A 230686-nucleotide genomic window follows, 5' to 3' on the forward strand; every position below is an offset into this window, starting at 1 on the left:
TCGTTGCTCAAGCGTACTCTGCCAGCCGGGTATGGGCGGAGTCACAATCCCCTGCCCCTGTTCTTCACGCCATTCACGCATATCGGTAACGTCATACAGTCCGCCGTCCGTTACCGCCTGTACCCATTCGCGTTGACTACCGGCACGGCGATGCATACTGGTAGTGATTTGCAACGCGCCCTGCGCAAAATGGTGCTCGGCATAAATCATTTCACCCTGGTCATTAGTCAGCAATGTGCCGCTGGCAAGCGACGCACTGCCACCGGCCAGCCAGAGAGCGGTATCCACAACATGCAGATAATCATCGAGTAAGGTGAAGCGCAGATCGTGCGGACCAACGCTGTTGCTGCGATGTTTATCCATTCGCAGTGATGCTGCCTGCGGCAAATGACTTTTTAACTGACGGTACAGCGGAGCAAAACGGCGGTTGAACCCCACCATCAGCGTCAACTTTTTGCGCGCCGCCAGTTCAATGAGCTTTTCCGCATCCGACAGATTTTCTGCCAGGGGTTTGTCGACACAAACATGAACACCTGCATTGAGGAGTTCGCTCACCACCGCATAATGCGAGGCGGTAGAGGTGTGAACAAAAACCGCGTCACACTGCGCGGCGAGCTCACCTAACGAGCCGACATAAGGAATACGCCAGGTGTCGCACACACGCTGCGCTTTTTCTCGCGTGGGTGACCAGGCTGCCGCCAGCGTCCAGTCAGTTGCCGCCCCCAGTACCGGTAACCAGGCTTTTTGCGCGATACCGCCTAATCCCACAACCCCTATACGTAATGCCGCCACGATTAATCCCCCAGATGTTCGAGTAGTGAAGCCAGACGCTGTTTCAGTTCGGCAACGTCGTTTTCCAGCGCTTCAACCCGCGAAGCCAGATCGTTGTCGCTATCCAGCGGGCTTACTGTCTCCACAACGTTAATCAGCGTCTCCACATCACCGCTGAACAGATGCATATAGCGGCTTTCCCGTTTGCCAGGCTCGCGTGGTAAACGCACAACATACGGGCCATCTTCGCGCTGCGCCAGATTCTCCAGCGCGCTTTCCACTTCACCCATATCGTTAAATTCATGCATCCGAGCCGCGCGCCCGCGCAGTTCACCCGGCGTTTGAGCGCCGCGCAGCAACAGCGTGGTAATAATGGCCACTTCCGCCGGGGAGAGTTTCAGGTCGCCGAATTCGGAGTTGCAGAAACGCTGCTCATATTTAGTGACACGGTTACCGAAACCACTGACTGTGCGCAGGTAGTGGCGCTTTACCAGCGTATCCAGTATCTCCTGCACCTCATGCTCACTGAGGTTCATTACCGGTTCACGGTTGGTTTTTTGGTTACAGGCGGTCACCACGGCATTGACCGACAATGGATATTGTTCAGGGGTAGTGATCTGTTTTTCCAGCAGGCATCCGATAACGCGCGCTTCCGTGGCGCTGAGTTGGTACTTCATGTTTTCTCCTTAACGACCCGGGGTCCAGTCTTTGGTGGTCAACGCCGTCAACACGTGGTCACGCCATTGCCCGTCAATCAGCAGATACGCTTTTGCGTAGCCCTCTTTTTCAAAACCAAGGCGCGCCAGTAAATCGCCGCTGCGTTTATTATGCGGCATATAATTCGCCATAATGCGGTGCAAATGTTGCGTTCGTTGCATATAGCGAATGGCTGCCGTCAGCGCTTCGAACATTAACCCCTGCCCCTGCCATTTTTGCCCGATGGAATACCCCAGATAGCAGGCATGGAAAGAACCGCGTACCACATTGGAGAAATTCGCGACGCCGATGATCTCTTTTTCTTCTGGATCGAGTAATGCGAAATAAAAAGCGGTTCCTTGTTTATGGAATTCGTTAATCATCCCCAGGCGAGCCTGCCAACCAGATGGATAGCAATGGCTCTCGTCACGAACCGGTTCCCAGGGCTTTAAAAATTGACGGTTCTCAGCGTAATAGTCCGCAAGCCGCCAGGCGTCCCGCTCATGAACTAAGCGAACCACCAGCCTGTCTGTGACCAGGCGTACTTTCGGCACATTACTGCGATAGCCAAACATTCATTCCTTCTCCTTCCGGTTACCACTCTCAACCCCTTCCCTTTACTATACATTTGCGCAGCCACTCTGTGAAAACAACAACCTGCATTTTCGCAATACATAAGCTTTTTCGATGAGAAGTCTGAATTAAAGCCCGCTTTTGATAAAAAAATATTGTCGCGCCAACGATGGGAAAAAATCAGACGACCCGGCAGAATATTAACGTACTTACTTTTATTTCCCGGGAGGGGAAATGTCACGCGTATCGCAGGCAAGGAGCCTGGGTAAATATTTCCTGCTCGTCGATAATATGTTGGTGGTGCTGGGCTTTTTCGTCGTTTTCCCGCTTATTTCTATACGTTTTGTTGATCAACTCGGTTGGGCTGCCTTGATGGTTGGTATTGCCCTTGGGTTAAGGCAATTCGTGCAGCAAGGGCTGGGCGTTTTCGGCGGCGCCATCGCGGACCGTTTTGGTGCTAAACCACTGATCGTCACCGGCATGCTAATGCGTGCTGCCGGTTTTGCCACCATGGGTATCGCCCATGAACCCTGGCTGCTGTGGTGCTCCTGCATATTATCCGGACTCGGCGGTACGCTCTTCGATCCGCCGCGCACGGCGCTGGTGGTTAAACTGATTCGCCCATCGCAGCGCGGCCGCTTCTTCTCGCTATTGATGATGCAGGACAGCGCGGGGGCGGTGATCGGCGCACTGATTGGCAGTTGGTTACTGCAATACGATTTCCGTCTGGTCTGTATTGTCGGTGCCGCCGTGTTTGTTCTTTGTGCAGGCTTTAACGCCTGGCTGCTGCCTGCATGGAAATTATCGACGGTAAAAACGCCGGTGCGTGAAGGGCTGGGCCGCGTTTTGCGTGATAAACGTTTTGTCACCTACGTACTGACACTTACCGGCTATTACATGCTGGCGGTTCAGGTAATGTTGATGCTGCCAATCATGGTGAATGATATCGCCGGTTCGCCTGCGGCAGTAAAATGGATGTATGCCATTGAAGCCAGCCTGTCGCTGACGCTGCTGTACCCTATTGCCCGCTGGAGTGAAAAACGTTTTCGCCTGGAACATCGGCTGATGGCCGGGCTGCTGTTTATGTCATTCAGTCTGTTGCCGATAGGCCTGGTCAACAGCCTGCAGCAACTGTTTACGCTGATTTGCACCTTTTATATCGGCTCCATTATTGCTGAACCGGCACGTGAAACGTTAAGCGCGGCGCTGGCAGATTCCCGTGCCCGCGGCAGTTATATGGGGTTCAGTCGCCTGGGGCTGGCATTTGGCGGTGCGTTGGGTTATGCCGGCGGGGGCTGGCTGTTTGACGTGGGTAAAGCACTGAGTCAGCCGACGTTACCCTGGATGATGCTGGCGCTGATTGGCCTTATCACCTTTTTCGCCCTGCTGTGGCAATTCGCGCTAAAACGCACCCCGTCTCGCCTGCTCGAACCGGGCGCATGATTTGCCAGCCCTTTTAATCTCTTCCATACTTTTTTGTGATGGACAATCAGTATGGAGGAGAACCGTGAAACTCTACATTTATGATCACTGCCCGTTCTGCGTTAAGGCCCGCATGATTTTCGGCCTCAAGAATATCCCCGTCGAACTCAACGTGTTGCTCAATGATGACGAAGCAACGCCGACCCGAATGATCGGCCAAAAAATGGCGCCGATACTCCAAAAAGACGACAGCCGCTATCTACCTGAAAGCATGGATATCGTCCATTACGTGGACAAACTTGACGGTAAGCCGTTGCTGACCGGAAAGCAGAATCCAGCCCTCGACGCCTGGCTGAGAAAAGTCAATGGCTATGTCAATCGTCTGCTCATTCCGCGTTTTGCCAAAAGCCCCTTCGACGAGTTCGCTACGCCTGAAGCCAGAGCCTATTTTGTGGCGAAGAAAGAGGCGGCGATCGGCAATTTTGACGAGCACATGGCCCACTCAGCCGGGCTTATCAAAAAAATCAGCGATGATTTACGCGCACTGGATAAGCTTATCGTTCAGCCTAATGCGGTAAACGGAGAGCTGTCGGATGATGATATTCACCTGTTCCCCTTACTGCGTAATCTGACCATTGTGGCGGGGATTAACTGGCCGACGCGCGTGGCCGACTACCGCGATAACATGGCGAAACAAACGCAGATTAACCTGCTCTCATCAATGGCGATATAATGCCCCAGGCGGAAGCGTACGCTTCCGCTTTCAGCTTTTTCTGCTGGCTTATCCTCTGCCCTGGACTGATGCTACAGACAAGGATGAATACACAGGCACTCTCTTGAGGAACATAATGAAAAAGATTATTTTCGCCGCGGCTTTGATTTTAAGCGGCGTTTTAGTGGGTTGTAACCAGTTAACACAGTACAGCATCAGCGAGCAGGAAATTAACCAGTCACTGCAAAAACGCAACGATTTCGCCAAAGACATCGGCCTGCCCGGCGTGGCGGACGCGCACATCGTCCTCAGTAATCTGGTCAGTCAGATTGGCCGTGAGGAACCGAATAAGATTACCCTTTCCGGCGATGCCAATCTGGAGATGAACTCTCTTTTCGGTAATCAGAAAGCGACCATGAAGCTCAAAATGAAGGCGCTGCCGGTCTTCGATAAAGAAAAAGGGGCAATTTATCTCCAGGAGATGGAAGTGGTTGACGCAACCGTCACACCGGAGAAAATGCAGTCCATTTTGCAAACCCTTCTGCCCTACCTGAATCAGTCCCTGCGTAACTACTTTAATCAGCGCCCCGCTTACATTCTGCGTGAAGACAGCAGTAAAGGCGAAGCGCTGGCGAAGAAATATGCCAGGGGTATCGAAGTGAAGCCGGGTGAAATTATCATCCCGCTCACCGATTAAGCCCGTAAGGGCTTTTTCTCTGGAAAACAAGCAAGCCGAAGCGTTTATACCCACCATCATTCGCGTTGCGGGAAAGCGAAGACGCCATGAACACCCGGGAGCTTATTCACGTTCGTGACCGGGACAAGCGCGAAGTGGCTCAGATGCAGCTTGAAGTATGATGGGTATACGCTTATGCTTAGTGCCCGGCAAAAAACCAGCCATATTGACTGATTCTCACCCAGCCGGAGCACTCCCATGACAGCACATTCCCAGGTTTTAAAAATCCGCCGCCCTGATGACTGGCACGTTCATTTACGTGACGGCGATATGTTAAAAACCGTCGTGCCCTGGACCAGCGAAATTTATGCTCGCGCCATCGTCATGCCCAATCTTGTCCCGCCGGTGACCAGCGTTGAGGCGGCAATTGCTTATCGTCAGCGCATTCTTGATGCCGTACCTGCCGGACATGACTTTACTCCGCTAATGACCTGCTACCTGACCGATTCACTCAATCCCGACGAAGTGGAACGCGGTTTTCGCGAGAATGTCTTTACCGCCGCCAAGCTCTACCCGGCGAATGCCACGACCAATTCAAGTCATGGGGTGACCAGTATTGATGCCATCATGCCGGTACTTGAGCGCATGGAAAAACTGGGGATGCCACTGCTGGTTCACGGTGAAGTGACCCAGGCAGAGATCGATATCTTCGATCGCGAAGCCCGCTTTATCGAGACGGTCATGGAGCCACTTCGCCAGCGTCTGCCGGGGTTGAAAGTGGTGTTCGAGCACATCACCACCAAAGATGCCGCGGAATATGTCCGTGACGGCAATGAGCTGTTAGCGGCCACCATCACACCGCAGCATTTGATGTTCAACCGTAACCATATGCTGGTCGGCGGTGTACGTCCGCATCTGTATTGCCTGCCTATCCTGAAACGTAACGTGCATCAGCAGGCGCTGCGTGAACTGGTCGCCAGCGGCTTTACCCGCGCGTTTCTCGGCACGGACTCTGCGCCACACGCCCGCCATCGTAAAGAGGCAAGCTGTGGCTGTGCAGGCTGTTTCAACGCGCCGACTGCGCTGGCAAGTTATGCCACCGTGTTTGAAGAGATGAATGCCCTGCAGCATTTTGAAGCGTTCTGTTCACTCAACGGTCCGCATTTTTATGGCCTGCCGGTGAATGAAACCTTCATTGAACTGGTGCGTGAAGATTCAACGGTCATCGACAGTATTGCTTTGCCGGAAGATGCGATTATCCCATTCCTCGCCGGTGAGACAGTCCGCTGGACAGTGAAATCCTGATTTTTTTCACCCCCCTGTTGTAAATCTTGCAAGGTAACTGTATAAACATACAGTAAATAACACAGGGGGTTGCCATGCGCATCGAAGTGACTATTGCCAAAACTACACCGCTCCCGCCAGGTGCTATTGATGCCCTGGCGAGCGAGTTATCCCGCCGACTGAATAATTATTATCCTGATAGCGAAAATAAAATTACGGTTCGTTATGCGACAGCGAATAACTTATCGGTGATGGGCGGAGCAAAAGAAGATAAAGAGCGCGTCAGTGAAATTCTGCAAGAAACGTGGGAAAGCGCCGACGACTGGTTTATCCGCGATTAAAAAGAGTTTGTATTGTGCATGTTTTTGCCGGGTCGCCCCGGCTTTTTTGTTTTTTTAAGCAAAAATCTTACTTTCCTCCTGACCTGCTTAAAAATCACGCGTAAGTTAGCGTTTTCTTGTTCAAAAAAATCCAACTGAAATAAAATTATGTTGCAGAGTGTTATTTATTCGATCAGCAAGGTTAAATATTGGTATACTGAAAAGGCTTCACAAAAACACGCATTGAACCTCGAAAGTCGTTGTCAGTTAACACGCCATAAGGGGGTTATGATGGAAAAGAATAATGAAGTCATCCAGACCCATCCTCTGGTTGGATGGGATATCAGCACAGTGGACAGTTACGATGCACTGATGTTGCGCTTACATTACCAGACCCCAAACAGAGCCGCTTCTCAGGACACCGAAGTAGGCCAGACGTTGTGGTTAACGACCGAAGTTGCCCGCCAGTTTATTTCGATTTTAGAAGCGGGTATCGCCAAAATAGAATCAGGCGAGTACCAGGAAAATGAGTATCGTAGGCATTAGCGATAATGCTCAATAATCACTCAACAGGCACCCATGTGGTGCCTTATTTATTTCCCGTCTTGTATAACGCCTCCCGGTTATTTACCCTCCCGATTACGACTTGATGGAGAACGACATGAAATACGATTTGATCATCATTGGCAGCGGCTCTGTCGGTGCGGCGGCGGGCTACTATGCGTCCCGCGCCGGTCTCAACGTACTGATGACCGATGCGCACCTGCCACCGCATCAGGAAGGGAGCCACCATGGCGATACTCGTTTAATCCGCCATGCTTATGGGGAGGGGGAAAAGTACGTTCCGCTGGTATTGCGCGCCCAGGAGTTGTGGGATCAACTGGTTGCTGACAGCGGCGAAGCCGTCTTTGAGCGCACCGGGGTACTTAATCTTGGCCCGGCACATTCCTCTTTTCTGGCAAATGTCGCGCAAAGTGCGCTGCACTGGAATCTGGCCGTGGAAAAGCTTGATGCGCCGTCACTGATGGCACGCTGGCCAGAAATCACCGTCCCGGATGACTACATCGGCTTGTTCGAAGCGGACTCCGGCATACTTCGCAGCGAACTGGCAATTAAGGCCTGGATTCGCCTGGCGCAAGAAGCCGGGTGCGCCCAACTGTTTAACTGCCCGGTGACAGCCCTGCATACTACCGATGATGGTGTGAGTATTGATACATCTGAGGGAACATTCAGCGCGAAAAAGATCCTCATTAGTAGCGGTACATGGGTTGCTAATCTTGTTCCCGGCTTACCTGTCCAGCCGGTACGAAAAGTCTTTGCCTGGTTCCAGGCTGATGGTCGTTACAGCACCAAGAATCGCTTCCCGGCCTTTACCGGCGAAATGGCGGATGGATCTCAATACTATGGTTTCCCCGCTGAGGATAATGCATTAAAAATCGGCAAGCATAACGGCGGACAACGTATCAACGAGGCCAGTGAACGCGTACCGTTTGGCGCAGTAGCCTCAGATGGTTCAGAGTGTTTTCCCTTCCTGCGCCAGTTCTTACCGGGCATCGGTGGTTGCCTGTACGGGTCCTCTTGCACTTATGATAATTCGCCTGATGAAGACTTCATCATCGATACCCTTCCCGATTGCCCTCATGCGCTACTGGTCACCGGGCTGAGTGGGCATGGTTTCAAATTTGCGCCAGTGCTTGGGGAAATTGCGGCCCAGTTCGCCCAGGGTGAAAGCAGTAAATTTGATTTAACCCCCTTCTCTTTAGCGCGCTTTGCAGGATAATTCCTACCCGCGACCCTTTTCCTTTTGGGTCGCCTTTTCTTTTGGCCGAATATCTGGAGAGATTATGCGCCGCTTGTTCTTCTTTCTTGTTAATAACGTCCGCGAGCATTTAATGGTATATATCGCTTTATGGTCACTCATCGCTCTTGTGGACTTAATTTATGTTGTCTGGGCTGAATGACGAACATTGACATTTACTGACATTTATTTAAAAAAACTTAAAATTACGACAGATTTTTTGAAATAAAAAAATCTCCTTACCGCCTCTGCCTTTAGCCCTTCAAAGCTTCTATAACTTCCATACCCTCTAATGAACTGAACATATTTTTGAAAATTAATTCAAAATTTTTGATATACAAAAAATAAGATTATTAATTGTTACTTTTAAGTTGCAATATTATTTTTCTGACGCCATTTTAAATTAACTTTTACACTCTTGCGGTTCACATTATGCAACTCCGTAATTCTCCATTTCGCTATGGCGCAATTTCTGTTGCCCTGCACTGGCTGGTCGCAATTACAGTCTATGGCATGTTTGCACTGGGTTTATGGATGGTCACGCTTAGCTACTATGATGGCTGGTACCACCAGGCGCCCGAATTGCATAAAAGCATTGGCATTGTCCTGATGCTGGTCCTGGTGGTTCGCCTTATCTGGCGTCGCCTCTCTCCACCGCCCGCGCCACTCGCAAGCTACTCGCGACTGACCCGCGTCAGCGCGGTTGTTGCACATATCGCCCTTTATTTGCTGCTGTTCGGCATCCTGTTCAGCGGTTACCTCATCTCCACGGCTGATGGCAAGCCCATCAGCGTTTTTGGCCTGTTTGAGGTGCCTGCCACCTTTGCTGATGCGGGCTCGCAGGCAGACCTGGCCGGAGATATTCACCTGTGGCTGGCATGGACGGTCGTTATCCTATCGGTCTTACACGGCCTTGCCGCCTTTAAACACCATTTCATCGATAAAGACGACACCCTAAAGCGCATGCTGGGTAAATCGTCATCTGACTCTGGAGTATGATATGAAGAAAAGCCTGCTGGGTTTCACCCTCGCTTCGTTACTGTTCTCTGCGGGTTCCGCGATGGCAGCGGAATATAAAATCGACAAAGAAGGCCAACACGCCTTCATCAATTTTCGCATCCAGCACCTCGGTTACAGCTGGTTGTACGGCACATTTAAAGATTTTGACGGCTCTTTTACTTTTGATGAGGCAAATCCTGCTGCCGATAAAGTCAACGTCACCATCAATACCAACAGTGTCGATACCAACCATGCGGAACGCGACAAACACCTTCGCAGTGGCGAATTCCTTAATGTGACGAAACACCCCCAGGCAACCTTCACCTCTACTGAGGTAAAAAAAGATGGTGATGAGCTGGATATCACCGGCAATCTGACCTTAAACGGCGTAACCAAACCCGTGAAACTGGAAGCCAAACTGATGGGCAAGGGTGATGATCCCTGGGGTGGCAAACGCGCCGGTTTTGAAGCAGAAGGGAAAATTAAACTTAAAGACTTTAATATCACTACCGACCTTGGTCCTGCATCGCAGGAAGTCGATTTGATCATCTCTGTGGAAGGCGTACAGCAGAAGTAAAACCACGCACGCAGCAGGGGCGGATCATACATGATTATCCGCCCCTGATGATTCGCCTGCGAGCCTGTTGCTTACGCAGGCGAAAATCTTTTACTCAGGGTCCGGGATACCGAGCTTTGTATTCAGACGTCCGCGTGATTTGTTGAAAATCTTGTTGCCGTTTTCCCGCCCGGCTCGCCGCTTACGCTGTTCTTCTTCCGGCAACTGGCTCTCTTCAAGGCAGGCTTCGCTACAGCATCCTTTGAACTTTTCAGCGCACGACGGGCACTGAATAAACAGCAAATGGCAGCCGTCATTCACACAGTTAGTATGGCTGTCACAAGGCACACCGCACTGATGGCAATGGGCAATCACATCGTCAGAGATACGCTCCCCCATACGATCATCGAACACAAAGTTCTTACCGATAAAGCGTACCGGCAGCCCCTGCTCACGGGCGCGACGGGCATATTCAATGATCCCGCCTTCGATGTGCCAGACCTTGCTAAAACCGTTGTGCTTCATCCAGGCGCTGGCTTTTTCGCAGCGGATCCCGCCGGTGCAGTACATGACAATCTTTTTATCTTTATGTTCCTGCATCATTTCGACCGCTTTTGGCAACTGCTCGCGGAAGGTGTCGGCAGGAATTTCCAGCGCACCATCAAAATGGCCCACTTCGTATTCATAGTGGTTGCGCATGTCGATAAAGACCGCTTCCGGATCGTCCAGCATCGCGTTCACTTCGGCGGCTTTCAGGTATTCACCGACGTCACTGGCATTAAACGAGGCATCCTCAATCCCGTCCGCGACAATGCGATCGCGCACTTTCATGCGCAGTACCCAGAATGATTTACCATCATCGTCAATGGCGATATTCATACGCAGGCCATTCAGAGCAGGATCGAAACTGTACAGATAGGCTTTCAGCGCTTCGAACTGGCTTTCCGGCACGCTGATTTGCGCGTTGATCCCTTCATGAGCTAAATATACGCGACCGAACACATTCAGCTTTGTTAAGGCGGTATAGAGTGCGTCGCGAGTGGCCTGCGGGTTGACGATGGAGAAATATTTATAGAATGAGACGGTCTTGCGCGGCTCGGTTTCGGCGAGCATGCGCGCTTTCAGTTCATCATTCGAGATGCGGTTGTGTAACACTGGCATGGTGTACGTATCCTGCAATGCGGTAGTCAATAAAATCGGGCGGCATCATAAAGCAATTAGTGGCAATTTACATCCACACAATTTGCGCTACATTTCCCTCATTAAAATCATCTTTCAATAACAATAGCCTGGCAATTACGCATTCAACTGGTAGAGGTTTTGGTTGATTCGATAAAAATGCGACAATGCAGGAGATTTTTGCTGAGTAAGGAACGATATGACGCATTTACCAAAATTTTCCCCGTCACTGCTCCATCCGCGTTACTGGCTAACCTGGTGCGGAATTGGGCTGTTGTGGCTGGTGGTACAACTGCCTTATCCGGTCCTCTATCGCCTGGGTTGCGGTATGGGGCGACTGGCAATGCGCCTGATGAAACGCCGCGTCCGTATCGCACATCGCAACCTTGAGCTTTGTTTCCCGCAGATGCCTGAGCAAGAGCGTCAGGAAATGGTCAAAAAGAACTTTGAGTCGGTTGGGATGGGGTTGATGGAAACCGGGATGGCGTGGTTCTGGCCGGACAGCCGGATCAATCGCTGGGTTGATGTTACGGGCATGGACAATACCAAAATGCACTTCGCCGAAGGTAAGGGCATTTTGCTAATTGGCGTACATTTTTTAACGCTCGAACTGGGTGCTCGCGTCTTTGGCATGCATATTCCGGGCATTGGCGTGTACCGTCCTAATGACAACCCGCTGCTGGACTGGCTGCAAACGTGGGGACGGTTACGCTCAAACAAGACGATGATAGATCGAAAAGACCTGAAAGGAATGGTACGTGCGCTAAAAAGCGGCGATGTCGTCTGGTACGCGCCAGACCACGACTACGGCCCGCGTTCCAGCGTCTTTGTGCCCTTCTTCGCGGTCGAGCAGACCGCGACTACGACCGGTACCTGGATGCTGGCGAAAATGTCTAAAGCTTGCCTGGTACCTTTCGTACCGCGTCGTAAACCGGACGGTAAAGGTTATGAGTTGATCATGCTGGAAGGTGAAACCACCCCACCGCTGGAGACCGCAGAAGAGACCGCCGCCTGGATGAATAAGGTTGTTGAGCGCTGTATTCTGATGGCCCCGGAGCAATATATGTGGCTGCACCGTCGCTTCAAAACCCGCCCGGACGGTGTCCCTTCGCGCTATTAATCCCCGTAGCCCGGTACGCCGGGCTACGTTTGTTGCATTTCTACACATGCTTTCCGTTGCAGGTGTCATCACCCAGGCGCATAATTAGCAGGCTTATTATTTTCAATCGCTAATTCTCCGCGTGTGAAACGCGTAACGTGAACGGTAATGTCATCTCCTGCTCCCATAAACTGGAAACGTAATCTGACCGTGGCCTGGGTCGGCTGTTTTTTAACTGGCGCGGCATTTAGTCTGGTCATGCCTTTTTTACCTCTCTACGTTGAGCTACTTGGCGTTACCGGGCATAGCGCGCTCAACATGTGGTCCGGTCTGGTCTTTAGTATTACCTTTCTTTTTTCCGCCATGGCTTCCCCCTTCTGGGGCGGCCTCGCTGACCGTAAAGGGCGTAAAATTATGCTCCTGCGTTCTGCACTCGGGATGGCGATTGTCATGGCCCTGATGGGCTTTGCGCAAAATATCTGGCAATTCCTTGTGTTGCGTGCGCTGCTCGGCTTACTCGGCGGCTTTATACCTAATGCCAACGCGCTGATCGCGACACAGATGCCACGAAACCGCAGTGGTTGGGCGATGGGAACACTATCGACGGGCGGTGTAGCCGGAGCACTGCTTGGACCGCTGGCAGGCGGTCTGCTGGCCGATGTATATGGGCTGCGGATGGTCTTTTTTATCACCGCCTCGGTTCTGTTTATCTGCTTCTTGTTGACGCTCTTTTGCATTCGGGAAAATTTCACTCCGGTGGCGAAAAAAGAGATGCTTCACGCCAAAGAGGTTTTAGCTTCACTGAAAAGTCCGCGTCTGGTGCTGAGCCTGTTTGTCACAACGATGATAATCCAGGTCGCAACCGGATCTATCGCGCCTATTCTGACACTCTATGTCCGTGAACTGGCGGGGAATGTCGGTAATATCGCGTTTATCAGCGGCATGATAGCGTCGGTTCCCGGCGTGGCGGCGCTGATGAGTGCCCCGCGACTTGGCCGCCTGGGCGATCGTATCGGTCCGGAAAAGATTTTGGTTGCCGCACTGCTGATTTCCGTCTTGCTGCTGGTACCGATGGCCTTCGTACAAACGCCGTGGCAGCTTGGGCTACTGCGTTTTTTACTCGGTGCTGCCGATGGCGCGCTACTGCCTGCGGTACAAACGCTGCTGGTCTATAACACAACCCAACAAATTGCAGGCCGCGTATTCAGCTACAACCAGTCATTCCGCGATATCGGTAACGTAACCGGCCCGTTGCTCGGCGCGGCGGTCTCGGCAAACTACAGTTTTCGTGCGGTATTCTGCGTCACGGCGGGCATTGTTCTGTTTAACGCCTTTTACTCCTGGGTCAGTTTACAACGCCCTGCGCGCCAGAGGGTCGCTGACCGGGTCATTGATGATTAACACCGATGACTGATTTTTTTGTTCGGGTACTTGCAAAACCTCATATTCAACTATTCTTTCCCTGAATACCTCGTCAAACCACAGGGAGAAACTTATGACTATGTACGCTACGCTCGAAGAAGCAATTGACGCTGCTCGCGAAGAGTTCCTCGCCAATAATCCAGGCGTTGAGGAAGAAGATGCGAATGTGCAGCAATTCAACGTCCAGAAATACGTTCTCCAGGATGGAGACATTATGTGGCAGGCAGAATTCTTCGCCACAGACGAAGAGGAAGGCGAGTGTCTGCCAATGTTATCGGGTGAAGCCGCACAGAGTGTGTTTGACGGCGATTTTGATGAGATAGAGCTACGTCAGGAGTGGCTGGAAGAGAACACGCTGCACGAATGGGATGAAGGGGAATTCCAGCTTGAGCCTCCACTTGATACCGAAGAAGGCCAGGCTGCTGCGGATGAGTGGGACGAGCGTTAATTATTCGTATGGGCCATGATGTGCGTCAATGGGCAGTAAGAGCGTATCGAACACCAGCGAGAATGGCAGATCGAGTACGGTGACATAGCGCCATGCGGAGTCGCGGACATCCCATTTGACACCAGGGTAGTACTGATTGCCATGCCCCTGGCCTGGGATCGTCCGGCTGATGATGCTACCACATCCGCTCAGCAGACATGCCATAAGCGCCACAATGACTATTCTCACTGATTACCTCACATACATTATTTACGTAAAAAAATACCGGCCCTGGGGCCGGTATTTTCCTTAATGTCGGCTTACTTTGTTTTCAGGGCAAGCGGATTAAGCTTCACATCCTGATAAAAGTTAACCCAGGAGAGATATCTCTCAGGCGATGCCCATACGCGGTAGTGCATGCGCGCCATAGTAACCGGGTCACTCAGCAGCACCAGACGACGGTCACGGGTAAGCTTGTCCGGGGTCTCGTTCAGCGCCTGCTCAACGTGACGCTCACGGGCGATCTCCAGAATATGCCCGCTACGGTGACGTGCCGTTGCCATTGCCGTTGCCAGCGCGTTAAACGACGGGTTGAACACCGCGTGCATGAAGCCATCTTCCAGTGAACGGCCGCGGTTCAGTTCCAGATACTTGTCAGTATCGACCAGCACCTGCGGCGGAGAGTACTCCTCCGGGATCAAGAACAGTTTCCAGCGCTTAGTACGCAGGCCCGTCGTTGAACGACTGGAAATGACCGACACGAACGGAGAGAGGATCAGCGAGAAGACGATCGGCGCCAGCCAGAATAGGAAGCGCAGATCCAGCCATGCCATACCCACTGCCCATACCAGCCCCAGCAATAGCTGAGAACCGTGGCGCATGAAGGCTTCGCCCCATGGAGTCGAATCATCGTCACGCTGCGGTGAGTTCCAGACCACTTCCCAGCCGAGGAATGCGCTGACCACGAACACCGTGTGGAACAACATACGCACCGGCGCCAGCAGTACAGAGAACAGCACTTCCAGCAGCAGGGAGAGCGTCACCCGCACAAATCCACCGTACTCTTTCGGCCCTTTGCACCACACCAGAATGATACTCAGCAGTTTCGGTAAAAACAGCAGGACCATTGTTGAGGCAAAGAGCGCGATAGCCAGTTCCGGGCGCCACTGCGGCCACACCGGGAAGAGCTGACGCGGTTGCAGGAAGTACTGTGGCTCCGTTAATGCATGTACCACCTGCAGCGCAGTCGACAAGGCCAGGAACATAAACCACAGCGGCGCAGACAGATAGGACATTACCCCCGTCAGGAACACCGCGCGGTGTACCGGGTGCATCCCCTTGACGAGGAACAGACGGAAGTTCATCAGGTTGCCATGACACCAACGGCGGTCACGTTTAAGCTCATCAAGCAAGTTCGGCGGCAGTTCCTCGTAAGAACCTGGCAGGTCATAGGCAATCCAGACGCCCCACCCCGCACGACGCATCAGTGCGGCTTCCACGAAGTCATGCGAAAGAATCGAACCGGCAAAGGAGCCTTCACCCGGCAGCGGTGCCAGCGCACAGTGCTCAATAAACGGCTTCACGCGGATAATCGCGTTGTGACCCCAGTAGTGCGATTCCCCCAACTGCCAGAAGTGCAGTCCCGCGGTGAACAGTGGGCCATACACGCGTGTCGCAAACTGCTGACAACGTGCGTAGAGCGTATCCATACCAGAGGCTTTCGGCGACGACTGAATGATACCCGCGTTCGGGTTCGCTTCCATCAAACGCACCAGCCCGGTCAGACAATCACCGGTCATCACGGAGTCGGCGTCCAGTACCACCATGTAACTGTACTGGCTACCCCAGCGACGGCAGAAATCATCGATGTTACCGCTTTTACGTTTCACGCGGCGGCGGCGGCGGCGGTAGAAAATTTGCCCTTCGCCCTGCACCTCGGCGATCAATTCCATCCAGGCTTTCTGCTCGGCAACGCAGATGTCCGGGTTGTAACTATCACTCAGGATGTAAACGTCGAAATGCTCACCGTTACCGGTCGCTTTAACCGACTCCCAGGTCGCACGCAGGCCCGCAAAAACGCGATCAACATCTTCGTTACAGATAGGCATGATCAACGCAGTACGGTGCTCAGGATTGAGCGCCTCATCACCGACAGTGGAAGCGGAGATACTGTATTTATCCCGCCCTATCAGCAACTGTAAGAAGCCCATAAGCGCGGTCCAGAAACCGGCCGACACCCAACAGAACAGGACGGCGAACAGAATAAGGATGCCGGACTGCAGCACATACGGCAGTAGCTGCATAAAGGAAACCCACAGATTCTGACCCACCATGTCCGACGGGTTAATCAGCGCCCAGCCCTGGTAAGGCAGGATGGTCTTCATGTACCAGGTAGCGACCACGGTTTGCGACAGAGTCAGCAGTAACAGGATGTAACGGCGAATAGAACCCACCGTACGCCATTTTTGCTCGCTGGCCTGCTCTTCTTTCGTTAAACGCGACATATAGCGCGGCTGAACATCGCGACCGCGCAGCCGATCCCAGAAGCGCCCAAGCGGGTTCGTTCTCCATGGATCAGGGAACATTGATGAGCGCTTCGCTTTTGGCATCGCCTCCAGTTGTGTACGCCCTTCATCATCTTTAACGAGTTGACCTTTCGCGAGGGAATCAGGCCAACTGTGTTCAAGACGCGCTTTCACTGAACCCAGCGGCGAATCATCATCACGAGTCCAGCTATGACGTTCCTCGTCCAGGGCTTCATGCACGGCACGAAGACTCTCTGTCGGCAGCGCTGCCTTTTCCGCATCCGGAAGCGGCAGCGCGTCGATATACTCAGTTGTCTTATTCATTGGAAGGTAGCTGATAGCTCCAGGTTTCACTCAGGGTCTTGTCACCATTGACCAGCGCGGCACGCATATCGGTGGTTTTCTTCGGATCTTTAACCTTAACGCGCAGCATTAAACGCCAGCCTTGCGTGACAGGATTATAACGAACGGTGTTTTCAACAATTTCGCCATTATCACCGATACTGGCCTGCGCGGTGACGGGGGTGTCTTTCGGCAGTTGCTTCATATCCTGACCGGTGAAGTCCACCACAAAAGCCTGTGTGCCATCCGGCTGACGAATCAGGTTGGATTGTTTGACATCGCCAGTAGAGCGACGGGTCTGCATTACCCATGCGTTATCAGGCGCGTGCAGTTTGTCTTCATCGCGGCTAAAGGTGATGGTGTATTTGAAATTCATCTCTTTACCCGGTTCCGGCAGTTGATCCGGCGTCCAGTAAGTGACGATATTATCGTTGGTCTCGTCGTTGGTCGGAATTTCCACCAGCTCTACCTTCCCTTTACCCCAGTCGCCTTTCGGAGTGATCCAGGCGCTTGGACGCAGGTCATAGCGGTCATCAATATCTTCAAAACGGGAGAACTGACGACCACGCTGCAGCAGACCAAAGCCCTGCGGGTTTTCCATGGCATAACTGCTTACCGCCAGGTGTTTCGGGTTATTCAGCGGACGCCAAATCCACTCGCCGTTTCCGGCCAGCATCGACAGGCCGTTGGAATCATGCAATTCCGGACGGTAGTTGGTTGCCGGTGATGGCTGAGACGGCCCGAACAGGAACATACTGGTGAGCGGCGCTACGCCCAGTTTGCCCACTTTGTCACGCAGATAGACTTTAGACTGCACGTCAACGACAGTATCGCGCCCTGGAATGATCACAAAACGATAGGCGCCCGTCGCACGCGGGGAATCCAGCAGTGCAAAAATGGTCAGGCGTTTATCCGTCGGTTTTGGACGTTCGATCCAGAACTCTTTAAAGTGAGGGAACTCCTCCCCTGACGGTAGAGCCGTGTCGATCGCCAGACCACGGGCGGAAAGACCATATACCTGGCCTGCGCCAATCACACGGAAGTAGCTGGCACCCAGCATACTGACGATTTCATCGTTTTTATCTTTATTATTAATGGGGTAGAGGACTTTGAAACCGGCAAATCCGAGATCTTTGACCGTGTCTTTATCGTGCTGCACATTGCCAAAGTTAAAATAATCCGGGCTGTATTTAATTTTGCGAACAGCGGTGGCAGTCACTTCATTGATAGCAACCGGCGTGTCGAAGTACATGCCCTGGTGATAAAATTCAAGCTTAAATGGGGTATTAATGGCGTTCCAGTAGGCCTTATCATGGTTGAATTGAATCTGCTGATAATCCGCATATTTCATCTCACGGAATACGGACGGCAGATTGCTCTTTGGCGCTTCGTAACCTTTGCCTGCTAAGGATTGTGCCTGTTTTGCGACATCGTCAATGGAAAAAGCCCAGCCTGATGACGTATAAAGTGACAACAGTACCGCAGCACCCAACCAACGCATTTTCATCATTCGTAATTTAGGTTTCATAATAACTAAGCACTTCCCCCTTTGTGTGCTTAAATCGATCCGATCCATTTTAATGGAAACTTTGGCATTCCGACAACTGAATCCCCGCTTTGTTCAGCGCGCTGGCTCAGTGAATAAGCAAATGAAACTAACCCTTTATCGTTTTGCGTACTTATCCTGGAGACAGTCTATCGGTCATAGTGTAGGGTTGATTAGGAATGTAATCATTATTTGTCTTATGGATAAGACGAAAAGTCTGAGAGTTAAAGGAGTCATATGAGCAGAATACCCGCACAACGTGAATATTTCCTTGATTCCATCCGCGCGTGGTTAATGTTGCTTGGGATCCCTTTTCACATTTCGCTGATTTATTCGAGTCATATGTGGCACGTGAACAGCGCACACCCCTCGTGGTGGCTGACCTTGTTCAATGACGCGATCCACGCCTTCCGTATGCAGGTGTTTTTCGTCATTTCCGGCTATTTCTCTTATATGCTTTATCTGCGCTACCCGCTACAACGCTGGTGGACGGTACGCGTTGAGCGTGTTGGCATCCCGATGCTGACCGCCATTCCTCTGCTCACGCTTCCACAATTTATTATGTTGCAATATGTCAACGGACGCGCGCAGGACTGGCATACGTTATCGCTGTACGACAAATTTAACACCCTGGTATGGGAATTGATTTCTCATCTCTGGTTTTTGCTGGTACTGGTCGTTCTCACGACGGTCAGCATGTGGCTGTTCCGCAGAATTAAAAGCAATGCGGCCAGTCTGCTCGACAACATTACGCTGGGCAAACTCTCCCTGGCGTTTCTGGCATTCGGCATCATTTACGCGGCATTCCGCCGACTCGTATTCATTATTTACCCTGATATATTGCGCGACGCGCTGTTCAATTTCGCCGTCATGCAATCGCTGTTTTATATTCCCTTTTTCCTGCTGGGCGCGCTGACCTTCATTAATCCGCGCCTCAAATCGCTCTTTATTAACCCCTCCCCTGCCTGTTTTGTTGCTTCGCTTATCGGCTTTGCCGCCTATCTGCTGAATCAACACTATGGCAGCGGCGATGGCTGGATGTATGAAACCGAATCGGTGATTACCATGCTGCTGGGTTTGTGGATGGTGAATGTGGTCTTTTCGCTGGGTTATCGCATGCTGAATTTCCAGTCTGCCCGCGTGAGCTATTTCGTTAACGCATCGCTGTTTATCTATCTGGTACATCATCCGTTAACGCTGCTGTTCGGTGCGTGGATAACCCCACACATTCACTCTAACTTGCTTGGATTTACCACCGGCCTGGTGTTTGTCATTGGTTCTGCGCTACTGCTCTATGAAGCGCACCTGCGTATTCCGGTGCTGCGTTTCCTCTTCTCGGGTAAGCCGGAAGGTAAAACCAGCAACACACATGCGACAGCGCGTTAATCGCAGAGTGGCTGCCTAATCAGAGCAGCCACTCAACCGGCAGGCGTGACGCCAGCCGTACCAGCATCCGTTGCCAGAACCGCGTCTGCGGTTCTTTTTTCAATACAGTCTCCTTGCCGTTTTGCAACGCCACCCAGTTAATACGTCCCCAGCGATCAAGGCGTAGTTGCCAGGCTGCCGCACGCTGACTACGCAAAAAACGGTGGTGAATCCGCTGCGCCAGATCGGCACTGTCGATCACAAAACCCATCTCGGTGTTCAGCATGGCCGAGCGCGGGTCAAAATTAAACGATCCGATAAAGACCTTTTCACCGTCGATACTGAATGTCTTGGCATGCAAACTGGAGCCAGAATTCCCGGTCAGCCCACGATCATGGACCGGGTGTGCCTCATCACGAGTTGGCTTAAGTTCATACAGTTCTATTCCGTGACGAAGCAGCTTCTTGCGCCAGCGCGCATAGCCCGCATGAACCACTGAGACGTCGTTCGCCGCCAGAGAATTGGTAAGAATAGCGATACTTACACCTTTGCGCGCCAGACGAATAAGCTGGGCAACCCCCCGACGTCCTGGAACAAAATAGGCCGAGATAATATCCACCTGCCGTTGCGGCGTACCCATCACATTATTCAGACGCTCCGGTAACAAGGTGTGCGTACGTGCTTTTCCCTGCCCTTTACGCGGGTCATCGCTCAGTAGCCGGGTTTTCGCCCAGACTATGGGGAGCGTCCCGGACTCGAGCTGACTGGCAAAAGGGGTAGATTCCAGCTTGTTCCGGTAGCGCACTGCGGTGATATCCTGATACCAGGCCTCCGGCAAACGGATGCGCCCGGCGATCTCTTCGCGTGGCAAATCCAGTACCGCATGCAGCGGCGACACGGACTCAGAGTGCCAGTAGCGGGAAAAATCCTCGCTGACATCACGTACCACCGGGCCTATCGCCATAACATCAAGGTCGGTAAATAATGGCTCTTCCCCGGCGCCAAAATAGGCATCTCCGACGTTGCGGCCACCGACCAGCGTCACCACACCATCGGCAGTAAAGCTTTTATTGTGCATACGACGGTTGAGGCGAGCGAAATCGGTAAGATATCCTAGCGCTCGTAACGTGCGAAATGAGAAGGGATTGAACAGGCGAACCTCAATATGCGGATGGGCGTCGAGCTGGCGTAAAACATCATCCATGCCAAGCGTATTGTTGTCATCAAGCAGCAACCGGACGTGAACACCGCGATCCGCGGCCTCCAGGAGCGCAAGTAACAGTAGCCGCCCGGACATATCATCCTCCCAGATGTAATACTGCACATCCAGGGTTCGCTGGGCCATTTCCGCCAGTCGATACCGCGCCACAAAAGCATCCAGGCTGTCATCAAGCGCCACCAGCCCGCACAGGCCCGGGTGGGCCGCGCACAACGGCGTGACAGCGCGCCCCAGCCGCGTATCTGGCGGCGGGGTCGCAGGCTCTTGCGAGGGGAAATCAGGTTCATCGAATATTTTTATTGTCATAGCTGTCAAAGTATATCTGCCCGCGCCGCGTCTGGTGGGGTAGATAATCCGAAACGCATCGCTGCAGGCGTTCTACGCCTGCGTTCGTTAACAAGAAAATGGGCAGGTAAAAGGAAAAGTATCGCGGCGATGCGCTGGCCATCCCATTTTCCATAAAGCGTGGCTATCCAAGCTGCATACCATGACCAGAATGATTTTCGTAAAGGCGATAATTAGCAACCTCGGCATCTTATCCGCCGGCATTCGTCTGCGTTCCACGCTGTGTCAGCGGTCGCCGATACAACCCGGTGTTTTCGTCATCAAAGCAGACAAACACCACCCGACGTATTTGCGGATGGTCAGCCAGAAATGCCTCGACGGTATTGACGGCGATTTCTGCGGCGGCGGCTTTCGGATAACCATAGACGCCAGTGCTGATCGCCGGGAAAGCAATGGATTCGTAGTTATTGGCTTCGGCCAGCATCAGGCTGTTGCGATAGGCATCTTCCAACAGGTGAACATCATGGTCATCTCCGCCATGCCATACCGGACCGACAGTATGTACTACGGCTTTTGCGGGTAACTTTCCGGCGGTGGTGATCACCGCATGCCCAGGCGGACAATCCCCTTGCTCCTGACGTACGCGCCGACAGGCCTCCAGCAATGCCGGACCAGCCGCCCGATGAATAGCACCATCCACCCCACCACCGCCGAGCAGTGATGAATTCGCCGCATTAACGATAACATCCACGCTGACGGTGGTGATATCCCCCTGAATAACCTGCATTATCGCTTGCATGTTTCTGCCTCGTGGCTTTCTCTTCTCTCAAGTGTAGCGCAGCCAGGTATGAAAATTGATCAGGCCCAGTCTGCATTATTTCGCACATTGAGCCTGTAAAAAGATCAGTTATAGGTGATGTCCATTACAGCCAGCGTATGCGCGGGGTTGAGGTAGTTGATTTTCATCGTCACAAGGTTGTCGAAGCCACTCTGCTCCTGAGCAAGGTTTTTCAGGGAGAATTGTTGGGTTTTCGCCTGTCCCTGGCGGTCACAGGCTACCGTCGCACGATGGGCGTCGACACGGACATCACACGGGGTTTCGACAACAGCCCCTTCAAAATAGATAACACCGCCGGTCGCCGCTATCACAACAGAGCTGCATACAGCGGCACAGAAAAGGGCTGCTGGAATAAGCAGCATATGCGAAGTTGACATATATACCTCAATAATGAATGGTCTTTGCAGGTGGTGAGAGGGGCACCGCGCAGACACCTTTTAAAACAAGATGTCAACTTTATGTATACATTAATTAATCAAATTTAACAGCAATGAAACAAATTATTTTTCAGAGAAACATTCATTAAATGAATAGGTTACAGCGTTTGCTGTGATGTCCAGCGCTGAGACAAATTCACTGACTGGCCATCCGTAACGGTAACCACGATGTCGACACTATCCTGCGCTTCAATATTCATACTTAAGCGCATCAACGATGTCGGTTGATTTGCGATAAATTGAATCGTCTTGCGTTGCTGGGTGCGACTCTGGCCGCCCTCCCCCTGTCGTGTTGCCAGAATCTGTACCTGACAGAGGCAATTTTCAGTGAGTAAAACCTGTGGGGTAATCGTGTACATATCGCCGACGCGGGTCGTGTCGAAAGTAATCTGGCTGGACAGCGCGGCAAGTAATAACAACGTATTCATAACGCCTCCCAAAAAGAAACAGGGCCGTAGCCCTGTTTCTTCAAACGATATGTCTGTTAGTACTGGTTGGCAGTGGCGTTGTTGCCGAAACCAACCTGATGAACGTTTACGGTAGAGCCAGAAGCAGTCTGGTTGACCAACGCACCATTGCCGCCACCATACTGGCTGACAGAAATTGTAGAGTCTCTGCTGTTCCACTGGTCAATGGTTGCGCTGTTATGGAAACCGTTTTGTGACAGGCTGATGGTGCTGTCATCAGAACCCTGACCAACATCAGCACCGTTGCTTGAGCCATTCTGGCGAATTGTCGTTGTAGAATCGCGAGCATCGGATTGCAGTGCCAGCGCGGAGTTGCTGCTACCAGTCTGGTAGATGCTCAGTTCAGAATCCGGACCGCCATAGTTATGGCCGCCATGACCTGAGAACTGCGGGACGCTGCCTGCAAAAGCACTGGCTGAAACGACGATCGCTGCTACTGCTGCCACTTTGAAAAGTTTCATGGTAAACCCCCATCGGATTGATTTTAAAGCCACAATGGCATCAACGTTGTATAACGCGTATGTCCATTTGCGACTGTCTCTGGACAACGACTGCTGTTTTCTGTGTACCGTACTGAGTAATACTCGCCCTGTTACCCGACCCTTTTTGGATAATCATTGCGGTGTTGCCGTAAGCGCCTTGTGTAATATTCGCGTCATTAGCACTGCCTGACTGATCGATATATGCAAGGTTATATGCTCCTGACTGGTCAATTTTTGCCGAATTGCTCCCGCCGTTCTGGGAAATAACTGACAATAACTTCGAGCCAGTTTGATTAATTTGTGCGTTATTATTTGCACCGGATTGACCAATAATGGCCGCTTTATTGTAGGCAGCGGCACTTAATTCATTCACCGCCAGGTTATATTCCGAACTTGCCATATCATAACCTGTAGCGGCGGCGAACCCAGGTGCACCCAGCATTGTTAACATCATAAATAACAACTTGTTTTTCATGTTGTCACCCTGGACCTGGTCGTTTATTAAAAAACAGTTTAAATATTCGTTCCGCTGGCGATAACACACTCAATTAATTTGTTAACGCTGCGTTACGGAAATCAGTATGGTCAGGTCGTAAAATAAAATATCTCACCCGCGATTCGTATTTTTTACTCCCTAATTAATACCAAAGTATGAATATTCGTATTGTTACAGTCAGGCGTATATAGAGAGCGTATTTAAACCATTTTAAACAGGCGGGTTTGCTTATAACAATTTGGTTGTAACGAGGTAATCAGTAAGTATGTTCTGCGAAGGAGATAACATTTCTTCGTTCGACCTTCACAATGCCTCCTTTTTTTCGATGCACAAATTGGACATCACCTCTCATACCAAAATCTTTGTTATGGTATGAATAATGCTACTTTTTAATTACTATAAATATAATTACAATACAATGACATACAATAATTTGTATGATTTTTTAAATTTGTGCAAGTATGATTTCGTGTACAACTTACCTATCAAAAATAAACAATAAAAAATCACTTAAGAAATATTTTAATATTTATTTTTACATTACGTTACATGTTTAACACTTGCTTTAAGAATGGCAATGACTAGATTGGAATTAGCAGCACTCATTTTGATTTATTAATTTCCCTTAATTGTTAGGGATTAAGTATTTATTACTACACACAGCAACACAACATCTGTCAGTACCTCTGGTTCCCCACCTTTTGGGTGGGGAAGCTGCGGATGTCCTAAACGCGGGGTTTCATCATGTTCAGTGAAGTCCAAAGTTCGTACAATCATGCATTGTTGTTAATTACCAAACCCTCTCTGCAGGCAACAGCCTTGTTGCAGCATCTGAAACATTCTCTGTCGATGACAGGAAAATTGCATAATATTCAACGCTCTCTGGATGATATTCCCAGTGATTGCCTGGTGTTATTCGATATGATGGAGGCGGATAAGAAAATCATTCAATACTGGCAGGACGTTTTGTCCAGAAAAAACAATAACCTAAAGTTATTGTTAATGAATACGCCTGATGACTATCCGTTCCGTGAAATCGAAAACTGGCCACATATCAATGGGGTATTTTACGTCTCGGAAGACGAATCCCGCATGGTTGAGGGATTACAAGGGATCCAGCGCGGCGAGTGTTACTTTTCACAAAAGCTTGCCAGCTACTTAATTACCCACTCTGGAAATTATCGTTATAGCAGTTCGGAGTCGGCATTGCTGACCCACAGAGAAAAAGAGATTTTGAATAAGTTGCGCATTGGCGCATCCAATATTGAAATCGCCCGCTCTCTGTTTATCAGCGAGAATACGGTAAAAACGCATCTTTATAATCTTTTCAAAAAGATAGCGGTTAAAAACCGAACTCAGGCAGTCTCCTGGGCCAACGATAATCTCAGGCGTTAACGCCATGAAACGCGCATCGTATTACCTTGCGGCAGCAACATTATTGCTCGCCGCCGGGAATCTGCACGCTGTCGAAGTGGAGATTCCCGGTTTATTAACCGACCATACGGTTTCTTCGATCGGACACGATTTTTATCGTGCTTTTAGTGATAAATGGGAAAGTACCTGGACAGGGAATTTAACTATCAATGAAAGACCAAGTGCTCGCTGGGGAAGTTGGATAACTATCACGATTAATCAAAGTGTTGTTTATCAGACTTTTATGTTCCCAACGCGGCGCGATTTTGAAAAGAACGTTGATATTGCACTTGCACAGACACACGAAGCACTCGACCGTCGCCAAATTGATCAGGCACTACTGAGCACCCGCGATTTAGCGACAGATGAATTCTAAAACACGATAAATATCCGGAGGGTAACATGCGTATCGCATATGCCGTCATTTCATTAATGTTGATAACACCATTAAGTTGGGCGGGACAAATGACATTTCAGTTCCGTAATCCTAATTTCGGTGGTAACCCTAATAATGGCGCTTTTTTATTAAATAGCGCACAGGCTCAAAACTCTTATAAAGATCCCAGCTATAAAGATCTTGGCGTTGAGAGCACATCAGCGCTTGATAATTTTACTCAGGCTATTCAATCACAAATACTGGGTGGGTTATTAACAAATATAAATTCCGGTAAACCAGGTCGAATGGTAACCAGCGACTTTATTGTTGATATTGCCAACAAAGATGGACAGTTACAATTAAATGTAACTGACAGAAAAACAGGCAAAACGTCGACTATTCAGGTTTCAGGTTTACAAAACGGTTCAACCGATTTTTAAAGCATCGCCATTACAGGACAATAATCATGCAGCGCTTATTCATACTTCTGGCCGTGTGTTTATTAAGCGGATGCTTAACTGCGCCGCCAAAACAAGCCGCCAAACCTACGTTATTACCTCGGGCACAAAGCTACAATGATTTGACACATTTGCCACTGCCTTCCGGTAAAATATATGTGTCGGTGTATAACATTCAGGATGAAACCGGGCAGTTTAAACCCTATCCGGCCAGTAACTTCTCGACCGCCGTTCCGCAGAGTGCGACCTCCATGCTGGTGACGGCACTAAAAGATTCACGTTGGTTTGTTCCACTGGAACGCCAGGGGCTGCAGAATTTACTGAATGAGCGCAAAATCATTCGCGCGGCGCAGGAAAATGGCACGGTTGCAATTAATAACCGCTTCCCGCTCCAGTCATTGACCGCAGCAAATGTCATGATTGAGGGCTCGATTATCGGTTATGAAAGTAACGTGAAATCGGGGGGCGTTGGCGCGCGATATTTTGGTATAGGTGCGGACACGCAATATCAGCTCGACCAGATTGCCGTTAACCTGCGAGTGGTCAACGTGAGTACCGGGGAAGTGCTTTCGTCAGTGAATACCAGCAAGACTATTTTGTCCTATGAAGTGCAGGCCGGGGTATTCCGCTTTATTGATTATCAGCGTCTGCTGGAAGGCGAAGTGGGCTACACGGCTAACGAACCGGTCATGCTTTGCCTGATGTCAGCGATTGAGACAGGGGTGATTTTACTGATTAACGACGGTATCGACCGTGGGCTTTGGGATCTGCAAAACAAGGCAGAAAACAAAAACGAAGTGCTGGTTAAATATCGCGAGATGGCGGCGATGCCTCCGGAATCCTGATGGCAAACGCAGAAAAAGCGTGACGGGTTAAATCGTCACGCTTTTTTTTGTTCTTTTGTCATATCACCAGCGTTACGGGCTGCGAGCCACAGGCCGCTGTTTTTCATGGCATAACCAAACAACAACCCGACCACAAGCGAAGGCACTATCATGCGCCAGTCGCCCTGCCCCGCAAAAGTCGCGCACGCGCCAATAAAGGTACCCGGAACGAAAGAAAGCAGCAGATTTTTCGCCTGGGCACACATCAGAAACGCCACCAGCCCGGTCATGACATACCCTACAATCTCAAGATGCGGAGCCAGCGCGCTACCGTGAATAATTACCAGCGCCCAGGCCACCCCGCTCATTAACGTGCAGGCAGAGATTAACAGGCCTTTAAGGCCACCTTGCGGACAGGCAAAGTAGGCGGTACAGCCAAGGAATCCGGCCCAGCCGATCAGACCGAGAGAGACGGCAACCCAACCCCAGAGACCGGAGAGAATACCTGTTGTTAATGCAATAGAGAGGAGTATGTTCATGGCGCGCATCTTAGCAGATACGCACCTTATTTATGTGACAGGAAACGCAATAATTGCAATATCACATTTCCCGTTGCATATTAAATGTGATTAAAATCACACTTTATTCCTCTGCGGATTCCTGCAACTCATCCCACATGGCAGAGAGAGCATCACGCGTCAGCGGCGCCATAGTACGCCAGAATGGGGTAGTCGCATGCGCTTCCACCTTACCGAGGAAGGTGCCACACCACGGCAGCAGATATTCTGCGAAGAGCGTTTCCAGCGCTTCACTTTCATCTTCTGCTGACTGATCTTCAAGCCAGGAGGCGGCCAGCAGCAACGTGCCAAAATGGTCCGCAGGTGCGTCTGTCAGCGGCATACCGCGAGTCGAGAGAAATGCTCGCACTTCGGCTTCCGTAGCCCCATCCACCCATGCGCTGCGATACGGGGAAACGCGGCACTCGTTGCCGACAAACAGCGCGTTGAAATCAGCGGCCAACCCCTGCGCGTCACAATTCTTTTGCAGACGCTCCAGCATTTCATCCTGCTCCAGCGGCCAGTTTTGCGCCAGCTTCCCTTCACGTATGAGGGTATAGAGCGGCACGAGTAAGGGATCCTGTGGCTGACGATAAAACAGTGAACCCAGTACGCGGCAAAGGATGGAAAATTCGTTCATGCAATGATTCCAGTGGCTAATTAAAAGTCGGCAAATTCAGTAATGGGCGTCATTCCACGTGCTTCAAGGAAGCTCAGCATCCGGCGCGGTGTGACATTCAGAATACGATCTTCCGGGAAGTCGACATCATCAAGGATTTCACGGCACTGCGCAAATTCACCCAGCGTAAATGCTGTATGCGAGTCGGAACCCAGCGCAACCCATCCGCCCGCATCACGCACGGCGGCAGCAATCGCACGGCAATTCGCTTCGCTGCCTTTCCGCGAATGAAGGAAAGAGGAGTTGTTGATTTCCAACGCCACGTTGTACTTCGCGGCAGCAGCGGCAATCGCCGGGATGTCCACCGGATATTTTGGATTACCCGGATGGCTGATGATATGCGCATAACCATTCGCCATTGTCGCAATCATCGCCTGAGTATTGGTGTCTTTATCCTGTGGGGCAAACACCGGTTCGTGAAAACCCGCAATGATCAGATCGAGCGACGTCAGCATAGGACCGCTACAATCGATTTCCCCTTCAATATTTTTGATGTTGGCTTCAATGCCGCGCAGAATGCCTACGCCATCCACAACGCGTGGCCAGATACGCATGTTAATGAAGTGCCAATGGTGCGGCGCATCATCCATATCTGGGCCATGATCGGTGATAGCGAAAAGCTTAATCCCTTTATGCTTTGCTTCGGTAATGTAGTCTTGCAGGGTGCTATAGGCGTGGGTGCTGGCGACGGTATGCATATGCAGGTCAACGGGATACATGAAACTCTCCTGTAGTTGTTTGTGCAAGGATAGCAGTTATCGCCGCCATTTTTAATGAAAAACCCGGCCTGACACGTAAGTGTCATTAATAACCGCGAAGGCGATCGACACGACCTTTCACCCTTTCGCCACGTTCAAGTTTGTCGATCGCAGTAGCAATAAAAGCAATAGCCTCATCTGTACGGGTGGTGGCCGCAATATGTGGCGTCATGGCAACGCGGGGATGCGCCCAGAGCGGATGGTCGGCTGGCAGCGGCTCGCGGCTAAAGACATCCAGCATTGCTCCTTTCACTTTGCCGCTATTAAGCGCCTGCAGAAGATCGTCTTCAACAACGTGAACACCGCGCGCCAGGTTCATAATATAGCTATTGTCCGCCAGTTGGTTTATCACGCTCAGGTTAATGAGCCCCACCGTTTCTGGGGTGTTAGGCAATAAATTGATCAATACGCGTGTTCCGTGCAGAAACGCGCCAAACTCTTCCGCCCCTGCAAAACTGACCACGCCCGGCAGATCTTTACGTGACCGACTCCAGCAGCGTAGCGGAAAACCCCAGGCGTTCAGGCTGGCGGCCACTTTCGCCCCCAGTATTCCGGCGCCAAGGATGCCAATGGTAAAATCTTCGCGCCGATATTCTTCCAGCTCCAGCCACTTGGCCTGCTGTTTTAATGCCTGGTAATCATCAAACCGACGGAACCAGTGCAGTACCTGGCTCACCGCATATTCCTGCATCTGCAATCCCATGCCAGTATCTTCCAGGCGAAATAGCGGGATGTGTTGCGCCAGCATTTCCGGATGCGCCTTGAGCTTACTCAGAATAGAGTCGACGCCGGCCCCCAGCGCAAACACCCCTTTGAGCTCACGACCGCGTAGCATTTCAACAGGCGGATGCCAGACCAGCGCATAATCGGCAGGGCCATCATCACCCTCGCGCCATTCACGTACGTTCGCACCGGGTAATGCCTTGCGCAATGCTGGCAGCCAGGCGGCGGGATCGAAGGTCGGGTGATAAAAGATAATCTCCATTTCTGCTCCAGATTGATGGTGTTGTTTCCCGGTAAATGTCGGGTTTACTTGCCGTTTTGTTAGATGATTATGTTCACACATCACCTTAGCAAATATCACTGAAAGTCTTCATAAAAGTGTTTCGCGGGGAAAAAAGCCAGTTTCAGAACATTTAAGAAGCAAGTTGATTGAAGTTTGTCTAAACGCGCTAATTTATTGAAAAAGAAGATTGACGGAAGTGCCGGTTTTCCCTACATTAGCGCCCGTCCCGACAACATCGGGAAGACAATGTGGTGAGGTGTCCGAGTGGCTGAAGGAGCACGCCTGGAAAGTGTGTATACGGCAACGTATCGGGGGTTCGAATCCCCCCCTCACCGCCATCATTTCAGATGAGAGCCTGTACGAAAGTACGGGCTTTTTTCTTTTATAGTCTCCCATACCAGGGGGGGGATGAGAACCCCCGACCGGGTTCGACAACCGGCGTCAGCCGGGTGGACAGATGACGAGCCTGCGAGGAAGCTGCCCGCAGGGCGAGCGAAGCGAGTCAATCCCCCTCACCGCCATCATTTCAGATAAGAGCCTGTACGAAAGTACGGGCTTTTTTCTTTTATAATCTTCCACCCCAGGGGGGGATGAGAACCCCCGACCGGGGGTCGACAACCGGCGCCAGCCGGGTGGACAGATGACGAGCCTGCGAGGAAGCGGCCCGCAGGGCGAGCGAAGCGAGTCAATCCCCCCCTCACCGCCATCATTTCAGATAAGAGCCTGTACGAAAGTACGGGCTTTTTTCTTTTATAATCTCCCACACCAGGGGGGGATGAGAACCCCCGACCGGGGGCTCGACAACCGGCGTCAGCCGGGTGGACAGATGACGAGCCTGCGAGGAAGCTGCCCGCAGGGCGAGCGAAGCGAGTCAATCCCCCTCACCGCCATCATTTCAGATAAGAGCCTGTACGAAAGTACGGGCTTTTTTCTTTTATAATCTCCCATACCAGGGGGGATGAGAACCCCCGACCGGGGGCTCGACAACCGGCGCCAGCCGGGTGGACAGATGACGAGCCTGCGAGGAAGCTGCCCGCAGGGCGAGCGAAGCGAGTCAATCCCCCCCCACCGCCATCATTTCAGATAAGAGCCTGTACGAAACTACGGGCTTTTTTCTTTTATAATCTCCCATATCAGGGGGGATGAGAACCCAATGAAAGTTCAAATGCCAGCAATGTGCTTTTATTTCCCCTCGCCCCTCTGATCGGTTCAGTGTGCACCGTTATCCGGTAGCCCGAATAAGCGCCAGCGCATCCGGGGGAAATCAGACAACCGGGCCTGATACCGCAAGACGAATCTGCGCATTGCCAGCCATCATTTCCCTGCCGTTGCTCATACCTTAAGCGAACAATCATCAATACCGAAAATATGCTTGACCGTTTTAGCGCAACTCCCTATAGTAGCGCCCCGTTGCCCCCCAGTGGTGTGGCAGCAAAACAATGTGGTGAGGTGTCCGAGTGGCTGAAGGAGCACGCCTGGAAAGTGTGTATACGGCAACGTATCGGGGGTTCGAATCCCCCCCTCACCGCCATCATTTCAGATAAGAGCCTGTACGAAAGTACGGGCTTTTTTCTTTTATAATCTCCCATACCAGGGGGGATGAGAACCCCCGACCGGGGGCTCGACAACCGGCGCCAGCCGGGTGGACAGATGACGAGCCTGCGAGGAAGCTGCCCGCAGGGCGAGCGAAGCGAGTCAATCCCCCCCTCACCGCCATCATTTCAGATAAGAGCCTGTACGAAAGTACGGGCTTTTTTCTTTTTATAATCTCCCACACCAGGGGGGATGAGAACCCCCGACCGGGGGTCGACAACCGGCGTCAGCCGGGTGGACAGATGACGAGCCTGCGAGGAAGCGGCCCGCAGGGCGAGTGAAGCGAGTCAATCCCCCCCTCACCGCCATCATTTCAGATAAGAGCCTGTACGAAAGTACGGGCTTTTTTCTTTTTATAGTCTCCCATACCAGGGGGGATGAGAACCCCCGCCCGGGTTCGACAACCGGCGCCAGCCGGGTGGACAGATGACGAGCCTGCGAGGAAGCAACCCTTTCCCATTCTTAAATCTCTGGGAATTGATGGCAATGGAATGCTGAACCCGCAGATCTCCAGCAGATCCTCTGAGTTTTCGCAAGCGACTAAAACTCAGCAGCATATCGTTGCCCATTTTCAGTGAGTTGATGTCATCAGCTATGGACGCTTTCATCTGGCCGCCAAACTGCGGCCAGAGGACACACCTCAGGCAACAATAGAAGACCGAAAAGTGAAAACTGTTACTGTTATCGGGGATCAGAAAACGTGAATGGCTACGCGGTCAGGGGAAAACCACCATATGTCGCATCTTCGGAAAGGAGTGTATAAAAACAAAAAAACCACCCGGAGGTGGTTTCACGACACTGCTTATTGCTTTGATTATACTTATCTTTCCCATGGTACCCGGGGCGGGACTTGAACCCGCACAGCGCGAACGCCGAGGGATTTTAAATCCCTTGTGTCTACCGATTCCACCACCCGGGCTCGGGAAGAAATTGGAGGCGCGTTCCGGAGTCGAACCGGACTAGACGGATTTGCAATCCGCTACATAACCGCTTTGCTAACGCGCCAGATTCTTCAGGCCTTTCGACCAGCACCCGCAATATGCCGATGCTTGTAAACTGGAGCGGGAAACGAGACTCGAACTCGCGACCCCGACCTTGGCAAGGTCGTGCTCTACCAACTGAGCTATTCCCGCAATATCAAGTTTTGTTCTAATCACTTGATTTTGTTATCTTCTGGCGAGCTACGCTGCCGTCTGATGCGATGCATTCTACTTACCTGACGCACTGAGTCAACGATATTTTTCAAAACCCGGATCGTTTGCTGAAAATTAACGCGAAACGATCACTGTTCAAGCAAATCTCCGCGTGCCGCGTTCAGGTATTGCAACATCGACCACAATGTCAGTACCGCAGCAACCAGGAACAGACCAATCCCCGCCCACTCTACCCACTCGTTTGGACGCCACAGCATCCAGACCAGTGCAGTCATCTGCGCGGTCGTTTTCACTTTACCGATCCAGGAGACGGCAACGCTGTTGCGTTTCCCCAGCTCCGCCATCCATTCACGCAGGGCCGAAATAATGATCTCACGGGCAATCATAGTAGCCGCCGGCAACGTCACCCACCAGGTATGGTAATGCTCTGCTACCAGCACCATTGCGATTGCGACCATCACTTTGTCCGCTACCGGGTCCAGGAATGCGCCAAATCGCGTGCTCTGGTTCCAGCGACGCGCAAGGAAGCCGTCAAACCAGTCGGTTACGGCGGCAACCAGAAAAATCAGCGCGCATGCGAACGAAGCCCATTGAAAAGGCAGATAAAATGCCAAAACAAAAAACGGGATAAGAATGACGCGAAACAGGGTAAGCAACGTAGGGATATTAAATCGCATAATGACGGTAACTATCTGTTGTCAGTAAATTTTGACCCTATGTTGCTACAGAGCCCTTAATGTTTCAACGAGTAGTAGATCTTTTCTGCCAGACCTTGCGAGATGCCCGGCACTTTTGCAATTTCTTCAATGCTCGCATTCAGCAAACCCTGCAGACCACCCATGTACTTTAACAGCATCTGGCGGCGTTTTGGACCAACACCTTCGATGGTTTCCAGCGTACTGGTATTCTTCACCTTTGCCCGCTTTTTACGGTGGCCGCTGATGGCATGATCGTGCGACTCATCGCGAATATGCTGAATCACATGCAGTGCCGGGGAATCTGGCGGAAGACTAAACCCTTCGCCTTCAGGTTCAAAGAATAAGGTCTCGAGCCCTGCTTTACGGTCTGTTCCTTTCGCCACGCCCAACAGCAACGGATGATGTTTATCCCATGGGACGTCGAGTTCGGCAAATACCGTTTTGGCCTGCCCTAACTGCCCTTTCCCACCATCAATCAAAATCACATCCGGAATTTTGTTCTCTTCAATCGCTTTCCCGTAACGACGACGCAACACCTGATTCATGGCGGCGTAATCATCACCAGGCGTGATGCCCGTAATGTTATATCGCCGGTATTCCGCACGTACCGGCCCGTTGGCATCAAACACCACACAGGACGCCACCGTCTGCTCACCCATTGTATGGCTAATATCGAAACACTCCATACGCTTCACTTCCGGCAATTTGAGCAAGGTCGCCAGCGCGGTCAGGCGTTGATGGACGGTCGACTGCTGCGACAATTTCGTACTGAGCGCCGTCGCGGCATTCGTACGTGCCAGCTTCAGATAACGCGCCCGATCGCCGCGTGGTTTGGTCTGCACGTTAACTTTGCGTCCGGCAAGCTCAGACAACGAATCCGCCAGCAGCGTTTTGTCATTGAGGTTGAAATCAAGCAGGATCTCACCTGGCAGCGTGCGCATCTGGCTTCCCTGCAGGTAAAACTGCCCGACAAAGGTTTCCACCACCTCGCCAAGTTCAGTGCCATTCGGCACTTTCGGGAAATAACTCCGGCTACCCAGCACCTTGCCCTGACGAATAAAGAGCACATGCACACAGGCCATGCCAGCATCGAACGCCACGCCGATCACATCCAGATCGTCCCCGGTATTTGAGACAAACTGTTTTTCGGTGACCCGGCGTACGGCCTGAATTTGATCGCGAATACGCGCCGCCTCTTCAAATTCCAGCGCCTGGCTGGCTTTTTCCATCCGGGTAATCAGTTTCGTGAGCACCTGATCATCTTTACCGGCAAGGAACAGCCGCACATAGTCCACCTGCTGTGCGTACTCCTCTTCGCTCACCAGCCCCGCCACGCAGGGGCCAAGACAGCGGCCAATCTGGTATTGCAGACACGGACGCGAGCGGTTGCGATAGACACTATTTTCGCACTGGCGGACCGGGAATATTTTCTGCAAGAGCACCAGGGTTTCCCGCACAGCATAACCATTAGGAAACGGGCCAAAGTACTCCCCTTTAGCGTGCTTCGCACCACGGTGCATAGCCAGGCGCGGGTGGGTATCACCGCTCAGGAAAATAAAAGGATAGGATTTATCATCGCGCAGCAGCACGTTGTAGCGCGGCTGATAGAGCTTGATGTAGTTGTGTTCCAGCAATAACGCTTCCGTCTCGGTATGGGTTACCGTGACGTCAATCTGTTGGATCTGTGCAACCAGCGCTTCTGTCTTTCGCGAGGCGAGATTGCTGCGAAAATAACTGGAGAGGCGCTTTTTAAGATCTTTTGCTTTGCCTACATAGATAACTGTGCCGCCGGTGTCATACATTCGGTAGACACCCGGCTTGCTGGTTACTGTCTTGAGAAAGGCTTTTGAATCGAAAACTTCATTCACTGACTTGCTAACGTCTCCGCATTGCACAGACCATGGCGAATCGCCAGGTGAGTCAGCTCCACGTCACCATGAATGTTCAATTTACTGAACATGCGGTAACGATAGCTGTTCACCGTTTTGGGGCTGAGATTCAGTTGCTCAGAGATCTCATTGACCTTCTGACCTTTAGTGATCATCAGCATAATCTGCAATTCGCGTTCAGACAAACTCTCGAACGGTGAGTCGGTTTTTTCCGGTTCAATCTGACTGAGAGCCATCTGCTGAGCAATGTCGGACGCAATGTATCGCTGCCCGGAATGAACGGAGCGAATCGCATTGACGACTTCCTGCGGGGCAGCGCCTTTGCTGAGATAACCTGACGCGCCAGCTTGCATTACTTTCGCCGGAAGCGGGTTTTCTGTGTGAATGGTAAGCATGATGACTTTGGTGTCGATATTAGCGCGCGCAATCTTGCGTGTGGCTTCAAGGCCACCGATGCCCGGCATGTTCATGTCCATCAACACAACGTCGACAGAATGCGCCCGGCACCATTTTACGGCATCCTCGCCGCAACAAACTTCGCCAGAAATTTTTATGCCTTTAATATCTTCGAGAATGCGTCGTATCCCTGCGCGCACCAGTTCGTGGTCATCAACAAGAAGTACGTTGATCAATGGAATATCTCCAGAAAAGGGATGACGCTGCTGCAAGCTAATTCTTCACATACTAACGGTTTTTGCTGCGTTAATGAAAGTTAAAAAATGCCACTCATTCGATTTCGGTCTCGTTTTTGGAAATTAACCTGTACATTTTGTGGAAACTTTCACACCCCGCGCCATATCAGGTTTGCGAGTTTAAAAGTACTTTTCGGAAAGCTGCCTGAACGCACAGTTTTATTCTGATGGGGAATTTAAAGCGGCACTTTGTAACAATAATTAACCGTCATTCTACCTCTATTAAACATATATTTTGCCTACGCTATTCAAATTAAATATATGACTAATGTTTAATTTAATAAACCAGACAGCGGGTACGTGCAAAAAACAACCACTGCTATTTTTCCCCTGGCTTGTGGTATACTCCGCCGCTTTGACATTCACCGTCACGCTAAGCACGGTAACTTAACGAGGTAAATAAATGAGCACACCTGATTTTTCCACTGCTGATAATAACCAGGAACTGGCTCAGGAAGTCTCATGCCTGAAAATGATGATCACGCTGATGTTGCAGGCTATGGGACAGGCCGATGCAGGTCGCGTCATCCTTAAAATGGAAAAACAGATCGCAGCGCTGGAAGATGAAACCCAGGCGGCGGTGTTCACCAACACGGTGAAGCAGATCAAACAGGCTTATCGCCAGTAAGTGAATCCGGCTGGCAGCCTACAAAAGCTGGCAGCCGGTATACGTCTGGCACGCAGAACGAAGGTTCAGGTCAGATAATTCCCGTCGCAGCCGCATAACAGGCAATCTGCGTTTTATTCGGTGCGTTGAATTTTTTCTGCATGTTCTTCTGGTGAAAATTCACCGTATTCTCAGATATGGACAAAATCATAGCGATTTCGGCCGATGTCTTCCCTTCCGCTGTCCATTTCAGAATTTCTTTCTCGCGCTTACTGAATTTCATTTCTGGCGCAATGACCATATTGTCACCCAGCCGGGAAAGCGTGATCAGGCTTTGCTGAATCAGCGTTTGCAGGCGCAACTCAATCTCTTCATCATGCTGTGGATGATGGAGAATACTTGTGCGGGACACGGACAAAAATCCCATTGCGTGGTTTGGCAGCATCAAACACTGCGTAATCCCTTTGCGTAATCCAAAATCCCGCGCACCATTCCATAATTCCGGCGTCTCGTGAAATAATTTGTCATTCCACGGCAAATGCCCGTGCAGGAAATTCTCTGGTTTGAGTACCGGGTCGACAGCGAAATAATTTTCGGACTGATAATGCGCCATCCAGGCATCCGGATACGTGGTGTGTACATTGATTTTCGGGCGCGTGAACGGCACCGGATGTCGGACACACAGTGCAAAAAAATCAAATTCAAGCAGCTGCGTTTGCTGCTCTAATGTTGAATATACCTCTTCCTTGTCCGTTATCTCCTGAAAACGTAGCAGCATCTCCCTGCGCCACGAGAAAAAGTCATTATCCTGCATACTGACCGATATCACCCCTGACAATAATAATCATTATTATGGATACATTAAATTAACACATAAATCTTTTTTATAAGTGTGAAATATCGGTATCAGCGAAAATCAGTAAAAATTTTCATAGGTTATGGCGAGCAGATAAGGCAGAAAACACTGTTTTTTGTGGGAAAACGCGACGGCAAAGTGTGGTCAAATATCTTTATTGGCAATGCATATGATTAAAAGCGCACGAATAAATTTAGCTTAAGTTAGCATTAATCACCGATTCGGAAAGCGAGTTGCTGCCGAATCGGTGAATCATTACTGCATCAGGAATTTTTCCAGAAACTGCTGTGTGCGTGGCTGCTGCGGATTGGCGAATAGCGACTTTGCAGCGCCCTGTTCGACAATGCGCCCCTGGTCCATAAAGATGGCCCGGTCCGCCACATCGCGCGCAAAGCTCATTTCATGGGTGACAATCACCATCGTCCTTTTTTCCTGCGCCAGTTGCCTGATGGTATTGAGCACCTCCCCTACCAGTTCAGGATCCAACGCCGAGGTCGGTTCATCGAACAGAATGACATCCGGGCGCATTGCCAGCGCGCGCGCAATCGCCACACGCTGCTGTTGTCCGCCGGATAAACGCCGCGGATAGCTGGTCTCTTTACCACTTAACCCGACTTTAGCCAGCAACTCTCGTGCCCGCGCTGTCGCTTCCTCTTTCGGTTCGCCTTTCACAATGACCGGGCCTTCAATAATGTTTTCCAGCACCGTACGATGCGGAAAGAGATTGAAGTTCTGGAACACAAAGCCTACATGCTGGCGCAACTGGCGAATCAGGTTTTTCTGTTGTCCTATCGGTTTTGCCGTATCGATGGTTATGTCACCCACCCGAATCGTACCGCTTTCAGGCTGCTCCAGTAGATTGATACTGCGCAATAGCGTGGTTTTACCGGATCCGCTGGGCCCAATGATAGCCACCACTTCCCCTTGCGCCACGTCCAGATCGATGCCGTGCAGCACCGTCTGGCCGTGGAATTGTTTCACCAGGTTTTTCACTTCGATGGCACTCATTTCGGATCGCGCTCCTGCCGGTTCAACTGGTTTTCAAAATAGTTCTGCAACGCAGAGAGTACCGTCGCCATAACCCAGTAAATGAGCGAAGCGGCCAGATACATTGTGAACACTTCCAGCGTACGTGAGGTGATCAGTTGCGCCTGACGGAACAGTTCCGGCACCTGAATCGTCGCCGCCAGCGAGGTATCTTTCACCAGGCTGATAAAGCTGTTAGAGAGCGGCGGCAATGCCACACGCGCGGCCTGTGGCAATATTGCGCGCCGTAACGTTTGCCATGGTGTCATCCCGATACTGGCGGCGGCTTCCCACTGCCCTTTATCGATAGACGAGATAGCCGCACGCAAGGTTTCCGAGGCGTAAGCGGCGGTATTGAGCGACAGACCGATCATCGCCGCCGGGATCGGGTCCAGCTCTATGCCAAATTGCGGCAACCCGTAGTAGATCATAAAAAGCTGGGCGATGAGCGGCGTACCACGGAAAATCGAGATATAGATGCGCGCCAGCCAGCGCACAGGGAGCAGCGGGGAGAGGCGCATTAACGCCAACACAAACCCCAGCAGCAAGCCAAAGAACATGCCGCCGATGCTCAGTTGCAGCGTAAATACCGCCCCTTTAAGCAGGTACGGCGCAGAGTCGATCACCAGTTGTAGACTTTCTTGCATTATGGTTGTTCTGCCCGGCAATTAAACATGTGGGTGATAGGCAAACAGCGCCGGAGCGCCACCGGTGTGGACAAACAAAATCGGGCCGTCATCTTTAAAACGCTTTTGCTCAATCCCATCAAGCAGCCCTGCCATCGCCTTGCCGGTATAGACAGGATCGAGAAGAATACCTTCCAGGCGCGCAAGCAGTTTAACCGCCTCCATGCCTTCATCATTCGGCTGACCGTATCCCGGCGCAAAATAGTCATCCCAGAGGGTAATCTCTGCGCTGGCCTTCACCTCCAGCAGTTGCGCGATCTCCTGTTGCAGGGTCACTACTTTGGGTTTTTGGTCAGCCACACTGCGCGATACCGTCACGCCGATTAACTCGACATCCGGGAGCAGTTGTTCCAGACCAATCGCCAGCCCGGCATGCGTTCCGGCGCTGCCCGACGCCACCACGACCGAAGAGAGCCCCACGGCACCTTCACACTGTTGGGCAATTTCTAACGCACTTTCGACATAACCCAGCGCCCCCAGCGCGTTTGAGCCGCCAACCGGAATCACGTAAGGGCGAAAACCCTGCGCTTCAATACGTGTTGCCAGCTCATCCAGTTGGCGTTTGGGATCGGTCAGCGCGTCGCACATTTCGATTTGCGTATTAAACAGGTCCAGCAACAGGCGGTTACCGTTGGTCAGATAGTTTTCCGCGGTCGTGCCAATGGGGTTTTCCAGCAGCGCCACGCAGTGCAGCCCCAACTTTGCCGCCACCGCCGCCGTCTGGCGCACGTGGTTAGACTGAATAGCCCCTGCGGTAATCAGTGTGTCGGCCCCTTCGCGTAGCGCGTCTGCGGCGAGAAACTCCAGCTTACGCAGCTTGTTCCCCCCCATCGCCATGGGGGTAACATCATCGCGCTTAATAAAGATGTCACGACCGACGAAATCAGAAAATCGCGGCAGGTATTCAAGCGGCGTCGGCGCGCCGATAAATTCCAGGCGGGGAAAACGGGTGAGATTTTGCAAGGACATCGATCCTCCGGTAGCGAGATAGGAATGGCTTTTATTATGCACGTATACCGCGCGTAAATAAAAAAGGCGCTGAAGGTAGCGCCTTTTTTCTTACGGAGAGATTACTTCGTTACATCAGCGCCGAACCATTTTTCCGATAGCGCTTTCAGCGTGCCGTCTTTCTGCATGTCGGCAATCGCCGCATCAATGGCTTTCAGCAAGTCTTCGTTACCTTTGCGCAATGCGATACCGGATTCCTGACGAGAGAAAGCATCACCCGCAACGGCCAGCGTATTGTTGGTTTTTTTCACCAGATCGAGGGCGGCCAGGCGGTCCACCAGAATGGCGTCAATGCGGCCTACACGCAGATCCTGGTATTTGGTCGGGTCATCATCGTAGGTGCGGATATCCACGCCCTGCACGTTGGCACGCAGCCACTCTTCATAGTTGGTACCCAGACCCACACCCACTTTTTTGCCTTTCAGATCGGCTGCGGATTTGATGCTTCCTTCATTGCCTTTTTTCACCAGCGCCTGAATCCCGGAGACGGTGTAGGGAGTGGAGAAATCATATTTTTTCTTACGTTCGTCAGAGATAGTGACCTGGTTAATCACCACATCAATACGTTTTGAATCCAGCGACGCCAGCATGCCATCCCACTTGGTGGGTTTCAGGTCCGCTTTCACGCCCAAATGTTTCGCCAGCGCATCGGCAAACTCCACTTCAAACCCGGTGAGCTTGCCATCATCCCCCTGGAAACTGAACGGCGGATAAGTGCCTTCCAGTCCAACCAGCAAGGTGCCACGCTCTTTAACTTTATTCAGTAGATTTTCAGCGGCGAACGTTTTGACGCTCATCCCCGCAACCAGCGCGACAGCCATAACCCCCATCAGCGCCTGACGACCCAAAAGTGCAAGTTTCATAGTGACTCCGACCAGAAAATGAAGAGCGTAACGCACGGTACCTGAATCATTTTCAGGCACCTGTGCGTCACATTTTATTCATTTTTAATATATATCAGATCGAGCACCGACAGCGATCTTTTGCACAACGTTAAAGCGTGATTGTGCTTTAAATTGTGCGTACTTACGCAACGCGATACGGTAATTATTGGTACTGGTGGTAGGTAACCAGGGTTCCAGATTCTCATCAGGGTACCCTTCGTCAAGAAGATCACGGGAGATATTAAGCTCACTCAAATGATTTCCGAGGCGGCGAAGACGAACGACGTATTCACGCACCGTGCCATGGCTCATTTCAGTGTGATCGAACAGGAATTGTTTAAATCCAATGATATCGAAGAAATCACTTTGCTCTTTGCAATGCAGGTCCCCGCAGAATCGGCAGAGTGCCACCCATTCTTTTTGTTCCTGCTGCCAGGCTGCCTCATCCAGAAGCATATCCAGGCGTGAGATTGCAATTTTGTTCACAATTTCGCCTCGACGCACCAGGGTGATGCGGTCGAGTAATTTGTGACAATGTGCGCAATGCGTTTGGCTGTGTTTAAAGTCTTTTAAATAGCGGCTTAGTGGCCGTCTTTTAGGTTGCTGCACCGTCATGATAACTCCTGGTTGTCAATGCGTTGTGCGGCATTTTTCAGGGGCGATCCAGTACAGACAGTCTCACCAACCTATAACTTACCCAGCTTTGTACGTAAGCGCTTAATAGCCTGACTATGCAATTGGCTAACCCGAGACTCTCCGACGTCAAGAACAGCGCCAATCTCTTTGAGATTAAGCTCTTCCTGATAATAAAGCGTCAGAACCAGTTGTTCGCGCTCCGGTAAGGATTCAATGGCTTCCATTACACGGTGACGCAAATTACTTTCCATTAACTGGAATAACGGGTTTTCCTGTTGATGATCGTCAGTCACCACTTCGATACTGTCACCATGCTCTTCTCGCCATTCGTCATAGGAGAAAAGCTGGCTATTATTGGTATCAAGCAACATCTGACGGTATTCTTCAACCGGAACACCGAGGCGTTGTGCAACTTCTGTTTCGGTCGCATTACGTCCCAGCTCTTGCTCAAGTTGCCCCATAGCCTGTGCTACTTCGCGAGCGTTACGCCGGACACTGCGCGGTACCCAATCACGGCTGCGCAATTCATCCAGCATAGCCCCACGAATGCGCTGCACTGCGTAAGTGGTAAATGCCGTTCCTTGCAGAGCGTCGTATCGGTCCACTGCATTCAGTAACCCGATCCCGCCCGCCTGTAGCAGATCGTCCAGTTCCACACTCGCCGGCAAACGCACCTGCAGGCGCAATGCTTCGTGACGCACCAGAGGTACATAACGCTGCCACAGCGAGTGTTTATCCATTACACCTTCAGCGGTATAGAGTGAATTCACGATAAACAGCCCTGCGTTAGTTTGAGTTATCGGCATGATTATCCGATTCTGTAGCACTTTTAATCGGATGAATAGTGGGTGAAATGGGGGGTTATTTGCAGGGTTGTGTATCAGAGTTCATCTCATACTGTAAATGTACACTCCCATCCGCCCGGGCGCCGCATGATCAATGTTTTAATTTCACCTGCTGGAACAGAAATCGATCGTGAGATTTTGCTATCGCTCCGTTATCAAAAAGCGGTAAAGCTATTTCTCGCAGGCTCCCATTGTGACAACCATACCCATGATAATAATGGGGGGCCTATATTGCCAGACGCCGGGGAAGTGCGCTGCCGACAGGCCTACCGGGCGTTAAATCTATTATACGACATCCCATTTTTCTTTCCTGCGCATAGCGTAAATCAAGTCACCGGCGCGTGGTATCTGGCTGAAAAAACAGCAAAAAAAGCAGTTCTGGATAGCTACCCCGACTCGCATTTGTATTATAAATTCCGCTACCGGGTTAATACCCCGGATAACATTTTCTCATCCGCTAATGATACCGCAGTGGAAGTGACTGAATATTGTCAGCTATTTATTAAGCCAAACGGTAAAAAGTATAAGTGTCGTGCGCTGACAATTAATGACAAGCAGACGCCAGAAATACAATTAAGCGCCAGGAAGGGTTTGCCTGTTCGAACCAACCGCTGCGGTTATGAATATCGGGTTGGTGGTTTTGCTCATGAAAAATATGGTGATATTTTTTGTCAGCACCCTTTTCAAAAAGGTATTCACGGCGGATTATCGCTTTATCCGCCTTTTATCTACGAACCTCACAAAATGCCTGTTACCGTTATGCACATTCCGACCGTTAAAGGTCAGCGCGTAAAACGGCAGCGCAGAGATTTTTTTGGCAGAGCCAACCATTTAAACCGCAATGATAAGATATTGCGGTGCATCGACCATACAAACGTCATCCAAAAGCGTGGCATTTATGAACGATCCGGAAGGCTTTCAACAACGGGTATTTATACCTTGATGTCATTATGACAGACCTTATTCTCAAGGAATAATCATGAAAAAAAATGTCGTTTTCATTCACCTCGAAAGCCTTAACCAGGCGATATATAGCCGTCGCCAGTGGTTTCCATGCCTGAACAGCCTGACGCCACATACATTACGCTTTAATAACTTTATCTCATCCGCAACCTCGTCGTTTATGGCCGTCAGCGACTTACTGCATGGTGATGACGACATCCTTGAGCATAATGTGAATTTTGAGATCGGACTGGTACCGCACCGTAAGTCGCCGTCCATGTTTGATGATCTGCATAACGCCGGCTATCGTACTGCCGGTCTGGGTTTCCCACAAAACGTGGTGAGTTTCGATATGATCTGGAGCGAACGCGATCGCTTCAAATGGTTCGACACATCCAGCGAGATGTTGCATAACGCCGAGTCAATTATTTCTGACCATTCGCAGCCCTTCGCGCTCTATATCTGGAATCTGTGTAGCCACCTGTGCTATCAGGACGGTTATAAAGGCGCCAGTGAAAATAGTTTCATCCGCTGGCAACGCGGTTATGAAAGTATGGACAATACGGTTGGCGATATCCTGCGTCTGCTGATGAACCATAAACAGATGGAAAACACCACGCTGGTTATCTTCGGCGATCATGGCGACGATTTCTGGAACCATGGCCTTAACGGGGGGTTTGCCCACGCTATAGAACCTTATACCTCCCTGGTTCATACACCGGCATTTATCTATGACAGCAACTATAAAGCACGTGATATCAATCACCTGGTTAGCATGATTGATTTGAAAAAAACGGTCTTTGATATGTTGAACATTCCGGTGACGGGTGAAGATAACCCTGCCAGTTTCTCAGCGCTTTCGGGAGACAGGAAATACAGTTACAGCCGTAACCTGTTTGCCGCGCAGACCGGTGAAACGCGCCATACCCCGCTTCGTAAAGGCTACTCCATCACCTCTGAACTTTTCCATCTGCTGTATGTGAATGGCGAGTACAAGATGTATGCATGGCAAGCGGATAGTGCGAACCAGTTCAATTTACTGGATTACCTGAAAACCGAAAATGGTAAGGCTTCTATCGATTATGAACGCCTTGGAGCAGGCAGAGCCGCAGGCGCGCATCCGCATGTTCAGTACTTCTTATACCCAGGTTGTGAAACGGTAATTGTGGAGGCGTTTGAAGAGATGTCATCACTATTACAACAGTGGATTGCTGACAAAAACAGTCTGGTCGGTTAAGCACAGAGATAAAAAAACCCATCGTAAAGATGGGTTTTTTACTTTTAGCGCAGACGGGCAATCTCGATAATTTCGGTCGTCGAGATCGACGGGGTTCGCGGCAGGTAAACAACCTCACACCAAGGCTTAACCCAGTCAAAACGCCCTTCCCAGTCATCGCCCATTACCAGCAAATCAGCGTTTTTCATCTCGATATATCGGGCTTTATCTTCCAGCGATTCTTCAATGAACACTTCATCCACGCAGCGCATTGAACTGATAATTTTAACGCGGTCATCCTGGCTATATAGCGGGTAGCGCTGCTTCTTTTTAAAGCTCAGCGCGTCAGAGGAAACACCCACAATAAGATAATCGCCAAGCTGAGCTGCTCGCTCAAGGATATTCACATGTCCAATATGAAAAACGTCAAAAGTACCGAAGGTGATCACTCTTTTCATATCATATCCCCGGCAATACTAATTTAAGGTCACAGTGGTCAGGAGAGATCGAGTGTCCCAAACTTTTCTCGCGAATAAGATCGGTAATCATATCGACTTCATCAAGCGTCAGCGTTGGATAGATCGGCAAACAAAGTACCGAAGCAGATACTTTTTCAGCCACAGGCATCAGGCCCGGCTGCGCACTGGGTAATCCACGGTACATCGGGAATTCAGAAATCAGCGGGTAGAAGTAACGTCGGGTAAAAATATTATGCGGCTTGAGGCTTTCATAGAGTTCATCGCGGGAGCATGCAAAATCTTGATCAATAAAGATCGGTGTATAAGCATAATTCCACTCGATATTTTGCGGTTTATCGAGGATCCGCAACCCTTTAATACCCGCGAGTTTTTCGACGTAGCGCTTATAAATGACTTCACGGTTAAGTAAAGCCTGATCGATATGTTGCAACTGGAGCATACCAAAAGCGGCCTGAACTTCGTTCATTTTGCCGTTTATCCCCGTCGCCACAACCGTAGTCTCATTTGCGAAGCCAAAGTTTTTCAGATCGTCGATGCGCTTTTTCATCTTCGCATCCTGACAAATAATGGCGCCACCCTCGACAGTATTAAAAACTTTCGTCGCGTGGAAACTAAGGATGGATAGATCCCCATGCGTCAGAATGCTCCTGCCATTTTCTTTTACGCCAAAGGCATGGGCAGCATCATAGATAACACGCAGGTCATACATATCCGCGATGCGCTGAATCTCATCCACATTACACGGAATACCGTAACAGTGGACTGGCAGAATGGCCGTCGTTTCCGGGGTTATCGCCGCTTCAATTTTGCGCGGATCCATATTGCAGGTTTTTGGATCGATATCCACGAACACCGGTTTCAACGAGTTCCAGAGGATGGTATGCGCCGTTGCCACGAAGGAATAGGGGGTGGTAATCACCTCCCCTTTTACTCTCAAAGCCTGCAGGGCCGTTAACAGTGCCAGCGTACCGTTTGAAAACAGCGACAGGTACTCAACGCCCAAATATTCAGCCAGTGCCGCTTCAAATTGCTGATGAAACGGACCTGAGTTAGTCAGGTGTTTGCTCTGCCAGATCTGCTCGAGATAAGGAATAAACTCCTCAAGTGGCGGCAGTAACGGGCTGGTTACATAAATGTTTTCGCGCATGGATTTACTCCTGGCTCGCCTCGATATCACTGATATCGAGGACAAAACTTTGCGGCTTCTTACCATCGCAGTAATTCTGCCAGATGGTACGGAGCAATTTTTCAAAGGTTCGCGAAGGATCGACAACCTCGTTTTTCCGCTGCACAAAACGTTCACGCATGTTTAGACGGATGGCATTCAACTCTTCTTTTTTGTCTATCCATGCAAGAGCATGCTCAATATAGGCTTCCTCGTCTTTAACAAGGAATTGTTCGAGCTGATAGGCTTTTATGATCTCATTACCCTGACGACCGGCCATGGTTCTTCCGCTCAGGGTGAGCATCGGTACCCCCATCCAGACGGCGTTATTACTGGTCGTGCCGCCGTCGTACGGGAAAGTATCAAGCATAAGGTCGATCTCAAGGTGCATGCGCATATATTCTGCAAAATGCGTTTTAGCACGGAAAATAAGCTGTTCGGGTTTGACACCCAGCGCCTCAAATTTCTCACGCAGACGTGCGGAAACCTCTTCTGAGGGCATGTAACCAATTAACATTCTGGCATTCGGCGCAGCCGTCAGTATTTTGGCCCATGTGTTTACCACACCGTCGCTGATTTTTTTCGGGCGGTTAAGGCTACCGAAGGTAAATACGCCATTGGAAAGGGCTGGCAATGGATTCACATCCGGCACGTTTTTCGGCGGCTCATACTGAACCGGCATTGGCATAAAGATCAGTTTTTCAGTGAACTGATCGTCAAGCTCTCCGGGCTTCGCCATCCCCGTACCGCAAATATGATAATCCATGGCGTTGAGGCCGGACGTGCAGGGATACCCAATCCAGCCAAGCGCCACCGGTGCCGGTTTCAGCGCAAAGGTCGCAAGGCGGTTGTAGCCTGTATGGCCGGAGAGGTCGATAAGAATATCCACGGCATCTTCATGAACGATGCGGGCAAGCTCCAGCGCACTCTTCGTGAAGACATTGCGCCATTTCGTTGACGTTTTCTCGAAATACTCACTCACATCGTCATAAATTGGCGAGGTGTTGTAGACGTACAATTCATACTGTTCACGGTTGAAATTCGCCCAATAGGGTTTAAGGAACCAGGTGACCGGGTGATGGCAAAGATCGCCGGACACGAACCCAATCCGCAGTGGACGTTTCGGATCTTTACTGCCTGTCCACTTAAAGTGAGTTTTCTGTTCTTTAGCCCATTTCTCTGTCAGACGACCATATACGCGGTGTTCCTCGAACAGCGCGGCTGGCTCTATATTCGCGCTATGGGACAGTGCAAAATTCAAACGGCTGTGATTGCCCTGGTCGGAAGGCATAAGTTTAATGGCCTGGCGAAGTAAGCTGATAGACTCTTCTACCCGCAGGTTTTCTGCCACTAACACGGCGAGGTTAGAGACCATGCCCGCGTTATTTGGCGTAATGGATAACGCTTTTTTATAGCAATATTCAGCACTGGCCACGGCTTCATAATCAGAATACAGGCGCCCCAGCGCATCCCAGGCAAGTGCATTACGCGGGTCTGCGCGCAGGATGGCGCGCACCACGCGACCGGTCAGCCAGTCTTGCTGCAAATGCCACAGCGCAACTGCCAGCTCGAAATAGATGTCCCAGCTAACAGTAGTAATGCTCAGCGTACGGTTAATGGCGCCAATCGCTTTTCCGTATTCAGAAGTGCGGCTGTATACGCGTGAAAGTTCCAGCCATGCATTCGGATTCGCCTCCATCTTACTGACCACGTCCAGCGCCAGTTCTCTCGCTTTATCAAACTCACTGTTGAGAATAAGCGAATCGAGGCGATCGACAGTTTTATGGTCGACTGGCTGCATGTTCTTTTTATCAAGCGGGATAATATCCGCACGCAGACTTGCCCCTTCGAAGCCCCCATTTTGCGGCGCGCTGGAGAAAAGAATGAGAGGCAGGATCGTACCCGCCATTTCTGGCAGCGTAGCAACTTTGATTAACGACTGGTAATGCGCAATCCAACTGGCAACACTACCCGTCAAAACCCCTTTGCGGCGCAAACCGTCTACCAGCTTAACGTCAGCGAAGGTCAGATTATCTTTTTCCAGCACCGACACTTCCTGCGCGGTCAGCTCGATGGCTTCGTTCCAGAAGTTAAAGCCCGATTTTAATTGCTGGAAAGCCTGACCAAAGATGGTGGTCAAACGCGGCGTTTTTTGTTGATTGTAAACAGAAGGGACGCGCTGGAAATATAACCCTGCTGCGCCCTGCATGAACAATGCGCCTAAAGATAACAGGAGCTTCTCTTCATGCTCTGCTTTATCGGCTTCCGGGGAACGTGTATGGAAGGCCAGTTGCTCAAAGCTCATGCTAAGCGGCCAGGCTTCCCCCAATGCATCGAGCACGGACAACGTGACTACATCATCGGTCGCAATAAAGGCGCCGGATTCAGAACGCAGGCGATTATAAATCTTGCCGTTGCCATCGATTTCGCGACGGAAACTCGCCGCCCAGTGGAAATCCTGCAAACGGGCAAGATCGGGCTGGGCGGAAATAACCTGTGATGGCTCAGCGGCTGTGAGCAAGCTAAAGCGCGAACGGCGGTTCACAGAGAAATCGAGATATTGCTGAACCAGCAATTTATCCTGGTGAGGACAAACAGCCTCTGAAAGCTCCGCCACTTTGTCGCCGTAATGCGCCGGACACTCCTTCCAGGGAAAGAGATCGCCAACATAGCACAGCCCGGAACGTGTAACGCTGTCATGGAAATCAACAAAGTAGCTGGCATTGTTCATGCCGTGTAAATAGCGCAAAGCGAAGGTGTCATCATCCATCGCTTCGGCTTCACGGATTAACTCTTGCAGCGCTTCACGAGCCGGGTGTTGACTCATCCCCAACGAAAGCCAGGTTAATGCAGCGCGGGCGCTGCTTAAACGCAGTTCGTCACTGTTGGCGTCGCGCGTATGCAGGGCAATTGCGTCCTGAATAATCTGGCTGACACCCGCACCAGGCTGGGTAAGCCACTCGGTCGCTACCACACCCTGAGCCGTAAGGTGCTGTTGGCAAAAAGCGAACAGCGCTTCACGTGTCTGGCTATCCAGCAGCGAGAAAATATTGTGGATAATGATGTAATCAAACTGAACGCCAAGACCTGCCAGCAAATTTTCAAGGTCAGCGCAAAACAGTTGTGTGTTCTTAATGCCCGCTAATTTGAACTGCAACTGCCCGGCATCAATTTTCTCCGGTGACAGGTCGATACCGATAATTTCGGCCTGCGGATAGGCGAGAGCAAAGGGCATAAGATGCGAAGCATCGCCACAACCAATATCAAGGATACGTGCGCGGTCTGGCGCAGCGCCGTCAATACCATATAACCAGGCGCTAGCCTGAATACGTGTTGCGCTGAGATAAGGAGCAACAGTGTTCGACTTAGGTATAGCGGAACTGACTGACGCTAAATTGAAATTTTGCGGTAAATCTAAAGAGAACACAGCGCTATCCTTTACAGTTTGGAAACCATTTTCCTCATCCTACCAGCGCGCTGTGGTGTCCATTGGCAGAGTAAACGTCAATAATAGGGGTAATTCTATCTATCAAAAAGCGAGGCAAAGTGGCGCAACCAATACGCTGCGCCACTTAAGATTACGAAGAAAATTTATGATATAAAATCAATGGGATAAGATATTTTCTGAAAATATAATTCCATTACTCCAGATAAAAATCGACGGCATCGACATCCAATACCAGCACATCATCAAGTTGTGCAACATCCAGCCGCTCTGGAAAATAGTTATCAATGAAAATAGCGGGCCCTTTTATATGTGTTGATTTTTTGGCTGTGTCTTGCAAATGAATGATTTCATCAAATAACAGCGGTGAAATCGCCGCCTGATTTAATGTCTCAAGCGGTTTTTTCTCGTGGCGGGTGATTAAATGCAATGATTTACCACGGGCGCGGCTTTGATATAAAAAAGCCAGAACAACAGGGTTAGGTTGCTGACGAATAATTAGCGTATCGTCCAGATCGACATAGACGCGTTGGTATGACAACGTCGTTGCCGCGCGAGTGCGGATCGATCGTTCAATGAGCGTCACGTGCGGCGTCACCAGCGGAACCACATCCCTCCCCATAAAATCATGTAACGCCATAAGCGGCAAGTTAACGCCCCGAGCGCGTTGAGCAACCATGGTCCCGGCGACACGACATGACACTTCAAGTAATTTCCAGCATTGGTTACGGTCTTGTTTTAGCTGGAAAAACCAGGGCCCTCGTAAGGTCAACCCGGCATTGATTTCGCTGGCGATAGCGGCTATCTCATCATTCAGGGGGACACTTTGCGAACGCATCGTGATACCTGCCCTCACCCGTTCACGTGTACGCGGCCCCGCCCAGACAAGTTCACCGCGCCGGTTGGTAAAACAATCCACCGTCAGTTCCCGGCCAGGCAGATATTCAACCACCACGGGCATATCACTGCGGGCAAGAGTTTGCGTGAGTTGCTCCTCACTCTCCACAAGTGCAATGCCATTCCCCCCCTGTCCACAGTCGGGTTTTACGATAACCGGCCAGCTTATTGGCGTTTCCCCCATAGCGTAGACATGCGGAACCCAGTTTGCGCCAGCAAAACGTTGGTATGTCAGGCTCTTACGGCGAGCAATTCGCGTGGTTTCCCGATCGCCATTAACGAGATAACACCCGGATAAATCGCCCATCTCAGACAATTTTTCGCATACCGTATCGTGGGTAGCAAAAATCACGTCAATGTCATGGGTCACCAGCATATCTCTGAAATAAGCATCGAATTCCGCCGCATTGATATAGGGAACATCACCAATATAATCCGCGAAATGAAAACGCCCGTGATCCTCGCAGCTTGATGCGCCTATCAGCCGGTTGATATGGAGCGAATAACGAAGCGATTGCGCGATCTCTCCTGCGTTTTCCGATCCACAGGGAAAAACGAGCACATTGAGTTTTTTCATTATTTTTACTCCTCAGCCTCATCCGTAACCACAGACCTGACAATCTCGCTAAGTTGCTGAATGTCGTCTTCGCTATAGCGTTGGTCGCACGGCAAGGGGATCATGTAATTGACAAAGTTCGCCTCGACGCTATCTGGCTCAACACGTTCAAGGACTTCACGCCAGTAGGTGGCAACAAACACACCACGGGCAATGAGCGGCTGATGTAATGGGTGCGCCGGGTAGAAAAACGGGTAACAAAAAGGTCCCGGGACAGGAACCTTTGAAAAGCGAAACGCATTGAGCGAGCCAAGTGATTCACTCAGCAGCGCATAATTCCGCTCGCGGACCGCCCTGATACGTTCGTAATCGACCGAGCGCAAAATCCGTTCTGTCAATGCTGACATTTTCATGGCAGTGATGGAGTTCAGCGCAGACTCCGCCTGCTGAAAATCAGCATAACCGGCAGAGGTGCCATGCTCATGTTGCACTAAAAGATGTGCAGAATGATGGAGCGATTCCCGATCCTGAGTCTCAGGGAACGGTAAATCAATCTGCGTCTGCAGAAATCCGCCATCGGCGACGCCAAAAAATTTGCGTGGTGAATAGAGATTGGCCAGTGCCGGATTGCGCTGCTGATAAAATGCCTGAGAGTGATCGAAGATGATCCGCTGCGCGGGGATCATTCGCGAAAGTTTTTCTTTCTGCTCCCCGCCCTGCCCCAAATAATCGACATACAGAAGGCAATCTGCTTTTTCAAACGGTAAAGATAACAATGGCAGATAATCATCTGTGAGTCTGTACCAGACAATTTCTACCTTTGCGGCAACGACGGCATCAATAACACTTTGGCATATCAGTCTGGGTAACCAGAGGCGTTGCGGCCGCACGCAGGCTAAAAAATGATAAAGGGCACTGCGCGCAGAACGGTATGCTCTGGCGTGGGGATAATAATGCGCACCGGCAGGCGGTAATTCTAACGGGAAGTAACCACCGAATGTTTTATTTACCATTCTGAATTCAGTCAACGTAGCTAAAATTCTTTAACGCCTGCCTCACCTGCTCAGGCTCACAGTGCATCAAAACATCAATCATCGACAGATAAGGCACGAAATCGTGCGTGCCTTGTGAATACGCGGTATTTTTTGCCTGCAAAAATTGCAGCCTGATACCGTGTTCAGCAAAAGTTTTTGCATTATACAGATGCCGTCCCCCGGTGCTGTTTACATACCTGTCGCCATCCAGCGCTTTGCAAATACCGATCACCTTGTTCTCAGCATTTTCATTACGATCATAAGTCAGGCTGGAGGATCGGACTATATTTTGCTCCAGTCCAAGGTAACGTGATATGCCGTTAATCGCGACGTGGCAGCACGCAGTAATATCGCGATCCTCATTCCATAATGCGCTTTCCACCAGCGGCATGACGTCAGGAAAAAAAGGCGCTTTGCGATAACTCTGCTCAAGGGTCCGCGCGATTTTCTCAACCTGCAAAGAGAACGTCAGTTCACCAATTCGCTTAAATGATGAAGCTGAGGGTACAGGTAACGTAAATCTCTGCGCCTGCCCATCAACAAGAATGCTGTTGCGATTGATATATCCCTGCTTAATAAAGTTGGCATCGTCGTACAGCACGAAGACATCTGACTGATAGATAAGTTGGAAGTACCCTATCCATGGAAAAAAATAGGGCTGCATTATGGCAACATTCATCTTCCTTCTCCCTTTATCCTCAGTATTACCACCAGCGCGCGAAAGAAAAATTATCGTAACATTGCGCTGTTTTCACCATAGAGCAAAAAGGCGGAGGATCGACATTCTGTTTATGAAATTAGCCGGTGTGAGGGCAAAAAAAAACCAACCCCGAAGGGTTGGTTTTCAATGTCACGTTGAAGCGTATTATTAACGCAGCAGGGACAGTACAGACTGCGGAACCTGGTTCGCCTGAGCCAGTACAGAAGTACCTGCCTGTTGCAGAATCTGCGCACGGCTCATGTTGGACACTTCGGTCGCGTAGTCGGCATCCTGAATACGGGACTGTGCTGCGGACAGGTTAGTCACGGTGTTGTTCAGGTTGGAGATAGTAGAGTCGAAACGGTTCTGAATCGCACCCAGAGAAGAACGCTGAGTATCAACAGCTTTCAGTGCATCGTCGATAGAAGACAGCACGTTGGTTGCCAGAACGTCGAAGCCTTTAGTCTGAACGCTACGAGTTTCACCAGAAGCCAGACCAGTGGTAACACCGGTGGTACCAGTTGCGTTGTATTTGTTCCAGCCGCTGTTGCCAGAGATGGTGATGTCGATTTTCTCGCCATCTTTAGAGCCAACCTGGATAGAGATAGTGGTTGCAGAGTTAGAACCAGCCAGGATTTTGATACCGTTGAACTGGCTCTGGCTTGCAACACGGTTGATCTCGTCCAGACGTTGGTTAACTTCAGACTGGATGGAGTCGATGTCGGAACCGGAGTTGGTACCGTTCTGAGCCTGAACTGCCAGCTCACGGATACGCTGCAAGTTGTTGTTGATTTCGTTCAGAGAACCTTCGGCAGTCTGAGCGATAGAAATACCGTCGTTCGCGTTACGAGAAGCCTGAGTCAGGCCTTTGATGTTTGCAGTGAAACGGTTGGAGATTGCCTGACCAGCGGCATCATCTTTAGCGCTGTTGATACGCAGACCGGAGGACAGACGCTCAATAGCAGTGCCCAGCGCAGACTGAGATTTGTTCAGGTTGTTCTGAGTAGTCAGTGACAACAGGTTAGTATTGATAACTGCCATAATTACTTTCCTTCAAAAATTGATTTAGGGTCGGTGCCTAACACTTACGGCGTCTCTCACCGTCAACAAGGGTATCGGCGCATCTTCGAAGGACTTTAGAAATAATCGATAAAAACTTTTATCTATTTGTTTTTAAAACATTTAAATTTCTTAAAGCATCTTTTTTGCTTAAAAAACCACCTGTTCATAGCGATTTTTGTCTTCTACAATCCTCTTATTTACCACCAACTGCTCCCGCTTTTCTGTCGATTATTTTTTCATACGATGTGTAAACTTTTTTCTCGGGTTGCCGATAGAGAGTCAAGTTACACACAAGACGCAAAGGAAAACAGACATGGCTTCTATTAGTAACCTTGGTGTAGGTTCCGGTCTGGATCTAACCACGTTGTACAACAACCTGGAAGCAGCTGAAAACACCAAGCTGACAACGATTACCAACCAGAAGACCACATATACCGCTCAATTAAGTGCGTATGGTAAGTTGCAAAGTGCCTTAACCAGCCTTCAAACCGCGACAGCGGCGTTGGGTAAAGCAGCTACATGGAACTCAACAACCGTTAATAGTACGAACACCTCATTCTCTGCGGCCACGACCAGTGATGCAACCGTCGGGAATTATACTGTTAACGTAACTCAGGTTGCGAAAGCGCAAGTACTGATGTCCTCCAGTATTGCCAGCAACACTACGCAGCTTGGCGGAACGACAACTGACAACACGCGTACCATTACCATTACCCAGGCGGGGACAAAAACGCCGCTGACGGTAAAATTAGCAGATTCTGATACGTCATTAACCGGTATCGCTAATGCGATCAACAAAGCGGGCGGCAACGTCAGCGCAACAGTAATGAAGGCAACGGACGGCGACTACCGCCTGATGCTGACCTCAAAATCGACCGGTACCGATTATGACATGACGGTCACTGTAACGGGCGATGATACCCTGCAGCAGAAGATTGGTCATGACAGCACAAGTAGCGCACTTGCCGTGCAGACAGCCTCACAGAATGCGAAGGTGTCCATCAATAATGTTGCGATTGAACGTGCAAGCAACACCATTACTGACGCATTGCCAGGTGTGACGCTGACGCTCAAGTCAAAAAGCACGGCAGATGAAACGTTAAGTATTGGCCGTGCAACAGATGCGAACACCACGGCAATTAATAACTGGGTTACCGCCTATAACTCGCTGCAATCCACTATCGCCAGCGTGACGAAATATGTTGCTGTGGATGCAGGTGCTGATAGCCAGTCCTCCAGTAACGGTGCGCTATTGGGCGACTCGAACGTACGTTCGATTCAGTCTCAACTGCGTTCGCTGCTGACTGATGTACAAAGCCAGGGCGGGAATTACAAAATTCTGGCTCAGCTTGGGATTACCCAAAACCCGGTAACCGGTTCCGATGGTTCAACCGGCACATTAACCGTGGACTCAACGAAGTTATCGAAAGCGTTAACGGATAACCCGGAAGCAGTTCAGGCCTATTTTATTGGTGACGGTACTAAGACCGGTTTAGCGACCAAAATGAACAATACCCTGACGACGATGCTGAGCACCGCGACAGGTAAAACGGGCGTTATCCAGAACGCGCAAGACGGTATTAACAAGACCATTAAGACTCTGGATCAACGTTATACCGATATGGAAGCAACGATTGAAGCAACCATGGCGCGTTACAAGTCTCAGTTCACTGCGCTCGACACGCTGGTCAGTAAGTTAAACAGTACCGCAACTTACTTAACGCAGCAGTTTAGTTCTTCCGGCAGTTAAGGATTTGATATGTATAGCCAAAGTGGTGCTAATTCTTACCAAAAAGTTGGGCTGGAAAGCGCAGTAATGAGCGCAAGCCCACATCAACTTATTGTCATGCTTTTTGACGGGGCACACAGTGCCCTTGTCAGGGCGCGACTGTTCCTCGAACAAGGGGATTTGGTGTCTAAAGGCCAGGCGCTTTCACATGCTATCAGCATTATAGATAATGGTCTCAAGGCAGGGCTGGACATGGATGTTGAGGGAGATCTTCCTCAAAATATGGCATCGCTTTACGACTATATGGTGCGCCGTTTGTTACAGTCAAACTTGCATAACGACGTAGAAGGCATCATCGAGGTAGAGGGACTGCTGAACAATATCGCCGATGCGTGGAAACAAATTAGCACATCGGCTTCTACTCATCAGGACATGCGTTGATGACTAACTTCATCCCATCTCTTACCGACTGGCATGCGTTGCATGCTCTAAGCATCACCATGCTAAATCTCGCCCATTCAGGTAAATGGGATGAATTGATTGAACAGGAAGTCAACTACGTACAGCTTGTAGAGAGTATTGCTCGCAACCCGATTTCACCCGGCAATAAAGTACAAACTCAGCAGGCTAAAGAGCTGCTGGGTATGGTGCTGTCAAACGAAGCTGAACTCAAGGTGCTGTTGCATAACCGCATGGAAGAGCTGCGCCACCTGATTGATAAAACGGGTAAGCAACAGTCCCTGACCTCAGCCTATGGCAATTTGTCCGGTAAAATCTTGTTCCCAAATAATTTAAATCAGTAACCACCAATCCTATGGTTTTCTTCCATACTCCAGAAGTCCAATGACGCGACTTCTGGAGCAAGGAAGATGAAAAACCCCACTTTATTACAGACCTTTCACTGGTATTACCCCGATGGCGGAAAACTGTGGCCCGAAATTAAGGCCCGTGCTGCCAGCTTCAATGATCTTGGCATCAACATGGTCTGGTTACCGCCCGCGTATAAAGGCGCTTCCGGTGGTTATTCTGTGGGATATGATACCTATGATCTCTTTGATTTAGGTGAGTTTGATCAAAAAGGATCCGTGGCCACAAAATACGGCGACAAGGCTCAGCTTCATGCCGCTATCGACGCGCTGCACAGCCACGGCATTGCTGTTCTTCTGGATGTGGTGGTGAACCATAAAATGGGCGCCGATGAAAAAGAGGCCATTCGCGTCAATCGTGTGAACGAGCAAGACCGGACACAAATCGATGACACCGTGCTGGAGTGCGAAGCCTGGACGCGCTACACCTTCCCTGCTCGCCAGGGCAAATACTCGAAATTTATCTGGGATTTCAAATGCTTTAGCGGCATCGACCATATCGAAAATCCGGCAGAAGACGGTGTATTTAAAATCATCAATGATTACACCGGCGAAGGCTGGAACGATCAGGTGGATGACGAGATGGGTAACTTCGATTATCTGATGGGGGCGAATATCGATTTTCGTAACCATGCTGTGACCGAAGAGATCAAATACTGGGCGCGCTGGGTGATGGACCAGACCCAATGTGACGGTTTCCGCCTTGATGCCGTAAAACATATTCCCGCCTGGTTCTACAAAGAATGGATAGAACATGTCCAGGATGTGGCGCCTGAGCCGTTATTTATCGTCGCCGAATACTGGTCACACGACGTCGATAAACTGCAGCAGTATATTGACCAGGTCGATGGCAAAACCCTGTTATTTGACGCACCGCTGCAGATGAATTTCCATGAGGCCTCACAGCAGGGGCGCGACTACGATATGAGCCAGATTTTTAACGGTACCCTGGTAGAAGCTGACCCGTTTCATGCCGTGACGCTGGTCGCCAATCATGACACCCAGCCACTTCAGGCGCTGGAAGCGCCGGTAGAAGCCTGGTTTAAGCCCCTGGCCTATGCCCTTATCCTGCTACGGGAAAACGGCGTGCCGTCCGTGTTTTACCCGGATCTGTTCGGCGCAAGTTATGAAGATACCGGCGGCGATGGTGAAAAACATCATGTCGATATGCCGGTTATCGAAAAGCTGGACCAGCTCATCCTCGCCCGCCAGCGCTTTGCCCATGGCGTGCAGACGCTCTGGTTCGATCACCCTAACTGTATCGCCTTTAGCCGTAGCGGGACGCAAGACAATCCCGGCTGTGTGGTCGTCATGTCAAACGGTGACGACGGCGAGAAAACGCTGAATCTCGGTGCGAATTACGGCAATAAAGTGTGGCGTGATTATCTGGGATACCGCCAGGAGAGTGTCACCACCGATGAAAACGGTGAAGGCACATTTTGCTGTGATGGCGGGAGTGTCAGCGTCTGGGTACTGGAAGAGGTGCTGTGATGAGTGCGCTGAGCGAAAGGACTCCCTCAGCGCCTTCGTTCAGGGTTTAACGCCAATAACCGTTTTCTTTGCCAACGCCTGCGTGCACTCGACGGTCGGCTTATCAACCCGACGCAAGGTCATGCCGTCATACTCCAGTTGACTACCGTCGCGCTCAAGGCGATAGATATCGCGCTGTTGCGTCACGTTATACCAGTCATCTCCTCTGGGCATCAGCTTGCCCGGTACCGCAATCACACGTTGCCACTGGCGGCAATCCAGCGTATCCCCTTCTGGCGTAATGATCAGCGAGGCAATGGCCTCAGGACTGACCAGACTGCTTTGCGGTCCCACCGTCTGCCAGTTACCCGCCAGCCCTTCCGGGGCCGGGTGCTTGACCACAGAGGTAAAATCATCCACCTGAACGCAACCACTCAATGCCAGCATTGCGCCAATAATCAGTTGTTTTTTCATCATCTTTCCTGCTTTTCGCGACAGAATGAGTGTGGCACTAAACGCCCTCGGCCACCAGGGTTTCATCATACCAGACCCGATTTTTGACTGAGTACAGGTTTCCATTCATTAAACACAGGTAATATGCGCGTCCCGGGCACCGTCCGGTTCCTGTTTTGTTGGCTCCTTCTGAGTTCAGAGGCTAATACCATGTCATGGCAACACATTAAAACGACCTTCCTGGTTAAATTCTGGTCGCCCGTTCCGGCAGTTATCGCAGCCGGGATCCTTTCCACCTACTATTTCGGCATTACCGGGACCTTCTGGGCCGTTACGGGAGAATTTACCCGCTGGGGCGGGCAGCTCCTGCAACTGGCGGGCGTGCATACGGAGGAGTGGGGTTACTTCAAACTCATTCATCTTGATGGCACGCCGCTGACCCGAATTGACGGCATGATGATTATCGGCATGTTTGGCGGTTGCTTCGCAGCAGCCTTATGGGCAAACAACGTAAAGCTACGCCTGCCGCAACATCGTATCCGCATTGCCCAGGCTATCGTCGGCGGGATTATCGCCGGGTTTGGCGCGCGTCTGGCAATGGGCTGTAATCTGGCAGCTTTCTTTACCGGCATTCCACAGTTCTCGCTACACGCCTGGTTTTTTGCCGTCGCCACGGCCATCGGTTCGTGGATGGGCGCCCGCTTTACGCTCCTTCCCCTGTTTCGCATTCCGGTAAAAATGCAGAAAGTCTCAGCGGCATCGCCACTCACCCAAAACGTGGACCAGGCACGGCGTCGCTTCCGTCTGGGTATGCTGATATTCGCCGGGATGATTGGCTGGGCTCTGCTGACCGCCATGAACCAGCCGAAGCTGGGGCTGGCTATGCTGTTCGGCGTTGGCTTTGGTTTGCTCATTGAACGGGCGCAAATCTGCTTCACTTCTGCCTTCCGCGATATGTGGATAACGGGTCGTACGCTGATGGCGAAAGCCATTATTTTCGGCATGGCGGCCAGCGCGATCGGTATTTTCAGTTACATACAACTGGGTGTGGAAGCCAAAATCATGTGGGCAGGCCCGAACGCCGTGCTCGGTGGCTTGCTGTTTGGTTTTGGCATTGTGCTGGCGGGTGGCTGTGAAACTGGCTGGATGTACCGTGCTGTTGAAGGGCAGGTACATTACTGGTGGGTCGGTCTGGGTAATGTTATAGGTTCAACCCTGCTGGCTTACTTCTGGGATGACATCTCCCCTGCACTCGCCACAAGCTGGGATAAAGTGAACCTGCTGAAAACTTTTGGTCCGCTCGGCGGCCTGCTGGTGACGTACGCGCTGCTGCTTCTCGCCCTGCTCTTTGTTATTGGCTGGGAAAAACAGTTTTTCCGCCGCGTATCGCGGGCGGCAATTAAGGAGACCGCATGAATATCGTACCCGATTACCGTCTGGATATGACCGGTGAACCCTGCCCTTACCCGGCGGTAGCGACGCTGGAAGCACTGCCTCAGCTAAAAAAAGGCGAGATTCTGGAGGTCGTCAGTGACTGCCCGCAGTCAATCAATAACATCCCCGTCGATGCGCAAAACCATGGCTATACGGTGCTGGATATCCAGCAGGATGGGCCAACGATTCGCTATATGATTCAGAAATAGGGGAAATGCGGCCAGGAAATGGCTCAGCGGAAGAGGTTTGATAAAAAAAGTGACTGCCCCGCACGGGGCAGTCATCAAACACACTAAACCTGCATATTCATGATGTCCTGATAGGCCGTCACAAGTTTGTTACGTACCTGGACACCCATCTGCAGGGAAATGGATGATTTCTGTAGGTCGGTCATTACGTCATTCAACGCCACGCCCGGTTCACCAAGGGTGAATTTTTCAGCCTGTGTACGCGCTGCAGTCTGCGTATCGCTGATTCGGTCCAGCGCGGCATGCAATTGCCCGGCAAAACTCACCGTCTGAACGCTGTCAGCGTTATTAACGCTTTGATTTTTCGCCAGACTAGCCGTTGCCTGCAGTTGGCTGACAACGCTTTCTATACCCTGAATTGCCATGGATTATCCCCGGATGGTTTGATACGCGGATAAGGTTACCAGTTCGTCAATAAGATAATGGCGGTAAATAACGATAAAAAACCAGGTTATTTGAGGCATAGAAAATTCTGAATCATCAAATAATGGCATAGCCATATTAATGGACAAATGTCGAGTTTGCCGATCCGGGAGTCTGTTTTGTTTCACTACTCAAATAACAACATCCACCCTGAGTTACGAGGTGCGCAATGAGTGCGACTGCAACTTCTGCACCACAGAATAAATCTCTGGAGTGGCTCAACCGCTTACGCGCGAACCCCAAGATCCCATTAATGGTGGCGGCGGCTGCAGCCGTTGCTATCGTCGTCGCCATGGTACTGTGGGCAAAAAGCCCGGACTACCGCACGCTTTACAGCAACCTCTCCGATCAGGACGGCGGGGCCATCGTTACCCAGTTAACCCAAATGAACATTCCCTACCGTTTCTCTGAGAACGGTGGGGCTATTGAAGTTCCGGCAGATAAAGTCCATGAACTGCGTCTGCGCCTCGCGCAACAGGGTCTGCCGAAAGGCGGCGCTGTCGGTTTCGAATTACTGGACCAGGAAAAATTCGGCATCAGCCAGTTCAGCGAGCAGGTTAACTACCAGCGTGCGCTGGAAGGCGAACTGGCTCGTACCATTGAAACACTGGGTCCGGTGAAAACCGCACGCGTCCATCTCGCGATGCCGAAACCGTCTTTGTTCGTGCGTGAACAAAAATCACCGTCTGCCTCGATCACAGTCAACCTGGCGCCGGGTCGCGCCATGGACGATGGTCAAATCACGGCGATTGTTCACCTGGTTTCCAGCGCCGTCGCCGGCCTGCCGCCGGGTAACGTGACCGTGGTTGATCAGAGCGGTCGTCTGTTAACCCAGTCTAATACCGCCGGTCGTGACCTGAACGATGCACAGTTGAAATACGCCGCAGACGTTGAGGGCCGGGTACAGCGTCGTATTGAGTCCATCCTCGCGCCAATCGTGGGTAACGGTAACGTCCACGCTCAGGTAACCGCGCAGATTGATTTTGCGAATAAAGAACAGACCGAAGAGCAATACCAGCCAAACGGCGACGCCTCTCAGGCGGTACTGCGTTCTCGCCAGACCAACGAAAGCGAGCAGATTGGTGGAAGTTATCCGGGCGGCGTACCAGGTGCGCTGTCTAATCAGCCTGCCCCGGCTAATGCTGCACCGATCACCACACCGCCTGCAAACCAACAAAATGGCCAGCAGAACGGACAGCAAAATCAGAATGGTCAGCAGGCGGCCTCTTCTGCCACCAGCAACGCGGTGCCGCGCAACACCACCCGTAACGAAACGGCAAACTACGAAGTCGATCGCACCATTCGTCATACCAAGATGAATGTCGGCGATATTGAGCGTCTCTCTGTTGCCGTCGTGGTGAACTATCGCACCCTGGCGGATGGCAAGACCGAAGCGCTGAGCGCAGACCAGCTTAAACAAATTGAAGACCTGACCCGCGAAGCCATGGGCTACACCGAAAAACGTGGCGATACCCTGAACGTGGTGAACTCACCGTTCAACGCAACCGACGATGTAGGTGGTCAGCTTCCGTTCTGGCAACAGCAGAGCTTCATCGATCAGATGTTGAATGCAGGTCGCTGGCTACTGGTGCTTATTGTCGCCTGGCTGCTGTGGCGTAAAGCGGTTCGCCCGCAACTGGTTCGCCGTCAGGAAGAGGCGAAAGCGGTACAGGAAGCGCAGCGTGCCCGTGCTGAAATTGAAGAATCCGTGGAAGTTCGTCTGAGCAAAGACGAGCAACTCCAGCAGCGTCGTAATAACCAGCGTCTGAGTGCCGAGGTGATGAGCCAACGCATTCGTGAAATGTCAGACAACGATCCGCGCGTTGTGGCGCTGGTCATTCGCCAGTGGATGAGTACTGAAAATGAGCAATAATGCAACCGGCCTTAACGGTACCGATAAAAGCGTCATTCTGCTAATGACCATTGGAGAAGACCGCGCAGCGGAAGTGTTCAAGCATCTGTCCCAGCGGGAAGTGCAGCACCTTAGTACTGCGATGGCCAGCATGCGTCAGTTTTCAAATAAGCAATTGGTGGAAGTGCTGCAGGAATTTGAAGCCGAAGCAGAGCAATTTGCGGCGCTGAACATCAACGCCAACGACTACCTGCGTACGGTACTGGTGAAAGCGCTTGGCGAAGAGCGTGCTGCCAGCCTGCTGGAGGATATTCTCGAAACCCGCGATACCACCAGCGGTATCGAAACGCTCAACTTTATGGAACCGCAGAGTGCCGCCGACCTTATTCGCGACGAGCACCCGCAGATTATCGCCACCATACTCGTCCACCTCAAACGTGGTCAGGCTGCCGATATTCTTGCCCTGTTTGATGAGCGTCTGCGCCATGACGTGATGCTGCGTATCGCCACGTTCGGCGGCGTACAGCCAGCCGCACTGGCGGAACTGACCGAGGTACTCAACAACCTGCTCGACGGCCAGAACCTCAAACGCAGCAAAATGGGCGGCGTGAGAACGGCGGCGGAGATCATCAACCTGATGAAAACGCAGCAGGAAGAAGCGGTTATTACTGCGGTTCGCGAATTCGACGGCGAGCTGGCACAAAAAATTATCGACGAGATGTTCCTGTTCGAAAACCTCGTGGATGTGGACGACCGCAGTATCCAGCGCCTGCTGCAGGAAGTGGATTCCGAATCCCTGCTTATCGCGCTCAAAGGCTCCGAAGCGCCGTTGCGCGACAAGTTCCTGCGCAACATGTCTCAGCGTGCGGCGGATATCCTGCGCGACGACCTTGCCAACCGTGGCCCGGTCCGTCTGTCTCAGGTGGAAAACGAGCAGAAAGCCATCCTGCTTATTGTTCGTCGTCTGGCCGAAACCGGCGAGATGGTAATTGGCAGCGGCGAGGATACCTATGTCTAATGAATTGCCGTGGAAGATCTGGACTCCAGAAGATCTCGCTCTACCGGTACCTGAGTTTATCGCGGCACTGTCCACAAGCGATGAGCCGCGCGTAGAAGTTGAAGACGAGCAATCTGCTGAGCAAAAGCGTCAACAGCAGTTGGCGCAGATACAAATGCAGGCGCATGAAGCAGGCTATAATGCAGGTCTGGCGGAAGGCAGACAAAAAGGCCACGAGCAAGGCTACCAGGAAGGCCTCTCTCAGGGCTACGAAAATGGTATGAACCAGGCACGCCAGCAGCAGGCACCTATCCATGCCCGTATGCAACAACTGGTTAGCGAATTTCAGTACACCCTGGATGCGCTGGACAGCGTTATTGCCTCCCGTCTGATGCAGATGGCGCTTGAAGCCGCGCGTCAGGTGATTGGCCAGGCCGCCTGCGTGGACAATGGCGCATTGATTAAACAAATTCAGATGCTGCTGCAACAGGAACCCCTGTTCAGCGGTAAACCGCAACTGCGCGTGCATCCGGATGATTTGCAGCGCGTAGAAGAGATGCTTGGCGCAACGCTCAGCCTGCACGGCTGGCGGCTGCGCGGTGACCCGACCCTGCACCCCGGTGGCTGTAAAGTCTCTGCGGATGAGGGCGATCTCGACGCCAGCGTGGCAACGCGCTGGCAGGAACTGTGCCGTCTTGCGGCACCGGGAGTCGTCTGATGACTGCACGTCTGACCCGATGGCTGACTTCGCTCGACAATTTCGAAGCCCGAATGGCACAACTGCCCTCCGTGCGTCGTTATGGTCGTTTGACTCGCGCTACCGGTCTGGTGCTGGAAGCGACGGGTCTGCAACTGCCGCTGGGTGCGACCTGCGTTATTGAACGTCAGGAAAACGGCGAAACCCGTGAAGTTGAAAGCGAAGTTGTCGGTTTTAACGGGCAGCGCCTGTTCCTGATGCCGCTCGAAGAAGTGGAAGGCATCCTGCCTGGCGCACGCGTGTATGCGAAAAGTATTCTTGGCGATGGTTTGCAAAGCAGCAAACAGTTGCCACTGGGCCCTGCCCTCCTCGGCCGTGTGCTGGACGGCGGCGGCAAACCACTTGATGGCATGCCCGCACCGGATACTGGTGAAACGGGCGCGCTGATCACCCAACCGTTTAACCCGCTGCAACGTACCGCTATCGAGCATGTACTCGATACCGGCGTGCGTGCCATCAACGCCCTGCTAACGGTTGGCCGCGGCCAGCGTATGGGGCTGTTTGCCGGTTCCGGCGTGGGTAAAAGCGTCTTGTTAGGCATGATGGCCCGCTATACCCAGGCTGACGTTATCGTGGTCGGTCTTATCGGTGAGCGTGGTCGTGAAGTTAAAGATTTTATCGAGAATATCCTCGGCGCCGATGGCCGCGCACGTTCGGTTGTGATCGCCGCGCCTGCGGATGTCTCGCCGTTATTACGTATGCAGGGTGCTGCCTACGCCACCCGCATTGCGGAAGATTTTCGCGATCGCGGTCAGCACGTGTTGCTGATTATGGATTCCCTGACGCGTTATGCGATGGCCCAGCGTGAAATCGCGCTGGCTATCGGCGAGCCGCCAGCCACCAAAGGTTATCCGCCTTCCGTCTTTGCCAAACTACCGGCACTGGTGGAACGCGCAGGCAACGGTATTAGCGGCGGTGGTTCTATTACCGCATTTTATACCGTCCTGACCGAAGGGGATGACCAGCAGGATCCTATTGCCGACTCCGCGCGCGCCATCCTGGATGGACACATCGTACTGTCTCGCCGACTGGCAGAGGCGGGGCACTACCCTGCCATCGACATCGAAGCATCTATCAGTCGTGCGATGACGGCCCTGATTACGGAAAAGCATTACGCCAGAGTAAGAAATTTCAAACAGTTGTTGTCGAGCTTCCAGCGTAACCGCGATTTGGTGAGCGTTGGCGCCTATGCGCGAGGCAGCGACCCGATGCTGGATAAAGCTATCGCATTGTGGCCGCAGCTTGAGGCTTTTTTACAACAAGGCATTTTCGAACGTGCCGGGTGGGAAGATTCAATACAAGCCCTTGAACTCATTTTCCCGAACGCATAACGCAGTGGGAGAGCGACGACTATGACGCAAAATAGCGCATTAACGACGCTAAAGGATTTGGCAGAGAAAGAAGTTGACGACGCAGCCCTGAGATTGGGTGAAATGCGCCGCGGTTGCCAGCAAGCGGAAGAACAGCTAAAGATGCTGATGGATTATCAGCATGAATACCGCAACAACCTGAATAACGATATGAGCCAGGGCATCGGAGCCCAGCGCTGGCAAAACTATCAGCAGTTTATTCAAACGCTGGAGAAGGCCATCGAGCAGCATCGACAACAACTGATGCAGTGGAATGAAAAGGTTGATACCGCACTGAATTGCTGGCGAGAGAAAAAGCAACGACTGCAGGCATGGCAAACTTTGCAGGAAAGACAAAACGCGGCCGCACTACAGGCGGAAAACCGCCTCGATCAAAAGAAAATGGATGAATTTGCACAACGCGCATCCCAGAGGAAACATGAATGATCAACTTGCAGAAATTGCTTACGACAGATGTGGATGCAACCTCCGGTGTGCAAACGGGTGTCGGTAAAACCAGCGGCGATACGGCGCAAGATTTTCTGGCCCTGCTGGCAGGCGCCCTTGGCGGAAAAACGCTAACCGGTACCGACGCAGAGGGTAAGACAACCTTAACCCTTGCTGACCTGCAAGCCGCCAGCGGTAAATCACTGAAAAATCTGCGCGCATTGTCTTCTGACGATGCGCAGAGCCCTGCCCAGAAACTGGCAGATTTACTGGCGCGTCAGACGGCGAAAACCGATACCGATACACTGACCACCGACAGTAAAACCCAGGTACAAACGCTGTTATCTGGCCTGACGCCGGAAACCAAAAGCAGTGTTCTTGCTGCGCTCGGAAAAACGAACACCGCCACTGACACCGCCATTAAATCAGCCACTGACGATGACAGCAGTGATTTAAACGAAGAAGAGCTGGCGGGGCTTAGCGCTTTGATGGCTATGCTGCCGCATCAGCAAACCGCACAACTGGCGCCGACGAAATCCACCGCCGATGTTTCTACCGCAGCCAACAGCGCACTGGGTGCGACAAAACGTAGCGGTGTTGATCTGGCGAGCCTCGCAGCCAATGCACAAAAAGGCGATAACGCCAATACCGCGCTGCATGTGACCACCCCTTCTGCCGGTGATGATACCGCGCAGCAGCAGGCAGGCATTTTTGGTAGCGCACTGGCGCCCGCCGCGAAGCAAGATGCGGATAACGCCACCATGACCATCAACACAACCGCCAGTATCGCACCGGTTATCAGTAATGCGTCATCAGCACAAGCCAGCGCGCCGATCTCTTCTGCGGTTCTGAGCGCACCGCTAGGCAGCAGCGAATGGCAACAGACGCTCAGCCAGCATGTCACTATGTTTACCCGCCAGGGTCAGCAAAGCGCTGAGTTGCATCTGCATCCGGAAGATCTTGGCCAGGTACAGATCTCCCTGAAACTCGATGACAATCTGGCGCAAATTCAGATGGTGTCACCGCACAGCCACGTCCGTCAGGCGCTGGAAGCGGCGCTGCCTACGCTCAGGACATCGCTGGCTGAAAACGGCATCCAGTTGGGGCAAAGCAGCATCAGCAGCGAAAGTTTTGCCGGGCAGCAACAGTCTTTTTCTCAGCAGCAGCAGTCTTCACGTACCGGTGGCGGCAGCAATCTGGCGGCTGAAGAGGATGAGCCGCTGATCGTGCCTGCAAGCCTGCAATCGGCGGCGCGTGGTAATAGTGCGGTCGATATCTTTGCCTAAACGCCAGAGGTAGCATGATTATCTCCGTCTTTTCCGCGCTTTGACGCGGACAGGACACGGGATAATCAGACTATGAGCAGTACCTAACAGGAAGCACGTATCAGATGACTGACACCGCTATCAACAAAAAAAAACGTAAGCGTAAAATCTGGATCCCGCTATTGGTGTTAATCACCCTCGCTGCATGCGCGACTGCTGGCTATAGTTACTGGCGTATGCAACAGCATCCGTCTACGGAAGCGAAAGCGGAGGCAGAAGCCCCGCCACCGCCGCCGGCGCCTGTATTTTTCGCACTCGATACCTTTACGGTCAACCTGGGCGATGCGGATCGTGTGCTGTACATCGGCATCACGCTGCGTCTGAAAGATGACGCCACGCGTGCCAGACTGAGCGAATATTTACCAGAAGTGCGTAGCCGTTTGCTGTTGCTGTTCTCACGTCAGGATGCCACAAAGCTCGCCACTGACGATGGTAAGCAACAACTGGCTACAGCGATTAAAGAAGCAATCGCAACACCGTTAGTGGCAGGGCAACCGAAACAAGAAGTCACTGACGTTCTTTATACAGCTTTCATTCTGCGGTAAAGACATGGGCGATAGCATTCTTTCTCAGGCCGAAATCGACGCGCTGCTCAATGGAGACAGCGATACGAGCGATGCTCCGAAGCCAGGTGCAAGTGGCGATAGCGATATTCGTCCCTATGACCCGAATACCCAGCGCCGCGTTGTACGTGAACGTCTGCAGGCGCTGGAGATTATTAATGAACGTTTCGCGCGCCAGTTCCGTATGGGGTTGTTTAACCTGTTGCGTCGTAGCCCGGATATTACCGTCGGCGCGATCCGCATTCAGCCCTATCACGAGTTTGCGCGTAACTTACCGGTTCCGACCAACCTTAACCTTATCCACCTTAAGCCACTGCGCGGCACGGGATTATTTGTCTTCTCCCCAAGCCTTGTGTTTATTGCCGTAGATAACTTATTTGGTGGTGATGGACGTTTCCCGACGAAGGTAGAAGGCCGCGAATTTACGCACACTGAACAGCGTGTCATTAACCGCATGTTGAAGCTGGCGCTTGAGGGCTACAGCGATGCATGGAAAGCTATCCATCCGCTGGACGTTGAGTATGTCCGTTCGGAGATGCAGGTTAAGTTCACCAATATTACGACCTCACCTAACGATATCGTGGTGAATACGCCATTCCATGTGGAAATTGGCAACCTGACCGGTGAGTTTAATATTTGTTTGCCGTTCAGCATGATAGAGCCGCTGCGTGAAGTGCTGGTCAACCCGCCGCTGGAGAACTCCCGCTCGGAAGATCAGAACTGGCGAGATAACCTGGTGCGCCAGGTTCAGCACTCCGAGCTGGAACTGATTGCTAACTTTGCTGATATTTCGCTGCGGCTGTCGCAGATACTTAAACTTAAGCCCGGCGATGTTCTGCCGATCGATAAACCCGATCGCATCATTGCGCATGTGGACGGAGTGCCTGTACTCACCAGCCAGTATGGCACGCTAAATGGTCAGTACGCCCTGCGTGTCGAGCATCTGATTAACCCGATTTTGAATTCGCTGAATGAGGAACAGCCCAAATGAGTGATATGAACAATCCGTCCGATGAAAACAGTAGCGCAATGGACGATCTGTGGGCTGACGCGTTGAACGAACAAAAAACCACGACCAGCAAAAGTGCAGCCGACGCTGTCTTCCAACAACTGGGCGGCGGTGATGTCAGTGGTAGCCTGCAGGATATCGATCTGATTATGGATATCCCGGTCAAACTGACCGTAGAGCTGGGCCGTACGCGCATGACCATTAAAGAGCTGCTGCGTCTGACGCAGGGTTCTGTGGTTGCCCTTGATGGCCTGGCCGGTGAGCCGCTGGATATCCTGATCAACGGTTACCTTATTGCGCAAGGCGAAGTTGTGGTCGTTGCGGATAAATACGGCGTCCGTATTACCGATATCATTACCCCATCTGAGCGCATGCGTCGCCTGAGCCGCTGAGGCCAATGAATGAAAACCCAGGCCACGGTTAGCCAGCCGTCAAATGTACCGGGTTCGCCACTGCTGCAAGTCAGTGGCGCACTGGTGTTGATTCTGGCGATAATTTTTATTGTCGCCTGGCTTGCGAAGCGTCTGGGATTCGCCGGGAAATCTGCGGGTAGCCGCGGTCTAAAAGTCAGCGCCAGCACCTCTGTAGGGCCACGTGAGCGCGTGGTCATTGTGGACGTGGAAGATGCACGTCTGGTGCTGGGCGTTACCCCTTCGCAGATTAATTTACTGCACACGCTTCCTCCGGCACCCGCCGAAAATGAAGAAATGAAAGAGAAGACCCCGGACTTTCAGTCCGTGATGAAGAATTTGCTTAAGCGTTCCGGGAGAACCTGATGCGCCGTTTGTTACCTTTCGCGCTGGCCGGATTATGGCTGGCTGCCCCTGCCGCATTTGCTCAACTCCCGGGTCTGGTGAGTCAACCGCTGGCTAACGGCGGACAAAGCTGGTCTCTGCCGGTGCAGACGCTGGTCTTTATCACGTCGCTGACCTTCCTGCCTGCCGTACTGCTGATGATGACCAGCTTCACCCGTATCATCATCGTGTTTGGTCTGCTGCGTAATGCCCTGGGTACGCCTTCCGCGCCGCCGAACCAGGTTATGCTGGGGCTGGCGTTGTTTTTAACCTTTTTTATTATGTCGCCGGTCATCGATAAGATTTACGCCGACGCCTATCAGCCTTTTAGCGAAAACAAGATATCCGTCGATGTGGCGCTGGAGCGCGGTGCGCAACCGCTGCGTGAGTTTATGCTGCGCCAGACGCGCGAAGCCGACCTCGCCCTCTTCGCCCGCCTGGCCAATAGCCCGCCAATTCAGGGGCCGGAAGCCGTCTCCATGCGCATCCTGCTGCCAGCTTATGTGACCAGCGAACTCAAAACCGCCTTCCAGATTGGTTTTACGATATTTATTCCGTTTTTGATTATCGATCTGGTGATCGCCAGCGTCCTGATGGCGCTGGGGATGATGATGGTGCCACCTGCCACTATTGCCCTGCCGTTCAAGCTAATGCTGTTCGTGCTGGTGGATGGCTGGCAGTTACTGGTCGGTTCGCTGGCACAGAGTTTCTACAGTTAGGAGTGAAAGATGACACCTGAATCGGTCATGATGATTGGCACCGAGGCGATGAAAGTTGCCCTCGCGCTTGCCGCTCCGTTACTCCTGGTAGCCCTGGTAACGGGTCTGATTATCAGCATCTTGCAGGCCGCCACGCAGATTAACGAAATGACGCTCTCGTTCATTCCCAAAATCATTGCGGTATTTGTGACTATCATCATTGCCGGGCCGTGGATGCTCAATCTGCTGCTGGATTATATGCGCACGTTATACAGTAACCTGCCTTATATGATTGGATAAGCCCCGCATGTTTCATGTCACCAGCGATCAATGGCTTCAATGGCTCAGCATGTATTTCTGGCCCTTGTTGCGCATTATGGCGCTGATCATGACGGCCCCTATCCTGAGTGAGCGCTCAATCCCCCGGCGCGTAAAAATGGGGCTGGGGCTGGTGATTACCTTTATCGTCGCCCCGACTCTTCCGCCAGTCGACGCGTCGATGTTTTCCTCTAATGGCTTATGGCTGGCGATACAACAGCTTCTGATAGGCATCGCGCTTGGTTTTACAATGCAGTTTGCCTTCGCGACGATTCGTTATGCCGGAGAACTGATTGGCTTACAGATGGGCCTGTCGTTCGCGACCTTTGTCGATCCTACCAGCCACCTCAACATGCCTGTCCTTGCCCGGTTTATGGACATGCTGGCGATGCTGCTGTTTTTAGTGCTCAATGGCCATCTATGGCTGATTTCAATGCTGGTAGACACCTTTCATACGCTGCCAATAGGCGCAGACCCGGTAAACAGCGACGCGTTTATGGCCATTACCCGCTCCGCGAGTATGATTTTCGTCAATGGCGTTATGCTGGCATTACCCATCATTACCCTGCTGCTGACCATTAACCTGGCGATGGGTTTATTGAACCGTATGTCTCCACAATTCTCCCTTTTTGTTATTGGTTTCCCGATAACATTGACGGTGGGTATTTTGCTGATGGTCGCTATGATGCCGTTAATCGCGCCCTATACCGAACGTGTATTTGGTGAGGTTTTCAATCTATTAGCCGATATAGTCGGTGAACTGCCGAAGAAATAACAACCCACACTTTTTATATAGCCTTCCTAAGGAAATTCCTAAAATCAATTCAGGAAATCACCCCCTACGATATACCTGGCGCGGGTTAATTGTTTTTAAGGTTCTCACAGAACACAACATTTACTTTACTTTGAGATGATTCCTGGCAAATTATACGTAACTTTACGGGATAGTGGTTTCGCCTGAGGTCGTCCTGCTCATTGTTTATTACTTTTTTGCCTGGTGGTTCGGGGACCTCTGGCGAGGGTGAATTATCGTTACGCATTGAGTGAGGGTATGCCATGTCAACGATTATTATGGATTTATGCAGTTATACCCGGTTGGGACTAACGGGGTATCTGGCAAGCCGGGGGGTAAAGAAACGAGAAATCAACGACGTAACAACGGTTGATGAACTCGAATCGGCATGTGTGGCGTTACAACCCACGGTGGTGTTTATTAATGAGGACTGCTTCATTCACGATCCTGTAAGCAGTCAGCATATAAAAGAAATCATTACTCAACACCCCCGGACGTTATTTATTGTATTTATGGCAATAGCTAATATTCACTTCGATGAATATTTGTTAGTTCGCAAGAATTTATTGATCAGTTCCAAGTCAATAAAGCCTGAGTCCCTAGACGATATTTTGGCTGACTATCTTAGTAAAGAGAAAAAAAGTATTGGGCACATTAATTTACCCACGCTATCACTGAGCCGGACGGAATCCAGCATGCTTAAAATGTGGATGTCGGGGCAGGATACCATCCAAATATCCGATCAGATGAATATTAAAGCGAAAACAGTATCATCACATAAAGGTAATATAAAAAGGAAAATCAAAACGCATAATAAGCAAGTGATCTATCATGTCGTGCGTCTGACCGACAATGTGACCAGCGGTATCTTTGTGAATATGCGATAAAAATTGAGGGATCACCCTCCGGAACGGAGGGCGAAAAAACTAATCAAGCAATTCAACAAAAACCCCGTCCGGATGACCTTTTTCATTAAAGAACCAGATACCGAGCGGGTAATCATCAAGTGACACCAGGTACATCGTACCTTCATTGAATTCTTCAATAGCCAGCACAACACCCGGACGGCGCGGACCACCGTCCGTCTTGACCGTAACCCGATCGTTTACCTTCATATTCACCCTCCTGTTTCATTTGTGCCAGTGTAGAACAATTCTCAATAACTAGCAGCGCCCGGGCGTTTGGCTGGCTATTTTTTCTACCGACTATACTTACCCGTGGGCCTGACGATGAGGTGAAACGGATGAGTACAGTTAAAGAGTACAGCGACACCGCAAAGCGGGACGTCAATGTCGACGTTGATGCCCTGCTGGCTGCAATAAACGAGATTTGTGAGAGCGAAATCCATCGTGTTGATGACGGCGAGGGTCAGCGCGTTAGCGTCGATGGGCGGGATTACCATACCTGGCGTGAACTGGCGGAGGCGTTCGAGCTTGATATTCACGACTTTAGCGTGACAGAAGTGAATCGCTAGAAAGAAAAAATCCCGGTCATGGGGTGACCGGGATAAAGCTTGCTCTCGCAAGAAGCACTTGAAAATTCGTTACACCAGGGAATCTGATGTAACTGGCACCATATCCTCAAACTTATTGCATGACAAGGTAATATTTCTTTGCTGAATAATTTAGATGCGTAATATTTTCATCGCGGGCATATCCCTAACCCCCGCACCATGCCGCTTACCTGCTTTTGTTGCGAACTTTTCGCTAAGTGGCCTTACGAATAAATGAGATTTGTCTTACCTGACTGCAAGGAGCAGACCATGCCAACACTTGACGACCCACTGCTGGTGTTTTCCGATGTTGACGGCACACTCCAGGATAGCCACACCGGCGACTGGCAGCCCGCGGCTGAGTGGCTTGCCCGCCTGCGTGAACATCGTATCCCCCTGATCCTCTGTAGCAGTAAAACTGCCGCCGAAATGCTTGCCGTGCAACGCATGGTGGGTCTGGAAGGGCTGCCCTTTATCGCCGAAAACGGTGCTGTCACTCAGCTTGATGAACGCTGGCAGGATCACGAAAACTATCCGCGTATCATTACCGGCTCCTCCCACGAGGAGATTGCTAAAGTACTCATCGAGTTGCGCAGCCGTAATGGCTATAAGTTCACGACCTTTAGCGAAATGGATGAACATGTCCTGGCCGATGTCACCGGTCTTACCCCGGCACAAGCCTCGCTGGCCCGCTTACAGGAAGCGTCTGAGACCTTAATCTGGCGGGATAGCGATGAACACATGCAGGCTTTCGACGCCGAACTGGCCCAGCTCGGCTTACGTTTTGTGCAGGGGGCGCGGTTCTGGCATGTCCTTGATGAGCGTAGCGGGAAAGATCAGGCCGTAAACTGGTTACTGCGCCAGTATCGCCATTACGATGGGGGCAGCCACGTCACTATAGGATTGGGCGATGGTCCTAACGATGCCCCTCTGTTGGACACCGTCAATTTCGCGATTGTGGTAAAAGGGCTGAACCGTCAGGGGATCCATTTACAACATGATACGCCAGAGCGGGTATATCACTGCGCCCTTGAAGGCGCAGCGGGGTGGCGTGAAGGCATGGATTATGTGTTGGGTAACGGTGTCACGCCGTCTTCGGCGCAAACCTGATTACGGCCGTTATTTTTTGCGTGATACAACCGGCTGTCGGCAACAGACTGGAGATACTCGAAATCATAGTTGCCGCTTTCCAGGGCGCTACTCACGCCGAGTGAAGCGGTAACGCGAATGGTTTTGCTCTTTTGCACAAAAATTTCTTTGCTACTGATACGCTGGCGGATTTTTTCAGCAATGGCGGTTGCATCCGCAAGCGTTGCCCCCGGGAGCAAGACGCAAAACTCTTCGCCCCCGACGCGCCCGGCCACATCCTGTTCGCGAATCGATTTACCAATCAAGCCCGCGGCATACGACAAGACCAAATCTCCCGCCTGATGACCGAACCGATCGTTAACCCGCTTGAAATGGTCGAGGTCGATTTGAATCACCGAGAGCGGGAGATTTTGCGCCGCACACTCAGTTGTCAGCACCTGGGCGCGTTCAAACAACGCGCCGCGATTATTTAGCCGCGTCAATGGGTCATACCAGGCCTGCCATTGCAAGGTATGCTGGAGCTGGAACATATTGCTGACCATCCGGCGGATCACTCCCCAGGAGAGCAGCAGCATGGTGGTAAACAGCAGCCACAATAAAGCCAGGGCGATACTGATACTTCCAAAATCACCGCGCAGTCCCTCATGCAAGGTCTGGATACGCAGCACACTGCCTTCGAAATGTTTCAGTTTTACCCAGCTTACAAACCGCGTCCCCAAACGAAGACCGCCTGCTGTATCTCTGGCCATCTCCCGTTGCAGTTGCGCATGTTCATCAGAGGAAAATTGCTGGCTCGTCGTTCCGGCGTCTGCGGTAGTGGTTAGCAACGTAAACTGCGCATCATAGAGCTGGTATTCTCCTTTATCCTGACTCTGTCGTGCTTCGGTCAGCAATGCCTTCATTGACGACACGGGAAAACTCATTGATAGCACGCCATACCAGTAGTTTTGAAAATCCAACGGTACACTGGCGGTCACCAGCGAATCGGCAATATTCGGTGTGTGTGCTTCGTCGCTAAACCAGCGTACCCCGCGCAGTTTGTTTTCGCGCTCACTTTGCCCACTAAACCAGGGGCTGGTCAGATGCTGGTAGTACTGCTGTACGATTTCATTGTTGTTCCCGACAGGCAGAGTGGAGATAAAAAACCCCGCCCGGGAGACATAAAGCGCGCGGCGCGGAAACATCGAGGCACTGGAAGAAAAACGGAACAGATAACCAAGCTCCATCGCTGCGGTCAGCTCATTGTGCAACAACGGGTTGTCACGGCTTAGCAAGGCGCTTTGGTCAACAAAATAGTCCGACACGCCATATAACGGTAACGTTCGACGGTTATCCAACCCTATTTGCCAGTAAGGAAGTATCCGCTGCTTTTCGAACTCCGCCTGGATGTTACGCAAAACATCGAAAGCCAGCGGAGTTTGTACCGCAGACTGCATACCATTGCGGAAAAAGAGCAGACGATCGATACCCACCTGCATCTGCCTGTCCAGCACATTGGTAACGTTATCCAGCGCGTTTCGCTGACTAACGACATAGGCGCCCTTCATCACAATAACTTCACGCCACGTAAGTACCGTAGAACAGACCAGTACAATAACAAAACAGAGATTCACGACCCGGCTGGGTACAAACCAGGTTTTGACAAACGCAAGTCGCGGAGGACTTTTTACGACTTTTTCCTGCCCCACAAAGACTCCCTGAATAAACGCAACGCGGAAGCGTTATGCGATCGCCAATGGCAAAAAACTGTAAGAAGAAAAACGCCCGGACATGCCGGGCGTTTTAATGGCTATGCCTCTTCGCAAAGCTTTTGTCCTTCACCGGGAACCAATTCATCTTCCCGAAAGGCTTCACGTTTCACGACGTGACCGTCATACCAGCGGCACTCGACCATTCCACTGGAATAACCGGTGACAATCATGCGTGGCCCACCATTTTTTGCTTTTACTTCATCACTGACCAAAAAGACCATCTTTGCCTCCTGTATCAGGGTGAAACGATTTCACCTTAGACGAAGTTTCAACCTTTTGCGTAGTGGCAAAATCGAGAATTCAGGCATGGGTACCACGCAGCCGTGCAATAAGTTTCACCGCCGACAGTACTATCGCACCGATGATAAAACCCAGGACCAGATTAGCCAGCACAGGGAGCAACGCCGCAACGATGCTATTACTGCCTTGCGCCATATGTTCAATGGCGTGGTGTAACGGCGCGATACCATGCACCACAATGCCACCGCCGACCAGGAACATGGCCAGCGTCCCGACGACTGACAATATTTTCATCAGCCATGGCGCAATAAATAACAAGCTTTTACCCAGCGCCTGCGCCAGAGCAGCCCGTTTTTCTGCCAGCCAGTAACCCATATCATCCAGCTTGACGATAATGCCCACCAGGCCATACACCCCAATCGTGACCAGTACCGCAATTCCGGACAGAATCAGCACCTGATTTAACAGCGGCGCTTCGGCTACAATGCCCAGAGTGATGGCGACAATTTCCGCCGATAGAATAAAATCGGTGCGGATTGCGCCTTTCACTTTATCACGTTCAAATTCGCGCGGATCTTGTGCGGCCATCGCGTTCAACCGCTGCTCGCGCGCTTCCGGCGTTTCTTTATGCTTACGGGCCTCAAAGGTGTGCAAGACTTTTTCGACACCTTCAAAGCACAGAAATGCCCCGCCAATCATTAATAACGGCGTAACAGCCCAGGGTATAAAGGCGCTTATCAACAGCGCCAGCGGCACCAGAATTACTTTATTGAGCAGTGACCCTTTCGCCACGCTCCAGACGACAGGTAATTCGCGGTTTGCGCGTACGCCCGTAACCTGCTGGGCATTGAGGGAGAGATCGTCTCCCAGTACGCCTGCTGTCTTTTTCGCCGCCAGTTTACCCATCACCGAAATATCATCCAGCAATGTGGCTATGTCATCGAGTAGAGTTAATAAGCTACTGCCTGCCAAAATGGTCTTCCTTATTGATTGTCTGTGATTTTTTACCGATTGATTCTCTTAGTATGATGTAAAAAGGCGGCAGCGAAAATCCTCCAGAGCAATACAACAAAAATTTAACAGATAAAATACAATTAACCGCTCGCCAGGGCGATAGTTTTGGCGTTTACTATATGCTTCCTTTTTATTTTGCTGTGAGGGAGTATGCGTTTCAGGCAGCTTTTACCGCTTATTAGTGCACTTTTCGCGCTGTATATTATTTGGGGTTCCACGTACTTTGTAATTCGCATCGGTGTTGAAAGTTGGCCACCGTTTATGATGGCTGGCGTACGCTTCCTTTCTGCCGGCATTTTGTTAATGGCGTTCCTGCTCATTACCGGTCATAAACTTCCCGCTTTACGTCCCCTGCTTAATGCGGCACTGATTGGCGTGTTACTGCTGGCCGTTGGTAACGGTTTTGTTACCGTTGCAGAACATCAGAACGTCCCTTCCGGCATCGCTGCCGTCGTTGTAGCGACCGTTCCGCTCTTTACACTCTGCTTTAGCCACTTTTTTGGTATCCAGACCCGCAAATTGGAATGGATGGGTATTGCTATTGGTCTGGCAGGTATCATCCTGCTGAATAGCGGCGGCAACCTGAGCGGTAACCCATGGGGCGCGCTGATGATCCTCATCGGCTCGTTAAGTTGGGCATTCGGTTCCGTCTATGGCTCCCGCATTGAATTACCCACCGGTATGATGGCTGGGGCAATCGAAATGCTGGCGGCAGGCATCGTACTGTTGGTCACCTCGGTTCTCAGCGGCGAGCGGATGACTACATTACCAACGGTGCAGGGCTTTATGGCTGTCGGTTATCTGGCGATTTTCGGTTCAGTGATTGCCATCAATGCCTATATGTATCTGATACGCAATGTCAGCCCCGCTATCGCCACCAGCTATGCCTACGTTAACCCGGTTGTGGCCGTTTTGCTGGGTACCGGTTTTGGCGGCGAACATCTTTCCAGCATCGAGTGGCTCGCGCTCGGGATTATTATTATGGCTGTCGTACTGGTGACGCTGGGGAAATATCTCTTCCCTGCCCGTCCTGTCGTGACCCCTTGTGAAGCGGAAAAGTAGCGTTCATTGATGAATGCCACGTGTGTCGATCTGCGCGGTGTCGCCGCCCCCGCAGATCCACTCTTCAAGCCGCTCCCCCAGCGCATCGTCCGTTAATTTAAGCCGCCCGCGTAACGCACACTCCCAGACAATTAAGACCCGCCACCCCTGTTCATACAATAGTGCGTTATCACGCTTATCACGCACGACATTTTTGCCGATTTTTTCCAGCCAGAATTCAGTTCGCGTCGCGGGGACTTTAAATAAATGGCAGTCGTGGTGATGCCAGAAACAGCCATGGGTAAAAATGACGGCGCGATACTCATCCAGCACAAAATCAGGGCGCCCCGGTAACGCCGCATCCTGGACACGATACGTCAGGCCCAGTGTTTCCAGCAGCGAAGCAAGCCTTTTTTCAATTGCTGTGTCACGGGTGGCAATGGCACGCATGTTTTTGCTGCGCGTCGCCTTATCGTGGACATCTGCCATTCGCTCCCCCTCACGCAATCAGTCTGGTTGGTGATGACCAAAACGATGTAAGACATCTCTGTCCAGCCCGTGATAATCACCCTGCAATTCGGCGCTGATTTTCGCCATAAACTGGACCAGATAATCGGCATTATGCTGCGCCAACGCCCTCCCCTTTTCCGTCTGCATGGTGGCAGGCAACGTCAGCAGCTTGGTCTGAAAATGGTCAAGCGCATAACGTTTATCATTGAGCTCGCGCTCGTCGGCAAAGGGATCGTTGCTATCAAATAGCGCCACCCCCAGCGAACCGGCTACCGCAAAAACGCGCGCCAGCCCAATCGCCCCCAGGGCTTCAAGCCTGTCGGCATCCTGGACAATTTTCGCTTCCGGCGTTTGTGGCACAATCCCGGCGCTATAGCTGTGCGCCTCAATAGCGTGGCGTACCGCAGGGTAGCGCTCTTCCGGGAAGAGTGGAAAATCTTCGCGCAGGATCGCTGTCGTTTTTTCCGCCGCCATGCGTGACGCTACTGACCGCTGCGGATCATTTTTTGCCAGGCTCACAATATCGTGAAAGTAGCAGGCCGTCAGAATCACCAGCCCATCCACCTCCTGGCCCGCCATAAGGGACTGTGCGGTACGCCAGACCCGGCGAAAATGGGCGACATCATGGGCGGCGTCCGCCTGGGTATAATGTTGCGCGACCCACGCGTCAAAGCGTTGTTGCCATTCAGTTAAGGTCATTGTCACTCCTTCCAGGGAAAGCCGTAACCATAGCACTATTTTATTTCATTGCTTAGGCGTCCTTCCTTTATGGTCGGGGTAGACCCTGCCATGCCCTCAACAGAAGCCCCGTTGCACTATCATCGCCACTGCAACAACACATATCATTTCACAAAAAATGCGAAATCATCGTATTACACTGGCTGAGCAATCAGTTCAAAAAACTTTATGCCGTTGCAAATACCAACTCCGTCCTATATTTATATTGAAAATTTGCTTTTTTTGCAGCTTTTTTGCTCACTTCAATTCATTTTAAAAATAATTAATCATCCTCTAATGCAACGTACGCAATAAAATCCATCTTTAAAGGCCAGTTTATTCATTTCACTTCTGTGGTAGTATTTAGCGGCTATCAGCATTGAGTTGCTCTATTTTATTTATCATCCTTTTTCAATGATGTGCCCGGGGGAATGCCTGGGCTTTTTTTTTGCCTTTTATATGCACCGATAGAATACAATCCACTCACATATAAAAACGCAAAATAAAATACACTTCAATTATATTTTTAACCCATCAATAAACACAACAAATACAATAAAATCAATGAAATGAATACATCAGACCACTTTAAATTCACAGAAGAAATACCACCACCAAAAGAAACATTTTGCAATATTTTAAATAATTTGCTTACATATTTGACGTAAAAATTAATGAACTTAATAGAATAGTATTCAGTTTGTAATTTCGGATGAAATTGCACATATTCATATAAATTATGATCTCAAGGGAATAGATTATGAAAAGAAAAGTACTGGCGATTTTAGTGCCTGCGTTATTATTTGCAGGCGCAGCAAATGCGGCGGAAATTTATAACAAGAACGGTAATAAAGTCGATTTCTACGGAAAAATGGTCGGCGAACGCATTTGGTCTGACACTGATCAACACAACAGCGAAAATGAAGATACCTCTTACGCCCGTATCGGCATTAAGGGCGAAACCCAGATCAACAGCGAACTCACCGGCTTTGGTCAGTGGGAATACAATATGGATGCCAGCCATCCTGAAGGCGGCCAGGATGAGAGTACACGTCTCGCCTTCGCTGGTCTGAAATTTGGCAACTTTGGTTCTTTCGATTATGGCCGTAATTATGGTGTCGCTTATGATGTCGCGGCATACACCGATATGCTGGTTGAATGGGGTGGTGATTCCTGGGCTTCCGCCGACAACTTTATGAATGGCCGTACCAATGGCGTTGCTACTTACCGTGTCACTGATTTCTTCGGTGAAGTTGAAGGCCTGAACCTGGCGCTGCAATATCAAGGCAAAAACGACAACCGTATCGTAAAAAAACAGAACGGCGACGGCTACAGCATGTCTGCTTCTTATCAGTTCGATGGATTTGGATTTGCCGCAACCTACGGTAAAGCGGACCGTACTGACGAGCAAGCTGCCGACCGTAAAGGCGATAACGCCGAAATCTGGTCCATCGCGGCAAAATACGATGCAAATAATGTTTACGCTGCAATGATGTACGGCGAAACCCGTAACATGACCGTTGAGAAAGACAGTCAGTTTGCTAATAAAACGCAGAACTTCGAAGCCGTTATTCAGTACCAGTTTGATTTCGGTTTACGCCCTTCTCTCGGTTATGTCTACTCTAAGGGCGATGACCTGAGCCGTCGCGGTAGCTTTAAAGGCGGCGATGCTGCGCGCGTAAACTACATCGAGCTCGGTACCTGGTACTACTTCAATAAAAACATGAACGTTTACGCGGCATACCAGTTCAACTTGCTGGACGACACGCGCTACGTTCGTGAAACAGGCACCAATAAAAACGATCAGTTCGCACTGGGTATTGTTTACCAGTTCTAAGCATACTTTTCTTTCAAAGCCCGCCGCGAGCGGGCTTTTTTGTGGCAAAAGCACAGGCCGGTCGCATGATATAGCATGCAGTTATAAAATTTACGGGAGTAATGAGAAAAACATCTGTGACAAGAGTCGTTGAAAGCAAAGCGCGTAACTGTTTGAATAGTGGCGGAGAGAGGGGGATTTGAACCCCCGGTAGAGTTGCCCCTACTCCGGTTTTCGAGACCGGTCCGTTCAGCCGCTCCGGCATCTCTCCGTTTCAATGGTTGCCATGATGCCAGGTAATTTGGCATTTTAACAGACCCTGTCCCGTTAATTTGGTTCAAGTGGCGAGTTTGCGAGCAAAGCGATGATTAAGTGGCCCTGGAAAACAAAGGAAGCCTCTCACGGTGCGGAATTCCCATGGGAAGAAGCGTTAAGCATCCCCGTGTTGGCGAGCCTTTCTTTAGATGAACAAGAGAAACTGGTTCACCTTGCAGACCGTTTTTTGCAACAAAAGCGGCTGGTTGCCTTGCAAGGTTTCGAACTGGATGCGCTAAAGAGCGCGCGTATCGGCCTGCTCTTTTGCCTGCCGGTACTGGAACTCGGCCTTGAATGGCTGGATGGTTTCCATGAAGTGCTCATCTACCCTGCCCCGTTTGTCGTTGACGATGAATGGGAAGACGGTATTGGCCTTGTCCATAGTCAGCGTCTCGTCCAGTCGGGGCAAAGCTGGCAGCAGGGCCCCATAGTCCTGAACTGGCTCGACATCCAGGATTCGTTCGATGCATCAGGATTCAACCTGATCATTCACGAAGTCGCACACAAACTGGACGCCCGCAATGGCGACAGGGCAAGCGGTATTCCACTTATCCCTATGCGTGAAGTGGCTGGCTGGGAGCACGATCTGCACGCTGCGATGGACAATATTCAGGATGAAATCGACCTGGTAGGGGAAAGCGCGGCCAGTATCGATGCCTATGCTGCAACCGATCCTGCTGAGTGTTTTGCCGTGCTGTCGGAGTATTTTTTCAGCGCACCTGAACTGTTCGCCCCACGTTTCCCGGCGTTATGGCAACGTTTCTGTCATTTCTATGGTCAGGATCCGTTATCGCGTCTGCGCGATCGGCCTTATTCAGCAAATGATCCCGTAAGCCGTGTGCACTAAAAAGGCAATTTGCACTTTAATTAACCAATTGAATCAGCAAGTTAAATTAGGTATTGACACATATGAACGTGGCAAGTAGTATGCGCCCCGTTCACGCGATTCCTCTGTAGTTCAGTCGGTAGAACGGCGGACTGTTAATCCGTATGTCACTGGTTCGAGTCCAGTCAGAGGAGCCAAATTCCGATTCATACGCTTCCTTATGAGTACTTATTTGATTATTATTCAATAAGTTAGCGTAAAAATGTTTCCCATTGCGTATTCAGTTTTCCCTCCGCATTCGGTTACTTTGGTGGTCAGATTTGGGGTCAGGTTGGTTCGATTCTGGAGTGACCCCCAAATGTCTTTAAATCATTCAAAAATCCGCAACTTAAAGTCCCTTTCCAAACCCGTAAAATTTTCTGATTCGCACGGCCTGTATCTTCTGGTCAATCCCGGCGGTTCACGTATCTGGTATCTCAAATATCGCTTCAATGGCAAAGAGTCCCGCGTCAGTCTGGGCGCATATCCGCTGGTTTCTCTCGCTGAAGCCCGCCAGCAGCGCTGGCGGTATCCGTAAACTGCTGGCGCAGAATATCAATCCCGCGCAACAGCGTGTCGCTGAAAAAGCCGCCGCGTCACCGGAAAAATGCTTTGAGGCCGTTGCGGTGGCATGGCACAAAACCAACAAGAAATGGTCGGCTGACTATGCAGAGCGCATCCTCGCCAGTATGAAAAATCATATCTTTCCGGCAATTGGTCATATACCTGTCACTCTGCTGAAAACGCAGCATTTCACGGCATTGCTTAAAGTCATCGAGGATAAGGGCTTTCTGGAAGTCGCGTCCCCTACCGGCAGCAACTCTGCAACTTTATGCGTTACGCCATTCAGCAGGGACTGACCGAAAACAACCCGGCGCTGCATCTGGAAGGCGTCGCCGCGCCGCCAGTTAAAAATCACTATCCGGCCCTGCGCTGGAGCGGTTGCCCGAGCTGCTGGCACGTATCGGTGACTATCAACAGGGACGGCAGTTAACAAGTCTGGCGGTAGCGCTGGCTCTGCATCTGTTTATCCGTTCCAGCGAACTGCGCTTTGCCCGCTGGAGCGAGATTGATTTCAGACAAAATCTGGACCATCCCCGCCACTCTCGAAACCATAGAGAAGGTCCGTTTCTCTGGTCGCGGCGCGAAAATGCGTACTCCGCACATTGTGCCGCTTTTCCGGCAGTCAATTGCCATTCTGAAGCAGATACACGAAATTTCCGGCCATATGGAACTGGTGTTCCCTGGCGACCATAATCCGTATAAGCCGATGAGTGAAAACACCATCAACCGGGCGCTGCGTCTGATGGGTTACGATATCAAAACCGACGTCTGCGGGCATGGTTTCCGGGCTATGGCCTGTAGCGCACTGGTGGAATCTGAACTCTGGTCGCGGGATGCCGTGGAGCAGCAGATGAGCCATCAGGAACGCAACAGCGTTCGGGCGGCATATATCCATTGCGCTGAACACCTCGACGCCCGCAAAGCCATGATGCAGTGGTGGTCAGATTCTCTGGACGTGAGCCGCGAAGGGTACGTTGCGCCGTACATTTATGCACAGCGGCATAAGGCGGCCTGAGCCAGCGAAAATATAATTTATTGATAATGAAAAGAGAACCAGAACCTAAAAGTGCTACGAGTGGCTTTAAATGGGTACTATATAATGTAGCCGAAGAGATCCCCCCATTATCTGACTCATCTATAGCATTCCGTAATATGCTAACTCGACTAATCGTTGACAATATCAGGCCTGACACTAAAAGGTATTATCAAAAAGGTCGTTTTAGTTATTTATGCCGTGCTCTGGTGAAGATTCGCCCAAAACAAATTATGAATCATGTGCAGCCAGATGATAAAAATATGATCCTTTCATGCCTGGTTAGTTGTTTATTTATGAAAGGAGAAGCTTATCTTTGCCAAAATGATATAACAACAACTCTTTCAACACCAAATAGCATACCAACTCTATGTGAGTATATCTTTAAAACAGAATACGGTTTAATAAAAAAGTCAGTAAAGGGGATATTGATACAGGAAGTATTTCAGCAAATACATTATTTTCATCATTCACCGAAGAAGATTTTACATGGATGCATCGCTTACTTCATCAGGAGAGCAAAGAATCATCTAAAATGGCTTTACTGAAATTTATATTGCGCTTCGTTTTATCCGGAAATATCATTGCTAAATATAGAGAGCAACTGATTTCTTCTGTCGAGGAAAATGATAACCTTCTGTCTGTCATTGAGCGATGGTTCAGCCCAGAAGCTGTTTCCTCTTCACAAATTAAAAAAGAGTATTCATGGGAAAGAAGAGACAGAGAACGTATCAGGGAAAATGAACGAAAAAAATGCGAAGGTAAATTTAGTGTTTCAAAGATAAAGTTATCAGCACCATTCACTATACTAGCCTCCGATTATAAAAAATCCATTATATCACATAAAGATAATGAGAGATATCATACTAATAACATATTACCACTCATGCAATGAATATACAAATTACATCTGTTGATTTTGAATACAAAAACCATGAAAAGAACTATTCCCTCTTACTATTTCGGCACATTGTTCATCCTGCCTTTCTTCAAAGTTTCTTACATACACTACTCTCACATCCCATCACGTCAATTTATTACTCACTCGGGACATATGCACAAAAACTATTAAAGCCAGCCTCTCTGCCGAAATTATTGGTAATGCCGAATAACACTCTTACCTTAGAGTAAATACATAAATTAGATCTTTATCACAATCCCTATAAGGAAAATGGCTTCCAATTAATAACAGTACTTTTATTATATGAAATCCTTATGCAGCATTCTCTGGCATCAGGCGATATTAACAAATACAGTTATAGATAATATTGCCTCTACCTGAGTGAATAGTCTGAGGGGAAATGGATAAATTATTTCAGGGAACCTGTCGCAATGAATTCTGTACCCACACTGAATTTCGACCACTCGCACCACAAGCTAAAAATTCGCGGCCTGAGCAGCGCAACGGACGTGCTGTCCTTTGAAGGCAGCGAACAGCTGAGCACGCCGTTCCGCTACGACATTCAGTTTACCAGCAGTGATAAGGCGATAGCGCCGGAGTCGGTGCTGATGCAGGACGGGTCATTCAGCCTGACGGCGCCGCCGATGCAGGGAATGCCGGTACAGACGCCGCTGCGCACCCTGTACGGGGTGATCACCGGCTTTAAGCTGCTTTCGTCGTCACGCGATGAGGCCCGGTATGAAGTGCGGCTGGAACCGCGTCTGGCGCTGCTGTCCCGCAGCCGACAGAACGCGATTTACCAGAACCAGACGGTGCCACAGATTGTGGAGAAGATACTGCGCGAGCGGCACGGGATGCGCGGTCAGGACTTCGTGTTCACCCTCAAAAGCGAGTACCCGTCGCGCGAGCAGGTGATGCAGTACGGCGAGGATGACCTGACGTTTATCTCGCGGCTGCTGTCGGAAGTGGGTATCTGGTTCCGGTTCAGCACCGATGCTCGGCTGAAAATCGAGGTTATCGAGTTTTACGACGACCAGAGCGGCTATGAGCGCGGGCTGACGCTGCCGTTGCGTAATCCTTCGGGGATGAGCGACAGCGGAACGGAAGCGGTGTGGGGGCTGAACACGGCATACAGCGTGGTGGAGAAAAGCGTCACAACGCGGGACTACAACTACCGCGACGCGACGGCAGAGATGACCACCGGCCAGCTTGACGTCACGGGCGGGGACAGTACCACCTACGGGGAAGCCTACCATTACGCTGACAACTTCCTAAAAACGGGTGATAAAGACACACCGGAAAGCGGCGCGTTCTATGCGCGTATCCGCCATGAGCGTTACCTGAACGGGCGGGCCATCCTGAAAGGAGAGAGCACCAGCTCGCTGCTGATGCCGGGTCTGGAGATAAAGGTACAGGGCGACGATGCACCGGAAGTGTTTCGCATGGGTGTGTAACTGTCTATGATGTGGAGAAATGGAATATTGTTTATAACTATCTTATTTCTCACAGAACGCCGGGAACGGATGGGACGTACGTAGGTAAATTGGTTGTAGTGAGGTAATACTCATGAGATATTATATTTTATTACTTTTACTATTTTTCTCTATCGATGTGTCAGGAGAAGAAACCTGTGAAAAAGAACCAGAATATTTGGAATATTACCACCTCAAGCAAGAATTAGAAAATAGTCACACATCAAATGAAAAGATTTATCATATACTAGAGCAACAAATTAAAATTCTTGAGACATGTTATGAAAAACCCAGAGAGGACCTTTATGATTTCAGAAATAAAATGTATTCATATAAAATCAAAGGCAATAAAATTAAAGCAAGTAATATTTACGATTGTGATAGTATTTCCAGCAATAACCTATGTCTGAAAAAAGACCGTGTTGACTGGGATTGGACTGATAGGATATATCCAAGATCCAGTTCAACGTTAAGAAGACCGATACCAGATAAAAATAATATAGAATTCCCATTTAGAGTTGATGGATATGAATTAGCCACAATAACCCTCACATACATTGATAACTTGGGAAATAAAATTGATCGCCCAATAAAATATAAGAAAAATAACAATTTTATTTACACCTCAGTAAATGTAAGTGAAGTTTATGATAAAAAAATTGTTATTGATAATCAATTCTCAAATTCTTGGTTGATTGTTATTTATAAAAATACAAACGGAAAATATCTTAAGGCCGTATGGTATTATGCTGAATGAGACCTCATGCAAACTGATTTATAAAGACATGATGAAATATATAAACATGGGTTACGAAAAGGTGGTCATTCTGGTGGTTTTGACAACCCTCATTTTTAGTTTTAGCTTACCAATCAGCCACTTAATGGCTAAGGCGATCCCAGTCAGAGAGCCAAATTTGAAAACCCGCTTAAGGCAACTTAAGCGGGTTTTTGCTTTTCTGGCCTCACATCCCTTTATCTGCCAGCGCCTGTAATTCTCCTTTCAGCCAGTCCGTTGCTGCACGCTTACCACTGCGCTTATGCGAATAAATTTTTACCTCAAACGGTGGCACGGCAAAGGGGAGTTCAAAAAGCGCTAATTGCGCCGCCAGCTTCATCTTGCCGGCAGCAAAACGCGGAATAGCGAGCAGCAGGTCGCTCTGCTCAATAATGAACGGCGCGCTGAGCATCGAGGGTGTTTTTATCGTCACCTGCCGCGTATACCCCATCCGCTCCAGTTGCAGATCCAAAATACCCTGCTTCTCATTCCAGGGGGTGACCACCAGATGCCTGGCCGCAAGATAATCTTCAAGCGTGAGCCGCGTGCGCTGGCTGTTACTGATGACGACATACTCATCTTCAAACCAGACAATCTCATCCAGTTCTGGATGCGCCACATCATCCGGCGCACTGAACCCCAGCGCCAGATCAATCTCGCCTGCAAGCAATTCCGTCAACGCCGGGCTATGCGGTAAATAACGCAACTCAAAACGCAGTCCTGGCGCAGTCTCCTGTAACCGATTCATTAAGGCCGGAAAGATACAAAATGCGGTGAAATCCGTAATAGCAATCTGAAAACAATCGGTACTGCTGGCCGCGTCAAACGCAGGTTGTGGCGTCAACTCCTGATTAAGGGACTTCAACGCCGGGGCGATCGCAGGTGCGAGCTGGGTCGCATACACGCTGGGGCACATCCGGTGACCTTCGCGGTAGAACAGTGGATCGTTCAATGTGACGCGTAGCCGCGACAGCGCATGACTGAGGGCAGACGTACTCATCGCCAGCTCCTCGGCGGCCGCTCTGACGGAACGATGCCGATAGATAGCGTCAAAAACGGGCAAAAGGTTTAGATCAAGACGTCGCAAAGCATGATGCATAATATTCATCAACCAGTGATTTCATTGCACTTAATTCTTTTAACAATACCCCTTATGCTTAACGCCAGCAATTTGAACCCACGCATAACAGACAGGAAGAGAAATGAGCATCACGATTCGCCAGGCACGCCCAACGGACGCAAATGCAATTTATGACATGATTTATGAACTGGCGGTGTACGAAAAAGCCCCGGAAGAAGTGGTGACCACCCCGGACGAAATTAAGGCCACTCTGTTTGGTACCGACAGTAAAACCGAAGCGTTAATCTGCGAGATCGACGGTAACGTGGCGGGTTATGCGGTCTTCTTCACCAGCTACTCTACCTGGCTCGGACGCAACGGTATCTATATGGAAGATTTGTACATTTCCCCGGATTATCGCGGCGCAGGGGCAGGCAAAGCCTTATTGAAATACATTGCGCAATGCGCGGTGCAGCGCAAATGTGGTCGTCTGGAATGGAGCGTGCTCGACTGGAACAAACCAGCAATTGATTTCTACCTGAGCATCGGCGCACTGCCGCAAAGCGAGTGGGTACGCTATCGTCTTGATGGCGATGCGCTGCTCAAATTTGCGGAGTAGCCTGCAACGCGCGTATCCCCCGACGGCATCCGTATGCGGGGGACGCTGTTTTCAAATCTGGTAATCAATCACCTCTTCGTCCGGCTCCATCACCTGACGTTTGATATCCTCAACCGACAGCCCTGCATTACAGAGCTCAATAAAACGCCAGACATAATTGCGCTGCAGTTGACCGCGTTTAAGCCCAAGCCAGACGGTATTGGCATCGAACAGATGACGCGTATCCAGCCGCACCAGCTTGCCCTCTTCGTTCTCCCCGCTCGACTGCTCGGCCACCAGCCCAACCCCCAGCCCCAATTCAACGTAGGTTTTGATGACATCCGAATCCTGCGCGCTGAGCACAATATCCGGCAGCAACCCCTTGCGACCAAACGCTTCGTCAATACGCGAACGTCCGGTGATCCCCTGCCGATAGGTGATCAGCGGCCAACGGCTGATCTCTTCAAGCGTAAGAGGAGAGGTTTGCAATAAGGGATGATCTTTAGGAACCAGCAGGCTGTGGTGCCAGCGGAACCAGGGGAAAGCAGCGAGAGTGCTGTCGTTGCTGAGTCGCTCACTGGCGATGCCAATATCCGCGCCGCCATTGTGCAACAGCGTCTCAATCTCCTGCGGCGTCCCCTGAATCAGCTCAAGCCGAACTTCGGGGAACAGCGCGCGGAACGATTTAATCACCGTAGGCAGGCTGTAGCGGGCCTGTGTATGCGTTGTCGCAATCGTCAGCACGCCGGATGTGTCATTCGTGAAAAGGTCAGCGAGGCGGCGCACATTGCTCGCCTCATTGAGAATACGTTCGGCTATCACCAACAGCGCTTTACCCGGCTCGGTCATACCCAGCAGCCGTTTGCCCCGACGGATGAAAATCTCAATCCCCAGCTCTTCTTCAAGCTCGCGGATATGACGACTCACCCCGGATTGCGATGTATAGAGCATGTTGGCGACTTCGGTCAGATTATAATCCCGGCGCGCCGCTTCCCGGATAATTTTCAGTTGCTGGAAATTCACCCTTCCCTCCAGGGCCATCAGACATGACGCTATTGTTAAAGTCTGAGGCCTGGCAGAACAAATAATAAAAACCAGCATGTTATTCCGTAATGGAATAACGCTTAACTTACCAACTGTAACTCCTGGCTGTCCATCGCCGGGCGGCTTACCAGAGACATAAGAATATCTTTTACCGCCTGTGCCTGCGGCGAGAGCGTACCGCGGGCAGAAACGTTCAGAGAGAGCGGTAAATTCATCGACGGCGTGGTAATACGCGCCATCCAGCCATTCGCCGCACTGCTCAACGAGCGCGCGGCGGATTCCGGCAGCACCGTTACACCCATACCACTGGCAATCGCCGCCGTGAGGGTGGCGATCGATTCGATTTCGCCGATGATTTTTGCCGTCAGGCGACGCAATGAGAACGCTTCGTCAACCCGCAAACGCACCGCGCTGTAGTCACGTGGTAGGAACAGGTTCATCTCTGCAACGGCTGTCAAATCAACGCTTTGTCCTGGGCAATCGCGCGTGCCGACCAGATACAGATCTTCTTTCAGCAGCGGTAAGCTGTTGATGCCGGAACCGGGTGCGCGCTCATACAGCACAGCCATATCGAGTTGACCACTCAGGAGCTTGTCGTTCAGTACCGTACCGCTATTTTCATGCAAATATACGGTCACTTCCGGTAACTCTGAGCGCACCGCCTGCAACAACGGCATCGTTACAGAAGAGGCTGCCGTGCCCGGTGCAAGGCCGATGGAGACCTGTCCACGCAGGCATTGCCCCACGTTGTTCACCGCCAGTTGTGCCTGTTCGCACTGACGCAGGATAGTCCGCGCATGGGCATAGAGGATCTTGCCCGCTTCGGTCGGCGTCACGCCGCGCTTAGTGCGAATCAGCAACTGCTGATCCAGTTCGCCCTCCAGCGTAGCCACCTGCTGGCTCAGCGCGGGCTGCGCGATATGAAGTACCTCAGCGGCCTGAGTCAGGCTGCCGATATCGACGATTTTTACGAAGTATTTCAGGCGTCTTAAGTTCATTTTGCCTCCTGTTCGGAATACCAGTGCCAACGCCGGCAGTCATGTTGTCGGAGGAGTTGCAATATGCTTGCCAGTTTTAGATAAGTCATCTGACCATCGCTAACAGGCTGGATAATAAGAGATTCTGATAACCAGGGGGGATATGATTACTGAAACAGTGGTTTGCCCGATGCCCCATAAGAGACTCCTCTGCCTCATGATGGTGCAAACAAGCGGCAGACTGACTATCTTGCAGGCGCATTGTCGAAATAGTCGACAAACAGAACGAGAAAGGCATTGCAGCCTTTGACAAGGCGATCAGGCATCGTTAATATGCGCCCCGTTCACACGATTCCTCTGTAGTTCAGTCGGTAGAACGGCGGACTGTTAATCCGTATGTCACTGGTTCGAGTCCAGTCAGAGGAGCCAAATTTGAAAACCCGCTTAAGGCAACTTAAGCGGGTTTTTGCTTTCCAGCGCAGCACACGCCGTTCATTCGACAAATCCGCAGTGGGCACTTATTCTTTTCTAAGGTTTTACCGGAACATGCCGATGATACTGTGAGGCTTTGTCCTCGCACTGTTAGATTTTTTGTTTGTTAACAATAGGATGATCGAAATGGATACATTGCAAATCGCATCATTATCGACCAGTCTCAGTGCTTATAACCTCCAGAACCAGGTCAGCACCATTGTCCTGAGAAAAGCGCTGGATAACCAGGAGGCAACGGCAACCGGTATCATTAATCAGATACCTCAGGTGCCGGCAAATCCGTCAATTGGTCGTCACGTGAATACCACCGCATAAGCAAGTTTGCCCAATTACGCTTGCGTTTATTGGGCATTCCTGAGTACCTATGCTGCCAGGCCCGCCCAGATGCGGGCTTTTTTATCTGTGATTTACAACCGTTCTTTACTCAAACCAGCGCTGTGCGCGGACTCGCTGATGTTAACTGGCATCCCGGAGCGGCGTTCAAGCACCTCAGCCGCCCTCAACGCATCCACACCCTCGCCTTTAATGACGGCATGTAACGCTGGCGTCAGAGGCAACGGCACTTTATTGGTGGATTCAAACTCGGCGCGATTGCGCGATAGCGGTTCGTGGACTTCAACCCAGCGGCTGCCATCCGGCTCTACGGTCGCTTTCACCGGCTGGTCAATCAACTGCACACGGGTGCCCACCGGCACATTATCGAAGAGATATTTGATGTCATCATTCCGCAGGCGAATGCAGCCCTGGCTGACGCGCAGCCCGATGCCGAAATTGGCGTTGGTCCCGTGGATGGCATACAGCTTGCCGATATAAATAGCATACAGCCCCATCGGATTATCCGGCCCGGCAGGCACCATCGCAGGCAGGGTTTTCCCCTCTTTGGCATATTCGCGACGGGTGTTCGGCGTAGGAGACCAGGTGGGGCCTTCCTGCTTACGTTCAACAGCAGTAACCCAGTTACGTGGCGTTTCGCGTCCGGCCTGACCAATGCCAATAGGCAGGATCTCAACGGTATTGCTGTCTTTGGGGTAGTAGTAAAGGCGCATTTCAGCGACATTCACTACGATGCCCTGACGCACCGTGTCGGGCAAAATGATCTGCTGCGGCACAATCAGTTCGGAACCCGCTTTTGGCAGGAAAGGATCAACACCGGGATTGGCCTCCAGCATATTGCTCAACCCCTGGCCGTACTGCGCGGCAAAGGCCTCCAGCGGCAGCGTATTACCCTGCGGCACGGTAACGACCTGCACGCTGCCGACCAGGCGGCTTCCCTCCGGCGGCAATGGGTAACTCACCGCCAGCACGCTCTGACTGGCGAGCAAAATAAAAAGGCCATAAAACAGTTTAATACGACGCATGATTTCCTTTCCTCAGACGCGACAGGCGTAGCCTAATCATAGTCTTTTTTGTCCCTGTCTCGCTAATGCTCACAGGTTATACAACGAAGGCGTAATGCGACCCATCAGGCAGTTCGATATCAAGACGAAGCTTACCGCCAGTGGCTTCAACGTAGCGCTTAAGCGTCGACAGTTTTACATCGCGACCCGGTTTTTCCATTCCCGCCACCGTAGGTTGCCGTATCCCCAGTGCATGCGCCATTTCCACCTGCGTTTTTTGCACTTTCTCACGCAGTTCGGCCAGGTGAATGTTCAGGAGAGTCTCAGTCGCCATCGACTCAGCCTGCGCCACAACCTCTGGTTTTTCATCCGCAAGCAGTTGTTCCAGCGTTCTGCCCATATTTACTCCTCTTTCTCTGGTATTTTCAGATAGTTTGCATATTCCTGCTCAGCTCGCGAAATCATTTCGGCGTAGAAACGTTTTTCATTTCCAGCTTTACTTCCTGCGCACAGCACAATAGCCGCCCGTCTGGGATCAAAAGCGAAAAAGCGCGTATCGGCTCCCCACGACACTGAATTCGCAGCTCCTTCATATTGCTGTAGCGCGCCCCTTTTATCGTGTCGGCCCAGGGTCTGGGCAATCCGGGGCCTTTCGTTCGCAACACGATCAGCGCCGCCAAAACGCTCGCACGCGTGTGATCATTTTGAGCGATTAACCACTCATCAAACCTGTCCGTTGTTTTAATTTCCCACACAAGATTTCCTTATAAATATAGGCCAAAAGCTATATAGCCGCAAAGTGATAATCTGCAAGGTGAAAGAAAATCAGGTGAAGCGCACTTAATCACAGCCAAAACCGGAAGCAAGGTTCCAGACTTTCTTCATGTACCGTAAAGCCATTCCCCTCGCTTCGCTTGCTAAGCATTCCGATTGCGCGTAGGCTGGCGACAATTAAAACCAATCGGTCTAAATTATGAGTAACGAAACGGTCGTTGCGCAAAAACCCCGGCGTGGCAGGCCTCCAAAGGTCGAACGCGCGTTTACTGACACCCGCCAGGAACTGATTCGTTCGGGTCTGGCGGTGCTGACGGAGACGGGATATTTGTCGGCGGGTATCGATGCGGTCATTAAAAATATCGCCGTACCGAAGGGATCGTTTTACCACTGCTTTAAGAGCAAACAGGAATTTGGCATGGCGGTGCTTGCAGCCTACGGTTCCTTTTTTGCCCATAAATTAGACAAATTCCTGCTTGATGGTACCCTTCCGCCGCTTGAGCGGATGGCCGCTTTTGTGCTTCATGCGGGTCAGGGGATGGCGAAATATCAGTTTCGCCGCGGTTGTCTTGTTGGCAACCTACTACAGGAGTCCCCCCTCTTACCCGAAGCGTTCCCCCAACGATTAAAAGCGATCCTCGAAGAGTGGGAAACGCGCGTCGCCCGTTGCTTTACAGAGGCGCAAGCGCAAGGCGTTATCCCGCAGGATGCTTCGCCGGAAAAACTGGCGCGGGTGTTCTGGTCCGGCTGGGAAGGCGCCGTGATGCGCGCCAAACTGTTCCAGTCTGCCGACCCGCTCAATCAGTACTGGGAATTCTTTTTGTACAGCATTACTCAAAAATAACACCTGCACAGCACGGCCCTGCGCCGAAAACCACAGTCAGACGAGGAAAACTCAGTCATGAAAGCTTTAGTTCTGGAACAGATTGAAAACAAAACCCTGGCAGCCGTAAAAGATATCGCTCTGCCCGCCCTCGCCGATGGCGATGTGCTGGTCGACATCGACTGGTCCAGCCTTAATTACAAAGACGCGCTGGCGATCACCGGCAAAGGGAAGATCGTTCGTCAGTTCCCGATGGTACCGGGTATCGATTTCTCTGGGCGCGTCAGCGAAAGCCGCGATCCGCGCTTTGTTCCCGGCCAGTCGGTGATCCTCACCGGCTGGGGCGTGGGTGAAAACCACTGGGGCGGTCTGGCCGCACAGGCGTGTGTAAAAGGCGACTGGCTGGTTTCTCTGCCAGACGCGCTCAGCGCCCGCAACGCAATGATTATCGGTACCGCAGGTTTTACCGCCATGCTCTGCGTGGATGCGCTGGTTGAAGCTGGCGTGAAACCGGAAAGCGGTAAAGTGCTGGTCACCGGGGCCAGCGGCGGCGTTGGCAGTACCGCCGTTGTGCTATTGAAAGCGCTGGGTTACACCGTTGTCGCGGTCTCTGGCCGTGAATCCACCCACGACTTCCTGCGCCAGTTAGGTGCCGATGAAATTCTGCCGCGCAGCGATTTCGAAGAGACCCGTCCGCTGGAAAAACAGCTATGGGCCGGTGCCGTCGATACCGTCGGCAGTAAAGTGCTGGCAAAAGTACTGGCACAGACAAACTACCGTGGCTGCGTTGCCGCCTGCGGCCTGGCGGGTGGCTTCGATCTGCCCACCACCGTGATGCCGTTTATTCTGCGTAACGTCCGCCTGCAGGGTGTGGACTCCGTGATGGTGCCGACCGCTGAACGCGCCGCGGTCTGGGCGCGTCTGGCCAGTCTGTTGCCGGAGAGCTACTACCAGCAGGCGTCCACTGAAATCGGCCTGGAGCAGGCCCCGGCGTTTGCCGCCGATTTCCTGAGTAACAAGATTCAGGGCCGTACGCTGGTGAAAATCAACGGCTAACTGTTACCCCGGCGCGCCCTGTCGCGCCGGCTTCTCGCCATACGCCTCATTATCATTAGATTTGCGCACTCAACGCGCGGCAATGGTATTGAAGACAGGCATCCTCCGAAACCCATCATCCGGAGTTATTGTTTCATAAAGCTGTGACATACTATCGTCTACAGCCGTACACCTGTGAAACAAGGAGTTAATGATGAATAAAAAGGGTGCACATCTGACCCCGGAACAGGCACTGGATCAACTGGAAGCCCTGTATGAGCAGTCAGTGTCGAACCTGCGTGCAGCCATCAGCCGTTATATCGAGGATGGCACGCTACCCACGCATGAAGCACGCGCCAACGGCCTTTTCGTCTACCCTGAGCTGTCGGTAAGTTGGGATGGCAGCGCCACCAACCCACCGAAAACCCGCGCTTACGCCCGTTTCACCCACTCTGGCTGTTACACCACCACCGTCACCCGCCCCGCCCTGTTTCGCAGCTATTTACACGAACAACTCACGCTGCTATGCCAGGACTATGGCGCACATATTGAAGTAGGGCTATCAGCACATGAGATCCCGTATCCGTATGTTATTGACGGCTCGGAACTGACGCTGGACCGTTCAATGAGCGCCGGGTTGACCCGCCATTTCCCCACCACCGAACTGGCGCAAATAGGCGATGAAACCGCCGACGGTCTGTTCCATCCTACCGAGCTCTATCCGCTGTCGCATTTCGATGCCCGCCGCGTGGATTTCTCACTGGCCCGTCTGCGCCACTACACCGGCACCCCGGTGGAGCACTTCCAGCCGTTCGTGCTATTCACCAACTACACCCGCTACGTAGACGAGTTTGTCCGTTGGGGATGCAGCCAGATTCTGGACCCGGAAAGTCCCTATGTTGCCCTCTCCTGTGCGGGTGGCCACTGGGTCACCGCTGATACCGATGCCCCGGAAGAGGCCATCTCCGATCTGGCGTGGAAAAAACACCAGATGCCGGCCTGGCATCTCATCACCGCCGACGGTCAGGGCATCACCCTGATTAACATCGGCGTCGGTCCGTCAAACGCGAAAACCATTTGTGACCACCTTGCGGTGTTGCGCCCGGATGTATGGATGATGATTGGCCACTGCGGCGGCCTGCGTGAAAGCCAGTCGATTGGCGACTATGTGCTCGCGCATGCTTATCTGCGAGATGATCACGTACTGGATGCCGTACTGCCCCCGGATATCCCCATTCCGAGTATCGCCGAGGTGCAGCGTGCGCTGTACGATGCCACCAAAGAGGTGAGCGGCATGCCCGGCGAAGAAGTCAAACAGCGCCTGCGTACCGGCACCGTGGTCACTACCGATGACCGTAACTGGGAGCTGCGTTATTCCGCGTCTGCGCTGCGTTTTAACCTGAGTCGCGCGGTGGCAATTGACATGGAAAGCGCCACCATTGCCGCCCAGGGTTACCGCTTTCGCGTGCCGTACGGCACACTGCTGTGTGTCTCGGATAAACCGCTGCACGGCGAAATCAAGCTGCCGGGTCAGGCCAACCGTTTTTATGAAGGGGCGATTTCCGAGCATCTGCAGATTGGTATTCGCGCCATTGACCTGCTGCGGGCAGAAGGTGATCGGTTACATTCACGTAAACTGCGCACCTTTAACGAACCCCCGTTCCGCTAACAATAAGGAAGGATTCTTATGCAAACCCCAACACCGCTGGCAGCACTGCGTACACAGCTAGCGGCCATGGATGTCGACGGCATGATTGTGCCACGCGCTGATGCCTACCAGAGTGAAGACTGCGCGCCGCACGATAATAAACTGGCCTGGCTGACCGGCTTTAGCGGCTCGGCGGGCCTGGCGCTGATCCTCCGTGACCGGGCGCTGATGTTTGTCGACGGACGCTACAAGGTGCAGGTTCGCCAGGAGGTCGATCTCAACGCATTTGAGATCCACCATCTGCACAATGAGCCGCTGGCGCAGTGGCTTAACGACTCGCTGCCCGCTGGCAGTCGTATCGCCTTTGAACCGTTGCTGATGGTCAACAGCCAGTTTACCGCACTGGAGGCGACCCACTGTGAACTGGTGGCGCTGAATAATGATCCCTTTGACGCCATCTGGCACGACCGCCCGCCGGCCCCCTGCGGTGCAATCCGCGAAATGCCACCGGAAATCAGCGGTGAAAGCAGCGAGGCGAAACGTGCACGCATTGCTCAGGTGCTGGCTAAAGAAGGTGTCGATCTGCTGGCTATCACCCAGCCGGATAACATCGCCTGGCTTTTAAATATTCGGGGTTCGGATGTGGCGATGAACCCGGTCGCTCACTCATTCGCCCTGCTCAGCCGTGACGGAGAGATGGAGTGGTTTATCGATGCGGCGAAAACGCATGCCTTATCGGATGACCTGAAATCTTCCCTGCGGATCTCCGCATGGACCGATTTTCTGCCCCACTGTCAGCAAGCGGCCGCTGGCAAGAAAGTGATGCTGGACGCCGATTACGCCCCGGTCGCCCTGCGTTTTGCTATCGAGCACAATGGCGGCGAAGTGGTCTGGCACGCGGACCCCATTACGCTTATCAAAGCGCACAAAAACCCCGTTGAGCTGGAAGGTTATCGCGACAGCCACCGTCAGGATGGCGCGGCGTGGGTTAACTTCCTGGCATGGCTGGCGCGTGAAGTCCCGGCACGTGAGGCCGCAGGCAACCCGCTTTCCGAACTGGAAGCACAGGCAAAACAGCTCACTTTCCGCCAGCAACAGGCCGGTTTCATTGAGCAGAGCTTTAGTACCATTTCCGCCTCTGCCAGCAACGCCGCAATGTGCCACTATCACGCCAGCGAAGCCACCAACGCCGCCATTACCCGCAGTAATTTCTACCTGAATGACTCAGGCGGTCAGTATCGCAATGGCACAACCGATACCACGCGCACATTGTCGTTTGGCCCCCTGTCTGATGAACAGCGTTTGCACTATACCGCCGTACTGAAAGGCTTTTTGTCGATGCTGACGCTGCAGTTCCCGAGCGGCACGCAGGGGCACCAGATCGATGCCTTTGCCCGCCGCGCGCTCTGGGAATTAGGCCTCGATTTCGACCACGGTACCGGGCATGGTGTGGGACACCAGTTGTTGATTCACGAACAGCCACATCGCATTGCCAAAAAGGTCAACCCATGGCCGCTGGTCGCCGGGAATATCATGACCATCGAACCGGGCTATTACCTGGCCGATCGCTACGGCATTCGCATTGAAAACCAGGTGGAAGTCGTAGAAAGCCAACCCGGATTCTGCCGCTTCACATCGCTGACGCTGGTGCCTGTGGATCTTAGCCAGGTGGAGTGGTCGCTACTCTCGGAGCAAGAAAAACAGTGGCTTGATACCTACCATCAGCAGGTTCGCGACACGCTTTCACCGCTGGTCGACAGTGATGCGCGAGCATGGCTGGATGCCGCGACGGCCCCCGTGTGCACATATATGGGTTAAACAATATAAAGCCTGCATATGTTTAATATGCAGGCTTTAATGTAATGGCAGGTTTAACCGTTTTAAGAATTATCCTTATTTTTATTCAAAGGTTATTTGCACGTCTCCTTTACCGCCACTATTTAATATTGCGTATAAAATACATCAATCACATACCTTTCTTGACATAGCCTTACTAATAGCATGGTATTGTGTTTCCGCATTAACACCTCGACTGATATTTAAATATTCATTAGGATTTTTCCTAAGTCAAATTAACAAATTCTCATTTTCCTTAAGATTATGAGAGAGTTATTGCTTTTGTTTTATTCAGGTATATAGAATAAACCAGCCAATACCAGGATGCCCCGAGGTTACAAGGGAATGAAATTTTTAATAAATATTGATAATGACACATTATTCTCTACTGGCATCGTCGGTTTAATTCGTGACGCTATTAAAGAATGCAATGTCTCTTCGCCTTCTCTTTCCTGGGATTTTAGCGTTGAGAATATTCATAAAGCAGATTTTATTTTCATGACCGTATGTGCGGGAGAATATTACTTATGTTTTAGAGACTTAATTAACAGGAAAAAGTCAGGGAAGATTTTTATCTTTGTCGCCGGCGATACGATTCCAGCGAGACATATCCTGCCTGACTGCATCAAAGACGCACAATTCTTTCTCCGCAAAGAGCGTTCGGCTGTGGTTTACGACGCCATCGTCAAAGCGATTCATGGCAACCCTGCGGCAAAAGAGCGCGCCAAAGGTGCGGGAAAATGCGCCTATTCCTGTATTAACTGTAACTATAGAGCCCTCTCTTTTACCCAGGAGAAAATTGCCTATGGCTTACATGCCTGCATGGGCATGAACGATATCGCGGATCGTATTGGTATTACCTACAAAACGGCCATTAGTCACAAAAAGAATATTATGAATAAATTCGACCTGAACAGTAAACTGGAACTGTATGAATTTATTGCCTGTTATCACAAAAAGAAGCATTAGTGCTTAATATGGAGCTAACGATGCTTTGCCGATTAAAGCATGCCTTACTTGCCAATAATATCAACCTTTACTACCAACCTATTTACTCAGCCTGCACAAAAAAGATTGTCGGGTTTGAAGCATTATTGCGATGGCGTGATGCGCGATTCGGACGAGTCTGCCCGGAAACGTTGATCGGGCTCGCCGTTGAAAATGGCCTGATGAGTACCGTTTCGCTCTACGTAATTAAAAAAGCCATTGCCGAAATGGCGACATTATTAGCCCGGCACGGACTGTTATTAAACCTGAACATCACACCTGGCGATCTGAATTCAATCTCATTTAAGAACACGCTGCTTAATGAACTTGCGCGTCATCAGCTCAATGCCTCGTCCATCGTGCTGGAGATAACCGAGGTCAGTTGCAACGATACCCAGGCGCTCATGACTAACGCGACACAGTTCAGACAGCACGGCTTCCACCTGGCGCTGGATGATTTTGGTAAAGGTTGTTCGAATCATGAAAGGCTGCTCAGCCTTCCCGTAACGGATGTCAAAATAGATAAATCCCTGACTCAGGCACTGTGCGCAAAGACTCTACACGGAGAAAAAACCCTGCGTATGTGCAGGGCGCTGTATGAACGACCTTACCGGTTAATCTTTGAAGGGATTGAGTTCGCGGAACAACTGGCCTGTATCACCCGAGAGTTTCCCGGCGCCCGTGCGCAGGGCTGGTATTTCTCAAAAGCGCTGCCCGTAGAGGGCGTGCGGGCGTTACTGAACGAAGCCTCACCCGAGGCCGTCATACAACGCCTGGCCTGACGGTCAGGGTGCAATCATCACCTGCACATTCGCCAGTTCAAGGGCGGTCGCCAGTACCGCAGGCGGTGCGCTATCTGTTATTAGCAGATCGATATCCTGCCACTGCGCCACCTGCACCAGCGACATATGCTGGAATTTTGCAGAGTCGCAGAGCAGCACTTTAAAGCCGGAACGGCGAATCAATACCCGTTTCATTTCCGTCTCATCCAGTGCGCTATCGTAAATGCCCTGACTGGTAATGCCCGATGCGCCAATAAACGCAATATCAAACCAGAACTGCTGGAACTGCTCAATGGCAGACGGCCCGACAATCGCCATCTCGTCATCACGCATCATCCCCCCTGCCAGATAGACTTCCGGTGCCTGCGCATAGCGGCCCAGCGCATGGGCAATGCGCACACTGTTGGTGAAGATTTTCAGACGCTCATGCTTCACCAGCTCGTCGACCATAAACAGGGTTGTGGTGCCGATATCAAGCGCAACGCTCTGGTAGCGCCCGGCCACCTCAGCAGCCATGCGGGCAATGCGCATTTTGCTCTCCCGATGAAGGGAAAGACGAGCGTCAAAATGCGCCGGAAGCGGGTCCATAATCGGCTGGCTGACCGTTTCGGTCAGTACCGCACCACCGTGTACCCGGCTGAGTTTACCCTCGGTTTCCAGTTCGGCGAGATCGCGGCGTACTGTCATCTCCGAGACCGCCAGCTCCGCTGAGATATCCACCACTGTCACGCGCCCCTGCTCGACCAGCATGTTAAGGATCCGCTTTTTGCGTTCCTGAGGAAGATAACGGGCCTGAATCTCGGGTTTAGCTGACATAACGATAGATACTCTGTTTCGGGTGGAGGGGCTTAAACGATATAGCTCACAATATTAAGGGGAAGTGGTGTCATTTAAAACCCAATTTGTTCGAATGTGTTCATTTCCTTGCGCGGAACATCCCTTTCCCGCGCGAAACTGTGCGAATCAAAACCAGTCGAGGATCCGCGTCAGCGAGGTGATTTCTGTTACCCCCTGCTCAGAGGCGGGTGACGCGCCATAAAACGCGACGTGCATTCCGGCGGCCTGCGCCGAGCGCATCCCGGTCGTGCTGTCTTCAACCGCCAGTACCGCCGCCGCAGGCAATCCAAACGCCCCCAGCGCATGTTGATAAGGTTCGGGCGCCGGTTTGCCATGGTGTACATCATCCAGCGTCACCACCACATCAATAAACTCACGCACACCCAGCGCCTCAAGATTCGCCTCGACTATCCGTCGGCACGAATTCGACACGCAGGCCTGTTTGATACCTTTCGCCGCCAGCTTGCGGATGGTTTCGCGGCTGCCGGGAATAGCAACCAGTTCGTGGCGGTGGTCATGGTAGTAGTCTTCAATCGCCGCCAGCCACACGGACTGGTCCAAATCGGCGGGCAGTTCTGCGCACAAGGCCAGCCAGACATCGTTAATGTGCACACCGTAAAAGCGCGTCTCGGGAATATGGCTCAGATCCAACCCGAAGCGATGGCAGACAGCCAGCAGTGCCCGGTGATGAAGTGGTTCGCTATCGACCAGCGTGCCGTCAACGTCCCAGGCAATGGCAGTAAATTTCATGGTGTCTCCTGGCGGGTCAGTGGACGACAGGCTTCATAGAGCTGGCGGAAACGCGGATATCCCTCATGGTAAACATCGGCATGTTCAGGCCGTGGCGTAATCACATCTTTGAGGTTGACCCACGCGCTGGCTCCCTTCCAGTCTGTCGATACCCCGACACCCATCGCCGCCGTCCAGGCGGCCCCCAGACAAGAACCGGGGTGCCCATCCAGGCGAGTCAGCGGCTCGCCCAGCACATCGGCGACAATCTGCATCCACAGTTTGCTTGCCGAACCGCCATCAGAGACGATGTAGCGTTTTACCGGATAGCCGATGTCAACCAGTGTGTCGATATGGTGTTTGATGGCATAGGCGTAGGCTTCGAGCAGCGCGCGCCAGATATGCCCCGCGTCGTGGCTGAGCGTCAGGCCAAACAGGATGCCCCGGGCATTTGGATCATGTAACGGGGTTTTCTCCCCCAGAAAATAGGGCAGGAAAATCAGGCCGTCACTGCCCGCCGGGCGGTTTTCCGCCATCGCGTCCAGGTACTGATGGATACTCATGCCCTTTTCACGTGCTGCCGCTTCATGCTGCGCCGCGAAGTTCTGCACAAACCAGTTCAGCCCCGAACCGCCGGTCGACATACAGCCGTTGGGCATGTAGCAACCCGGCACAAGGTGATAATCCAGATACAGACGCGGGTCAGGGGTAGCGGTTTGCGTTACGGTCAGAATATCCACCGAGCCGCCGAATTTGAGCAGCACTTCGCCAGGCGAAGTCACCCCCGCGCCGAGCGCGGAGGCAATCAAATCCGCCGCCCCGCCAATCACCGGTGTGCCTTCACTGAGCCCGGTCCAGGCCGCCGCCTGCGCGGTAACCGCGCCGATAATGTCATGAGAGCGGACCAGACGGGGGACTGCATAGCGGGGAAGATGGGCAAAGGCAATCAGTTCGTCATCCAGCGTATTGTTGCTGATATCAACAAAACCCGCCTCCAGCGCCCAGTTCTGCTCGATGATTTTCTCACCCGTGAGCTTCCAGTTAATAAAATCATAGGAACCGAACACCGTGGCAATACGTTCAAACACTTCCGGCTCATGGTGTTCAATCCAGCGGATTTTCGCTCCCACCAGTTGCTGGTTAATACCGTTTCCGGCGCGCTCTAAAAACTGCTGACTGTCCATTTCGCAGCGCATCTGCTGCACTTGTGCGCCGCTGCGACCATCGCTCTGTTGAATGCTCGGACGCAGCAGGCAGTCTTCGCTATCCAGTAAAACCACGGCAGGCAACATCCCGGTCACGCCAATGCCACAGATTTCGCTCGCCGCAATGCCGCTTTGTGCGAGCAACTGCTGGCAAATTTCACCGACATTCGCCCACCACTGCTCCGGCGACTCCTCCGTCCAGCCGCTGTGCGGGGCGAAAAGCGTGACCGGGCGGGAGGCCGTACCGAGCACCTTATCGGGCAGGCCGATCAGGATGCCAATGGTTGAGGTTGTACCAATATCAATGCCTAACAGATACTGCATCTTATCCTCCCGTTCCAGGGGTTATGTTTAGCGCAGCTTTTCGACCACATCCATAAAGCGTTTTACCCGATCCCCGTCGACCTGATTCCAGGTGTGCCCGTCGACCTTAAAGTGCGTGCCGATGACCACACCGCTGGCAATGCTCAGAATGTCGGTGACGTTATCGATGTTGGTGCCGGTGTTGGCAAAAACCGGAACGCCCTCTACCGCTTCACAGACTTTGCGCAGATTAGAATGTTCAGCCGGTTCACCGGTGATCGGTCCGGACACCAGAATGGCATCTGCCAGTGACGAGAAAATGGCGCTGCGCGCACGCAGTTCGATGGGGCGCGCATCCAGAGAATGGGCGAATTCGGCGTTGATGTTAAAGAGCAATTTCATATCTTCACGGCCCAGGTTGCGGCGCAGGCGAGACGCGCTGGCACAATCCGGCTCCCAGATCCCCATATCAGAAGCAAACACGCCGGTGAAAATTTCACGCACGAAGCTCGCCCCGGTGGCAGCACCAATGGCGACACTGGCGTTAGGATCCCACAGGTAGTTCACGCCGAACGGCACTTTCAATATCGATTTCGCCGCCTGTACCACAGCCGACATGGCCGAAACGCCTTCCAGCGACGCTTTAAACACATAAGGACGGTCATTTTCGTTGCCGAACATAATCGCATCCACGCCACCTGCCTGTAGTTTCTCTACATCACTGAGAACATCGTCGATGAGCTTATTGAGTCCACCTTTAGCGTCGTACAGCGGCGCGCCAGGCAGCGCGCCAATATGGGCCATTGCGATAACCGCTTTTTTCTTATTACCCAAAAATTCAAAGATCATAACTTTCTCCGGTGTTGGCTGATATGTCATGGTAAAAAGCGATCACGCGTCTTTCGGCAACGCAGGCGCGATGATCACATCAATATTTGCCGCCTCAAGCATCGCCGCCAGCGCGGGCGGTGGTGCCTGTTCGGTGATCAGGATGTCGAATTGCCTCAGCGTGGCGAGGTGTACCAGCGACATTCGTTGAAACTTGCTGGCGTCACACAGCACCACTTTCAGGCTGGAACGGTTGAGATAAAGACGTTTGAGTTCCGCATCCTCAAAGGCGTAGTCATAAATTCCCTCGGCGGTCAGACCAGAGACGCCAATAAAGGTGATGTCGAACCACAGGCTGGAAAACTGCTGTAGCGCCGCAGAACCGCCGGTCGACATTTCATCCGGGCGCATCCGCCCGCCCGCGAGGTAGATTTCCGCCTTCGCGGGGGCAATGTCATGCGCCACGCGAAGGCTGTTCGTAAAAATTTTCAAATGTGAACACTGGCTGAGGTAACGTGCGGCAAGAAACGTCGTGCTACCGACATCCAGTGCCAGTGTGCGAAATTTCTTGCCGAGCTCTGCCGCCGCCGCCGCGATGCGCAACTTAGCCTCATGGTTTTGCAACAGGCGGGACTCGAAACTCGGTTCCACTTTGTCAATCGCCACTGCGCTTGCGCTCTGCGGCAAAACCGCCCCACCATGCGTACGGCAGAGGCTGCCCTTCTGCTCCATCTCCATCAAATCACGACGGATAGTCATTTCGGAAACGGCGAACTTCACGGCCAGATCCGGCACAGATACCGCACCTTGCTGAACCAACAGTTGCATGACTTCACTCTGACGCGACGCAGCCGAACGGCGTAAACGCGCACCGGATCCGGGGGCGTCAGGCTGAAAAGGCAGAGCGTCGTTGTGCGTCATCGGCTGACTCCGAACATTGAAGTTAACAAAAACAAACATACAAAACAAAATTTGTGATCGCAATTGTTTTTATCATAAGAAATATGTTTTGTTGTGTTCGTTATATTGGTGTAAAAAATAATCATCAACACAGGGGAAAAGAACATGCACACATCACATTTGACGTCCGGACACTATCCGGACCTGCAAGGTAAAGTGGCGATTGTTACCGGCGGCGCTACGGGTATTGGTTATGCCATCGCCCGCAATCTGATTCGCCAGGGCATGCGGGTCGCTATTGGAGACATCAACGAAGAAGCCGCCTGGGCAGCCGCCACCGAACTCGGCGCGAACACGGTGGCGTTTCATCTGGATGTTCGTTTACGTGCGTCCGTTGAAGAAGGCTTTGGCTGGGTAGACAAAACGCTGGGGGACTATGATCTGCTGATCGCCAACGCGGGCGTATCAACGATGCAAAAAGCCCTGGCGATAACAGATGATGAGTGGGATTTTAATTTTGACGTCAACACCAGGGGTATTTTTCTTACTAATCAGATTGCCGCACGCAAATTTGTGGCGCGCAAATCCGGTACTATCGTGAACACAGCGTCGCTTGCCGCCAAAGTTGGCGCGCCGCTGCTGGCCCACTACTCCGCCAGCAAGTTTGCCGTCCTCGGCTGGACTCAGGCGCTGGCACGGGAACTGGCCGCTGACGGGATCCGCGTGAATGCCGTCTGTCCGGGTTTCGTTAAAACCGGCATGCAGAGCCGCGAAGTACAGTGGGAAGCACAACTGCGCGGCATGACGCCTGAACAGGTCATTGATGATTACATTCGCCAGACGCCGCTTGGCCGCCTGGAAACGCCCGAAGATGTCGCCGAAGTGGTGGCCTTTTTGAGTTCCGACGCCGCTCGTTTTATGACAGGTCAGGGCGTCAACGTGACCGGCGGGGTGTATACGGGCTGACAACACGCCGTTGTGAACAAAGCTGCTTCATTTCGAACAAAACCGAACATGGATGTCACCAGTCCCAGGACGGGCAACACGTAACAGAGGTAACCCAATATGGCCTCCATTGAATTACGGAACGTGTCGAAATCCTACAACGGCAATCAGCACAGCGTCCGTAATGTGAATTTGCACATCCGGGATGGTGAATTTGTTATCTTCCTTGGCCCTTCCGGCTGCGGAAAGTCCACCACACTCCGCATGATTGCCGGACTTGAAAGCATTACCGATGGCACATTGTTAATCGACGGGCGCGACGTGAGTCATGTGGCACCGCGCGATCGCAATATCGCCGTGGTATTCCAGAGCTATGCGCTCTACCCGCACATGACCGTCGCCGAAAACATGGCCTTCGGCCTGAAAATGCGTGGCGTGCCGGGCAACGTCATCAACAGTAAAGTGGCCGAGAGCGCTGCAATGCTGGGGCTGGATAAACTATTACACCGCAAACCGGCCGCGCTTTCCGGCGGGCAGCGCCAGCGCGTCGCCCTGGGCCGCGCTATCGTGCGTGAACCACAGGCCTTTTTGTTAGATGAACCCCTCTCAAACCTTGATGCTCAGTTGCGCGGCGAGATGCGTAGTGAACTGATCAAGCTTCATCGTCGGCTGGGCAAAACCATGGTCTACGTCACCCATGACCAGGTAGAGGCCATGACAATGGCGGATCGCATTTGCATCATGCGTGATGGCCATTTGATCCAGTGCGGGACTCCGCTGGAAGTCTATAACTACCCGGTAAATACGTTTGTTGCCCGTTTTCTCTCCTCTCCGTCCATCAACCTTCTTCCCTGTCTTGTGCAACGAACGGGCATGGATGTCAGCCTGCAACTGTCCGACGGCCCACAGCTCCCGGTGCCGGGCTGGATGGCCGCCGACTATCAAAGCCTGGCGGGAAAACAGATGACCCTCGGCGTGCGACCGGAAGATTTTCACGCCCACCCACGCAGACCAGACTGGATCCCGCTGGAAATTGCCGTCAGCGGGGTGGAAGCGCTGGGCGCGGAAAACATTGTCAGCGGCACGCTCGGTAAAGTGCCGGTGGTGATCCGCCTTGATCATCATACGCACCCGAAGGTGGGCCAGACGCTCAGCATCTGGCTGGATCCCAACTCACTGCATCTGTTTCACCCTGGCAGCGGAGATGTGGTTGAGCGCCGTAAAACACCGGACAACGCTGACACCCCAGGCGCGTGAGGAGCGAACATGCTACGAAAAATTGGATTGCATACCGGGCTGGTGCTGGCCTGTCTTTCAATTTTACTGCCGGTGCTGTGGATTGTGAGAACCAGCCTGGTGCCGGAATCGATGGCCTATAGCAGCGATATTTTCCCGCAGTTTTCCGCGGAAAACTTCCGCTCGCTGATTGAGAACAACGGTTTTTTACGTCATTACGCCAATAGCCTGATTGTCGCCACCGGGTCGGTTGTCCTCGCCCTGCCGTTTGCCGCCGCCACCGGCTATGCCTTTGCCCGCTTTAAAACGGGCGGTAAAGCGGCGCGCTTTATTATGCTGGCGACCCAGATGCTGCCAGCGGTAGCACTTGTGTTACCTGCCTTTGCCATGCTGCGAACCGTTGGGCTGACCAACTCGCTCTTCGGGCTGACGCTGGTCTATGCCGCGTTAAATCTGCCATTTCTGACCTGGATCCTGATGGGTTTTTTCGAAGGGATCCCGGTGGATCTGGAGTGGGCCGCGATGACCGACGGCGCCACCGCCTGGGGCGCTTTCTGGCATGTGGTGCTGCCCGTGTCGCTGCCGGGTCTTGCGGCCTCCGCCGTGCTGGGCTTCATCCTGTCGTGGAATGAGTTTCTTTTTGCCCTGGTGCTTAGCGGGCCAGAGACCGCCACGGTCCCGGTGTCGCTTGCCGCGCTACAGACCTCGAACGGTGTACAGATTGGCAAGGTTTCGGCAGGCATTGTGCTGGCCGTGCTGCCACTGATGGTCGCCTCACATTTTATTCAGCGTTACATCGTCAAAGGTCTCACCTTCGGCGGTGTTAAGTAAAGTCATGCCATCCAGACAGAAAATTGTCGCCGTTAACACTCCGGCACCTTCTCCAGGAGTTAATTATGTTGAATCGTAAGAAAGTCACATTGTTATCGGGTCTGATAGTCCTTAGCCTTTCGGCGTCCGTTCGGGCGGAAGATGTAGTGCTGCGTGCGTTGATGGAAGATGTTCCGGAAACGAAAATCATTGAAAAAATGCTGCCTGATTTTGAGAAGCAGTACCACATCAAAGTGCAGTTCGAGAAAATCGGTTACGGCGATATGCATGACAAGCTGGTATCGCAACTGATTCAGTCGCAGAGCTATTACAACCTGCTGGAAGTGGATTTTCTGTGGGCGGGGGAATTCAGTAAAGCCGGCTGGCTGACTGATCTCACGCCGGATGTGAAAAAATCTAACTTTGATATGTCGGCCTTTATTCCGGCCACCGTGTCGCTCATTAATGTGACGCCTAATAAAACCACGCTGATCCCGATGTACAACTATTCCATGGGGCTGATTTACCGCACGGATGTGTTGCAGGATGAGAAAATAAAGAGCGCCTATCAGGCCGAGTTTAAAAAACCGCTTGAGCAGCCCAAAACCCTGGAGGAGTACGTTACGCTTGCCAAATTTATCAAGAAGAACATTGACATGGCCGGGGCGGCTATGCAGGGGCAGCGCGGCGATCCGAACAGCATGGAGTTCTCGAATTACCTGTTCTCCAGCGGCGGCGCTTACGTAGACGACAAAGGTAAATCCGCACTGAACAGCCCGGCGGGGAACAAAGCGATGACGCTGTATGCGGATGCCATCAAGAATGCCGCGCAAACCGGTGCGCTTTCCGCCACCCTCGACGATACCGTGCGTCTGATGTGCAGCGGTAAAGCGTTCAGTATGTTGACCTACTGGTGGATGCTGCCGCAACTGGATAACGCCACCGCCTGCCCTGCCGTGGCCGGTAAACTCGCGCTGACAACCGTTCCTGGTGGTCACGGGGAGAGCGGCGGCTGGGGTTGGGGCATTCCGAAAAACGTCTCAGATAAAGAGAAACAGGCCGCCTGGACCTTTATTCAGTGGGTGCAGAGTAAAGAGGTCACTACCGCACGCGCATTGCAGGGGCACGCGCCTGTTCGTTCCGATGTCTATGAAAACGCCGAGGTACTGAAAAAGTATCCTTACTATAAAGACGCTCTAAATATTGTGGCGTCCGGTAAGTCCTTCCCGGTCTTCTCCTATTCCGCTCAGTATGAAGATGTTCTGGGGACACAATTGTCCCTGCTGGCGAGTGGCGAAAATACCGTCGACAAGTCGCTGAAAAATGCATCCGACCAACTGGATAAGTTGCTGGTGAAATAAGACAAAGGGGGCCGGCAGATGGCTTTAGCTGAGGAATTTAGCGTGAAACCGAAGTACCGTTTAACAATAGACAGATTCCGGGTGACAGGCTGGGCATTCGCCCTGCCTGGGTTGCTGGCTCTGGCGATTGTGCTCGGCTTCCCTGTTATCTATTCCGTTGTACTGGCTTTTTCGTCCTATACGCTGATGCATGCGGAGATCTTCCCTTTTGCAGGGCTGGACAATTTTATCAGCGTGCTGAGCAGCGATACCTTCTGGCACTCTGCCTGGCTGACTATCCGTTACTCATTATTGACGGTAACCGGTGAGTTTATTGTCGGGCTGGGTATCGCCCTGATGCTCAACCGGGTGGTGAAAACCCGCCCGGTCTATTTCGCCTTACTGACCATCCCGATGGCTATGTCGCCGGTGAGCGTGGCGCTGATCTGGCGTATGTTGCTGCAACCGAACCTTGGGATTATCAACCATATGCTGCAAAGCGTTGGCCTGCCGGGCGTCGACTGGCTGGGTAACCCTACGCTGGCGTTCTGGAGCATGGTGTTTATTGATGTCTGGCAGCAGATGTCATTCGTGGTGCTGATCCTCGCTGCGGGGCTGGCGTCGCTGCCTAAAGACCCGTACGAGGCGGCCGAAATTGACGGTGCAAATAGCTTGCAACAGTTCTGGTATATCACCCTGCCGATGCTGCGCCCGGTTTCGGCAATTGCGATTGTGATTCAGTTAATTAACGAACTTCGCACCTACGACCTGCCCTATATCCTGACCCGTGGCGGGCCGGGGAATGCCACCGAAGTGCTGAGCTTCTTTGCCTATCGCCGGGCGTTTCTGGGGCTGTCGCTCAACGAAGGGGCCGCCGCCGCGCTGATTTTGCTGTTAATTGTGCTGGCGATGACCATCGTCTATTTCGTGCTGCTGGAACGGCGCAGATAAACGCGAAGTGGAGGAAGCAGGAAAAGCAAAAACCCGCTTAAGTTGCCTTAAGCGGGTTTTCAAATTTGGCTCCTCTGACTGGACTCGAACCAGTGACATACGGATTAACAGTCCGCCGTTCTACCGACTGAACTACAGAGGAATCGTGTGAACGAGGCGCATATTAACGAGGCCTCCTGCCCTTGTCAAAGGCTGTTTTCACAAAAATGTCCGTTTGCCGATTTATTCTCCACTCTGCGGGAAAATGAAGCGGTTACGTGTGATCTCGCGGTACTTTTGGGTATTTCCACAGCCAACGGCCGCTCACCATTCGCCAGTAGAAGAGCGCGCCTCGCACCGCCCAGTCGAGCACCATCCCAAGCCAAACGCCGACGACGCCCATACCGAGCATAATCCCGAGCGTATAGCCCGCCACCACGCGACAACCCCACATACCGAGCATCGACACCCACATGGCGAAACGGGCATCGCGCGCCCCTTTCTGCCCCGCAGGCAGCACCCAGGAAGCGGCCCAGATCGGCATAAACGCGGCGTTCAGCCAGAGAAGCGTCTTGACCACCTCTTTTACATCTTCTTCATGGGTATAGAACGACGCCAGCAGCCCGGCGAACGGCGCCGTGCCCCACGCAATAAGCGTCAGTATAATGGTCGACAGCCAGAACACGTGGCGTAGCTGTCGTTCGGCCTGGCTGCGTTGCCCCTTGCCTAGTCGCTTACCGGTAATGATGGTCGACGCCGAGCCCAAGGCGTTACCGGGCAAGTTAATCAGCGCGGCGACGGAGAAGGCAATAAAGTTACCGGCAATAACGTTGGTCCCCATCCCGGCGACAAACATTTGTGTCAGCAATTTCCCGCCGTTAAACAGCACCGACTCGATACTCGCCGGAATACCAATCCCCATCACTTCCCAGATAATGGCGAAGTTCAGCGGCTTGAAATAGCTTTTCAGCGGGATGCGCAGCGCCGGGTTAAAGCCAATCATCAGCACCCAGATAATGGCAATCGCGCCGATATAACGGGCAATAGTGAGCCCCAGCCCGGCACCGGCAAAACCCAGCCCCGGCCAGGAGAACGCGCCGTAAATCAGGATGCTACTGATAATGATGTTGAGGATGTTCATCCCGCCGTTTATCAACAGCGGAATCTTGGTGTTCCCGGCCCCACGCAGCGCGCCGCTACCGATGAGCGCAATAGCCGCCGCCGGATAACTCAGCACGGTGAGTTCCAGATAGGTCAGCGCCAGCGCTTTGACCTCCGGCGTGGCCGCCCCGGCGATAAAGTCGATGATTTGCGTGCCGAAGTAGTGAATAACCGCCGCCAGAATAATGGAGAACAGGGTCATGATCACCAGCGACTGCCGCGCTGCCGCCCTCGCCCGCTTTTTATCGAGCTTGCCGAGGCTGAATGCCACGACAACGGTGGTTCCGAGGTCAATCGCGGCGAAAAACGACATGATGACCATGTTAAAGCTGTCGGCCAGCCCCACTCCCGCCATGGCTTCTTTACCGAGCCAACTGACAAGGAAGGTACTGAGCACACCCATTAACAGGACGCAGGTGTTTTCGAGGAAGATAGGGATGGCGAGCGGCGTGATTTCGCGCCAGAACAGGACCTTGTAGCTCTTGCGTTTGGCGTACCATGGCGTGCGCATGATAGCCTGGCGTATCGGGGCGACGACGTTCAAAATTGACCTTAGTGAGAAAGATGAAACTTCATTTCAAATGATGGGGTAGAATTCGTGATCCTGCAAAGCATTTCCAAAAAATTGTTGTTAATTACAGCAAACTGCCGTGATTTGCGGCAGTTGCACAAAACCGCCTGAAATCAGGTTTGACAAAAGTTTTTTCGCCGCTAAGATACGACTCCACACCGATTCCTCTGTAGTTCAGTCGGTAGAACGGCGGACTGTTAATCCGTATGTCACTGGTTCGAGTCCAGTCAGAGGAGCCAAATTTAAGAAGCCTGCTTACGAGCAGGCTTTTTGCTTTTTTGGTCCCTGATATTTCTTCTGTACCGAGCGTCGGGCTTTTGGCATTTCGCTTCGATGATGTAACGCTCAGCAAACTTCCCTGCCTTGCCGCAAAATCTCAACTCAGAATGGCTTCCAGTCGGGCCAGCACTTCATTCACGACAGCATCGGGTATACGTTCCAGACGCTTGTCGTTTCGGGCGTCCATATCAATGGTTCTGGGCTGATCGCAGCGAATCACACCCGTGGTTTTCGTTCCCGCACCGTCCAGTGAGACGGCAAAACCCGCCGCTCGGGCAAAGTTTCCGCCACTGGTGACCGGAACAACAACGGGCAAACGGGTGAGTGCATTAAATGACGCGGGAGAAACGATAAGCACTGGACGTTTTCCGCTTTGTTCATGCCCGGTGGTCGGATCCAGTGAAACGAGCCAGATCTCCCCTCTGTCCATTTACAGAAGCTCCTTGCCCGCCGCAGGCGCATCAATCCATTGCCGATCCTCTTCGCTTATTTCGGCGTGCGGATCACACTGCGCCAGCAATTCCTCAAGCGAGTAATGTGGCCGTTTCTGGGGTTCAATAATCAGGCAGCCATTCTCAATGGTCATACCCACTTCGCTATCCGTCGACAGCCCCAGGGTTTTCAATACGGCAGGAGGAACCGCCAGCATGACGGATCCTCCAACCTTTTTAAGGCGAGCGATATACATAGAACACCTCCAATTATTATATTTTAATATAACATCAGAGGCTGCATGTGTGCAATTTTTAGTCAAATTCATGGTGGCTGGTGTCCTTACCCTTGCGAAGCCCGATAATCCATAGCGTGATCGTTGCGGCTGTTTTCAAAGAAAGCAGCGTTGCCGATAAGAAAAGGCAATCTCCCCGTTTTTCTCACGTCATAGAGCATGTCGTTCACGCAGTATTGCGGCGCACATTAAACATGTCCGATAGTAGAAAATGGGTTATACGGTTCAAAGGATTTTGACGAATTAGATAATCAAATTGCGGCGCAGTTTCCATATCCGGGCTGCACCGGAGAGATATCAGCGATAGCGTGAAGTCCAGATTTTTTCGGGCGCATATCACTAACGCAACGGCGTACAAAAAAAACGAGCAGCAGGTCATAGACTTCTACTCATTTTCCAGCCAGTCAATGAAGAACTGAGTGAAGGCGGTAACCGGCAGCGGCTGCAGCCGTCGCTGCGGATAGACAAATTGCAGGCCGACATTTTTTTTATCAAAACGGCTAAAGCCAATGAAACTTTCCGCAAACAGCAGTTGCAGCCTGCCCTGCTCCACATCACGCTTTACATCCCACCATGATTTGCTGGCAATACCCGCATCAGCCAATACCCACTGGCGGAGAAGCGCACCATCGTCGCATACCATGGCTGGGGTAAAACGTAATGCGCTCTGTTTACCATCATGCTCAAAACGCCATTCGTTCATAACCATGCCACGCAGCTCCAGGGCCAGGCATCGGTGGCGGTGTAAGTCCTCAATGGTATTGGGTGTGCCTGCCGCCCGGAGATAATTGGCTGAGGCGACCAGTACCCTATGATTCGGGCGGATATTTCTGACGACCAGGCTGCTGTCTGGCAGGTTTCCGAAGCGAATGCTCATATCCAGACGGTTGGCGACCAGATCTTCGACATTTTCGCCCAGGTACACCGAGCATTTCACTGCCGGATGCTGGCGGGAAAAATCGAGCAGCGCCGGGCTGAGGTACTGTCGGCCAAAATCAGAGGGGGCCGAAATGCGGATATTACCGCTGAGCACCCCTTCTTTTTGGGTAAGCAGCGACTCCGCGTGGCTCATTTCCTCCAGTACACGTAGTGCAGCGTGATAGAACTCCTCACCGGCACGGGTCATCGTAATGGCGCGGGTGGAACGGTGGAATAGCCGGGTCTGATAACGCTCTTCAATCGCCTTTAGTCTGGCGGTCATGGTGGCCGCTGAGAGCCCCATACGGCGACCAGCGGCTGAAAGCCCGCCAGCCTCCACCACTGCAACCAGCAGTGCCATATCTTCGAGCTTTCCCATTATTCAGAAATCCTGAAAAGACAATCATATTTTAATGCCATTATCAAAATATCTCTCGCCACGTAAAGTATTTTCACAGATACATTACGGGGGACAGAAAATGCAAAATCGGACACTTTTTGACAGCTACCACTTAAAGGCTCTGAGCCTGAAAAACCGGATCGTAATGGCACCAATGACCCGGGCGCGGGCGTTACAGCCGGGAAACATTCCTTCCGCATTAATGGCGGCGTATTACCAGCAGCGCGCCAGCGCGGGTTTGATCATTACCGAAGCCACGCAGATTTCACTTCAGGGCCAGGGATACTCATGGACGCCAGGTCTGCACTCCGCTGAACAAGTTGAAGGATGGCGATTGAGCACAGAAGCCGTTCACCGTGCCGGAGGGATTATCTTTTCCCAGCTCTGGCACGTTGGGCGCATGTCATATGCGGGTTTCCATGAGGATGGTAAACCTGTCGCGCCGTCTGCACTCGCGCCCGATGCTCAGGTATGGGTTGTTGATGAGCAGGGGAAAGGACATATGGTTGACTGCCCGCAGCCGCGGGCACTTGAGCATACCGATATTCAGCAGATTATTGCTGATTATCGGCAGGCCGCATTAAACGCCATTAACGCCGGATTTGATGGTGTTGAGGTACATGGCGGTAATGGTTACCTGATCGATCAGTTTCTTCGCCGGACATCGAACAAACGTACCGATGAGTACGGCGGCAGCCTGGCTAACCGGATCCGTTTTGCGCAGGAGGTGCTGGATGCCATCAGCGACGCCATCGGCAATACGCGCACGGGCATACGCCTTTCCCCATTCATCACCCAGCGCGGAATGAACGACCCGCAGGTGACTGAGGCGATCCTCGCGCTGGCTGCATGGTGTGAAAAGAAAGGTATCGCCTATATCCACCTGGCAGAGGCTGACTGGGACGATGCCCCACAGGTACCTGCTGATTTTCGTGAAACTTTACGCGCCACCTTTAGCGGTACCCTTATTGTCGCTGGAAATTATACCCTGAACAAAGTGGACAAACTCCTTAAGGCGGGGCTGGCCGACCTGTTTGCCTTTGGCCGTCCGTACATTGCCAACCCTGACCTGCCGTACCGGCTCAGGAATAACCTTCCATTAGAGACCATAAGCGATCCCGCCACGCTTTTTGGTGGAAACAGCGCAGGCTATACCGATTACCCATTTTATAAAACTGACGAGACGTAACAGGATGGTGAAAAAAACAGTAATCATCGGCGGAGCTTCCGGCATTGGCTTTGCCGTGGCTGGCGCTCTCGCTGAACAGGGAGAAAGCCTAATCCTTGCAGGACGGGACAGCGGAAAGCGGATGCAGGCCAGGGACATCGCAAAAGCTATCTGTTTGTTATGGACAATCCGTTTGTTACCGGAACCCTACTGGATATCGAAGGCGGCGCGCTGATTAACTCATCCTGACGTTACACCCACAGGCGGCTGAAATGCGCCCGAGTCACCTGTTTCCCTTAGGCAACAAAAAGGACATTCTTATGAAAAAGTTGACGCTTTATCCTCAACGACTGGCGGCACTTATGCTTCTTCCCATGGCCAGCGCTGTGTTTTCTGCACCGCTTGAACTGGTAAAACCCCATGAATTAATTGCGGAAAGCCAGTTATCTTCCGCACACGTGGCGATGCTTGAAACTGTCGCAAGACGTTACGCAACATTCTGGAATACGGGCGATGAAGCCCTGGCCCGTGAGGCATTGGCCGATAATTTTGTCGATAAGACACCGCCCGAGGGGCGCAAACAGGGACCAGAAGGCGCGCTTCTGGCCTCACGTGCCTTCCGTACCGCCGTCCCGGATCTGAGTTGCGAGGTTGAGCAGATGATCATTGCAGGCGATCGCGTGGTATCGCACCTTCATTTTCGCGGGCATTTCACGGGAACCTTCGGCAAATTGAAAGGTAAAGGCCAGAAGGTTGATTTTATCGCGACGGATATCTATCAGGTCAGGAACAATAAAATTATTGCGAACTGGCATCTTGAAGATAACCTGACCCTGATGAAACAACTGGGCGTGTTATAAAATGGCTGCCCGGAGCGGTGATATTGTCAGGCAGTTTGGCAAGGGTTGAAATATTTCAATATCCGTCCCTGGCATCTGCACGCCGACACCGCGCAAGGTGGCGATAAATAAGGGGCAGAGGTGCACGCTCTGCTCAATTCTTCGCTCCCGGATAACATCCAGACATTTTGCGCATACAACCTATTATTCGACCTCGCCAATGATCATTCCTCTCTTCTCGCCTATTATTGCCAACGTCAAGCAAAGGAACCCACCACATGGACACCCGCCAGCTCAAACAAGCCTACGCACACCTCGTTGCCGGTAAATATTATAAGGTGGCGAAAACCTTCGTCGATTACGACGGAGTCACCCGTTTTGAAGGCGAAGTCTGGAAGTTTGTTGGTTCCAGTTTTTTGGCGTATGAAAGTGGGCTGTCGCTGTTTTTCAAAATCAAAGGAAAGGTCGTGCAGGTGAGATTACAGGCTATCCCGGAAGAACAAAGCCATATCACTGAACATCTCGACCAGTATTTTGTTGAACATAACCCGAGGTGGCAGTTCTGGTGATACGTCGCGCCGCAGAGTGATAATAAAACGCGATGAAGAACGGGTTGCGACGCACGTGATAACCTCTTATTTTGAAGACATTTCTTCCCCCATTGAGGGGCAATATTGCGTCAGCTAACGAGGGAAAATGGAACGCTTGTTTGTCTACGGGACACTACGTCCGGGTCACTCTAATGCTTATATTCTGGAAAACATTGGTGGTGAATGGCTGCCGGGTTATGTGACGGGCACGTTTTATGAACGCGGCTGGGGTGCAGCAGCGGATTTTCCGGGGATTGTGTTACACAAAAACGGGCCGCAGGTTCAGGGTTACCTGTTTACCTCGGATAATCTTGAGGCGCACTGGCCAATGCTGGATGAATTTGAAGATGGCTACGATCGCGTTGAGGTTGACGTCATCACCACAAATGGTGAGCAGCTCAGCGCATGGATTTATCAGCTACAACCGCAAACGCAGCCGTAAGCGATGTGAATGTAACGCCTCGCCTGTTTGCACAGTGCGAGGCGTTATTGCTTTTTAATCGCGCCAGCCCATCGCTGGAGCAACATGTTTCAGAATGGACTCAATCACATGCACGTTGTATTCCACACCCAGTTGATTCGGCACCGTCAGCAATAAGGTGTCCGCTTCGGCAATCGCCTCATCCTGTTTCAACTGCTCAACAAGCTTGTCCGGCTCGGCGGCAAAGCTGCGCCCGAAAATCGCGCGGGTTTTCTCGTCGAGGAAACCGACTTTATCGCTGTCATCACGGCCTGAGCCGAAATACATCCGGTCCTGATCGTTCATCAGAGCAAAAATACTGCGGCTGACCGAAACGCGTGGCGTACGGGTGTGCCCCGCTTCCGCCCAGGCTTTTCGATAGGCGCGGATCTGTTTTGCCTGCTGAATGTGGAACGGCTCGCCGGTTTCATCATCTTTCAACGTCGAGCTTTGCAGGTTCATCCCCAGCTTCGCCGCCCATACTGCGGTGGCGTTAGAGCCTGCGCCCCACCAGATACGCTCACGCAGCCCGTCGGAAAATGGCTCAGGACGCAGCAGGCCCGGCGGGTTCGGGAACATCGGCTGCGGATTGGGTTTCGCGAAACCTTCACCGCGCAGCACATCCAGCAGCACTTCGGTGTGCCGACGCGCCATATCTGACTCGTTTTCCCCCTCAGACGGGACGTAGCCAAAGTAGCGCCAGCCATCAATAACCTGTTCCGGGGAGCCGCGGCTGATGCCCAGTTGTAAACGCCCACCGGAGATCAAATCGGCCGCACCCGCGTCTTCTGCCATATAGAGCGGGTTCTCGTAGCGCATGTCGATAACGCCCGTGCCAATTTCAATGTTGCTCGTTTTCGCCCCAATCGCCGCCAGCAGCGGAAACGGCGAGCTTAACTGGCGCGCAAAATGGTGCACCCTGAAATAAGCGCCATCGGCTCCGAGTTCTTCGGCGGCAACCGCCAGATCGATGGATTGCAGCAGCGCGTCAGCGGCCGAACGGGTTCCCGACTGCGGCGACGGCGTCCAGTGACCAAATGACAAAAATCCAATCTTCTTCATGACGTGGGTCCTTATTCTCAGGGATATGTCGGCAGCAAATAACCTCACTGCCTTTGATGCTCACTACTCTACGCATTACCCGATGAGAATAAATATCGTTTGTTTAACATAATGCATCAAATTAATTGACTAACCTGCGGGAAACCGCTTATTTCACATTCAACAACGCCGCTTCCATCAGTTCCCCCAGCTTCGCTCGCGCACCGGTATCTGCCACATTCCCGTGCCCGTGCCCGTGCCCGTGCGCCAGCATAATCCCCAGATTGCCCGGCGATGGCAGCGTACTTCCCGCTACGCGAAGATGAACGGGCATCCCGACACGCGTGCGTAGCGTGATGCCGAGCCCCGCCTGCACCGCTGCCCAGATACCGCTCAGACTGTGGCTGACAAACACCACGCGCCAGGGAATACCCGCCCGATCCAGGCAGGCGATGGCGCGTGAGCGCATCAGGCACGGGTTGTCAAACATCACCAGCGGCAACGGCTCACCCTGTGCCAGCAGCGCGCTAATATCCGTTTCCGGATGCTGTATCCACTCAAGCTGACACTGGCCGATAAGTTTCCCCTCGCGCGGGCTGTTTTCCGATTGCCACAGAAGTGCCATATCCAGCGCGTTGTCATCCAGCGCCGAGAGCAGCGCCTGATTGCGATCCACCCGGGCGATGATCCGCAGCCCCGGATGGTGGCGCCTGAACTCGCCCAGAATGCCGGGCATCAGCGATTCGCCAAAGTCTTCCTGCATACCAATACGGATCTCCCCCTGTAGCAGCTCGCCTTTCAATGCCCGCTGCGCCTCGTCATTGAGCGCCAGCAGACGACGGGCGTAGCCCATCAGGATCTCGCCGTTGCGGGTTAATGCCAGGTGGCGGCCCTGCTTCATCACCAGTTCGGCATCGCACTGCTGTTCCAGCTTTTTAAGCTGTGCGCTTACCGCCGAGGTGGAGCGGCACAAGCGGCTTGCCGCCAGCGCAAAGCTGCCGCATTCAATGCCGGTTACAAAACTGCGCAGCGCGTCGAGGTCGAGCGTTAAGGGAAGTTTGTCCATTATCGTCCTGAAATACGGGATGGTGGATTGCATATAATTTGATTTTCAGGATGAAACTATGGCGCCAGAATCGCTTTACTGTCAATACGGAGAGAAAACCATGGCTAAATCCCTCGATCGTGAAACCCTGGCCCGCGTTGCGCCGAAGCTGGCTGAACTGAGTCAGGACGTGCTGTTCAATGATATCTGGCAACGGGAGGCGCTTTCTCCACGCGAGCGCAGCCTGGTCACACTGGGTGCCCTGACGGCGCTGGGCCGCGTGCAGCAGCTTCCCTGGCATATTAATTTCGCACGGCAAAATGGCCTGAGCCGTGAAGAGATAGCCGAAGCCTTCACCCACCTGGCGTTCTACGCGGGCTGGCCTGCGGCAGTATCTGCCCTCGGCTCTCTGGAAGAGGAGTAAGCGTATGCCCTTCACCCGTATCACTCTGCGCCAGGGGTATAGCGACGCGCAGATCACGCAGATTTCCGACATCCTGCAGCAGACGCTGGAGGACGAATTTTCCGTTCCGTCCGGTGACCGTTTTCAGGTATTTGAAGCGCTACCGGTCAACCAGCGCGTGTTTGACCACAACTATAAAAGCGGCGGGCGCAGCGATAATTTCATTCAGTTTCATATTCTCGCGGGGAAACCCCGCACGCCTGAGCAGAAGCAAAATCTCTGCCGCGTACTCTGCCAACGGCTACAAAGCGCGCTGAATATTCACCCGGATGATGTGATGGTGATGATCCAGTTTAATACCGCCGATGAGTGGAGTTTCAGCCAGGGTCAGTTGTTGTCGGAGGAGGCGTGATGATTGTGATGCAATACCGCTTTACTTTGCCTGCCGACTACGACATGGCGGTGATTGAGGCGCGCATCCGGGAAAACGGCGCGAAACTGGACGGCTTCCCTGGCCTGCTGGTTAAGGCGTATCTCTTTTCCCGGCGCGAGGACGCGCATTGCGCTGAGAATCGCTATGCGCCGCTGTATGTCTGGAGAAATCCCGAAGCGATGGCGCGTTTTTTACAGAGTCCCGGCTTTAAGAAGCTGACAGAGGATTTTGGCTGGCCGCAGATTGATACCTGGCTGGCGCTGCGTCTTCCCGATATTGATGAGGTGCGCAATGCTGCCTGGCTGTCGATGAGAAAGCAGCCAATTACTGCACACAGTAACCTGGCGACCCTGGCGCTGGAGGGGCAACTTTGCGCGTGGGATGTGAGCCGCTGGCAAGGGTTGCAAGTGTATCCTGGCGCTGCGCCGCAGGCGGGTTGCGAGAATTACCGGGTTGGGTATGTGGCAAGTGGGGTGTAGTCGGGGAGGTTGTGAATCGCAGATATCCCGGATGGCGCTTCGCTAATCGGGGCTACGTCCGGGGTCAGGGTGAGGAGGACAACGCCCATAAAAAACCCCGCCGGAGCGGGGTTTTGAGTTACAGCCAACAGGTTACGCTTTGGCGCGACTGGCAATGATATCGTCCGCCACATTGCGCGGGGCTTCCGCGTAATGGTGGAACTCCATGCTGTAGGTCGCGCGGCCCTGTGACATGGAACGCAGCGTGGTGGAGTAACCAAACATCTCCGCCAGCGGCACGTCGGCGCGGATAATCTGGCTACCGAAGCGCTCTTCCATGCCCTGCACCATCCCGCGACGGGAAGAGAGATCGCCCATGATATTCCCGGCGTACTCTTCCGGCGTTTCCACTTCCACATGCATAATCGGCTCAAGGATCGCCGGGTCCGCTTTGCGCGCGCCATCTTTAAAACCGAAGATCGCCGCCATACGGAAGGCCATTTCCGAGGAGTCGACGTCGTGATACGAACCAAACGTCAGGGTCGCTTTTACGTCCACCACCGGATAACCCGCCAGCACGCCGTTGTTCATGGCTTCGCGCAGCCCTTTTTCCACAGACGGAATATACTCGCGCGGCACCACGCCGCCTTTGGTAGCATCTTCAAACACGAAGCCACTGCCCGGCTCCAGCGGTTCAAGGCTCAGCACAACATGTCCGTACTGCCCTTTACCGCCGGACTGGCGCACAAATTTCCCTTCAATCTCTTTCACCGCTTTACGCAGGGTCTCGCGGTAAGTGACCTGCGGACGCCCAATATTCGCTTCCACGCCAAACTCACGTTTCATACGGTCGACGATAATTTCCAGGTGTAACTCACCCATCCCGGAAATAATGGTCTGCCCGGACTCTTCGTCAGTGTGCAGACGGAACGACGGGTCTTCAGACGCCAGGCGCTGTAAGGCGATACCCATTTTTTCCTGGTCCGCTTTGGTTTTCGGCTCAATCGCCAGCGAAATCACCGGCTCCGGAAACTCCATGCGCTCCAGGGTTATCACCGCATCCGGATCGCTCAGGGTGTCGCCGGTGGTCACATCTTTTAGCCCCACACAGGCGGCAATATCGCCCGCCCGCAGCTCGTCGACTTCATGGCGATCGTTGGCATGCATCTGCACGATACGACCAATACGCTCTTTTTTACCTTTCACCGGGTTCCATACCGCGTCGCCTTTTTTCAGCACGCCGGAATAGACACGGATAAAGGTCAGTTGACCCACGTACGGGTCGGTCATCAGTTTGAACGCCAGAGCCGAGAACGGCTCATCATCGTTCGGATGACGTTCCGCAGGCTGGCCTTTTTCGTCCACGCCCTGAATCGCCGGAATATCCAGCGGCGACGGCATCAGCTCAATCACCGCGTCGAGCATGCGCTGCACACCTTTGTTTTTAAAGGCGCTACCGCACAGCATCGGCTGGATTTCCCCGGCCACGGTGCGTTTACGCAGCCCGGCGATGATTTCCGCTTCGTCCAGATCGCCCGTTTCCAGATATTTGTCCATCAGCTCATCGCTGGCTTCGGCCGCCGCAGAGACCATTTTTTCACGCCACTCCTGGGCGGTGGTCAGCAAATCATCCGGCACAGGCGCATAGCTAAAGGTCATACCCTGTGTGGCGTCGTCCCAGACAATAGCGCGCATTTTGATGAGGTCCACCACACCGGTGAAATGCTCTTCCGCACCGATAGGGATAACAATCGGCACCGGGTTCGCTTTCAGGCGGTCAATCATCATCTGCACCACGCGGAAGAAATCCGCGCCGGGGCGGTCCATTTTGTTGACGAACGCCAGGCGCGGCACATGATATTTGTTAGCCTGCCGCCAGACGGTTTCCGACTGCGGTTGTACGCCGCCAACGGAGTCATAAACCATCACTGCGCCATCCAGTACACGCATGGATCGTTCCACTTCAATGGTGAAATCCACGTGCCCTGGGGTGTCGATGATATTGATGCGATGCGGCTCATAACCTCTGTCCATACCTGGCCAGAAGCAGCTTACCGCCGCGGACGTAATGGTAATCCCGCGCTCTTGCTCCTGTTCCATCCAGTCGGTTGTTGCCGCGCCATCGTGTACTTCACCCAGTTTGTGGCTCATCCCGGTGTAAAACAGGATGCGTTCTGTGGTTGTCGTTTTACCGGCATCGATGTGCGCGGAGATACCGATGTTGCGATAACGTTCGAGGGGGATGGGTCGGGGCATGATGCGTCCTTAGTCAGTTTGACAATAAATGGCCGATATGGCCGGTTAGGTTTCGCAAACTATAATAGTCCAATTGTACGAGTATTCTAGTACTATTTTTAAATTTTGCGCTATCATTGAGATTGTTGGTCCTGATGCATGGCGCATAGCCGTGCCTGTACGCATCGGGTATATTACCGGCCAGCCGCCGATACGGGCTGCTGCTCATGATGAGCAGAGCAACCGCCGACTCAGGAAAACTATGATTGCGAACCACCCCGATACCGAACAAATATTGCTGGAAAACGTCCTTTTCGCCCTTGGTAACCCTTTGCGTCTGGCGATGATCAAGCGGCTCGCCGATGGCAGTGAGTTGAGTTGCAATGCGTTGCGCCCGGAGGATGTGGCAAAGTCCACCATGACCCATCACTGGCGCGTGCTGCGCGACAGCGGCGTGGTCTGGCAGCGTCCGCAGGGGCGGGAGAATATGATTTCATTACGCAGGGAAGACCTGGACGCCCGTTTTCCTGGGCTGCTGGATACGTTGTTGCAGGTAATGCAGGCGGGAAGGTAAATCCCCTCTCCCCTAAGGGGAGGGGATCGTTCGAATCGTTCGAGCGGTTTGTTACTTCGTTTCGGGCAACACAATATTGCTATTAGCCAGCGTTCCCATCTTGTTGTGCATGGCGCAGGCGGCATCCACCAGTTGCATGGCTAATGCCGCGCCGCTGCCCTCACCCAGACGCATCCCCATATTGAGATACGGCTCCAGACCGAGGTTTTGCAGGGCGATACGCGCGCCTTTCTCCGCCGAAAGATGCGACGGGATCAGATAATCCTTCACTTTCGGCTCGATACGGCACGCCGCCAGCGCCGAGGCATAGGATAAGAACCCATCCAGCACCACCGGCAGGCCGCATGACGCGGCACCGATCATCACGCCCGTCATCCCCAGCAGGTCAAAACCACCGACTTTCGCCAGCACATCCAACCCATTGTTTGCATCAGGCTGGTTAACCTCAATGGCGCGACGCACCACCTGCGCTTTATGTCCAAGCTGCGACTCAGGCAAATTTGCGCCAATGCCCACAACCAGCTCCGGCGCTTCCCCGGTCAGCACGCTGACAATCGCCGCCGCTGGTGTGGTGTTCGCCATACCCAGCTCGCCCACGCCAAAAAGCTGCACGCCATCAGCCGCCTGTTCGCGGGTATAGCGAATGGTTTCCAGCAGCAGTTCCTGCGCTTGCGCGGTACTCATTGCCGGCCCCTGGGCGATGTTGTTACTGCCACGCGCGACTTTCATATTGATAACGCCGGAAATCGGATCGCTGTCGATACCGACATCCAGCACATGCACTTTCGCCCCGGCCTGCGCTGCCAGCACGCAAACACCGGTGGTGCCCTGCGTCATATTCGCCGCCTGAATAGCCGTCACAATTTGCGGTGAAATCGCCACCCCTTCGTGCCAGACGCCGTGGTCGGCGCACATCACGATAATGGCCTTCTTTCCGGACTGTGGTTTGCCGCCTAACCCCGGCATCCCGGCAAGCTGCACCGCCAGCGACTCCAGACGCCCCAGGCTTCCGGGCGGCTTGAGTAGCCCATCAATATGCTGTTGCGCCTGCGCCATCGCACCCTGATCGAGCGCGGGAATTGCTGCCAGTAACGAAGTCAGTGTTTGCATAGGAATTCTCAGTAGTGGTAAGGCACCGCTCAAAGCAGCGCCAGAAGGAAGACCAGTTCACCCAGTTCAATGGCGGCACCCAGGGTGTCGCCCGTTTGCCCGCCCAGCGTGCGTTTAAGCATCAGGCCGAGCAGAAAAATCGCCAGCACGGTTATCAACACAGCCGTCAGGCCGCGTGCCCCTTCCAGCCCCACCGCCACCAGCAGCGCAAGCGCCAGCGTGATAACGGTCTGCGTGAAAGTGACCTTGCCGATAAACAAATTACCCAGCCCCTCCTCGCGGGCGTAGCGATGACCATACATCATCACCACCGCGCAACCGCGCCCGGCGGCACAGGCCGCGGCCAACGCCGCCGGAACCGCAAGACCGCGCAAAGAGAGTTCGCTGATAACAAGGATTTTCGCCACCAGCACAAACACCAGCGCCAGCCCACCGTGGGTGCCCAGACGGCTGTCGCGCATGATTTCCAGCATCCGCTCGCGTGTGCGGGCAGAAAAGACGCCATCGCAGGTATCCGCAAAACCATCGAGATGAAAGCCGCCGGTCAGCAACGCCAGCGCCAAAACCGCAAAGAGGGCCGCCAGCGGCGCGCCGCACCAGGGCTGGAGCAGCATAAATACACCACCGCTGATACCGCCAAGTACTACGCCAACAAACGGAAAGGTGACAATACCACGCACGTAGTCCTGCACCTCCAGCCCCTGAACCAGGCGGGATGGCACTGGCAAACGGCTGATAAACGACAGCGTGGCAAAAAACAACCTGATCATTTGATTTTGACTCCGATCCCCGACACCACCAGCCAGACGTTATCCGCCGCCTGCGCCAGACGTTGATTCACCCGCCCGGCGATATCGCGAAAATGCCGCGCCAGACGGTTTTCCGGCACAATGCCCATTCCCACTTCGTTGGTCACCAGCACCACCGGCGCCGGGCAACGTTCACAGGCGGCGATTAACCGCTCGATCTCTTCCTGCACCTGCGCTTCAAGCAGCGCAAAGTCCCAGCCGTCCGGGTCGCTGTCGCCACCCTGCGCGAACAACAGATTGGTCACCATGGTGGTGATGCACTCCAGTAAAATGGCCTCGTCCGGGGAGTTGTTCGTAGTGATGATATCGGCCAGCCCCTGCCAGCGCTCTTCGGTGCGCCAGTGCGCCGGGCGACTATCCCGATGGTGCTGAATGCGGGCCGCCATCTCCTCATCAAAGATTTGCGAAGTGGCGATGTAGAGAACCCCCTTCGCATTTGCCACCAGCGATTCAGCGTGGCGGCTTTTGCCGCTGCGCGCCCCACCCGTAACCAGCGTTAACATGCGCGTTCCTGATGTTGATGCATAATCTGATAGATCCTGTCGATGTCGATATTCTTGCGCATGGCATCTGCCAGCAGGTCAAACTGCTGCGCTTTGTAGTGGGCATAATCCACCGTACTGTCCAGCGGCGGCAAGCCTTTGCGCGCCCGCAACGTGTTAACCAACGTGCGGGTAAAATCATTGCTGTCAAAAAGCCCGTGCAGATAGGTGCCAAATACCAGCCCGTCTTCACTGACCGCACCATCGGCGATGCTCTGCCCCTCTTTTTCCAGCCACAACATCGGACGACACCCTTCATGCAGCGTGGTTTCACCCATATGGATTTCATAGCCGTGCAGGGGGAGATGCCCACAGCCCGCCAGCAGTCCGGGAAGTACGCCCTGCACGGAGGCCGTCACCAGGGTGGTGGTTTTGTTCTGCGCAAAATGAGTGACGGTATTGAGGAGCCCCAACCCCGGCAGCGTGCCCAGCCCTGATTCCACCTCATCGACAATGGTTTCGCCGAGCATCTGGTAACCACCACAGACCCCCAGTACGGGCACGCCCTGGCGATGCTGTTGTAAAACCGCCTGCGCCAGCCCGCTCTCCTGTAGCCAGGCAAGATCCCCCAGCGTGTTTTTGCTACCGGGGAGGATAATGAAATCGGTATTGTGCAGCTCTTGTGGCGAGCGAACATAGTGCACGCGCACGTCCGGTTGCGCGGCGAGGGCGTTAAAATCGGTGAAATTAGAGATGTGTGGCAGTTGCACCACGGCAATATCGATGGCCCGCTCGCCGGTGCGCAGGTATTTGCCACGCTGCAGCGCCACGCCATCTTCGTCTTCTAAATCCACCTCCAGCCACGGCATCACCCCCAGCACTGGCACCCCGGTCAGGGCTTCAATCTGTTTAATGCCGGGGGTGAGCAGGGCCACGTCGCCGCGGAATTTATTAATGATGACCCCTTTTACGCGCCAGCGCTCATGTTCCTGCAACAGCGCAAGGGTGCCATAAATCGCAGCGAAAACGCCGCCCCTGTCGATATCTGCTACCAGCACCACCGGGCAGCCGGCCATCTCCGCCATGCCCATGTTGACGATATCGCGATCGCGCAGGTTAATCTCGGCCGGGCTGCCCGCCCCTTCCAGTACAATGGCGTCGTATTCACGACTCAGGCTCTGGTAGACGCTGATAATCTGCTCGCGCAGACGCGGTTTGTAGTCGTGATAGCTGACGGCGTCCATATCGCTCGCCACTTTGCCCATCAGCACCACCTGCGCTTTACGGTCGCTGGTGGGTTTGAGCAGAACCGGGTTCATGCGCACATCCGGGATGATCCCCGCCGCTTCCGCCTGAAAAATTTGCGCACGCCCCATCTCTTGCCCGTCCGGGGTGATACCCGAATTAAGCGCCATATTCTGCGATTTAAAGGGGGCGGTCTTTAATCCATCCTGATACAGGATGCGGCACAGCCCCGCCACCAGCACGCTTTTACCCACGTCTGATGCCGTGCCCTGGAGCATAATCGCCAGCGTCATGACGCCTCCTTAATGTACGTTTCCCGCATGCGGGTAAAGAATTCGGCTTCACTTTTACACAGCGGCATTCCCAGTTCGCTATGCAGTTTTACCAGCCAGGGCTGCGTTAACCCCGCCTGTTCGATCTGTGCTTTTTGGGCAAAAACCTCACCCGGCGAGCCGTACGCCAGCCTTTCGCCGCGGCGTAGAACATACACCGCATCGCAAATCTCATAAATCAAATCAATATCATGGCTGGAGATCACCACATGATTCCCCTGCGCCGCAATCCGCTGAATGATCGCGATCATCTGGGTGCGCCCCGAGGGATCCAGCCCGGCGGTGGGTTCATCCAGCAGCAGATACTTCGCCTGTAAGACCAGCGCCCCGGCAATGGCGACGCGCTTTTTCTGCCCGTGGCTCAGGCACTGAATCGGCTGATGGCGAAAAGAGTGCGCATCCACCAGCGTCAGCGCATCATCGGTGCGTCGGGCAATCTCCGCTTCCGCCACGCCAATGTTGCGCAGGGCAAAGGCGATATCGCTGTCGATATCGGTATAGAAAATCTGCTGATCGGGATCCTGAAACACGGTAGCGACCTGCTGGCGCAGCGCAAGCAGCCCGCGCTTGCTGTAATCCAGCGGTTTTCCCTGCCACAGCACCGCGCCTTGTTGCGGACGTAAAATACCGCTCAGGTTCATAAACAGCGTCGATTTCCCGCAGCCGTTCGCCCCCACCAGCCCGGTGACCGGCTGGCGCGAAAAATCGAGCGTTAACCCTTTCAGAATGGGCTCTTCCTGATAACTGAACCACAACCCCTCGGTCGCCAGCATGCCATTCCTTACAGGTGAAAATCACCCTGATAGAGTTTGATATCCAGCGTGGTTGCCATCTCTTTGTAGCGCAGCAACACGCGGGTAAATAAAAGCCCAACCAGCATCGCCAGCGAGCGGTAGCCCAGCGGCAAGGTTCGGTAACCAAAGCGCAGGGTTTGCGCCCGGTGAATGGCCGCGGCCTCTTCCAGCAGGATAAAGATAAACCGCCAGGTCAGCAGGATTTGCTCGGTCAGCAGACGCGGCACTCGCCCCTTTCTGAGTAACACAATGAGCTGCGGAAACGGCAGGTTCAGCACCAGCCAGAAGGTGGCCGCCAGCGCCGCCAGGCTGCGCCAGAAGGTCGTACTGGCCATCGTCAGCCCTTCCGGCAAAACGCCCAGCCAGTAGCTTCCCAGTGGAATGCCCACCAACAAGTGCTGCGGCTGCTGGGTGATGCTAAACAATATTGTCACCACCCCCACCAGCAGAAAACTGATGGGGATCGCCATCCAGCGTAACCAGCGCCAGAACGAAATACGCACTACCCAGCAGGTAAACGCCGCCAGCACAACCAGCATGGCTCCCTGCCCGACCGGTGGCAGCGAAAACGCCAGGACCATCATCGCCAGCCAGAGAAAGAATTTGCGCTCCGGGGCCACAGTAAACCAGCGGCTCTGGTAGCTCAGCCGATCAAGCCCGTTCGTCAGCACGCTGTCTGCCTTTCATGTAACCCAGAATGTAGAAAATAACCGCCGCGCCCAGCGATCCTTGCAGGGTAAAGAGCAGGCTTTCGATTTCCCCACTGGCGGGTTCATACAGCGGCTGGAACCAGGGTTTATAGTGTGGCGCAACGGCCTGAATCTGGCTTTCCGCCTCGCCGTCTGAACCACCGTACTCGCCGCCGTGATTGATAAAAAACGGCAGAATCACCAGCGCGATAACCATCGCGAGCAAAATCAGTGACTTTTTCATCTTAATGTCCTTGTGCGGTGATCAACTGACGTTTAGTGAGCTGGTCGTAGATCATTACCGTGAGCAGCCCTTCGGCAATCGCGATAGGGATCTGCGTCAGGCAGAAGATACCCATAAACTTGATGATGGAACCGCTCGCTCCGGCCTGCGGATCCGGGAAGGCCACGCCAAGCTGCACGGAGGTGACAAAGTAGGTCACCAGGTCAGCGAGCATGGCACATAAAAAGACCCCAACATCACGACGAATACCCGCGCGACAGGCCATCTGCCAGACCAGATAACCGACGACAGGCCCGATCACCGCCATCGACATGCCGTTTGCCCCAAGCGTTGTCAGGCCACCGTGCGCCAGCAGCAGCGCCTGAAACAGCAGCACAATCGCACCGAGGACAGCCACCACGCCCGGCCCGAAGAGGATAACCGCCAGGCCCACCCCTGTCGGGTGTGAGCAACTGCCCGTCACGGATGGGATTTTCAGCGCCGAGAGCACGAAGATAAACGCGCCGCAAAGCGCCAGCAGCACCTTCTGGTTACTGTCTTCCGCCACGATACAGCGCAGACGCACCAGCCCGTACCACAGGCAGGGTAAAAACAACATCCACCAGGCTAGCGCCCATAACGGCGGTAAAAAGCCCTCCATGATATGCATGGCAAATGCCTGCTCCGGTACGACAAGCAGTAACAGACCTGCTGCCAGCCCGCTTAACGACAGGCGTTTAAGCTGTTGTTCCCGTTTCATCGCCTCTCCCACTGTTTATTAACCAGAATGGTCGAAAAATACGGCAGTGGCTGTTCGTCGCTCACCTCAGCGAGCTGCCGCCAGCACTGCTCTCCCGGCAGGGTTGCTTCGGCCATCATCACTGCGCGGTCAAGCAATCCGGCATCGGCCAGCAACGCTTTGACGCGTGCGAAGCGGCCATAGACTTTCATCAGCACCAGGCTGTCGTGGTTCGCCAGCGCCTGTTTAATCTCCGCCTCCGGCGCGGTACAGGAGACCACCGCCAGCGACTGCTGCTCCATGGCGAGCGGTATTTGCGTGCGCGCGGCAATGGCGGCAAAAGAGGTCACCCCAGGTACGATTTCCAGACAGTCAGGACGCCCCAGACGCTGCAACAAGAAGACCCAGGTGCTGAACAGCATGGCGTCACCCAGGGTGATGAACCCCACCTGTTTTCCGGCCAGAGTTTCTGCGCTAAGCGCGGCGGCCACGTCATCCCAGACGGCCTCTTTTTCCGCACTGTCGGCGCTCATCGGGAAATGGGTACAGCGGATTTCCGTCTGCTCGCCCAGATATTCCCGCACAATGGAAAGCGCCAGACTGTCGCCTCCTTTGCGCCCCGCCGGGGCATAGAGCACATCAAGTTTGCCGAGAATGCGCGCAGCACGAACGGTGAGAAGGTCGCTGGCGCCGGGGCCAATCCCTAATGCGTACAGTCTGCCGCTCATGCCGCCACCTCCAGAGACTGGCTCAGCGCCTGATGCAGGTGCGCGACAAACATCGCGCGGATAGCCGGGTTTTCGCCCAGCCCCTGCAACCACGGCGTTGCGGCAATCCCGACCCGCTCAAACTGCGTTTTCCACGAGTCTTCTTCATCAGAGGCCATATCGTTAATGGCATGATCGCCTGCTACCAGCATTAGCGGCATCAGGTGTACCGCGCTGATCCCTTCGCGGCGCAGACTGTCGATCAACACATCTACCTCCGGGTAACTTTCCACCGCACCGACACGCGCCGGGAAACGGTGTGCCGCCATCATATGATCGAGACAGGCGTAAGCGGCGAAGGCGTGATGGCTGGCGCCGTGGCCCATAAACACCACTTTTTCACCGTCTGCCAGTACCGGCATCTGGCGGGCCAGCGCCTGCATCAAATGCATGTAGTCGTCGTGGCTGCTGAGCAGCGGTGCGCCGATCACCATGCGTTTGAACAGATGCCGCAGGGTTTGTACCTCACGAACAATTTTTTCGTATTCGTCACCGTTAATGATGTGCAACGACTGGATCGCCACATCCTGATAGCCCAGGTCGGCCAGTTTTTGCAGTGCCTGCATGGGGGTGTCGATGTGCAGGTTGTCGCGGCGTTTGAGCTTGCGAATGATCATTCCTGAGGTAAATGCCCGAAACAGCGTGCGATCGGGGCAACTGGCGGCCAGTTCCCGTTCACAGGCCACAATGTTCTTTTCACAGGTGTCGTGATAGCTGGTGCCGAAACTCACCACCAGAAGCGCTTTTTTCATGTTCTTTTCCTCACTGAGTAGCAAGCCAGCGCAGCAGTCGCTGCGAAAACGCATCCAGGCTTTCCAGTAGCTCCTCACCCGAAACAGCAGGCTGCGGGCGTGTAATAACAATGCAGGGGATCCCTGCGTCCAGACACGGCTGAACTTTTTCCTGATAGCCGCCTTCCGCACCGGAAGCTTTGGTGATCATCACGTCAGCGCGGCACTGTCGGTAGAAGGCGGCGTTGAACTCTGCGCTAAACGGCCCGCACATGGCGTAGATCTCGCCAACACCAAAACCGTTCTCGGCGCACTGCGCCATCACATCGGCAACCGGCAGCACCCGTGCCAGCAGGGTCTTCTCACCAAGCCCCGCACGCCAGAGCGCCAGGTCTTTACTGCCAGTGGTCAACAACACGCGCTGCCCGAGTCCGCGCGCGACTTTACAGGCTTCATCGATCGAGGCGACCTTGTGCAACAGGGGATGTTCCAGCTCCGGCAGTTGTTCGGGACGCTGGTAACGGCTTAACAGCACTTGTGCCTGCCGACAGGCCCCGGCAATGTTCTGGCTGACTACCTCGGCATAAGGGTGTGACGCATCCACGACCCAGCGGGTCTGGTTATCGGTAAGCCAGCGCAGCATGGCGTCAGGATCCATCCGCCCACAGCGCACTTCGCCGCGAATATCGCCCGCCAGATGCTGTCCGGTGGGGGTTGCCACCGACAGGGTGTAGCGCACCCCGGCGGCGTCGAGTTGCTGGCAAATGGCCCGCGCATCGCTAGTCCCGCCGATTACCAGTACGTCGCCTGGCCTCACAGCTCGTAGCCTCGCGGTGTAATCATCAAGCCATCCGCTACGTAGGTGGCCTTGTTGCCGACAATCACCAGGCTGGTCATGTCGACCGGTTCAAAGTCCATCTCACCGAGGGTGGTTAGCCACTTCTCTTCTTTTTTACGTCCGGCGGATTTCACAATCCCCACCGGGGTTTGCGGGCTTTTGCTGGCCGCCAGCAATTCAAATGCGCGCGCAAGATGCCCTTCGCGGCCTCGGCTACGTGGGTTGTAAAAGCAGATAACAAAGTCAGCTTCCCCGGCGGCGACAATCCGTTTTTCAATGACCGGCCACGGGGTCAGTAAGTCGCTCAGGCTGATATGGCAGAAGTCATGCATCAGCGGTGCGCCGAGTAACGCCGCCGCGGCAATACTGGCGGTCATTCCGGGGATCAGACGCACTTCCACGTCCAGTTTCTGTTTACTGACCAGTTCAAGAACCAGCCCCGCCATGCCGTAAATCCCGGCATCACCGCTGCTGATAAGCGCCACGTTATGCCCGGCCTGCGCCAGTTCAATCGCCGCCTGGCAACGTTCAATCTCTTTGCACATGCCGGTTTTGATCACCTGCTTGTCGCCCGTGAACGCTTTCACCAGATGGGTGTAGGTCTTGTACCCCACCACGATTTCCGCAGCCTGCAAGGCTTCGATCGCCTCCATGGTCATCATTGCCTGTGAGCCAGGGCCAATCCCGATAACGGTTAACATCAGTGTGAAACTCCCAAAGTAATAGTGACGCCCTGCTCACGCAGAGTCTCGCCAACCAGTTGCCCACGACTCATCAGCCAGGCTGCGGGTCCGGATACGCTTCCCACGCCGGTGGTCTGACGCACAAAGTCAGAGGCAGGGAAACGATGCTCATGCTGACGCAGGGCATCAGCGGTAAAAATTTCAAACGGCACACGCAGGCTTTCTGCCAGTTGCGTGAGCGCTTTCTCATGCTCTTTCAATGTGATGCTTCCTATCGCTCGCAGTGCCAGCGGGTCGAAAGCGTGTACCTGCAACTGTTGCTTAAGCAGCCCTGATACCACCGCAAACGGGGTATCGCGACGACAACCGATTCCTGCCACCACACGGCGGGGAACCAGTTTGTAGACCGGCACCGGGAGTTCGGGCAGCGCAGCGTGCACGGTCACACAGATCAGCGCCGTCAGCTCGGGCAGATCATCAAGAGATGTCACCGGAATAAACCCGCGCGTGTCGCAGCGTTCGACTTCTTCGCGCAAGGCGTCTTCACACCACAGGCCAATACGTTCGCCGCTGACCAGCCAGTGGTTGATTGTCTTTACTGCTGCACGCAGATCCTCCATGCGCGCATCCAGTTGACAGGCCAGCGTATCGAGCGCCGCCAGTTCGTTAACATCCGTTGCCGTGGTGATCACCGGGTCTGCGCCCAGCACGCCCGCAAGATAGCGGGCCAGCGCATTTGCCCCACCAAAATGGCCAGAAAGCAGGCTGATGACGTGCTGTCCGCGCTCATCGATAACAATCACCGCCGGGTCGCTGAATTTGTCATTCACCAACGGGGCCAGCACGCGTACCGCAATCCCCGTCGCGCCGATAAATACCAGCGCGGAATGTTGGGTGAAGGCATCACGCAACGCAGGGGCAAAGCCGCCGTCGAAAGGTACAAACCCCTCTTCCAGCAATTTCTCACTGGTGTAGCAGGTCATGGGCAGCGCCAGTTTCAGCCGGTTCGCCAGGGCAACACCGCCGGGCGTCAGGCAGAACAGCGCAATGGATTCAGGCTTTACGGTATTCATGGCTAAAGTCCGCCGCATAAAGACGTGAGTAGTGGTACTCCTCGCCAAGAAATGCGCCAACGAGGATCAGTGCGGTTTTACGAATACCGGCATCGCGAACCTTGTCAGCAATGTCCGCAAGGGTCCCGCGCACCGTCTGGCTTTCCGGCCAGGTGGCTTTATAAATGACTGCCACGGGCGTGGTTGCCGGATAACCGCCTTCGATCAGACGCTCAGCAACGCGATTGATGCGTTGTACGGAGAGATAAATCGCCATTGAAGTCTGGTGGCTGGCAAAGGATTCCAGTTGTTCCAGCGGCGGAACCGGGGTACGCCCTTCGAGGCGAGTGATGATCAAACTCTGCGACACTTCCGGCACGGTGTATTCCACACCCAGCTCTGCCGCCGCCCCGAGGAAAGCACTCACGCCGGGAACGACCTTCCACTGAATACCACGCTCAGTCAGCACTTCTCCTTGTTCACGCACGGAGCCATAAAGGGAGACATCACCGGTTTGCAGGCGCACCACCACTTTGCCCGCTTTCACACCGGCTTCCATCAGGTCGATGATCTGCTCCAGGTGCAGTTCGGCGCTGTCGTGGCACTCGGCGCCCGGCGGGCAGTATTCGAGCAGCTCGGTATTAATGAGCGAGCCCGCGTAAATGACGACCTGTGCCTGCTGCAACAGGCGGTATCCTTTCAGGGTGATAAGCTCGCGGTCACCGGGGCCAGCACCGACAAACCAGACGGTTTGCGTATCAAATTGTTCAGCCATGAGACTCTTCCTTCTCGCAGGAAATCACAAAAACAGGGTTATTCGGTTTGAAGTAGTGGCCGCTGCCCAGCGCATGAAGAAGCGAAACTTGAATTTGCTGGCAGTCCAGCGCGGCGACCTGGCAGGTAGCGAGGTGGCTCAGCGCGCTGCTGAGGTTCTCCTGCAAAATAAAGGTCATCACCAGGCGGCCACCGGGGAGCAGTTGGGCCAAAGACCAGTCAATCAGTTGGGTCAGGTTGCCACCGCTGCCGCCCATAAAGACCGCGTCGGCGGGCTGTTCGACAAATAACGGCGCCACGCCCGGGACAATGGTGATATTGCGACAACCAAAGTGCTGGCAGTTCTCTTCCAGCAGCCCCAGCGCCGCCGGATTGCGTTCAATGGCGGTCACCTGCAACTGCGGGTGGCAGACGGCAGCCTCAATCGAGACGCTGCCTGTGCCTGCGCCGATATCAATAAAATGGCGGGCAGCGGATAAGTTAAGCCGCGAGAGCGCCAGCGCGCGGACCACTTCTTTGGTCATCGGGACACTTTCACCGCGCAAAAACAGTTCATCTTTCATTGAGGATCACCACGACATTCATCTCATACTGCGCCTGGACATCACGGGCGGGCAGCCAGTGAATGCGTTCGTTGTCCATCGCCAGATTTTCGCCAATCACCAGCCAGCGCTCTCCCGCACCGCGCGCCACCAGGGCGGCGGCAATTTCCCGCGGACCACAGCGGGCATCGGTCACCATCGCGGTTTTAGGGGCACGGGCCAGGGCGTCAAAATCCACATCGCGCCCGTGGGAGCTGGTCAGCCAGATATCATTCATATCGATGCCGGTCTTCGCGCACAGATACTGCACAGCGCTGATGCCCGGAATAATGCGCACCTGTTCTATGCCGAACTCGGCCACCAGACGTTTGCCAATGCCGTAAAACAGCGGATCACCGGATGCCAGCACCACGACGCGCTGATGCATCCGCTGCGTAATCCAGCGTATTAATCCGGGGATGTCGGCATCCAGCGCACGGCGTTCGCCTGCGAAATCAGGGAACTGCTCAAGATGGCGTTTACCGCCGACCAGGACATCCGCCTGCGCGACAGCATCCAGCGCCATGGGGGTCATTAGGGCCAGTGAGGCAGGCCCCATGCCTGCGACGGTCAACATTGCAAATCCTCCACAATGTCCTGGAACGGGCGGTTCGTGCCGAGGATGTGGTTATCAAACGAAAACATAATGGCGTCGCACTGGGGGGGATTTTTGGTAAAGCGCAGGTTCTGCATGACGCGCTGGCAGATACGCTGCGCCAGATGGTTGTACAGATGGCCGAATCCCGCCGCGTCGATGTGCTCCATCGCCGCTTCGGTGGTGTCACACTCGCTGACTTTTTGCAACAACTCATGGGGTGCGCCAAGCAGCGCCAGATGCGCCACCAGCGTTTCCATGCGCGCATCGGCGATATGGCTGTGGGTGTGGAAAATCCCGGCGGCGATTTTTACCAGCTTGCCCGGATGACCAATCAGCACAATTTGCCGGTAACCGAGGCGAACGGCCTCTTCAATCATGTAACCTACGAAGTTGCTCATGGTGACTACGATGTCGCTGGAAAGCCCCATTTGCTCGCGGACAAAGCGCTCCCCGTGATTGCCTGGCACCAGTACAACCCGCACCAGCCCCGCTTCGCGTTTGATTTCCAGTTCCAGAGAAAGCGAGCGTTTCCAGCTCTCTTCAGACATCGGCGTGACGATACCCGTGGTGCCGATAATCGAGATACCGCCCAGGATGCCCAGCCGGCTGTTGTAGGTTTTTTGCGCCCGTTCTTCCCCTTCGGGCGCGAAAATTTCCACGTCGGCGCCACGCGAAGGACCGATCACTTCGCGTACAGCGGCTTCAATGGTCTGGCGCGGTGTGCGGTTAATGGCGGCGCTGCCAACCGGCAGGCCAATCCCTTTGCGGGTCACGGTGCCTACGCCTTCGCCGCCGGACAGCACAATCTCGCCCCCATCATTCAGCGTGACACGCGCAAAAATCAGCATGCCGTGGGTAGCATCTACATCATCGCCGCCGTCTTTACGGATAGCGGCAATCCCTTGCTGGCCTTCAATATGCGGCGATTCAACGTTAAGACGCAGCGTGACGCCAGAGGGCGTGACAATCGACACCTGATGGATAATGTGCTGGCGCAGGACCATCAGCGCAGCGACTTTTGCCGCCGCCGTTGCGCAGGAACCGGTGGTATAGCCTTTGCGTAGCGCTTTGCCGTTGTGCCACACCGGGGCGTCGAATGTCTCTTCGCTCATTACGCCTCCCGCATGAAATATAAAAAGGCGTTAACGATCGCCGCCGCCACATTGCTGCCGCCTTTACGCCCCAACGCGGCAATGCCCGGCAACCCGCTTTCCACCAGTGCATCTTTCGATTCTGCAGCACCGACAAACCCGACCGGGACACCAACCACGCCACGCACCTGAGCGTTTTGCTCAAGTAAGCGGAACAGCGCGGTGGGGGCATTACCGAAGACGAAGATTTTTTCGCCCTCTTCGCTGAGCGCCAGATCCACCGCCGCCATCGAGCGGGTGATCCCCGCCTCTTTTGCTTTACGCATCACGCGCGGGTCGCTGATGTAGCACTTCACCTCGCCGCCAAATTTTGCCAGCAAAGTTTTGTTTATCCCGGAAAGGGCCATGGTGGTGTCGGTATAAAGCGTACAGCCGCTGCGAATCGCGCTGCCGAGGCTTTCAAGGGCATCCGGGGAAAACCACAGGATGTCCAGCCAGTCGAAATCGGCGGTGGTGTGGATCACTCGTTTGATGATGGCTTCGTGCAGAGGGCTGGCAAAACGGTAATCAGGCCGCGTTTCACGAATGATATCGCCAATAATGACAAAACTTTTGTCTTCAATGGCCTGGGGTTGCTGCAAATAATCCATTGTTTTCATCAGATTGCTGCTCCTGCGAGCGTAACATGCGTAAGCGCAAATATGGCCAGAGCCAGGGTGGAGGCTACCCACATCAGGCGTATGGTTTGCGTAATATCGTCAACGGTGATGGCGCGAGTCTCATCGCCAATCCATGGTTTTTCGACGCGCTGGCCGAAGTAGTCATTTGGGCCGCCAAGCTGCACGCCAAGCGCGCCCGCAACGGTGCCTTCCGGCCAGGCGCAGTTGGGGCTGCTGTGATTGCGGCGATCGCGCCAGCCGATACGCAATGCCCGTGCCGGGTTCAGGCGGCAAAACCAGGCGGCAACGCTCAGCAGTAGCCAGCTCAGGCGGGCCGGAATAAAGTTGGCCACGTCATCCAGACGCGCGCTCACCATGCCAATGGCACGATATTTTTCGTGTTTGTAGCCCACCATCGAATCGAGGGTATTTACCGCTTTGTAGGCCATCGCCAGCGGCGCGCCGCCCAGCAATAAAAAGAACAGCGGGGCGATAACGCCATCCACCGTATTTTCTGCCACGGTTTCCACGACCGCGCGGGTGATCTGCGGTGGCTGTAGCTGCGAAGTGTCGCGCCCGACTATCCAGGAGAGTTTCTCCCGGCTTTGGGCAAGAGTGCCGTGGCGCAAGGCGTGCTCTACTTCCCGTGCCGCATCTTCCAGGCAACGCGCCGCCAGCAGTGTGTAGATCATCCACACCTCCACACACCAACCGAGCCATGGATGGATGGCTTGCGCGCAGGCCAGCACGCCGTATGCCACACTCCAGGTCACACCCACGACCACCAGCCACATCACCCCGCCACCAATACGCAAGGCGGTATCGGAATGGCAGATCCGGCGAACGGCACGCTGTGTCAGCGTAATCAGTGCGCCGATCCAGCGGACCGGATGCGGCCAGTGCGGAGGGTCACCCAGCCAGCGGTCAAGAAGCCATGCGACAAACCAGGCAAGGAGCGTCATAACACGCTCCTTGCGGCGGCGATCCAACGGCTCAACATGGTCGGGCGTTGAGCAAAATGGATGTGCAGATAGCTGGCGTAGGTATTGCCCACCTGCCAGCCGCCCTGCCACTGGGACAACATCCTGCCATCGCGGGTTTTCCGGCACTGCATGACCGCATCCTGCTCAGGGGTAAAATCGGAGTAGTGGAATTCATGGCCGCGCAGCGTCTCGCCTGCATCGGCAAGCAGCATGGGCTGGCTGGCGGTGGCTTCACAATAGCCAAAGCGGGTCAGGCGTTTTCCCATCTCGCTGTGACCGGGTATCACCCCCGCCATAGAATGAATGTCACCTGCGGCATCGCGAAGCGTAGAGCCGAGATACATCAGGCCGCCGCACTCGGCGTAGATCGCCACACCACGCCGGTGCGCCGAACGGATAGCGTCAAGCATGGGCCTGTTAGCAGAAAGGGCGCGGGCGTAGAGTTCCGGGTAGCCGCCGCCGAGCCAGAGCATCTGGCACTCGGGCAATTTTGCGTCGTGCAGCGGGCTAAAGCGCACAATCTTCACACCCGTATTGCGAAGCAGTTCTATGTTATCGGGGTAATAAAAGTTGAATGCCTCGTCATCGGCCAGCGCGAGCGTTATCCCCTCCCCTTCATCACGCGCCGGTAAAGCGGGCCATTGCCCCTCGGGTAATGATGGGAGCGTGCTCAGGGAAAGCAGTTTATCGATATCCAGCGTTTGCGCGATGCGCCCGGCAAAATCACGCCAGGATTGGGAATCAATGACAGATTCACGTGCGGTGACCAGCCCCAGATGCCGCTCCGGCAATGCAACGCCGGCCGTCACAGGCACATAACCCAGCGCAGGAATGCCGCAATAGTGTTCGATAGCGTGTTTGAGCAATTGGTAATGGCTGTCGCTGTTGACGCGGTTAACAATAACACCCGCAATAGTGAGCGCAGGGTCGAAATGTTGAAAACCCATCACCGTGGCGGCGATAGAGGTCGATACCGCTTTTCCGTCGACCAGTAAGATGACCGGTACGCCAAGCTGTTTTGCCAGTGCGGCGCTGCTGCAATAATCAGGGTCAGTGCCATAGCCATCATAAAGGCCCATGACGCCTTCAATTACGGCGATATCGGCGGCTTGCATTTGCTGGTTAAACAAGGCGTTCAGCGTCGGGGCAGGCAGCATAAAGCTGTCAAGATTGCGGGATTCCACGCCCGTTACGGCGGTATGCCAGGCGGTATCGAGATAGTCCGGGCCGACTTTAAATGGCTGTACCCGCATACCGCGCTGCTGTAAAACGCGCAGCAGGCCGAGGGTGACGGTGGTTTTACCACAGCCACTTCCGGTACCGGCAAGGATGAAGGCGCGACGCCCGTCAGACATACCTTAAAGCCCCGTTCAGGGTGGAAAGGCTGTGCCAGGCTGTGCGTAGTCCCAGTCAATGACTGTACGCGTCTGAGCAACCGACTTCCCACCGAAGTTGTTGAGAGTAACCATCAGGCCGGTCTTCTGGCTTAGCGTCGTCCTCGCCCGTCCTTCCCAATCTTGCGATCAGTGGTGATTACGGGGTCGTCAGCATCACAGCAGCGGGGGCTGCGGGGGATTCTCACCCCCTTCCCAGCCGCGATAATTTGCGGCAAACCTGTTGGCTTCATTGTTCGTTTCACTCATACAGCATATTGCTGAAAAAGTGATTTTGCTCCTGACTGCAATCTATCGCATCAGGGAAATAAAAACTGGTTCAGTTTATCCCTGCATCGGCAATAATTTGTTGCGCTATAACAATTTATTGTCCGGCCTTTTCTCTAATCTCTTATTTTGACGGTCTTTCAGGCAATTTTATTGGTTTTAGGAATAACAAAATATTGTTATCGGAAATTTAATCACCGTCATAGTTTGCATTATTCTGCAGGCGGAAAACTTGTGGCGTCACCTGATATGTCTGGCGAAATACTTTGCAAAAATAACTTGTTTGAGAAAATCCTAAATTGCGCGCGATGCTGGCGATACTCCAGTCACTGTGACACAGCATTTCTTTTGCGCTGGCCATACGCTGGCGATTGACCCAGGCATTAAAGCCAATTCCCTGATATTTTTTGAACAGCTTACTGAAATAATACGGGCTGAGATAAACATGTGCCGCCACGTCTTCCAGGCGCAACTCATCAGAGAGATGGGCATCAATATAGCGCAACGCCTTCTTCATCTTACTGTCATGCGGCCCCTGATTTCGACTCGTTCGCCCCGCCTCCTGAGCCTGTTGCTGATCTTTGATGACAACGAAATTGAGCTGTTTTTTAAGGCAATTTTCGACTATCAGCTTAAGCAGATCGGCTGATGCAATGACCCGCGAGTAATCCATCTCTGGTACGTTCAGAAACTCATCCATCAATTTCTGATCCGCCTGCCAGCGATCGTCAATGTTAAGGATATTAATGAGTTCAACACTATCGCCTTCACGCAAACGTACCTGCCCACACAGTACAAACCCGACCAGGTGCCCGGCAATGACCAAAGGAATAGAAAAATCGGTAAGTCCGGCATGGCAACGGTAGATGCAGGGTTGGTTGGATTTAGAGGCTTCGAAGCCGCCACAACGATCGCTCATACGACACCGCGCGCTGTGCTGCGGGTTCTGACGCATCAGCTGGCAAAAGGGTGTGAAGTTGAAAAGCTCGGAAATTTCTTCGCCGTGGATATTAACGACAACAACGGCCAGACCGGTGGCTTGTGCAAAATCCTGGGCGATTTTATTAATGAGTTCGGAGTTTAGTGCACTCGCAGAAATCATGATAAAACCTCTCAGTTAATTTTAATTTATTGTTATAAACAAACCTATAATGTTTACATATCATTCATATTAAATGGCAACCAATAACACTGAATGACCATAGGCTGAATTCAAGATAACAAAAGTCTCCCATCCCTGGGAGACGATTTCGTGCGTTCGTGAAAGCAGATCACGAAATAAATAATCGTCGGACATTTATTTCAAGACGCTATTTCGAGGAGGCGTCAGCTTTTGCTCTCTTCCAGCTTACAGGCATTACAAGGGAGGTTTTTGCCAATCAAGTAACGGTAGCAGGCTGCCCCTCCGCAAGCCCCAATAATGGGTGCAATAATCGGTACGAGGAAATACGGAATATCGCGGCCCCCCGTAAACGCAATGTTTCCCCAACCCGCGAAGAAAGTGAACAATTTCGGGCCAAAATCACGCGCCGGGTTCATCGCAAATCCTGTTAATGGCCCGGTAGCCGCACCAATCACCGCCACAAGCACACCAATCAACAGCGGTGCTAAAGGACCACGTGGCACACCATTGCCATCATCGGTCAGCGCCATGATCATACACATCAAGATTGAGGTAATGATAATTTCAACCAGGCCCGCTTCCCAGATACTCAGCGCGGCAGCCGGATAAGTGCTGAATAACGATGCCAGTTGCAGGCTTTCCACACTGCCTTTAACGATATGATGAGCGGTTTCATATTCAATGAACACACTGTGATAAAGCAAATAGGCGACCGCGGCCCCACCGAACGCACCCGCAACTTGCGCCACAATGTATGGCACCACCTTACGTGCAGGGAAGCAGGCAAACAGCCACAAGGCGATGGTAACCGCCGGGTTCAGGTGCGCACCGGACACTGCGGCGGTCAGATACACGGCCAGCGAAATGCCCAGCCCCCAGATAATGCAAATCTCCCATAGCCCCAGCGTAGCCCCGGCAACTTTCATGGCGCACAGACAGCCGATTCCGAAGAACAAGAACAGCCCTGTGCCTAAAAACTCGGCAATGCATTGTGCCTTAAGTGAATCATTCATTTGTGTCACCTTCCAGGTAGAGTCACGATCTCACCAGCACGCCTGAAGCTGGCAGCAGAGTACAACGCCGCTCACTATAGGAATGCGATATTGAAAAGTGTTGGCAACCTCAGGGTAAAAACGCCAAAAAAATCGCCTCTCAATAACAATATTTTGCTATTCAGACTAAATGAATATGGGGCTGAGCCCTATTTCACTCACAATTATTCGTCTTATTGAAATAACAAATTATTGTTATTTTCCGTGTGTCGTTTTACAGCATTGCTCACAGAATGATTTCGCCCGCGCAAATATCACATCGCTTTTATAAATTCATTATCAAAAATGTAAATATGAAATTGACATAGCAATATTTTGCCATGCCAATACCAATAAAATATCATTAAAAATCATACATATAAAAATTATCAAAGCAATTATTTTACGTAATTAAACCAGGAAGTTCCGAATGTAATTTAAAGACAGCCATTCTTTTTCCTCGCTTATTTGTATAGTCCAAAAATCGGGACAACCTTATCGAGGTCTTTATGCAACAAGAAGCATTAGGAATGGTGGAAACCAAAGGCTTAACGGCCGCAATTGAAGCCGCAGATGCAATGGTGAAATCCGCCAATGTCATGTTAGTGGGCTACGAGAAAATAGGTTCTGGCCTGGTGACAGTCATTGTTCGCGGCGATGTTGGCGCCGTGAAAGCAGCAACGGATGCAGGTGCTGCCGCAGCCGCTCAGGTGGGTGAAGTGAAAGCCGTACACGTCATCCCGCGTCCGCACACTGATGTTGAAAAAATCTTACCTAAGGGAATTAGCCAATGAGTAGCAATGACCTGGTGGAACAGATCATGGCTCAGGTGATCGCCAAAGTGTCTTCACCGACACCCGCGACCTCCCCCACTGTAACCCATCCCAAACGAGAGACGGCTATGGCAGAAAAAAGCTGCAGTTTAACGGAATTTGTTGGTACGGCGATTGGCGACACCGTTGGTCTGGTGATCGCGAACGTCGATAGCGCATTGCTTGATGCAATGAAGCTGGAAAAGCGCTACCGCTCAATCGGCATACTCGGCGCACGTACTGGCGCAGGTCCGCACATCATGGCGGCGGATGAAGCCGTCAAAGCAACTAACACCGAAGTGATCAGCATCGAATTACCGCGTGATACCAAAGGCGGTGCGGGCCACGGCTCACTGATCCTGTTTGGCGGTAATGATGTCTCAGACGTCAAACGCGCCATCGAGGTTGCGCTGAAAGAACTCGACCGCACCTTCGGCGATGTTTATGCCAACGAAGCTGGCCACATCGAAATGCAATACACAGCTCGCGCCAGTTACGCGCTGGAAAAAGCGTTCGGCGCGCCGGTTGGCCGAGCCTGCGGCGTGATTGTTGGCGCTCCAGCCTCCGTCGGCGTGTTAATGGCCGATACGGCACTGAAATCTGCCAATGTGGAAGTGGTGGCGTATAGCTCCCCGGCAAAAGGCACCAGCTACAGCAACGAAGCCATATTGGTCATCTCCGGTGACTCCGGCGCTGTACGTCAGGCCGTCATTTCTGCCCGTGAAATCGGTAAAACCGTACTGGGCACAATGGGCTCTGAGCCGAAAAACGACCGCCCGTCCTACATCTGATAACAGAGAGGCTGTTTCATGAGATCGAAACGATTTGAAGCGCTGGCGAAACGCCCTGTTAACCAGGACGGCTTTGTGAAGGAGTGGATTGAAGAAGGCTTTATCGCAATGGAAAGCCCGAACGATCCCAAACCCTCTATTCGCATTGTCGACGGCGTGGTTACTGAACTGGACGGTAAACCCGCCAGTAAATTTGACCTGATTGACCACTTTATTGCCCGCTACGGTATCAACCTGGATCGCGCGGAAGAAGTGATGGCGATGGACTCAGTCAAGCTCGCCAACATGCTCTGCGATCCTAACGTTAAGCGCAGCGACATTGTGCCGCTCACCACCGCGATGACGCCGGCAAAAATCGTCGAAGTGGTGTCGCACATGAACGTGGTGGAAATGATGATGTCGATGCAGAAAATGCGCGCACGTCGTACCCCATCACAGCAGGCACACGTCACTAACGTTAAAGACAACCCGGTGCAAATTGCCGCCGATGCCGCCGAAGGTGCGTTCCGTGGATTCGACGAACAGGAAACCACCGTCGCGGTCGCCCGTTATGCCCCCTTCAATGCCATCGCACTGTTGGTCGGTTCACAGGTTGGTCGCCCTGGCGTATTAACCCAATGCTCACTGGAAGAAGCAACCGAACTGAAACTGGGGATGCTCGGCCACACCTGCTATGCGGAAACCATCTCGGTTTATGGTACCGAGCCTGTGTTTACCGACGGCGATGATACCCCGTGGTCAAAAGGTTTCCTGGCATCTTCCTATGCCTCACGTGGCCTGAAAATGCGCTTCACCTCCGGCTCCGGGTCAGAAGTTCAGATGGGTTATGCCGAAGGTAAATCCATGCTGTATCTGGAAGCACGCTGCATTTACATCACTAAAGCCGCCGGTGTTCAGGGTCTGCAAAACGGCTCGGTAAGCTGTGTGGGTGTGCCTTCTGCCGTGCCGTCAGGTATTCGCGCCATTCTTGCCGAAAACCTGATTTGTGCCGCCCTGGATCTGGAGTGCGCCTCCAGTAATGACCAGACATTTACCCACTCGGATATGCGCCGTACCGCCCGTCTGCTAATGCAGTTCTTACCGGGTACTGACTTTATCTCCTCCGGTTATTCCGCTGTGCCGAACTACGACAACATGTTCGCAGGCTCCAACGAAGATGCGGAAGACTTTGACGATTACAACGTTATCCAGCGTGACCTGAAAGTTGACGGCGGTTTACGTCCGGTGCGTGAAGAAGATGTCATCGCCATTCGCAACAAAGCGGCTCGTGCTTTGCAGGCCGTCTTCGCAGGAATGGGATTACCCCCTATCACTGACGAAGAAGTGGAAGCGGCAACCTACGCCCACGGCTCAAAAGATATGCCAGAGCGCAATATCGTCGAAGACATCAAATTCGCCCAGGAGATCATCAATAAGAACCGTAACGGTCTCGAAGTGGTGAAAGCCCTGGCACAGGGCGGCTTTAAAGATGTCGCGCAAGACATGCTGAACATTCAAAAAGCCAAACTGACCGGTGACTACCTGCATACCTCGGCCATCATCGTCGGCGACGGGCTGGTGCTCTCAGCGGTAAACGATGTAAACGACTATGCCGGTCCGGCAACAGGTTATCGCCTGCAAGGTGAACGCTGGGAAGAGATCAAAAATATCCCGGGCGCACTCGATCCGAACGAATTGGGCTAAGGGGTGAATGATGGAAATCAACGAAAAATTGCTGCGCCAGATCATCGAAGATGTGCTGGCAGAGATGCAAACCAGCGATAAAAAAGTCTCGTTTAGCGCCCAACCTGGCGGTACCGCAAAACCTGCAGCAACGGCTGAGGGCGGCTTTCTGACGGAAATTGGCGAAGCGAAACCCGGCACCCAACAGGATGAAGTGATCATCGCCGTTGGTCCTGCTTTCGGTCTTTCGCAAACCGTGAATATCGTCGGTTTACCGCACAAGAGCATTCTGCGCGAGGTGATTGCCGGCATTGAAGAAGAAGGCGTGAAAGCACGCGTGATTCGCTGCTTCAAATCATCTGACGTGGCGTTCGTCGCCGTGGAAGGTAACCGTCTTAGCGGCTCGGGCATCTCTGTGGGTATTCAGTCAAAAGGCACAACGGTCATTCACCAACAAGGATTACCGCCGCTTTCTAACCTGGAACTTTTCCCGCAGGCGCCTTTGCTGACGCTTGAAACCTATCGTCAGATTGGCAAAAACGCCGCGCAATACGCGAAACGCGAATCGCCGCAGCCTGTACCGACGCTGAACGATCAGATGGCGCGTCCGAAATATCAGGCCAAGTCCGCCATTCTGCATATCAAAGAGACCAAATACGTCGTGACCGGGAAAAACCCGCAAGAGCTGCGCGTTGCGCTTTAAAAGGACAACACCATGAATTCTGACGCAATTGAATCAATGGTTCGTGATGTGCTGAGCCGTATGAATAGCCTGCAGGGGGCAACCCCGGTAACGGCGCCAACCGCGCCATCAGGCGGCACCACGCACCAGGCCAAAGTTAGCGATTACCCGCTGGCGAATAAACATCCGGAGTGGGTGAAAACATCCACCAATAAAACCCTGGATGAGTTAACGCTGGAGAGTGTGCTGGACGGGAAAATCACCGCACAGGATATGCGTATCACCCCGGAAACCCTGCGTATCCAGGCGTCTATCGCCAAAGATGCAGGGCGTGACCGGCTGGCTATGAACTTCGAGCGCGCGGCGGAACTGACCGCCGTACCGGATGACCGTATCCTGGAGATTTACAACGCGCTGCGTCCCTACCGTTCAACCAGGCAAGAGTTGCTGGATATCGCAGAGGATCTGGAAAGCCACTACAAAGCAAAAATCTGCGCAGCATTTGTACGTGAAGCGGCAGTGCTTTACGTCGAACGCAAGAAACTTAAAGGCGACGATTAATCACAGGGATGACTTATGCGTTATATAGCTGGCATTGATATAGGTAACTCGTCAACCGAGGTGGCACTGGCCACCATGGATGAGACTGGCGCACTGAACATTGTGAGCAGTTCGCTTGCGGAAACGACGGGTATTAAAGGCACACTGCGCAATGTATTCGGCATTCAGGAAGCGTTGAACAAAGTTGTCGCCAATGTGGGTATCTCTGTCAGCGATATTTCGCTTATACGTATTAACGAAGCGACACCGGTGATCGGTGATGTAGCGATGGAAACCATCACGGAAACCATCATTACCGAATCAACAATGATAGGCCATAACCCGAAAACACCTGGCGGTATCGGGTTGGGGGTTGGTATCACTATCACACCGGAAGAGCTTCTGACGCGTCCAGCGGATCAACCTTATATTCTGGTTGTTTCCGCTGCATTCGATTTTTCCGATGTTGCGCGTATGGTTAACGCCTCAACGCAAGTCGGCTATCACATCAACGGCATCATTTTACAGCGCGACGATGGCGTACTGGTCAATAACCGCCTTGAGCGCCCTGTCCCCATCGTTGACGAAGTGCTGTATATCGAGCGCATTCCGATGGGGATGCTCGCCGTTGTTGAAGTGGCAATGCCGGGCAAGGTTATCGAAAGTCTCTCTAACCCTTACGGCATCGCCACTGTCTTTTCCCTGAGCGCCGATGAGACACGCAACATCGTGCCCGTGGCCAGGGCGCTGATTGGCAACCGTTCCGCCGTCGTCGTGAAAACACCGTCCGGTGATGTCAAAGCCCGCTCAATCCCCGCAGGGAATATTGAGTTAGTCGCCAAAGGCAGAACGCTCAAGGTCGACGTTGCCGCCGGGGCCGATGCCATCATGAAAGCGGTGAATGAATGTCCAACACTGGATAACGTCACCGGCGAGGCTGGCACCAATATCGGCGGCATGCTGGAACATGTCCGCCAGACCATGGCTGAGCTCACCAACAAACCCAGCAGCGATGTATTTATTCAGGATCTCCTCGCTGTCGATACCGCTGTCCCGGTCAACGTGACCGGGGGGCTGGCGGGTGAGTTCTCCCTCGAACAAGCCGTTGGCATCGCCTCGATGGTCAAGTCGGACCGCCTACAGATGGCTATGATTGCCCGCGAAATTGAGCAAAAGCTACACGTTGATGTGCAGGTGGGCGGTGCAGAAGCAGAAGCCGCTATCTTTGGTGCGCTCACCACGCCGGGCACATCGAGGCCGCTGGCCATTCTTGACCTTGGCGCCGGTTCTACCGACGCCTCCATTATCACGCCGCAGGGGCAAATTACCGCCACCCATCTGGCCGGAGCCGGAGACATGGTGACGATGATCATCGCTCGCGAACTGGGGCTCGAGGATCGCTACCTTGCGGAGGAAATCAAAAAGTACCCGCTGGCGAAAGTCGAAAGCCTTTTTCACCTGCGCCATGAAGACGGCAGTGTGCAGTTTTTCCCGACCCCTCTTCCACCTGCGGTGTTTGCCCGCGTATGTGTTGTAAAACCCGATGAGTTGGTACCGCTGCCGGGAGACATGGTGCTGGAAAAAGTACGCATTATTCGCCGCAGCGCCAAAGAACGCGTGTTTGTCACCAATGCCCTGCGCGCGCTGCGTCAGGTAAGCCCTACCGGAAACATCCGCGATATTCCATTCGTGGTGCTGGTTGGCGGCTCCTCACTCGACTTCGAGATACCGCAACTCGTCACCGATGCCCTTGCCCACTACCGACTGGTGGCCGGACGGGGAAATATCCGGGGCGTTGAAGGTCCACGCAACGCGGTGGCAACGGGGCTGATCCTCTCCTGGCAGAAGGAGTATGCCAATGGACGTTAAGCAGGACAGTCCGGTCATCGTTATCACCGCGCTCGCAGAGTGCCAGCCGCAGTGGCAGGAAGTGCTGTGGGGAATTGAAGAGGAAGGTATTCCCTGGCGCTGGCAACAGGCCTCCGGGCTTGATGTCGTCGCCCATGCCTGGCAGGCGGCCAACCAGTCAGCACTGCTGGTTGGCATCGCCTGCGATAACCAGCAACTGGTTATCCATTACCGAAATTTACCCGCATCAGCGCCGCTTTTTACGCTGATGCTTCATGAAGACCTCCAGTCCCGGCGCAAGGCAGGTAATAACGCCGCCAGACTGGTGAAGGGGATACCGTTCCGGTAACCACTTTTATCCATAAACAGGAGAAACGCAGTATGAACAACGCATTGGGACTGGTTGAAACAAAAGGTCTGGTGGGTGCAATCGAAGCCGCCGATGCCATGGTGAAATCCGCCAACGTGCAATTGGTAGGTTACGAAAAAATTGGTTCGGGTCTGGTCACCGTCATGGTGCGCGGTGACGTGGGTGCAGTGAAAGCCGCCGTTGACGCAGGCGCTGCGGCAGCCAGCGCGGTGGGTGAAGTGAAATCTTGTCACGTAATCCCGCGCCCGCACAGCGACGTCGAAGCCATTTTACCGAAATCAGCCTGACTGGCAGATAAAGGAGCACAGCGTGAAGCAATCACTCGGATTACTTGAAGTTAGCGGTCTGGCGCTGGCTATCAGTTGCGCGGATGTTATGGCGAAAGCCGCTTCCATCACGCTGCTGGGTATGGAAAAAACCAATGGCTCTGGCTGGACGGTAATCAAAGTCGCTGGTGATGTGGCCTCTGTTCAGTCAGCCATCATCACTGGCGCCAACTTTGCGCAAACGCGTAACGGGCTAGTGGCACAAAAGGTCATTGCGCGGCCTGCTGAGGGGATTATGGCCTCTGCGCCAACGCGTGCAGCCATTCCTGAAACGCCGCCTGTGTCGATAACAACAACGGAAAAACCGGTTCAGAGCATTGAGCACGTGCAGCCATTGCGTGAAGAAACATCCGCCGCTTCCGAATCGGTGGCGATTCAACTGGTGACCTGCAATCTTTGCCTTGACCCGGCGTGTCCACGCCAGAAAGGGGAACCACGCTCGCTGTGTATTCATAGCGGTCAGCGAGGGGAATAAACATGGATAAACAGTTAGTCGAAAATGTGGTCACTCAGGTTCTGGATGAGATGCGTGCGCGTCCCATCCCTCTGGGTATATCGAACCGACATATCCATCTTTCACCTGAGGATTTCGAGCGGTTGTTTCCCGGTCAGACGGTGACGATTAAAAAAGCGTTGCTGCAACCCGGTTATTTTGCGGCGGAGCAAACCGTCACGCTGGTAGGACCAAAAGGGCAACTGAAAAATGTGCGCCTGCTTGGCCCGCTACGGGGCGCCAGCCAGGTCGAGATTTCACGTACGGATGCCCGTACGTTGGGTATCGCCGCCCCGCTGCGCATGTCCGGCAATCTGGCGGGTACACCAGGGATCAGGCTGGTGAGTCCGTATGCGGAAATCGACTTACCCAACGGCGTCATCGTCGCACAACGGCACATTCATATGTCGCCGCTGGACGCCCTGGTTCTGCGCGTTTCCCATGGCGACAACGTCTGCGTTGCAATTGAAGGCACCGGGCGCCGGGTGATTTTTGATGATGTCGCCATCCGTGTGGCGCCGGGTTTGCTTCTCGAAATGCATATCGATACCGATGAAGCGAATGCCTGTGGCGCAGACGAACCTGGCGCTCGCGCTCGCCTGGTACCACGCGCATGAACAGCGAACAGTTAGCGCACATCGTCGGGCTGATCGTTGCCCGCCTGCAGGCCAGGCAGGGCAACACCCTCACGCTCAGTCAGGAAGAGCTGCGTCATGCTTCTGTGATGAAGTTTTTTCTGAACCATGACGCGCTCTGTGTGCAACAAACCGATCTGTGTTTTCTGGGGGCGCTGGCAGACGGCGATCAGGACAACACCGCCGTTGCACACCTGTTTGAAGCCCTGACATTGGGCATGTCCGTGAGCATTACGTTAAACAGCAGGCTGCTGCCCTGCTTGCCCCTGAAAACACTGGCAAAACTGCCTGTGACGTTCATGGATGAGCAAGGCGTCACGGTGGTTATCCATCAGGCAAAAGTATTGAGCTACCGCGATGTCGCTGGCCTCAACGCGTGCTGGCTTGCTGTCTCACGTAAAACGATTATCACGGCACTGGCCCGTGAAGCAGTGATTTCGCAACACATACGACTCGTGAAGCAGGAGTAAAGCATGCATCTCGCAAGGGTAACTGGCTCGGTGGTCTCGACACAAAAATCCGCTTCTCTGGTGGGCAAAAAATTGCTGCTGGTCCGGCGGGTTACGGCAGACGGTGAACTTCCCGCCAACCCATTACAGGGTGATGAAGTAGCCGTTGATTCCGTTGGTGCAGGTGTCGGCGAACTGGTTCTGCTCAGCAGTGGCTCCAGTGCGAGGCATGTTTTTTCCGGCCCGAACGAAGCCATTGATTTGGCGGTGGTGGGCATTGTCGACACCCTGTCGCGCTAAGGAGGAATAATGGCCATTTATACCCGCACTGGCGACGCTGGCACGACGGCTCTGTTTAGCGGCCAGCGCGTCAGCAAAACCCATCCGCGCGTCGAAGCATACGGCACGCTGGATGAACTCAACTCTCAGTTGAGTCTCTGTGCCTGCGCCGTGCAAGCCCCCGCCAGCAAGCCATTCCTGGAAGCGGTGCAACTGCAGATTTTCTGGTTTAGCGCAGAACTGGCGAGTGAAAGCGAAACACCCTCGCCAAAACAGCGCTATGTCAGTACCGAAGATATTGCTGCGCTGGAACAAGCAATAGACAACGCGATGTCCCAGGTCGACAACGTCCACAGCTTTGTGCTGCCAGGCCGCTGCGAAGCAGCAGCCCGTTTGCATGTTGCCCGGACACTGGCCCGCAAAGCCGAGCGTCGCCTGGTGGAGTTAAGTGAACAGGTAAACGTCCGTCAGGTGCTGATGCGCTATATCAACCGCCTTTCCGACTGCTTGTACGCGCTGGCCCGCCTTGAAGACCATCTGGCGCACCAGGAAAAAGTCATTCACGAAGTCGCGGCGCGTTATCGCGCTGCGGCACAAGCCATACCGGCGAAAGGCACCTCTATGTCACTTTCATTTCATGACCTTCATCAACTGGCCAAAGCCGCGATGACACGCGCTGGCGAGCTTAACGTGCCGGTGGTGATAAGCGTCGTGGACGCCCATGGCATCGGCATGCTGACCTGGCGCATGCCAGACGCGCTGCTAGTCAGTAGCGACCTGGCACCGAAAAAAGCCTGGACGGCAGTCGCGATGAGATCGGCCACACACGAACTTTCAGACGCAGTGCAACCAGGACGCGCGCTGTATGGGTTAGAGGCGCACATGGAAGGCAAAGTTGTCACTTTTGGAGGCGGTTTCCCCATCTGGCGTGACGGCAACATTATTGGTGGTCTTGGCATCAGCGGCGGTTCCGTTGAACAAGACATGGACATTGCTCAGACCGCACTTGCGGCGATTAACATGGGAAAAAAATAATGAATACGACCGAACTTGAAACCCTTATTCGCACCATCCTGAGCGAACAACTCACACCGACACAAGAGAAAAAAGAGAGCTGCACCAAAGGGGTATTCGCCACGCCAGCAGAAGCTATCGACGCAGCACACCAGGCCTTCCTGCGCTATCAACAGTGTCCCTTAAAAACCCGCAGCGCCATTATTGGCGGTATTCGTGATGAGCTGGCTCCCTATCTGGCCGAACTGGCCGAAGAGAGCGCCACAGAAACCGGTATGGGCAACAAAGAAGACAAGTTTCTCAAAAACAAAGCCGCGTTGGAAAACACCCCGGGTATAGAAGATCTCACCACCACCGCGCTGACCGGCGACGGCGGCATGGTGTTATTCGAATATTCCCCGTTTGGCGTTATTGGCTCCGTTGCGCCAAGTACGAACCCGACCGAAACCATTATTAACAACAGCATCAGCATGCTGGCGGCAGGCAATACCATCTATTTCAGCCCGCATCCGGGTGCGAAAAAGGTTTCGCTCAAGCTGATCCGCATGATTGAAGATATCGCGTTTCGTCATACGGGTATTCGCAACCTGGTAGTAACCATTGCCGAACCTACATTCGAAGCCACCCAGCAGATGATGGCGCATCCAAAAATCGCCCTGCTGGCGATTACCGGTGGCCCAGGCATTGTGCTGATGGGCCTAAAAAGTGGCAAGAAAGTGATCGGCGCAGGTGCCGGAAACCCACCCTGTATCGTCGACGAAACTGCCGATCTGGTGAAAGCAGCGGAAGACATCATCAACGGCGCGTCCTTCGATTACAACCTGCCCTGCATTGCAGAGAAGAGTCTGATTGTTGTCGACTGTGTTGCCGACCGCCTGATGCAACAGATGCAGGCATTTGGCGCGTTGCGCATTACCGGTGCGGATATCGATAAACTGCGCGCCGTCTGTATCCAGGATGGGGTGGCCAATAAAAAGCTGGTCGGTAAAAGCCCTTCACACATTCTGCAAGCGGCCGGTCTGAGTGTGCCGCCTAAAGCGCCTCGCCTGTTGATAGCCGAAGTGCAAGGCAACGATCCGTTGGTTACCGCAGAGCAATTAATGCCCGTACTGCCTGTCGTTCGGGTTAACGACTTTGATGCCGCCCTCGCCCTTGCCCTCGTTGTTGAGGAGGGTTTACACCACACGGCGGTGATGCATTCACAAAATGTCTCCCGCCTGAACCTGGCCGCGCGCAGCCTGCAGACTTCTATTTTTGTGAAAAACGGACCGTCTTATGCGGGGATTGGCGTGGGCGGTGAAGGCTTTACCACATTCACAATAGCCACACCTACCGGCGAAGGCACGACATCAGCAAAAACCTTTGCACGTTCGCGTCGTTGCGTACTGACCAACGGTTTCTCCATCCGCTAATTGAGGCCGATATGAAGAGATTTTCGCTACAAACGCGACTCTACAGCGGAGCGGGAAGCCTTGAGGTGCTTAAACGCTTTCGTAACAAGCACATATGGGTTGTCTGCGACGGTTTTCTTGCCAGCTCTCCGCTTATAGAACTGCTGCGCAAGGCAATCCCGGCAGATAACCGCATCAGCGTCTTTAGCGACATTACACCTGATCCGACCATCGCCACGGTTGTGGAAGGCATTACACAGATGCATTCACTCCAGCCGCAGGTGGTTATTGGTTTCGGTGGCGGCTCCGCGCTGGATGCGGCGAAAGCAATCGTCTGGTTCAGCAAACAACAGGGCGTCAATATCGAAACCTGTGTCGCGATTCCGACCACCAGCGGCACCGGCTCGGAGGTGACCAGCGCCTGCGTGATAAGCGATCCCGAAAAAGGCATCAAATATCCGTTGTTCGATAATGCGCTCTATCCCGATATCGCGATCCTGGACCCGACGCTTGTCGTTAGCGTCCCACCCGCTATTACGGCGAATACCGGCATGGATGTGCTGACCCACGCCCTCGAAGCCTATGTGTCGCCTCGGGCCAGCGATTTTACCGATGCGCTGGCAGAGAAAGCAGCACAGTTAGTGTTCCAGTACCTGCCAACGGCGGTACGTAAAGGCGACTGCCTGGCGACGCGTGGCAAAATGCACAACGCTGCGACCCTCGCTGGGATGGCGTTCAGCCAGGCGGGGTTAGGTATTAATCACGCCATTGCCCATCAGTTGGGCGGGCAATTTCACCTGCCGCATGGGTTAGCTAATGCGCTGCTGCTGGGGGCGGTCATTCGCTTTAATGCCAGTGATAAACGTGCGGCGAAGCGTTATGCCCGGCTGGCTAAAGCCTGCCATTTTTGCCCGACAGGAGCGAATGAGTTGGTCGCCATTCATTCACTGATTCGCCAGATTGAGCAGCTTCGTCAGCAGTGTGAGATGCCGACGCTCTCGGTCGCGCTAAAAGCAGACAAAGATAAATTCCGTGAGCGGATCCCCGCCATGGTTCAGGCTGCACTGGCGGATGTCACGCTGAAAACCACGCCTCGCCCTGCCGATGGCAATGACATTCGACATATTCTGGAGGAATTGCTGTGAGTGAAGCGGCCCTTCTCCCGTCCCCATGGGGCGAATTGACCCCGGCAACGGCAGAGACCATTCGCCAGCACGTACGCGAAGCTGGCGTCGTTGGCGCTGGCGGCGCCGGGTTTCCAACCCATGTAAAACTGCAGGCACAGGTCGAGATTTTTCTGGTTAATGCCGCCGAATGCGAACCGATGTTGAAAGTCGATCAGCAGTTGATGGCGCAACAGGCGGCACGACTGGTGCGTGGCGTGCTTTATGGCATGACGGCAACGGGTGCGACAGAGGGCATTATTGCGCTCAAAGAAAAATATCGCGCCGCCATCGCCGCACTTACCCCACTACTACCTGCGCAGATTCGTCTGCATATTCTGCCTGACGTCTACCCCGCCGGAGACGAAGTTATCACTATCTGGATGGCGACAGGGCGTCGTGTACCGCCTGCCGCGCTGCCGGTCAGCGTGGGGGTTGTCGTCAATAACGTGCAGACCGTTCTCAATATTGCACGCGCGGTGGAACAGCAATATCCCGTGACCCGCAGAACCCTGACGGTAAACGGCGCGGTACGTCATCCCCTGACTGTAACGGTCCCGCTGGGTATGTCGTTACGGGAAGTGCTGGAAATGGCGGGTGGCGCCACGGTAGAGGAGCCCGGTTTTATTAACGGTGGCCCAATGATGGGCGGTTTGCTGCCATCACTGGATGTGCCGGTGACAAAAACTACGGGTGGTCTGCTGGTACTGCCGAAATCACACTCGCTGATTCAGCGCCGTCTGCAGGATGACCGCACCGTGCTGACCATCGCCCGTACCGTCTGCGAGCAGTGTCGGTTATGTACCGATCTCTGCCCCCGGCATTTAATTGGCCACGAACTCTCGCCTCATCTTCTGGTGCGGGCCGTCAATTATCAGGGCGTCGCTACGCCGCAAACGCTGCTCAGTGCCCTGACCTGTTCTGAATGCAACGTCTGTGAAAGCGTCGCCTGCCCGGTAGGCATCTCACCGATGCGGGTCAACCGTCTCCTTAAAGTTGAATTACGCGCCAGCGGCGCACGCTATGAGGGGCCGCTTCGCGAGGCTGATGAGATGGCGCGCTATCGCCTGATCCCTGTCAAGCGCCTGGTGGCCAGGCTTGGCCTGCGTGACTGGTATCAGGATGCGCCGCTGGAAGAGCACGTCATTACCCCTTCACAGGTCGTATTGCCGCTGCGCCAGCATATTGGTGCGCCAGCGATTCCTTGCGTAAAAGAAGGCGATGTCGTCATCCGGGGGCAGCGCATTGCCACTATCCCCGAGGGTGCGCTGGGCGTTCCCCTTCATGCCAGTATCGATGGCGTTATTGCGTCGGTCACAGATAAAGCCATTACGGTTGTACGAGGTTAACCATGTCACAGGCTATTGGAATACTTGAATTAACCAGCATCGCCAAAGGCATGGAACTGGGTGATGCCATGCTCAAAAGCGCCAATGTGACGCTTCTGGTCAGTAAGACGCTTTGCCCCGGTAAATTTTTGGTCATGGTGGGAGGCGATGTCGGCGCAGTCCAGCAGGCTATTGCCACGGGCGACAGCCAGGCCGGAGAGATGCTGGTCGACAGTTTGGTCCTTCCCAATATTCATGCCAGCGTGCTGCCTGCGATTAGCGGTCTCAATGCCGTCGAGCAACGTCAGGCAGTGGGTATCGTTGAAACCTGGAGTGTAGCCGCCTGCGTGAGCGCGGCCGACCGTGCAGTGAAGGCGTCGAATGTCACCCTGGTACGCGTTCATATGGCGTTCGGCATTGGCGGCAAATGCTACATGGTCGTGACCGGTGATATTTCGGATGTGGAAAATGCCGTCGCCGTTGCCAGTGAAAGTGCTGGCGAAAAAGGTCTGCTGGTGTACCGCTCGGTGATCCCGCGTCCCCATGAAGCCATGTGGCGACAGATTGTGGAGGGCTAATGGAGACACAACGCAGTACTGAACGCATGATTCAGGAGTATGTGCCCGGTAAACAGGTCACCCTGGCCCATTTGATCGCCAATCCAGGCAAAGATCTCTACAAAAAGCTGGGCTTAAGCGAGACGGCTTCTGCCATTGGCATTCTGACGATTACCCCCAGCGAAGCCTCAATCATCGCCTGCGATATCGCGACCAAATCCGGGGCGGTAGAGATCGGTTTTATCGATCGTTTCACAGGTGCCGTGGTCCTCACGGGGGATGTTTCCTCAGTGGAGTATGCACTACGTCAGGTGACGCGTTCACTCGGCGAAATGCTGCACTTTACGACCTGCCAGGTCACAAGGACCTGATGCGATGAAACGAATGATGTTAATTGGCCCAAGCCAGTGCGGTAAGACATCGCTAACACAACGCTTGCGCGGTGAGGCAATGCGCTATCAAAAAACGCAGGCCATTGTCTGGTCACCTGAGACCATCGATACGCCGGGGGAGTACCTCGAAAACCGATGTCTCTACAGCGCCTTACTCACCAGCGCCTGCGAAGCCGATGTGGTGGCGCTGGTACTGAATGCCGACGCCGAATGGTGCCCATTTTCACCCGGATTTACCTTGCCGATGAACCGCCAGACGATTGGCATCATCACCAAAGCCGACCTTGTTGCAGAACACAAGATCACGCAAATCGGCGAGTGGTTACGGCAGTCAGGTGCAGAGCACCTTTTTATCACCAGCGCGCAAACCGGTCAGGGTGTCGCTGAGGTCATCGCTTTTCTTCAACCCCAGGAGCACGCATGTCCCGAACAATAATGGCAATCAACGCCGGTAGTTCTTCGCTTAAATTTCAGCTTCTTATTATGCCTGCAGGCACGCTTCTCTGTCAGGGTCTGATCGAACGTATCGGGCTTTCCGATGCCATTTTCACCCTCAAGCAGGGGGAACAAAAATGGCAGGAGACACGTGCCATTGCCGACCACAAAGAGGCGGCGGAATTACTGCTGGAAAAATTGCTTTCACATAACATTATCTCCTCCTTATCGGCAATAGACGGCGTGGGGCATCGTGTCGCACACGGTGGAGAAACTTTTAAAGACTCGGCGTTGATTACCCATGACGCACTGGCAGAAATCGAACGCCTTGCGGAACTGGCACCATTACACAACCCGGTCAACGCAGCGGGCATTCGCATTTTTCGCCAGGCGCTGCCACATGCCCCAGCGGTTGCCGTGTTTGATACTTCATTTCATCAGACGCTGGAACAAAGCGCTTTCATCTACCCTCTGCCCTGGCGCTATTACGCGGAACTTGGGATTCGCCGTTACGGGTTCCATGGCACCAGCCATAAATTTGTCAGCCAGCAATTAGCCGAAAAACTGGGCGTTCCATTAAGCGCATTGCGGGTTATCTCCTGCCATTTAGGCAATGGCAGCAGCCTGTGTGCTATTAAAGGTGGGCGATCCGTCAACACCTCTATGGGGTTCACACCGCAGTCGGGGGTAATGATGGGTACCCGCAGCGGGGATATCGACCCCTCTATTTTGCCCTGGGTTGCGTTAAAAGAAGACAAGTCGCCGCAACAGCTTAACGCTCTGCTAAATAACGAATCGGGGCTGCTCGGGGTCTCTGGCGTATCGAACGATTTTCGCGATGTCGAACAAGCATCGAATGCTGGCAACACGCGTGCAACACTGGCGCTCACTCTTTTTGCCGAACGTATCCGCGCCACTATCGGCAGCTATGTAATGCAATTGGGTGGCCTGGATGTTCTGTTATTTACCGGCGGCATTGGTGAAAACTCCGCACGAGCCAGAGCGGCCATCTGTCGCAACCTGCATTTCCTGGGGCTGGACATTGACGCCGGGAAAAACGACCGCAATGCCACGTTTATCCAGACTGACCATTCTGTGGTGAAAGTCGCCGTGATCAATACCAATGAAGAACTGATGATTGCCCGTGACGTAATGCGCATCGGACTGCCGGAATATGCGGAGGCAGAAGCATGACAGGTAAAGTCTGGCTGGTGGGCGCAGGCCCGGGCGACACGGGTCTGCTGACCGTAAAAGGATTAAACTGCCTGCGTGAAGCCGAGGCTGTTGTTTTCGACAGGCTGGTAAATCCGCTCCTGTTACAGGAAGCCCCGGCGGGTTGTGAGTTGCATGATGTGGGCAAAGAGGCGAATCGCCACCCTATCCCACAGCCACAAATCAACCAAATCCTGATTGATTGCGCCAGCAGAGGTCTTAGGGTTGTGCGCTTAAAAGGCGGTGATCCCTTTGTTTTTGGTCGCGGGAGCGAAGAGATGCAAGCGCTACGGGAGTGTGGTATCGAGTGCGAGGTCGTACCAGGTATCACCTCCGCGATTGGCGGGCTTGCAGCGGCGGGTATCCCGGTCACGCACCGCGATTTTGCCTCCAGTTTTCATGTTGTGACCGGCCATTTACAGGACGGTAAAGAACCCCAGGACTGGGGTAAACTTGCGGTCCTGCCGGGGACGCTGGTGATCCTGATGGGGATGTCGCAGATACAGACCATCTGTGCCGCTTTGATGAGTGCAGGTAAACCAGCCGATACACCTGCAGCCGTGGTGATGCGTGCCAGCACACCGGAACAGAAAGTTCTCTGCGCACCGCTGTCTGCGCTGGCACAAGAGAGCGAAGCCGCCGGGTTTCACGCCCCCGCGCTGATCGTGATTGGCGGCGTGGTGTCGTTACGCGAAATTCTGGCCTTCAGCGGATCGGCATGACACTATCCTGACGTTACGCACCACAATGAGAGGTTGAACTTGGCGCTGGCACAGTGTCCCGCATCCTGCGGCGAAATCATTCAGGGATGGATCCTGGGCAGTGAAAAGCTGGTTTCCTGCCCGGTCGACTGGTATAGCGAGGTTGAAGTCACAGCCGGTACGCCTGTGCCTGCTGAACGCCCCCTGGTACGAGCGATGGTAAAACAGGTGCTGGCACACTGGCAGCTACCTGCTGCATTAAGTGATGAAATCCGCATTGACTGCCGCTCAACCATTCCCGTCGCCAAAGGGATGGCGAGCAGTACCGCGGACATCGCAGCCACAGCGGTTGCCACATCACGTCATCTTGGGTTTACGCTTGATGACGTCACCCTCTCTCAGCTTTGCGTCGCGCTGGAACCCACCGACAGCACCGTTTTTCGCTCGTTGACGTTATTTGATCACAACAGCGCACAAACACGGATCTCCTGTGAGCGTGTTCCCACTCTCGATGTCTTATTACTGGAAAGCACGTTAACGCTTCGCACAGAAGATTATCATCGCCTGCCCCGGCGGGCCGCGCTGATGGCCAACGCCGATGCTCTCGACAGCGCCTGGCGTAAAGTGCAGCGCGCCTGCCTGACAAACGATCCGGCACTACTGGGCGAGGCGGCATCGCAAAGTGCCATGGCAAGCCAGACGCTGCTACCTAAACCGGGTTTTAATTCACTGATGGGGATAGTGGAACAGTGCGATTTGTACGGGCTGAATGTCGCCCATAGCGGTAGTGTTGTGGGCTTATTTCTGGACAGACAACGTCATGATCTGGCGAAAGTGCGCGCGTTACTGAGTAAACCTGCATTGCAACAGCACTGGCCGCAACAACATCTGTTGCGCATGGTGGAAGGCGGGGTAAGAGAACGGTGAGAGAGGCCCTCTCACCGTCAGAGTGATTACTCTTCTTTTGGCTCAACGGGTTTCTGCTCACCCATTGTTTTCAGTTTCTTGGAGATCTCACGACGTTCTTTGGAGATCTCGGCGTTTTTGATGATGTAATCATCAACGCGGTCTTCGTAATCGCTTTTCATGCTGGCGATAATACCCTGGATAGCTTCAACGCTCATACCCGGCTTGATATAGTCGCTCAGGTTGTCCAGCAGCAGTACACGTTTCTGGTTATCACGGATCTTTTTCTCAACATCCTGGATTTCGCGCTGCAGTTTATTCTTACGACGGAACAGACGAACAAACTCCAGAACGTCCTGGAATGAAGGCTTACTTGTTTCCATTTTGATACCCCTGCTAATGTGAGATTCGGATTCGTTAAAGCAACCGCCTAAGACCTTACTTTTAGCCGTTGCTGATGACAATGATTTTATCCTTTTCTCTATCATAACCCCAAATTGGGCTGAATCGAAACAGCCTGACTGTTTTTCCGAATTGTGTGAAGCTTATTTGCGCAGCGCCCGACATATTAAATGTGACATCAACTCCAGTTGCCGTGCCAGTTCCATGCTCAGCCACACATAACCGTGAATCGAATTCTCCGCCAACGCATCGCCCTGATGATCGCGGAGCAGGTCGCGCAATTCCGTCACAATGTCAGTCAGTTTTTCCGTATTGGCCAGAATCGGTTGCGGATTTCCTTCATAGAGCGCATGGGCGATGGTCAACAGCGTTTGCTGCGTCATTTGCTGCGTTTCACGCAACGTACTGGCGTTGAGCATAACGAAGTGGCTGGCGCGGGAAGCCCAGTGCGCGTTCATTTGCAGTTCCAGCACACACACCATATTGCGGCTTACGGTTTGAATCGCTTCAAAAATGGCTTTCTGGATATGCGTCTCTTTACTGGCGGGTGTAATCAGGCCGCGCATTTTCACCACATCATTGAGTATTTTTTGCAGATGCCTTTCCAGCCGCGGGCGCTCAACGAGGTTACGCGAAAAACCGGCCTGATAGACCCGGTTAAAGGCGGTAACGTAGTTTGCCATTTGGATACGCCAGTGCAGAAAGGCTCGCTGCGGCCAGATACCGGTGAACAGCATTGCCAGTAACGAGCCAAAAATGACGTCGCCACTTCGCCACAACGCCGTATTCATATCCCCGGCCGGCGCGCCAACCACCACCGACAGCGTGATACCGATAAGCAATGCCTGATAGGGCTTTTTACCCAGCGCCAGCCAGCCACAGAGGAACATGGCTCCCGCACACCACATCACCATCAGCGGAAGGGAGATCAGCTCAAGCTTAAGTGCGACAAGCCCCAACGCAGAGCCACAGATTGTGCCACCAATGCGCTCAAATGCTCTGGGGACCACATTTCCCCAGAACGAAATCGGCCCCATGATCACCACCAGGGTGATGAGTGGCCAGGTACCCTCGGGTACATTGAGCAGACGAACCAACAAAAAGGTCAGGATAAAAGCCAGCGCAATACGTACGCCGTGAACCACGCGATAATGTCGGTAAAGACGGATCTCAAAAGGACTGAGTGATTTGTCGGGACGCACACCCGCTCTCCAGTCAAAAAACAACGAAGGCGCAATTGTAGCGATCTTTCTGCGGCAAAGGTCACTGTTTAGAACAAAAAAAGGGTTCACTGCTTAAAATCCGCGTGTACAGATTGAACAGTGAACCCTTTTAACGTTTACGATCAGAGCACTTTTGGTTCTACGGGAATGTACATATCGATTTCCCAGTAGCCATCCTCCTGCGCTGAATTCAGATAGACTTCAAAACAGGGGCGTAAAGCAATCTGATACTGCTCGTCTGCCATCAACTCATCAAAAAAAGCATCCCACGCCTGTTCAAACTCTTCGTTATAGACGCGAGCACGTGCCACTGCGTTCAGGCCTGCCGGAATCTCAGTACGCATCACCCCTTCACTGTTTTCAGGAATGACGAAATCAGCCGGAACCGAAACAACCACATCAGCACGCAACTTTTCCGCGGGAACTTCATCGGGATTGTCATAGTAAACCGTGATCCATTCCTGAGTCTGAATCTGTTTACCGTTAACCCACATCGCTAACTGCTCGAACCCTTTCTTGACGGTGACATCCCAGGGGCCAACCAGATGAAACCCGGCGATAGTGCGCTTATCAACCTGTCTTACGGTGTATGCCATGTTACCCTCCCTTTACTGTTTATTTGTACAGTATAGTGAAATCATCGAAACCGGGCACTCACAACAGATCAATTATGTGAGCAGACTCGCGTCACAGCCAGTCCGCATCATCATCAGGCTTTGTGGTGCAGATAGTCGCTCAACCGCGAGAACAAGCCACCCTTACCGACATCATCCAGCGTCACCAGCGGCAAGTGCGCCACCACTTTGTCACGATCGTAAAGCTGGATTTCGCCCACGCGCTGATGAGCGGCAAGCGGGGCTTCGAGCTCTTTAGCGTCTATGACATAGCGAGCTTTGATATTCGGGAGTTCCGCTTTCGGCAGCGCCAGCCAAAGATCCTGGTCGGTACCGACCGTCATCTGTTCCTTATCGCCATACCAGATACGCTCGCTGCCAACTTTTTTACCTTTTTGCAGAATCTGCACGGTATCAAAATTTTGCTGGCCCCAGTGCAGCAACTTCCGCGCCTGGTCTTCACGGCCTTTCGGGCTTTCCGCCCCCATCACAACCGCAATCAGGCGACGCTGCCCATCAACGCTTGATGCTATCAGGTTAAAACCGGCACCCGAGGTATGCCCGGTTTTCAGGCCATCAACATTCAATGATGAATCCCACAGCAGCCCATTACGGTTCTGCTGGGTGATACCGTTCCAGGTCAGGCTTTTCTCACTGTACATATGATAAAAATCCGGCTCACCGCTGATAATGGCGCGGGAAAGCACCGCCAGATCATATGCCGAACTGTGCTGGCCGGGCGCGTCCAGGCCATGTACCGTTTCAAAATGGGTATCACGCAAATTTAGTTTTTGCACATAATCGTTCATCATGCTGACAAACTGCGGCTGGCTTCCCGCTACATAATCGGCCAGCGCGACGCAGGCATCGTTGCCGGAATCAACAATCAGCCCGCGGCTCAGGTCGCGCACCGTAACGCGATCCCCGGCTTTCAGGAACATTAACGAAGAGCCGTCAAAGACCGGATTTCCTCGCGCCCAGGCATCCTTACCTACCGTCACCACATCGCTGGCGCTGATACGGTGGCTGTCGATGGCGCGATCCACAACATAGCCAGTCATCAGCTTGGTCAGGCTGGCCGGATTACGCTGCTGATGTTCATTGCCTGCAGTGAGGATCTGCCCGGTGGTGTAATCCATTAAGACCCATGAGCCCGCCTGAATTTCCGGCGGCTGGGGAGAAATCGGCATATCATCTGCCAACGCGCAATGGATTGTCGCGGACAAAAGGGAGAAGGCAAAAAACAAACGGCATTTCAAAGAAATATCCTCATTTACGTGAAATTAGCCGTTCTTTTTACGCAACTTAATATGTCGATACTGGGACAAATTGCAAACAAATGTGACGAAAGTCATTTTTTTACATCCCGGATCTTGCTCCGAATGACGCTCCGCAATGCGTTTTCCTTCGGAAGATGCGACGCAATGGTTTACCATAGGCAGGTTATTGATCAACAGGATGAGCTCAGGTGTCTGATTCAACGGCAACGCCCACATTTCTTTTCCATGACTACGAAACGTTCGGTACCAGCCCCTCGCTGGATCGCCCCGCACAGTTTGCTGCGATTCGTACCGACGCCGATTTCAACATCATTGGCGAGCCGGAAGTCTTTTACTGTAAACCGGCAGATGACTATTTGCCTCAGCCAGAGGCAGTGCTGATTACCGGCATTACGCCACAGCACGCCAGAGCGAATGGCGTCAATGAAGCTGACTTTGCCCGCCGCATCCATGATTTGTTCACCGTCCCCAAAACCTGCGTACTCGGCTATAACAACGTCCGCTTCGATGACGAAGTGACGCGGAATATCTTCTATCGCAACTTTTACGATCCCTATGCCTGGAGCTGGCAAAACAACAACTCGCGCTGGGATTTGTTGGATGTGATGCGTGCCTGCTATGCCCTGCGCCCGGACGGCATCAACTGGCCGGAGAATGACGATGGGCTGCCGAGCTTCCGCCTTGAGCATCTGACAAAAGCGAACGGTATTGAACACAGCAATGCCCACGATGCAATGGCCGACGTTTACGCCACTATCGCCATGGCGCAACTGGTGAAAACCCACCAGCCGAGGCTGTTTGATTATCTGCTGAGCCACCGTAATAAGCATAAACTGGCGGCCCTGATTGATGTCCCGCAGATGACGCCGCTGGTCCATGTTTCCGGCATGTTTGGCGCCTGGCGCGGCAATACCAGTTGGGTTGCTCCGCTGGCCTGGCACCCGGAAAACCGCAATGCCGTGATCGTGGTGGACCTCGCGGGCGATATGTCGCCGTTGCTGGAACTGGATGCTGACGCGCTGCGCGAGCGCTTGTATACCGTAAAAGCCGAGTTAGGTGACAATGCTGCCGTGCCGGTGAAGCTGGTACATCTGAATAAATGCCCTATCCTGGCACAGGCGAAAACGCTGCGTCCTGAGGATGCTGAACGGCTGGGGATTGACCGCAAACAGTGTCTGGATAACCTGAACGTTCTGCGCAATAACCCGCAGGTACGCGAAAAAGTACTGGCTATCTTTGCCGAAGCCGAACCGTTTGTACCCTCTGAGAATGTGGATACACAACTTTATAACGGTTTTTTCAGCGACGCAGACCGTGCGGCAATGAACATTCTGCTGGAAACCGAGCCACGTAACCTCCCGGCGCTGGATATCACCTTTATCGATAAGCGAATCGAGAAACTGCTGTTTAACTACCGGGCGCGTAACTTCCCCGGAACGCTCGATTATGACGAACAACAGCGCTGGCTGGAGCATCGCCGTCAGGTGTTTACGCCTGAGTTTTTGCAGGCCTACGCCGATGAGCTACAGATGCTGTCCCAGCAGTACGCCGACGATAAAGCGAAGCTGACACTGCTGAAATCGCTCTGGCAGTACGCCCAGGAGATTGTGTAGCCGCCAGAGTGCAGGCAAAAAATATCCTCCGGCATAGCCGGAGCTTTTTCAGATGCGCCTAAAAGGTTGTTTTACCAGCCGTGCCCTAACAGACGCATCCCAATCCGACATTTGCATTTATGGATTACTTACAGCTCGTAAACGAGCTGCCCGGATAAGGGATTGATAACTGCTATCTCATTTTATCCACTTGAAACTGGTGCTTAATATATTCCTTTATCTTCGCCGCGTTCTTACCCGCTGTATCGACGTAGTATCCGCCGCTACACCAGTATCCCCTGTTTCTGTATTTGAATTTCAGGCCCCCAAACTGGGCATAAAACATCAGGCTGCTTGTAGCTTCCTTATATCCCATAAAACCAGACACACTCACCTTCGATGGGATCTCCGTAAGCATATGAATATGATCCACACAGCATAAGTCTTCCAGAATATTCACTTTTTTCCACCCACATTGCTTACTTACGATGCTGCCTATTGCCTGATTTTTCTACCTATAAAACTCCTGTCTTCGGCATTTGGGTGCAAAAACTATGTGATATTTGTAGTTCCATTGGGTGTGCACTAAGCACTTTTGTCCCTGATTGGGCCCCCTTTACTTGTTGTTTGACTTTTGCTGTTGCCAGACCGCAAAGTTTTTTAACAAATGAAAAAGGGTGTTAATTATTGGTTAAAAGTTAAAAGGTTTGCTGAATGCCCAGCCTGGCTGGGGAGTACTATACACAGAAAACGCTTGACATTACGCTCGATGGGGGCGTGGATTTATGTTAAAGACGTGGTCATATAAGCCATGGACTTATGAAATTCTTTGCTGTTATTAAACATATGAGAACGAAAGATTTGACTTGTTCATCCCAAATGAGCGCCTAATCTCAATGCTAGCAAACTTTTCCACTCACCATGCCTGATACTTCAAACTCTGTGCTATGGACATCGAAAACGATGATCCCTTTGCTTGCGTTGATTACGACGTTACAATCTTTGCCGTGCGAATCTGTAAAGCACTGCTTTTGAGCAGGAGAGGCAGCAATCCTTTCCTTTAAAATAGCAGTGATATTTCATCAACTGATGCTGCTAATGCGCTGGTTGATATGCAGATAAAAATCGCAGATATCAATACATTAATTTTCATTTTAGTACGTTTTTGGTGTGCTATCAGCCGATGACACACCATCGAATAGGGGTAGTCATGGATCGTCTGGAGAGGTTTTCTCTCGTATCTTATCTGGTCGTCATGACCATAATAGGGCTATTTTTCGTTTTCAAAAATACACCGCTTACCGGTCTTGATGAAAGATTTCATTTTTTCAGGTCATATCAAATGGCACAGGGAACCATGTTGCCAAAGCTGATAAATGGAGAGAAAGGCGCATGGGGTGGCTGTGTAGAAAGAAAAGCTTTGCAATATGTCTGGCCGTTTTTTATCTCGCAGGATCAGAATCAGCCAGCCAGTAAAGAGGATGCCATTAAGCGCGCCAAAGAAATTGATGCCTCAAATGATACCGTGAGTACCTGTTTCAATTTCGCGCCGTCTGCCGCCTATTCTCCGTTGTTATATGCACCGTCAGCAATTGGTATAGCCATCACTAAATACACGTCGTTTGGAATAGACACTCAGATGTATGCAGGGAGGGTGATGAACCTGGTATTTTTCATTGCAATGGTTTATGCCGCAGTAATGATGATGCCAATCATGCGCATCCCAACGCTGATGATTCTGTCTTTTCCTACCCTGCTAAATCTGGCATCGTCGTACAGCCCGGATCCGGTAACTAATCTAGTCACTGTGATGTTTATAGCGTGCTGCCTACGAATGGCAATTCTAAAAGAAAAAATATTCTGGCAGACGTTTGTGCTGGCTTGTTTGGTTGGCCTGCTGAAAATGACGAACATTGCATTTCTTCCGTTCGTTTTACTCATTCCGTCATCACTGTTTTCCAGTCGTATCAAATGGCTGGCATACATGGCAGGAAGCATTGCCGCAGGATGTGCTGTCGCGCTGGCATGGAACGGTTACTACTCGTGGGTGCCCAGCCAGTTCTGGCATTCAGGAGGCGATATAAAAACAGCCAAAGAGATGCTGTTGACTCAGCCGTTCGCAACAGTAATCTTCCTGATTAAAAGCGTGATTATTCAAACGCCTGATATGTTTGACAGGATGTTCGCTACGTTCGGCGGTGGCCCGGCTGCGTATACATGGACTTTTGGCGGTAAATATTGCTACCTGGCGATTTTTTCAATATTCATGGCAACACTTAGCAGCGTTAGCCGGTCACAGATAGCGTTTAATAAATTAAAATTGTATTTACTTCCAGTTATGAGTATTGGAAGTGTGCTGCTGATTTTCCTTGCCTTGTGGGTCGGTTTTTCACCGTTGAATATACCTTTCGTAGGTGGCGTTCAGGGCCGTTACTTCATAATCAGTTTCATGACTGCAATGATTTTCATTGTGATGATGCTTTCAAGAAGCGAGACTTTTGCTAAATCATGGCTTGGCGTTGCGCTGATTGATAAACCAGTACTTGCATTCTCAACGTTCACTTACCTGATGATAATTTCTCATGTATGCTATTTGAGCATTGTTAAATACTGGCCTATGTATAATTAAATAATTATCCTCCGGCATAGCCGGAGGTTTTTCTGATGTGCCTGGTAAGGCTCTGTGACCAGCCGCGCCTTACCAGGCAAATCGCAGTCGGACATTTGCATTTATGGATTACTTCCGACCCGTAAACGGGCTACCCGGATAAAGGAGCGACAACTACTCACCCATATTATCCTCTTCAAGCGGGTGCTTTATGTATTCCTGTATCTTCGCCGTGTTCTTCCCTACCATATCTACGCAGTATCCCCGGCACCAGAATTCCCTGTTCCTGTATTTGAATTTCAGATCTCCAAACTGCTCTTAAGGCATCAGACCGCTTTTCCCTTTCAGATATCCCATAAAGCCGGATACGCTCATTTTGGGCGGGATTTCCATAAGAATATGGATATGGATATGGATATGATCTGCGCAGCATTCCGCTTCCAGAATACGTACGTCTTTCCACTCACACAGCTTTCTTAAAATACTGCCTGTCGCCAGGCGTTTGGGTGAAAAAAACATGTGATATATACAGTTCCATTGGGTGTGCACCAAGCTCTTTTCGTCCGCGATTGCCCCCCTTTTGTTTTCTTGTTGAACTTGTGCAGTAGCCAGACCGCAAGATGGTTTAACAAATCAAAAGGGGTTTTAATAACTGACTTAAAGCTGAAAGCTTTCCTGAACGCCCAGCCTGGCAGGGGCTTTCTATAGGCAAAAAAAACCGGAGGCCATGGCCTCCGGTTTTTTTATTCAGTCATTCATTACTGCGCGATATCTTCGTACTGTGGCACCGGGTTGCGGAAACTTTTCGTCACGCAGGCCAGATAGACCAGACCGATACCCCCCCAGATCAGGCCCAGAATCATTGAGCTCTGCTCCAGGTTAATCCACAGTGCGCCTACGGTCAGCGCGCCACAGACCGGCAGTACCAGATAGTTGAAGTGATCTTTCAGCGTCTTGTTACGCTTTTCACGGATCCAGAACTGCGAAATCACTGACAGGTTAACGAAGGTAAACGCCACCAGTGCGCCGAAGTTAATCAACGCTGTCGCCGTCACCAGGTCGAATTTAATCGCCAGCAGTGCAATCGCGCCAACCAGCAGGACGTTCCATGCCGGAGTACGCCACTTCGGATGAATATAACCAAAGAAACGGGTCGGGAAGACGCCATCACGGCCCATCACGTACATCAGACGCGAAACGCCCGCATGTGCCGCCATACCGGAAGCCAGAACGGTCACGCTGGAGAAAATCAGCACGCCCCACTGGAAGGTTTTACCCGCCACATACAGCATGATTTCCGGCTGAGACGCATCCGGATCTTTAAAGCGAGAGATATCCGGGAAGTACAGTTGCAGGAAGTAAGAGGCAACGATAAATACCAGGCCGCCAATCAACGCCGTCAGGAAGATAGCCTTCGGAATCACGCGCTCTGCATCTTTGGTCTCTTCTGACAGAGAAGAGATACCGTCGAAGCCGAGGAACGAGAAGCACAGGATAGTCGCGCCGGTAATCATCGGCACCACGTGTGCGCCTTCGGACCAGAACGGACGCGTGCTGGTCAACGTACCTGCGCCTTCACCGTGAGAGACGCCGTAAATGATCAGACCAACAATAACGGCCACAATGCCCATCTGCAGAATCACAATCAGGGTATTGAAGTTGGCCACGGTCTTGATGCTGCGCAGATTAGAGATGGTCATAAAGGCCACCAGCGCGACAACAAAGATCCACGATGGAATAGAAGGCACCAGCGCTTCAAAATAGATTTTCGCCAACAGAATGTTGATCATCGGCATGAACAGGTAGTCCAGCAGCGAAGACCAACCCACCATAAAGCCAACCGCCGGGCTAATGGATTTCTGGGCATAGGTGTATGCGGAGCCCGCAGACGGGAAACGGCGAACCAGTTTACCGTAGCTCAGCGCCGTAAAAAGAATGGCCACCAGCGCAAAGGCATACGCCGTTGCAACATGGCCGTCGGTCAAGCCAGAGACGATACCAAACGTATCGAACAGCGTCATAGGCTGCATATAGGCGAGGCCCATCATAACAACCGGAATCAACGTAAGTGTTTTACGCAATTCCACGCGAGAGGTCTTTGGAGTAGCGTTATGCGACATAGTTATCCCCTTTTACGGTGAACGCCAGCGCGTAAGCAAAAGATTGCCCCATTTCTTTATATTCCTCAGCGACAACGACTGTCGGTTTTTAGTAAATATCTATCCGGTACGAAGCCCGGCCTCTTGGATTGAATGACGTTTCTAAAGTGCAAAAAAATAACCGACGTCTGATTAACGTCGGTTAGTTTCAATTTTTTGCAGCGACATATTTTGCACCAAAGTGAGGCGTTTTGACAAGCCTGTGCAATGGCGCTCACAAAGCGGTAACACCTAACTTACTGAATTTAAATAATTCACTTTGAACCAGAGCAAATTAATAGCACTTTTTGCTAAAATGTTTCTGCACTGTTTCAGGGAAATGACAGATTTCCCCCGTGTTTATGGCATTAAACTGTTTAAAATCAGTCCAGTGGCATGGTCATCGGATTCGGATATTCATACTCAAATCCCAGTTCGTGGCAAATGCGGTTACCGTCAACCGCTTTCCCTTTTTCGCCGGGCGCAGAGTCGAGGAATTGTGGCTCAGGCAGGCCAAGCTTGCGTGCCATGGCCGGGTAAAACTGCGCTCGCGCCGGGTGCTCAGGTGCACATAAATTATAGATATGCCCGCCCTTCGGCGCCTGAAGCAGCAACGTGATGGCGGAAATAACATCCTCCAGATGGACCAGGTTGACCCCCTGTTGCCCGTCTGGCGCCGTCTTCCCGGCAAAAAAACGCCCCGGATGGCGAGCCGGCCCTACCAGCCCTGCCAGACGCAGAATATCCACCGATGTCCCCGGCAAATTATGCAGCCAGTCCTCAAGCTCTTTCAGGACTCGTCCGCTCGCCGTTGACGGATTACGCGGTGAGTTTTCTTTTACTGTGCCGCTGGTGTCGCCGTACACCGAGGTGGAGCTGGTAAAAATGATGCGCGGGATATGATAGGCCAGCGCACTATCAACAATTTCCTGCATCGCCTGCAGGTAGAAAGCCTCGCCAGGACCACTGCGTCTGGCGGGCAAAGTGATAACCAGCGCGTCGACATTCATTAATGCATCCAGATCGTCTGGCTCGCAGAACAGCTCCGGTTCGAGTTTCAGCACGTAGCTTTCAATGCCGCACATACGAGCCGCCTCCACGCCATCCTGAGTGGTTTTGCTGCCGGTGACCTGCCAGCCGCGCGCCGTTAATGACAGCGCCAGCGGCATGCCCAACCATCCTAATCCGACAATAGCGACCTTTTTCATGTGTCTCTCCCGACATTTCGCAGATTCCATTTTAAGGCTACGCCAGCCCGACGAAACTGACAATTCATAGAGCGAATATGAAATGATTTAATGATTAAAAAAAGCCCTTGCCTTTGGTGGTGAAAGTGGTTTAGGTTAAACGACATCAAATGAATAAACATTCATCGAGAATTTTATGACAGGCGTTCAATTTAAACTTCACCATCATCACCATCATCCTGACTAGTCTTTCAGGCGATGTGTGCTGGAAGACGTTTGGATCTTCCAGTGGTGCATGAACGCAAGAGAAAGCCCCCGGAAGATTATCTTCCGGGGGCTTTTTTTTGGACCAAATTCAGCAGGATAATGAGGAAAACAGAATGTTAGACAATACCCGTTTACGCATAGCTATTCAGAAATCAGGCCGCCTGAGCGATGACTCACGCGAATTACTGGCCCGTTGCGGCATTAAAATCAACCTGCACACACAGCGTCTGATTGCCCTGGCCGAAAATATGCCGATTGATATTCTGCGCGTGCGTGATGACGACATTCCGGGGCTGGTCATGGACGGCGTGGTCGACCTGGGTATTGTGGGCGAAAACGTCCTGGAAGAAGAGTTACTGACCCGCCGCGCACAGGGGGAAGACCCGCGTTATTTCACCCTGCGCCGCCTTGATTTCGGGAGTTGCCGCCTGTCACTGGCGACCAACGCCGATGAAGAGTGGAAAGGCCCGGCGTCACTCGACGGAAAACGTATTGCCACCTCTTATCCGCACCTGCTCAAACGCTATCTCGACCAGAAAGGTGTCGCCTTCAAGTCCTGCCTGCTGAACGGTTCTGTTGAAGTGGCCCCACGTGCCGGTCTGGCGGATGCCATCTGTGATCTGGTCTCCACCGGCGCCACCCTGGAAGCGAATGGTCTGCGCGAAGTGGAAGTGATTTACCGCTCCAAAGCCTGCCTCATTCAACGTGACGGCGAGCTGCTGGATGGCAAACAAGAGCTGGTCGATAAATTGCTGACCCGTATTCAGGGCGTGATTCAGGCACGTGAATCAAAATACATCATGATGCACGCGCCAACCGAGCGTCTGGATGAAGTGATTTCTCTGTTGCCGGGCGCCGAACGTCCGACCATTCTGCCGCTGGCAGGCGATCAGCAACGTGTCGCCATGCATATGGTGAGCAGCGAAACCCTGTTCTGGGAAACGATGGAAAAACTGAAAGCGCTGGGCGCCAGTTCTATTCTGGTGCTGCCAATCGAGAAGATGATGGAGTAATCCACCTTACGATTCGCCCGGTGGCGCTATGTCTGCCGGGCCTGGACATCCAGGCCGGATAAGCGAAAGCGTCACCCTGCCTATAAAGGAAAACGATTATGAGCTTTAACACTATCATCGACTGGAACAGTTGCAGCCCTGAACAGCAACGCGAGCTGCTGATGCGCCCGGCGATCTCCGCCTCAGAAAGTATCACCCGTACCGTTGTGGAGATCCTCGACAACGTGAAAAGCAACGGCGATAACGCCCTGCGCGAATACAGCGCGAAATTTGATAAAACTGACGTTACCGCGCTGAAAGTGACCGCGCAGGAAATTGCCGATGCCAGCGCCCGTCTCGGTGACGACATCAAGCAGGCGATGGCCGTGGCGGTTAAGAATATCGACACGTTCCACGTCGCACAGAAACTGCAAACGGTTGATGTCGAAACAGTGCCAGGCGTGCGTTGCCAGCAAGTCACCCGCCCTATCGCCTCCGTCGGGTTGTATATCCCAGGTGGCTCCGCGCCGCTGTTTTCCACCGTACTGATGCTGGCCACTCCGGCACGCATTGCAGGCTGCAAAAAAGTGGTGCTCTGCTCCCCTCCCCCTATTGCGGATGAAATTCTCTATGCGGCGCAACTCTGCGGTGTACAGGAAGTCTTTAAAGTGGGGGGCGCGCAAGCGATTGCGGCTCTGGCATTTGGCACGGAATCAGTGCCAAAAGTCGATAAAATCTTTGGACCCGGCAACGCCTTCGTGACCGAGGCCAAGCGTCAGGTAAGCCAGCGTCTGGATGGCGCTGCTATCGATATGCCAGCGGGTCCTTCGGAAGTGCTGGTGATTGCCGACAGCGGCGCCACGCCTGATTTTGTCGCCTCCGATCTGTTGTCGCAGGCGGAGCACGGCCCGGACTCGCAGGTGATCCTGCTGACGCCGGATGCCGACATGGCCCGCGCCGTTGCCGACGCCGTTGAACGTCAGTTAGCCGACCTGCCTCGTGCGGAAACGGCGCGTAAAGCGCTCTCCGCCAGCCGCCTGATTGTGGCGAAAGACCTGGCACAATGCGTACAAATCTCTAACCAGTATGGTCCGGAGCATTTGATTATTCAGACCCGTAGCGCGCGTGACCTGGTGGATGATATCACCAGCGCCGGCTCGGTCTTTTTGGGCGACTGGTCACCCGAGTCCGCCGGTGATTATGCCTCCGGCACTAACCATGTCCTGCCAACATACGGTTATACCGCAACCTGCTCCAGCCTGGGGCTGGCCGATTTCCAGAAACGGATGACTGTCCAGGAATTATCGCGCGAAGGCTTCGCGTCTCTCGCTTCTACTATTGAAACGCTGGCGGCCGCTGAACTGCTCACCGCCCACAAAAATGCCGTCACCCTGCGTGTTAACGCCCTTAAGGAGCAAGCATGAGTATTGAGGAACTGGCTCGCGCCAACGTACGTGCCCTGACCCCGTATCAGTCTGCCCGTCGTCTTGGCGGTAAGGGCGATGTCTGGTTGAACGCCAACGAATTCCCGACGGCAGTGGAATTTAATTTCACTCAGCAAACGCTGAACCGCTACCCGGAATGCCAGCCAAAAGCGGTCATTGAAGGGTATGCGCAATACGCCGGGCTTAAGCCGGAACAAGTGTTGGTGAGTCGCGGCGCTGATGAAGGCATTGAGCTCCTTATCCGCGCGTTCTGCGAACCGGGTAAAGACGCCATTCTGTTCTGCCCGCCGACCTACGGTATGTACAGCGTCAGCGCAGAAACCTTTGGCGTTGAGTACCGCACGGCCCTGACACTGGACGGCTGGCAACTGGATCTGCAAAACATTGCCGACCAGCTTGAGAACGTCAAACTGGTGTATGTCTGCAGCCCGAACAACCCCACCGGTCAAATCATCAATCCGCAGGACATTCGCGCCGTGTTGGAGATGACGCGCGGCAAAGCGCTCGTAGTGGCCGACGAAGCGTATATTGAATTTTGCCCTCAGGCGACGCTGGCGGGCTGGCTTGAAGAGTATCCGCACCTGGTGATACTGCGCACGCTGTCCAAAGCTTTTGCGCTGGCAGGCCTGCGTTGCGGCTTCACCCTGGCAAATGAAGAGGTGATCAACATGCTGATGAAAGTGATCGCCCCCTATCCACTCTCTACACCGGTGGCCGATATCGCGGCCCAGGCTCTGAGCCCGGAAGGGATTGTGGCGATGCGTGAGCGTGTCGCACAGATCGTGGCCGAGCGCGAATATCTGTCAACATCACTTCGTGACATTCCCTGCGTGGAGACGGTGTTTGATTCAGAGACCAACTACATTCTGGTACGCTTCAAAGCCTCCAGCGCTGTCTTTAAATCTCTGTGGGATCAGGGCATTATCCTGCGTGACCAAAATAAACAACCGACCTTGAGCGGCTGCCTGCGTATCACTATCGGCACCCGCGAAGAGAGCCAGCGCGTCATCGACGCTTTACGTGCGGAGTCTGTATGAGCCAGAAGTACCTTTTTATTGACCGTGATGGAACCCTGATTTCCGAGCCGCCATCTGATTATCAGGTCGATCGTTTTGACAAGCTGGCCTTTGAACCGGACGCGATTCCGGTTCTGCTCGCACTCCAAAAAGCCGGTTTTAAACTGGTGATGATCACCAATCAGGACGGTCTGGGCACCAGCAGCTTCCCGCAGGCCGATTTTGACGGCCCGCATAACCTGATGATGCAAATTTTCACCTCTCAGGGTGTGGTGTTTGAAGAGGTGCTGATTTGCCCGCACTTCCCGGGCGATGAGTGTGATTGCCGCAAACCGAAAGTAAAAATGGTTGAGCGCTGGCTGGTTGAGCAAGCGCTGGATAAAGCGAACAGCTACGTCATTGGCGATCGCGCAACGGATATTGAACTGGCGGCCAACATGGGCATTGCAGGGCTGCGTTACAACCGTGAAACCCTGAACTGGGCAGCCATTGGCGAGCAGTTGACCAAACGCGATCGTTACGCCCACGTTGAGCGCAAAACCAAAGAGACGCAGATTGACGTCAAAGTGTGGCTGGATCGCGAAGGCGGCAGCAAAATCCGCACCGGCGTGGGATTCTTTGATCATATGCTCGATCAAATTGCCACCCACGGCGGATTTCGCATGGAAATCGACGTCAAAGGCGATCTCTACATTGACGATCACCATACGGTTGAAGATACCGGCCTGGCGTTAGGCGAAGCGTTGAAACTGGCGCTGGGCGACAAGCGCGGTATCAACCGTTTCGGTTTTGTGCTGCCGATGGACGAATGCCTGGCACGCTGCGCGCTGGATATTTCCGGGCGTCCGCACCTGGAATATAAAGCTGAGTTTACCTATCAGCGCGTGGGTGATTTGAGCACCGAGATGGTTGAGCACTTCTTTAGTTCTCTTTCTTACACCATGGGTGTGACGCTGCATTTGAAAACCAAAGGGAAAAACGATCACCACCGCGTGGAGAGCCTGTTCAAAGTCTTTGGTCGTACGCTGCGCCAGGCCATTCGCGTCGAAGGCGATACCCTTCCCTCCTCGAAAGGAGTGTTGTGATGAATGTCGTTATCCTGGATACCGGGTGCGCTAACCTCAACTCTGTGAAATCGGCCATTTCGCGTCACGGCTACGAGCCGCTGGTGAGCCGCGATCCGGACGTGGTGCTGCGCGCCGACAAACTGTTTCTGCCCGGCGTAGGCACGGCGCAGGCCGCCATGGATCAATTGCGCGAACGCGACCTGATTGAACTGGTAAAAGCCTGCACCCAGCCGGTGCTGGGCATCTGCCTGGGTATGCAGTTACTGGGACGTTTCAGCGAAGAGAACAGTGGCGTGGATTTACTGGGTATCATCGACCAGGACGTGCCGAAAATGGAAGATGTTGGTTTACCACTGCCGCACATGGGCTGGAACCAAGTCTATCCGAAAGCAGGCAATCGCCTGTTTCAGGGGATAGATGACGGCGCGTACTTCTATTTTGTTCATAGCTACGCCATGCCGGTTAACCCTTACACCATCGCCCAGTGTCAGTACGGCACGCCGTTTACTGCTGCGGTGCAAAAAGACAATTTCTATGGCGTGCAATTCCATCCGGAACGTTCAGGGCGCGCGGGTGCACAACTGCTGAAAAACTTTCTGGAGATGTGATGATTATTCCGGCTTTAGATTTAATTGATGGAACGGTAGTGCGCCTGCACCAGGGGGATTATGGTCAGCAGCGCGACTACGGCACCGACCCGTTGCCGCGCCTGCAGGATTACGCCTCCCAGGGTGCGCAAGTGCTGCATCTGGTGGATTTAACCGGTGCGAAAGATCCGGCGCGTCGCCAGATCCCATTGCTGAAAACACTGGTTGCCGGGGTGAATGTGCCGGTACAGGTCGGCGGCGGTGTACGTACCGAAGAGGATGTCGCCGCGCTGCTTGATGCCGGTGTCGCCCGTGTAGTCGTTGGTTCAACAGCCGTGAAATCACCTGAGGTCGTTAAAGGGTGGTTCGAGCGTTTTGGCGCCGATGCGCTGGTCCTGGCGCTGGATGTACGTATTGATGCCGCAGGCAATAAACAGGTTGCGGTAAGCGGCTGGCAGGAAGATTCCGGCGTCTCGCTGGAAGAACTGGTAGAAACCTATCTCCCGGTTGGTCTCAGGCATGTGCTGTGCACCGATATCTCCCGCGATGGTACGCTGGCAGGCTCGAACGTGTCGCTGTATGAAGAAGTGTGCGCGCGATATCCGCAGGTTGCGTTTCAGTCTTCCGGTGGTATCGGCGATATCAATGATATTGCGGCGCTGCGTGGAACAGGCGTGAAAGGCGTGATCGTGGGTCGCGCGCTGCTGGAAGGTAAATTTACTGTAACGGAGGCCATCCAATGCTGGCAAAACGGATAATTCCTTGTCTCGACGTACGCGATGGTCAGGTGGTGAAAGGCGTTCAATTTCGTAATCACGAAATCATCGGTGACATCGTGCCTCTGGCGAAACGCTACGCCGAAGAAGGCGCAGACGAACTGGTTTTTTACGATATCACCGCCTCCAGCGACGGGCGCGTGGTCGATAAAAGCTGGGTCTCTCGCGTCGCGGAAGTGATCGACATTCCGTTCTGCGTGGCGGGCGGGATAAAGTCTGCTGACGATGCGCACAAAATTCTCTCTTTCGGCGCGGATAAGATTTCCATCAACTCCCCGGCGCTGGCGGATCCGGAGCTTATCACCCGCCTCGCCGATCGTTTTGGCGTGCAGTGTATTGTGGTGGGTATCGATACCTGGTTTGATGCGTCGACCGGCAAGTACCACGTCAATCAGTATACCGGTGATGAAAGCCGCACCCGCGTGACCACCTGGGAGACGCTGGACTGGGTGCAGGAAGTGCAGAAACGCGGAGCTGGCGAGATCGTGCTTAACATGATGAACCAGGACGGCGTGCGTAACGGTTATGACCTTGAGCAACTGAAAAAAGTGCGCGAGGTTTGCCACGTCCCGCTTATCGCTTCCGGTGGCGCGGGTACAATGGAACACTTCCTTGAGGCCTTCCGCGACGCCAACGTCGACGGCGCGCTGGCGGCATCGGTGTTCCATAAGCAAATTATCAATATTGGTGAGTTAAAAACGTTCCTGGCAGGCCAGGGCGTGGAGATAAGGGTATGTTAACAGAGCTGCAACTGGCCCAACTGGACTGGGAAAAAACCGACGGACTGCTGCCCGCCGTGGTGCAACACGCGGTCTCCGGCGAAGTATTGATGCTGGGGTATATGAACAAGGACGCGCTGGCGAAAACGCTGGAAAGTGGCAAAGTCACCTTCTTCTCGCGGACCAAAGGACGTTTGTGGACCAAAGGCGAAAGTTCTGGCCATTTTCTGAATGTGGTGAATATTGCGCCGGACTGTGATAACGATACCCTGCTGGTACTGGTGAATCCCATTGGTCCAACCTGCCACACGGGAACGTCCAGTTGCTTTGGCGACAATGCCCATCAGTGGCTGTTCCTCTACCAACTGGAACAACTGCTCGCCGAACGCAAAACGGCAGACCCGGCCAGCTCATATACCGCTAAGCTGTATGCCAGCGGCACCAAGCGTATCGCACAAAAGGTGGGTGAAGAAGGCGTGGAGACCGCACTGGCGGCCACCGTTCACGATCGCGAAGAACTGACCAATGAAGCGTCAGACTTGATGTATCACCTGCTGGTCTTGTTGCAGGATCAGAACCTGGATCTGACCACAGTTATCGAAAATCTGCGTAAGCGTCACCAGTAATTGCTATGGGGAGTGCCTGCACTCCCCCTCTTCCCTACTGAATTAACAGTTATCATTCTGCTTCTCAACAGGTATGATCCGCCTCATGGTTCAGCGCTGCTCCTGCCGCGCTGCATGTTTTGCATCACCAGACATTGAGGTTGAAGATGAAATTTTTGGTCACCGGCGCAGCCGGCTTTATCGGCTTTCACGTCAGCGAACGTCTGTTACAGGCGGGCCATCAGGTCACAGGGATAGATAACCTTAATGATTATTATGAAGTCAGCCTGAAAGAAGCACGCCTGAACTTACTGGCAAACGAAAACTTTCGCTTTGTGAAACTGGACCTGGCTGACCGTGAAGGGATGACACAGTTATTTGCCGAAGAGAAGTTCGACCGCGTTATCCATCTTGCCGCTCAGGCGGGCGTACGTTATTCACTGGAAAACCCACATGTTTACGCCGAAGCTAACCTGATTGGTCATCTGAACGTGCTGGAAGGCTGCCGCCACAATAAGGTTCAGCATTTGCTGTATGCCTCCTCCAGTTCTGTTTACGGCCTGAACCGCAAGATGCCTTTCTCTACGGAAGATTCGGTTGATCACCCGGTATCGCTTTACGCCGCAACCAAAAAAGCCAATGAGCTGATGTCGCATACCTATTCACATCTTTATGGTTTACCGACCACGGGGCTGCGTTTCTTTACGGTTTACGGCCCGTGGGGACGCCCGGACATGGCGTTGTTTAAATTCACGAAAGCCATGCTCGAAGGCAAAAGTATCGATGTCTATAACTACGGCAAGATGAAACGCGACTTTACCTATGTGGATGATATTGTTGAAGCTATTATCCGTATGCAGGATGTGATTCCACAGGCTGACCCGAACTGGACCGTTGAAAGTGGCTCCCCGGCCAGCAGTTCAGCGCCCTACCATATCTACAACATCGGCAATAGCTCGCCGGTCGAGTTGATGGATTACATCACAGCGCTGGAAGAGGCGCTGGGTATTGAAGCGCAGAAGAATATGATGCCGATTCAGGCGGGCGATGTGCTGGAAACCAGCGCCGATACGCAGCCGTTGTATGACACCATCGGTTTTAAACCGCAGACATCGGTTAAAGAAGGCGTGAAGAAATTTGTCGAGTGGTACAAGACGTATTACAAGGCGTAAAAAAACGGCCCTGACGGGCCGTTTTCATTTCTGTGCTTAGTCGTTACCGAACAGATCGCGGGTATAAACTTTGGCTTCAACATCCGCCAGCTCTGGTGCCATACGGTTCGAAATAATCACATCCGATTCTTTCTTGAAAGCTTCCAGGTCGCGGACAACGCGAGAGTGGAAGAACTCGTCTTCCTGCATTACCGGTTCATAAATGATGACCTGTACACCCTTCGCCTTGATACGTTTCATAATCCCCTGAATAGAGGATGCGCGGAAGTTATCCGAACCGCTCTTCATAATAAGACGGTAGACACCCACCACCTTCGGTTTACGGGAAAGAATGGAGTCAGCAATGAAGTCTTTGCGCGTGCGGTTCGCATCCACGATAGCCGCAATAATGTTATTCGGCACCGACTGGTAGTTCGCCAGCAATTGCTTGGTATCTTTTGGCAGGCAGTAGCCGCCATAGCCAAATGACGGGTTGTTGTAGTGATTGCCAATACGCGGGTCAAGGCAAACCCCTTCAATGATCTGGCGCGTATTCAGCCCCAGCGCTTCGGCATAGCTGTCCAGCTCGTTGAAATAGGCCACGCGCATTGCCAGATAGGTATTGGCGAACAGCTTGATGGCTTCGGCTTCGGTGGAATCAGTGAACAGTGTTGGGATATCTTTCTTGATAGCCCCTTCCTGCAGCAGGCCCGCAAAACGCTCTGCGCGTGTGGAACGTTCGCCAATGACAATACGTGACGGATGCAGGTTGTCGTAAAGCGCCTTACCTTCGCGCAAGAACTCCGGTGAGAAGATGACATTGTCGATGCCGAGCTCATCTTTGATGGACTGAGTGAACCCCACAGGGATGGTAGACTTGATAATCATCACCGCATCGGGGTTGATTTCGTGCACATCGCGGATGACCGACTCAACACTGGAAGTATTGAAGTAGTTGGTTTTCGGGTCGTAATCAGTCGGGGTGGCGATAATGACATAATCGGCGCCCCGATAGGCATCTTGCTTATCCGTGGTGGCGCGAAAATTCAGCTCTTTTGTCGCCAGATACTCTTCAATTTCTTTATCAACGATCGGCGATTTTTTCTGGTTCAGCATATCGACTTTAGCCTGCACGATATCCAGTGCGACCACTTCATGATGCTGCGCAATCAGAATACCGTTCGATAAGCCAACGTAGCCTGTTCCTGAGATTGTTATTTTCATTCGATAAGCAACTTTTGTCAGTGTTTAGAACCGAAGATGGCACTACGCCGCCATCACGCTAGATCAATAACTGTTGGGGTTTTTACCTCTTCTGTTGATAGCCTGTCAAGGCAGGTCCCCGCTGAAACAGCCGCGTTCTGTTAGCAAATTATTCCATCGTTGCAGGATTGTTTAGAAAAATGCACTGCTATAACCGGGATTAAGGCAAAAAAAAGCCCGGTTATCGCTACCGGGCTCTCATGAGGTAACCACCAATTATCGGATAAATCCCGCACCAGAGTGAATTGCAGAATATACCCGTCCGTTATCTCTTTATTTTAACGTCAAAGGTCGTTGCAGGTTCCGGCAGACAAAGATCTGGTCACCCGTGCGTCCACTCAGACTCACCGTGTAATCGCCGTGCAGCCCGGAGGTATCGACATTTGCTGTAAAGCCTGCATTTTCGAGATCGGGTTTACCAAACACCGCAATCAAATCACCCCGGCTGTTTTTGCTACTTGCAACAAAACGATGATGTTGATTTTTGTCGGTTAGCGAGACGTAGATTGCATCAAACAGCGTCCCTTGCCCGGTAGATTTCGCTAACCATCCTTTAAGTACCAAAGGCGTTATAACATCATCAGCAATAGCAGGTTCAGTGAGTTGATCAACACTGCCTTCACAGTCAATATCCTTCACAGAAACGGACGGCGAGACGGTAACGGGGTCGTTGTATTTTATTTTACGGCGTTGATAGTGGATTAACGGCACTGCAGTAGTCGCAATTTTCGCATCAAATTCCGGTTCAAAATAATAACTGGAATCCGTTTCGAACATAATATCGGTAACATCTTCCCCGGTAAAACCATTTTCATCAAAGCCATCAAGCAGCGGTGAAGCCCAGACACCACTATGGGAATTTATGATATTTAGCCGGTACTCTTTTTGCAGACCAGATTTAAGCTTATATCTAACCTTAACAATATCTCCCCTAAAGAGGAAATTTTTAATTTTTCCTACAAGAGAAATTTTAAAATCAGGAAATACTTTCACAATACTATTTTTAGCCTGAGGTAGAGGATACCAGACACCAAATTGCATTCGTTCATTTTGGCGGGTCACGAAATCAGCTGCCAGGGTTTGATCTCTTGACGTCAATAACAATAGCGGCTCACTGTTTCTACCATGAGTAAACTCACTGACTTTGTAATTCTCAAAAATGGCCATCGAAGTTAACGGGTCTTCATTTAAGATAAATTTATTATCCAGTCCAATGAAGCTATTACAGTCCGCATCGCCACAACCAAGACCGCTGTTCCATATTATTTTTTTAGGTTTACCGGCACCACGCAAATAATCCGAGTTAGCTTGATCTAAAACTGGCGTCAATGTCATATAGTTTTGAAATAATGGTCGCGGTTTATAGTTCAACTGATTCGCATACATATACTCGTTATTATATGGATAGACATCAACCGAGTCCGTGCCTATTTTTTTCAAAAATTGATCATCTAATTTATACTGATGATAGCGTTGCGCCATCCTCTCTTCATACGCATTACCCGCAAAAGGTAAATCAAAAGGATTGCGCATTGTTGGAATAGTAAATTTTGTAAAAACGAGACTTAACTTAGGGGAATTATAAAAAGCCGAATGTGCACCTAAATAATACAAGCAAATAAAACAAATAAAAAAAAGCGTTTTCGCAAGATAGCTTTTATCAAAAGCCATCAATAGTACTATATATGCACAAGGCACCACAAAATAATCTATATAATGATCGGCACGACCAAAGCCCAGTTTAAACAAGAACAACCAAGTTACGAGCATTGGTACCAAGAGAAACCTTCGAAGAAAAACACCATAAATAATAAAACAACCAAGAATGACAAAGGCACAAACAAAAGAGAAACGGTAGTTTTGAATATCTAGTGTCATATCAACACCATTACCGTAGCTCAATTCAATATTTATAGTAAAATATTTAAAAACCTGGTTAACGTCTCCATATATTAGTATGCCGACAAGGAATGATGAAGCTATAAAAGAAAATATGAAGGCAATGATATATTTAACTTTAACATCTTTAAACAAATATACTGCCAGGTATCCTCCCAGAACACTTACAGCTATCAATCCATAAAAAAAACGAACATACAAAAACATCCCAGCCATAGAGCCAAGTACGAAACAAAGCCCCATATTAAATTGTATGTTTCGCTCATTTGTCAATTGTTGATAAAACAAAAAAATTAGCGGCCATAAAAATAACAGAGATTTAAGAGAATAAAAAGAAAAGAAACAAATAAAAATTAAAGAAAAATATAAATACCCTCGTTTCCAATACATCAACAACAATATTGAGTAAATCACAAATGAATAAAAAAACAATATAAACGATATTGAAAGAAAGTAACTCCAGGCATTGAAATGCTCGCTTGTACGGGTCACAAGCCAAAATAGCGGGCCATAGCTAAAAATAAAGGATTGATCTTCTAAAAAAACAGCATTCGCCACATTCATCCATTGCTCAACATTATCAATGGAGTCTGGCACTTTCCCTTGCGTGATCAGATTTATAAAAGGAATTAACGTCAAAAAAACAAATAAGAATGCCAGACCTCTCCTTGTTGCTAAACGCTGCAATAATGGCCACGCAAAATTCACGCTCATTGCCCTCTTTTAACGTTATAAGCACCAAAGCAACTCTTAAACAAAATCTTCAGCACAGCAAGGTTTCCTCTAAAACTGCTGATTTTTGTCGGCACTTCCCCTTCCGGGTAGATGCGTGATGTCGGCAGTTCGATGCAACGGAAACCCAGTTTCGGTGCAATATATGACAGGTAGGCCAATAACTCATACGTCATAAATACATCACGAAATGGCGCAACACGCTCGTCCAACAACATTTTGCTGCTGTATGCGCGGAAACCTTGCGTTGTATCAGTCCAATGGAACCCAGATGCGATGCTCAATACGGGGGCGTGGATGAATTTTATCGCAAAGTCGCGTGATTTAGGCGTATTAACCGCTATACCACCATTTACAAAACGCGAGGCCTGTACAAAATCATATCCCTGCTCTAAGGCGGCAATAAACTCCGGAATAGGCGCAGGATCATCCTTGTCATTACCATCAATGGTAATGATATTTTTATAGCCTTTTTCCAGAACAAACGCATAACCACAGCGCAATTGCGCACTTAACTTTCCTGGCCCCGTTTTAAGTAACAGGCCGCTGACGTTTAACTTTAATAAGTTTTCTGTTTCCAGCGAACCATCTGTACTACCGCCATCCACAATAATGATATCTGCAATGCCGCTAATCTTCAGATTATTCATCTTAGTGAGCAGGCTGACGATGCGGTTTCCTTCATTAATGACCGGAATCACTACGCAAGCATCATGCTTTTTTTCCGTCCATAACGTGACATTGTATGCAGGAACTTCCCATTTTTTTTCGTTATTCATAGCAAAATCCATTCTTGTTAAGCCGCTTTCGAAGTGATCAATGCAACACCGACGATAACAAAGGCAACACCTACAATAGTCGTCCAGTGAAATGTTTCGTTAAAAACAACGACCGACAGTATTGCTACCGCAGCAACCGCACCGGTAGTGAGTACTGGGTGTGCGATATTTAGAGGCAACACTGCAAGCGATGCGGCATAAAGGACAAATGCGCCACCATAGAGCGCCAACCCTAACCAGAACGGCCAGTTTGTCAACGACGCAAGGGGGTCTGCCAGGGAAGGAAATTTACGCGGTGGCATCATCGCCATTTTAATTAAGACACTGGCTGAGGCATTACATGCGATGCCTAAAATAAGTATTAACCATTTCAAGGTCGTTGTACCTGTTTAACGATATAAGGAAGTGACATGAGAAAGAGCGCGACGGATAGAAACGAGATGTGATTCCTCTTTCGTTGCAAGCATTTCAATCGTGGCCGGGAAAGTTACCAATTGCGTTTTTAATACTTCGGCCAGCGCGGCATGTCCATTGAACGTATCGCCAACCGTCGCAAGTTGCGCCTCACTGATATGCACATGCCCGATAACATTCTTCGCCTGAGCCAATACAGTCTCGATATTTTCCTGGTTAATAATGACTGCCCCAGTATCGAGCTGCATTTTAATGTTCGGGTGAGCAATGGCCGTGACAACATCACAGGTCTCATTGCTTGTTGTCATAAAATTGGCGCCATAAACCGCCGGATTTGGCTCCAGACAGACAATCACACCCTGATCGGCAGCAATATCACCAAGTTTACGGAAAAACGTTTGGGCAACACGCTCGGTTTCCGTTGCACTAAGACCGGAGCAATCACGATTTTTTGGCGAGCCAAACACCAGACGAGTAGCCCCCAGAACAGAACCGATACGACAAATATCAGCTAAATGCGCCAGTAGTTTTTCCTGGACCGCTTGCGACCCAAATACATTTAAACCTGTAGTACCAAACAAGAGTGACTGCATGCCGATGATGTCAACCCCCTGCTCTTTCCACCAGTTTTTTACCGCCATGATATCAGCGGTTGTTGCTTTGGCTGGCTCTGGAAAATACTTACCGGGAGCAATATCGATAGCATCAACTTGAAACTCTTTAAGCAGAGACAATACGTCGAGATCTTCGCTAATATCCCAGGCAAGGTTTGAGATGGAGATTCTCATTGCTTATCTTCCTGAGCTTTTTTAGGTTCCGACTGCGCGTAATGTCTGACTGCCTGCAGCGTTTCCTTCGCGGAGTACTGGTAATGCGCAGTGCCGCCAAATAATGCGCCATATACACTGCGCATATCATAAGAAACGGGGGATGCAGCCTGTTGACGGGTAAATTCGAAACCAAAACCTTCACCCGCAATTTTTGCAACAGAAACAGGCTCAGCAGTCAGATGAACGAGGCTGATATTATTTTCAAGTGCTTTGTTGATATCAAACCAGAGATTAACCATCGGGTAAAACTGGAAAACGCTACGGCTTTCGATTTTGGCAACGTTATTATCATTGAGAAAATCAAAGATGATATTTTTACGCAGCCCGGGGCCAACCAGACCTGGTAATCTCACGATCACGTGACGCGAAAATTTTTGCGCAACAAACTGCTCAAGTCGGTAGCGATTCAGACCATAAGCATGCAGATCCTGCACATCAATCGGTGTATTTTCATCAACACCCACGGGTGTTTTAAAAACGTCAACCGTACTGATTAAGACAAAGTTATCGCATTCAATACTGTCGAGGCAGGCGATCAGTGAGTCAATTTTCTCACGGTCTCCTTGTGGATCGGCATTGGCAATCCATTTCTGCGCGGGGGCGCCAGCACAGACAACAAGATCGAATTTTTTACCTTTAATATCATTAATATTCGTCGAACGATAAAAATCGTCAAATTGGGTTTGCTTCATCAAAGTAGTGCCAACAAACCCGGTATACCCAATTAACGCCTTCGCCATGTTCTCTCCTGTAATTATCGGTCGCGTCCGGTCTGCACAAGATTAGACTCTTCAGCAGTGGCATCATTTAAAACGTTTACGCGGTCCTGATTCACCATCACCGCGCTATTTTTCTCAAATACGACGGAATAAGCCGCTTGCTCACTTCGATCATCCAGAAGTCGGCTGAGGTATTCACCAAAAAACGCCAGCATAATGAACTGGAGCATAAAGAGCACCGACATAAACAGAATGGTTGTCGTCCATCCCTCAACAACGTGGCCATTAATGAGATTGACCACAATACTGTAAATAGCAAACAGCAATGCACATGAACTTCCGACGGTCCCAACAACTGACATCCAGCGCAGTGGCCGTGAAGAGTTAAATACCATCAGCCGCACTAAATTACGAAAACCATATACAATCGATTTTTTAACATGATTTTCGCTAATCGGTTCATAAACCAATTCACTTATCGGGTAGCCGGTCTTTTGAATGCGGAGGTAAAACTGGTGATGAAAACGGCCAGTATCCGTCACCGCATTTACCGCACGACGACTTAAGCAACGCAGCCCGGTAGAGTTCTTAGGGATATGGTAATCAATCGCACTCAGTATATGGGATGCGATATTACGTAAGAATCGATATGCGCATGGCAGAGGCTGATTAGAAACACCGACGACAACATCATAACCAGACTTACATTCCTCAACGGCGCGATGAATAACATCGACGGGATCGGTCAGGTGATCATAAAGAACGACAAAATCGCCGATCGCATTTTCGAGCCCGGCAGCCCAAACCACATCATCATGTGCTGCACCGGAGAGCTGCATAAAGCGCACACTGGGAATAGTATCTAAAATTTGATCCACTGCGGACTTTCTCGGTACGTCACGATAGGGTCCTTTAGAGACAATTAAGATTTCATAATCACTATAATTTACATCCAGTAGTTGCTGGATTTGTCGTAGCTTTGATGTTAATTCACCCGAGAGATCATGAGTCTTTAAAACAACAGAAACAAAAGATTCGCTTTTCACTTGTGTAGTCTCTTTTTATTCTTAAATGACGTTCATATTCTTAATAGCTTCAACGGCATCATATACGTTATCTATCTTGCCACCCATAATACAGTGAAACCCATTCATGCCATGATGAGGTCGAAAAAGAATTGGACGAGAGTCATCCGTTTCGCTGCGTGGCAACAATGTTTTCACTTCCCAGAGCGAGCGTTCGTAACGGCAATCATTGAGAATAGGCATATACCGGGAGGCATCCTTAACCATATACTGCCATGCGCTGTTTTTCTTATCCTCATCGAATTTCACATGCGAGTCGCGGTATTTTTCACCCGGATTATCATGCCATTCGTAATGCGGTGTATAGCGTACATGACTGAAAGAATGCAAGCCGACAGAAGGGAAAGGCATCACGGAGAAAAATGGGCCGCACATAATCGTAAACCCGTTTTTTTTTAATTCGTCGGGTACATCAACCAGGCACATTTCTGTCATTTCATGCTTAAGCGGAATTAATTCAACTCCGGAGTTATCAAGCAAATAATTCAAATGTGAATAGGTGCAATTAAAGACATGATCAGCATGATGGGTCTCAACTTCCCCACTGGTTATGTTTCGTACATATGCTGTAATTCTGTTATTGATGCTTTCGACTTTATCAACCGAGTAACCACAGCGATACTCAGCCGTAGAGCTTGCCAACCGTTGCAACATCATATCGCGCAGCTTGAATGCATCGAATGCAAATTCTTTGACCGTAAAACAGGCATCGATCAACTGGGGGTTGACCATATTCTGTATTTTAGCTGGCGCCACATCGCAATCGGCACCAATGCGTTTACAAAACATACGGAACTGACCCGCAGACACTTTACCCAGCAATTCACTGATTAAATAATATTTATCAAAATCCGAGTCTACGCAGTCTCTAAATTCTTCAACAAAACGGGGAAAAGAGATGCGAGAGCGTAAAGCGGTTAATATACTTCGGGGATAATGATAACCATTATGCACACGGGCCTGATTATTGTAAGATGCGCGGGACATATAGTTATTCTCTTTTTCAAAGAGTTTGACTCTATGCCCTAGCAGAGAGAATTGCTCAGCAAGGTACATACCAAAAAAACCACCGCCGACAATTATTATATCTTTGCGCATGATTGCATTAATGCCTTTAATCAAGTGAAATTTATGTTATTCCTTTTACACTCAAAAAAACAGAAATAACTTTAAAGTGAAATTTATTTCAAAGTAAAGCCATCCGTTTGGATGGCCTTTTATATGTAGGTATTATAAAAACCGTCTAATTAATCAAGCCATTCCGTATGGAACACGCCCTCTTTATCAGTACGTTTATAAGTATGCGCGCCAAAATAATCACGCTGAGCCTGGATCAGGTTGGCTGGCAGTACCGCAGCTCGGTAGCTGTCGTAATAGGCAACCGCAGCGGCAAAGGTCGGGACCGGAATACCATTCTGCACAGCATAAGCTACAACATCGCGCAGCGCCTGCTGGTACTCATCAGCGATTTTCTTAAAGTACGGAGCCAGCAACAGGTTAGCAATTGCCGGCGTTTCTGCGTATGCATCGGTAATTTTCTGCAGGAACTGAGCACGGATGATGCAGCCTGCGCGGAAAATTTTCGCGATTTCGCCGTAGTTCAAATCCCAGTTATATTCATCAGACGCGGCGCGCAACTGAGAGAAGCCCTGCGCATAAGAGACGATTTTACCGAGATACAGTGCGCGACGGACTTTCTCGATAAACTGTACTTTGTCGCCAGCAGGCTGTGCCTGTGGGCCGCTCAGAACTTTAGACGCGGCAACGCGCTGCTCTTTCAGCGAAGAGATATAACGTGCGAATACAGATTCAGTGATCAGGGAAAGCGGTTCGCCGAGATCCAGGGAACTCTGGCTGGTCCATTTACCGGTGCCTTTGTTAGCCGCTTCATCCAGAATCACATCGACCAGATAGTTACCGTCTTCATCTTTCTTGGTGAAGATGTCCTTGGTGATATCAATCAGGTAGCTGCTCAGCTCGCCTTTATTCCACTCGCTGAAAGTGGTAGCCAGCTCTTCGTTAGACAGATTCAGGCCGCCTTTCAGTAATGAATAGGCTTCTGCAATCAATTGCATGTCGCCATATTCGATACCATTGTGAACCATTTTAACGTAATGGCCCGCACCATCAGCACCGATATAGGTCACACATGGCTCGCCATCTTCGGCAACGGCTGCAATTTTTGTCAGGATCGGTGCGACCAGTTCGTAAGCATCTTTCTGACCGCCAGGCATGATGGATGGGCCTTTCAGCGCGCCTTCTTCACCGCCTGAAACACCGGTACCAATAAAATTAAAGCCCTCAGCAGAGAGTTCGCGGTTACGACGAATGGTGTCCTGGAAGAAGGTATTACCGCCATCAATGATGATGTCGCCTTTTTCCAGATACGGTTTCAGGGAGTCAATAGCGGCATCTGTGCCAGCACCCGCTTTCACCATCAACAGGATGCGACGGGGAGTTTCTAAGGATTCAACAAACTCTTTCACGGTGTAATACGGAACCAGTTTCTTGCCAGGGTTCTCGGCAATCACTTCTTCGGTCTTATCACGGGAGCGGTTGAAAACGGAAACGGTATAGCCACGGCTTTCGATGTTAAGCGCCAGGTTGCGCCCCATCACGGCCATACCAACAACGCCGATTTGTTGCTTAGACATTACTTACTCCTGTCAGGTGTGGTAACCCTCTGGCGGTTAGGCCATTGGGCTTAAGTAAAGATTATAGTAACGTAGATTACACACGCTGGGTACCTGCGAAAGAGGCAACTTACCGCCAGGCCATATGCAGCCGTAAGGAGCGGCAGTTTCGCAGGTTAATGACTGAAATGATGTTACTTCCGTATGTCGCGCGACATGTCAGGTAATCATTATCTCGTTCAGAGAATTTAAGCATCGATAATCACAGTATCAATTGGTGAAAAATGCGATTATTTCAGACTCTTCTCGTTCATGGGCAATAAAAAATCGAGAATAATGAATTAACTTATGTACCGATGTTTCGAAAAAGCGACATTCATGGCTGCATAACAGCCATAAGGATCAATTAAAGAATACATTATTGTCCCGCGCGTCTTCCATCGCAAAATCAGCACAATGTTATCTTTAATAGTAATCAACTCAACATTGATTGTTCACAATAAAATATGGAACAAACATATATTTAACTAATTAAATAATCTTCCACGCACAGTGATTTCAATCTTGAGCTACCCCACGCGTCAAAATTTGAAATACCCGTGATTGCTGAATAATCCTGCCACTTTTTATTCTGAACCAGACTAAGCATACTCAAAGTAAGCTCATGAGGCGTCAACTCAATATTGAGACGCTTGCTTAGCGCGTTGTAATTCTCTGCGAATAACATCGCGCCGTCACAGATATCAGAAACACTCTGTGACAGGTCACGTTTTAACCCACGCCCTTGATCACCAACGGGTGCAGATGTTGCTGCATCATAACCAATAATTGAGTCATGCGGCGCAGAGAAAAAAAGTTCAATGGCTACGCGGTTTTCATAGATCTGATCGATGAGAGATATATCGGTATTTTCAGCTTCATACATTGCGTGCATTTGCAGAAATCCTTTACGTCTGACTTTCTCTGCGGTATTTGCAAGGCAGAAATAATAACCGTGGATATCTACATCAAAAAATTGTTTCACCGCATGGTAAAAGGCTTCTTGTGTTGTACCACTCCAGCCGACATCCACGAGAGCAATTTTCTCACCCGGTTTAATACCTAACTTTTGAATATAAGCAAAAAGACCACGGCGGTTTTTACGGCAAACCAGTAAGATTTGCCATCTCCACGCATACAAGAAATTGGTCATTAATGGGAATAGCTCAGGCGTCAGCGCAGTTTCCGCAGACAGCCCAAAAGAAGCCATAATTTCGGGAGCTGGCGGAACGACACCAATACGCTCAAGGACTTCACGTGGCTGCAACCCCTCGGCTCCAGAGAGTAAAAAGGGGATGAACTGCAAAAAGTTCTGATCATTAATTGTCGCAAGGGTCAGCGCTGTACGGGAACCATAGAAATATGTTGAATCAGGGAAATCACCAACATCGCCCCGCTCTACCATCTTTTGCATTACATAACCATCACGGGATAAGAAAAACACGTGATCGATCTGCTGTGCTACCGCCTGAGCTTTAATCCATTTAAGGAAACCAAGAGATGCAGCACCGCCATAGGTAAAACCTAAACTTTTATAAGTCTGAAGGTCATGATAGCCTTCATGGCTTTTTAACATTCCCTGAGCAAAAGAGAGAGACAGCGGCAACCCTTTGCAAATTGTGCTTAAGTAGTGGGAACAATAGTGATATGCAAGAAGGCCTTTCTCACGCGGACGTATCACATCGGATACTTCATTATCACCAACATGTAAAATCTGATCCGTAGAAACATTCAGTCTACGTGCAATGATGTCAAAGAGTTCTCCTGAATCACGCTTAGTCGCGTTTTCATCGGCTGAACTGAACACCGCAACACCGGTAACTCCGTATTTCTCCAGCGCCTGCTCAAAAAAACGCGCCGGTAAATACATATCGGAAGTAACAATGACCGTTTTCCCGGCATCTTTTAACTGCTTGAATAATTCAAAGATAATACCATTTGGTTCAACTAAGTTTAGTTCCAATTGGTATTCTGCATCGGCCATTTTTTCAGCGGCCTGCACATCATGAGTGAAGGCTGCATAAATACCTGCAATAGTAATCTCTTTTTTACCACTGGCACTCATCTGACGAAAGGCTTCAACCTGAGCGCTTTGCCGTTTTGTTTTGAAATTATCAATACCCAGTTGTTTCCCAAGAATGTCAAAAGCATCCTCTGGGTCAGCAAGCGGACGGGTAAATAATGTATCGAAAAAATCAAAAGAGATCACTTCCGCATCATTTAATGCAGTTACTGGCAAATCTTTAAATGATTCAATCGCTTCTGCAAAGCGATTGAATTCAGGTCCCAGAATAGTATTCATAAGCATCAGCAACCAACCTCAAAATTAATGCCGTTAGGGTGCAAGTTAATATTGAAGAATGGATCGTATTGATAATAACGAGGATGTTTTTCGTTGAGTCGACTTAGCTCGTTCATGAGACGTCGCACTTTTTCTTCATCCTGATGATCCAATCCACGACTAACGGACTCGTAATGATAAAGTTCAACAGCTGGGCACATTACATTGTAATATCCCGCATCTACGCTGCGGAAACATAAATCTACATCGTTATAGGCAATAGGAAAAGATTCGTCGAACTGACCGATTCGATCAAATTTTTTCCTTTCCATCATCAGACATGCACCGGTTACAGCCAGCCAGTTATATTCCAGAAGGTTACGCATGAAATAACCTGGGTGGGTGCGGTCAATATTATGTAGCGCATGCATTGGTCCACCGGCAAGATTCAGCACACCAGCGTGTTGGACAAGGTTCGTTTCCGGATAGATTAATTTTGCACCTACAGCACCTATATGCGGCAATTGAGCGTAACCTATCAGACGCTCTAACCAATCAGCATGCAAAACTTCTGTATCGTCGTTCAAGAAAAGCAGAATCTCACCTTTTGATTCAGCCACACCAACATTATTGAGTTCCGAGAAGTTGAACGGGCGATCATGGCGAATAACTTTTATCTTTTCTTCGCTTTCAAGCGAGGAAAAGTATTCAAGTGCATCAGCAGCAACAGAGCCATTATCGAGAATAATGATCTCATATTGGCTGTAACGTGTCGTATTTTTAATGGAATCAACACAGCGACGCAATACGTTACAATTGTCGCGGGTAGGAATAATAATGCTGACTAACGGATTACCAATCGGGAAGTAATTTACACGAAAATAGCCTGCAGGCCCCACAACAGGTTCGACGACGCCCTGTTGACCGCGACGAGCCAGTGCGTCTTTGCGTACATTAACAGAGGCTTCCAGGACATAATCTTTCGCTGCAATATCAGAAGCGGTCGATTGGGGAATAATTCTCCAGTGATACAGTACCTTAGAAATATGGCTAATTTTTGATGTCTGTTCAGACACACGCAAAACAAAATCCCAATCCTGACAACCATCAAATTCTGAACGTAATAAACCTGTTTTTGCCAGTAATGTTTTTTTGACACAAGACGCATGGCACGTAAACATCGTGCTCATCATGGTATCTGGCGACCAGTCAGGCTTGAAGTGAGGCTGGACGTAGAATCCTTCTTCGGAGAGTTTATCTTCATCACTGTAGATAAAGTCAGGATCATCATTGTTAATGCATAGCGCCATTTCATATAAGCAATCTGGCGTCAGAAGATCATCGTGATCCGTAAAGACAATATAATCCCCCGCTGCATGCTCAATAGCAAAATTCGTTGCACCGGAAATACGGCTATTCGTTTCAAGATGAACAACTTTGATCTGTGGATTGGTAATACTGCTTAACACGTCATAGAGTTGCGGATCGGTACTGCAATCATTAGCCAGAATCAATTCCCACTGAGGGTACCACTGCGCTTCGATAGATTCGATAAGCTCATGGAGCAGATCCAGCGGCGTGTTGTAGATTGGCACCACAATAGAAAAGAGTGGTTTAACGGCCATATTGTTGATAATGATTGATAAATTATCTGGCTGCGCAGGAGTAACGTAACAGTATTCCGAAACACCATGGCGGAGATGATAGCCTTCGCTTCGGTTATACGTAATCGTGGTTGGCAACATGACCGCCATAGGGGCTGTACTGCCAACCGCGGACGTAGCATTTTCGTCATTACCCGCGATGAAAGGCGCTGGCGCTGGCACTGGGACTGGCGCTGCAGCAACAGCGTGCAGCATTTGCATCATACGCTGCTGCCGGAGGCGCGCAACGACACCTTTCCAGCCCTCCCGACGCAAGGTACTCATCCCGCGTGAGACAATTTTCTTCAGCCCATGCTGGCGATACAAACGTCGGGTAACAGAGGCCAACGCCTTGGATCTGTGTTTTATTTTCCCTACTGCGCGCAGAGGTGCTGTAACTTTCCAGCTGGATGAGCTCTCAAGGGCATTTATTCTTGCCATTGCGCCCGCGAGCTGGGCATTAACATGAGCAAGTTGCGCATTAGCAGATGATAGTTGCACTTTAGTATTTTCAAGTTGTGCATTTCTGGCATCCAATTGCGCCTCGGTATCTTCTAATTCGGTATGCACATCAATAAGTCGTACAGTGGTCTCACCCAATTGTACGGTTGAATTCTCCAGTTGCACGGTGGCTTTCTCCAATTGTGCCGTGGTCTTGTCCAAATGTACCGTGGTGTTTTCGAGTTGAACCGCTGTGTCGTCCAGTTCCTCGGTAGTATTATCCAGTCGTACCTTGGTGCTTTCTAGTTGTACCCGGACATTGTCCATCTGTACTTTCGTATTTTCCAGTTGGGTTCTTGTCTTCTCTAATTGTCCAGAGGTTTCATCCAATTGCTGTGTGGTTTCTTCAAGTTTTTCAGACGTTATATCCCGTTGTCTGGCAGTTTCCTCCAGTCGTTCTATTGTTTTTTCAAGACGTAGTGTCGTTTCCGTTAGTTCAATATGGGTATCGTGTAATTTCGCGGATACGTCATTTAATTTTTTCTGTTCAAGCATTAAGTTATGTGCTTTATTGGCTCTGAAAATTTCAGCCAGCGCATTTTCCCTGATAAGTTCCACTTCGGCTTCAATATACATCTCAGAGAGTGCAGGAATATTTTGCAAAACGATCTGTGGGTCTTGCGATGTCGAATAATAAACGTCCTGCGGTTGTCCCTTCTGAACTTTCAGAATATCTCTGTATTCACCGTTAGCCTTATGGGAATTTAACTGCCAGATAATATCACCATCGGCATTTTTGATCGCTAGTCCTGACATTGAGAACCAGTGACAGCCATCTACAGGATCGAACCGTAATTTAGTTACAGGCTGTTGGTTGCTTCCCTTAATTGCCCAGCGAATTGTATTTTTGCCCCAGTTCAGCACTGAGAATTGTGTATTTTCTTCCGCAAAATCTTCCTCTCCAAAGGCGAAATAGAGGCAGGCTCTACTATGTTTAATACTCACCGGAGCCAGAGGTCGCTCTTCGTGCCAGACAAGTAAATCGTCAAAGTTACGGCCTGTGACCTGATGCTGGAATTGAGCTTCCTTGCGCATGTACCGCTGCAGATCATCATCTGCCAATACAATTCCCAAACTTGCAAATACTTGATGAACAAATTCTTTTCGGGTAATTAACTCATTATCAGCCAATGGACGGACCCTTGCCTGATTGAGCACCAGGATGATACCTCTGAACAGGAGATGCCCCAGTTCAATTCGCTCCGTACCTTCCCACTCAACGTCGAATAAAACAGGCTGCCCATCAGAAAGAATAATATTCTGAGGGATGGCATCAATAAAATACGCAGGTAAACTAAAATTAGCATTGAGTATCAGGTTCAGATTACTATCCTGATCATTCTTGATAAAGTAATCGAGGGCCGCTAACCATTGTTTCATCAAGTTAACGATATCATTAAAGTTCCAATAATCAGTACAAAGTGCATTAATGAATTGCTGACCTAGCAATGTACCGCGATAATATTTATCACCATTCTTCCTGATTTGCGAGTATTTATTCTCTTCTCGCGCAACATTCTCACTTGAGAAAAAGCGGTAAGAAATATCCACTTCGCCATTATCAGTGCGACGGAAGAGTGTTTCTTTAGCGTATTCTTTTTTGCGTTGTGTGCTGTAATGGTAAGCAAGAACCGTCTTGTCTAAAGGTATTTCAGCATCAATGCTGGCCACAAAAATAAACGAGTTCGCAAGTGACACCCCAAGCTTATTTTTGAAAATTTCGGGGAAGCTATTTTGTAGTGAAAACGTCAAATGCGCAGGTAATTGTGGATCGCTGAAGACACTCTGAACGGCAAGCGCGGACGCGTCAAAGTCCGCCATATCGCTACCCTGTGGGGTAACAATAGACATGGGGAGTTTGTAATCCGGGAACGGCAATAATACATCAGAGTGCTTATAACCCGTTTCAGTGAGAAGCTCACTTAACTCTGCATAACCCCAGGTTTTTGCTTCTCCAGTTTTATAACGACCTTCGATGCCATACATTGACTGACGAATATGATCTTCAGGCGCGCCGGCAAAATACTTAAGGCCTAATTTATTTTCAATGGCTATGAATAAAAAGCCGCCGGGCTTAAGCAATTTACGAACCTGGGTAAGTAAATCCTTCTCTGGGTGCTCGCCATCGCCAAACATGGTTGCATATTCAAGAACACCGATAAGCGTGATAGCATCGAACTGACGACCTGGATTAAAGCGATCAAAGCGCTCTGCAACAACCTGCACATTATCCAGATCGCGAGTACGGCTGGCAGCAATAGATGCCCTGCGCTGACTCCCTTCAAGGGCCAGAATATTACCACCGTTTTCGCCAAGAAAGCGGCTGATTGCCCCACAGCCTGCACCAATTTCAAGGACATCTCCTTGCAATAAATGGGCAAAAGGGCGTAAGACATTTCCGCGCTGCGACGTCAAATGGTAGAGCGTCTGCCAGTCAATGCATTTATTGCGCAACTCATCAGAAAAAACCGAAATATCTTCCGCATCGCGGATAATGCCAGCAAGGCGTTCTTCCGCCTCATCGCCATCGTTGTAACCTATGTTGGTGTAGTCTTCACGTCTCCATACATTTAGACTTTTATCGAAAAAATAGCCAAGACTTTCGAGTTGAAACATAAAACCCACCTGTATTTGTAACACCGCTCAGGCAATGCCCGGCGATGTCACAGTTCATTGCAGACTAATATGAGTGTCCAAATTTACTAAACCGATAAACTGTACCCGGTTCAACACACTCAAATGTATAGAATCGTAACGCCTGTCATGCGGCACAACGGAACCGCCCTCATCGCAACTGGCGATACCCACCGAGATAAAATAATCCCCGGAAGCAAGGTTGACAGGCATTGATAAAGAAGCATGCATAATATCTCCGGCATTGAATTGCCTGGACATATCAATATTCTGAAATTCACTATTGGTGTTATAAATTGTCACCCCTTCTTTGGTTTTGAGTGCAAAACCAAAAATAGGACGATATACCGCTTCTTTAAACCTTACGTAAAACTGCAAATGAATTGCACGCTCGCCCTCGATCACCAGTGGATACTGCTTATCATCCTGAACCAACTGATAGTCCAGTATTTCAGCCTTAAGATCGCCCCAACGGTACTCCGAAGGGTTGTAATTAGGCCTTTGTTCATAACACAGCCCATCCTTGAACCAGTTCTGAACTTTCAGGGAGCTCTGTAGATTCTCCTCTATACGTTGCTGCTCAATACCCGACTCGATCTTCCCAGAAATAGCTTCTTTTTCATCCGTTTTGCCAAAGAGAAGATCGAGATATTTATTTACCACTACGCGTGGGCTGTCTTGCATGAGCATAACTCCGTCATTAATTAAAATGGCAGAGTCGCAATGAGTCACAATCTGTTCAGTCGCATGGGAGACAAACAGAATAGAGGTTCCCTTTTCTTTTAGCTGTTTTAAACGCGCAAAACATTTTGCCTGAAACCGCGCATCACCAACCGCCAGCGCTTCATCCACAATTAAGATTTCCGGCTCTATTTGCGCCTGGATAGCAAACGCCAGACGTACCAGCATCCCACTTGAATAAGCACGAACAGGTGAGTCAATAAAATGTCCGATATCTGCAAAACTGATGATATCATCTAATTTTTCTTCAATTTCAGCTCTGGTCAATCCCAGTAATGCTGCATTGAGGTAGATATTTTCCCGGCCCGAAAAATCGTTATTAAACCCGGCACCCAATTCAAGTAATGCGGCGACACGTCCATTTAACTTAACGCTCCCGGAAGTAGGAGTCAGCGTGCCGGCAATTATTTGCAAAAGGGTTGATTTTCCGGATCCATTTTTACCAACAATCCCGACGGTTTCGCCTTTTTTCAATCGAAAGCTGATATCCTGCAACGCCCAAAACTCATCATGGTAGAGTCTGGTTACTTTTTCTGTGCGATGATGCACTTTCGGTACGATAAATTCTTTTAATCTTTTAATGGGATTATCGTAGACTTGATAGCATTTACTGACATTATCAATTTCAATTGCATACAGATCAGATGACATCAGCAAACCCTCCTCGTGTTTTCTGGAACCAGATATAGCAGACATAGGTAATCCAGATAGAGTTTACTGAATAAATTGCTAATCCGAAGAAATCGGGCAATTGCCCCCAAACAATAACAATGCGTGATTGCTCAATAATATAAGTCAAGGGATTAAGCAGCACGATACTTTGCATCCACTCTGGCAATGCCGCGAGAGGATAAAAAACAGGAGAAAGAAATATTAAAACAGTAACAATTACACCGATCGACTGCCCGATATCACGGATATAAACACCTAGTGAAGAAATAAGCCATGATAGACCCAGCGATAATATTACCAATGGTAGAAAGACTATCGGTGCAAATATAATCGTCCAATTAATATAGCCATTAAAAATAAAAAAAGCCATAATCAATACGGCGCTACTGATCATACTTTGAAAAACTGACGATAACACGGTGACTACTGGCAATATTTCTAAAGGGAAGACAACTTTTTTGACGTAATTAGAATTTTGTAAAATTAAATTTGGTGCTCTCAGCAAGCACTCAGCCAGAAATGAATGAATAATCATACCAACAAACAAAATAACCGCAAACTGTGTTTTAGGCTCATCAGCGGCAGCATTTCCCCACCGAGCTTTAAATACAACAGAAAAAACCAATGTATATATAGCAAGCATGAGGATAGGGTTAATTAAGGACCATAGCACACCAATCGCAGAACCTTTATATTTACTCAGAATGTCCCTTTTCGTCATTTGAAAAATAAGACTTCGATTATTTACCAGCGAACTCATAAGAGAGCCCGATGATATTATTTTTTCTTTTCCACTCACAACTTCACCTCAAAATTTCATATCTGCCATCAAATTTTATTCAAAAAAATCGCGGCGATGAGCGCAATATTTCCACACCAGGTTTGCCGATATAATCTGGTTTCAAATATCATCCTGATTCTTGAGAAAATATTCGCATTCCGTTTGCTGTCGAAACTCGATAAGATTTTGGCATTTTCCGGGGTCAATCTATTCCGGAATGGCTTAATAAGCTCAAGGTTTTTATCATTCCAGCGCTTAAAATGCCCCCCCATCAGCTTCTTGATCCGCTGTGCGCGCGCAATCATTGTCAGATTAGATCCGATGAGGTTTTCCTGATGCTGCCGATATTTTATTGTAGGCGAAGAATCATAGTGGACATCCCCTCCACAGCCCGTGATCAGTATGTATACCCACCAATCATGAGAGATAATTTCCTGCCATTTAGGGGTTTCGATGACAATATCTCTGGCTTGCTTATTAAGCACCATCGTATTACCGCCAGCGATACTTTGCACTAACGCATTACGGAATGAAGGTGTTTTATCAAACAGCGGAGAGAGGCCAATAACTTCCCCTTCTTCATCTGTAAGAATAGTCCTACCACAATACACTGACGGTGTTTGAGGATTTTGCGCTAAGTAATCCAACGCATGGGAAAGTTTGTTCTCTACCCACTCGTCGTCTTGATCGCTGAAAGCATAATAATCAAAATCATCGCCACAGCTTTCAAGCGCAGAGATAAAATTCCAGGCAAATCCCTTATTAGGTCCACGGAGCAGGACAATTTTGTCCTCTCCATAGTTTCGCTGGTACTCATGGATAATTTCCAAAGTACCATCAGTCGAACCATCATCAGATGCAAAAATAACCCAGTTCTGATGAGTTTGATTAGTAATTGAGTCAAGCTGTTTGCGTATAAACTTACTTCCATTGTAAGTACACAAAAGTATCGCGACTCTCTTATCCATCTTCATGTTAGGGATAGGTTTCCGCACCTGATAAGAGAAGCCCATTCTGATCTTTTGCCGACAATTGCACTTGACCAGCCTCCGGCCATTCAATATTGATTTGCGGATCGTTCCAGATAATGCAACGTTCCGACTGTGGCGCGTAGTAATTTGTCGCTTTATAAACAAACTGTGCCGTATCGCTCAGGGTTAAAAAGCCGTGAGCAAACCCTTCCGGAATCCACAACTGTCGCTTATTCTCTGCGCTCAATACTGCGCCAACCCATTGACCGAAAGTTGCAGAATGTTTTCGAATATCCACAGCAACATCGAACACTTCCCCTTCGATACAACGCACCAGCTTGCCCTGTGCATGCGGGTCAAGCTGATAATGCAGACCACGAAGCACACCTTTCTGCGATTGTGAGTGGTTGTCCTGAACGAAGTCGATTTTTTTTCCTACCGCTTCCTCAAAAATTTTTTGACTGAAACTTTCAAAGAAAAAACCACGGGCGTCACCAAAAACTTTCGGTTCAAAAATAAATACTTCTGGAATTGCAGTCTTAATTACATTCATTTATTTACTTTCCAAGCATTTCAGTCACGACACGTTTTACACCTACTTTCCAGTCAGGAATAACGGTTGCAAAGGCGGTCTGGAATTTCAGATTCGACAAACGCGAATTAGACGGGCGTTTGGCCGGGGTTGGATATGCAGATGTGTCAACCCCTTTCACTTCCTTGATGGCGAGTGATTCACCCAGTTCCTGGGCGACGGAGAAAACATATTGCGCATAGTCATACCAGGTGGTTTCCCCACTGGCGACGAGGTGATAAGTACCAAACAGCGAGGCATTATTTGTCGCAGCACGGATGGCGATCGCGGTGCAATCTGCCAACAACTCCGCGCCGGTTGGCGCGCCATGTTGATCGTTGATAATCGCTAATTGTTCTTTTTCTTTTGCCAGACGAAGCATTGTTTTCGCAAAGTTCGCACCGCGTGTTGCATACACCCAACTGGTGCGGAAAATGAAGTGGCGTGGATTGTGGGTTGCCACAGCCAGCTCGCCCGCCAGTTTTGTTTCACCATAAACATTCAGCGGCCCCGTCTGCTCATCTTCCAGACGAAAATGCGTGCCCTGGCCGTTAAAGACATAATCAGTAGAATAATGCACCAGTAACGCACCGAGCTTCGCTGACTCTTTCGCGATCACTTCAACGCTATCAGCATTCAGCAGTTGCGAAAGTTCTCTTTCACTTTCCGCTTTATCTACCGCCGTATGCGCAGCCGCATTAACAATGACATCAGGTTTTACACTACGAATGGTTTCGGCAATCCCCTCAGGATTGGTCAGATCGCCACATAACTCAGTATCAAAAAAATCGACTGCGACAAGCTCACCTAATGTTGACAAAGAACGTTGCAGTTCCCAGCCCACCTGGCCATTTTTCCCAATTAATAAGATCTTCATCGTCTTCTCGTTTTCACAGCTCAGTTACGCTTGTTCACTGATCAATAATTGCAGATAGCGGCCATAGTCGGTCTTCGACAATTTTTTAATCTGTTCTGCAACTTGTTCTTTATTTAACCAGCCTTTACGGAACGCAATTTCTTCAAGGCAGGCGACTTTCATGCCCTGCCGTTTCTCAATGGTATGAATAAATTGCGATGCTTCGACCAGGCTGTCATGGGTTCCGGTATCAAGCCAGGCAAACCCACGACCCAGCAATTCAACCTGCAATTCACCACGATCCAGATACATCTGATTCAGTGTAGTAATCTCCAGCTCACCGCGTGCTGAAGGTTTCACCTGTTTTGCCATTTCGACGACATTTTTGTCGTAAAAATAGAGGCCGGTCACTGCCCAGTTAGATTTTGGTTTTAATGGTTTTTCTTCGATAGATAACGCGGTGTAGTTTTCATCAAATTCCACGACACCAAAACGTTCCGGATCCTGCACCTGATAACCGAATACCATTGCACCAGAGGTCAAGTTTGCTGCGGTTTCCAGTTTCTTGCCGAAACTTTGACCAAAATAGATATTATCGCCCAGCACCAGCGCACATGGCTCGTTATTAATAAATTCTTCGCCGATAATAAACGCCTGCGCCAGGCCGTCCGGCGATGGCTGCACTTCATAGGAAAGACGGATACCAAACTGCGAACCATCACCTAATAAGCGCTGGAAAGATGCCATATCTTCCGGCGTCGTGATAATCAAAATGTCACGAATACCTGCTAACATCAGTACAGAGATCGGATAAAAAATCATCGGTTTGTCATACACCGGCAATAACTGTTTTGACACACCCTGAGTAATCGGATAGAGGCGAGTTCCGGAACCGCCAGCTAATACAATACCTTTCATTATTCCGTCCTTATGATTTTATTCTGCAAGCCCCAGGCGTTCACCAGCATATGACCCATCCATCACACGCTGCCACCAGTCCTGGTTAGTCAAATACCATTCAACCGTTTTGCGGATACCAGATTCAAAAGTTTCCTGCGGTACCCAGCCCAGTTCATCTTTAATTTTGCTCGCATCAATAGCGTAACGCAGGTCGTGTCCCGGACGGTCGGTAACATAAGTGATTAATTCAGCAAAGCTACCAATATTATTAGGTTTGGCAGTAATAATTTCGTCCAGAATAGTGCAGATGGTGTTCACAACTTCAATATTCTTACGCTCATTGTGGCCACCGATATTGTAAGTCTCACCAGCAACGCCTTCTGTCACGACTTTATATAAAGCGCGGGCATGATCTTCGACAAATAACCAATCGCGAATTTGTTCACCATTGCCATAAACAGGCAGCGGCTTACCAGCCAAAGCATTAAGAATGATCAGCGGAATAAGTTTTTCAGGGAAATGGTACGGACCATAGTTATTTGAGCAATTCGTCACCAGGGTCGGCAAGCCGTAAGTACGGCGCCAGGCGCGAACTAAGTGATCGCTGGACGCTTTCGATGAGGAATACGGGCTGCTGGGAGAATAAGGGGTTTTCTCGGTAAACAGCGGCAAGGCGGTGCCAGCGGGGACCTCATCCGGGTGCGGCAAATCGCCGTAGACTTCGTCCGTTGAGATATGATGGAAGCGGAACGCGGCTTTTCGTGTTTCATCCAGTTGAGACCAGTATTTACGTGCGGCTTCAAGCAGCACATAAGTGCCCACGATATTTGTCTCAATAAAGGCTGCAGGTCCGGTGATCGAGCGGTCAACATGGCTCTCAGCAGCCAGGTGCATGACAGCATCAGGCTGATGTGTGGCGAAAATACGCGCCATCGCCTCAGCATCACAAATGTCTGCACGTTCAAAAACATAGCGGGCACTGGTTTCAATTTCGACCAGCGATTCAAGGTTGCCCGCATAGGTTAATTTATCAACATTAACTACAGAATCCTGAGTATTCTTAATGATATTACGGACGACAGCAGATCCAATAAAACCTGCCCCACCTGTGACCAATATTTTCACGAGATTATTCCATCTACTTTGCGAGTTGTTACTGTGGCACCGACATGCAAAATTCAAGCCAGGGCATGAAGTCAAAAACAAGGCACGCTACCGCCCCTGGCTCATCAGCTACCAGTATGCTGTACGTAACGTCCAACGATTTCATTAGAAATCGGGCATAATAGTGCAACTGAGAATCATTACCAGGCACTAAATGTTAAAAAACACATTTTCTGCTTAAACCAATATGGAAACAAGAAAAATCTCAAGCCATTAAAGTAACTCTGAATGTTCCGTTTATTTCTTATACGTTGACCTGGCATGAAAAATATAAAAAAAAGCAGCGAGAATGTTCTGAAGCACTTATGCTTCCTGTTGCCACTCTCAGCTGCCATTCTAATTACTTAATTTTTAACTTTTTATCTGATCCATTACTGCGTCAAAAGTTTCTTAATGCTTTCGCGGAATTTTTGACCTTCTTTGAGGTTACGCAGGCCGTAGTTGACGAACGCCTGCATGTAGCCCATTTTTTTACCACAGTCGTAACTCTCGCCGGTCATTAGCATCGCATCCACAGACTGCTTCTTCGCCAGCTCGGCGATAGCATCGGTCAACTGAATACGTCCCCAGGCGCCGGGCTCAGTACGCTCCAGCTCTGCCCAGATTTCAGAGGAAAGTACATAGCGGCCTACAGCCATCAGGTCTGAATCCAGCGTTTGCGGCTGATCCGGTTTTTCGATGAACTCAACGATACGGCTCACCTTACCTTCGCTATCCAGCGGCTCTTTGGTCTGAATCACAGAGTATTCAGACAAGTCGCCCTTCATGCGTTTTGCCAGCACCTGGCTACGGCCGGTTTCATTGAAACGGGCAACCATTGCCGCCAGGTTGTAACGCAGCGGGTCGGCAGAAGCGGAATCCAGAATGATATCCGGCAGGACCACCACGAACGGGTTGTCGCCAACGATTGGGCGCGCACAGAGAATGGAGTGCCCCAGGCCCAGCGGTTGCGCCTGACGGACGTTCATGATTGTCACGCCTGGAGGGCAAATAGACTGCACCTCAGCCAGAAGCTGACGTTTTACGCGCTGTTCAAGTAACGCTTCCAGCTCATAGGAGGTATCGAAGTGGTTTTCGACCGCGTTTTTGGAAGAGTGAGTTACCAGGACGATTTCTTTGATCCCTGCAGCAACAACTTCGTCGACGATGTATTGAATCATTGGCTTATCGACGATAGGTAGCATCTCTTTAGGAATAGCTTTGGTGGCGGGTAGCATATGCATCCCCAAACCTGCTACCGGAATAACTGCTTTCAAATTAATCATTATGCCTTCCACCTGTAAATGATTGATAAATTATAGACCTTCAACTTCTTTTCGCCAGCGTTCACGGGACGAGTTGCCGCGAAATATGTTACGCCGATTGTCGTATAATTGCTGTAGATGTAATCCTGGCAGTGAAATAAAGTCTCCAGGATTCATCGCAAAGTATGACAATCTCCTTACCGCTACGGCTTCGCCGGCAAACGGAAGTTGAGATTTTGTACATTCACAACCTGATGATCGATGCGATCGATATCGACGGAGCTCTGCCCTTTCTCATTCACAGCTTTAATATTTGCCAGCGACAGCAAGGTATCCTGCCGCGCCATAAAGCGCCCGCGCACATCCTTACGTAAATCGAAGTTAAGCTTGAGTGCCGGCCCCACAGAGGAGTCTTGCATTACGTTGATATTTCGCAGGAAAAGGTGTTGTGGTTTGTTATGGAACTCCAGCGTTGCCCGCTGTAAGTTGAGGTTGGTGATGGCCACAAATGAGGTGGCGTTACCGGACGATATCTGGATACCGCGCAGCTTGTACTGACTCTGTGCATTCTCCAGGCGAATATCGTTCAGTTTGAAATTTTGCGGAATGGACAAATAATCGCCTTTGATAACCCCGTAGCCGATGAGCATCCCGGCGCTGTTGACCATCGAGACGTTATCAATGACAAAATTGTCACAGCCATATATCGCCACCGTCGCGTTATCTATCCCGGCTTTTTTGCTAAAGTCCGGGGTAATATTTTCTGCCTTAATGTTACGAATAATAAAGTGTTTGCCGTTTTCAACGTGGACCAGTTGTCGGCAATTGCTGCCGGTGATGTTGGCAACCACAAAATTCTTCACCGCCTGGTCTTCCGGGTAGGTGTTATCGTAGGTACTGCCCGCCAGCCCAATACCGATGCCCCAGTTGATTTTGCCGTTTGTGCAATCAATATGGTCAATGACATGGTCAGAGATCAGGATATCGCGATCGTTAATGGCGACGTTCCACTCTATGGCGTCACCTTGCAGGTAGCTAAAGCGGCTATTGGTGATCCGGGCGCCAATAATCTGATTATGGAAGCCCTGACGCAGAATGGCGTAGTTGGCCTTGGTGACCGTAATGTTGTCGATGGTCAGATTGCGCATCACCTGCGGCTCTTTTCCACCGATGTAGATTTGCGCCACCGGGCCATAACCGCTCATATTCAAACCTTGAATGACACAATCTGAACCGCGGACATCAAGCGTCAGATTGTACAGACTCCCCCCCTTCTCACCGATGACCTTACAGCCATCCTGCAATACCAGACGTCCACGACCATTGCTTTTAATGCTCCCCCGCACCAGCAGCGTCTTCCCCGGCGGTATAAAGACCCCGGTATTGAGATTTTCACACACCAGGCCTTCCGGGATTTCAACCGTTTGCGCTTCACTAAAGGCCTGTTTCAACGCCGCAGGCCAGTCGGTTGTCTGATAGCGACGGATATCCACCGTTTCGGCGCGCGCTGTGGCAACCGGTAAAAAAGGCAGCGCCGCAAGAGCGGCGCCAGCAGTCAGGAAACTGCGTCGGTTAAACGCAAATCGATTCTTTTTTTCGAACTCAGACATAGGACCTCGATTCAGAGCGCCTGTAGCAGCGTGGCAAGTTGCTGATTGATACGTTGCTGGTTGAAGTCGGTTTCGATTTTTTGGCGGGCGCGGGCAATCACCGGCGTCAGATCCTGACGCTGCATTGCACTGAACTCGGCGAGCTTGTCCGCCAGCGTGCGGGCGTCATTTTCCGGCACCAGCCAGCCAGACTCCCCAGCGTTGATCAGTTCAGGAATGCCACTGTGCACCGTTGACACCACCGGAATACCTACGGCCATCGCCTCCATGAGGGCCACGGGAATCCCTTCCATATCGCCATCCACACCGGTGACCGACGGCAATAAAAAGAGATCGGCTTCATCCAGCATCGCTTTGACCTCATGGCTGGGCTTAAAGCCCGGCATGTGGATCACATCATCCAGTTGGTATTGCTCAATCAGGGTGCGCAAGCGCCGCTCCCACGGGCCAATGCCCAAAATAGTCCAGGTAAAGGCCACACCACGCTCTTTAAGTAAACGGCAGGCTTCAATACCTACATGCAGCCCCTTTTTCTCAGTCAGCCGCGCAACAGAGATCATCTGCAGCGGCGTTCCGGGGGCTTTCACCGGGCGCAGGGTAAAACGGGCGATATCTACCCCCATGCGCGAGATGGCAATTTTTTCTTCCGGGCAGCCCATACTGCGTAACCTGTCCGCCCACAGTTCACTAATAGGTAACATCAGGTCGCCACGGCGAAAGAGCTGCTGATATTCCGGCGTATAGTGGCTGAGCACATCACGATGCGAAATATCAATGCCGTGGAAAACAGTGGCAATCTTGCCTTGTAACAGACCCAGTTCGCGCAGTTTCGCCGCCGTAACCCCTGCCGGGCCAAAATGAGCAATAAAGACATCGGCGCGAAAAACCTGCGGTGTCAGACCGCAGATGGCTGCCAGAATCAGGTTTCGCGCTTCATCACCGTAGCGCGACATATTGAGCGCTTTCCAGGTGGCCGCGCGTCCTGCGCCGCGTAATATCGCCTGCCCACGATAGCGCAGTTTCGCCAGCTTGCCCTCCGGCTCATCCAGTAACCAGTGGGTTTTTTCCGCCAGACGGTACTCCGTCCAGGCACTATGGGTATTTTGCAGATCGCCCTTATGCAGCGCGACGATCTCCACCTCATAACCCATGTTGATAAACGCCACAATCTGATTCAGAACAAAGGTTTCCGAGGCGAGCGGGAATTTCAGCAAAAAGAAGCTGACTTTCATTTCACCTCCCGAATGCGATCCAGCACCGATTTCACCATCAACGCGCCTTTCTCTCGTTCGGCCGCCACGGCGGTGGCCAGGCGTTGATTAAGCGCAGGCAGTTGCCCCAGGGTGTCCGCCGCCATCGCCGCCAGCGAACCATCCAGCAAGTGGCGAATATCTACCGCCATCTCCGGCATACCGAGCTGCTGCATAATCCCGGCTGATTTGTGTTCGTAGTTAATGGCGATAGCCGGCGTACCGAAGTTCATCGAGATGATGGCGGAGTGCAGGCGTGTACCCACCGTCAGGTCACAGGCGGCGAGGATTTTACCCATTTCGAGGTCGTTAAGTTCATCCATGACCACGTGGTAGCGGGACGGGTCGCTAATATGCTGACGCAGATTGAGCGCCACCATCCGGTCATCTTTGTTGTAACTGTCGATACCGGTACAGGTCGAGAGCGCGATCACCTGCCAGCCTGCATCCAGAATGCGGTTCACCACGTCGGCAAAGGCCTTTTCATAGGCTTGCTGGGTCGTACCCAGTCGCTTATCAAACGGCGCGAGTTCACGTAGCGTAATAGCGACGGTTTTCTGTTTTGCAGCCACATCCAGCCAGTGACGGACGGCGTAGCTGGGGATAAACGCCGCATCATCTTCCACCAGCCAGGCGGTATCAACGCCCTGCTCCACTTTCTCGGTCGTGATTTCACTCTGCTTCATTAAATTCAGACTGACGCTCTCACGCAGGATCAACGCGTCGCAATGACCAAAGACATAATTTGCCAGTTGATTAAACTGCGGATCCTGGAACGGCCCGACGCTGTGGCCAATCATATACAACGGCTTTTTAGCCATAAACGTACAGAGGGCATGTTCGAACTGCGGAACGCCGTAAAGATCGACAAAAAAGGAGCCACCCACCTGGATAATCGCGTCATAACCTGCAAGCAGGCGGACGAAATCGGTAAAACCCTGGGCAATAGCGATGTTGCGCAATTTGCCGCTATCGGTCACCCGAGAAAGCAGTACCTGGTGCTGGTAGCGACGGCGCAGGACCTTTTTCACCCGCCCCATTAACCCGGCGGCAGTATTGTGCGCTTTCATCTGGCTGTAGAGTGGATCACCCATGACCGGGCGGTTCAACAGCCAGGAAGAACTCACCGGGTAGCGGCTCATTACGTCCACTTCCGCTTGTGGTTCGATGCGTGCAATCGCATCCAGCAACCCGCGCAAAATGGCGCTGTCGCCACGGTTGCCGCAGGTGTGATTGCCAAGAATTAATAATTTCATAATGACCTCTTAAAAAATTCCCCTCCCCCCAAACCTCTCCGCTCGGGAAGAGAACCGGGGTGAGGAGGAAAATGAATATCAACCGGCACGCAATAGCGTTTTCATCTTTTCGTTGCGGCAAAACTGGCGCTTCATCTCCACCACCAGCGCATTGCGTGACAGCACAATCATCACCGCGAACGCCAGCGCGCCCGCCATCACCTGAACGGCAAGCAATGCCGACACCGGCAGACGCCCTGCGAGTGACAGCCCCAGCCCATAACTCACCACCAGCGTTGGCAGCGACAGGTAGAACGGCAGCCACAGACTCAGGATGTACTGGCGATAGCTGGATCCCAGAACAGGTTTGATCATCACGAAATAGCTCAGGACGGTGTTAATAATCTGCACCAGCAGAAAGCCCAGCGTGACGCCAATGGCGCCTGCCAGGTGGCCGCCAATAATGATGGCGGGAATAAACAAAAAGGTTTTGAAGACATTGAATTTAAAGCTGATATCCACGCGGGCTTTGGCCATTAACAACGACCCAATCGGATTGCCGACCGCACGCAGCAGCCCCACAATGCATAACAATTGCAGGACAGGAATGATGCTGCTCCACTTCTCGCCGAACACCAGCGGCACGAAATTATTCGACACCACCAGCAGCCCAAGCAGGATCGGAAAGTTAATGATCCCCACCACCGACAACAGCTTGTAAAAATTAAGCCGCAGCTTTTCCGTGTCATCCTGAATTTTGGCGAAAGCCGGGAACAGGACGCGCGTAATGATGGGGTTGAGTTTCATTGGTGGAACGACGGCCACGTTATAGGCCAGGTTGTAACCGCCCGCGACGCTGGCCCCAAGGATGCGCGCCAGTACCAGCGTAGAGAGATTGGTGTTCAGGTAGTTAATGACGCTGTCCGCCGTAAGCCACGCGCCAAACTTGAGGTTAGAACTGACCGAACGCAGCGAAAAATGCAGACCAGGACGGTAAATCTTGCGGCCAAACCAGCCGAAGAGCAGCGTACGCACGGCGCTGTTAACCAGATAGCCGAGGATGGCGGTCATTGCCAGCGGCCAGAAAAAGGCGCTGACCACCGTAAAGGTAAAACCAGCCAGCACCGAGACGGTTTCTATGCTGCCGATCTTGTTAAACTCCAGCTCCTTTTGCATCAGCGCCCGGAACTGCTGACCATGCGGAATCAGCACAAAGGCCAGCGACAGGGTTTTTATCAGCGGCGCCAGATCCGGGTTATGCAGCAACCCGGCAATCAGATCGCTGAGTAAAAAGATAGCCACACAGACCACCAGACCCAGCCCGACATTCAGCCAGTACAGGGTGGTGAGTTCGAGATGACTGATCTCCTTACGCTGAATGATGGAGTTGGCAATACCAAAATCCGATAGCGTATCGGCGAGCGCGATAATCACCAGCGAGACAGTGAGCAGGCCAAACTGGTGGTTATCGATAATGCGCGCCAGTACGGTCATCTGTACCAGCCCAAGCCCGATAATGGTCAACGTTGCCATGGCCGACCATTTCGCCCCGCTGATGGTTTTTTCACGTAAGCTCATGATTTTTTCCTTTGAACATGGCCCATAAGGCGTTATTGGCGCAGGCAGTTTGAACACGGACAGCGCGGAAAAACCGGAACGTACACGAAGTACGTGAGGATTTTGAGCACTGCCCTGGTTCAAAATGGCCAGCAAAATAGCCTTATGGGACACGTTCCTAATACGCCGCTTTATTCACAAACCCTTTAAAGATGGTCAGAAAAACGATTTTGATATCGAACCAAAGACTCCATTCACGGATGTACTCGAGGTCGAACTCAACGCGTTTTTCCATTTTTTCCAGCGTATCCGTCTCGCCGCGCCAGCCATTAATCTGCGCCCAGCCGGTAATACCCGGTTTCACTTTATGACGCAGCATGTAGCCTTCAATGAGCTGACGGTACTGCTCGTTATGCGCCACCGCATGAGGGCGTGGACCGACGATAGACATCTCGCCCGTCAGCACATTAATAAACTGCGGTAGCTCATCCAGTGACGTCCGGCGCAGGAAGCTGCCAACTTTGGTCACGCGCGGATCGTTTTGCGTGGCCTGGGTTACGACCTTGTCGTTCTCCATAACTTTCATGGAGCGGAATTTCCACACTTTGATGGGCTTACCGTCCATACCGTAACGGGTCTGGCGGAAGATAACCGGGCCCGGGGAGGTCAATTTCACCGCCAGCGAGATCCCCAACAGAACCGGTGAGATCAGCATCAGGATGAGCGACGCCAGCACAATGTCTTCAAGGCGTTTGAGAATGCGGTTGACGCCCGAAAGCGGCGTGTCATACAGCGGCACCACCGGCACGCCATTCACCTCTTCAATCCGCGAATGCAGAATGTTGAAGGTGAAAACATCGGGTATCAGGATCACCGAGCAGGTGGTGTCTGCCAGTTGCCGCACCAGATGTTTGATGCACTGAGCGTCGTTCATTGACATGGCGATGTAGACGTTGTGGATTTTCCCGGCGCGAGCGTCGTCAAGCAGTTGGTCATAATTGCCCACCCAGTCACTGCTCACGCCACCCGGTTTCGCGTCGTGATAGACACCGACCACTTCAAAACCCAGCCAGGGTTCATTACGAAAACTCTCCAGCAGTTCCTGCCCGGCGGGAAGGTCGCCCGCCACCGCAACGCGACGGGTGTTATAGCCATGATTACGCAGCCAACCGGCGGCAAAACGGATCACGCCACGGCAGATAATCAGCCCTGAACTGCTGAGCAAATACCAGGCAAAATAGAGGGCAAAGGTATTGTTAAGTTCGCTGCGAAAAGCCACCAGACCGGCGCTAAAGACAAAACTGAGGGTCCAGTTTTGCAACAATAAAACCAGCTCGGTCATAAACCGCACACCACGCCATGAACGATAAAAATCGGTCATGCCGCCAATCATCTGGAACACCACGAGGGTAATGAGGGCCATCAGCAGGTGCTGATAAAAGAATGGCAACGTATTGAACCTACAGACAATGTACAGCCCACCGAACATGATGGTGATGTCTGAGAATCGCTGCACGATTGAGATTAACGATGCATTCGTTTTGGCCCGGTCGCGCTTTTTTAGATTTGTCATCGTTGTACCTATTCATTTGTTTCCCCCCACCCCAGCCCTCTCCTCTCGCAGAAAAGGGTTAGAGTGAGGGGAAAACAGGGATTACTGTTTCAACAACGCCAGAATGTCCTGTGTTCGCGCCTCCATCAGCGCGGTGTCGCTGCGCGATTCCACGTTCAGACGCACAACCGGCTCGGTATTGGACGAGCGCAAATTAAAGCGCCAGTCCGGGAAGGACATGCTGATGCCATCGGTTCGGTCAACGCTAAGCGCAGAACCGCTGAAATGTGCTTCGACGCGGGCGATTGCCGGCGCGGCCTGGTCCAGCTTTAAGTTGATCTCGCCGCTGGCCGGGAAAGCCGCCATGCGATCGCGTACCAGCGCTTCCAGCGTTTTGCCCTTGAGACACAGCAGCTCCGTCACCAAAAGCCATGGGATCATGCCGCTATCGCAATAGGCAAAATCACGGAAATAGTGATGCGCGCTCATCTCACCGCCGTAGATCGCATCCTCTTCACGCATCCGCTCTTTAATAAACGCATGCCCGGTTTTCGACATCACCGGCTTACCGCCTGCCGCCGTGACAACGTCCACCGTGTTCCAGGAAAGGCGCGGGTCGTGGATGATCTTCGCGCCGGGGTTTTTCTCCAGGAATGCCTGCGCCAGCAGACCGACGATGTAATAGCCCTCGATAAACTGGCCGTTACCGTCAAAGAAGAAGCAGCGGTCAAAATCGCCGTCGAACGCGATACCTAAATCCGCATGATGTTCAATAACCGCGTTGCGGGTATCGTCACGGCATTCCGGCAGCAGTGGGTTCGGGATACCGTTCGGGAAGTTGCCATCGGGGGTGTTGTGCACCTTGATAAAGGTGACGGGAACATTGTTCGCCTTAAAGCGCTGTTCCAGGGCATCAATGACCGGCCCTGCCGCCCCGTTACCGGAATTGATCACCAGTTTTAACGGTTTGAAATTCGCCAGGTCGACATAGCTGAGCAGGTGATCAATATAGGCATCACGCAGGTTGATTTGCCGATAGCTGCCGCGTTTTTGCGCATTTACCGGCGGGAAGTCATTCGCTTCTGCCAGGCGCTGAACATCGCGCAGCCCCGTATCACCGCTGATTGGACGGGCACCTTTACGGACCAGCTTCATGCCGTTGTAGTCCATCGGGTTATGGCTGGCCGTCACTTCAATCCCACCATCTACGCCCAAATGGAAGGTAGCAAAATAGATCTCTTCGGTGCCCGAAAGGCCGATATCCAGAACATCCACACCCGCGTCTTGTAGACCTTTGGCCAGCGCCAGCTTTAATGTTTCGCTCGTTAAACGGACATCACCGCCCAGCACGATGGTTTGCGGTTTTAAATACTCGCCATAGGCCCGGCCAATCCGCCAGGCAATGTCTTCATTCAGCTCTTCACCCAGCTTGCCGCGAATATCGTAGGCTTTAAAACAGGTTAATTTTTCCATCATTACCTCGTTTTCAGGCAACAGTTAGCCCTCTCCGGTGTGGAGAAATAATCAAAAAGAATTCAATCGTTATATCTATCCGACGTCGCGTTGCGGCAAATCAGCGGCTACGCAAAAGGTGTCGGACAGCGTCAGATGCGCCCGTAGCGATCTTCAAACCGCACAATATCGTCCTCTTCAAGATATGAACCGGACCGTACTTCAATTAAATCGAGCGGTATTTTCCCTGGGTTCTCAAGACAGTGACGTGCGCCGAGCGGAATGTAGACCGACTCGTTCTCACCCAGCAGTTTGATCTCGTCATTAATGGTGACTTTCGCCGTACCGGCCACCACGACCCAGTGTTCAGCCCGATGATGATGCATCTGGACCGAAAGCCCTTCGCCAGGTTTCACAGTGATGCGCTTCACCTGATAGCGATCGCCCGCATCAATGGAGTCATATTTCCCCCAGGGACGGTAGACTTCGCGGTGAATGTGGTGCTCATGGCGGCCATCCGCTTTGATCTGCTCGACCACTTTCTTCACATCCTGCACATGGTTACGGTCCGCAATCAGCACGGCGTCCTTGGTCTGCACCACCACCAGATCTTTCACGCCGACGGTGGTGACCAGACCGGACTCCGCATAGACGAAGCTGTTCTCCGTGTCATGACTGATGACGTCGCCGTGATGGACGTTTCCCTCGGGCGTATGGGCGCTGATTTCCCACAACGAGGACCAGGAACCCACATCGCTCCAGCCGGCATCCATCGGTACCACCACCGCATCGGCGGTTTTTTCCATTACCGCGTAGTCGATAGACTCTTCCGGGCAGGCCAGGAACGCGGCTTCATCAACACGGATAAAGTCCAGGTCCGGGTCCGTTACATTCATTGCGCGTTCGCAGGCCTCGTAAATATCGGGACGATATTTTTTCAGCTCTTCCAGATAGCGCCCGGCGCTGAACAGGAACATGCCGCTGTTCCAGTAATATTCACCGCTCGCCACATAACCCTGCGCCGTATCGAGGTTCGGTTTTTCCACAAACTGCGCCACGTCGAAGGCCAGACCTTCACCTTTACCTGGGGTCACTTCGCCACGACGAATGTAGCCATAACCGGTTTCCGGCAGGTCCGGTACGATGCCAAAGGTCACCAGTTTGCCGCTTTCGGCATAGGCCAGCGCCTGGCGCACCGACGTGCGGAACGCCTCTTCATCCTGAATCACATGATCCGCCGCCAGCACCAGCATCAGCGGGTCAGAGGTCGGGTTATGGCGTTTGATCGCCATTGCGGCCAGCGCGATCGCCGGTGCGGTGTTACGCCCCGCCGGTTCAAGGATGATGTTTTCCGTCAGCTTGTTGAGCTGGCGCAACTGCTCGGCAACGATAAAGCGGTGTTGTTCATTACAGATAACAACCGGACTTTCACACTCCACCCCGTCCAGACGGCAGACGGTGGTCTGCAGCATGGTCAAATCGCCTTTCAGGCAGAGAAATTGTTTTGGATACAGGACACGGGACAGTGGCCACAGGCGGCTGCCGGAGCCTCCGGCCATCACTACCGGATACAGTTGTGTTTGACTCATGATTTATCCCCATTCCCTTCGTAATTCAGACGTTCGTCTTGCGCATGGGCGGCCTGCCCTGCACTGACCGCCGGATCGCGTCGGGAGATATCAGTCATAAACTGGGTTAACACGCTCTCTTTCTCGAGCGTGCGTTCGGCATATTCACGTGCCACCGCGTTGGTTTTGGGCATCAAGAGTGCCTGTTCGATGCCCGCCGTTAACGCCGGTACGGATTCAGGCTCTACGCACACGGCAATGCCCGGCGAAGCCAGACACAGTTGGCCCAATTCGGTGGACGCCTCAGCGGTGATAACGGCATTGCCGCCCACGGCGAGGATATTGGTCAGTTTCGATGGCAGCACGGCATCCGCCGCGCCACGTTTTTGAATCACCAGATGGCAATCGGCCATCTTGAGCAGCGCAGGCAACGCCTCGTAAGACTGCAACGGAAAGAATTTCACGTTATCCAGCCCCTGTTGCAGAGCCTGTTTTTCCAGTCTCACTTTGCCGCCACCCTGACCCACAATCACAAACAACCACGGTTGCTCGCGAAGGTTAGCCGCCGCCGCAATCACATTTTCCAGCCCCTGCTTTTCACCAATGTTGCCGGAGTAAAGAATGATTTTTTTATCTTCCGGCAATCCCAGCGTTTGTCTCAGTTGGGCAACGTCCTGCGCGTCAACGTCGCGAAAGCGGGCCACTTCTGACCAGTTCGGGAAGAAGATTATCCGCCCTGGCTCCACCCCTTTTTCCCGTGCTTTGTTCATCATTGAGCGGGAGATGGTGGACACATTGTCGACATTGTGCAGGCCGCTGCGCTCAAACGCGGCGGCCAGTTTCGCCACTTTGCCGGTTTTGCCTTTCCCGGCCATCCCTAAGCCAAGCATGGCGTCAACTTCATAATCCTGAATGTGCAGCAGCGTGCGCGCACCGGTGAGTTTTGCCAGCAGGCGCATACCCGGTGTGCAAAACAGTGTCGGTACCACGCCGATGATGCGATCCGGCTTCCAGCGTCGCTGTGCCATCAGCGGGAAAAAGCTGCTCACGGCGAAGCTGGTCAGGTGAATCAGGCGTTTCAATGTCGAAGGCTGTTTCGGCACATACAGAGGACAGCGCCAGACGGTCGCGGCACCGCTTTCCCGGCGATAACGCCAGGCGGAATACGCCTTACCCACCTGCCATTCCGGGTAGTAAGGCGGAGCGGTGATGACACGCACGTCATGCCCCTGCCGGGCCATCCATTCAACCATCTCGCCGGTGTATTTACCGATACCGGTTAACTCCGGCGCATAGTTGATGCCGTAAACAAGAATTTTCATAAGCCCGGTACTCCCCGCGCTTCCTTGAAGTAGGCGCGGCTATTGTCATGTACCAGCGGGTCAGCAATCAGCACATCAGGCGTCAGCCAGCGATAGTCATCGTGCTGATCTGTCGGCAGGGCCAGCGAGGAGGCATCGACCCGTAAGCGAAAACCGAGCACAATGTAGTGGGTAGAAAAATCGCTGCCGGAGAAGTTGTCGTCATAGAAGTGCTGCCAGACGCCATAAAACTCTCCTGCCGACATCGGCAGGAGTACGCCCAGTTCAGCCAGCGTCAAACGTTCAAACGCGCTCGCCAGAGGTTCATCTTTTTGCACCCGTCCACCCGGCACAAACCAGTAACCCTGCGCCGGACGATTCGTACGCTTGCCGAGCAAAAACTCGCCGCTTTCGTTCTCCACGATAAGATCGATGGAGATAAGCGGAGTCGAACGCACGACCGTGGCAAAATCTTCCGGACGTAAAAACATGCTTACCCCCTGAACCGTTGCTGATTTTCGAGGAACCACTGGTAGGTGCTTGCCAGCCCCTGCTCCAACGAGATCTCGTGATACCAGCCAAGCGCGTGCAGGCGGGACACATCCAGCAGTTTGCGTGGCGTACCATCCGGCTTGGTGGCATCAAAGACCACCCGGCCTTTGTAGCCCACGACCTGGGCGAGCGTTTGCGCCAGCTCACGGATCGTGCAGTCCACACCGGTACCGACATTAATGTGCGACAGCATCGGTTCGGTATTCTCCTGCCACACTTCCCGGTCCAGCTCCATCACATGAATGCTGGCCGCCGCCATGTCGTCCACATGGAGGAACTCACGCATCGGCGTGCCGCTGCCCCATACCACCACGTCAGGCGCGTTGCTGAGCGTGGCTTCATGGAAGCGACGGAGCAACGCCGGGATCACGTGGGAGTTGCTTGGGTGGAAGTTGTCATTCGGCCCGTACAGGTTGGTCGGCATCACCGAGCGATAATCACGGTTGTACTGGCGGTTGTAGGACTCGCACAGTTTGATACCGGCAATTTTGGCAATCGCATACGGTTCGTTCGTCGCCTCCAGCGTCCCCTGCAACAGCTCACTTTCAGCCATCGGTTGGTGCGCAAGCTTCGGGTAAATACAGGATGAACCGAGGAACAACAGCTTGTTCACGTCATGCGAATGCGCCGCGTGAATGATGTTGCACTCCATCATCATGTTCTCGTAGATAAAATCTGCCGGGTAGGTGTTATTGGCGACAATACCACCCACTTTAGCCGCCGCCAGGTAGACCTGGTCGATACGTTCGCTGGCAAAGAACGCCTGCACCTGTGCAGAATCCAGCAGGTTCAGTTCGTCACGGCTACGCAGCACCAGCTCCACGTCTTCGCGCTGCGACAGCAGTCTTACAATGGCCGATCCGACCATGCCGCGGTGACCCGCGACAAAGATACGTTGTTTCGTCATTCTCAGGACTCCAGCGCGATGGCAACCTCGTAACCGTGAGCTTTTAACAGCGAATGTTTTTTCGCCGCTTCAAGATCTTTGGCAACCATCTCAGAGACCATCTCCTGCAGCGTGGTTTCCGGTTTCCAGCCCAGTTTTTCGTGTGCTTTGGTCGGGTCGCCGAGCAGGGTTTCCACTTCCGCCGGACGGAAGTAACGCGGGTCAACGGCAACAATCACATCACCCGGTTTCACGCCTGGCGCGTCATGGCCGGTGACGGAGACCACAATCCCCTTCTCTTCCACGCCTTTACCTTCGAAGCGCAGTTTGATACCCAGTTGCGCCGCCGCCATTTCCACAAACTGACGTACGGAATACTGCACGCCGGTGGCGATAACGAAGTCTTCCGGATGGTCCTGTTGCAGCATCATCCACTGCATTTTCACGTAATCTTTCGCATGCCCCCAGTCACGCAGGGAGTCCATGTTGCCAAGGTACAGGCAAGATTCGAGGCCCTGGGCGATGTTGGCAATCGCGCGGGTAATTTTGCGGGTGACGAAGGTCTCACCACGGCGCGGAGACTCGTGGTTAAACAGAATGCCGTTGCAGGCGTACATGCCATAGGATTCACGGTAGTTAACGGTGATCCAGTAGGCGTACAGTTTCGCCACCGCATACGGAGAGCGTGGGTAGAACGGCGTGGTCTCTTTCTGCGGAATCTCCTGGACCAGACCATACAGCTCAGAGGTAGAGGCCTGGTAGAAGCGCGTTTTCTTTTCAAGGCCCAGGAAGCGAATGGCTTCTAGCAGACGCAATGTCCCCATCGCATCCACATCTGCGGTATATTCCGGCGATTCAAAGGAGACCGCTACGTGGCTCATCGCCCCAAGGTTATAGACCTCATCCGGCTGCACTTCCTGCAGAATACGGGTCAGGTTAGAGGTATCCGTCAGATCACCGTAGTGAAGGTGGAATTTCGGGTTACTGGTGTGCGGATCCTGATAAATATGGTCCACACGCTCAGTGTTGAATGAAGAGGCACGACGCTTAATGCCATGAACTTCATAACCCTTTTCCAGAAGCAGTTCTGCCAGATAAGAGCCATCTTGCCCGGTAACGCCGGTGATGAGAGCGACTTTAGACATATTTTATTCCTCTATTACTTATCAGAAGTTATTCAGTTTTTACGCGTTCGCGCGTTACCACTGCGGGGTTGCCACGGCAAACTGCGTTTGCCGGAAGCGTCTTAAAAACACTGCTGCGCGCACCGACAACCGTTCCGTCACCAATACGCACGCCGGGAGCAACAAAGACATCCGTTGCCAGCCAGCATTTATCGCCAATCACGATGGGCGACGCGGTAATATCAAAATGCGCGCTCATAAAATCGTGACTGCCGGTACACAAATAACATTTCTGCGAAATCACAGAATTAGCGCCAATTGAGATATCGCCCAGGGTATATAACACAGCGTCATCGCCAACCCAGCTATAATCACCCAGCGTTAATTTCCATGGATACGTTATTTTCACCGACGGACGAATCACTACGTTTTTTCCGATTTTTGCACCGAATAAACGCAACAGAAAGGCACGCCAGCGATACATAATTTGTGGCGACCAGGCAAATAATGTTGACTGCACCGCCCACCACAATTGAACCTTAATAGCATTCCCGCCCCGGAAGCCTTTCGGCACGGAGAATCCTTGTAAGTCTTGCATCGTGTTTCCTTATACGTGTACCCGTTATTTTTCAAACCGCCGGTGCGTTAACTGCATGCGTTCATCCGAATCACTTACATACATAAGTTCATCGGAATTCTCTGACTTTCCGTTTTCCCGCGATTCAAATTATTCAGGGCATTCACATTATGCTTTGTTATATAAGGCTTTCGCTTTGCCAGTCGTACGCAGACGTAACAGGTACGACAATTCCGCCCAGAAGCCCGGTACGTGTAATATTTTTCGTTGGACGTTGCGAGCATCCCGACATAATTCAAGGTTATTCGACGTAGAGACGCCACCCATTGAAAATTCGGATACCAGACCGTGCAGGCGTTTAAAGCGAAAGCCTGCCTTAAACATTCTGGCTGCCAGCGCGTAATCGGAAGAGACTTTATATTGTAAATCGTAGGGGTAGGTTTTCAGACCACTCATCGGGAAGAATATGGCCTGATGGCTGGCGGGTAAGCTATGGTAAATATACCAACCGCGTTTCGCGCTACGGCGTATTTTTGTGCCATCGCCGAAATCTAATAATGCATCACCAATGTACATGGCATTGTCACGTTTTTCTGCCAACTGGCGGATAACATCGACGCTTTCCGGATGCAGAATATCACCTGAGTTGAGGAACAGCGCGAAGCGGCCATTGGCCATGCTGATGCCTTTATTCATCGCATCATAGATGCCATTATCTTTCTCGCTGACGTAACGTAAGTGGTACTGGCCGTTAAGGTTTTTCAGAAACTCTGCGGTACCGTCGGCAGAGCCGCCATCCACAACAATCCACTCGAATGCGATATCCTGCGCCTGTGCCAGATGGGCCAGCGATTCCCAGGTTTTCATCACGCCTTCATAATTACGAAACGCAACGGTAATAACGCTTAGTAACATGTGACCCACCTCGTCATATGCTCGAAATATTTAACGCCTTGCGGAAAATAAACGGGCAAACAATTAAAAATGCGTATTCAGGACTGAAAATCGACCCCGTAAAAAACCACGATATCGGAGCGAACAGATAAAGCTGAACACGAAAATTCTGATTATTACCAAACGCATTGACAGTCATTCTTGCTACTTTGAACAAATACCAACCGGTCAGTAATACGGCAAACCATGAAAAATAGATAATTAACAGATACAAGCCATTGTCTATGGTTTTACCGACATCTGCACCGTTAAAGATTCCGAATGATGCGACATATTCGTAAAGTGAGCCGAATCTTACCACACCATCAATGTTGACCAGGGAATATCCCACCATCGCCAGCGGTCCGATAATGCGATAATAAGAGGAGGAGCCTTCTGTTCCTAAATCACCGAGACGTTCCGCAATATAAGGAAAGGCGAACACCACCCCGACAACAAATACCGCCAGTGAAATAATGGCCAACGGTAATTTCTTGCGTATCGCTTCCTTGTTTAAATACTGAAATGCCCATTCCAGTAGATAAAAAAGGATAAATGTCATTACCCCTGAAAACGATCCCGAAAGAACTATCCCTGTCAGAATCATAGCATCTGTCTTCGGCGTTTTGATACCAAACTGTTTGATGCTGAGCCAAATTGAGATTAATGCCAGAGCGAAGAATGCCGGTTCGAAATAGAGTGCCGTGGTTCGCTTACCGCCAAATTTGATAAAATTCAGTACGTAGCTGTTACTGTAAATCAGATATTTCGAAATTATCTCCATCAGGCTGCTGCCGCCGGAGAGAATAATTTGCGCCATTTCCGCCGCTGCCAGCATCACGACCAACGCAACCACCACGTAGAAGAAGCGGAGTATTTTGCGGTAGTTATGCGGCGAAACAGTTTTGAACCGAATGCTCCACACCATGCCGATGATGATCACGATATAAACAAACAGCATCGTTGAGGTGACATACTTACTGGCGTTAAGCGACTGACCAAAAATGTAGTTAAACAGTGTTAATCCCGCACCGGTGCCCAGGGCAATCATCAACTTTTTCAGGTTGAGTTTATCCACATAGAGCAGCAGTAACAGCGGTAAGAACGTCACAATGGTTATCGGAAAGCTTTCGCCAAGCTGGAAAATCTTCACGTTAACCAGCAGGTAAATCAGCGGCAGCAGGAGATAACTACAGACCCTGATAGAATGAGACATATTCCTCCAGCATCTGTTGCCCACTGTAAGCACGGCGACTACGCGCCCGAAACGCGTCCAGCGATGTGCCGAATACGGCCTGCGCGATGTCAGCTTTGTGACGCTGCACCAGCGGCACCACCTCCGCGTCGCTAAAGGTCTTGCCGCCGGACTTCTCCAGAACCTCACGCGCTGCATCGCTGTGCGTGGCAATCACCGGCACACCAATGGAGAGCGCTTCACACAAAATGAGCGGGTAGTTATCCACACGCGAGGTAAAGAGCAGCGCATCCATCTGGTTGAGTTCGCTCATTAACTGACGTTTATCCGTCAGAAAGCCGTGGTTCACCACGTTCGGTCCCTCAAAGGGAGAAAACTTGCCAAAGGTATGCAGCTCAACCTGTTCACCCAGCGCCATCACGTCACGGACAAGTTGTTGATTGGTCTTGCCGTCATAGCGCAGGTCGTGCGCCACCACGGCGATTTTCGGGCGCCCCTGGGTGACAGTAACCGGAGATAACTCCGCCAGAATGGCTTCGGTCGCCACATCAATTCCATTATTGATAATGCGGCAACGCCCCGCACCGTACAGACTGTTGAATGCCTCCGCCACGTGCTGGCTGGGGGAAATAAACTGGCAGCCGAGGGCCATCATCTCGTTAAATAAACGGCGCTTCTCACCCACCAGTTGATGCGCGCGATCCACTTTTACCGGTGGATAGTTCGCCAGCGTCGGGCATTTTTGGCATCCCTGTTTCCAGCCTTCACAGCCATCGGTGAAAGCACAGCGCCCGGTGACACTCCAGTGATCGTGCAGCGTCCATATAAAGGTCACGTCAGGCTTATGCGCTTTCAGTTTCTGGCAGAATGCCACCACTTCGTTCAGGTTCAGCCAGTAGCTGTGCATCACGTGAAAGTGCAGCACCACCGGGCCTTTGGTGCGGCTGACGCTGCGATAGAGATTGTTAAGATTGCCAAATACATCGCGGTTAAACAGGCGAAACAGCGCCAGGTTTGCTATCGATGTCAGACGTGGGGTCTGTTTAAACACGTTGGGATACTGGTCATGGCTGACACTTTTCTTGCCGCCTTTACCGTAACCATAGACGAACCGCGATTGCATGCCTTGCTGCAATGCCCGCTGGTGTAAATCCAGCGCGACACCCGCCGCGCCGCCTTCGGCGAGGCGAACGTTAAATTGTAATATGTTCATTTTATTGTCTTCACCCGCGCTTTTTCACCCACCACCAGCGCATTATCCGGCACGCTGTCGAGCACGACGCTGCCTGCGCCAACCACGACGTTATTGCCAATGGTGATATCACCCAGCAGGACGACATTAGCCCCGAGTTCAACGTTGTTGCCGATGACCGGACAGGCCAGATTGTCTGCGCCACGATTGCCGATGGTCACGCCATGGCGAATGGTGAAATCATCACCCGCGACCACGTGCTTATTGATCACGACGGCATAACCATGGTGAATAGTGAAACGACGGCCAATCGTCGCAGCCGCCTGGATCTCATAGCCAAACAGGCATTCCGTCATAAAGCGGTAAATCAACAGCACGGGGGCAGCCCACAGGTTGTTGAGCACATTTTTCTTACGCCATACCGAGCAAAAATGGGCGACGCGATAGGCCGCGACCATGCAGCACGGGCGCAAACTCCATTGATTAGCGCGAAAATCTTCCAGTCGCATTATTTCCCTCGCAGACCATCAGCCAGACGCTTGCCATTACGCACGGAGAAAAGAGTCAGCAGCGTGCGCCAGTTCATACGCTTGTTGCGGATCTGGTACAGCGTGAAGAGCTGATATTTCTTGCTGGCGCGGTCAAACTTGGCTTTGTGTTTCCGGTAGAAATGGAAGTAGCCGGAGAATTTTTTCGGCGACGAAGTAATCTGCATTTCACCGTGATTGATGTGCAGAATTTGCGTCGCTTTTTCGATTTTCCACGGTTCGCCGTACTGCTCCACCATGCGTAAAAAGATGTCGTAGTCCTGTGCCGCTTTCAGTTTTGTATCGAACAGACACTCTTTGAAGCGCCATGACCAGCTAAACACCTGGTTGCCTACAATGTTGCGCTTGTAGAACAGCTTGCGGGAAAACGGCGATTTTGGGTAAAGCGGTAAACTGGTCGGTTGTGAATAGACTTCGCCCTGGCAGACATAGTCATTGGCATAGAGAAAAGCCCGCGTTGCCAGATGGTGTTTATGTTCCAGAAATACCGACAGGCGGTCCGGCGTCCATTCATCATCATCATCAATGCCAGTAATAAACTGGCCTGTCGCCTGCATGATCGCCTGGTTGCGTACCGCACAGGCGCCGGAATTAAAAGCGTTACGGGTATAGGTCACGCGTGGATCATTCAGTTCGGCCACATAACTCTGGAGTTGCTCAAAGGCCGTCGAGCAGTCGTCAACAATGATCATTTCCCAGTGGGTGTAATCCTGACGCAGCACCGATTTGATGGCGCGGATCGCCAATTGTTGGCGGTTCCACGTTGGCATATAAATCGAGATTAACGGACGTTCTGTGGTCATTTTCTTCCCCGATTGATCAATATTCCCTTCACCCCGGCCCTCTCCCTCAAGGGAGAGGTTTAGGGTGAGGGGAAAATATTATTTGCTATCAGACTTGTATTCGTATTCGTAATAGCCGTAATCCTGATAGCCAGTAGCGCGGCGGAAAATGGAGTTCAGGATGACGCCTTTGACCTGAATACCGTTTTGCTCAAAGCGGCTCAGGCTGGTCTGGACCTCTTTCACCGTGTTCACCGCGTAACGTGCGACCATCAGCGTGGTGCCCGCGTGGCGGCCCACAATCGCGGCATCGGTCACCGCAAGGATTGGCGGTGTATCAATCAGCACCAAGTCATAATGCTTACTCGCCCAGTCGAGCAACTGCGTGAAACGTTCGCTCATCAAGAGTTCGGACGGGTTTGGCGGGATCTGCCCACGCGGAACCAGGTCAAAGTTGGCGATGGAGGTCTTTTTGGCGCAGCTTTCAATATTGCCCTTGCCCACCAGAATGTCCGACAGACCGTTAACGTTATCGGTACCGAGCAGTTCATGGGTATAGCCTTTGCGCATATCACAGTCGATCATCAGCACACGTTTGTTGGTCTGGCTAATGACCGCCGCCAGGTTGGCGCAGACAAACGTTTTACCAATCGACGGGCTGACCCCGGTCATCATCAGGACGTTATTGGGCGCCTGCATCATGGCGAAATGGAGGCTGGTGCGCAGGCTGCGTACCGCTTCAATCGCCAAATCCGCCGGGTTACCCACCGCCAGCAACTGACGCTGTTTGTAACGCTTGTTGCCCTTGACGGTTTTGACCGTATCGCGCGCTTTTTGCCACTCCGACAGTGGGATGCTGGCGTACACACTGATCCCCTGCTCTTCCAGCGCCTGCGGGCTTTCGATACCACGATTAAAGAGTGAACGCAGCAGAACCACTACAACGGAGAGAATCAACCCAAGGATGATACTGCCAAGAATGATCAGCGCTTTTTTCGGTTTCAGTACGCCAGGTTGAGTAATGGCGGCATCGACAATGCGCACATCCCCTACAGTACTGGCCTCGGTAATACGCAGCTCTTGCTGTTTATTCAGCAACTGCATATAAACCTGCTGGCCGGATTCCACATCACGCGTCAGACGGACAATCTCCTGCTGCGTTTTTGGCATGGCCGTCACGCGGGTGTTGAGTTTGGCCTTTTCATCTTCCAGCGCTTTGCGTTTTTCCAGCAATGTGCGATAAGCCGGGTGCGCTTTGGTGTACAGCTTGGAAATCTCCGCCTCTTTAAAGGTCAGTTCATTAAGCTGCGCATCGATGTTAACCATCGAGTCGAGCACCGATTTCGCTTCCAGCGGCAGGTCGACAGAGTCTTGCTGCTGGCGATAGGTGTTGAGTTTGTTTTCGGCCACGTCCAGTTTGGCGCGCACTTCCGGCAGTTGTTTATTGAGGAACTCCAGGCTCTTAGCCGCCTCTTCGGATTTACGCTCAACGTTCTGTTGCAGGTAGTTGCGGGTAATACTGTTCAGAATATCGCGGATCTGATCGCGATCTTCTCCGATATAGGTAAGACTGAGCACACCGGTATCTTTGCCGTTCTCGGTCACGCTCAGGTTGTTTTGCAGATTATTGATCATCCCGAGCGTCGAGAATTTGGTCACGGTGAATTCGCTGTCGTTCGCCGCCTGAATGGCGCTTACCAGCATGGTCACACCGTCCTTACTTAACGGTTGTCCTACTTCACCACGAGCGCTGAAACCACCGTCGCTGGTCAGGGAGTACTGTTTCGGCCCCAGCACCTTGAGGGTAAAGACCTGATCATTCATGCCTTTGGGGAGCGTGAATGTCGTCACTTTGACCGTGTCATTTTGCCGACCCATCAGTCTGTCCCAGCCCGCGCCAAAAACCGGAAAGGTGTTTTTGGTTACGGCGATATCCAGGTTTAAATCATCGACGGTTTTACCCAGCACCAGCCTGGACTGAATCAACTGAATTTCCGCTTCTGACGCGGGTGGCTTGTTTGTCAGCGCCGAACCGATATCCTGCACCAGCGAATTACCGGCATTCTGCTCAATCTGTACCAGCGCATCCGCACTGTAGATGGGCGTGGCAAACAGGCAGTAAACGATAGCAGCCGCGGCAAATAAGCCGGTGATCCCCAGCACCCACCAGCGTGCCTCGACGACTGTACCGATTAATCGCCCTACATCGATTTCATCATTTCCCACCGACGACGCGGCGGAATGGTGTGTTTTCTCTGTCATTGTTATCCCTGCTGAGCGTTCAGTGCCTGCGCCCACTGGCGGGCAGACTGGTCAAGTAAGGTGTAAACAGCCTCAAAGGCGTCGCGGCTTTTGCGATACGGATCGGGAATTTCACGTTCATCGTCCCAGTGACCAAACAGCATCACTTTGCCGCGCATTTCCGGCGCGATTTCGCACAGTGCGGCGATATGCCGTTTTTCCATGACCAGAATCAGGTCGAAATCACGGCACATTTTTCCGGAAATCTGCCGGGCGCAATGCCCTTCAAGGGACAGATTGTTTTTCTCTGCCACGCGCGTTGCTTCCGCATCCGCGCTTTTACCTACCAGCGCCCCGAGACCGGCTGACTCCACCGTTAATGCGGGCTGATACTTTTTCAACAGCCGCTCCGCCGTGGGGGAACGGCAAATGTTCCCCACACACACCACCAGAATTTTGTTAAACATCGCCTATCACCAGGTGTGAATGTCGCGCGCCGTATCCGTCATGTAGCGAACGCCACTGATGGTTGGCAGCAACTGATTGATGAGACGGTTCCAGCGAGCAACCGGTGCGGTCGTCACATACACCACGTCATACGGCTGGAGGCGGAATTCAGTCGCCATCACCAGCGATGTCGCATCGGACATATCAAGCTGATAGATGTTGGCAATCTTGCCGCCGCGACCGTTCTCGCCTTTCAGCGGACGAATAACGAAGATGCCGCTGGCGTTGGAGGTTGTCAGATCGATGCCCTCGGCCTGACCCAGCGCTTCGGTCAACGTCATACCGCTGAAGTCCATTTTGAGGGTGCTCTGTTTTTTAACTTCACCCATTACGAAGACTTTCAGATCGTCATTACGCGGTACGAAAAGGATGTCCCCCGGATAGAGCAGACGGTTTTGGCTCAAATCGCCGTTCTGCATCAGCGCCTGCAGGGAGATACGTTGTTCTTTGCCGTTATGTGTCAGCACCACATTGCGCCAGTCGGCGGCATCGGTCAGTCCGCCCGCGGCGTTAATCGCATCCAGAACCGTCAGCGGAACGTTGGTGATGGCCTGCTGGCCTGATTTGTTGACCTGCCCGGAGACATAGGCTTTCTGCGAACGGAAGGCGGCGATATTAACGTCCACCTGCGGGTCAGCGATGTACGTCGCTAAGCGGCTGGTAATATCACTGCGGATTTCGCCAAGGGTTTTCCCCACAACGTGAACTTTGCCAATATAGGGATAGAACATGGTGCCATCGGGCTGTACCCAGTTACCGGTGTCGCTTGAACTGCGGTACTGGCCTGCCGGTGTGGTCAGTTCAGGGTGGTCCCAGACGGTAACGCTAAGCACATCCCCTGGGCCAACGCGATATTGATAGTTTGAGATTTCCTGATCCAGCGACATATTCGGCTGGGCGACATTCGGTCGCGGACGTAATTGTTCAACCAGACGTGGCGTCAATGGATAGACATTCACCATGCGGTCTAAATCAAAATCGGCGTCTTGTTGTTTAATCACATCTTTTCCCGATGTTGACATATTGCTACCGGGAAAAACTGTGCAGCCACTCATCAAGCTCATGGACACCAATAATGGTATCAATTTCGTTTTGGATTTCATCATTGATTAATTATCACTTTTGCAGAGTAATTATCCTGTGTATTTAAATAAGCGACTGATCATAACGGAAGCAGAATGCAGTTAATCGAAACTTAATATAACTGGTATCAGTCCTAAAAATCGCTTATTCAACCACATGCTATTGACAGAATAATCCAGACTTTTTGACATGCTGTCAGGCAGGCTACCGCCCTTGGCTTTCAGCTACCAATCCACTGATTAAACAGTAAGTTATTGAAAACACCCTTTTGTACCCCGAACCTGATAGAGAATATTCCTGGATGCCTTAAATACGGCAGTCATAAGGATTTACGCTGTTTAGCTGCATTAAAAATAACTTCACAGGTATATTTGAAACATGCTGGAGGAATTGTTGCAGCTAAGCGAATTACAGGCAAGGCAACATCCCGCCCTAAACATATTTTTAAGAATAATATTAAGAGCAAATATTTAGGTTTTTAGGATTTTATTGATATTGACAAAATCCTTACCTGCATTTACGCATGCGAAATATCCGAAAAGGTCTTTTCATTTGCTGGCGCAAATAATCCCAATATTAATAAGGAAATAGATTTTTAATATATTCCCTGCCGCAATCACAAATAAGATAAATCGCATACCGGCATTGCAATTTAGATGGGCTTTATCCATGATCAGATAACGACAATTGTTAGAATTGATAAGGTGTTACACATACGATGGAATGGATTGCCGATCCATCAATCTGGGCCGGTCTGATTACGCTGATTGTGATCGAACTCGTGCTCGGCATTGATAACCTGGTTTTTATCGCGATACTTGCGGAAAAACTCCCACCGGCGCAACGCGACCGTGCCCGTGTCACAGGGCTGCTACTGGCGATGGTCATGCGCCTGCTACTGCTTGCGTCTATCTCCTGGCTGGTTACGCTCACCAATCCTCTTTTTTCCTTCCGCGACCTCAGTTTCAGCGCGCGCGATCTCATTATGCTTTTCGGCGGCCTGTTTCTGCTCTTTAAGGCCACCGTGGAACTCAATGAACGCCTGGAAGGTAAGGACAGCGATAACCCCACGCAACGGCGCGGGGCGAAGTTTTGGGCCGTGGTAGCGCAAATCGTCGTCCTGGATGCCGTTTTCTCTCTCGACTCAGTGATTACCGCAGTCGGGATGGTTGATCATCTGGCTGTCATGATGGCCGCCGTGATTGTCGCCATCTCGCTGATGCTGCTTGCCAGCAAAGCGCTGACGCGTTTTGTAAACAGCCACCCGACGATTGTCATTCTTTGTCTGAGCTTTCTGCTGATGATTGGCTTTAGCCTTGTCGCCGAAGGCTTTGGTTTCCATATCCCGAAAGGCTATCTGTATGCCGCGATAGGCTTCTCGGTCATGATAGAAGCGCTTAATCAGCTTGCTATCTTCAACCGTCGCCGTTTCCTCTCAGCCAACCAGACCTTACGCCAGCGTACGACAGAAGCCGTCTTGCGCCTGCTGAGCGGCAAAAAAGAGGATGCGGAGCTTGATGCTGAAACCTCTTCACTGCTGGTCGACCATGACAGTAGCCAGCTTTTTAACCCGCAAGAGCGGCG

234 protein-coding genes, 10 tRNA genes, 6 pseudogenes, 1 riboswitch and 1 other annotated feature (2 of these 252 only partly in view) are annotated in these 230686 nt (G+C 51.9%); of the genes and pseudogenes, 114 read left to right on the plus strand and 136 right to left on the minus strand.

Translation table 11 applies throughout. From position 1 onward, the window contains the following. The 3 genes in view from ABIB59_RS01700 to rimJ are tightly spaced (at most 9 nt apart) and all read right to left on the minus strand, a layout consistent with a single transcriptional unit that may run on beyond the window. A protein-coding gene (locus ABIB59_RS01700) for a Gfo/Idh/MocA family protein (RefSeq protein WP_079496427.1) crosses the window boundary here: on the minus strand, positions 1-792 show its 5' portion. It extends 132 nt beyond the left edge of the window; 792 of the gene's 924 nt are visible here — the first part of the coding sequence; its start codon is at positions 790-792; its stop codon lies beyond the left edge, outside the window. Between the two features lie 2 nt (positions 793-794). Continuing rightward, positions 795-1448 (minus strand): YceH family protein, encoded by a 654-nt coding sequence (locus ABIB59_RS01705; protein WP_041851752.1) that lies wholly within the window; start codon positions 1446-1448, stop codon positions 795-797. Positions 1449-1457: 9 nt separating this feature from the next. After that, the gene (rimJ, locus tag ABIB59_RS01710) at positions 1458-2042 is read right to left on the minus strand and encodes a ribosomal protein S5-alanine N-acetyltransferase (RefSeq protein WP_041851753.1); all 585 of its coding nucleotides are present in this window, start codon (positions 2040-2042) and stop codon (positions 1458-1460) included. Positions 2043-2274: 232 nt separating this feature from the next. Here rimJ and mdtH point away from each other — a divergent pair, with 232 nt between their 5' ends. From mdtH to ABIB59_RS01760, 10 genes are all read left to right on the plus strand, one after another. Beyond that, positions 2275-3483, plus strand: a complete 1209-nt coding sequence (gene mdtH / locus ABIB59_RS01715) for a multidrug efflux MFS transporter MdtH (protein ID WP_041851754.1) — start codon at positions 2275-2277, stop codon at positions 3481-3483. Between the two features lie 64 nt (positions 3484-3547). Beyond that, on the plus strand, positions 3548-4195 hold the full coding sequence (gene grxB, locus ABIB59_RS01720; RefSeq protein WP_041851755.1) for a glutaredoxin 2: 648 nt from the start codon (positions 3548-3550) through the stop codon (positions 4193-4195). A gap of 115 nt (positions 4196-4310) precedes the next feature. Beyond that, positions 4311-4871 (plus strand): lipoprotein, encoded by a 561-nt coding sequence (locus ABIB59_RS01725; protein WP_041851756.1) that lies wholly within the window; start codon positions 4311-4313, stop codon positions 4869-4871. Between the two features lie 237 nt (positions 4872-5108). Further along, positions 5109-6155 (plus strand): dihydroorotase, encoded by a 1047-nt coding sequence (gene pyrC / locus ABIB59_RS01730; RefSeq protein ID WP_041851757.1) that lies wholly within the window; start codon positions 5109-5111, stop codon positions 6153-6155. Positions 6156-6229: 74 nt separating this feature from the next. Beyond that, entirely contained in the window at positions 6230-6475 is a 246-nt protein-coding gene (gene dinI / locus ABIB59_RS01735; protein ID WP_041851758.1) for a DNA damage-inducible protein I, read from the plus strand. 270 nt (positions 6476-6745) lie between these two features. Beyond that, positions 6746-7000: a biofilm formation regulator BssS gene (gene bssS / locus ABIB59_RS01740; protein ID WP_041851759.1), complete on the plus strand. Its 255-nt coding sequence runs from the start codon at positions 6746-6748 to the stop codon at positions 6998-7000. Between the two features lie 115 nt (positions 7001-7115). Further along, the gene (solA, locus tag ABIB59_RS01745) at positions 7116-8234 is read left to right on the plus strand and encodes an N-methyl-L-tryptophan oxidase (protein WP_110296062.1); all 1119 of its coding nucleotides are present in this window, start codon (positions 7116-7118) and stop codon (positions 8232-8234) included. 64 nt (positions 8235-8298) lie between these two features. Further along, a complete protein-coding gene (locus ABIB59_RS01750; protein ID WP_064572418.1) occupies positions 8299-8415 on the plus strand; it encodes a YceO family protein in 117 nt (38 codons plus the stop codon). 269 nt (positions 8416-8684) lie between these two features. Further along, a complete protein-coding gene (locus ABIB59_RS01755) occupies positions 8685-9251 on the plus strand; it encodes a cytochrome b (protein ID WP_079496422.1) in 567 nt (188 codons plus the stop codon). A 1-nt stretch (position 9252) separates the two neighbouring features. After that, positions 9253-9828: a YceI family protein gene (locus tag ABIB59_RS01760; RefSeq protein ID WP_041851762.1), complete on the plus strand. Its 576-nt coding sequence runs from the start codon at positions 9253-9255 to the stop codon at positions 9826-9828. Positions 9829-9918: 90 nt separating this feature from the next. Here ABIB59_RS01760 and trhO read toward each other — a convergent pair whose 3' ends face one another. Continuing rightward, a complete protein-coding gene (gene trhO / locus ABIB59_RS01765; RefSeq protein ID WP_079496420.1) occupies positions 9919-10968 on the minus strand; it encodes an oxygen-dependent tRNA uridine(34) hydroxylase TrhO in 1050 nt (349 codons plus the stop codon). Between the two features lie 217 nt (positions 10969-11185). Between trhO and ABIB59_RS01770 the strand changes: the two genes are divergently transcribed. The 3 genes from ABIB59_RS01770 (at position 11186) to ABIB59_RS01780 (ending at position 13955) form a co-directional block, all read left to right on the plus strand. Then, positions 11186-12106 (plus strand): Kdo(2)-lipid IV(A) acyltransferase, encoded by a 921-nt coding sequence (locus tag ABIB59_RS01770; RefSeq protein WP_041851764.1) that lies wholly within the window; start codon positions 11186-11188, stop codon positions 12104-12106. Positions 12107-12253: 147 nt separating this feature from the next. After that, positions 12254-13486 carry a multidrug efflux MFS transporter MdtG gene (gene mdtG / locus ABIB59_RS01775; RefSeq protein WP_041851765.1) on the plus strand — a complete coding sequence of 411 codons (1233 nt, stop codon included), beginning with the start codon at positions 12254-12256 and terminating at the stop codon, positions 13484-13486. A gap of 94 nt (positions 13487-13580) precedes the next feature. Then, positions 13581-13955 carry a MysB family protein gene (locus ABIB59_RS01780; RefSeq protein WP_041851766.1) on the plus strand — a complete coding sequence of 125 codons (375 nt, stop codon included), beginning with the start codon at positions 13581-13583 and terminating at the stop codon, positions 13953-13955. On the opposite strand, the gene ABIB59_RS01785 is transcribed toward ABIB59_RS01780, so the two are convergent. The 3 genes from ABIB59_RS01785 to mdoG all read right to left on the minus strand — a co-directional run bounded on the left by ABIB59_RS01785 (position 13956) and on the right by mdoG (position 18311). Next, a complete protein-coding gene (locus ABIB59_RS01785) occupies positions 13956-14183 on the minus strand; it encodes a YceK/YidQ family lipoprotein (protein WP_041851767.1) in 228 nt (75 codons plus the stop codon). It lies immediately after the preceding gene. Positions 14184-14254: 71 nt separating this feature from the next. Further along, a complete protein-coding gene (gene mdoH / locus ABIB59_RS01790; protein ID WP_071195456.1) occupies positions 14255-16783 on the minus strand; it encodes a glucans biosynthesis glucosyltransferase MdoH in 2529 nt (842 codons plus the stop codon). After that, positions 16776-18311: a glucans biosynthesis protein MdoG gene (gene mdoG, locus ABIB59_RS01795; protein WP_103245499.1), complete on the minus strand. Its 1536-nt coding sequence runs from the start codon at positions 18309-18311 to the stop codon at positions 16776-16778. The genes mdoH and mdoG overlap by 8 nt, the downstream gene beginning before the upstream one ends. Before the next feature lie 273 nt (positions 18312-18584). Between mdoG and mdoC the strand changes: the two genes are divergently transcribed. Beyond that, complete coding sequence (mdoC, locus tag ABIB59_RS01800; RefSeq protein WP_317087405.1) at positions 18585-19733, plus strand: glucans biosynthesis protein MdoC; 1149 nt, start codon at positions 18585-18587, stop codon at positions 19731-19733. 19 nt (positions 19734-19752) lie between these two features. Here mdoC and ABIB59_RS01805 read toward each other — a convergent pair whose 3' ends face one another. From ABIB59_RS01805 to csgB, 6 genes are all read right to left on the minus strand, one after another. Beyond that, positions 19753-21237: a phospholipase D family protein gene (locus ABIB59_RS01805; RefSeq protein ID WP_079496416.1), complete on the minus strand. Its 1485-nt coding sequence runs from the start codon at positions 21235-21237 to the stop codon at positions 19753-19755. 229 nt (positions 21238-21466) lie between these two features. Further along, positions 21467-22015: an O-acetyl-ADP-ribose deacetylase gene (gene ymdB, locus ABIB59_RS01810; RefSeq protein ID WP_354033802.1), complete on the minus strand. Its 549-nt coding sequence runs from the start codon at positions 22013-22015 to the stop codon at positions 21467-21469. Between the two features lie 104 nt (positions 22016-22119). Further along, positions 22120-22431: a YmdA family protein gene (locus ABIB59_RS01815; RefSeq protein WP_354033804.1), complete on the minus strand. Its 312-nt coding sequence runs from the start codon at positions 22429-22431 to the stop codon at positions 22120-22122. A 158-nt stretch (positions 22432-22589) separates the two neighbouring features. After that, entirely contained in the window at positions 22590-22919 is a 330-nt protein-coding gene (gene csgC / locus ABIB59_RS01820; protein WP_317087404.1) for a curli assembly chaperone CsgC, read from the minus strand. A 56-nt stretch (positions 22920-22975) separates the two neighbouring features. Continuing rightward, a complete protein-coding gene (csgA, locus tag ABIB59_RS01825; RefSeq protein ID WP_041851773.1) occupies positions 22976-23419 on the minus strand; it encodes a curli major subunit CsgA in 444 nt (147 codons plus the stop codon). Between the two features lie 40 nt (positions 23420-23459). Then, complete coding sequence (gene csgB / locus ABIB59_RS01830; RefSeq protein ID WP_041851774.1) at positions 23460-23915, minus strand: curli minor subunit CsgB; 456 nt, start codon at positions 23913-23915, stop codon at positions 23460-23462. 765 nt (positions 23916-24680) lie between these two features. On the opposite strand from csgB, the gene csgD reads away from it, so the two are divergent. From csgD to csgG, 4 genes are read left to right on the plus strand one after another with little or no spacing between them, the layout of a single operon-like run. Then, positions 24681-25331, plus strand: coding sequence for a biofilm master transcriptional regulator CsgD (gene csgD / locus ABIB59_RS01835; RefSeq protein ID WP_041851775.1), 651 nt, complete (start codon positions 24681-24683; stop codon positions 25329-25331). A gap of 4 nt (positions 25332-25335) precedes the next feature. Continuing rightward, positions 25336-25725, plus strand: a complete 390-nt coding sequence (csgE, locus tag ABIB59_RS01840; RefSeq protein WP_354033807.1) for a curli production assembly/transport protein CsgE — start codon at positions 25336-25338, stop codon at positions 25723-25725. A gap of 26 nt (positions 25726-25751) precedes the next feature. Beyond that, positions 25752-26165 (plus strand): curli production assembly/transport protein CsgF, encoded by a 414-nt coding sequence (gene csgF, locus ABIB59_RS01845; RefSeq protein WP_041851777.1) that lies wholly within the window; start codon positions 25752-25754, stop codon positions 26163-26165. Between the two features lie 26 nt (positions 26166-26191). Beyond that, a complete protein-coding gene (gene csgG, locus ABIB59_RS01850; RefSeq protein ID WP_354033809.1) occupies positions 26192-27028 on the plus strand; it encodes a curli production assembly/transport protein CsgG in 837 nt (278 codons plus the stop codon). A 35-nt stretch (positions 27029-27063) separates the two neighbouring features. On the opposite strand, the gene ABIB59_RS01855 is transcribed toward csgG, so the two are convergent. The 4 genes from ABIB59_RS01855 to ghrA all read right to left on the minus strand — a co-directional run bounded on the left by ABIB59_RS01855 (position 27064) and on the right by ghrA (position 29986). Further along, positions 27064-27546 carry a DUF1097 domain-containing protein gene (locus ABIB59_RS01855; RefSeq protein ID WP_125124331.1) on the minus strand — a complete coding sequence of 161 codons (483 nt, stop codon included), beginning with the start codon at positions 27544-27546 and terminating at the stop codon, positions 27064-27066. Between the two features lie 103 nt (positions 27547-27649). Further along, on the minus strand, positions 27650-28204 hold the full coding sequence (locus tag ABIB59_RS01860) for a TorD/DmsD family molecular chaperone (protein ID WP_041851780.1): 555 nt from the start codon (positions 28202-28204) through the stop codon (positions 27650-27652). Positions 28205-28224: 20 nt separating this feature from the next. Further along, a complete protein-coding gene (locus ABIB59_RS01865; protein ID WP_222556735.1) occupies positions 28225-28962 on the minus strand; it encodes a phosphatase in 738 nt (245 codons plus the stop codon). An 85-nt stretch (positions 28963-29047) separates the two neighbouring features. Next, positions 29048-29986, minus strand: coding sequence for a glyoxylate/hydroxypyruvate reductase GhrA (ghrA, locus tag ABIB59_RS01870; protein ID WP_354033812.1), 939 nt, complete (start codon positions 29984-29986; stop codon positions 29048-29050). Between the two features lie 271 nt (positions 29987-30257). On the opposite strand from ghrA, the gene ABIB59_RS01875 reads away from it, so the two are divergent. Then, positions 30258-30345, plus strand: a tRNA-Ser gene (locus ABIB59_RS01875). Positions 30346-31450: 1105 nt separating this feature from the next. Beyond that, positions 31451-31538: transfer RNA gene (locus ABIB59_RS01880), tRNA-Ser, on the plus strand. Between the two features lie 894 nt (positions 31539-32432). On the opposite strand, the gene ABIB59_RS01885 is transcribed toward ABIB59_RS01880, so the two are convergent. The 6 genes from ABIB59_RS01885 to uvrY all read right to left on the minus strand — a co-directional run bounded on the left by ABIB59_RS01885 (position 32433) and on the right by uvrY (position 35973). Beyond that, positions 32433-32519 (minus strand) — tRNA-Leu (locus ABIB59_RS01885). 12 nt (positions 32520-32531) lie between these two features. Next, positions 32532-32605: transfer RNA gene (locus ABIB59_RS01890), tRNA-Cys, on the minus strand. Between the two features lie 52 nt (positions 32606-32657). Further along, a tRNA-Gly gene (locus ABIB59_RS01895) sits at positions 32658-32733 on the minus strand. A gap of 149 nt (positions 32734-32882) precedes the next feature. Then, the gene (gene pgsA / locus ABIB59_RS01900; RefSeq protein WP_041851800.1) at positions 32883-33431 is read right to left on the minus strand and encodes a CDP-diacylglycerol--glycerol-3-phosphate 3-phosphatidyltransferase; all 549 of its coding nucleotides are present in this window, start codon (positions 33429-33431) and stop codon (positions 32883-32885) included. A gap of 56 nt (positions 33432-33487) precedes the next feature. Further along, positions 33488-35320, minus strand: coding sequence for an excinuclease ABC subunit UvrC (gene uvrC, locus ABIB59_RS01905; RefSeq protein ID WP_354033814.1), 1833 nt, complete (start codon positions 35318-35320; stop codon positions 33488-33490). After that, positions 35317-35973 (minus strand): UvrY/SirA/GacA family response regulator transcription factor, encoded by a 657-nt coding sequence (gene uvrY, locus ABIB59_RS01910; protein WP_041851802.1) that lies wholly within the window; start codon positions 35971-35973, stop codon positions 35317-35319. Before uvrY ends, uvrC begins: the two co-directional genes overlap by 4 nt. A 328-nt stretch (positions 35974-36301) precedes the next feature. Between uvrY and ABIB59_RS26330 the strand changes: the two genes are divergently transcribed. Beyond that, on the plus strand, positions 36302-36424 hold the full coding sequence (locus tag ABIB59_RS26330; protein ID WP_418904016.1) for a hypothetical protein: 123 nt from the start codon (positions 36302-36304) through the stop codon (positions 36422-36424). Positions 36425-36436: 12 nt separating this feature from the next. Then, entirely contained in the window at positions 36437-36661 is a 225-nt protein-coding gene (locus ABIB59_RS01915) for a DUF2594 family protein (protein WP_071196383.1), read from the plus strand. 70 nt (positions 36662-36731) lie between these two features. Here ABIB59_RS01915 and sdiA read toward each other — a convergent pair whose 3' ends face one another. The 7 genes from sdiA to ABIB59_RS01950 form a co-directional block, all read right to left on the minus strand. Beyond that, a complete protein-coding gene (sdiA, locus tag ABIB59_RS01920) occupies positions 36732-37454 on the minus strand; it encodes a quorum-sensing transcriptional regulator SdiA (protein WP_041851804.1) in 723 nt (240 codons plus the stop codon). A gap of 297 nt (positions 37455-37751) precedes the next feature. Continuing rightward, on the minus strand, positions 37752-38504 hold the full coding sequence (gene tcyN, locus ABIB59_RS01925) for an L-cystine ABC transporter ATP-binding protein TcyN (protein ID WP_079496411.1): 753 nt from the start codon (positions 38502-38504) through the stop codon (positions 37752-37754). After that, positions 38501-39169, minus strand: coding sequence for a cystine ABC transporter permease (gene tcyL, locus ABIB59_RS01930; RefSeq protein WP_041851806.1), 669 nt, complete (start codon positions 39167-39169; stop codon positions 38501-38503). The genes tcyN and tcyL overlap by 4 nt, the downstream gene beginning before the upstream one ends. 21 nt (positions 39170-39190) lie before the next feature. Beyond that, positions 39191-40177, minus strand: coding sequence for a D-cysteine desulfhydrase (gene dcyD, locus ABIB59_RS01935; RefSeq protein WP_071196380.1), 987 nt, complete (start codon positions 40175-40177; stop codon positions 39191-39193). 101 nt (positions 40178-40278) lie between these two features. Next, complete coding sequence (gene tcyJ, locus ABIB59_RS01940) at positions 40279-41079, minus strand: cystine ABC transporter substrate-binding protein (RefSeq protein WP_041851808.1); 801 nt, start codon at positions 41077-41079, stop codon at positions 40279-40281. Positions 41080-41163: 84 nt separating this feature from the next. Continuing rightward, complete coding sequence (fliZ, locus tag ABIB59_RS01945; protein WP_041851809.1) at positions 41164-41715, minus strand: flagella biosynthesis regulatory protein FliZ; 552 nt, start codon at positions 41713-41715, stop codon at positions 41164-41166. 71 nt (positions 41716-41786) lie between these two features. Then, complete coding sequence (locus ABIB59_RS01950; protein WP_041852034.1) at positions 41787-42506, minus strand: RNA polymerase sigma factor FliA; 720 nt, start codon at positions 42504-42506, stop codon at positions 41787-41789. A 162-nt stretch (positions 42507-42668) separates the two neighbouring features. Here ABIB59_RS01950 and ABIB59_RS01955 point away from each other — a divergent pair, with 162 nt between their 5' ends. Next, positions 42669-43535: a hypothetical protein gene (locus ABIB59_RS01955; protein WP_354033816.1), complete on the plus strand. Its 867-nt coding sequence runs from the start codon at positions 42669-42671 to the stop codon at positions 43533-43535. Between the two features lie 25 nt (positions 43536-43560). Beyond that, complete coding sequence (locus ABIB59_RS01960) at positions 43561-44760, plus strand: sulfatase-like hydrolase/transferase (RefSeq protein ID WP_041851811.1); 1200 nt, start codon at positions 43561-43563, stop codon at positions 44758-44760. 44 nt (positions 44761-44804) lie between these two features. On the opposite strand, the gene ABIB59_RS01965 is transcribed toward ABIB59_RS01960, so the two are convergent. From ABIB59_RS01965 to ABIB59_RS01995, 7 genes are all read right to left on the minus strand, one after another. After that, the gene (locus ABIB59_RS01965) at positions 44805-45197 is read right to left on the minus strand and encodes an FAD synthase family protein (protein WP_041851812.1); all 393 of its coding nucleotides are present in this window, start codon (positions 45195-45197) and stop codon (positions 44805-44807) included. A gap of 1 nt (position 45198) precedes the next feature. After that, complete coding sequence (locus ABIB59_RS01970; RefSeq protein WP_222556176.1) at positions 45199-46365, minus strand: DegT/DnrJ/EryC1/StrS family aminotransferase; 1167 nt, start codon at positions 46363-46365, stop codon at positions 45199-45201. Between the two features lie 4 nt (positions 46366-46369). Next, complete coding sequence (locus ABIB59_RS01975) at positions 46370-49810, minus strand: O-linked N-acetylglucosamine transferase family protein (RefSeq protein ID WP_107224441.1); 3441 nt, start codon at positions 49808-49810, stop codon at positions 46370-46372. Positions 49811-50024: 214 nt separating this feature from the next. Next, positions 50025-51302: an ATP-grasp domain-containing protein gene (locus ABIB59_RS01980; protein ID WP_354033818.1), complete on the minus strand. Its 1278-nt coding sequence runs from the start codon at positions 51300-51302 to the stop codon at positions 50025-50027. A gap of 5 nt (positions 51303-51307) precedes the next feature. After that, positions 51308-52294 carry a hypothetical protein gene (locus ABIB59_RS01985; RefSeq protein WP_354033820.1) on the minus strand — a complete coding sequence of 329 codons (987 nt, stop codon included), beginning with the start codon at positions 52292-52294 and terminating at the stop codon, positions 51308-51310. 7 nt (positions 52295-52301) lie between these two features. Further along, on the minus strand, positions 52302-52994 hold the full coding sequence (locus tag ABIB59_RS01990) for a WbqC family protein (protein ID WP_354033822.1): 693 nt from the start codon (positions 52992-52994) through the stop codon (positions 52302-52304). Positions 52995-53183: 189 nt separating this feature from the next. Further along, positions 53184-54056 (minus strand): flagellin N-terminal helical domain-containing protein, encoded by an 873-nt coding sequence (locus ABIB59_RS01995; RefSeq protein WP_354033824.1) that lies wholly within the window; start codon positions 54054-54056, stop codon positions 53184-53186. A gap of 334 nt (positions 54057-54390) precedes the next feature. Between ABIB59_RS01995 and fliD the strand changes: the two genes are divergently transcribed. From fliD to amyA, 4 genes are all read left to right on the plus strand, one after another. Beyond that, on the plus strand, positions 54391-55827 hold the full coding sequence (gene fliD / locus ABIB59_RS02000) for a flagellar filament capping protein FliD (protein ID WP_354033826.1): 1437 nt from the start codon (positions 54391-54393) through the stop codon (positions 55825-55827). Positions 55828-55836: 9 nt separating this feature from the next. Next, on the plus strand, positions 55837-56247 hold the full coding sequence (gene fliS, locus ABIB59_RS02005) for a flagellar export chaperone FliS (protein ID WP_041851818.1): 411 nt from the start codon (positions 55837-55839) through the stop codon (positions 56245-56247). Next, the gene (fliT, locus tag ABIB59_RS02010; protein WP_041851819.1) at positions 56247-56609 is read left to right on the plus strand and encodes a flagella biosynthesis regulatory protein FliT; all 363 of its coding nucleotides are present in this window, start codon (positions 56247-56249) and stop codon (positions 56607-56609) included. The genes fliS and fliT overlap by 1 nt, the downstream gene beginning before the upstream one ends. A gap of 66 nt (positions 56610-56675) precedes the next feature. Next, positions 56676-58163, plus strand: coding sequence for an alpha-amylase (amyA, locus tag ABIB59_RS02015; RefSeq protein ID WP_354033828.1), 1488 nt, complete (start codon positions 56676-56678; stop codon positions 58161-58163). Positions 58164-58202: 39 nt separating this feature from the next. Here amyA and yedD read toward each other — a convergent pair whose 3' ends face one another. Continuing rightward, positions 58203-58616 (minus strand): lipoprotein YedD, encoded by a 414-nt coding sequence (gene yedD / locus ABIB59_RS02020; RefSeq protein WP_041851821.1) that lies wholly within the window; start codon positions 58614-58616, stop codon positions 58203-58205. A gap of 189 nt (positions 58617-58805) precedes the next feature. On the opposite strand from yedD, the gene yedE reads away from it, so the two are divergent. Beyond that, on the plus strand, positions 58806-60011 hold the full coding sequence (gene yedE, locus ABIB59_RS02025) for a selenium metabolism membrane protein YedE/FdhT (RefSeq protein WP_071196374.1): 1206 nt from the start codon (positions 58806-58808) through the stop codon (positions 60009-60011). Beyond that, positions 60008-60238 carry a sulfurtransferase-like selenium metabolism protein YedF gene (gene yedF, locus ABIB59_RS02030; protein WP_354033830.1) on the plus strand — a complete coding sequence of 77 codons (231 nt, stop codon included), beginning with the start codon at positions 60008-60010 and terminating at the stop codon, positions 60236-60238. Before yedE ends, yedF begins: the two co-directional genes overlap by 4 nt. Positions 60239-60321: 83 nt before the next feature. Here yedF and fliE read toward each other — a convergent pair whose 3' ends face one another. After that, complete coding sequence (gene fliE / locus ABIB59_RS02035; protein WP_041851824.1) at positions 60322-60642, minus strand: flagellar hook-basal body complex protein FliE; 321 nt, start codon at positions 60640-60642, stop codon at positions 60322-60324. Between the two features lie 227 nt (positions 60643-60869). On the opposite strand from fliE, the gene fliF reads away from it, so the two are divergent. From fliF to rcsA, 14 genes are all read left to right on the plus strand, one after another. Further along, the gene (fliF, locus tag ABIB59_RS02040; RefSeq protein ID WP_108701033.1) at positions 60870-62573 is read left to right on the plus strand and encodes a flagellar basal-body MS-ring/collar protein FliF; all 1704 of its coding nucleotides are present in this window, start codon (positions 60870-60872) and stop codon (positions 62571-62573) included. Then, a complete protein-coding gene (fliG, locus tag ABIB59_RS02045; RefSeq protein WP_041851826.1) occupies positions 62563-63570 on the plus strand; it encodes a flagellar motor switch protein FliG in 1008 nt (335 codons plus the stop codon). Before fliF ends, fliG begins: the two co-directional genes overlap by 11 nt. Further along, positions 63563-64267, plus strand: a complete 705-nt coding sequence (gene fliH, locus ABIB59_RS02050) for a flagellar assembly protein FliH (protein WP_041851827.1) — start codon at positions 63563-63565, stop codon at positions 64265-64267. The genes fliG and fliH overlap by 8 nt, the downstream gene beginning before the upstream one ends. After that, positions 64267-65637: a flagellar protein export ATPase FliI gene (gene fliI, locus ABIB59_RS02055; RefSeq protein ID WP_041851828.1), complete on the plus strand. Its 1371-nt coding sequence runs from the start codon at positions 64267-64269 to the stop codon at positions 65635-65637. The genes fliH and fliI overlap by 1 nt, the downstream gene beginning before the upstream one ends. Positions 65638-65658: 21 nt before the next feature. Further along, a complete protein-coding gene (fliJ, locus tag ABIB59_RS02060; protein WP_041851829.1) occupies positions 65659-66102 on the plus strand; it encodes a flagellar export protein FliJ in 444 nt (147 codons plus the stop codon). Continuing rightward, positions 66099-67388, plus strand: a complete 1290-nt coding sequence (gene fliK / locus ABIB59_RS02065) for a flagellar hook length control protein FliK (protein ID WP_354033834.1) — start codon at positions 66099-66101, stop codon at positions 67386-67388. The genes fliJ and fliK overlap by 4 nt, the downstream gene beginning before the upstream one ends. 104 nt (positions 67389-67492) lie before the next feature. Continuing rightward, positions 67493-67972 (plus strand): flagellar basal body-associated protein FliL, encoded by a 480-nt coding sequence (fliL, locus tag ABIB59_RS02070; RefSeq protein ID WP_041851831.1) that lies wholly within the window; start codon positions 67493-67495, stop codon positions 67970-67972. Between the two features lie 4 nt (positions 67973-67976). Next, a complete protein-coding gene (fliM, locus tag ABIB59_RS02075; protein WP_041851832.1) occupies positions 67977-68981 on the plus strand; it encodes a flagellar motor switch protein FliM in 1005 nt (334 codons plus the stop codon). Further along, positions 68978-69391 carry a flagellar motor switch protein FliN gene (gene fliN, locus ABIB59_RS02080; protein ID WP_041851833.1) on the plus strand — a complete coding sequence of 138 codons (414 nt, stop codon included), beginning with the start codon at positions 68978-68980 and terminating at the stop codon, positions 69389-69391. Before fliM ends, fliN begins: the two co-directional genes overlap by 4 nt. 9 nt (positions 69392-69400) lie before the next feature. Further along, positions 69401-69775, plus strand: coding sequence for a flagellar biosynthetic protein FliO (gene fliO / locus ABIB59_RS02085; RefSeq protein ID WP_041851834.1), 375 nt, complete (start codon positions 69401-69403; stop codon positions 69773-69775). Then, positions 69775-70512, plus strand: coding sequence for a flagellar type III secretion system pore protein FliP (gene fliP / locus ABIB59_RS02090; protein WP_041851835.1), 738 nt, complete (start codon positions 69775-69777; stop codon positions 70510-70512). Before fliO ends, fliP begins: the two co-directional genes overlap by 1 nt. Positions 70513-70521: 9 nt before the next feature. Next, positions 70522-70791, plus strand: a complete 270-nt coding sequence (gene fliQ, locus ABIB59_RS02095; RefSeq protein WP_041851836.1) for a flagellar biosynthesis protein FliQ — start codon at positions 70522-70524, stop codon at positions 70789-70791. Positions 70792-70798: 7 nt separating this feature from the next. After that, positions 70799-71584 carry a flagellar biosynthetic protein FliR gene (gene fliR, locus ABIB59_RS02100; RefSeq protein ID WP_041851837.1) on the plus strand — a complete coding sequence of 262 codons (786 nt, stop codon included), beginning with the start codon at positions 70799-70801 and terminating at the stop codon, positions 71582-71584. 281 nt (positions 71585-71865) lie between these two features. Further along, on the plus strand, positions 71866-72489 hold the full coding sequence (rcsA, locus tag ABIB59_RS02105) for a transcriptional regulator RcsA (protein ID WP_041851838.1): 624 nt from the start codon (positions 71866-71868) through the stop codon (positions 72487-72489). Positions 72490-72528: 39 nt separating this feature from the next. On the opposite strand, the gene dsrB is transcribed toward rcsA, so the two are convergent. After that, entirely contained in the window at positions 72529-72717 is a 189-nt protein-coding gene (dsrB, locus tag ABIB59_RS02110) for a protein DsrB (RefSeq protein ID WP_041851839.1), read from the minus strand. 128 nt (positions 72718-72845) lie between these two features. Here dsrB and yodD point away from each other — a divergent pair, with 128 nt between their 5' ends. Both yodD and ABIB59_RS02120 read left to right on the plus strand, forming a co-directional pair. Further along, the gene (gene yodD / locus ABIB59_RS02115; protein WP_041851840.1) at positions 72846-73076 is read left to right on the plus strand and encodes a YodD family peroxide/acid resistance protein; all 231 of its coding nucleotides are present in this window, start codon (positions 72846-72848) and stop codon (positions 73074-73076) included. 288 nt (positions 73077-73364) lie between these two features. Then, the gene (locus tag ABIB59_RS02120) at positions 73365-74204 is read left to right on the plus strand and encodes a mannosyl-3-phosphoglycerate phosphatase-related protein (protein WP_354033839.1); all 840 of its coding nucleotides are present in this window, start codon (positions 73365-73367) and stop codon (positions 74202-74204) included. Here ABIB59_RS02120 and dgcQ read toward each other — a convergent pair. From dgcQ to ABIB59_RS02135, 3 genes are all read right to left on the minus strand, one after another. Further along, positions 74159-75871 (minus strand): cellulose biosynthesis regulator diguanylate cyclase DgcQ, encoded by a 1713-nt coding sequence (gene dgcQ / locus ABIB59_RS02125; RefSeq protein ID WP_354033841.1) that lies wholly within the window; start codon positions 75869-75871, stop codon positions 74159-74161. The genes ABIB59_RS02120 and dgcQ overlap by 46 nt on opposite strands. Before the next feature lie 101 nt (positions 75872-75972). Continuing rightward, positions 75973-76155 (minus strand): YodC family protein, encoded by a 183-nt coding sequence (locus ABIB59_RS02130; RefSeq protein WP_041851843.1) that lies wholly within the window; start codon positions 76153-76155, stop codon positions 75973-75975. Positions 76156-76234: 79 nt separating this feature from the next. Next, positions 76235-77146 carry a DUF808 domain-containing protein gene (locus ABIB59_RS02135; RefSeq protein WP_071196370.1) on the minus strand — a complete coding sequence of 304 codons (912 nt, stop codon included), beginning with the start codon at positions 77144-77146 and terminating at the stop codon, positions 76235-76237. A 192-nt stretch (positions 77147-77338) separates the two neighbouring features. Here ABIB59_RS02135 and yedA point away from each other — a divergent pair, with 192 nt between their 5' ends. Next, complete coding sequence (gene yedA, locus ABIB59_RS02140; RefSeq protein WP_071196369.1) at positions 77339-78250, plus strand: drug/metabolite exporter YedA; 912 nt, start codon at positions 77339-77341, stop codon at positions 78248-78250. Between the two features lie 3 nt (positions 78251-78253). Here the strand turns inward: yedA and ABIB59_RS02145 are convergent, their stop codons facing one another. Beyond that, the gene (locus ABIB59_RS02145) at positions 78254-78718 is read right to left on the minus strand and encodes a very short patch repair endonuclease (RefSeq protein ID WP_110294407.1); all 465 of its coding nucleotides are present in this window, start codon (positions 78716-78718) and stop codon (positions 78254-78256) included. Positions 78719-78736: 18 nt separating this feature from the next. Then, positions 78737-79438 (minus strand): phosphohydrolase, encoded by a 702-nt coding sequence (locus ABIB59_RS02150; RefSeq protein WP_317085800.1) that lies wholly within the window; start codon positions 79436-79438, stop codon positions 78737-78739. Positions 79439-80216: 778 nt separating this feature from the next. Here ABIB59_RS02150 and ABIB59_RS02155 point away from each other — a divergent pair. Beyond that, on the plus strand, positions 80217-81293 hold the full coding sequence (locus ABIB59_RS02155; RefSeq protein WP_079496393.1) for a porin: 1077 nt from the start codon (positions 80217-80219) through the stop codon (positions 81291-81293). 160 nt (positions 81294-81453) lie between these two features. Here the strand turns inward: ABIB59_RS02155 and ABIB59_RS02160 are convergent. Then, positions 81454-81543: transfer RNA gene (locus ABIB59_RS02160), tRNA-Ser, on the minus strand. A 93-nt stretch (positions 81544-81636) separates the two neighbouring features. Between ABIB59_RS02160 and mtfA the strand changes: the two genes are divergently transcribed. The 7 genes and pseudogenes from mtfA to ABIB59_RS02195 all read left to right on the plus strand — a co-directional run bounded on the left by mtfA (position 81637) and on the right by ABIB59_RS02195 (position 87414). After that, positions 81637-82434: a DgsA anti-repressor MtfA gene (mtfA, locus tag ABIB59_RS02165; RefSeq protein ID WP_041851849.1), complete on the plus strand. Its 798-nt coding sequence runs from the start codon at positions 81637-81639 to the stop codon at positions 82432-82434. Between the two features lie 100 nt (positions 82435-82534). Further along, positions 82535-82610 (plus strand) — tRNA-Asn (locus tag ABIB59_RS02170). Between the two features lie 161 nt (positions 82611-82771). After that, a pseudogene (locus tag ABIB59_RS02175) lies at positions 82772-84031 on the plus strand (tyrosine-type recombinase/integrase). Positions 84032-84584: 553 nt separating this feature from the next. Next, a complete protein-coding gene (locus ABIB59_RS02180; RefSeq protein ID WP_354033845.1) occupies positions 84585-84944 on the plus strand; it encodes a hypothetical protein in 360 nt (119 codons plus the stop codon). Positions 84945-85381: 437 nt separating this feature from the next. Further along, a pseudogene (locus ABIB59_RS02185) lies at positions 85382-86401 on the plus strand (type VI secretion system Vgr family protein); the annotation flags it as partial. A gap of 115 nt (positions 86402-86516) precedes the next feature. After that, positions 86517-87179: a hypothetical protein gene (locus ABIB59_RS02190; protein ID WP_354033847.1), complete on the plus strand. Its 663-nt coding sequence runs from the start codon at positions 86517-86519 to the stop codon at positions 87177-87179. A gap of 28 nt (positions 87180-87207) precedes the next feature. Then, positions 87208-87414, plus strand: coding sequence for a hypothetical protein (locus ABIB59_RS02195; protein ID WP_354034152.1), 207 nt, complete (start codon positions 87208-87210; stop codon positions 87412-87414). Here the strand turns inward: ABIB59_RS02195 and ABIB59_RS02200 are convergent. Further along, positions 87385-88308: a LysR family transcriptional regulator gene (locus ABIB59_RS02200; protein WP_071196366.1), complete on the minus strand. Its 924-nt coding sequence runs from the start codon at positions 88306-88308 to the stop codon at positions 87385-87387. The genes ABIB59_RS02195 and ABIB59_RS02200 overlap by 30 nt on opposite strands. Positions 88309-88399: 91 nt before the next feature. On the opposite strand from ABIB59_RS02200, the gene ABIB59_RS02205 reads away from it, so the two are divergent. Next, complete coding sequence (locus tag ABIB59_RS02205; RefSeq protein ID WP_354033849.1) at positions 88400-88876, plus strand: GNAT family N-acetyltransferase; 477 nt, start codon at positions 88400-88402, stop codon at positions 88874-88876. A gap of 51 nt (positions 88877-88927) precedes the next feature. Here ABIB59_RS02205 and cbl read toward each other — a convergent pair whose 3' ends face one another. Continuing rightward, positions 88928-89878 (minus strand): HTH-type transcriptional regulator Cbl, encoded by a 951-nt coding sequence (gene cbl / locus ABIB59_RS02210; protein ID WP_041851852.1) that lies wholly within the window; start codon positions 89876-89878, stop codon positions 88928-88930. A 101-nt stretch (positions 89879-89979) separates the two neighbouring features. Next, entirely contained in the window at positions 89980-90897 is a 918-nt protein-coding gene (gene nac / locus ABIB59_RS02215) for a nitrogen assimilation transcriptional regulator NAC (protein ID WP_041851853.1), read from the minus strand. A 332-nt stretch (positions 90898-91229) separates the two neighbouring features. Here nac and ABIB59_RS02220 point away from each other — a divergent pair. Next, a tRNA-Asn gene (locus tag ABIB59_RS02220) sits at positions 91230-91305 on the plus strand. 189 nt (positions 91306-91494) lie between these two features. Then, positions 91495-91683 carry a YjfB family protein gene (locus ABIB59_RS02225; protein ID WP_041851854.1) on the plus strand — a complete coding sequence of 63 codons (189 nt, stop codon included), beginning with the start codon at positions 91495-91497 and terminating at the stop codon, positions 91681-91683. Between the two features lie 92 nt (positions 91684-91775). On the opposite strand, the gene ldtA is transcribed toward ABIB59_RS02225, so the two are convergent. From ldtA to ABIB59_RS02240, 3 genes and pseudogenes are all read right to left on the minus strand, one after another. Further along, positions 91776-92726, minus strand: coding sequence for a L,D-transpeptidase (gene ldtA / locus ABIB59_RS02230; protein WP_041851855.1), 951 nt, complete (start codon positions 92724-92726; stop codon positions 91776-91778). Between the two features lie 76 nt (positions 92727-92802). Beyond that, the gene (gene proR, locus ABIB59_RS02235; RefSeq protein WP_071196363.1) at positions 92803-93105 is read right to left on the minus strand and encodes a transcriptional regulator ProR; all 303 of its coding nucleotides are present in this window, start codon (positions 93103-93105) and stop codon (positions 92803-92805) included. A 2-nt stretch (positions 93106-93107) separates the two neighbouring features. Beyond that, positions 93108-93460 (minus strand): annotated as a pseudogene (locus ABIB59_RS02240) (type II toxin-antitoxin system RelE/ParE family toxin). A gap of 218 nt (positions 93461-93678) precedes the next feature. Here ABIB59_RS02240 and acuR point away from each other — a divergent pair. The 6 genes and pseudogenes from acuR (at position 93679) to ABIB59_RS02270 (ending at position 100590) form a co-directional block, all read left to right on the plus strand. Continuing rightward, positions 93679-94384: pseudogene (acuR, locus tag ABIB59_RS02245) on the plus strand (acrylate utilization transcriptional regulator AcuR). Further along, positions 94381-95358, plus strand: a complete 978-nt coding sequence (acuI, locus tag ABIB59_RS02250; RefSeq protein WP_079496385.1) for an acrylyl-CoA reductase (NADPH) — start codon at positions 94381-94383, stop codon at positions 95356-95358. The pseudogene acuR and the gene acuI overlap by 4 nt, the downstream one beginning before the upstream one ends. Positions 95359-95551: 193 nt before the next feature. Further along, on the plus strand, positions 95552-97006 hold the full coding sequence (locus ABIB59_RS02255; RefSeq protein WP_041851859.1) for an AMP nucleosidase: 1455 nt from the start codon (positions 95552-95554) through the stop codon (positions 97004-97006). A gap of 18 nt (positions 97007-97024) precedes the next feature. Further along, positions 97025-98803, plus strand: a complete 1779-nt coding sequence (locus ABIB59_RS02260) for an aminopeptidase P family protein (protein ID WP_354033852.1) — start codon at positions 97025-97027, stop codon at positions 98801-98803. A 363-nt stretch (positions 98804-99166) separates the two neighbouring features. After that, positions 99167-99790 carry a helix-turn-helix transcriptional regulator gene (locus ABIB59_RS02265; RefSeq protein WP_317078868.1) on the plus strand — a complete coding sequence of 208 codons (624 nt, stop codon included), beginning with the start codon at positions 99167-99169 and terminating at the stop codon, positions 99788-99790. Between the two features lie 20 nt (positions 99791-99810). Beyond that, complete coding sequence (locus ABIB59_RS02270; RefSeq protein ID WP_071196357.1) at positions 99811-100590, plus strand: EAL domain-containing protein; 780 nt, start codon at positions 99811-99813, stop codon at positions 100588-100590. Between the two features lie 3 nt (positions 100591-100593). On the opposite strand, the gene ABIB59_RS02275 is transcribed toward ABIB59_RS02270, so the two are convergent. The 5 genes from ABIB59_RS02275 to ABIB59_RS02295 all read right to left on the minus strand — a co-directional run bounded on the left by ABIB59_RS02275 (position 100594) and on the right by ABIB59_RS02295 (position 105413). Next, entirely contained in the window at positions 100594-101406 is an 813-nt protein-coding gene (locus tag ABIB59_RS02275; RefSeq protein WP_071196356.1) for a DeoR/GlpR family DNA-binding transcription regulator, read from the minus strand. A 147-nt stretch (positions 101407-101553) separates the two neighbouring features. After that, a complete protein-coding gene (locus ABIB59_RS02280) occupies positions 101554-102177 on the minus strand; it encodes an HAD family hydrolase (protein WP_041851863.1) in 624 nt (207 codons plus the stop codon). Then, positions 102174-103685, minus strand: a complete 1512-nt coding sequence (locus tag ABIB59_RS02285; protein WP_354033855.1) for an FGGY-family carbohydrate kinase — start codon at positions 103683-103685, stop codon at positions 102174-102176. The genes ABIB59_RS02280 and ABIB59_RS02285 overlap by 4 nt, the downstream gene beginning before the upstream one ends. A gap of 27 nt (positions 103686-103712) precedes the next feature. After that, positions 103713-104513 carry a BtpA/SgcQ family protein gene (locus ABIB59_RS02290; RefSeq protein WP_071196353.1) on the minus strand — a complete coding sequence of 267 codons (801 nt, stop codon included), beginning with the start codon at positions 104511-104513 and terminating at the stop codon, positions 103713-103715. A gap of 42 nt (positions 104514-104555) precedes the next feature. After that, positions 104556-105413 carry a DeoR/GlpR family DNA-binding transcription regulator gene (locus ABIB59_RS02295; RefSeq protein WP_317078865.1) on the minus strand — a complete coding sequence of 286 codons (858 nt, stop codon included), beginning with the start codon at positions 105411-105413 and terminating at the stop codon, positions 104556-104558. Between the two features lie 144 nt (positions 105414-105557). On the opposite strand from ABIB59_RS02295, the gene ABIB59_RS02300 reads away from it, so the two are divergent. From ABIB59_RS02300 to ABIB59_RS02320, 5 genes are all read left to right on the plus strand, one after another. Continuing rightward, positions 105558-106358, plus strand: a complete 801-nt coding sequence (locus ABIB59_RS02300) for an SDR family NAD(P)-dependent oxidoreductase (protein WP_052249323.1) — start codon at positions 105558-105560, stop codon at positions 106356-106358. Between the two features lie 99 nt (positions 106359-106457). Next, a complete protein-coding gene (locus tag ABIB59_RS02305; RefSeq protein ID WP_052249324.1) occupies positions 106458-107594 on the plus strand; it encodes an ABC transporter ATP-binding protein in 1137 nt (378 codons plus the stop codon). A 9-nt stretch (positions 107595-107603) separates the two neighbouring features. Further along, positions 107604-108404 carry a carbohydrate ABC transporter permease gene (locus ABIB59_RS02310; RefSeq protein ID WP_079496379.1) on the plus strand — a complete coding sequence of 267 codons (801 nt, stop codon included), beginning with the start codon at positions 107604-107606 and terminating at the stop codon, positions 108402-108404. Positions 108405-108469: 65 nt separating this feature from the next. Beyond that, the gene (locus ABIB59_RS02315) at positions 108470-109744 is read left to right on the plus strand and encodes an extracellular solute-binding protein (RefSeq protein WP_354033859.1); all 1275 of its coding nucleotides are present in this window, start codon (positions 108470-108472) and stop codon (positions 109742-109744) included. An 18-nt stretch (positions 109745-109762) separates the two neighbouring features. After that, the gene (locus tag ABIB59_RS02320; protein ID WP_107224098.1) at positions 109763-110674 is read left to right on the plus strand and encodes a carbohydrate ABC transporter permease; all 912 of its coding nucleotides are present in this window, start codon (positions 109763-109765) and stop codon (positions 110672-110674) included. Positions 110675-110740: 66 nt separating this feature from the next. Here ABIB59_RS02320 and ABIB59_RS02325 read toward each other — a convergent pair. The 3 genes from ABIB59_RS02325 to ABIB59_RS02335 all read right to left on the minus strand — a co-directional run bounded on the left by ABIB59_RS02325 (position 110741) and on the right by ABIB59_RS02335 (position 112542). Continuing rightward, a tRNA-Asn gene (locus ABIB59_RS02325) sits at positions 110741-110816 on the minus strand. 111 nt (positions 110817-110927) lie between these two features. Beyond that, positions 110928-112361, minus strand: a complete 1434-nt coding sequence (locus tag ABIB59_RS02330) for an EmmdR/YeeO family multidrug/toxin efflux MATE transporter (protein ID WP_107224097.1) — start codon at positions 112359-112361, stop codon at positions 110928-110930. Positions 112362-112449: 88 nt separating this feature from the next. After that, a complete protein-coding gene (locus ABIB59_RS02335; RefSeq protein ID WP_222556193.1) occupies positions 112450-112542 on the minus strand; it encodes a DUF5951 family protein in 93 nt (30 codons plus the stop codon). A 6-nt stretch (positions 112543-112548) separates the two neighbouring features. Between ABIB59_RS02335 and ABIB59_RS02340 the strand changes: the two genes are divergently transcribed. Beyond that, positions 112549-112624, plus strand: a tRNA-Asn gene (locus ABIB59_RS02340). A 137-nt stretch (positions 112625-112761) separates the two neighbouring features. On the opposite strand, the gene ABIB59_RS02345 is transcribed toward ABIB59_RS02340, so the two are convergent. From ABIB59_RS02345 to ABIB59_RS02355, 3 genes are all read right to left on the minus strand, one after another. After that, positions 112762-113094: a type II toxin-antitoxin system PemK/MazF family toxin gene (locus ABIB59_RS02345; RefSeq protein WP_071196348.1), complete on the minus strand. Its 333-nt coding sequence runs from the start codon at positions 113092-113094 to the stop codon at positions 112762-112764. Then, positions 113095-113352 (minus strand): AbrB/MazE/SpoVT family DNA-binding domain-containing protein, encoded by a 258-nt coding sequence (locus ABIB59_RS02350; RefSeq protein ID WP_041851870.1) that lies wholly within the window; start codon positions 113350-113352, stop codon positions 113095-113097. A 424-nt stretch (positions 113353-113776) separates the two neighbouring features. Then, positions 113777-114688 (minus strand): LysR family transcriptional regulator, encoded by a 912-nt coding sequence (locus tag ABIB59_RS02355; RefSeq protein WP_108701018.1) that lies wholly within the window; start codon positions 114686-114688, stop codon positions 113777-113779. A 100-nt stretch (positions 114689-114788) separates the two neighbouring features. Here ABIB59_RS02355 and ABIB59_RS02360 point away from each other — a divergent pair, with 100 nt between their 5' ends. From ABIB59_RS02360 to ABIB59_RS02380, 5 genes are all read left to right on the plus strand, one after another. Further along, complete coding sequence (locus tag ABIB59_RS02360; RefSeq protein WP_354033862.1) at positions 114789-115898, plus strand: alkene reductase; 1110 nt, start codon at positions 114789-114791, stop codon at positions 115896-115898. 4 nt (positions 115899-115902) lie between these two features. After that, complete coding sequence (locus tag ABIB59_RS02365; RefSeq protein ID WP_041851874.1) at positions 115903-116112, plus strand: hypothetical protein; 210 nt, start codon at positions 115903-115905, stop codon at positions 116110-116112. An 85-nt stretch (positions 116113-116197) separates the two neighbouring features. Continuing rightward, positions 116198-116737, plus strand: a complete 540-nt coding sequence (locus tag ABIB59_RS02370; RefSeq protein WP_110294682.1) for an ester cyclase — start codon at positions 116198-116200, stop codon at positions 116735-116737. Positions 116738-116994: 257 nt separating this feature from the next. Continuing rightward, complete coding sequence (locus tag ABIB59_RS02375) at positions 116995-117285, plus strand: DUF3601 domain-containing protein (RefSeq protein ID WP_041851876.1); 291 nt, start codon at positions 116995-116997, stop codon at positions 117283-117285. 127 nt (positions 117286-117412) lie between these two features. Next, entirely contained in the window at positions 117413-117748 is a 336-nt protein-coding gene (locus tag ABIB59_RS02380; RefSeq protein ID WP_041851877.1) for a gamma-glutamylcyclotransferase family protein, read from the plus strand. Between the two features lie 54 nt (positions 117749-117802). Here the strand turns inward: ABIB59_RS02380 and ABIB59_RS02385 are convergent, their stop codons facing one another. Both ABIB59_RS02385 and ABIB59_RS02390 read right to left on the minus strand, forming a co-directional pair. After that, positions 117803-118828 (minus strand): LLM class flavin-dependent oxidoreductase, encoded by a 1026-nt coding sequence (locus ABIB59_RS02385; RefSeq protein WP_354033865.1) that lies wholly within the window; start codon positions 118826-118828, stop codon positions 117803-117805. A gap of 148 nt (positions 118829-118976) precedes the next feature. Further along, positions 118977-119873, minus strand: a complete 897-nt coding sequence (locus ABIB59_RS02390) for a LysR substrate-binding domain-containing protein (RefSeq protein ID WP_354033867.1) — start codon at positions 119871-119873, stop codon at positions 118977-118979. Between the two features lie 100 nt (positions 119874-119973). Between ABIB59_RS02390 and ABIB59_RS02395 the strand changes: the two genes are divergently transcribed. The 3 genes from ABIB59_RS02395 to ABIB59_RS02405 are packed head-to-tail and all read left to right on the plus strand — an operon-like array spanning position 119974 to position 121167. Further along, complete coding sequence (locus tag ABIB59_RS02395) at positions 119974-120276, plus strand: carboxymuconolactone decarboxylase family protein (protein ID WP_354033869.1); 303 nt, start codon at positions 119974-119976, stop codon at positions 120274-120276. A gap of 4 nt (positions 120277-120280) precedes the next feature. Continuing rightward, positions 120281-120667 (plus strand): tautomerase family protein, encoded by a 387-nt coding sequence (locus ABIB59_RS02400; protein ID WP_354033871.1) that lies wholly within the window; start codon positions 120281-120283, stop codon positions 120665-120667. Beyond that, the gene (locus ABIB59_RS02405; protein ID WP_354033873.1) at positions 120667-121167 is read left to right on the plus strand and encodes a DUF4865 family protein; all 501 of its coding nucleotides are present in this window, start codon (positions 120667-120669) and stop codon (positions 121165-121167) included. The genes ABIB59_RS02400 and ABIB59_RS02405 overlap by 1 nt, the downstream gene beginning before the upstream one ends. Positions 121168-121299: 132 nt before the next feature. Here ABIB59_RS02405 and fusA read toward each other — a convergent pair whose 3' ends face one another. Then, entirely contained in the window at positions 121300-123402 is a 2103-nt protein-coding gene (gene fusA / locus ABIB59_RS02410) for an elongation factor G (RefSeq protein WP_335255674.1), read from the minus strand. Positions 123403-123643: 241 nt separating this feature from the next. Between fusA and ABIB59_RS02415 the strand changes: the two genes are divergently transcribed. Continuing rightward, a complete protein-coding gene (locus tag ABIB59_RS02415; protein ID WP_041851883.1) occupies positions 123644-123955 on the plus strand; it encodes an ArsR/SmtB family transcription factor in 312 nt (103 codons plus the stop codon). Between the two features lie 51 nt (positions 123956-124006). Here ABIB59_RS02415 and cobT read toward each other — a convergent pair whose 3' ends face one another. From cobT to pduF, 22 genes are all read right to left on the minus strand, one after another. Then, the gene (cobT, locus tag ABIB59_RS02420; protein WP_354033875.1) at positions 124007-125065 is read right to left on the minus strand and encodes a nicotinate-nucleotide--dimethylbenzimidazole phosphoribosyltransferase; all 1059 of its coding nucleotides are present in this window, start codon (positions 125063-125065) and stop codon (positions 124007-124009) included. Between the two features lie 29 nt (positions 125066-125094). After that, positions 125095-125835 carry an adenosylcobinamide-GDP ribazoletransferase gene (gene cobS, locus ABIB59_RS02425; RefSeq protein ID WP_354033877.1) on the minus strand — a complete coding sequence of 247 codons (741 nt, stop codon included), beginning with the start codon at positions 125833-125835 and terminating at the stop codon, positions 125095-125097. Then, on the minus strand, positions 125832-126377 hold the full coding sequence (cobU, locus tag ABIB59_RS02430) for a bifunctional adenosylcobinamide kinase/adenosylcobinamide-phosphate guanylyltransferase (RefSeq protein ID WP_108701009.1): 546 nt from the start codon (positions 126375-126377) through the stop codon (positions 125832-125834). The genes cobS and cobU overlap by 4 nt, the downstream gene beginning before the upstream one ends. After that, positions 126371-127894, minus strand: a complete 1524-nt coding sequence (locus ABIB59_RS02435; RefSeq protein WP_354033879.1) for a cobyric acid synthase — start codon at positions 127892-127894, stop codon at positions 126371-126373. The genes cobU and ABIB59_RS02435 overlap by 7 nt, the downstream gene beginning before the upstream one ends. Further along, positions 127891-128706: an energy-coupling factor ABC transporter ATP-binding protein gene (locus ABIB59_RS02440; protein ID WP_041851888.1), complete on the minus strand. Its 816-nt coding sequence runs from the start codon at positions 128704-128706 to the stop codon at positions 127891-127893. The genes ABIB59_RS02435 and ABIB59_RS02440 overlap by 4 nt, the downstream gene beginning before the upstream one ends. An 8-nt stretch (positions 128707-128714) precedes the next feature. Continuing rightward, positions 128715-129395: an energy-coupling factor ABC transporter transmembrane protein gene (locus ABIB59_RS02445; protein ID WP_354034156.1), complete on the minus strand. Its 681-nt coding sequence runs from the start codon at positions 129393-129395 to the stop codon at positions 128715-128717. Further along, positions 129379-129660, minus strand: a complete 282-nt coding sequence (locus ABIB59_RS02450) for an energy-coupling factor ABC transporter substrate-binding protein (protein ID WP_354033882.1) — start codon at positions 129658-129660, stop codon at positions 129379-129381. The genes ABIB59_RS02445 and ABIB59_RS02450 overlap by 17 nt, the downstream gene beginning before the upstream one ends. Before the next feature lies 1 nt (position 129661). Next, entirely contained in the window at positions 129662-130399 is a 738-nt protein-coding gene (gene cbiM, locus ABIB59_RS02455) for a cobalt ECF transporter S component CbiM (protein WP_125124229.1), read from the minus strand. After that, entirely contained in the window at positions 130396-131106 is a 711-nt protein-coding gene (locus ABIB59_RS02460) for a cobalt-factor II C(20)-methyltransferase (protein ID WP_354033884.1), read from the minus strand. Before ABIB59_RS02460 ends, cbiM begins: the two co-directional genes overlap by 4 nt. Next, complete coding sequence (gene cbiK / locus ABIB59_RS02465; protein WP_317078614.1) at positions 131103-131897, minus strand: sirohydrochlorin cobaltochelatase; 795 nt, start codon at positions 131895-131897, stop codon at positions 131103-131105. Before cbiK ends, ABIB59_RS02460 begins: the two co-directional genes overlap by 4 nt. Before the next feature lie 10 nt (positions 131898-131907). Beyond that, positions 131908-132693, minus strand: coding sequence for a cobalt-precorrin-6A reductase (locus tag ABIB59_RS02470; RefSeq protein WP_041851893.1), 786 nt, complete (start codon positions 132691-132693; stop codon positions 131908-131910). Continuing rightward, positions 132690-133415 carry a precorrin-3B C(17)-methyltransferase gene (locus tag ABIB59_RS02475; protein WP_041851894.1) on the minus strand — a complete coding sequence of 242 codons (726 nt, stop codon included), beginning with the start codon at positions 133413-133415 and terminating at the stop codon, positions 132690-132692. Before ABIB59_RS02475 ends, ABIB59_RS02470 begins: the two co-directional genes overlap by 4 nt. Beyond that, the gene (cbiG, locus tag ABIB59_RS02480) at positions 133415-134470 is read right to left on the minus strand and encodes a cobalt-precorrin 5A hydrolase (RefSeq protein WP_169039125.1); all 1056 of its coding nucleotides are present in this window, start codon (positions 134468-134470) and stop codon (positions 133415-133417) included. The genes ABIB59_RS02475 and cbiG overlap by 1 nt, the downstream gene beginning before the upstream one ends. Next, entirely contained in the window at positions 134451-135224 is a 774-nt protein-coding gene (locus ABIB59_RS02485; protein WP_107224085.1) for a cobalt-precorrin-4 methyltransferase, read from the minus strand. Before ABIB59_RS02485 ends, cbiG begins: the two co-directional genes overlap by 20 nt. Continuing rightward, positions 135217-135786: a decarboxylating cobalt-precorrin-6B (C(15))-methyltransferase gene (locus tag ABIB59_RS02490; protein ID WP_041851897.1), complete on the minus strand. Its 570-nt coding sequence runs from the start codon at positions 135784-135786 to the stop codon at positions 135217-135219. The genes ABIB59_RS02485 and ABIB59_RS02490 overlap by 8 nt, the downstream gene beginning before the upstream one ends. Continuing rightward, positions 135776-136381, minus strand: coding sequence for a cobalt-precorrin-7 (C(5))-methyltransferase (locus tag ABIB59_RS02495; protein WP_354033888.1), 606 nt, complete (start codon positions 136379-136381; stop codon positions 135776-135778). The genes ABIB59_RS02490 and ABIB59_RS02495 overlap by 11 nt, the downstream gene beginning before the upstream one ends. Then, entirely contained in the window at positions 136375-137514 is a 1140-nt protein-coding gene (gene cbiD / locus ABIB59_RS02500; RefSeq protein ID WP_354033890.1) for a cobalt-precorrin-5B (C(1))-methyltransferase CbiD, read from the minus strand. Before cbiD ends, ABIB59_RS02495 begins: the two co-directional genes overlap by 7 nt. Further along, the gene (locus ABIB59_RS02505; protein ID WP_222556897.1) at positions 137514-138143 is read right to left on the minus strand and encodes a cobalt-precorrin-8 methylmutase; all 630 of its coding nucleotides are present in this window, start codon (positions 138141-138143) and stop codon (positions 137514-137516) included. The genes cbiD and ABIB59_RS02505 overlap by 1 nt, the downstream gene beginning before the upstream one ends. Positions 138144-138151: 8 nt before the next feature. Beyond that, a complete protein-coding gene (gene cbiB / locus ABIB59_RS02510; protein ID WP_354033892.1) occupies positions 138152-139114 on the minus strand; it encodes an adenosylcobinamide-phosphate synthase CbiB in 963 nt (320 codons plus the stop codon). Continuing rightward, a complete protein-coding gene (locus tag ABIB59_RS02515) occupies positions 139111-140490 on the minus strand; it encodes a cobyrinic acid a,c-diamide synthase CobB (RefSeq protein WP_354033894.1) in 1380 nt (459 codons plus the stop codon). Before ABIB59_RS02515 ends, cbiB begins: the two co-directional genes overlap by 4 nt. A 99-nt stretch (positions 140491-140589) precedes the next feature. Next, positions 140590-140768: riboswitch (cobalamin riboswitch) on the minus strand. A 218-nt stretch (positions 140769-140986) separates the two neighbouring features. Beyond that, positions 140987-141898 (minus strand): transcriptional regulator PocR, encoded by a 912-nt coding sequence (pocR, locus tag ABIB59_RS02520; RefSeq protein ID WP_041851902.1) that lies wholly within the window; start codon positions 141896-141898, stop codon positions 140987-140989. Between the two features lie 224 nt (positions 141899-142122). Continuing rightward, positions 142123-142932 carry a propanediol diffusion facilitator PduF gene (gene pduF, locus ABIB59_RS02525; RefSeq protein ID WP_041851903.1) on the minus strand — a complete coding sequence of 270 codons (810 nt, stop codon included), beginning with the start codon at positions 142930-142932 and terminating at the stop codon, positions 142123-142125. A 527-nt stretch (positions 142933-143459) separates the two neighbouring features. On the opposite strand from pduF, the gene pduA reads away from it, so the two are divergent. The 22 genes from pduA to ABIB59_RS02635 are packed head-to-tail and all read left to right on the plus strand — an operon-like array spanning position 143460 to position 160957. After that, complete coding sequence (gene pduA, locus ABIB59_RS02530; RefSeq protein ID WP_041851904.1) at positions 143460-143744, plus strand: propanediol utilization microcompartment protein PduA; 285 nt, start codon at positions 143460-143462, stop codon at positions 143742-143744. Next, positions 143741-144553 (plus strand): propanediol utilization microcompartment protein PduB, encoded by an 813-nt coding sequence (gene pduB / locus ABIB59_RS02535; RefSeq protein WP_071196325.1) that lies wholly within the window; start codon positions 143741-143743, stop codon positions 144551-144553. The genes pduA and pduB overlap by 4 nt, the downstream gene beginning before the upstream one ends. Before the next feature lie 18 nt (positions 144554-144571). Further along, positions 144572-146236: a propanediol dehydratase large subunit PduC gene (gene pduC, locus ABIB59_RS02540; protein WP_041851906.1), complete on the plus strand. Its 1665-nt coding sequence runs from the start codon at positions 144572-144574 to the stop codon at positions 146234-146236. A 10-nt stretch (positions 146237-146246) separates the two neighbouring features. Further along, positions 146247-146918 carry a propanediol/glycerol family dehydratase medium subunit gene (locus ABIB59_RS02545; RefSeq protein ID WP_041851907.1) on the plus strand — a complete coding sequence of 224 codons (672 nt, stop codon included), beginning with the start codon at positions 146247-146249 and terminating at the stop codon, positions 146916-146918. A 12-nt stretch (positions 146919-146930) separates the two neighbouring features. After that, complete coding sequence (pduE, locus tag ABIB59_RS02550; RefSeq protein WP_041851908.1) at positions 146931-147458, plus strand: propanediol dehydratase small subunit PduE; 528 nt, start codon at positions 146931-146933, stop codon at positions 147456-147458. Positions 147459-147473: 15 nt separating this feature from the next. Then, positions 147474-149306, plus strand: coding sequence for a diol dehydratase reactivase subunit alpha (locus tag ABIB59_RS02555; protein ID WP_354033897.1), 1833 nt, complete (start codon positions 147474-147476; stop codon positions 149304-149306). Beyond that, positions 149296-149634 (plus strand): glycerol dehydratase reactivase beta/small subunit family protein, encoded by a 339-nt coding sequence (locus tag ABIB59_RS02560; RefSeq protein WP_041851910.1) that lies wholly within the window; start codon positions 149296-149298, stop codon positions 149632-149634. The genes ABIB59_RS02555 and ABIB59_RS02560 overlap by 11 nt, the downstream gene beginning before the upstream one ends. Positions 149635-149666: 32 nt before the next feature. Then, on the plus strand, positions 149667-149942 hold the full coding sequence (gene pduJ / locus ABIB59_RS02565) for a propanediol utilization microcompartment protein PduJ (protein ID WP_041851911.1): 276 nt from the start codon (positions 149667-149669) through the stop codon (positions 149940-149942). A 22-nt stretch (positions 149943-149964) separates the two neighbouring features. Beyond that, positions 149965-150456, plus strand: coding sequence for a BMC domain-containing protein (locus tag ABIB59_RS02570; protein ID WP_354033900.1), 492 nt, complete (start codon positions 149965-149967; stop codon positions 150454-150456). A 2-nt stretch (positions 150457-150458) separates the two neighbouring features. After that, complete coding sequence (locus tag ABIB59_RS02575) at positions 150459-151091, plus strand: phosphate propanoyltransferase (protein ID WP_041851913.1); 633 nt, start codon at positions 150459-150461, stop codon at positions 151089-151091. Continuing rightward, complete coding sequence (gene pduM, locus ABIB59_RS02580; RefSeq protein ID WP_354033902.1) at positions 151088-151579, plus strand: microcompartment protein PduM; 492 nt, start codon at positions 151088-151090, stop codon at positions 151577-151579. The genes ABIB59_RS02575 and pduM overlap by 4 nt, the downstream gene beginning before the upstream one ends. 3 nt (positions 151580-151582) lie before the next feature. Next, positions 151583-151858 carry a EutN/CcmL family microcompartment protein gene (locus ABIB59_RS02585; RefSeq protein WP_041851915.1) on the plus strand — a complete coding sequence of 92 codons (276 nt, stop codon included), beginning with the start codon at positions 151583-151585 and terminating at the stop codon, positions 151856-151858. Between the two features lie 9 nt (positions 151859-151867). Further along, positions 151868-152872 carry a two-domain cob(I)yrinic acid a,c-diamide adenosyltransferase PduO gene (gene pduO, locus ABIB59_RS02590; protein ID WP_108700997.1) on the plus strand — a complete coding sequence of 335 codons (1005 nt, stop codon included), beginning with the start codon at positions 151868-151870 and terminating at the stop codon, positions 152870-152872. Then, positions 152872-154263, plus strand: coding sequence for a CoA-acylating propionaldehyde dehydrogenase PduP (pduP, locus tag ABIB59_RS02595; protein ID WP_354033904.1), 1392 nt, complete (start codon positions 152872-152874; stop codon positions 154261-154263). Before pduO ends, pduP begins: the two co-directional genes overlap by 1 nt. A gap of 11 nt (positions 154264-154274) precedes the next feature. Beyond that, complete coding sequence (locus ABIB59_RS02600; RefSeq protein WP_041851918.1) at positions 154275-155387, plus strand: 1-propanol dehydrogenase PduQ; 1113 nt, start codon at positions 154275-154277, stop codon at positions 155385-155387. A 35-nt stretch (positions 155388-155422) separates the two neighbouring features. Next, entirely contained in the window at positions 155423-156754 is a 1332-nt protein-coding gene (locus ABIB59_RS02605; protein ID WP_354034159.1) for a 4Fe-4S dicluster domain-containing protein, read from the plus strand. A gap of 2 nt (positions 156755-156756) precedes the next feature. Further along, positions 156757-157311 (plus strand): propanediol utilization microcompartment protein PduT, encoded by a 555-nt coding sequence (gene pduT / locus ABIB59_RS02610; RefSeq protein ID WP_041851919.1) that lies wholly within the window; start codon positions 156757-156759, stop codon positions 157309-157311. Beyond that, the gene (pduU, locus tag ABIB59_RS02615; protein WP_041851920.1) at positions 157311-157661 is read left to right on the plus strand and encodes a propanediol utilization microcompartment protein PduU; all 351 of its coding nucleotides are present in this window, start codon (positions 157311-157313) and stop codon (positions 157659-157661) included. The genes pduT and pduU overlap by 1 nt, the downstream gene beginning before the upstream one ends. A gap of 4 nt (positions 157662-157665) precedes the next feature. After that, positions 157666-158118 carry a EutP/PduV family microcompartment system protein gene (locus tag ABIB59_RS02620; RefSeq protein ID WP_041851921.1) on the plus strand — a complete coding sequence of 151 codons (453 nt, stop codon included), beginning with the start codon at positions 157666-157668 and terminating at the stop codon, positions 158116-158118. Continuing rightward, positions 158103-159311, plus strand: coding sequence for an acetate/propionate family kinase (locus ABIB59_RS02625; RefSeq protein WP_354033907.1), 1209 nt, complete (start codon positions 158103-158105; stop codon positions 159309-159311). The genes ABIB59_RS02620 and ABIB59_RS02625 overlap by 16 nt, the downstream gene beginning before the upstream one ends. Then, on the plus strand, positions 159308-160051 hold the full coding sequence (cobA, locus tag ABIB59_RS02630) for a uroporphyrinogen-III C-methyltransferase (RefSeq protein ID WP_354033909.1): 744 nt from the start codon (positions 159308-159310) through the stop codon (positions 160049-160051). The genes ABIB59_RS02625 and cobA overlap by 4 nt, the downstream gene beginning before the upstream one ends. A 39-nt stretch (positions 160052-160090) precedes the next feature. Continuing rightward, positions 160091-160957, plus strand: a complete 867-nt coding sequence (locus ABIB59_RS02635; RefSeq protein WP_354033911.1) for an L-threonine kinase — start codon at positions 160091-160093, stop codon at positions 160955-160957. A 26-nt stretch (positions 160958-160983) separates the two neighbouring features. Here ABIB59_RS02635 and ABIB59_RS02640 read toward each other — a convergent pair whose 3' ends face one another. The 4 genes from ABIB59_RS02640 to dacD form a co-directional block, all read right to left on the minus strand. Next, positions 160984-161319 carry a DUF496 family protein gene (locus ABIB59_RS02640; RefSeq protein ID WP_041851925.1) on the minus strand — a complete coding sequence of 112 codons (336 nt, stop codon included), beginning with the start codon at positions 161317-161319 and terminating at the stop codon, positions 160984-160986. Between the two features lie 162 nt (positions 161320-161481). Then, on the minus strand, positions 161482-162540 hold the full coding sequence (locus ABIB59_RS02645; protein WP_071196314.1) for an FUSC family protein: 1059 nt from the start codon (positions 162538-162540) through the stop codon (positions 161482-161484). Between the two features lie 143 nt (positions 162541-162683). Beyond that, positions 162684-163157 carry a DNA gyrase inhibitor SbmC gene (gene sbmC / locus ABIB59_RS02650; RefSeq protein ID WP_079496345.1) on the minus strand — a complete coding sequence of 158 codons (474 nt, stop codon included), beginning with the start codon at positions 163155-163157 and terminating at the stop codon, positions 162684-162686. Between the two features lie 113 nt (positions 163158-163270). After that, positions 163271-164434 (minus strand): serine-type D-Ala-D-Ala carboxypeptidase DacD, encoded by a 1164-nt coding sequence (gene dacD / locus ABIB59_RS02655; protein ID WP_041851928.1) that lies wholly within the window; start codon positions 164432-164434, stop codon positions 163271-163273. A gap of 209 nt (positions 164435-164643) precedes the next feature. On the opposite strand from dacD, the gene sbcB reads away from it, so the two are divergent. Next, positions 164644-166068 carry an exodeoxyribonuclease I gene (gene sbcB / locus ABIB59_RS02660; protein ID WP_354033914.1) on the plus strand — a complete coding sequence of 475 codons (1425 nt, stop codon included), beginning with the start codon at positions 164644-164646 and terminating at the stop codon, positions 166066-166068. A 172-nt stretch (positions 166069-166240) separates the two neighbouring features. Here sbcB and tnpA (ABIB59_RS02665) read toward each other — a convergent pair. Continuing rightward, positions 166241-166633, minus strand: a pseudogene (gene tnpA, locus ABIB59_RS02665) (IS200/IS605 family transposase). Positions 166634-167257: 624 nt separating this feature from the next. On the opposite strand from tnpA (ABIB59_RS02665), the gene ABIB59_RS02670 reads away from it, so the two are divergent. Continuing rightward, positions 167258-168676, plus strand: a complete 1419-nt coding sequence (locus ABIB59_RS02670; protein WP_354033916.1) for a DUF2142 domain-containing protein — start codon at positions 167258-167260, stop codon at positions 168674-168676. A 153-nt stretch (positions 168677-168829) separates the two neighbouring features. On the opposite strand, the pseudogene tnpA (ABIB59_RS02675) reads toward ABIB59_RS02670, so the two are convergent. From tnpA (ABIB59_RS02675) to ABIB59_RS02690, 4 genes and pseudogenes are all read right to left on the minus strand, one after another. Beyond that, positions 168830-169225: pseudogene (gene tnpA, locus ABIB59_RS02675) on the minus strand (IS200/IS605 family transposase). Positions 169226-169413: 188 nt separating this feature from the next. Then, positions 169414-170775, minus strand: a complete 1362-nt coding sequence (locus tag ABIB59_RS02680) for an APC family permease (RefSeq protein ID WP_041851933.1) — start codon at positions 170773-170775, stop codon at positions 169414-169416. Next, entirely contained in the window at positions 170765-170827 is a 63-nt protein-coding gene (gene yoeI / locus ABIB59_RS02685; RefSeq protein WP_103245917.1) for a membrane protein YoeI, read from the minus strand. Before yoeI ends, ABIB59_RS02680 begins: the two co-directional genes overlap by 11 nt. Before the next feature lie 349 nt (positions 170828-171176). Beyond that, positions 171177-172001, minus strand: a complete 825-nt coding sequence (locus ABIB59_RS02690) for an SDR family oxidoreductase (protein ID WP_354033918.1) — start codon at positions 171999-172001, stop codon at positions 171177-171179. A gap of 175 nt (positions 172002-172176) precedes the next feature. On the opposite strand from ABIB59_RS02690, the gene hisL reads away from it, so the two are divergent. The 10 genes from hisL (at position 172177) to ABIB59_RS02740 (ending at position 180626) form a co-directional block, all read left to right on the plus strand. Continuing rightward, positions 172177-172227, plus strand: coding sequence for a his operon leader peptide (gene hisL / locus ABIB59_RS02695; protein WP_103245916.1), 51 nt, complete (start codon positions 172177-172179; stop codon positions 172225-172227). Further along, positions 172203-172326 (plus strand) — a sequence feature (His leader region). (Overlaps the previous gene by 25 nt.) Before the next feature lie 34 nt (positions 172327-172360). Further along, positions 172361-173260: an ATP phosphoribosyltransferase gene (gene hisG, locus ABIB59_RS02700; RefSeq protein ID WP_354033920.1), complete on the plus strand. Its 900-nt coding sequence runs from the start codon at positions 172361-172363 to the stop codon at positions 173258-173260. 98 nt (positions 173261-173358) lie between these two features. Further along, complete coding sequence (hisD, locus tag ABIB59_RS02705; protein ID WP_110294477.1) at positions 173359-174663, plus strand: histidinol dehydrogenase; 1305 nt, start codon at positions 173359-173361, stop codon at positions 174661-174663. Beyond that, positions 174660-175721, plus strand: coding sequence for a histidinol-phosphate transaminase (gene hisC, locus ABIB59_RS02710; protein WP_108700992.1), 1062 nt, complete (start codon positions 174660-174662; stop codon positions 175719-175721). Before hisD ends, hisC begins: the two co-directional genes overlap by 4 nt. Then, positions 175718-176785, plus strand: a complete 1068-nt coding sequence (hisB, locus tag ABIB59_RS02715; protein WP_041851938.1) for a bifunctional histidinol-phosphatase/imidazoleglycerol-phosphate dehydratase HisB — start codon at positions 175718-175720, stop codon at positions 176783-176785. The genes hisC and hisB overlap by 4 nt, the downstream gene beginning before the upstream one ends. Next, positions 176785-177375 carry an imidazole glycerol phosphate synthase subunit HisH gene (gene hisH / locus ABIB59_RS02720; protein ID WP_041851939.1) on the plus strand — a complete coding sequence of 197 codons (591 nt, stop codon included), beginning with the start codon at positions 176785-176787 and terminating at the stop codon, positions 177373-177375. Before hisB ends, hisH begins: the two co-directional genes overlap by 1 nt. After that, a complete protein-coding gene (hisA, locus tag ABIB59_RS02725) occupies positions 177375-178112 on the plus strand; it encodes a 1-(5-phosphoribosyl)-5-[(5-phosphoribosylamino)methylideneamino]imidazole-4-carboxamide isomerase (protein WP_107223902.1) in 738 nt (245 codons plus the stop codon). Before hisH ends, hisA begins: the two co-directional genes overlap by 1 nt. After that, positions 178094-178870 (plus strand): imidazole glycerol phosphate synthase subunit HisF, encoded by a 777-nt coding sequence (gene hisF, locus ABIB59_RS02730; RefSeq protein WP_041851941.1) that lies wholly within the window; start codon positions 178094-178096, stop codon positions 178868-178870. Before hisA ends, hisF begins: the two co-directional genes overlap by 19 nt. Beyond that, a complete protein-coding gene (hisIE, locus tag ABIB59_RS02735; protein ID WP_047369632.1) occupies positions 178864-179475 on the plus strand; it encodes a bifunctional phosphoribosyl-AMP cyclohydrolase/phosphoribosyl-ATP diphosphatase HisIE in 612 nt (203 codons plus the stop codon). Before hisF ends, hisIE begins: the two co-directional genes overlap by 7 nt. A gap of 146 nt (positions 179476-179621) precedes the next feature. Next, the gene (locus ABIB59_RS02740; protein WP_354033924.1) at positions 179622-180626 is read left to right on the plus strand and encodes an NAD-dependent epimerase; all 1005 of its coding nucleotides are present in this window, start codon (positions 179622-179624) and stop codon (positions 180624-180626) included. Between the two features lie 36 nt (positions 180627-180662). Here the strand turns inward: ABIB59_RS02740 and ugd are convergent, their stop codons facing one another. The 39 genes from ugd to ABIB59_RS02935 all read right to left on the minus strand — a co-directional run bounded on the left by ugd (position 180663) and on the right by ABIB59_RS02935 (position 229125). Then, positions 180663-181829, minus strand: a complete 1167-nt coding sequence (gene ugd, locus ABIB59_RS02745) for a UDP-glucose 6-dehydrogenase (RefSeq protein WP_079496338.1) — start codon at positions 181827-181829, stop codon at positions 180663-180665. 312 nt (positions 181830-182141) lie between these two features. Further along, positions 182142-184481, minus strand: a complete 2340-nt coding sequence (locus ABIB59_RS02750; RefSeq protein ID WP_354033926.1) for a hypothetical protein — start codon at positions 184479-184481, stop codon at positions 182142-182144. Next, positions 184478-185278 carry a glycosyltransferase family 2 protein gene (locus ABIB59_RS02755; protein ID WP_354033928.1) on the minus strand — a complete coding sequence of 267 codons (801 nt, stop codon included), beginning with the start codon at positions 185276-185278 and terminating at the stop codon, positions 184478-184480. Before ABIB59_RS02755 ends, ABIB59_RS02750 begins: the two co-directional genes overlap by 4 nt. Before the next feature lie 17 nt (positions 185279-185295). Then, on the minus strand, positions 185296-185652 hold the full coding sequence (locus tag ABIB59_RS02760; RefSeq protein WP_343193383.1) for a DMT family transporter: 357 nt from the start codon (positions 185650-185652) through the stop codon (positions 185296-185298). Between the two features lie 15 nt (positions 185653-185667). After that, the gene (locus ABIB59_RS02765; RefSeq protein ID WP_354033930.1) at positions 185668-186480 is read right to left on the minus strand and encodes a sugar phosphate isomerase/epimerase family protein; all 813 of its coding nucleotides are present in this window, start codon (positions 186478-186480) and stop codon (positions 185668-185670) included. Beyond that, positions 186477-187262 carry an NAD-dependent epimerase/dehydratase family protein gene (locus ABIB59_RS02770; protein WP_079496334.1) on the minus strand — a complete coding sequence of 262 codons (786 nt, stop codon included), beginning with the start codon at positions 187260-187262 and terminating at the stop codon, positions 186477-186479. Before ABIB59_RS02770 ends, ABIB59_RS02765 begins: the two co-directional genes overlap by 4 nt. A 14-nt stretch (positions 187263-187276) precedes the next feature. Next, positions 187277-188287: a glycosyl transferase family 2 gene (locus ABIB59_RS02775; protein WP_354033933.1), complete on the minus strand. Its 1011-nt coding sequence runs from the start codon at positions 188285-188287 to the stop codon at positions 187277-187279. A 21-nt stretch (positions 188288-188308) separates the two neighbouring features. Further along, positions 188309-189424, minus strand: a complete 1116-nt coding sequence (locus ABIB59_RS02780) for an FAD-dependent oxidoreductase (protein ID WP_354033935.1) — start codon at positions 189422-189424, stop codon at positions 188309-188311. Positions 189425-189573: 149 nt separating this feature from the next. Beyond that, the gene (gene gnd, locus ABIB59_RS02785; protein ID WP_107223908.1) at positions 189574-190980 is read right to left on the minus strand and encodes an NADP-dependent phosphogluconate dehydrogenase; all 1407 of its coding nucleotides are present in this window, start codon (positions 190978-190980) and stop codon (positions 189574-189576) included. A 502-nt stretch (positions 190981-191482) separates the two neighbouring features. Further along, positions 191483-193306, minus strand: coding sequence for an HAD family hydrolase (locus ABIB59_RS02790; protein WP_354033937.1), 1824 nt, complete (start codon positions 193304-193306; stop codon positions 191483-191485). Beyond that, positions 193306-198039 (minus strand): glycosyltransferase, encoded by a 4734-nt coding sequence (locus tag ABIB59_RS02795; RefSeq protein WP_354033939.1) that lies wholly within the window; start codon positions 198037-198039, stop codon positions 193306-193308. The genes ABIB59_RS02790 and ABIB59_RS02795 overlap by 1 nt, the downstream gene beginning before the upstream one ends. Before the next feature lie 54 nt (positions 198040-198093). Further along, positions 198094-199449 carry an ABC transporter ATP-binding protein gene (locus ABIB59_RS02800; RefSeq protein WP_354033941.1) on the minus strand — a complete coding sequence of 452 codons (1356 nt, stop codon included), beginning with the start codon at positions 199447-199449 and terminating at the stop codon, positions 198094-198096. Further along, positions 199439-200269 (minus strand): ABC transporter permease, encoded by an 831-nt coding sequence (locus tag ABIB59_RS02805; protein ID WP_354033942.1) that lies wholly within the window; start codon positions 200267-200269, stop codon positions 199439-199441. The genes ABIB59_RS02800 and ABIB59_RS02805 overlap by 11 nt, the downstream gene beginning before the upstream one ends. 29 nt (positions 200270-200298) lie before the next feature. Continuing rightward, on the minus strand, positions 200299-201225 hold the full coding sequence (locus ABIB59_RS02810) for a glycosyltransferase family 2 protein (protein ID WP_354033944.1): 927 nt from the start codon (positions 201223-201225) through the stop codon (positions 200299-200301). A gap of 1 nt (position 201226) precedes the next feature. Beyond that, positions 201227-201775 (minus strand): dTDP-4-dehydrorhamnose 3,5-epimerase, encoded by a 549-nt coding sequence (gene rfbC, locus ABIB59_RS02815; protein WP_041851954.1) that lies wholly within the window; start codon positions 201773-201775, stop codon positions 201227-201229. Positions 201776-201779: 4 nt separating this feature from the next. Beyond that, positions 201780-202670 carry a dTDP-4-dehydrorhamnose reductase gene (gene rfbD, locus ABIB59_RS02820; RefSeq protein WP_041851955.1) on the minus strand — a complete coding sequence of 297 codons (891 nt, stop codon included), beginning with the start codon at positions 202668-202670 and terminating at the stop codon, positions 201780-201782. Between the two features lie 24 nt (positions 202671-202694). Then, positions 202695-203567, minus strand: coding sequence for a glucose-1-phosphate thymidylyltransferase RfbA (rfbA, locus tag ABIB59_RS02825; RefSeq protein ID WP_079496327.1), 873 nt, complete (start codon positions 203565-203567; stop codon positions 202695-202697). Positions 203568-203585: 18 nt separating this feature from the next. Further along, a complete protein-coding gene (rfbB, locus tag ABIB59_RS02830) occupies positions 203586-204674 on the minus strand; it encodes a dTDP-glucose 4,6-dehydratase (protein WP_354033947.1) in 1089 nt (362 codons plus the stop codon). A 410-nt stretch (positions 204675-205084) separates the two neighbouring features. Continuing rightward, positions 205085-205978, minus strand: a complete 894-nt coding sequence (galF, locus tag ABIB59_RS02835) for a GalU regulator GalF (protein WP_041851958.1) — start codon at positions 205976-205978, stop codon at positions 205085-205087. A gap of 182 nt (positions 205979-206160) precedes the next feature. Continuing rightward, the gene (gene wcaM, locus ABIB59_RS02840; protein ID WP_052249330.1) at positions 206161-207567 is read right to left on the minus strand and encodes a colanic acid biosynthesis protein WcaM; all 1407 of its coding nucleotides are present in this window, start codon (positions 207565-207567) and stop codon (positions 206161-206163) included. Positions 207568-207578: 11 nt separating this feature from the next. Beyond that, positions 207579-208799, minus strand: a complete 1221-nt coding sequence (gene wcaL, locus ABIB59_RS02845) for a colanic acid biosynthesis glycosyltransferase WcaL (protein ID WP_071195749.1) — start codon at positions 208797-208799, stop codon at positions 207579-207581. After that, positions 208796-210073 (minus strand): colanic acid biosynthesis pyruvyl transferase WcaK, encoded by a 1278-nt coding sequence (gene wcaK, locus ABIB59_RS02850; RefSeq protein WP_041851960.1) that lies wholly within the window; start codon positions 210071-210073, stop codon positions 208796-208798. The genes wcaL and wcaK overlap by 4 nt, the downstream gene beginning before the upstream one ends. A gap of 78 nt (positions 210074-210151) precedes the next feature. Continuing rightward, positions 210152-211630 carry a colanic acid undecaprenyl disphosphate flippase WzxC gene (gene wzxC, locus ABIB59_RS02855; protein ID WP_079496326.1) on the minus strand — a complete coding sequence of 493 codons (1479 nt, stop codon included), beginning with the start codon at positions 211628-211630 and terminating at the stop codon, positions 210152-210154. A 157-nt stretch (positions 211631-211787) separates the two neighbouring features. Next, entirely contained in the window at positions 211788-213182 is a 1395-nt protein-coding gene (wcaJ, locus tag ABIB59_RS02860; protein WP_354033950.1) for an undecaprenyl-phosphate glucose phosphotransferase, read from the minus strand. An 81-nt stretch (positions 213183-213263) separates the two neighbouring features. Next, entirely contained in the window at positions 213264-214634 is a 1371-nt protein-coding gene (gene cpsG / locus ABIB59_RS02865) for a colanic acid biosynthesis phosphomannomutase CpsG (RefSeq protein WP_041852051.1), read from the minus strand. 131 nt (positions 214635-214765) lie between these two features. Beyond that, the gene (gene cpsB, locus ABIB59_RS02870) at positions 214766-216202 is read right to left on the minus strand and encodes a mannose-1-phosphate guanyltransferase (protein ID WP_041851963.1); all 1437 of its coding nucleotides are present in this window, start codon (positions 216200-216202) and stop codon (positions 214766-214768) included. Then, on the minus strand, positions 216199-217503 hold the full coding sequence (gene wcaI / locus ABIB59_RS02875; RefSeq protein ID WP_079496323.1) for a colanic acid biosynthesis fucosyltransferase WcaI: 1305 nt from the start codon (positions 217501-217503) through the stop codon (positions 216199-216201). The genes cpsB and wcaI overlap by 4 nt, the downstream gene beginning before the upstream one ends. Further along, on the minus strand, positions 217500-217973 hold the full coding sequence (locus ABIB59_RS02880) for a GDP-mannose mannosyl hydrolase (protein WP_354033953.1): 474 nt from the start codon (positions 217971-217973) through the stop codon (positions 217500-217502). The genes wcaI and ABIB59_RS02880 overlap by 4 nt, the downstream gene beginning before the upstream one ends. A gap of 2 nt (positions 217974-217975) precedes the next feature. Further along, positions 217976-218941, minus strand: a complete 966-nt coding sequence (fcl, locus tag ABIB59_RS02885) for a GDP-L-fucose synthase (RefSeq protein WP_041851966.1) — start codon at positions 218939-218941, stop codon at positions 217976-217978. 2 nt (positions 218942-218943) lie between these two features. Further along, entirely contained in the window at positions 218944-220065 is a 1122-nt protein-coding gene (gene gmd, locus ABIB59_RS02890; protein WP_041851967.1) for a GDP-mannose 4,6-dehydratase, read from the minus strand. Between the two features lie 28 nt (positions 220066-220093). Next, positions 220094-220642, minus strand: coding sequence for a colanic acid biosynthesis acetyltransferase WcaF (gene wcaF, locus ABIB59_RS02895; RefSeq protein ID WP_079496321.1), 549 nt, complete (start codon positions 220640-220642; stop codon positions 220094-220096). 147 nt (positions 220643-220789) lie between these two features. After that, the gene (gene wcaE, locus ABIB59_RS02900) at positions 220790-221536 is read right to left on the minus strand and encodes a colanic acid biosynthesis glycosyltransferase WcaE (protein WP_041851969.1); all 747 of its coding nucleotides are present in this window, start codon (positions 221534-221536) and stop codon (positions 220790-220792) included. A 13-nt stretch (positions 221537-221549) separates the two neighbouring features. Next, positions 221550-222770 carry a colanic acid polymerase WcaD gene (gene wcaD, locus ABIB59_RS02905; RefSeq protein WP_354033956.1) on the minus strand — a complete coding sequence of 407 codons (1221 nt, stop codon included), beginning with the start codon at positions 222768-222770 and terminating at the stop codon, positions 221550-221552. Further along, a complete protein-coding gene (wcaC, locus tag ABIB59_RS02910; protein WP_354033958.1) occupies positions 222745-223962 on the minus strand; it encodes a colanic acid biosynthesis glycosyltransferase WcaC in 1218 nt (405 codons plus the stop codon). Before wcaC ends, wcaD begins: the two co-directional genes overlap by 26 nt. After that, the gene (gene wcaB / locus ABIB59_RS02915) at positions 223959-224450 is read right to left on the minus strand and encodes a colanic acid biosynthesis acetyltransferase WcaB (protein WP_041851972.1); all 492 of its coding nucleotides are present in this window, start codon (positions 224448-224450) and stop codon (positions 223959-223961) included. The genes wcaC and wcaB overlap by 4 nt, the downstream gene beginning before the upstream one ends. Beyond that, entirely contained in the window at positions 224450-225292 is an 843-nt protein-coding gene (gene wcaA / locus ABIB59_RS02920) for a colanic acid biosynthesis glycosyltransferase WcaA (protein ID WP_041851973.1), read from the minus strand. Before wcaA ends, wcaB begins: the two co-directional genes overlap by 1 nt. Before the next feature lie 78 nt (positions 225293-225370). Beyond that, positions 225371-227533 (minus strand): tyrosine-protein kinase Wzc, encoded by a 2163-nt coding sequence (gene wzc / locus ABIB59_RS02925; protein WP_041851974.1) that lies wholly within the window; start codon positions 227531-227533, stop codon positions 225371-225373. 2 nt (positions 227534-227535) lie between these two features. Beyond that, the gene (gene wzb, locus ABIB59_RS02930; protein ID WP_041851975.1) at positions 227536-227979 is read right to left on the minus strand and encodes a low molecular weight protein-tyrosine-phosphatase Wzb; all 444 of its coding nucleotides are present in this window, start codon (positions 227977-227979) and stop codon (positions 227536-227538) included. A gap of 6 nt (positions 227980-227985) precedes the next feature. Continuing rightward, positions 227986-229125, minus strand: coding sequence for a polysaccharide export protein (locus ABIB59_RS02935; protein ID WP_041851976.1), 1140 nt, complete (start codon positions 229123-229125; stop codon positions 227986-227988). A 695-nt stretch (positions 229126-229820) separates the two neighbouring features. Here ABIB59_RS02935 and ABIB59_RS02940 point away from each other — a divergent pair. Next, positions 229821-230686, plus strand: the 5' portion of a protein-coding gene (locus ABIB59_RS02940; protein ID WP_041851977.1) for a TerC family protein. The gene runs 718 nt beyond the window's last position; only the first 866 of its 1584 coding nucleotides appear in the window; its start codon is at positions 229821-229823; its stop codon lies beyond the right edge, outside the window.

The sequence above is a fragment of the Citrobacter sp. UYEF32 genome (assembly GCF_040546205.1).
GTDB lineage: Bacteria > Pseudomonadota > Gammaproteobacteria > Enterobacterales > Enterobacteriaceae > Phytobacter > Phytobacter diazotrophicus.

Bases quoted from the DNA above. Each gene is read 5' to 3' on its own strand.
- fliF (WP_108701033.1), top strand. From the start codon at position 60,870: ATGAGTGCGACTGCAACTTCTGCACCACAGAATAAATCTCTGGAGTGG.
- ABIB59_RS02400 (WP_354033871.1), top strand. From the start codon at position 120,281: ATGCCCTTCACCCGTATCACTCTGCGCCAGGGGTATAGCGACGCGCAG.
- proR (WP_071196363.1), bottom strand. From the start codon at position 93,105: ATGGGCAGAACGCTGGAACAACTGCTTGCGGATGAAAAACCAGAGGTT.
- cbiD (WP_354033890.1), bottom strand. From the start codon at position 137,514: ATGAGCGAAGAGACATTCGACGCCCCGGTGTGGCACAACGGCAAAGCG.
- ABIB59_RS02935 (WP_041851976.1), bottom strand. From the start codon at position 229,125: ATGATGAAATCCAAAACGAAATTGATACCATTATTGGTGTCCATGAGC.
- ABIB59_RS02505 (WP_222556897.1), bottom strand. From the start codon at position 138,143: ATGGATTATTTGCAGCAACCCCAGGCCATTGAAGACAAAAGTTTTGTC.
- pduJ (WP_041851911.1), top strand. From the start codon at position 149,667: ATGAACAACGCATTGGGACTGGTTGAAACAAAAGGTCTGGTGGGTGCA.
- pduP (WP_354033904.1), top strand. From the start codon at position 152,872: ATGAATACGACCGAACTTGAAACCCTTATTCGCACCATCCTGAGCGAA.
- ABIB59_RS02150 (WP_317085800.1), bottom strand. From the start codon at position 79,438: ATGACCTTAACTGAATGGCAACAACGCTTTGACGCGTGGGTCGCGCAA.
- tcyN (WP_079496411.1), bottom strand. From the start codon at position 38,504: ATGAGTGCCATCGAAGTGAAAAACCTGGTGAAACAATTCCACGGCCAG.
- wcaB (WP_041851972.1), bottom strand. From the start codon at position 224,450: ATGCGACTGGAAGATTTTCGCGCTAATCAATGGAGTTTGCGCCCGTGC.
- pgsA (WP_041851800.1), bottom strand. From the start codon at position 33,431: ATGCGATTTAATATCCCTACGTTGCTTACCCTGTTTCGCGTCATTCTT.
- ABIB59_RS02790 (WP_354033937.1), bottom strand. From the start codon at position 193,306: ATGCTTATGAATACTATTCTGGGACCTGAATTCAATCGCTTTGCAGAA.
- mdtG (WP_041851765.1), top strand. From the start codon at position 12,254: ATGTCATCTCCTGCTCCCATAAACTGGAAACGTAATCTGACCGTGGCC.
- ABIB59_RS02545 (WP_041851907.1), top strand. From the start codon at position 146,247: ATGGAAATCAACGAAAAATTGCTGCGCCAGATCATCGAAGATGTGCTG.
- wcaK (WP_041851960.1), bottom strand. From the start codon at position 210,073: ATGAAATTATTAATTCTTGGCAATCACACCTGCGGCAACCGTGGCGAC.
- pduB (WP_071196325.1), top strand. From the start codon at position 143,741: ATGAGTAGCAATGACCTGGTGGAACAGATCATGGCTCAGGTGATCGCC.
- ABIB59_RS02305 (WP_052249324.1), top strand. From the start codon at position 106,458: ATGGCCTCCATTGAATTACGGAACGTGTCGAAATCCTACAACGGCAAT.
- rfbC (WP_041851954.1), bottom strand. From the start codon at position 201,775: ATGAATGTAATTAAGACTGCAATTCCAGAAGTATTTATTTTTGAACCG.
- fusA (WP_335255674.1), bottom strand. From the start codon at position 123,402: ATGCCCCGACCCATCCCCCTCGAACGTTATCGCAACATCGGTATCTCC.
- wcaD (WP_354033956.1), bottom strand. From the start codon at position 222,770: ATGTCTCATTCTATCAGGGTCTGTAGTTATCTCCTGCTGCCGCTGATT.
- ABIB59_RS02680 (WP_041851933.1), bottom strand. From the start codon at position 170,775: ATGTCGCATAACGCTACTCCAAAGACCTCTCGCGTGGAATTGCGTAAA.
- fliJ (WP_041851829.1), top strand. From the start codon at position 65,659: ATGACGCAAAATAGCGCATTAACGACGCTAAAGGATTTGGCAGAGAAA.
- ABIB59_RS01860 (WP_041851780.1), bottom strand. From the start codon at position 28,204: ATGAACGAATTTTCCATCCTTTGCCGCGTACTGGGTTCACTGTTTTAT.
- wcaF (WP_079496321.1), bottom strand. From the start codon at position 220,642: ATGCAAGACTTACAAGGATTCTCCGTGCCGAAAGGCTTCCGGGGCGGG.
- wcaI (WP_079496323.1), bottom strand. From the start codon at position 217,503: ATGAAAATTCTTGTTTACGGCATCAACTATGCGCCGGAGTTAACCGGT.
- ABIB59_RS02350 (WP_041851870.1), bottom strand. From the start codon at position 113,352: ATGTATATCGCTCGCCTTAAAAAGGTTGGAGGATCCGTCATGCTGGCG.
- pduE (WP_041851908.1), top strand. From the start codon at position 146,931: ATGAATTCTGACGCAATTGAATCAATGGTTCGTGATGTGCTGAGCCGT.
- mdoC (WP_317087405.1), top strand. From the start codon at position 18,585: ATGAGCAGAATACCCGCACAACGTGAATATTTCCTTGATTCCATCCGC.
- ABIB59_RS01760 (WP_041851762.1), top strand. From the start codon at position 9,253: ATGAAGAAAAGCCTGCTGGGTTTCACCCTCGCTTCGTTACTGTTCTCT.
- ABIB59_RS02750 (WP_354033926.1), bottom strand. From the start codon at position 184,481: ATGAGCGTGAATTTTGCGTGGCCATTATTGCAGCGTTTAGCAACAAGG.
- ABIB59_RS01815 (WP_354033804.1), bottom strand. From the start codon at position 22,431: ATGTCAACTTCGCATATGCTGCTTATTCCAGCAGCCCTTTTCTGTGCC.
- wzb (WP_041851975.1), bottom strand. From the start codon at position 227,979: ATGTTTAACAAAATTCTGGTGGTGTGTGTGGGGAACATTTGCCGTTCC.
- ABIB59_RS02600 (WP_041851918.1), top strand. From the start codon at position 154,275: ATGAAGAGATTTTCGCTACAAACGCGACTCTACAGCGGAGCGGGAAGC.
- hisH (WP_041851939.1), top strand. From the start codon at position 176,785: ATGAATGTCGTTATCCTGGATACCGGGTGCGCTAACCTCAACTCTGTG.
- fliT (WP_041851819.1), top strand. From the start codon at position 56,247: ATGACTAACTTCATCCCATCTCTTACCGACTGGCATGCGTTGCATGCT.
- ABIB59_RS01855 (WP_125124331.1), bottom strand. From the start codon at position 27,546: ATGAACATACTCCTCTCTATTGCATTAACAACAGGTATTCTCTCCGGT.
- yedE (WP_071196374.1), top strand. From the start codon at position 58,806: ATGTCATGGCAACACATTAAAACGACCTTCCTGGTTAAATTCTGGTCG.
- ABIB59_RS02225 (WP_041851854.1), top strand. From the start codon at position 91,495: ATGGATACATTGCAAATCGCATCATTATCGACCAGTCTCAGTGCTTAT.
- ABIB59_RS02755 (WP_354033928.1), bottom strand. From the start codon at position 185,278: ATGAATAACGAAAAAAAATGGGAAGTTCCTGCATACAATGTCACGTTA.
- ABIB59_RS02345 (WP_071196348.1), bottom strand. From the start codon at position 113,094: ATGGACAGAGGGGAGATCTGGCTCGTTTCACTGGATCCGACCACCGGG.
- wcaC (WP_354033958.1), bottom strand. From the start codon at position 223,962: ATGAACATATTACAATTTAACGTTCGCCTCGCCGAAGGCGGCGCGGCG.
- mdtH (WP_041851754.1), top strand. From the start codon at position 2,275: ATGTCACGCGTATCGCAGGCAAGGAGCCTGGGTAAATATTTCCTGCTC.
- cbiB (WP_354033892.1), bottom strand. From the start codon at position 139,114: ATGACGCTCCTTGCCTGGTTTGTCGCATGGCTTCTTGACCGCTGGCTG.
- ABIB59_RS01705 (WP_041851752.1), bottom strand. From the start codon at position 1,448: ATGAAGTACCAACTCAGCGCCACGGAAGCGCGCGTTATCGGATGCCTG.
- fliM (WP_041851832.1), top strand. From the start codon at position 67,977: ATGGGCGATAGCATTCTTTCTCAGGCCGAAATCGACGCGCTGCTCAAT.
- nac (WP_041851853.1), bottom strand. From the start codon at position 90,897: ATGAACTTAAGACGCCTGAAATACTTCGTAAAAATCGTCGATATCGGC.
- ugd (WP_079496338.1), bottom strand. From the start codon at position 181,829: ATGAAAATAACAATCTCAGGAACAGGCTACGTTGGCTTATCGAACGGT.
- wcaL (WP_071195749.1), bottom strand. From the start codon at position 208,799: ATGAAAGTCAGCTTCTTTTTGCTGAAATTCCCGCTCGCCTCGGAAACC.
- ABIB59_RS01955 (WP_354033816.1), top strand. From the start codon at position 42,669: ATGATCAATGTTTTAATTTCACCTGCTGGAACAGAAATCGATCGTGAG.
- csgD (WP_041851775.1), top strand. From the start codon at position 24,681: ATGTTCAGTGAAGTCCAAAGTTCGTACAATCATGCATTGTTGTTAATT.
- fliI (WP_041851828.1), top strand. From the start codon at position 64,267: ATGACTGCACGTCTGACCCGATGGCTGACTTCGCTCGACAATTTCGAA.
- csgG (WP_354033809.1), top strand. From the start codon at position 26,192: ATGCAGCGCTTATTCATACTTCTGGCCGTGTGTTTATTAAGCGGATGC.
- pduO (WP_108700997.1), top strand. From the start codon at position 151,868: ATGGCCATTTATACCCGCACTGGCGACGCTGGCACGACGGCTCTGTTT.
- hisC (WP_108700992.1), top strand. From the start codon at position 174,660: ATGAGTATTGAGGAACTGGCTCGCGCCAACGTACGTGCCCTGACCCCG.
- pduU (WP_041851920.1), top strand. From the start codon at position 157,311: ATGGAGACACAACGCAGTACTGAACGCATGATTCAGGAGTATGTGCCC.
- ABIB59_RS02265 (WP_317078868.1), top strand. From the start codon at position 99,167: ATGAAATTTTTAATAAATATTGATAATGACACATTATTCTCTACTGGC.
- cobA (WP_354033909.1), top strand. From the start codon at position 159,308: ATGACAGGTAAAGTCTGGCTGGTGGGCGCAGGCCCGGGCGACACGGGT.
- ABIB59_RS02370 (WP_110294682.1), top strand. From the start codon at position 116,198: ATGAAAAAGTTGACGCTTTATCCTCAACGACTGGCGGCACTTATGCTT.
- ABIB59_RS02130 (WP_041851843.1), bottom strand. From the start codon at position 76,155: ATGGTCTTTTTGGTCAGTGATGAAGTAAAAGCAAAAAATGGTGGGCCA.
- ABIB59_RS01915 (WP_071196383.1), top strand. From the start codon at position 36,437: ATGAGCACACCTGATTTTTCCACTGCTGATAATAACCAGGAACTGGCT.
- ABIB59_RS02300 (WP_052249323.1), top strand. From the start codon at position 105,558: ATGCACACATCACATTTGACGTCCGGACACTATCCGGACCTGCAAGGT.
- mdoH (WP_071195456.1), bottom strand. From the start codon at position 16,783: ATGAATAAGACAACTGAGTATATCGACGCGCTGCCGCTTCCGGATGCG.
- ABIB59_RS01965 (WP_041851812.1), bottom strand. From the start codon at position 45,197: ATGAAAAGAGTGATCACCTTCGGTACTTTTGACGTTTTTCATATTGGA.
- ABIB59_RS02800 (WP_354033941.1), bottom strand. From the start codon at position 199,449: ATGTCATCTGATCTGTATGCAATTGAAATTGATAATGTCAGTAAATGC.
- ABIB59_RS01865 (WP_222556735.1), bottom strand. From the start codon at position 28,962: ATGTATCCCGTTGACCTGCATATGCATACCGTCGCCAGCACCCACGCC.
- fliK (WP_354033834.1), top strand. From the start codon at position 66,099: ATGATCAACTTGCAGAAATTGCTTACGACAGATGTGGATGCAACCTCC.
- fcl (WP_041851966.1), bottom strand. From the start codon at position 218,941: ATGACGAAACAACGTATCTTTGTCGCGGGTCACCGCGGCATGGTCGGA.
- ABIB59_RS02315 (WP_354033859.1), top strand. From the start codon at position 108,470: ATGTTGAATCGTAAGAAAGTCACATTGTTATCGGGTCTGATAGTCCTT.
- ABIB59_RS02375 (WP_041851876.1), top strand. From the start codon at position 116,995: ATGGACACCCGCCAGCTCAAACAAGCCTACGCACACCTCGTTGCCGGT.
- ABIB59_RS02120 (WP_354033839.1), top strand. From the start codon at position 73,365: ATGCCAACACTTGACGACCCACTGCTGGTGTTTTCCGATGTTGACGGC.
- wcaE (WP_041851969.1), bottom strand. From the start codon at position 221,536: ATGTTACTAAGCGTTATTACCGTTGCGTTTCGTAATTATGAAGGCGTG.
- ABIB59_RS02405 (WP_354033873.1), top strand. From the start codon at position 120,667: ATGATTGTGATGCAATACCGCTTTACTTTGCCTGCCGACTACGACATG.
- dinI (WP_041851758.1), top strand. From the start codon at position 6,230: ATGCGCATCGAAGTGACTATTGCCAAAACTACACCGCTCCCGCCAGGT.
- ABIB59_RS02320 (WP_107224098.1), top strand. From the start codon at position 109,763: ATGGCTTTAGCTGAGGAATTTAGCGTGAAACCGAAGTACCGTTTAACA.
- ABIB59_RS01980 (WP_354033818.1), bottom strand. From the start codon at position 51,302: ATGAAAAAACTCAATGTGCTCGTTTTTCCCTGTGGATCGGAAAACGCA.
- ABIB59_RS02880 (WP_354033953.1), bottom strand. From the start codon at position 217,973: ATGTTTTTACGTCCGGAAGATTTTGCCACGGTCGTGCGTTCGACTCCG.
- ABIB59_RS02475 (WP_041851894.1), bottom strand. From the start codon at position 133,415: ATGTTAACCGTTATCGGGATTGGCCCTGGCTCACAGGCAATGATGACC.
- sbmC (WP_079496345.1), bottom strand. From the start codon at position 163,157: ATGGCATACACCGTAAGACAGGTTGATAAGCGCACTATCGCCGGGTTT.
- pocR (WP_041851902.1), bottom strand. From the start codon at position 141,898: ATGATTTCTGCGAGTGCACTAAACTCCGAACTCATTAATAAAATCGCC.
- ABIB59_RS01755 (WP_079496422.1), top strand. From the start codon at position 8,685: ATGCAACTCCGTAATTCTCCATTTCGCTATGGCGCAATTTCTGTTGCC.
- pduC (WP_041851906.1), top strand. From the start codon at position 144,572: ATGAGATCGAAACGATTTGAAGCGCTGGCGAAACGCCCTGTTAACCAG.
- sdiA (WP_041851804.1), bottom strand. From the start codon at position 37,454: ATGCAGGATAATGACTTTTTCTCGTGGCGCAGGGAGATGCTGCTACGT.
- rcsA (WP_041851838.1), top strand. From the start codon at position 71,866: ATGTCAACGATTATTATGGATTTATGCAGTTATACCCGGTTGGGACTA.
- trhO (WP_079496420.1), bottom strand. From the start codon at position 10,968: ATGCCAGTGTTACACAACCGCATCTCGAATGATGAACTGAAAGCGCGC.
- ABIB59_RS02765 (WP_354033930.1), bottom strand. From the start codon at position 186,480: ATGAGAATCTCCATCTCAAACCTTGCCTGGGATATTAGCGAAGATCTC.
- ABIB59_RS02450 (WP_354033882.1), bottom strand. From the start codon at position 129,660: ATGAAAAAGTCACTGATTTTGCTCGCGATGGTTATCGCGCTGGTGATT.
- csgE (WP_354033807.1), top strand. From the start codon at position 25,336: ATGAAACGCGCATCGTATTACCTTGCGGCAGCAACATTATTGCTCGCC.
- ABIB59_RS02290 (WP_071196353.1), bottom strand. From the start codon at position 104,513: ATGATCTTTGAATTTTTGGGTAATAAGAAAAAAGCGGTTATCGCAATG.
- cobU (WP_108701009.1), bottom strand. From the start codon at position 126,377: ATGTTAACGCTGGTTACGGGTGGGGCGCGCAGCGGCAAAAGCCGCCAC.
- fliR (WP_041851837.1), top strand. From the start codon at position 70,799: ATGTTTCATGTCACCAGCGATCAATGGCTTCAATGGCTCAGCATGTAT.
- ABIB59_RS02690 (WP_354033918.1), bottom strand. From the start codon at position 172,001: ATGAAAAAGGTCGCTATTGTCGGATTAGGATGGTTGGGCATGCCGCTG.
- yedF (WP_354033830.1), top strand. From the start codon at position 60,008: ATGAATATCGTACCCGATTACCGTCTGGATATGACCGGTGAACCCTGC.
- fliO (WP_041851834.1), top strand. From the start codon at position 69,401: ATGAAAACCCAGGCCACGGTTAGCCAGCCGTCAAATGTACCGGGTTCG.
- ABIB59_RS01985 (WP_354033820.1), bottom strand. From the start codon at position 52,294: ATGGTAAATAAAACATTCGGTGGTTACTTCCCGTTAGAATTACCGCCT.
- yedA (WP_071196369.1), top strand. From the start codon at position 77,339: ATGCGTTTCAGGCAGCTTTTACCGCTTATTAGTGCACTTTTCGCGCTG.
- ABIB59_RS02810 (WP_354033944.1), bottom strand. From the start codon at position 201,225: ATGAAGATGGATAAGAGAGTCGCGATACTTTTGTGTACTTACAATGGA.
- pduT (WP_041851919.1), top strand. From the start codon at position 156,757: ATGTCACAGGCTATTGGAATACTTGAATTAACCAGCATCGCCAAAGGC.
- fliL (WP_041851831.1), top strand. From the start codon at position 67,493: ATGACTGACACCGCTATCAACAAAAAAAAACGTAAGCGTAAAATCTGG.
- ABIB59_RS01970 (WP_222556176.1), bottom strand. From the start codon at position 46,365: ATGCGCGAAAACATTTATGTAACCAGCCCGTTACTGCCGCCACTTGAG.
- acuI (WP_079496385.1), top strand. From the start codon at position 94,381: ATGAAAGCTTTAGTTCTGGAACAGATTGAAAACAAAACCCTGGCAGCC.
- cobT (WP_354033875.1), bottom strand. From the start codon at position 125,065: ATGCAAACACTGACTTCGTTACTGGCAGCAATTCCCGCGCTCGATCAG.
- ABIB59_RS02740 (WP_354033924.1), top strand. From the start codon at position 179,622: ATGAAATTTTTGGTCACCGGCGCAGCCGGCTTTATCGGCTTTCACGTC.
- ABIB59_RS02780 (WP_354033935.1), bottom strand. From the start codon at position 189,424: ATGCGCAAAGATATAATAATTGTCGGCGGTGGTTTTTTTGGTATGTAC.
- ABIB59_RS02620 (WP_041851921.1), top strand. From the start codon at position 157,666: ATGAAACGAATGATGTTAATTGGCCCAAGCCAGTGCGGTAAGACATCG.
- mtfA (WP_041851849.1), top strand. From the start codon at position 81,637: ATGATTAAGTGGCCCTGGAAAACAAAGGAAGCCTCTCACGGTGCGGAA.
- fliD (WP_354033826.1), top strand. From the start codon at position 54,391: ATGGCTTCTATTAGTAACCTTGGTGTAGGTTCCGGTCTGGATCTAACC.
- ABIB59_RS02640 (WP_041851925.1), bottom strand. From the start codon at position 161,319: ATGGAAACAAGTAAGCCTTCATTCCAGGACGTTCTGGAGTTTGTTCGT.
- ABIB59_RS02190 (WP_354033847.1), top strand. From the start codon at position 86,517: ATGAGATATTATATTTTATTACTTTTACTATTTTTCTCTATCGATGTG.
- ABIB59_RS02435 (WP_354033879.1), bottom strand. From the start codon at position 127,894: ATGACGCTGGCGATTATGCTCCAGGGCACGGCATCAGACGTGGGTAAA.
- ABIB59_RS02395 (WP_354033869.1), top strand. From the start codon at position 119,974: ATGGCTAAATCCCTCGATCGTGAAACCCTGGCCCGCGTTGCGCCGAAG.
- bssS (WP_041851759.1), top strand. From the start codon at position 6,746: ATGGAAAAGAATAATGAAGTCATCCAGACCCATCCTCTGGTTGGATGG.
- galF (WP_041851958.1), bottom strand. From the start codon at position 205,978: ATGATTAATTTGAAAGCAGTTATTCCGGTAGCAGGTTTGGGGATGCAT.
- dsrB (WP_041851839.1), bottom strand. From the start codon at position 72,717: ATGAAGGTAAACGATCGGGTTACGGTCAAGACGGACGGTGGTCCGCGC.
- solA (WP_110296062.1), top strand. From the start codon at position 7,116: ATGAAATACGATTTGATCATCATTGGCAGCGGCTCTGTCGGTGCGGCG.
- ABIB59_RS02295 (WP_317078865.1), bottom strand. From the start codon at position 105,413: ATGACGCACAACGACGCTCTGCCTTTTCAGCCTGACGCCCCCGGATCC.
- csgA (WP_041851773.1), bottom strand. From the start codon at position 23,419: ATGAAACTTTTCAAAGTGGCAGCAGTAGCAGCGATCGTCGTTTCAGCC.
- mdoG (WP_103245499.1), bottom strand. From the start codon at position 18,311: ATGATGAAAATGCGTTGGTTGGGTGCTGCGGTACTGTTGTCACTTTAT.
- ABIB59_RS02205 (WP_354033849.1), top strand. From the start codon at position 88,400: ATGAGCATCACGATTCGCCAGGCACGCCCAACGGACGCAAATGCAATT.
- ABIB59_RS02515 (WP_354033894.1), bottom strand. From the start codon at position 140,490: ATGTCTGACGGGCGTCGCGCCTTCATCCTTGCCGGTACCGGAAGTGGC.
- fliZ (WP_041851809.1), bottom strand. From the start codon at position 41,715: ATGACGGTGCAGCAACCTAAAAGACGGCCACTAAGCCGCTATTTAAAA.
- wcaA (WP_041851973.1), bottom strand. From the start codon at position 225,292: ATGACCACAGAACGTCCGTTAATCTCGATTTATATGCCAACGTGGAAC.
- ABIB59_RS02495 (WP_354033888.1), bottom strand. From the start codon at position 136,381: ATGTTGACCGTCGCAGGCATGGGGCCTGCCTCACTGGCCCTAATGACC.
- ABIB59_RS02355 (WP_108701018.1), bottom strand. From the start codon at position 114,688: ATGGGAAAGCTCGAAGATATGGCACTGCTGGTTGCAGTGGTGGAGGCT.
- hisA (WP_107223902.1), top strand. From the start codon at position 177,375: ATGATTATTCCGGCTTTAGATTTAATTGATGGAACGGTAGTGCGCCTG.
- ABIB59_RS02440 (WP_041851888.1), bottom strand. From the start codon at position 128,706: ATGCTGGCGACCGAGGGGTTGTGGTTCAGTTATCAGGAAGAGCCCATT.
- csgF (WP_041851777.1), top strand. From the start codon at position 25,752: ATGCGTATCGCATATGCCGTCATTTCATTAATGTTGATAACACCATTA.
- hisD (WP_110294477.1), top strand. From the start codon at position 173,359: ATGAGCTTTAACACTATCATCGACTGGAACAGTTGCAGCCCTGAACAG.
- pduM (WP_354033902.1), top strand. From the start codon at position 151,088: ATGAACAGCGAACAGTTAGCGCACATCGTCGGGCTGATCGTTGCCCGC.
- ABIB59_RS02195 (WP_354034152.1), top strand. From the start codon at position 87,208: ATGATGAAATATATAAACATGGGTTACGAAAAGGTGGTCATTCTGGTG.
- ABIB59_RS01990 (WP_354033822.1), bottom strand. From the start codon at position 52,994: ATGAATGTTGCCATAATGCAGCCCTATTTTTTTCCATGGATAGGGTAC.
- ABIB59_RS01770 (WP_041851764.1), top strand. From the start codon at position 11,186: ATGACGCATTTACCAAAATTTTCCCCGTCACTGCTCCATCCGCGTTAC.
- rfbD (WP_041851955.1), bottom strand. From the start codon at position 202,670: ATGAAGATCTTATTAATTGGGAAAAATGGCCAGGTGGGCTGGGAACTG.
- cpsG (WP_041852051.1), bottom strand. From the start codon at position 214,634: ATGGAAAAATTAACCTGTTTTAAAGCCTACGATATTCGCGGCAAGCTG.
- rfbA (WP_079496327.1), bottom strand. From the start codon at position 203,567: ATGAAAGGTATTGTATTAGCTGGCGGTTCCGGAACTCGCCTCTATCCG.
- fliH (WP_041851827.1), top strand. From the start codon at position 63,563: ATGTCTAATGAATTGCCGTGGAAGATCTGGACTCCAGAAGATCTCGCT.
- csgB (WP_041851774.1), bottom strand. From the start codon at position 23,915: ATGAAAAACAAGTTGTTATTTATGATGTTAACAATGCTGGGTGCACCT.
- gmd (WP_041851967.1), bottom strand. From the start codon at position 220,065: ATGTCTAAAGTCGCTCTCATCACCGGCGTTACCGGGCAAGATGGCTCT.
- ABIB59_RS02490 (WP_041851897.1), bottom strand. From the start codon at position 135,786: ATGAAAGATGAACTGTTTTTGCGCGGTGAAAGTGTCCCGATGACCAAA.
- ABIB59_RS02280 (WP_041851863.1), bottom strand. From the start codon at position 102,177: ATGAAATTTACTGCCATTGCCTGGGACGTTGACGGCACGCTGGTCGAT.
- tcyJ (WP_041851808.1), bottom strand. From the start codon at position 41,079: ATGAAACTTGCACTTTTGGGTCGTCAGGCGCTGATGGGGGTTATGGCT.
- ABIB59_RS02380 (WP_041851877.1), top strand. From the start codon at position 117,413: ATGGAACGCTTGTTTGTCTACGGGACACTACGTCCGGGTCACTCTAAT.
- ABIB59_RS02585 (WP_041851915.1), top strand. From the start codon at position 151,583: ATGCATCTCGCAAGGGTAACTGGCTCGGTGGTCTCGACACAAAAATCC.
- ABIB59_RS02485 (WP_107224085.1), bottom strand. From the start codon at position 135,224: ATGGCTGAACAATTTGATACGCAAACCGTCTGGTTTGTCGGTGCTGGC.
- ABIB59_RS02625 (WP_354033907.1), top strand. From the start codon at position 158,103: ATGTCCCGAACAATAATGGCAATCAACGCCGGTAGTTCTTCGCTTAAA.
- amyA (WP_354033828.1), top strand. From the start codon at position 56,676: ATGAAAAACCCCACTTTATTACAGACCTTTCACTGGTATTACCCCGAT.
- ABIB59_RS02575 (WP_041851913.1), top strand. From the start codon at position 150,459: ATGGATAAACAGTTAGTCGAAAATGTGGTCACTCAGGTTCTGGATGAG.
- ABIB59_RS02385 (WP_354033865.1), bottom strand. From the start codon at position 118,828: ATGAAGAAGATTGGATTTTTGTCATTTGGTCACTGGACGCCGTCGCCG.
- tcyL (WP_041851806.1), bottom strand. From the start codon at position 39,169: ATGCAAGAAAGTCTACAACTGGTGATCGACTCTGCGCCGTACCTGCTT.
- fliQ (WP_041851836.1), top strand. From the start codon at position 70,522: ATGACACCTGAATCGGTCATGATGATTGGCACCGAGGCGATGAAAGTT.
- ABIB59_RS02795 (WP_354033939.1), bottom strand. From the start codon at position 198,039: ATGTTTCAACTCGAAAGTCTTGGCTATTTTTTCGATAAAAGTCTAAAT.
- hisG (WP_354033920.1), top strand. From the start codon at position 172,361: ATGTTAGACAATACCCGTTTACGCATAGCTATTCAGAAATCAGGCCGC.
- rimJ (WP_041851753.1), bottom strand. From the start codon at position 2,042: ATGTTTGGCTATCGCAGTAATGTGCCGAAAGTACGCCTGGTCACAGAC.
- ABIB59_RS02360 (WP_354033862.1), top strand. From the start codon at position 114,789: ATGCAAAATCGGACACTTTTTGACAGCTACCACTTAAAGGCTCTGAGC.
- cobS (WP_354033877.1), bottom strand. From the start codon at position 125,835: ATGATCAGGTTGTTTTTTGCCACGCTGTCGTTTATCAGCCGTTTGCCA.
- cbiG (WP_169039125.1), bottom strand. From the start codon at position 134,470: ATGAATACCGTAAAGCCTGAATCCATTGCGCTGTTCTGCCTGACGCCC.
- wzxC (WP_079496326.1), bottom strand. From the start codon at position 211,630: ATGAGCTTACGTGAAAAAACCATCAGCGGGGCGAAATGGTCGGCCATG.
- hisB (WP_041851938.1), top strand. From the start codon at position 175,718: ATGAGCCAGAAGTACCTTTTTATTGACCGTGATGGAACCCTGATTTCC.
- ABIB59_RS02670 (WP_354033916.1), top strand. From the start codon at position 167,258: ATGGATCGTCTGGAGAGGTTTTCTCTCGTATCTTATCTGGTCGTCATG.
- dcyD (WP_071196380.1), bottom strand. From the start codon at position 40,177: ATGTCCTTGCAAAATCTCACCCGTTTTCCCCGCCTGGAATTTATCGGC.
- yedD (WP_041851821.1), bottom strand. From the start codon at position 58,616: ATGAAAAAACAACTGATTATTGGCGCAATGCTGGCATTGAGTGGTTGC.
- ABIB59_RS02180 (WP_354033845.1), top strand. From the start codon at position 84,585: ATGGCTTTACTGAAATTTATATTGCGCTTCGTTTTATCCGGAAATATC.
- ABIB59_RS26330 (WP_418904016.1), top strand. From the start codon at position 36,302: ATGTTTAATTTAATAAACCAGACAGCGGGTACGTGCAAAAAACAACCA.
- ldtA (WP_041851855.1), bottom strand. From the start codon at position 92,726: ATGCGTCGTATTAAACTGTTTTATGGCCTTTTTATTTTGCTCGCCAGT.
- ghrA (WP_354033812.1), bottom strand. From the start codon at position 29,986: ATGGAGATTATCTTTTATCACCCGACCTTCGATCCCGCCGCCTGGCTG.
- gnd (WP_107223908.1), bottom strand. From the start codon at position 190,980: ATGTCTAAGCAACAAATCGGCGTTGTTGGTATGGCCGTGATGGGGCGC.
- ABIB59_RS01780 (WP_041851766.1), top strand. From the start codon at position 13,581: ATGACTATGTACGCTACGCTCGAAGAAGCAATTGACGCTGCTCGCGAA.
- wcaJ (WP_354033950.1), bottom strand. From the start codon at position 213,182: ATGACAAATCTAAAAAAGCGCGACCGGGCCAAAACGAATGCATCGTTA.
- hisF (WP_041851941.1), top strand. From the start codon at position 178,094: ATGCTGGCAAAACGGATAATTCCTTGTCTCGACGTACGCGATGGTCAG.
- fliS (WP_041851818.1), top strand. From the start codon at position 55,837: ATGTATAGCCAAAGTGGTGCTAATTCTTACCAAAAAGTTGGGCTGGAA.
- ABIB59_RS02460 (WP_354033884.1), bottom strand. From the start codon at position 131,106: ATGAGCGGCAGACTGTACGCATTAGGGATTGGCCCCGGCGCCAGCGAC.
- ABIB59_RS02770 (WP_079496334.1), bottom strand. From the start codon at position 187,262: ATGGCGAAGGCGTTAATTGGGTATACCGGGTTTGTTGGCACTACTTTG.
- ABIB59_RS02390 (WP_354033867.1), bottom strand. From the start codon at position 119,873: ATGGACAAACTTCCCTTAACGCTCGACCTCGACGCGCTGCGCAGTTTT.
- ABIB59_RS02275 (WP_071196356.1), bottom strand. From the start codon at position 101,406: ATGTCAGCTAAACCCGAGATTCAGGCCCGTTATCTTCCTCAGGAACGC.
- ymdB (WP_354033802.1), bottom strand. From the start codon at position 22,015: ATGCAAGCGATAATGCAGGTTATTCAGGGGGATATCACCACCGTCAGC.
- pduA (WP_041851904.1), top strand. From the start codon at position 143,460: ATGCAACAAGAAGCATTAGGAATGGTGGAAACCAAAGGCTTAACGGCC.
- cbiK (WP_317078614.1), bottom strand. From the start codon at position 131,897: ATGAAAAAAGCGCTTCTGGTGGTGAGTTTCGGCACCAGCTATCACGAC.
- ABIB59_RS02270 (WP_071196357.1), top strand. From the start codon at position 99,811: ATGCTTTGCCGATTAAAGCATGCCTTACTTGCCAATAATATCAACCTT.
- pduF (WP_041851903.1), bottom strand. From the start codon at position 142,932: ATGAATGATTCACTTAAGGCACAATGCATTGCCGAGTTTTTAGGCACA.
- ABIB59_RS01725 (WP_041851756.1), top strand. From the start codon at position 4,311: ATGAAAAAGATTATTTTCGCCGCGGCTTTGATTTTAAGCGGCGTTTTA.
- csgC (WP_317087404.1), bottom strand. From the start codon at position 22,919: ATGAATACGTTGTTATTACTTGCCGCGCTGTCCAGCCAGATTACTTTC.
- ABIB59_RS02415 (WP_041851883.1), top strand. From the start codon at position 123,644: ATGATTGCGAACCACCCCGATACCGAACAAATATTGCTGGAAAACGTC.
- ABIB59_RS02285 (WP_354033855.1), bottom strand. From the start codon at position 103,685: ATGCAGTATCTGTTAGGCATTGATATTGGTACAACCTCAACCATTGGC.
- ABIB59_RS02145 (WP_110294407.1), bottom strand. From the start codon at position 78,718: ATGGCAGATGTCCACGATAAGGCGACGCGCAGCAAAAACATGCGTGCC.
- ABIB59_RS01995 (WP_354033824.1), bottom strand. From the start codon at position 54,056: ATGGCAGTTATCAATACTAACCTGTTGTCACTGACTACTCAGAACAAC.
- pyrC (WP_041851757.1), top strand. From the start codon at position 5,109: ATGACAGCACATTCCCAGGTTTTAAAAATCCGCCGCCCTGATGACTGG.
- ABIB59_RS02310 (WP_079496379.1), top strand. From the start codon at position 107,604: ATGCTACGAAAAATTGGATTGCATACCGGGCTGGTGCTGGCCTGTCTT.
- ABIB59_RS02365 (WP_041851874.1), top strand. From the start codon at position 115,903: ATGGTGAAAAAAACAGTAATCATCGGCGGAGCTTCCGGCATTGGCTTT.
- ABIB59_RS01750 (WP_064572418.1), top strand. From the start codon at position 8,299: ATGCGCCGCTTGTTCTTCTTTCTTGTTAATAACGTCCGCGAGCATTTA.
- ABIB59_RS01960 (WP_041851811.1), top strand. From the start codon at position 43,561: ATGAAAAAAAATGTCGTTTTCATTCACCTCGAAAGCCTTAACCAGGCG.
- ABIB59_RS02255 (WP_041851859.1), top strand. From the start codon at position 95,552: ATGAATAAAAAGGGTGCACATCTGACCCCGGAACAGGCACTGGATCAA.
- fliG (WP_041851826.1), top strand. From the start codon at position 62,563: ATGAGCAATAATGCAACCGGCCTTAACGGTACCGATAAAAGCGTCATT.
- fliE (WP_041851824.1), bottom strand. From the start codon at position 60,642: ATGGCAATTCAGGGTATAGAAAGCGTTGTCAGCCAACTGCAGGCAACG.
- ABIB59_RS02555 (WP_354033897.1), top strand. From the start codon at position 147,474: ATGCGTTATATAGCTGGCATTGATATAGGTAACTCGTCAACCGAGGTG.
- fliN (WP_041851833.1), top strand. From the start codon at position 68,978: ATGAGTGATATGAACAATCCGTCCGATGAAAACAGTAGCGCAATGGAC.
- ABIB59_RS02155 (WP_079496393.1), top strand. From the start codon at position 80,217: ATGAAAAGAAAAGTACTGGCGATTTTAGTGCCTGCGTTATTATTTGCA.
- cpsB (WP_041851963.1), bottom strand. From the start codon at position 216,202: ATGAGTCAAACACAACTGTATCCGGTAGTGATGGCCGGAGGCTCCGGC.
- ABIB59_RS01805 (WP_079496416.1), bottom strand. From the start codon at position 21,237: ATGACAATAAAAATATTCGATGAACCTGATTTCCCCTCGCAAGAGCCT.
- cbiM (WP_125124229.1), bottom strand. From the start codon at position 130,399: ATGAAACGGGAACAACAGCTTAAACGCCTGTCGTTAAGCGGGCTGGCA.
- wcaM (WP_052249330.1), bottom strand. From the start codon at position 207,567: ATGTCTGAGTTCGAAAAAAAGAATCGATTTGCGTTTAACCGACGCAGT.
- hisIE (WP_047369632.1), top strand. From the start codon at position 178,864: ATGTTAACAGAGCTGCAACTGGCCCAACTGGACTGGGAAAAAACCGAC.
- yodD (WP_041851840.1), top strand. From the start codon at position 72,846: ATGAGTACAGTTAAAGAGTACAGCGACACCGCAAAGCGGGACGTCAAT.
- ABIB59_RS02560 (WP_041851910.1), top strand. From the start codon at position 149,296: ATGGACGTTAAGCAGGACAGTCCGGTCATCGTTATCACCGCGCTCGCA.
- wzc (WP_041851974.1), bottom strand. From the start codon at position 227,533: ATGACAGAGAAAACACACCATTCCGCCGCGTCGTCGGTGGGAAATGAT.
- fliP (WP_041851835.1), top strand. From the start codon at position 69,775: ATGCGCCGTTTGTTACCTTTCGCGCTGGCCGGATTATGGCTGGCTGCC.
- ABIB59_RS02260 (WP_354033852.1), top strand. From the start codon at position 97,025: ATGCAAACCCCAACACCGCTGGCAGCACTGCGTACACAGCTAGCGGCC.